The sequence below is a fragment of the Qipengyuania aquimaris genome (assembly GCF_020171965.1).
GTDB classification, from domain to species: Bacteria; Pseudomonadota; Alphaproteobacteria; order Sphingomonadales; family Sphingomonadaceae; genus Qipengyuania; species Qipengyuania aquimaris_A.
The window spans coordinates 969154-1192997 of the sequence record NZ_JAIUZK010000001.1 but is presented as its reverse complement, the minus strand read 5'-3'; the positions used below and the strand labels follow the sequence as shown (position 1 = coordinate 1192997).

The window sequence follows — 223844 nt, the reverse complement described above, 5'->3', positions numbered from 1 at the left end:
CGTGGTTTCGGTGCCTTTTCCACCCGTGAGCGCCAGGCGCGCCAGGGTCGCAATCCCCGCACCGGCGAAATGGTCGATGTCCCCGCCAAGCGGGTGCCCTATTTCAAGCCGGGCAAGGACATGCGGGAAAATCTCAATAAGAACTAACCGGGGCTCGCCCCGCCTTCGCGATTGCGAGGGCCGATGCTTCGTTCTAGGCACCCTCGCCAGACGTGCGGGTGTGGCGGAATGGTAGACGCCGGGGACTTAAAATCCCCTGTCCTCTGGACGTGTGGGTTCGAGTCCCACCACCCGCACCAGCACTCGGACATCATCGTCCACGCATAGCGGCTGCCATTCACGCAACGCCTTTATCCAGGTGTTAATACCTACTGCTTTACTAGAGCCCTTCAAAGGGGCGCTAAGCCAAGACTCGTTCCGGCTAATAGGGGACTGCCGGATTCTTGGGAGAATTTGTGAGCATGGATTACACATCGGGCATCGGTACGCGTGCCGGGACTGGCTATGTCGATAGCGAGCAGCGGGGGGCTCCGCGATACACATCGCTCATCAGGTCTGCCAAGCTGGTGTGCGGCCAGGGAGAATTCCTTTGTGTCGTGCGGGACGTCTCATCCACGGGCATTTCGCTGCGTGCATTCCACAGCTTGCCGACCGACCCAACTCTCGCGCTCGAGCTGCAAAACGGCGAATCCTTCGAGATCAAGCAGGTCCGGTCCTCCGGCCTTGAAGGCAGTTACCGGTTCGACAAGCCGGTGGTGGTGGAACGCCTCGTACATGAGACCTGGAACTTCCCCAAGCGACAACTGCGCCTCAACATCACGATCCCGCTGACGATTTCCTCCCTCACCCAGAAGGCCGAGGCAGTCACTCTCAACATCTCGCAGCAGGGCGCGCGCATCGAATGCGACAGCGTCTTTGCGCTGGACCAGACTGTGCGCGTGGAAGGTGAAGGCTTTCCCGAAACGCAGGCTAAGATCCGGTGGCGCAGGGATTCGAACTATGGTCTCGTATTCGAGAATACATTCTCGCTGCGCGAATTCGCGCTGATGGCGGCGTCGGTCCAATGCCCGACCATGCTGGAGCCCTAATAGCTGGTCCTGCCGGGCAAATTCACGTTCCCCGAGTCTCTTTTTAACGAATAGCTAACCATTTTCATTCACTTCCGGCTATAGAGATGCCGGGGGTTTTAATGAATAGTGTCAACACGCCGCTCAAAGTCGACGTAGCGATCATCGGTGCGGGGCCAGCAGGCCTGACGGCAGCATACCTGCTGACAAAGCAAGGCAAGTCGGTCGCCATTATCGAAAAGGATCCGACCTACGTCGGCGGCATCAGCCGGACCGTGAAGCACGAAGGCTATCGCTTCGACATCGGCGGGCACCGCTTCTTTTCGAAGAGCTCGCAAGTCGTCGACATGTGGAACGAGATCCTCGGCGAGGACGATTTCATCCAGCGCCCCCGGATGAGCCGCATCTATTACGAGGGCAAGTTCTACAGCTATCCCCTCAGGGCCTTCGAGGCTTTGTCGAACCTCGGCATCCTGCGCTCGACCGCCTGCATGCTCTCTTACCTTCGCTACAAGCTCTTCCCGATCAAGGAGGTGAAAAGTTTCGAGGACTGGACCACCAACCAGTTCGGAAAGCGCCTCTATTCGATCTTTTTCAAGACCTACACCGAGAAGGTGTGGGGCATGCCGTGCGACGAGATGAGCGCGGACTGGGCGGCCCAGCGCATCAAGGGCCTGTCGCTCTGGAGCGCCGTGATCGATGGCCTCAAGCGCAGCCTTGGTCTCAACAAGAAGCCCAATGACGGCATGGCGACCAAGACGCTGCTGGAAACCTTCCGTTACCCGCGCCTTGGCCCCGGCATGATGTGGGAAGCTGCGCGCGACAAGGTTCTGGCAAGCGGACATGGCCATCTCTTCATGGGCCACGAACTGTCGCAGCTCTCGGCTGATGGCAAAGGGGGGTGGCGCATGAGCGCGCGAGGCGATGGCGGCGAGGTCGTCATCGAAGCGGACCATGCAATCAGCTCAGCTCCGATGCGGCAGCTGGCAAAGCGTCTTCACCCTCTGCCCGAGAGCACGATCCAGGCCAACGATCTCAAGTATCGCGACTTCCTCACTGTCGCGCTCATGGTCGAGGGCGAGGACCTCTTCCCCGACAACTGGATCTACATCCACGACAGCAAGGTACAGGTCGGCCGCGTCCAGAACTTCCGTAGCTGGTCGCCGGAAATGATTCCCGATCCGGATATGGCTTGCGTCGGTCTCGAGTATTTCTGCTTCGAAGGCGACGGGCTGTGGTCAATGGACGATGCGGACCTGATTGCTCTTGCAACCGATGAAATGGAAACGCTCGGGCTGTTGGATAGAGACAAGGTCAAGAGCGGCGCGGTGGTCCGCCAGGAAAAGGCGTATCCCGTCTATGACGAAGTTTACGCCAGCAATGTCGAGGCGATGCGGGCCGAACTGGAAGCGAAGCACCCCACTCTCCATCTCGTCGGGCGCAATGGAATGCACCGCTACAACAACCAGGATCACGCCATGATGACGGCCATGCTCACCGTCGAGAACATCCTGGCGGGCGAACGGATCTACGACACCTGGTGCGTCAACGAAGACGCTGAATACCACGAAGCGGGCGATGAAGGCGCGGAGACTTCTTTACCGAACCGGACGATAAGCGCCGATCAGGCCGCAGCACTGGCCTCGGTCCGCGATGTGCCGGAGCGGGTCAAGAAATCCGCCTGACCATGAATTGAGCGGGCTTTTCCATCGCATTTTCCAATGGCGGCTGGCCCGCTACATGGTGGCGAGCTTTGCCGGCACCATCGTCGATCTCGGCGGCTTCCTCTTGCTGTATGCAAACGGAATGGCACCGGTTGGCGCTGCGACCGCAAGCTACATTCTGGGTGTAGCGATCCACTGGATCGTATCGAGCCGCTTCGTGTTTGCCGATCGGCTCGCACGTCCGGGGATGGCACGGGGCACCCAGCAAGTGCTCTTCGTGCTATCGGCCCTCGCCGGCCTAGCAATCACGGCAGGCATTGTCTGGTTCGCCGGCGAGGTCGATGTCGATCCCCGGATTGGAAAACTGGTGGCGATGGGCGCAAGCTTCCTTGCCGTCTGGACCATCAGGCTGCTGTTCGTGTTTCGCCCCGATTGATTTTGGTATCACGTCAAATGTCTGGCGCCCGGCGCGAATTTGCGTTTTATTTACCATGATTTGCGAAACAGGCTTGCTGCACGAACGTGCGGCGCCGATCGCGATGGGGGGCAGATTGATCGAATTGCTGGCACGGCTGCGGGATATCCGCCTGATTCGCTACGGATTGGCGAGCGTCGGGGCGCTTGCCGTGGACATGGGCTTTTTCCTGCTCTTGCTGGCAGGGGGAATGTCATCGCCATTGGCTGCAGCTGCGGGCTATTCTCTCGGGATTATCGTTCACTGGCTCATGTCCAGCAGGGCCGTATTCCAGGATAGCGTTGCACAGCGCGGTGCGGGACGCGGACGCCAGAAGGTCCTGTTCGTCGCCTCCGCTCTCATCGGCCTTGCCCTGACGACCGGCATCGTCTGGGCCGGAGAGCGATCGGGTGTGGATCCCCGACTGGCCAAGATGGCTGCGATCCTAGTGAGTTTTCTCGTTACATACCTGTTGCGCAAGACGATCGTTTTCGGCCGGGCGATACCCTGATGAACGAAGACCGCCGCCTGCGAGCAGACAAGCACCCTGTGGTCTGGGTGATTGCCATCTGGCTTCTGGGCGTCGCGTTCCTGAGCGTGCTTGCATATCCCTATATCATCGAGCGTCGTTTTCCCGGGCCCGACGATGTCTTGCGCCTGGTTCAGGTGCGTGACCTCCTGGCCGGTCAGAACTGGTTCGACCTGCAGCAATACCGCATCAATCCGCCGGACGGCGTGGCGATGCATTGGTCGCGCATAGTGGATATTCCCCTCGCGCTTTCGATCCTTGCGCTGCAACCGCTTGTCGGCACCGCGATGGCCGAATGGGTCGTTGCACTCTTGCTGCCGTTACTGATCTTGTTGGCCATATTCATGGTCGTCTCCCGCCTTGCCTGGCGCCTGCTCGGCAGAAGCGCGGCCATCATGTCGGTGCTCGTCCTTACCCTGTGGTCGAGCTTCATGATGCAGATGCAGCCGCTGCGGATAGACCACCACTCATGGCAAATACTGAGCGTCGCCATCGCTCTCTGGGCCATTTCGTGGCGCAAGGCTTCTAGCGGAGGGGTAGTCGCCGGTATTGCCATGGGCGTGGGCGTCATGGTCTCGCTGGAAGTCTTGCCGATGGTCGCCGCTTTCGGTGGCGTGCTCGCACTTCGATGGGCGAGGGATTATCGCAATCGGGCGTGGCTCACCGCCTATATGCAGGCGCTGGCGCTGACGATGGTCATAGCTTTCGCACTGACGAGAGGGCTGCCCGGCTCTTCGGTATATTGCGACACCATTGCATTGCCGCACGTGGGATTCTTCGTGATCGCAGCCCTGGGAACGGGGGTGATCGCCGCTTTGCCGAAATTGCCCCTCGCCGTTCTGGTTTTCCTTTTTGGAATAGTCGGTGCGTTGGGGTTGGGCTTTATCGCGCTAGCCGGCCCACAATGCTTTACCGCCCCCTTCGGTGTGCTCGACCCCCTCGTGAACGAGTTCTGGTACTCGAACGTGCGCGAAGGGATGCCGATCTGGGAACAGAAAACCGACAGCGGTCTGAGGGGCGCGGTCCAGATGCTGCTGGGACTGGTGACCTGCATGCTGCTGATACTCAGGAAGCGGGACTGGCAACGGACCTGGTGGATCGAGCATCTGCTGCTGCTTTTGGTGGCCTGCCTTGCCGCGATCGCGACATTCCGTTCACTGTATTTTGTCGCCGTGATCGCTGCGGTGCCGATCGGATGGGCGGCGAGCGCCGCAGTTCGAATGGTGCTGGAGGGCGGAACCCTGCCGAAGCGGGCAGGCGCTGCGCTACTGACGTATTATGTCTTGCTTCCGGGCGGCATCGTTACACTCGGCGCGACCTTCCTGGGTAAACAGGACACGCTCGTGTCGCAGGAAAGCCGGTCGGGCATAGTGGAGCTGAGGGAATCCACCTGTGATCTCGGGCGCAGCACGACGGGGCTTGCCGCACTGCCAAAGGCGACGATTTTTGCGCCGCTGGACGTGGGGCCATTCATCCTGCTCAACACCCCGCATTCGGTCGTTGCCAGCGGTCACCATCGCGCGAATTTCGCGATGCGCGACGTTCTCGCTGGGATGATGTCGCCACCCGATGAAGCGCGCAGGCTGGTAGCGCGGCACAAGGCCGATTTCGTTGTTGTCTGCACGGATATTGGCGAGCCCCACACGCTGGCGAATGCCGGTGGTGAGCAAAGTCTTGCCGCGATGCTCTTGGCAGGGGATCCGCCCGACTGGCTCGAGCCGGTAGACCTCGATGGCCCCGAGGCCTTGAAGGTTTGGCGCGTGCTCCCCTACTGACGAAAGTCAGGCCGGACGAAAATCCATCGCGACGCCATTGATGCAATGACGCTTCCCGGTCGGGCGCGGGCCGTCGCTAAAGATATGGCCCAAGTGTCCGCCGCAGTCGGCGCAATGCACTTCGGTGCGCGGATAACCGAGCTTGAAATCCCGGCTCGTGCCGACGGCACCCTTGTCGATCGGCGCCCAGAAACTGGGCCAACCGGTTCCGGAATCATACTTGGTCTTGGAACTGTAGAGCGCATTGCCACAGCCTGCGCACATGAAGACCCCGGCACGCTTTTCCTCGTTGAGAGGGGACGAGTAGGGCCGTTCGGTACCTTCCTGCCGCAGGACATAGAATTCGCTCTTGGTCAGCTTGCTGCGCCACTGGGCCTCGCTCAGGGAAACCGGGAAGCTCTTGGCCTCGGCCCGGCCGGACCCGCAGGCTGCAAGGGCTGCGAAGCTCGCTGATGCACCGATCCAGCCGAGAAAGCCCCGGCGCGAAGGTATGTTGGTCATGGCGTCGTTCCGTTTCATGCGCGCACGATAGGCCTGCGCACCTGAACTTACGCTTGAAACGGCAGAAAGGTTACGAAGCGCTGCGGCGCATCACCGTCAGAATTCGGTGATTTCGACCTCGAGCTTGCGGAACCCATGGACGAAGTTCGCCCGCACACGCTCGATGTCGCCAGCCACGTGGACCCGCATGCGGCGCTTGTGCAGCTCTTCGAGCAGGACACGCAGCTGCAGTTCGGCCAGGCGGGCACCGACGCAGCGGTGGATGCCGTAGCCGAATGCGATGTGGCGACGGGCGTTCTCGCGCTCCAAGTCTAGCTTGTCGGGGTTCTCGAACACCTGCTCGTCGCGATTGGCGCTCAGATACCACAGCACCACCTTGTCACCCTTCTTGATCTGCTTTCCGAAGACCTCGGTGTCTTCGGTGCAGGTGCGGCGCATATGCGCGAGCGGGGTCTGCATGCGCAGGATTTCCTGCACGGCGTTGGGGATGAGGTCGGGGTTCTGTTCGAACTTCTTGCGCTGGTCGGGGTTCTTGTCGAGCTGGTAGATGATCCCGCTCATCGAATTGCGGGTCGTGTCGTTGCCGCCGACGATCAGCAGCACCAGATTGCCCATGAATTCCTCGGGCCGCATCTGGTTCATCGCTTCGGAGTGGATCATCATGGAGATCAGGTCATCGCCCGGCTCCTTGTCCATCGTGCGTTCGACCCACAGCGACTGGAAATAAGCCCCCATTTCGTGGAGGAAGCCCCAGCGCATCTCGTCGAGTTCGCGCACGCTGGCGAGTTCGGTATCGCCCGACCAGTCGGACCAGAAGGTGAGCAGGCGACGGTCTTCCCAGGGGAAGCCGAACAGGATCGCAAGCATGCCGGTGGTCAGTTCGATCGATACCTTGTCGACCCAATCGAAGACTTCCCCGCGGGGTAGGGAATCGAGCAACTCACCGGTGCGCTGGCGGATTTCGCCTTCCATTTCGGCCATGCCGCTCGGCGTGAACTTGGGGGCGACGGTGCGCCGTTGGCCCGTGTGCTGCGGCCGGTCCATGGCGATGAACATCGGCAATTCGCGCCGGTCGACACCGCTTTCGGCCAGCTCTTCTTCGGTAAGCCGGTTGAGGATCGTGATGCCGCCATATTCCCAGCTGGACGAGAAGATCTCGGGCAAGGCTTCGATATGCTGGATCGCCTTGTGCTGCACGACCGCCCAGTAGGGGCCGAACGGACTGTCCTCGATATAGTGCAGAGGCCCGGCTTCGCGCATCTCCTTGAAGATGGGATGCCAGGTGTTTTCGTAATAGATATCGCTCCGGCTGACGTCCCACTTGTGCGTGTGCTGGAGCCGCTGTTCGGGATGCTCTTCGAAGTGCTTGGTCAGCGCTTCGTAGGCGGTCGGGCTCGAACGGACTTCGGGTCGCTGCGGGGCGATGGTGGCCATATCTCTCTCCGTTTTGGCGGACTCTTTGCCGAGTCTCTGCCGTTATCCTCTGCGGTGCATCCTGAACTAACTGACATGCGTGTCAATAGTGCGTTGCAAAACGGAACCTAAATCGCCCCCCTTTCGCAAGATTGCATCAATGCGACGCAATTACGGGCGCGTAGCCCTGCGCAAGGAAAAGCGTGGCTTCGCCGTGCCGCCTCCGGTGCCCGACTTCATGACCAGCTTGCGGAACAGGCCGGAACCCGTCTTCACGAAGATCGCGACCCAGAGCAGCTGCCAGGCAAGCGCTGCGGCGTGGGTCCAGAGGACCGGCGACTGTGCCGCGCGGGCAACCATCGCATAGGGCGAGGAGACCGGGAAAAGCACCGCGAAAATCTCCGCCGCCGACCCGGGATCGCTGAGCGAGTAGGTGGCGAGGAAGAACACGGCGAGTTGCAGGATCGTTGCCGGCATCGACAGCGTCTGCACATCGCGCACGGTCGGAGCCATCGATCCGATCGTGAGGAAGATCGAGCCGATCAAAAGATAGGCCGTGGCGAAATAGGTCACGAACAGGATCACGAAGAGTGGCCAGCCCACGGCAGGCTCCGGTATCGGGCCGAGCGCGGCGCTACCAAGGGTCAGGACCAGCAGCGCAATGCCGCCCCAGACCGCGATGCCGACGAAACTGACCGCCAGCATGGCGAAAAGCTTGCCATAGAAAACCGCTTCCATCGGAATGGCAGCAGCCAGGATTTCGATGATCTTGTTGGCCTTCTCCTCGACGAGGTTGGACAAGACCATCCCGGCGAGCAGCATGGTCAGGAGGAACAGGAGCGTGATCGCCCCGGTGGCGGTTGCCGTCTGGGCGCTACGGATTGTCGCGACGCTGGTTTGCGTCGGCGAGAGGCTCACTTCCGGCAATTCCGCGCTCGAACCGCCAAGCGCCTGCGCAGAGAGCAGGGCGACCTCACCCTGCCATCGCGCGATCCGTTCCTCGGTGCCTGTCAATTTCGGGGTCTCTAGCGACCCTGTCAGGACCGCGCCGAAATTGTCCGATTTGTCGGCCAGCAATTCGGCCGCATCTCTCTGGTCGCTCTCCGGCACTGTCACGATCGCTGGCAGACCCACTGCTTCGGCCAGATGCTCATGCGCCCTTGCGAAGGCAGCATTCTCGGCATCGGACAAGGCTACCGCCAGCTTTGGCGGATCGGAACTCTCTGCAGCCTTGGCGCCCAGTGCACCGGCGGTCGCACTGATCGCTCCGAAGAAGATCGGGCCGAGCAGGAAGAAGAGGAAGGCCTTGGAGAACAGGATTGCCCTGAAATCCCGCCGCGCCATGACCAGCGCCGCGCGCCAGAGCGGAAGCCTGCTTGCATTGTCGCTCATGCCAGATCTCCTGCCGCGTCTTCGTCGAGCGCTCGCGCCGCCGCTTCACCGGCTATCTCCACGAAGGCATCGTGAAGTCCGGCCCGTTCTATCGATAGCGAGAGAATGCCAGCGCCTCCTTTTATTAGCCGTTTGAGCAGCGCCTCGATCCCGCTCTCGGGCACGGGGAAATACCAGAAGTGGCCACCATGCGCCTTCGCGTCGTGGCGGGCATCGTCGGGCAGGGCGGAGCGCCATTCCCCGCCGCCATTGGCTGTCTCCAGTCGCACTTGCGCAGGAATCCGGTCGCGCGCAGCGTCCACCGATCCGGCATAGGGCACCTTGCCGCCTGCGATGATCGCCACGTCGTCGCACAGCCTTTCAGCGTGATGGATGACATGGGTCGAAAAAATGACGGTTGTCCCATCGTCGGCCAGCTCGCGGATCATGCCTTCGAGCTTGCCCTGGTTGATGGCATCGAGACCGCTGAAGGGTTCGTCGAGCACTACCAGCTTCGGCTTGTGAACAAGGCTTCCGAGCAATTGCACCGTCTGCGCCATGCCTTTGGACAGCTGACGGATCTGCCGGTCGATGGCGTGGCCGAGGCCGTGCGCTTCCATCATCTCGCGCCCGCGCCGCTTGCCTTCCTCGACAGGGAGGCCACGCAAGGCGCCGAGGAAACCGATGGCTTCATCGCATTTCATCGCGGGATACAGGCCACGCTCCTCGGGCAAGTAACCGATCAGGCGTGCTATCTCGTGTGGGCGCTCATGGCCGAAAATGCGGCGTACCCCCTCGTCGGGATCGATAATGCCGAGCAGCATGCGCAGGGTGGTGGTCTTGCCCGCTCCATTGGGCCCCAGAATGCCGTAGATCGCGCCTTCAGGAACGCTGATATCCACCCCGTCCACGGCAAGCGTGTCGTCGAACCGCTTGACCAGGCCCTTTGCTTCTATGGCAAGTGGGGGCGACGTGTCGGTCAGGGGTCGCGGCTTGGCGTTCGGCTCGGTAAGCATGCACCAGCGTTAACCGCGCCGAGTGAACGGGAGCAACAGCAAGTTTGGTTAAGAACCCCTCTTTGAAGGCCCTGCAGGAAGATCTGCGCAAGGAAGCGCGCACGCTCGGCTTCGCTGCATGCGGCTTCACTTCTGCGGGCGAGGATCGCTCGCGTACAGAGAGGCTCGAAGAGTGGCTGGGCGAGGGCAGGCACGGCTCGATGGAGTGGATGGAGGCGCGAAAGGAGCAGCGCGCTTTTCCGCAGGGCCTGTGGCCGGAAGCGCGCAGCGTGATTGCGCTGGGCATGAGCTATGCGCCCGATGTCGATCCGCTGGCGCTAGAGGGCGATCCCGATAAGGCGCGGATCTCGGTCTATGCCCAGGGACGTGACTATCATGACGTCGTGAAGAAGGCGCTCAAGGCTCTGGCGCGCTGGCTCATCGAGCGGGAGCCGGACAGCGAGCTCAAGGTCTTCGTCGATACAGCGCCGGTCATGGAAAAGCCCTTGGGCGAAGCCGCCGGTATCGGCTGGCAGGGCAAGCACACCAATCTGGTCAGCCGCGAGCATGGCAGCTGGCTGTTCCTCGGTGCTATCTATTCGACCCTGCCGTTCGAACCCGATGCGCCGGGCAGGGATATGTGCGGGTCGTGCCGCGCCTGCCAGGATGCCTGTCCGACCGCCGCCTTCCCGTCACCCTACAGGCTCGATGCGCGCCGGTGCATTTCCTACCTGACGATCGAGCACAAGGGACCGATCGCGGAAGAGTTTCGCGAAGCGCTGGGCAATCGCATCTACGGCTGCGACGATTGCCTTGCGGTGTGCCCGTGGAACAAGTTTGCGGACAGCGCGCACCGGCATCTGAAGCTTGCCCCGCGCGAGGAATTGCAGGCCCCCGATCTCGCGCGCTTCCTCGCATTCGACGATGCAGGGTTTCGCCAGTTCTTCTCGGGCTCGCCGATCAAGCGGATCGGGCGCGACCGCTTTGTGCGCAATTGCCTTTACGCCGCAGGAAACAGCGGGAGCGCGTCGCTGGCTCCACTGGTCGAGGCGCTTCGCGGGGACCCCGATCCGGCAGTGAGCGATGCGGCCGACTGGGCAGCCGCGCGGTTCAGAGCATCTCCTTGAGCGGGACCCCGGTGTCGGCGAGAAGGTCGGGATCGACCTCCGCCCGCGCTTCCACCAGCTTGCGTCCCTGCGCGTAATCGCGGGTATTGTTGACGCAATCGAGCGCGATGACGCAGGCTTCCTTGAGGTAGATCATGGCGAACTTCCGGTCGGCAGGATCGCCCCGCAGTACGCAGGCATCGTGGCCGGTGGAAATGCCGACGGTCTGCAAACGCAAATCGTACTGGTTCGACCAGAACCAGGGGACGGCGTCGTAATCCTGCTTGTCGCCCATGATCGCCTTTGCGGCGACGGTTGCCATGTCATTGGCGTTCTGGACCGATTCCAGCCTGATGACCGCGTTGTCCGCATAGGGATTGGCATGCGCGGCGCAGTCACCGATGGCGTAGATATCGTCGAGCGAAGTGCGGCAGTAGGTGTCGACGTCCACTCCGTTGCTGCCTGCGGCGCCTGCCGCAATCAGCGGCCCGACCGAAGGCACGATGCCGATCCCTGCAATCACGATGTCGCAGGGAATGGTCTCTCCGGTGGTGAGGGTCACGCCGGTTACGCGTCCGTCGTCGCCTTCGATGCGTTCCACGCCTGTTTCTAGCCGCAGGTCGACCCCGTGGGCGCGATGTTCGGCAGCGTAAAAGCCCGACAGTTCCGCTCCGGCAACCCGCGCGAGGACGCGGTCCTGCATCTCGATTACGGCAACGTCGCAGCCTAGCTTACGCAATACGGCAGCGGCTTCGAGCCCGATGTAGCCTGCGCCCACGATTACCGCTCGCCTGGTGCCGCCTTCCAGTTCGGCCTTTAGGGCATCGGTGTCACGGCGTCCGCGGATAGTATGGACGCCAGCCAGATCCGCACCCGGGCATGACAGGCGCCGGGCATCGCCGCCACCGGCCCAGATAAGCTTGCGGTACGTCACCTTGGTATCGTCTGACAATGCGATGGTGTGCGAACGCGGATCGATCTCGTTCGCATTCGCGCCGAGGCGCAAGGTCACGTTGCGATCGGCCCAGAACTGTTCCGGTCGGATCAGGATTTTCTCGAAGGGCTTGTCGCCCGCCAGATAATCCTTCGACAATGGCGGGCGCTCATAAGGCGGGTTGCGGTCGCGGCTGACCATGAGGATCGTATCCTCATGCCCCGCCTGGCGTAGCGCGATAGCAGCCTGCGCTCCGCCATGACCCGAACCCACGATGACGACGTCGTAATGCTCCATGACGCGCAGGGCTGGCGCTAAACTCTCACGCGGTCAAGCATTCCTGCGCCGGATCAACGCGCCAGCAGGTTGCGCGCCATGCTGGCAATTTGCGCCAGCATGGCCGGTGCAACCGGGGTTTGCGACTGGGCTCGCTCGATCATGGAGCGGAACTGCCGCATCGCCGACTGGTGGTCCGCAGCCCAGGCCTGGACGACGCCGCGCATGTCTTCCTTCGCATCCTTGCGGCGCGAGAGGCGGCGCAGCAGGTCAAGCCGCATCTGCTGGAAATCGCGCGCGATCCCGGAGACGAGCAGGCGTTCCCACACATCCGACGGGTTCATCAGGGCAGCAGTACCCTGCGCCCAGTCGATCCCGAGGCTCGCACCAATGTCGGTGAAGCCTAGCGTCAACGGTTCCGGATCGAGGCCCGTATCGGCAGCCAACTTGGCCAGGCCGACCGACCCGTCGAGATTGAAGATGTGCGTTATCCTTGAAGCGATCGCATCGTTCGCCCCTGCGTCAGTGAAGGTCTCGTGCAGGTCCTGTGACTGGTCCTTGAGCTGCGAGCCGAGCAGCTGGTCGGTCGACTTTACGAGCAGGGCGACGTTCTTGCCAAGCTCCTCGACCATCTCCGCGGGACGCACGCGCCCGGCAGCGGTGCGCAGGACGTCGGACATCAGATTGCCGACGGCTGCGGCAAGGCGATCGAACAGCAGGAGACGCGCGGTCTCGTCGATCTTGGCATTGTCCAGCTCGTTCCAGATCGTCCTGAGATCGAACAAATGCGCGGCCGCGACGAAGGCACCGGCGACTTCGGAAAGTTCGACCCCTTCTTCTTCGGCCAGCTCGAACGGGTGGATGATCCCGATCCGGTTGACCATCGCGTTGGCGAGCTTGGTCGCGATGATTTCGCGGCGCAGGCGATGGTTTTCGATCTGCTTGCGGAACTTGCCGCGCATCGGTTCGGGGAAGCTGCGCATGAGCAGGTCGTGCAGGATCGGATCGTCCGGCAGGTCGCTGGTCTGGATCGCGTCCTGAAGCACCAGCTTGGCCGACGACAGCAGCACTGCCAGTTCGGGGCGCGTCAGACCGATGCCGTCGGCAGCCCTGCGCTGAAGCGTCTGGTTGTCGGCCAGGCCTTCGGTCTTGCGATCGAGGTTGCCGCCGTCTTCCAGCGTTTCGATCAGGTGCAGCTGGGACGCCATGGCCCTCGCGCCGCCCTTTTCGGCAATGGAGAGGGCCAGCGCCTGCAAGCGATTGTCTTCCAGGACAAGATCCGAAACCTCGTCGGTCATCTCTTCCAGCAGCTCAACGCGCTTGGGTTCGGACAGGCGGCCCGCGCGCTTGGCAGCAGCGAGGGCAATCTTGATGTTGACCTCGTTGTCCGAGCAATCGACCCCGGCGGAATTGTCGATGAAATCGGTATTGCAACGCCCGCCGCCGAGCGAATATTCGATGCGCCCGGCCTGCGTCGTGCCGAGGTTAGCGCCTTCGCCGATAACCTTGGCGCGCAGGTCCTTGCCGTCGACGCGCAGAGCGTCGTTGGCCGGGTCGCCGACCTGGACGTTATTCTCGCTGCTGGCCTTGATGTAGGTGCCGATACCGCCGAACCAGATCAGGTCGACCGGTGCCTTGAGGATCGCCGAGATCAGCGCTTCGGGCTCGATCTCGTCCTGTTCGATGCCGAGCACGCCCTGCATCGTTTTCGATAGCTTGATGGTCTTGGCATCGCGCGGATAGACACCGCCGCCACGAGAGATCAGGTCTTCGTCATAATCCGCCCAGCTCGAGCGGGTCATTTCGAAAAGGCGCTTCCTTTCCTTCCAGCTCTTGGCCGGATCGGGATTGGGATCGAGGAAGATGTGGCGGTGATCGAAGGCCGCGACGAGCTTGATGGCCTTGGACAACAGCATGCCGTTTCCGAACACGTCACCGGACATATCCCCGCATCCCACGACCTCGATGGAATCGGTCTGCACGTCGATGCCCATTTCGAGGAAGTGGCGCTGCACGCTGACCCAGCCGCCTTTGGCCGTGATGCCCATGGCCTTGTGGTCGTAGCCCTTCGAGCCGCCGCTGGCGAACGCATCGTCGAGCCAGAAGTCGCGGCTTTCGGCGATCGCATTGGCGACGTCGGAGAAACTGGCCGTGCCCTTGTCGGCGGCCACGACGAAATAGGGATCCTCGCCGTCGGTGATCACGACATTGTCAGGGTGCACGACCTTGTCGTCGACAATGTTGTCGGTGACCGACAGCAGGCTGCGGATGAAGACTTCGTAGCTGGCCTTGCCCTCTGCAGCCCAGGCATCGCGATCGATGGACGGATCGGGCAATTGCTTGGGGTAGAAACCGCCCTTCGCGCCCGCAGGTACGATCACGGCGTTCTTCACGCGCTGCGCCTTCATCAGGCCAAGGATTTCGGTGCGGAAGTCGTCCCGGCGATCGGACCAGCGCAGGCCGCCGCGAGCGACCGGGCCGGAGCGCAGGTGGATGCCCTCGACGCGGCGCGAATAGACGAAGATTTCGCGCCATGGCACGGGCTTGGGAAGTCCGGGCACCATCGAGCTGTCGATCTTGAATGCCAGCGCCTCGTTGGCTGCCGGCGCGAAGACATTGGTGCGCAGGATGGCATCGATCAACGCCTTGTAGAGGCGGAGCAGGCGGTCGTCGTTGATCGCCTTGACCTTGGTCAGCGCGCGCCGGATCGCGTCGCTCGCTTCCTTGGCCGCTTCCTCGCGGTTGCCGTCGAAGTCCGGATCGTGCCGTGCGGTGAACAGGTCGATGAGGGCGCGGGTGATGTCCGCCGATTTCGCCAGCGCATCAACAACCGTGTAGATCGTGAACCCCATCCCGATCTGGCGCAGGTAGCGATAGAAAGCGCGCAGCCATTCGGTCTGGTGAGCGTCCAGCGCGGCTTCGACGACAAGGCGGTTGAAGACGTCGTTCTCCGCCTGCTCGTTGAGCACGGCGCCGATCGCATCCTCGATGCCTTCAGCCCGCTCGATCAGGTCGTCAGCATCGAGCCCGGGGGCAAGCTGCAGTGCGAAATCGTGGATCGTACCCAAGCGTCCTTCTTCGAGCACCGTCGGCATTTCCGAACGCACGTGGAAGCCGAAGTTTTCCAATGCGGGGACGGCATCGGATAGCGGCAGGCTGCCCTCGGCCTGGTACAATTTCAGGCGCAGGCAGCGCTCGTCGTCACGCTCGCACAGGTAAAGGCGGGCACCGCGGTGGGGCGCCTCGTCCTCGTCATCGGCGTGATGGCCGAGCGCGCGCAGGCGGGCGATATCTTCGGCCGCCTCGCGAGGGCCGAAGCGCGCGCGATAGGCGGTCGGGAAAGCTTCTGCGAAACGCAGTGCCAGGGCCGCTGCGCGCCCCTTTTCCTCGAAGGCGAGCAATTCGTTTTCGACTGCTTCGCTCCATCCGCGAAGCAGGGTCTGGAGCTGTTTTTCGAGAGCCGCTTCGTCGGGCTTCTGGGCGCCTTCGCGAATGTCGAGGACGAACCGCAACATGGCGAGATTGCCGCCTTCGACCTCGAGACTCCAGTCCAGCAGTCGCGCTTTCGCGCCTTCTTCGAGCAGGCCGAGAATCTGCAAGCGCACCTGCGTGGCGAGCATGTCGCGTGGCATCCATACGAAGGCGAAGAGGTGGCGGGCCAAGGGCGCTTCGACCAGGGCCAGGCGCGGGCGAGGCCGGTCGACCAGGCTCATCATGGTGGTGGCGATGCGCGCGGTGTCTTCTTCGGAAAAGCCGATCACGAGATCGTGCGGCAGGGCCGTCAGGGCGTGGACCAGCGCCTTGCCGGCATGGCCGGTGTCGTCGAAATTCAATTCGTCGCGGATGGCGTCCAGCCGTTCGCGCAGGATGGGGACGCTGCGCGGAGGCGAGGCGATTGCCGCGCTTGTCCAGACACCGGCGTGGACCGAAAGAGCCGTAACCTTCTTGCCGTCGCGGATCGGGACGATGAACAGGTCGAGCGGCACGCGGCGGTGGACGCGAGCCATGTGGTTCGCCTTGATGATCAGCGGCGTGCGTGCTTCGCCCTTGCCCTCGAACCAGGCGAAGGCCCGCTCGTAGCTGGCATCGACCAGCAGCTGGCGGGAGGAAGTGCGGCAGATGCCAAGCTCGTTTTCCTGCGATCCGTCGCGTTTGCGAACGACATGGCCCAACTGGGTAAGCATGCCCGAATTCAGCCATTCGAGCAGCGCGGCGCCTTCTTCATTATCGACCCGGGCGACATCGGCGCCCATCGCTTCCTGGAGCTTTGGCCAATCGCACACGGCGGCCCGGACGTCGGCGAGCGTTTCCAGCAGGGTCTCCTCGATTGACTGCCTGCGCTTGGCGTCGACGCGCGGCGCCTCGAGGTAGATCATCGATTCCCAGAAAGCCTCTTCCGGCTCGCCTTTTATGACCTTGCTGAGTGCGCCATCGCTGGTCCGTTCGACCGGGACGACCGGGTGGATCAGGCGATCGATGGCAAGGCCCATTGCAGCGATTGCCGCCGCAGTGGAATCGACCAGGAACGGCATGTCGTCATTGATGATCGCAATGCGCGTATAGCGGCGGTCGTCGCTGATCGACTGGATCGCGATGGCGGGTTCGCCCGCAGCGCGCTTCTCGGCAGTTTCGGCAAGGAAAGCGGCTGCTTCGAACAGGTGTTCGTCATCAATCGGAGTGTCGCCGGGAAGCAGGGATTCACGCATGTGCTGCGCGATGGCCTTGGCTTGGGGGGACATGCTCTGGCTTGCCTTGGCGGCTGTGGAACCCATGAAAGGCCTCTCGCTTGCGGCGTACGATACTTTCGCACCCGTGAAATTTCCGAGTCGTCTTCGGCGACGCGCTGGCTCGCGATTAGGCCCGTTGTCGCGCCCTCGCAAGGCTAACCAAAAGGAAAAGGCGCAATCGTATGCGTTCCTCGGTTCCGTAGCGTCGAAGCGGACTTGTCAGCCGAGTGCCGAAAGCGCGCGGGAGAGCGAGGTGACGCGTTCCTGCGGGTCGAAGGTCGGTCCGGCGAAGATGATCTCGTCCGCTCCGGTGCGTGCGATGAACGAGCGTATCGTGTCCGCGCATTGAGCGGGCGTACCGACCGCGCTGGCTTGCCCGATATGAGCGAGCATGGCTTGCGCAGGGGCAGGAAGGCTCTCGCGATAACCGGCCACCGGCGGCTTGAGCTTTGCGGGTGAACCGGTCCGCAGGGCGACGAAAGCCTGCAGTTGCGAGGTCGAGAGCGTCTCCGCCTCTTCTTCCGTCTCCGCGCAGAAGAGGTTCATTGCCGCCATCACATAGGGCGCGTCGAGCTGGTCCGAAGGTTCGAAATCACGGCGGTAGATTTCGAGCGCCGCGTCGAGGTGATCGGGGGCGAAATGGCTTGCGAAAGCATAGGGCAGCCCCAGCCTGGCAGCCAGCTGCGCGCCGAACAGGCTGGACCCGAGCATCCAGAATTCGGGCTTGGCGCCAAGGCCCGGTGTCGGATGGATGGTGGTGTCCCCGCGCATCAGCGCCTGCAACTCCACCACGTCCTGCGGAAACATTTCCGCGGCCCGGTTCAGGTCCTTGCGCAAGGCGCGCTGAAGCTCCGGACCCGCTCCCGGTGCTCGGCCCAACCCCAGGTCGATCCGCCCGGGAAACAGCGCGTCGAGCGTGCCGAACTGCTCGGCAATCTGGAACGGGGTATGATTTGGCAGCATAATGCCGCCCGAGCCGATCCGGATCGTGTCCGTCGCGTTACCGATATGCGCGAGGACCACGGAAGTGGCCCCGCCAGCGATGCCTTCCATCGCATGATGCTCGGCCACCCAATAGCGCGCGCAACCGAGGCTTTCGGCGGCCTGCGCCAACCGGGTCGCGGCTTCGAAGGCTTCCGCAAGGGTTCCGCCTTCACGGACGGGAACGAGATCGAGGACGGAAAAGGCGGTCATTCTGCCGGTGCGATCTGCGCGAGATATTCGCGCGCCTGATCGGCCTGCGGACTGTCCGGCGCGACGTCGAGCACGGACTGGAAGCTCTTTCGCGCAGCCTCCTCGCGGCCGGACAGCGCGGCTATGACGCCTGCTTCCAGCCCGACCTGCGGGTTGCGGGGGGCAAGGAGTACGGCCCTTTCAATCTGCTGCTGCGCTTCGCCGAGGCGCGACAGCCGACGTGACAGGGTCGCCGAGAGCAGCCATGCCTGCGCATCGTCACCATCGGCCTCGCGCGCTTCGGACAAAGCTTCTGCCGCGTCTTCCTGACGGCCCATGCGCACGAGCACGCGGGCGAGATCGACGCGAAGGTCGGCGGCAAGGGCCCCGTCGGGTGCCGCAAGTGCCTGTCCGCCTGCCCGGTCGAGGAGGACGAGAGCATTTTCCATGTCGCCTTCAGCGAGGGCCGCATTGCCTGCCATCGCATTCAGCCGGGCGGCATAGGCAAGGTTGTCTGCAGGCGCTTCTGCGCTGGCGAGTTCGAAGATCTCGCGCGCTTCCCCCATGCGATCGAGCTGGACGAGCGCAAGGCCGAGGCAATGCGCCGATTGCGCCATTTCGAGGTCGGTTTCTGCCGTCTCGCGCCAGCCCTGCGCATAGTCGAGTGCCGCATCGGGTGTATTCGCCGCCTGGCGCAGGCAGGTCGCAAGACGCGGCTGTACCTGCGGCTCGGAAACTTCGGCTCGCGGCGGCCGGTTCGCCAACTCATCCGGGATGCCCGGCATGGCGCCTGCGGAAGGGTTCGGACCGACCTGCATGAAAAGAAGGGCGAGAGGGGCAAGGCTAAGGGTCATTCGGCTTCCAGATCGTCGAGTAGTCCGCCAATCGTGCGTAGCAGCAAGGCAATATCCTGCGGCCGCGACAAGCGGTGGTCGCCGTCCTTGATGTAAGTGACTTGAACGTCGTCCGAACGCAGGGCCTCGGCGAGCCGCGCACTGATTTCCCACGGCACGTCGGCATCGCGCTGGCCGTGAAGCAGGCGCACCGGCGCATCGATCGCGATCCTTCCTGTCAGTTGCCGCTGGGCCTGCCCGTCGGCCCAGAAGGCGCCGTGCATCGGTGTCGGCTCGGGGCCATAGGGGTTTTTGTCGAAGACGGTTTCGCCCGCCTGCAGCCTCGCCTTCTCGGCCGCGTCCCTGCCCCAGTCGGTGAAATCGGGTGCGGAGGCGATGCCGACGATACCTCCAAGGCGTTCCTCGAGCGCGAGACTGACGAGGAGCATGAGCCAGCCGCCCATGGACGATCCGATCAGGATGAACCGGTCCTGCACCCGGGCTTCGATCAGGGCGACCACTTCGTCGCGCCATCCGGACAGCGTGCCATCTGCAAAATCGCCGTCGCTGCGGCCGCAACCCGAGTAATCGAGCAGCAGGCAGCCATGGCCGCGCATCTTCGCCCATTCATAGAGTGCGGTCGCCTTGCTGCCGTCCATGTCCGACATGTAGCCCGGCAGGAATACCAGCGTGGGTCCGTTACCCGGCGTGTGGCGGAATGCGATCCGGCGTCCGTCCGGCATGGCATGAAACTGGATATCGTTCATGCGTCACGATGTCGGCCTGCGCGCGCGGCATTGCAAGCCTAGAAGAATTCGAACTCCTCGACGTCGGGGTCCTGTTCGCACATCGACTTGATGGCTTCGAATTCCGCCGCTGTGAGCACGGGGGTGAAGGTCTTGCCCTTGGCCGCTTCGCGATAGGCGCGCGCCCTTTCTCCCGGAGCGGGGTGGCTGGCGATCCATCCGGAAATCCCCAGGCTCTCGCCTTCTTCATGATCGCCGCCGAGCCGTTCGAAGAACTTTGCCGCGCCGAGCGGGGAGACATTGCTTTCGGCCATGCGGGCTCTCGAATAGGCGTCAGCCTCGCGCTCCGCGTCGCGCGAATAGCCCATCTGGGCGACGCCGAAGAGCGTATCGCCGAAGCCGCTGTCTGCACCGGCAAGCAGGATGGACAGGCCGAACTGCCTGAGCAGCGCGGTCATGACGTGGCGTTCGCGGACATGACCGACTTCGTGCCCGAGCACGCCTGCAAGCTCCTCGGGCGTTTCGGCGTCCTGCACCAGACCATCGAACAGAAGGACCCGTCCGCCGGGCAATGCGACGGCGTTGACCATGTCGATATTCGCCACATTGGCACGCACCTGCTCGCGTTCCGGATCGACCGCATCGAGCAGTTTCGCCATGGCTGCATCGCCTTCCGGCGTGCTGCACAGTCGTCCGCCGAAGTCGCCGATCATTGCATCGCCCATCTGCCGCTCCCAGCTTTCGGGAACGCGCGGGCCCAGCCATTCGGGAGCGGTCATGAACAAGGTTACGGCAGCGGCGCTGACGAGGGCGAAAAGGGCGGCCGCCTTGGGCAGGCCGAGATTGTCGACCCACGCACCATAGGTCGCCTTCGCAGGCAGCCGCGAGGCGAGGCCGGGAGGCAAATCCTCCGGTACCATGAGGCGGAAGTCGGGTTCGCTCTGGCGACGGTAGACATTCTCCCCGCCGCGATTTTCGCCCCATTCGAGGTCGGCGAAGGGGACCTCCATCGTGCCGGTTGCGCCTGCGAGGAGGAGCGTGTCCTCCTCGCTCCAGATCGCTTCGCCCTCGTGGCGGATGGCATTGTGGCCATCATACCATTGGGCCGGAGTGCGGAAGGACGCGTCGGTCATGTCAGATCGCGCCTATGTCGAACGCGTCGAGCAGACCCTCGCCGTGCTTGGCGGTGGTCGTGGTCGACTGGGTGAGTTCGTCGAGCAGGATTTCGCCATTGGCTTCAAGGTGCACCATGAAGAATTTCCAGTGGCGATAGCTCAGGAAGATGAAGCCGATGCCGGCGGTGAAGACCACCAGCAGCGCATCCACGATCAGCAGTTTGACCCAGTCCATGGTGGATGCCTCGAAGCTGAAATTGAGGTTGCCCCAGGTCGTGCTGCCGACGACTTCGCGATAGAATTTCGCGAAGAACGCCACGGCGATCAGGCCGAGACCGAGGTAGAAGAACAGGACCAGGAATACCACCGCGCCGACCATGCCGATGCCGGCTCCCTGGTCGCCGCCAAGGCTTTGTCCGGCGATCATGCCCATGGCGCCCGCCGCAATCCCGCCGATGAAAAAGATGATCGGGGCGAGATAGAAGAGGAGGTAGCGCGCGAAGACGTTGGAGCTGTCGGCATGGGCATCGAACTCGTGCGGACCGAAGCTCATCTTGCGCATGCGCTCGTTCCACAGGCTGGTCATCGACCAGGGTACGAGCAGGCCGAGCGGGATGTAGCCGACAATCGTCTTCCACATATAGGACAAGCCGTAACGGAAGCCCTGGTGGTTGCTGCCCCCACGGATGCCACGCCAGCGCGTGCGCGAAAGGCGATACCGCAGCGCGCGGAATCTCGCGACGCCGGTGAGGTAGAAGAAACCAAAGAAGATCACGAAGGTCAGAACCATCGCCACCACTTCGTACCCGCGGGCAATCAGGCCCTGCTGGACGAAGCTGAAGAGCGATAGCGGGAGAATGAAGAGGATGAAAACCAGCACGAAGCCGACGAACAATTCCTTGCCGGTGCCGGTCCATTCGAGACGCTCGTCGACAAAGCGGCTATGCGCCCAAAGGTATTGCCGCTCTCGCGTGGTCGCCCAGAAGCGGTAAATTCCCAGCGTAACGATAGTCAGCAGCAGGTTCGGGAACGCGATTTTCGCGAAGTCCTGCCAATTGCCGTCGAAACCGAAGGCGCTTTCCGCCTCGATCGGTGCCTGTTCCATATTGTGAGCGACCCCCCGCTTGTAAAAATTGTAATCGATAACCCGTCCGCGTCCGGTTTTTCAAAGCAGGGGCCCGCAAGTCAAGGCAAAGGGTCAGTCGCGCTGGAATATATCTTCGATTTGTGTCCCGAATACATCGGCTATCTTGAGCGCAGGGCGAGTAGAATGAATCCCACACCTCTTCGATCGCTCAGCTAAGGCGTAGCGCGATGATGACTCCGGCGCTGACGAAGAACAGGCCGACCCACAGGCCGGGGCGTCCTTTCCATCGCCTCTTTCTACTTGTCATCTGCCTGCCATCCGGCGCAGTCATGGAAGGAGGAGAGAGGACCTATTCGATGATCAAGACCGAACCGCCCGTAACTGCGCCGATCCTGCCGCTCGATCGCAGGCAATTGCTCAAGGGCGGGCTGCTGGGTGCAGGCCTCGCTGCGGCGCCCCTATGTGCCGCCGGCGGAGCGCGCGGCTTCACGCATGGTGTGGCCAGCGGTGAGCCGGGGGCCTCGCGCGTCCTTTTGTGGACGCGTTACGCAGCCGATCAGGACGTCCCGCTGACCTGGGAAATGAGCGAGACGGCCTCCTTTGCTTCCCCCGTCGCTTCGGGCTCCGTCACGGCGAGCCCCGCCAATGACGGGTGCGCCAAGCCGTGGGCCGACGGGCTCGCGCCGGGACGCTGGTATTATTTCCGTTTCACTGCGCCTGACGGCAGCCACTCCGACATCGGTCGCACGCGCACCCTTCCCGAAGGGCCGACCGCGCGCTGGAAGATGGCGGTCTTCTCCTGCTCCAACATAGGCTTCGGCTGGTTCAACGCCTACGCGCACGCAGCCGCGACGAACGAATTCGACTGCACGCTGCACCTCGGCGACTATTTCTACGAATACGGACAAGGCACCTATCCTTCGGAGAGCGAGTGGCTCGGCACCCGCGCTCCGCTCGATCCGCAATCCGAAACGGTGGCCCTTGCGCAATACCGCGCGCGCTATGCCCAGTATCGCAGCGATCCGGACCTGCGCCGCATCCACCAGATCTATCCGATGATCGCTGGCTGGGACGACCACGAGAGCGCAAACGACAGCTGGGAAGGCGGCGCGCAAAACCACCAGAGCGAGACCGAAGGCGAGTGGAGCGTACGCAAGGCCGCCGCCATGAAAGCCTATCGCGAATGGATGCCCGTCTCCGATGAAAACTGGGCCGAATACGAGATTGGCGATCTCGCGACCCTGTTCCGCCTCGAAACCCGCCTGTCGGCGCGCGCACAGCAGTTCGATTACGGCACGCTGCTGCGCGGAATGGCTTCTCCCGAACAGGGCGTCGCCGCGCTCACCGCATTCCGTGAGGAGAGCTATCGCGACCCCACGCGCGAAGTGCTCGGCGCCGCACAGCAGGCCTGGCTCGGCAATGGTCTCATGCGCTCGGCCAAGGGCGGGAAGACGTGGCAGGTGCTCGTCCAGCAGGTCCTGATGGGCAAGACCGCCTCCGCCACCTCGCTAACCGACGCCCTGCCGCAAGGACTGCCCGACTACATCATGCGCCGCGTGGTCGCAGGCGCCATTGCCTCGCGCGCCGGCCTTCCGCTCAATATGGACGCGTGGGACGGTTATCCGGCAGCCCGCGCCCGTCTTTACGAAGCGGCTCTTGCGGCGGACGCTAATCTCGTCAGCCTCGCGGGCGATACCCACAACGCATGGGCTTTCGACCTTGCCCACGAAGGCGAGAAGGTCGGCGTCGAATTCGGCGGCCAGTCGGTCACCTCCCCCGGCTTCGAAGGGTATTTGCCGCAATTGGCGCCCGGCGATGTCAGTGCGGCCATGGTCGCCCGCAATCCGGAGCTCAAATGGATGGACGCCTCGCGCCGCGGTTACATGGCTGTCGAACTCACGCCGACGCGTGCGACGAGCGAATACCGCTTCCTGTCCTCGGTACGTGAGAAGGGGCCCGAAGTCGTCGCGACGAAGCGCCTCTCCACCCTTGCGGGAGCGCGTACGCTCGATCTCGGTTGAGATTTTAACCTGTCGTCGCTATTTCCGGATCCATGACGCACCAGCGCATCACGACAACCACTACCACCACCCCGGGCGACCGGGGGCGGGTGCGCGCGTCCTGACGTAGCGCTCCGCCGCCCGGTTTCGGGCGGTCGGCGTTTCCTCCCGAAATCGAATTTCTCGTAAACGCCGCTTCAAGCGCGCGCCTAGCTGTGCCATGGGCCTCGACATACCGAGGCGGGTCACGGAAGGCCGCGCCAGGATAACGGACGGATAGAATGACGGAACTGCTCAAGATCAGCCTGCCCGATGGTTCGGTGCGCGAGATGGAACCCGGCAGCACGCCTGCCGATGTCGCCGCCGCGATCGGTCCGGGCCTTGCCAAGGCCGCTATTGCCGCGCGCGTCGATGGGGAGCTGCGCGACATTAACCGCCCCTTCGAAGGCGATGCGGAACTGGCGCTGGTGACGAGCCGCGACGAGGAAGACGCGCTGGAACTGGCGCGCCACGATTTCGCGCACGTCCTTGCAGAAGCGGTTCAGTCGCTCTTCCCCGGTACACAGATCACCTTCGGTCCGGCGACGGACGATGGCTTTTATTACGATGTGAAAGCGCCCGATACGCGCGAGCCGTTCTCGATGGACGACCTCCCCGCGATCGAGGAAGAAATGCGCCGCATCATCAAGGCCGACAAGCCGCTCAAGCGCGAAGTGTGGAGCCGCCAGCAGCTGATCGACAAGTGGGAAGCGGAAGGCGAGGTTTTCAAGGCCGAATGGGCCAAGGAACTTCCCGAAAACGAGGAACTGACGGTTTACTGGTCGGGTGAAGACTGGCTCGACATGTGCCGCGGACCGCACCTCGCCTCGACGGGCAAGCTCGATCCGCAGGCGTTCAAGCTGACGCGCGTTGCCGGTGCCTATTGGCGCGGCGACCAGAACAATCCGCAGCTCACGCGCATCTACGGCACGGGCTGGCTCAACAAGAAGCAGCTGAACGCCCACCTCACGCGGCTGGAAGAAGCGGCCAAGCGCGACCACCGCAAGCTGGGCCGCGAGATGGACCTGTTCCACCTGCAGGAAGAAGCGCACGGCAGCGTCTTCTGGCACCCCAACGGCTACATGATCTGGCGCGAGCTGGAAGCGTACATGCGCCGCAAGATGGATGGTGCGGGCTACCAGGAAATCAAGACGCCGCAGTTGATGGACGTGCGCCAGTGGGAGCAGTCCGGACACTGGGGCAAATATGCCGAGAACATGTTCGCCGTACCCGACATGGTGCCCGAAGTGGATGAGCTGGGGGATGGCCCGGCCAACCCCTCGGTCGCGCCCGATGCCGACTGGATGGCGATCAAGCCGATGAACTGCCCGGCCCATGTGCTGGTCTTCAAGCAGGGCATCACGTCCTATCGCGAACTGCCCATCCGCCTTGGCGAAATGGGCTGCTGCCACCGCAACGAGCCGCATGGCGCGCTGCATGGCCTCATGCGCGTACGCCAGTTCACGCAGGATGATGCGCATATCTTCTGCACCGAAGACCAGGTGGTCGAGGAAGTGCGCGCCTTTTGCAAGCTGGCCGACAGCGTCTATCGCGACTTCGGCTTCACCTATCACGTCAAGCTCGCCCTGCGCCCGGAAAAGCGCTTCGGCAGCGAAGCGGACTGGGACAAGGCGGAACAGGAACTGCGCGATGCCGTGGCCGAAGCGGGCATGGCGAACGAGGAATACGGCTGGGAAGAACTGCCGGGCGAAGGCGCTTTCTATGCACCCAAGCTCGAATGGCACCTTACCGATGCCATCGGCCGCACCTGGCAGGTCGGCACGATCCAGGGCGACCGCGTGCTGCCCGAGCGCCTCGATGCAAGCTTCATCGGCGAAGACGGCGAAAAGCATCGCCCGGTCATGCTGCACCGTGCGATCTTCGGTTCCTACGAGCGGTTCATCGGCATCTTGATCGAACACTTCGCCGGGCGCCTGCCGGTCTGGCTCGCCCCGACGCAGGCCGTCGTCGCGACGATCGTCTCGGATGCCGATGGCTATGCCAAGGAAGCCGTTGCCAAGCTCAAGGCGGCGGGCATCCGCGTCGACAGCGACCTTCGCAACGAGAAGATCAACTACAAGGTCCGCGAACACTCGGTCGCCAAGGTCCCGCACCTGCTGGTGGTGGGCATGCGCGAAGCCGAGGAGGGCACGGTCGCCGTCCGCACGCTCGGGCAGCAGCACCAGAAGGTGATGCCGCTCGAGGAAGCGATTGCGATGCTTAAGGCCGAAGCCACGCCGCCGGACCTGCGGGACTGACGCGATGGACCTGTTCACGGCCTACGAGCCGTGGCAACTTATCGCCGCACTGGCAGCGGCCTTCGGTTCCGCATACGTGCGCGGGCTTACGGGATTCGGCATGGCGATCCTGCTCGTGCCTGTACTCGCCTTGGCGCTGACGCCGATTGACGCGGTGCTGCTGGCGAACTTTCTCTCGATCTTCATCGGTATGTCAGAGATCGTAAGACTGGTTCGCGGAGCCGAACGTTCGGCTTGGATCATCGCGGGTATCGTTCTCTTGACGGCCCCCCTCGGTTTCATCGCGCTGTCACTGACCACGCCGAGCGTAGCGCGACTGATCGTGGCGCTGATCGCTTTCTCGGCATTTCTCGCCGTACTGCTCCCGCGGCGTCCGGCGGCACAACCGGGCATGGTGGCAACCGGCGGGGTCGGCGTGGTGAGCGGGCTGATGACGGGCTATGCCGGAATGCCGGGCCCGCCGGTCGTGCCCTATTATGTCGGACGCGACATCCCGCGCGAAACCGCCAAGGCCAGCATGATGCTGATCTTCACCATTGCCCCTTTTGCCGGACTTGCGACTGGCGCGGTGTTGGAGGTGCTGGACTGGCAATTGGCACTGCTCGCCCTCGGCCTGTTCCCGGCCGTTCTGATCGGCAACAAGCTGGGCGACAGAGCTTCGGGAAGGATGCCCGACCCGGTCTGGCGAACTTTCGTCGGCGTAGTTCTCGCCGGAGCCGCTCTGGCTGCGTTCCTGAGGCTGCTCTAGATGCTCGGCCTGCCCCTCGAAGCGATCGGTATTGCCTTGCTGACTGCGCTTGCGGCGGGATTCGTGCGCGGGCTTGCCGGGTTCGGGCTGTCGGTCGTGATCGTGCCCGTGCTCGCGCTGACCATAGCTCCGCGTGAAGCGGTGCTGGTGGGCAATATCTCGCTGTTCCTGATCGGCCTGACCGACATCGGGCGCATCCGGCGCGAGGCCGACCGTTCGGCCATTCCGATCACACTGCTGGCGCTGGCCTTCATGCCGCTTGGCCTGTGGGCGCTCGTCACGCTGAGCGCGGACTGGGCGCGGCTCCTGATTGCGCTCGTCTCGCTTGGCGCATTTGTGCTGGTCGTCGTGCCGCTCGGCAAGATCGCCATGCCGCGCAAGCCTGCCATGGGGCTGTCGGGTTTCTTCACCGGCTTCTTCGGAGGCTTCGCCGGAATGCCGGGGCCGGGCATGGCGCCCTTCTACCTGCGCGGCCGCCTCCCCCCGCGCGAGGCGCGAGCTTCGATGATGGCGATTTTCCTGGTGCTGACGCCGCTATCATCTGCGTTATTCATCGCGCTCGGTGTCGGCGGGATGCGCGAGGTCTTGCTTGCCCTGCTGCTCTTCCCGGCAGTGCTGGTCGGCGATCTCATGGGCCACGCAGCCTTCGGGCGCGTCACATCGCGCCAATGGCAGGTGAGCGTCGCCCTCGTGCTGGGAGGCGCGGCAGCCGGTGCGGTCTGGAAACTGTTAGAAGGGTAGCGCCGGTCCGGCGAGGACCAGGGCAAAGCCGCATCCGCTTACGATAAGCGCGCGCGCAGCCTCTGCCAGCGGGAATGCCGGAACGTGGGTGCGTGCGAGAGCGATAGCCTTTGCCATGGCCCCATTCTCGCGGCCAAACCCTAACGAAGCGTTAAGGCTTCCATCCGGCAGAGGGCATTTGCTGGCTGGCGCAGTGGAACCCGCCGCCGCCGGCAAGCACGGCATCGCCCGGCAGGCCGATAGTCGCGCGATCCGGGAACAGCGCGCCGATCGCCGCCACGCCTTCCTCGTCGTACGGACTGCCGAAGGTGGGCACCACTACGAGGTGGCTGGTAATGGCGAAATTCACGTAGCTCGCCGGCTCGACATGGTCGCCGCTGGTCACGAGGCCGGGCGAGGGGATTTCGACCACCGAAACGCCTGCCGCTTCCGCCCTGCGGCGCGCATCGGCATAGATCTCCGCATTGGGATCGGCACTGCCGGTGGCGCGGGGGATGACGAGCGTATTGGCCGCAACGAAGCGGGCGAGATTGTCGACATGGCCGTCCGTGTGATCGTTGATCAGCCCGTCGCCGAGCCACAGTACGCGGGTGAAGCCGAGATCGCGTTCGAGACGCTGCTCGATCTCTTCGCGCGAGAGCTGCGGATTGCGATTGGGGTTGAGCAGGCATTGCTCGGTCGTCGCGACGAGGCCGGTCCCGTCGCCGTCCACCGCGCCGCCTTCGAGGATCCAGTCCGCCGTTTGCAGCGGCAGGCCCTCGTCTTCGGCCAGCTGCGCACCGACGGTCTGGTCGCCGTCCATCAGGTACTTCCCGCCCCAGCCGTTGAAGCCGAAGCGGCGGGCCGCACGCTCGCCGTCGCGGTTCGAGACGACCAGCGGCCCGGTGTCGCGCAGCCAGACATCGCCATAGTGACGTCGCTCCAGCGTGACGTTCCCGCCGACCAGCTGGCGTGCGCGCGCCTCGTTCGCATCGTCGCGCACCAGCAGGCGGACTTCCTGACCGCTGTCGGCCACGGCATTGGCGAAGGCCGCGATCTGCTCCTGCGCCCTTGGCAGGACTTCGGGCCATTCCTGCGGATCGTGCGGGAAGCCGATCCACAGCCAGTCCTGCGGGGCCCATTCGGGCGGCATCATCCATTCGGGCGTTGTGCTCATGCGCGGCGGTTAGGACGAGGTGATCGCCCCGCGCAATAAAAAAGGGGACGCCGAAGCGCCCCCTTTCCCGTCAGATCGCAGAGTGGATCAGGCGTCGGCCTTGGGGCTTTCGCCGCTGTCCTTGCTCTTGCCTGCGTCCTTGCCGTTGGCGGGAAGCGCCTTGGGAGCGTCTTCCTTCTTCGGCTCGGGCGCGTCTTCCACTTCGAAGCCGCCGGTCTGCTCGGCCGGGCCCTTGACCAGGCTGTTGAGGCTGGAGCCGTCGAGGCCCAGTTCCTTCATCAGCCCGTCGAGCACCGGAGCCTGGGCGCGGTAGGCAAGCGCGGCGCTGACCGCATCGGTCGCGAGATTGCCCGATCCGCCGCCGACACCGGCCGTACCGCCCGACGACTTGCCGCCGCCATTGGTGAGCCCGTCGACCTGGACGATCTTGATGCTCTCGATCGCTTCCATCGGCTTGGCGCTTTCCTTGACCAGTTCGGGCAGGACCTTGAGCAGGGCCATCTTGGTCTGCAGGCTGATCTGGTCCGAGGACAGGATGTTGGCCGCCTCGTTGATCGCCTTCTGACCGGCTGCCTCGACTTCGAAGCGCACGCGTGCCGCTTCGGCCCGCAGCTTCTCGGCCTCGGCCTCACCCTGCGCTTCGAGACGCAGCGCTTCGGCGCGGTTGGTGGCGGCGTCCTTTTCGGCCTCGGCTTCCACCTTGACCTGGATCGCTTCGCGTTCGGCCTGCTTAGATGCCTCGATCAGCTGGATGCGCTTGTCACGCTCTGCGATCTCGGTTTCGCGGCTGGTTGCGACCTGCTCTTCGGCAGCGACTGCCTTGGCGCGGGCTTCGTCAGCCTCTGCCTTGGCCTGGCTTTCCTCGCGGCTCTTGTTCTGGACCGCGATCTGCTGCTCCTGCCGGGCGATTTCGAGCGCACGCTGCTGGTCGATCCGCGCCTCTTCGACGAGACGGTCGGCTTCGATCTGCTGCGCATCGACCTGTTTCTTCGCCTCGATCCGGGCCGAGTCAGCCTCGCGGCTGCGCTCTGCCTGTTCGCGGGCGATTTCCGCGGTCTGCGCGGCGCGGCGGACTTCCACCTCGCGCTCCTGCTGGAGGCGGGCATATTCCTTGTCGCGCCCGATTTCGAAGCTCTTGGCATCCGCCTCGAGGTTCTTCGTCTCCATCTGCACGCGCGTGTCCTGCTCGATGTCGTTGCGCAGCTTCTTGCGCGCCTCGATCTGCTCGGTCAGCTTGGTCAGACCTTCGGCGTCGAAGGCGTTGTTGGCGTTGAAGTGCTCGATGCTCGTCTGGTCGAGACCGGTCAGCGAGACCGATTCCAGCTCCAGGCCGTTCATGGCGAGGTCGTTCGACGACACCTGCTGCACCTTCTGGACGAAGTCGGCACGCTGTTCGTGCAGCTCGTTCATCGTCATGCCGGCAGCCACACTGCGCAGCGCGTCGACGAACTTACCCTCGACTAGGTCCTTGAGCATTTCCGGCTGCATGGTGCGCTGGCCGAGCGTCTGCGCGGCCATGGCGATGGCATCGCTGTCGGGCTTCACGCGGACGTAGAATTCCGCCTTCACATCGATCCGCAGGCGGTCGAGCGTGATGAGTGCTTCGCCATCCCTGCGGATGACCGAAAGCACCAGCGTGTTCATGTTGACCGGCATGGTTTCGTGGAAGACGGGCAGCACGAGTGCGCCCCCGTTCATCACGACCTTTTCGCCGCCCACGCCGGTCCGCACGAAGGCAATTTCCTTCGAGGCGCGGCGATACATTTTCAGCAGGAAGGTGATGATGATGATGCCGAGTAGAGTGGCACCCCCGATCATTACCAGTGATGTTCCAAATAGACTGTCCATTGCTCCTCCTTCTTAGTTGACTTGTGTTGGCGACAGGCGGCGCTCGGCGAGCGCGGTCGCATAGAATTGATTGCCCTCGCGGCGCACGAGGAGGACCTCGTCGCCTGCGTGGAGTTCGGATGATGCCTCGTGCGGCTCGACCATCACGTAGTGCGACTGGCCGTGCACGTCCTTGACCCGGGCACGCGCAGGCGATGCCTGGCGGGCGATGCCATCCGTGATCCGTGCGCGGCGACCGACAAGGCTGTCCGTGCTCACCGCGGTGGTGTGATCCTTGGGCATGATCCGGCCCAGGGGCCGTGCGAAGATGCCCGTGACCGGCAGCGCAGCCACACCGGCGATCAGCGCGGCGAGCCAGCTGTAGAGCGGACCGCCGGTAAGGCTGGCGGCAAGCTCCTGGATCGAAAGGCCTATCCCTGCGAACAGGAAGAGGAACAGTGCCAGCCAGATCGTCAGCGGTACGCGCCCGATCCCGAGCAGCGTGAGCAGCCCGTCGAGCATTCCCGCATCCGGCAATCCGTCGGCATCTGCGTCCAGGTCAAGATCGGCATCGCCGAAATCGGCAACGCCTATCAACTGGACGATCGCGAGGATGAGCATGATGACGAGCGCGGCCGCAAACGGCATGTTGTGCGGCTCCAGCAATGTCATGGTTTCCCCCCTTTCTTATGCGCAGAAAGTCCCGCCTCCGGCCTCAGCCGAAAGTGGATCCCCCTGCTGTTGTATCCATGTCATTCACCTAGCAGAAATGTGCGATGAACCGTAGAAATATGCGACGAACCGAGTTCGATTTTCCCCACAATTGCGCGGGTTAGACTTGGTTCTGCGGGTTTTCGACTTCGGCCGGTGAAATGTTGTGGTGACCAGGTCTTGGGGCAGGCGAAGAAAGACCGATCCCGGCCGACAGGCGCTGCTCCTGCATCCGACCAGGGGCATCGCAAGCGGCAATTTCCTACATGGCGATCGGCAGCTATGCGGACACCATTCCCGCTGCTCACTGGAGGACAATTTGCAGCGAAAGTGTCACCCGGCGCGATGGGCCGTACAGTCTTGTAATTAGTGAATAAATACCTTTTGGACGAGGGTGACACACTGTCGCCTTCGTCACCCGTCGGCGGCAGTAAGTCTCAGGCAGCGGCGATCCGAAGCGGCAAGGTCTTGAGCCCGCCGACGAAGGTCGATTTCGCGCGCTTCGGTTCTCCGGCCAGTTCCACGCTCTCGACCCGGTCGAGCAGGGTTTCGAACAGGATGCGCATTTCCAGCCGGGCGAGGTGCAGGCCGAGGCATTGGTGCGCCCCGGCCCCGAAAGCGAGGTGCCGGTTGGGGCTGCGGCTGGCATCGAACTTGCGAGGGTTTTCGAACTGCGCGGGATCGTGATTGGCGGCGACGTAATTGATCATCAGCCAGTCGCCCTTGGCGATGTGCTGGCCGCCAAGCTCGGTGTCCTCGGCCGCCGTGCGCATGAAATGCTGCACCGGGCTGGTCCAGCGGATCGCCTCCTCGACGATACCGGGCAGCAGCGAGCGGTCGGCTTTCACCTTCGCCCATTGTTCGGGGTCCTGCGCCAGGGCGAGCATGGCGCCTGCGGTGCTGGCGCTGGTCGTGTCGTGCCCGGCGGCGGCGACGATGATGTAATAGCCCATCATGTCGCGGTCGTTGAGCGGCTCTCCGTCGACCGTGGCATTGGCGATGGTGCTGGCGACATCGTCGGTCGGATTGGCGCGCTTTTCGGCCGTGAGGCCTGCGAAATAGGCCTCGAAATCCTTCACCGCACCTGCGACCAGCTGGGTGATGGCTTCGGGCGGCAGGTCCTTCATGCCGGACTGGTTGAGGTCTTCGTCCTGTCCGCCGAACATCTGCTGCGTGAGCATAAGCATGCGCGGCTCGTCCTCTTCGGGCACGCCGAGGATCTGCATGACCACGTGCAGCGGATAGGGCTGCGACACGAGCTTGCAGAAGTCCGCTTCCGGCCCGGCGTCGATCAGACGGTCGACAGTCTTGTGCGCCAGCTCGCGGATCTCGTCCTCCAAGGTGCGCAGGTTCTTCGGCATGAACCATTCCTGCGTGAGCTTGCGGTATTTCATGTGGATCGGCGCGTCGAAGGTGACGAGGCTGGCGACCATATGCGGGCTGCCGCCGGTCAGGTTCTTGGCGAACTCGATCCCTTCGGTGAGGCTGAAAACAACCGTCTGCGGATTGTTGAGGAAGGTCGCATTGTCCTTCGAGACGCGCATCACATCGTCATATCGGCTGACTAGCCAGAACGGCGGGTGGCGGCCTTCGGGGTCCTCGACCCAGGCCACCGGGCTGTCCTTGCGCAGCCGGTCGAAGGTGTCGAGTAGCGGGTCCCAGCCGGCGTAGCTTTCCGGAGAGATGACCTCGTAGGCGGTTTGCGGGTCGAGCCGGGGTTTCGCTGTGCTCGCCATCACGCCTGCTCCGTTTCTATCTCCGCCTTCTTCGCGTACTCGTCGCGTAATTCGCGCTTGTAGAGTTTGCCATTGGCCTCGCGCGGCAATTGCTCGCGGAAATCGAACAGCTTGGGCATCTTGATCTTGGCTAGCTGCGGGGCAAGGAAATCGCGCAATTCGGCTTCCAGCGTCTCGCCAGCCTCGCCCATGTCGATGGGCTGGACGACGGCAACGACCTTCTCGCCGAAATCGGGGCAGGGCGCGCCGATCACGGCGGCATCCATGACCTTGTCATGCGTGACGAGCAGGTTCTCGATCTCTTGCGGATAAATGTTGACGCCGCCCGAAATGATCATGTGGCTCTTGCGGTCGGTCAGGAAGAGGAACCCGTCCTCATCCACGTGGCCGATATCGCCCAGCGTCATCCACCCCTTCGGATGCATGGCGTCGGCGGTCTTTTCCGGGTCGTTGTGATAGGTCGGAATGTTCTCGTTTTCGAAATAGAGCAGGCCGTCGGTCCCTGCGGGCACTTCTTCTCCATCGGGACCGCATACATGCAGCTGCCCGTGGATCGGCTTGCCAACCGTGCCGGGGTGCGTGAGCCAGTCCTCGCTCTTCACCAGCGTCATGCCGATGCCTTCCGATCCGGCGTAATATTCGATGACGATGGGCCCCCACCATTCGATCATCTCGCGCTTCACCGGAACGGGGCACGGGGCAGCCGCGTGGATCGCGCGGGCATGGGAGGAGAGGTCGTAGCGCGTGCGCACTTCGGGATCGAGCTTGAGCATGCGCACGAAATGGGTCGGCACCCACTGGCTGTCGGTAACGCGGTATTTTTCGATCGCTTCGAGAGCGGTCTCGGGGTCGAACTTTTCCATCACCACGATCGTCGCGCCGAGGCGATGCGCCGTGGTGCACCAGCCAAGAGGTGCCGCGTGATAGAGCGGGGCGGGCGAAAGGTAGATCATGCTGCCATCCGCCGGCCAGCCGACACCCATCACGGCGAGACCCACGAGCGGGTTCACCGCGAGAATATCGTCATCGGCGGGCGGCGCGGGGCGGATACCCTTGGGCCTGCCGGTCGTGCCGCTGGAATAAAGCATGTACTGCCCCGGAGCCTGATCCGCGATCGCTTCGGCGGGATACTTCGCCAGCGCAGCCGCAAGATTTTCCTCGCCCTCCCCGTCCTTGGCGAGGATTTCCATGTCCGGACACTCGGCGCGGATGTCGTCCATCACGTCGCCGAAGTAGCGCGAGGTGATCAGCAGCTTCGCCCCTGCGTCCTTGAGGATGTAGCAGATTTCCGGTGCGGTGAGGCGCGTCGAGATCGGCACCATCATCGTCCCAGCGCGCTGCGAACCCCAGACCAGCTGCAGGTAATCAATGGTGTTTTCCATCAGTATCGCAACGTGGTCGCCGCGCTTCAGGCCGTGCGCGCGCAGCAACTGGGCGAAGCGGTTGGCGTAGGCGTCCATCTCCCCGTAGGTGACCGTCTCGCCGGTGCCCGCCATGATGATCGCGGGATGGTCTGGGCGCGCCTGCGCATGGGTGATGGGGTGCATAGGGTCCTCTCTCTCACTGCCGTCGGTCCTGTTGGCGGACTCGTCCGGTTGCTCAAAGAAACCTACCTACCTGCCGCGCGCGGGCAAGAAAAAAGGCGCCGGATCGCTCCGACGCCTCATTCTGCTGACCCGAAGGGCTCGTAGCCTTTCGAATAAAATCTCAGTCTTCGTCGCCGCCGCCCTGGCCGCCTTCGCCGATCGCGAGCGCGAAAGCGCGCTGTGCGGACGATTCGACCATATAGGGAACCGGGTTGACCGCTTCGCCGTCGATGCGGACTTCATAGTGGAGGTGCGGGCCGGTGGAACGGCCGGTCGAGCCGACATAGCCGATCAGGTCGCCCTTCTTGACGCGGGCGCCGTCGGACACTGCGATCCGCGACATGTGCGCATACCGCGTCTGGATGCGAGCGCCGTGTTCGATGCTGACGAACTTACCGTAGCTGGAGAAGCGTTCCGCCTTGGAGACGACGCCGTCGGCCGTCGCATAGATCGGCGTGCCGGTCGGTGCAGCCAGATCGACGCCCTTGTGGCCCATGCGGCGACGCAGAACCGGGTGGGTGCGCATGCCGTAATCGCTCGTCAGCTTGGCGTCTTCGAGCGGCATACGCGAAGGAATGGCAACCTGCGGACCCGCAGTAATGAGCGAAGCCTGGTTGGGTGCTTCCCAGCGTGCGAAGAGTTCGGTGAACTGCTCGTCCGCTTCGCCGGCGCTGTCGGAGGTAACCTTCGACACGTCGATGGCACCGACCGCAGCTGCCGCTGCGTTGGTTTCCGCGTGCGCCGGAGCGGCTGCGATGCTCATGCCTGCGGCAAGCATCGTCACGGCAATCGTGCTGCGCTTGGAAATCATTGCTAACCCGTCCTGTCGATACCTTTTCGGTATCGTGTCCTTGCGATCCTCAGGCGTCCCATGCCTTTCGGACCGTGTTTTTTCAAAACCGCCGGAACCCCCCGGCATCTCGTGAGTATGGGTTATGGCTGCAAAGGTTAATCAAGCAATAGCTGCGTAGAAGTCGCGCGATAAACCGGCTGCCGCACGCGCCGAGTCGTTGAATGGCGGCTTCAGCCCCCCTGAAAAATGCATTTCGACCAATTTCTGCCATGATTCCGGCGGCTTTTCGTCGCGCGTAATGCACAGCTCACGAAAGTGCTTGGCCCCGAAAGCGACGTGGCGAATCTCGTCGTCAAGGATTCGTTCGAGGATTCGCGCCCCGCTTTCGTCTCCCTGGGACCGTACGCGCTCCAGCATGGCTGGCGTGACGTCGAGGCCGCGCGCCTCGAGCACCATGGGAACGATCGCCAGTCGTGCAGTGACGTCATGCGCGGTATCCTGCGCGGCGCCCCACAGTCCGTCATGCGCCGGCAGCGCGCCATAGTGCGAACCCATGGTCGCAAGCTTGCGCTCGATCAGCGCGAAATGCATCGCTTCGTCTGCGGCCACGGACAGGAAGTCGCCGACGAACTGCTCGCCCATCGATTCACCGAACCGCCCGGCCATGTCGAGCGCCAGGTCGATCGCGACGAATTCGATGTGGGCCAGCGAGTGCCAGAGCGCGACCCGACCCGCCAGAGATCCCCCGCGCGAGCGCCGCGGCATCTTGCCCGGTGCCAGCAATTCCAGTTCTTCCGGCCAGGCCGGTCGGTCGGGCATCGGGCAGTCGAAATCGAACGCCAGTCGTCCCAGCCGCCAATCGCGGGCGACTTGCCGGGCGGCGAAGACCTTGGCGGTCTTGTCGCCCGTGAGGAGGGCATGCCTGATGGCGCCCGATACGCTGCGGCGTCGTGACGTCACGCGGAGCGCGCGGCTTCGAGTACCTCGTCGGCGTGCCCCTTGACCCTGACCTTTGGCCAGACCCGCAGGATCTTGCCGTCTTCGCCGATGAGGAAGGTCGAGCGGATCATGCCCATATAGGTGCGCCCGTAATTCTTCTTTTCGCCCCATACCCCGAGCCTATCCGAAAGGCCGTCTTCTTCCGCGTCGGTAGCGAGTTCGACCGTCAGGTCGTGCTTGGCGATGAAATTCTGGTGCTTCTTCGCGCTATCCTTGCTGACGCCAAGCAGGCGCACCCCGGCCTTCTCGAACTCCGGCTTCAGGGCGCTGAAATCCTTCGCTTCGGTCGTGCATCCCGGCGTGTTGTCCTTGGGGTAAAAGAAGATCACGGCCTTCTTGCCGGCGAGGTCGCCTTTGGTGATCGTGCCACCATCGGGGGTCTCCATTTCGAAGTCGGGAAAGGCATCGCCCTGTTCAAAGCTCGTCATCGTTCGATCTCCAATTGCTCTTCCAGCAAGCGGTTCCATTGCTCTGCCACCTGTTCGCGCGCCTCGTCGAGCGCGTTTCTCAGGCGGCGGAATTTCTCGACCCGGCACAGGCGCGACAGGATCGCCTTTTGCGGCTTTTCCGGGATCGCCAGGTCGGGTGCGAGCAGCCGCGTACCCACCAGCAGCCGCGTCATCAAGTCGTGGGCCTGACCCAGCGAAGAGGAAATGAGTTCGCGCGCGGCAAGCTGGGCGATCGCATCGTCCAGTCGGGGAGTCAGTGCCTCGCCCTCGCGCAATTGCAGGTAATGTACGAGGAATTCGAGATCGACGAGCCCGCCGCGCAGCAGCTTGATGTCGAGCGGGCCGCGCGCAGGTTTGTGCGTTGCCATGTCGGCGCGCATCGTCCTGACGTCCTCGAGCAGCGTCTCTGTGGAGCGCTTGCGGCACAGGACTTCGCGCAAGGCCTCGTCGACCTGGCGTCGTGCCTCACCGCTTCCCGTCAGCGCGCGCGCGCGGGTGAGGGCCATGTGTTCCCACGTCCAGGCGTCTTCCTTCTGGTACCTGAGAAAGCTTTCCAGACTTACGGCAAGCGGTCCCTGTGCGCCTTGGGGGCGGAGCCGGGTGTCGACCTCGTAGAGCGCGCCTTCGGCAGTCGGCACGGACAGCGCCGCGCTCACCCGCTGCGCAAGCCGGTTATAATAGAGTGTGGCGCCAAGCGGGCGCTCGCCATCGGATTCGCCCTCGTGGCTGCCGGTGAAAAGATAGACGACGTCGAGGTCCGAGGCGTGCGTCAGCATTCCGCCGCCAAGCCGGCCAAGACCCAGGACCACCAGCTCGCTGTGGGCGATCCTGCCGTGGCGTTCTGCGAACTCCGCTTCTGCGGCTTCCTGCGCAACCTCGATCGCGGCTTCGGCCACGCGCGATAGCGCGGCTGCAATATCGAGCGGGTCGTGCGCCGTTTCGATAACCTGCACGCCGAGAGCGAAGCGTGCTTCTCCGGTGACGATACGAATGCGGTCGAGCTTGTCTTCGTAGGTGTCGCCGCGTTCACCGCGCCGCATTTCAGCGGCAAGGTCGGCCCGCTCGCCCGGCAAATCGAGTGCGGTCCGGTCGATCAGAGCGTCGACGAGTTCGGGGCGAAGGGCGATCGCGTCCGCCAGTGGCGGGGCCAGTGTCAGGCAATCGGCTAGCAACTGGAACAGGCCGGGCCTCGCCTCAAGCAGGCGGAAAAGGTTGATCGCGCTCGACAGCTTGGAAAGCAGCCTCTCCCAGCGCGCGGCGGCGCGTTCCGGTTCCTTTGCCGACGCGAGGGAATCGAGCAGCGGTGCACGTATCGCTTCGAAGGCCGACAGGGCCGCGGTGCTGCGCAGGGGTGGATAGCGGCCGTCGGTCCAGCTTGCGACCCGTTCAACGAGTGTAGCGTCGAGTTCCTTCCGGGCAGGTGCGGCCTCCACATGCGGGCTGTCGACTGGCACGGAGACCTCGTCTTCGGCGAGCAATGCATCATAACGCTGCGCGACAGGAGCGGTCAGCGACTCGATATGCTCGATCCAGGCGGCGCCATCGGAAAAACCGTCGAGCCGGGCGACATTGTCGAGTGCGTCGCCTTCGGGGAGAGTGTGCGTCTGGCGGTCTCCCACCATCTGCAGGCGGTGTTCGATCTGCCGCAATCCGTCGTAAGCAGCGCCAAGCGAAGCGGCGTCCTCTTTGTCGATATGTCCGGCATCGGCCAATGCATCGAGCGCGGCGCGCGTGCGCTTGTCACGCAGCTCCGGATTGCGCCCGCCATGGATGAGCTGGTGCGTCTGGGCGAAGAATTCGATCTCGCGAATGCCGCCCCGACCGAGCTTTACGTTGTAGCTCGGCGCAGGAGCGGTGGGTCCGGTCTGCTGCTCCCTGATCCTGCGGGTCAGCTGCCGTACCGCGTCGATCGCTCCGAAATCGAGGCTGCGGCGCCAGACGAAAGGACGGATCTGGTCGAGGAATTTCTCGCCTGCCGCAATATCGCCCGCACAGGAGCGTGCGCGAATGAAAGCGGCGCGCTCCCACGCCAGGGCAGAGCTTTCGTAATGCGTGATTGCGGCATCGAGGGGGATCGCGAGCGGGCTCACCTCGGATGCCGGGCGCAGGCGCAGATCGACCCGGAAAACATAGCCTTCGCTGGTCACGTCAGACAGCATGCGGACCATCTCGCGGGCATAGCGCTGTGCCGCTTCTCCCGGCTCGTCCCGCTCGCGCCGTGCCAGGCTTTCGGGATCGTAGAGCAGGATCGGATCGATATCGGAGCTGTAGTTCAGTTCCCCCGAACCGTGCTTGCCCAATGCCAGCGCGATCATGCCATCGCTGGGCGCGCCGTCGACCCGGCGCGCGATCGCCGCTTCGATAGCCCGGTGCATGGCGCGGTCGGCAAACAACGAAAGCTCGCGCATGACCTTGTCGAGATCGAAAGATCCGGCGAGGTCCCCTATCGCGAGTGCGGTGGCCAGTGCACGCTTTTCGCGCCGCAGGGCGAGGCCGACGTCATCAACGCCTGCCGCGATCCTCTTTGCTTCTTCGAGAGCCGCCTCGCCTTCGCCCTGCGCCAGCAGGTCGGCGATCGCAGGATACAGTTCCAGCCCGCGCGCCAGGTAGGGGGCGTGAGCCCGCGCTCTTTGCAGCGCGTCGGTCCAGTCGGCGGTCATTGCGCGCGGTCTGCCTCCCTTGGGCGCCCGGTGCAAGCTTGCCCTCTTTGCCCGGTGCTGCAACAAGCGCGCCACGCAAACCAACGAGAGGGTGCATTACCATGATCCGCACAAGCCTGACCGCAGCAGGTGCGCTGCTCCTGGCGGCCTGTACCGCCGGCAGCGATGAAGGGGCGAAAGCAGGGCTCGATATCCCGGATATCGCAGCGACCGACATTTCCGAGCAGACGATGAAAGACATTACCGAGCAATTGTCCTCCGACGAATTCGAAGGCCGCATGCCCGGCACGATCGGAGAGGAAAAGACCGTCGCCCTGCTGACCGAACGGTTCGCAGCGGCCGGGCTGGAGCCGGGCAACAACGGTTCGTGGGTGCAGAAAGTGCCGCTGGTCGAGATTACCGGCAAGGACTTCGCGCCGCTGACGATTTCCGGCGAAGGCACCGATATCGCGCTCGAATATGGCAGTGACTGGGTCGGCGTGACCTATCGCGAAGATGCGCAGACCACGCTCGAAGACAGCGAGCTGGTCTTCGTGGGTTATGGCGTCAATGCGCCCGAGCGCGGCTGGAACGACTACGAAGGCGTCGACATGACCGGCAAGACCGCCGTAATCCTCGTCAACGATCCCGATTTCGGCACCGAAAGCCTGGAAGGGCCCTTCAACGGGAAGGCCATGACCTATTACGGCCGCTGGACCTACAAATATGAAGAAGCTGCCCGCCAGGGCGCTGCCGGCGCGATCATCATCCACGACACGGAGCCTGCCTCGTACGGCTGGAACGTGGTCGAAAGCAGCTGGTCGGGGCCGCAGGCCTATGCCCAGCGCGGCGAGAATGCGCCCGCGCTCACTGTCATGAACGGCTGGGTCCAGAACGAAGCGGGTCGCCAGATCCTCGAAGCTGCGGGACAGGATGCCGACAAGCTGTTTGCCGCTGCCAAGAAGGAGGGCTTCAAGGCGGTGCCGCTGGGCCTCGAAGCATCGACCAGCTTTTCGAACGACATCCGCACTTTCGAATCGCAGAACGTGATCGGTATCCTTCCCGGTACGGAAGCGCCGGACGAATACGTCATCCACACCGCGCACTGGGACCACCTGGGCCGGTGTACCGCAGCGCCCGACGGTGACGACATCTGCAATGGCGCGGTCGACAACGCCACGGGCACTGCTGCCCTGGTCGCTCTGGCCGAAGCGCACGCGAAAGTCGGACCTGCACGCCGCACGCTGGTGTTCCTCGCCGTTACGGCAGAGGAATCGGGCCTTCTCGGCGCCGATTACTACGCGGCGAACCCGGTCTTCCCGCTCGACCAGACGGTCGGCGGCATCAACATGGATGCTTTCCTGATCGCCGGACCGAGCAAGGACGTAACGGTGGTCGGGCCGGGCAAGTCGCAACTCGACCAGTTTCTCGAAGCGGCGCTTGAAGCCGATGGCCGCGTGTCCACGCCCAACCCCAATCCGGAAGCGGGCTATTATTACCGGTCGGATCACTTCGCCTTCGCCAAGCGCGGCGTGCCGATGCTCTATGTCGATGGCGGCGAGGACCTTGTCGACGGCGGCACGGAAGCGGGCGCGGCAGTGGCGCTCGACTATCGCGAGAACCGTTACCACGGGCCCAAGGACGAATATGATCCGAACTGGGACTGGTCCGGCGTGATGGCCGATCTCCAGCTCTTCTACCGCCTTGGCCGTATGCTCGGCATGAGCACGAGCTGGCCAAACTGGAACGAGGGCGACGAGTTCAAGGCTACGCGTGATGAAGCCTGCACGGCGGCTGAAACCGGCTGCTGATCGAGGTCGCTTCAAACAGGAAGGGCCGGTCTGCCACAGCGGCGGACCGGCCCTTTCCTTTTGAAATGGGCGCTTGCTATTTCGCGAGCAGGCGCTCGGCGATGGCGCGAACTTCGCGTCCCATGTCGTTGCGATCAAGCGCGAGCGCGAGGGTCGCCTCGACGAAACCGGTCTTGCTTCCGCAATCGTAGCGGTTGCCGGCGAAGGTCACTGCGTGGAACGGCTGGTTGCCGATCATGCGCGCCATGGCATCGGTCAGCTGGATTTCGCCGCCCGCGCCTTTGCCCTGGTTTTCGAGCGTCCGCATCACCTCGGGCTGAAGGATATAGCGTCCGGAGATAATCTTGTTCGACGGCGCTTCTGCAACCGGCGGCTTTTCGACCAGTCCCGTCACCTCGGTCAGCGCATCGGAGACTTGAGCGCCTGGAGCGATGACGCCATAGCTCGACACCTCGTCCTGCGGGACTTCGAGTACCGAGATCAGGTTGCCGCCGACCTCGTTATAGGCTTCGACCATCTGCTTCATGCAGCCCGGCTCGCCGACCATGAGTTCGTCCGGAAGCAGGATCGCGAAGGGATCATCACCGACGATTGCACGCGCGCACCAGATCGCGTGACCCAGTCCCAGCGGCACCTGCTGGCGCACGGTAATGATGTCGCCCGGTGTCGCGCGCGTCGGATCAAGCACGCTCATGTCCTTGCCGCGTTCTTCCATCGTGCTTTCGAGTTCGTATGCGACGTCGAAATGCTCGACGATCGCGGTCTTGCCGCGGCCGGTTACGAAGATGATCTGCTCGATCCCGGCCTCGCGGGCCTCGTCAACGGCGTACTGGATCAGCGGCCGGTCGACGATGGGAAGCAGTTCCTTCGGTATCGCTTTGGTGGCGGGCAGGAATCGAGTGCCGAGCCCCGCAACGGGGAAGACGGCCTTCTTGATCGGTTTGTGCTGGGTCATGCGGCGGGGGTTAGGTCGGCGACCGGAACAGGTCAATCGCTGGACGGTTGAGCGAACAGGATCAAGGGGTGGCACCGAGCGCATGGCGCTTGCCACAGCCTCGGAGAGGATTAAGGCAGGGGGCCATGGACAAACTTATCATTCGCGGCGGTAATCGCCTTTCGGGGACCATTCCCATTTCCGGCGCCAAGAACGCGGCGCTTACGCTGATACCGTGCGCGCTGCTCACTGAAGAGGCGGTGACGCTGCGTAACCTCCCGCGCCTCGCCGATATCGACGGGTTCCAGCACCTTATGACCCAGTTCGGCGTCAGCCACACCATCCCCGGCAAGCGTCCCGAGGAATTCGGCCGCAATGTCACGCTCGAAGCCATGCGGATCACCAGTTCGGTCGCGCCCTACGATCTCGTTCGCAAGATGCGCGCGTCGATCCTCGTTCTCGGTCCGCTGCTTGCCCGGACCGGCGAGGCCACGGTGTCGCTACCCGGCGGCTGTGCGATCGGTAACCGCCCGATCGATCTCCACCTCAAGGCTCTCGAGGCTTTCGGCGCGCAGATTGAATTGGCGCAAGGATATGTGAAGGCGGTCGCTCCGGATGGCGGGCTGCCCGGTGGCGAGTTCGATTTCCCCGTCGTGTCCGTGGGCGCCACGGAAAATGCCTTGATGACCGCGGTGCTCTGCAATGGCACCAGCAAGCTGATCAATGCCGCGCGCGAGCCGGAAATCGTCGACCTGTGCAATCTGCTCACCGCCATGGGCGCCGAAATCGAAGGTATCGGCAGTTCCGAACTGACCATCCATGGCGTGAAGAAGCTGCACGGCGCGACCTATCGCGTGATGCCCGACCGGATCGAGGCGGGGTCTTACGCCTGTGCTGCAGCGATCACCGGTGGTGAGGTATTTCTCGAAGGCGCCGATGCCGATGACATGGCGTCGACGATCCATGCCTTGCGCAACATCGGTGTCGAGATCGAGACCGACAAGAAGGGCGTGCGGGTCGCAGCGAACCAGCCGCTCAAGGCGCATAATCTGACGACCGCGCCATTCCCCGGCCTCGCGACCGACATGCAGGCGCAGTTGATGAGCCTGCTGTGCAAGGCAGAGGGCACCAGCGTGCTCAAGGAAACGATCTTCGAGAACCGCTTCATGCACGTTCCCGAGCTCATCCGCATGGGCGCCGATATCGAGACCACGGGGCGTACTGCGATCGTTCGCGGTCCGGTAGAATTGACCGGTGCCGAAGTGATGGCCACGGACCTTCGCGCTTCGATGAGCCTGGTGATCGCGGGCCTGGCCGCGAAAGGCGAGACAACGGTGCGGCGCCTCTACCACCTCGACCGCGGTTACGAACGCCTGGAGGAAAAGCTTCAGCTGGTCGGCGCGGATATCGAACGGGTCGGCGACGATTGAGGATGGGGTTGCGGACCTTTCGGCGTTTTCATCCGTTTATCGGGTGAAATCATTTTCGAAAGGGAAGCATTATGATCCTCAAGCTCGCAGCACTCGGTGCACTCGGCTATGCCGGGTACAAATACTACGAGAAGAACCAACGCGACAGCAACGGCGTCGCATTTGCGGACGGTCAGCCGGAAGGCGCATTCCGCAATGCCGGCTCGGAAGCGACTGCTACGAAGGGCGATACGATGAGTTCGACCGACGAAGCGCTCGACGAAACCTATCCGGCCAGCGACGCGACCGCGAAATACTGATCAGTCCTGCTGATCGTTACCAGGGGCGGCGGACCACGGTCCGTCGCCCTTTTGCGTGCGCTCGGTCATTTCGTGAGTTGCGAGCCACACGCGGATAGCTCCGGCGAGGCCCGGCGGCGTGTCGCTCCTGATGCGTTCGGCATCGATACCTGCCACCAGCGTATTGACGGCCAGGCCGCGTCTCGCGGCTGCCCGGCGCAGGAGGTCCCAGAATATAGGCTCCAGGCTCACCGAAGTGCGATGCCCCTCGATGCGGACCGAGTATTTCTTCGGCGGATGGTAAGGGGTCGTCATGCACCCGACCTAAACTGCTTCGCGCCGGCGCGCATCATCAATTGATATGTCGGACCGGCTCGAGAATAAGCGTCGCTTACCTGAACAAGGTAAGCCGCCGCGTCATTTCAGGCACGCGTAATTGGGAAAACCTCGTCAGAGGTTGCGATTCCTCATCAATACATGTGCTGACCGCCGTTGATGCTCATGGTCGAGCCGGTGACGAACTCGGCATGTTCGGAGCACAGGAAGCTCACCCCGCGGGCGATTTCGCTGGCCTTTCCGAGACGGCCGACCGGAATCTTGGCAACGATCTTTTCGAGCACAGGCTCGGGCACGGCTGCGACCATGTCGGTATCGATATAGCCGGGCGCAATCGCATTGACCGTGATGCCGAAGCGCGCACCTTCCTGGGCGAGTGCCTTGGTGAAGCCGTGGATCCCGCTCTTGGCGGCGGCGTAGTTTACCTGGCCATATTGTCCGGCTTGTCCATTGATGGAACCGATGTTGACGATCCGGCCCCAGCCGCGCTCTTTCATGCCGGGAAAGGCGGCCTTGGCCATGTTGAAGCAGCCGCCCAGATTGGTGCGCATCACGGCGTCCCAATCGTCATAGCTCATCTTCAGGAGCGTGCCGTCGCGCGTGATCCCGGCATTGTTGACGACGATGTCGATGGGGCCATGCTCTTCCGCTACTTTTTCGCAGGCTTCCTGCACTGCGTCGAAATCGCCGACGTCGAATTTTACCGTGGGAATGCCGGTTTCTTCGGTGAACTTGCGGGCCGCCTCGTCATTGCCGGCGTAATTGGCAATGACAGTACAATCACGTTCGTCGCGCAGTCTCTCGCAAATAGCCCGACCGATTCCGCGCGTACCGCCGGTTACGATTGCAACTCGTCCCATAGTGATTCTCCCAAGCATTCCGTAGCGTTTTGCCTATTCCTAGGCATGGATACATCACGGCGCAAAGGCAATCAGACCTTCAGGGAAGGCCGACAATCGTATTCGTTGGAAAATGGAAGTGTTCGTCCGCCTAGAAGCGGATCTGCGTGCCGACGTAGACGGCCTGGTCGTCTTCCACGCCATTGGTAAGCGGGGCGAGACGATCGCGTTCCTGCTTGAGGCGAACGCCGGCAGTCACGTCGAGGTTGCGGCTCAGGCTATAGGAGCCGCCGAGGTCGACCTGCTGCGAACCGGCACCCTCGATGGTGAGCGGCGAGGAACCGGCACGGCCCTTCTGACCGATCTCGATCCGCGACTGGAAGCGGCTGGGCTCGTTGCGTTCGCCGTCACGGTAGGACGACAGGTCGGGCATCGCGATATCGCGAATACCCGTCGGTACGGCTGCTGCCGAACGGGTCGGCTGCGCAAAGCTCTGGTAACCGCGTGCGACACCGAGATTGTAGCGGGTCGGCGTAACCGGCAGCACGCTTTCGATCGGGTTGGCGCTGGCGATCTTGTCACCCGGCGCCCGGCCGGAAATGGATGCCGCGATATCCTTGTCCACCCGGACCGCGAAATTCACGGTGCGCTGGCTCGACAGGCGGGGCTTGGTGGCCGGGGTGAACCGCAGCGCGTCTTCACCGATCACTGCAGCAACGCGAGCCGCCAGTTCCGGATCGACACCTGCAGGCGTGAACGGCAGGAATTCCATAGTTTCGGGCGCGGCTTCGGGTGCGCTCGATACGACTGCGAGGCCGGCACCGGGAATGGCGAGTGCGCAAACGGCAGCCGCCAGCACGACCGGCGCGAGCCGATCCTTGCCTTTGCTGTTCCGTTGCGTGCCCATCAGGCCGAATGTCCTCTCCATTGCGGGTGTGCCAGTCATTAAAGACGAGGCCCGCTTAACTGTTCCCGAACGCGATATCGACGTAATGCGACTCGGGTCGGATGAAAGAGACTACGCCTCGCATATGGCCAAGGCCAGCTTTTCCACAAGGGCGTCCCGACATGATGCCGGAGTGTTGCATAGCCTCCACAAATACCATTCAATTCAGACGGTATTCACGCGCCTGCGACGTCTATGCGGCCAAGCTGGCGCTTGCCCGAGCGCGAGCAGGCACTATAGAGCCGGACTAACACTTTTGACCCAAGGATCGTTCATGACTTTCACCCGCTCCATCCGTCGTACTGCTGCCATTGCCGGCCTTGCGGTCGCCACACTGGCGCTGGGCGCTTGCAGCAAGGGTGAACGTCCCCGCGCCGACCTCGCCGCTGCGCAAGTCTCGACCATCGGCGTGAACTCCTATCTCTGGCGCGCTTCGCTCGAAGCGGTCAGCTTTGCACCGCTGCTCCAGGCCGACAGCAGCGGCGGCGTGATCGTTACCGACTGGTATGCGAATCCCAACAATCCGGGCGAGCGGGTCAAGATGACCGTGACCATCCTCGACCGCGACCTGCGTGCCGATGCCCTGCGCGTCGCGGCCAGCCGCCAGGTCGCCCAGTCGGGTGGCTGGGTCGATGCCCCGGTCCAGGCGGCCACGGTCCAGAAGCTGGAAGACATCATTCTCACCAAGGCGCGCGAATTGCGCCGCCAGGCAATCGCCAACTGATTCTGACGGGTTCCATTTGCGCCCGAATTGCCTAAGGGCTTCGGGCATGAGCGATACCCGTTTCAATCCTTCGTCCGCCGACCCGCGCTGGCAAGCAGCGTGGGAAGACGCGCAGACCTTCCGCGCGGATAGCAATTCCGACAAGCCCAAGAGCTACGTGCTCGAGATGTTCCCCTATCCTTCGGGGCGCATCCATATCGGCCACGTGCGCAATTACACGATGGGCGACGTGCTGGCGCGCTACAAGAAGGCAACCGGGCACGAAGTCCTCCACCCGATGGGCTGGGACGCCTTCGGCATGCCGGCGGAAAACGCCGCGATGGAAAAGGGCGTGCATCCGGGCGGCTGGACCCGCGACAATATCGAACACATGAAGGCGCAGCTGAAGCGCCTCGGCTTCGCGCTCGACTGGAGCCGCGAACTGGCAACCTGCGAGCCCGATTACTACGGCCACGAGCAGGCGCTCTTCATCGACCTGTACGAAGCGGGCCTCGTCTATCGCAAGGAAAGCGAGGTCAACTGGGACCCGGTCGACATGACCGTGCTCGCCAACGAGCAGGTGATCGACGGCAAGGGCTGGCGCAGCGGCGCGGAGGTCGAGAAGCGCAAGCTCAACCAGTGGTTCCTCAAGATCACCGACTTCGCCGAGGAGCTGCTCGAAGGGCTCGGCAGCCTCGAGAACTGGCCCGACAAGGTCCGGCTGATGCAGGAAAACTGGATCGGCAAGTCCAAGGGGCTCGAATTCAGCTTCGACCTGTCGAACGGCGAGAAACTGCCGGTCTACACGACACGTCCCGACACGATCTTCGGGGCGAGCTTCGTTGCGGTCGCAGCGGACCATCCGGTCGCGCAAGCTATCGATAGTGACGAGGCGCGTGCCTTCATCGCCGAGTGCAAAAAGGGCGGCACCACCGCTGCCGAACTCGAAACCGCCGAGAAGCTGGGTTTCGACACGGGCATCACCGCCAAGCATCCGTTCACCGGCGCGGACCTGCCGGTCTACATCGCGAATTTCGTGCTGATGGATTACGGCACCGGCGCCATCATGGCTGTGCCGGGCCACGACCAGCGCGACTTCGAATTCGCCACCAAGTACGGCCTGCCGATCCCGCGCGTCGTCGCTGCGAGCGTCGAAGAGGCGGGCAAGGGTTTCGACGGCGAGGCCGAGGCGGGCGACGGCGTGATCGTAAATTCGGACTTCCTCGACGGAATGGATGTGGAGACAGCCAAGCGCGAAATCATCCGTCGCATTGAAGAGCAGGGCCGCGGATCCGGTAAGACCGTGTGGCGCCTGCGCGACTGGGGCGTTTCGCGCCAGCGCTACTGGGGCACCCCCATTCCCTTCATCCACTGCGAGAGCTGCGGCGTGGTGCCTGCGCCCAAGGACAGCCTGCCGATCACGCTGCCGGAGGACGTCGATTTCCAGACGCCCGGCAATCCGCTGCTGCGCCACGCGACATGGAAGCATGTCGACTGCCCCAAGTGCGGCGGCAAGGCGGAGCGGGAGACCGACACGCTCGACACTTTCGTCGACAGCTCCTGGTATTTCCTGCGCTTCGCGAGCCAGCCCGACGACAGGCCGTTTGACCCCGAGGAAGTCGCGAAGTGGCTGCCGGTCGAACAGTATATCGGCGGCATCGAGCACGCGATCCTGCACCTGCTCTACGCCCGCTTCTGGACCCGCGCGCTGGCGCATATGGGTCAGATCGAGGTGAAGGAGCCGTTCGCCTCGCTCTTCACGCAAGGCATGGTCACGCACGAAACCTACAGCCGCAAGACCGGCGGCAAGACGGTCTATTACGCGCCCGACGAGATCAGCCGCGAAGCCGAGCGTGCGCTATTGCTCAAGGATGGTGGCGAAGTCGAGATCGGCCGCGTCATCAAGATGTCGAAGTCGAAGAAGAACGTCGTCGACCCCGACACGATCATCGACACTTACGGTGCCGATGCGGTGCGCTGGTTCATGTTGTCCGACAGTCCCCCCGAACGCGACCTGCCGTGGTCCGAAGCGGGGATCGAAGGTTGCAGCCGCTTCGTCCATCGCTTGTGGCGCCTGTTCGCTGCCTATGACGCAGGTGCCGAAGGCGAGGACAAGGCGCTTGCCCGCAAGACGCACCAGACCATTGCCGCCATTGCCGAAGACATCGAGGCGCTCGGTTTCAACAAGGCCGTGGCCCGCATTTACGAGCTGACCGGAGCGGTCGAGAAAGCCGCTCCCTCGGCAAGCCGCAGCCACGCGATCCGCACCCTCGTGCAGCTGGTCGCGCCGATGATGCCGCACCTGGCGGAAGAGGCATGGGCCGGTCTCGGCGAGAGCGGAATGGTGGCAGACGCTGCGTGGCCCGAAGTCGATCCGGCATTGCTGGTCGAAGACGAGGTGACCATCGCCGTCCAGCACAAGGGCAAGCTGCGCGATACGCTCACCGCGCCGAAGGGGGCCTCGAAGGAAGACCTCGAAGCGATGGCGCTGGCATCCGAAAAGGTCCAGCGCTCGCTCGACGGTGCAGAAGTGCGCAAGGTCATTGTCGTGCCCGACAGATTGGTGAATATCGTTACGTGATGCGTTTCGTCTTCAGCCTTCTCGCCTGCTTCGCGCTCGCTGCCTGCAATCTGTCGCCCATGTATGCAGGCGGTGGCAGCGGGGCGGTCGCGCAGGGACTGGCGGCCGTGGACGTTCCGCCGATCGCGGGACGGGCCGGTTGGCTGGTTCGCGGCGAGCTGAATGACAGGCTCGGTGCGGCGGGCAATGCAGCACCGCAATACCGTCTCGACGTTCGTCTCGACGACAATCTCGAAGCGCTCGGAATCCTCGCCGACGATACCGTCAGTCGGGAGCGTCGGACCCTGCGTGCCCGCTATCAGCTGGTGGATGCGTCGACCGGCGAAATCCTGCTCGATGCCACGGAAGGCGCCGATGCCGGGATCGATGTCGTGTCCAGCGAATACGCCACCATCGCGGCAGAGCAGACGGCGCTGGAAAACCTCGCCCGTGAAATCGCGGACAGGATCGTGACCCGCGTGGCGCTGACGCTGCGCGAGCAGTGAGGGCGAGCAGGGCGTGAAGGTCAGGGGCAACGAATTCGCTGCGAAGCTGCAGGGCCTCGCGAAGGATTGCTCCATCTTCTTCTTCTGCGGCCAGGATGAAGCGGGTGCCAGCGCTGCTGCGCGTGAGCTTGTTGCAGCCCTGCCCGATGCCGGAGAGCGGGTAGAGATACCCGGCGCGGAGCTTCGCGCCGATCCCGCCAGACTGGGCGACGAGGCGCGCTCTTCCTCCCTCTTCGGAGACACGCGGCATATCTGGTCCCGGGTCGCCGGGGACGAAGCGCATGCCGCGCTCGAAACGCTGATCAAGACGGGCGAGATGGGCGCGGGCGAAGCTTGCCCGGTGATCGTCGTCGCAACTTCAGCGACCGATAAATCGCGCACGGCGAAGCTGCTCGAGAAGCGCAAGGATGCGGTCGTCGCGATGTTCTATCCGCCCGATTTGCGATCGGTGACGCAGTCCGTGCGGGCGATGGGCGATGCTGCAGGCGTGCGCCTCGACCAGGCGGTGGCCGAACGGATTGCCCGCGGTGCCAATCTCGACGTCAGGCTTGCGCAGAGCGAGGTCACCAAGCTGGCGACCTATCTCGATGCCACCGCGCAATCGCCGCGGCCGGGCACGATGGAGCATCTCGATGCCATCGGCGCGGCCAGCGAGGAGGACGGCTTCGCCAGCCTCGTCAATGCGGTACTCGGCGGCCAGACCGGCAAGGTGGGCGGCGAGATCGCGCGGATGAAGCAGGTCGGCCTCAATCCGGTCGGCACCTTGCTCGCCATCGAGCGCCGCGCCGCACAACTCGCCCGCATTTCGGCTGCGCTCGGCAATCGCCGCTACCAGGATCTCGACAAGGGCCAGAAGGCCCGGCTCGGCATCTTCTGGAAGGAAGAGCGCGACATTGCCGACCAGGTCAATCGCTGGCGCGGGCCCAAGCTCGACCGCCTGACCAACGGCCTGACCAAGCTGCACCGCGACCTGTTGTCGAATAGCCAGGCGGCGGAACTGCTTTTGGCCCAGGGCCTCACGAACCTCGCCCGGCTCGCCGCGCGGCGCTAGTCTGAGGACAGCCAGCGGGCCAGTTCGGCCGTCGCGAGCCCGTCGTTCCTGCTCTGCCTGTTCACCAGCGTGCCTGCCAGTGATGCGCCGCGAGTTGCGAGGCGCCCGAGCCGCCGGAATCCTGTCGAGCCTTCCGCCTGGTCGAGCGGTGCCGCTTTCAGCCGCGTACCTCGTTCTCCGCTTGCCAGCCCCGCAATCGCGTTGATGTCCTTCCGCGCAGCGGGGTCCTGAACGAGAAGGTCCTCGACCCGGTCGAGCAGCGCGGCGCCGGCGCGGATCGGACAGCTGGCGTTCTCTTGAAAGCCGGGGCGCACCCACCGGTCTATCAGGGCAAAGACCAAGGCTGCCGGGCGAGCGAATCTCTCACGTTGCGCGCGCCGCCAGAACGCAGGCCAGTCGATCTTCCGTTCGGCAAAGAAATAGTCGATATCTAACAGTCCGAGCGGCCCGACATTGAACAGGTGGGACATTGCGCAGTGGACCACCAGGTGGACGAGCATGTCCTCGTCTGCAGGCACGAGCATGCCGAGCACCTGGTCCCGCAGCGCTCGCGCCAGGATACCGCTGTCATCGCACGGCGGCATCGCCACACTCGCCAGCGGCGCGCTGGCCCAGGCGTGGGCGTGCACTTCGCACATCACCCCGTCCGGCGAGAACAGCGGGGGCAAGTGCGTTTCCTCTCGGGCCATGCGGTCCAGCAATTCGCCGCTCGCCTGCGGTGCCTGCCATCCCGCGTCGCGAAGCGCCCGATAGGCCTGCGTCGCCCGAGCTTGCGGGACCAGCACATCGATATCGCGCATGACCCGCTCTGCAGGTGAGGGCCACACGCTCCACGCGAGCGCAGCCCCCTTGAGCGCGACGGCCGCGATGCCGTGTTCGCCCAACGTCTCTGCGACTTGCGCCAGCGCCCGCCTTTGCACGAGCTGGTCGAGCGCGTTGAAGCGGTGCGCTTCCTGCCAGCCTTGCGCGATGAAGGCGGGCACCTCCGCCTCTATTTCCCTGCGAACCAGCTTGCCGTGCAAATGCGGCTGCAAGCGATGGCCTGCCGCAAGCCGGTCGAGCGAGCGCCACTGCCTTTCGGTCAGCGTTCCGATTTCGCCGGAGCGATGCCCTGTCAGCGCCAGCAGGGCGCGGCGCATCAGTCTTGCGGGACGGAGAAGGTGCCCGTGACGCGGCCGCCCGATTGCTGGGTGTCGGCCGTCACCGAGGAAGACCCGCTGGCCCGGCCATCGACGCTCGACACCCCGCTCGCCAGGTCGATCACCAGACGTCCGCCGTTCAGGCGGTCGGTCCCGCGATTGAGGCTGACATTGCCGGCCATGGTGATGATCCGGCGGTTGAAATCATAGACCGCCGTATCCCCGCTCGCGCGTTCATTGCCGCGCGACACGGTCACGCCGCCGGTGGCCAGGATGCGCTGGATCTCCAGCGTTCCGGCGTCGCTGTAATCGACGACGGTGCGCGCTGCGTTAAGCGTCAGGCCGGCTTGCGTGATGCGCACTGCGCCCGAAAGGACCACGCGGTTCTGCCGGTCCTGCAATTCGATCCGCCCGGCATCGAAGGACACCGGCGCATTAGAATTGTGGCTGGCGATGGCCTGCGCGTTTAGCTGCATCCCGCCCAGCGCCGCGCAAGTAAGCGCGAATCCGGCGAGGAGCGATTTAGTCATGGCGGGCAGGTGCTGCTTTATCATGGCATTCTCAGCTTTCCGGGTTCCATGCGCAAGCGCGCTTCGCCCGATAGGGTTACAGTCCTTGCCGCAAGATCGGCATCGAGGCGATTGGCGCTGAATGTGCCGGCAGGCACTGCGCCTTCGACGCCGCCCGCGCCGGTCACCGTCTTGGTGTCGAGTTCGACCGAGACGCCGCTGGCGCGCATGCGGTAGCCGTCGGCGGCCTCCATGCGCATGGTGCCGGTCACATCGATCCGCTCGGCATCGATATCGTACTGGCCGCCTTCCGCGCTGATCCGCGCAGGGCCTTCCGTCATCAGCAGGCGGGCGACGATATCGCGCATCCGCACGATCCCTTCCGCGCTCGAGCGCTGGACAGCTTCATCTGCCGTCAGCGAGAACGGGCGCCCCTGGGCATCGGTGCCGCGATACAGCGCATTGTCGACGCGAAGGCGTTCCTGGATCACGGCAACTTCGTTGCGGTCGAGCAGGAAGCTGATCTCGCCGCGCGGGCTGAGCGGGGTGATGACCATCAGCGCTGCGAGGACGCCGACGCCCATCGGCAGGGCGCGGGCGAGGAAGTGGACCAGTTTGTCGTGACTACCGCCGGGCGCAGCGAAATGCTGGCGGCGCGAGCGGAGTTGCTGCGCTTCCTGCGTTTCGATCCTGCGCTTGCGGCGACGTATCATGGGGTCCTGCTGCCTGCCTTGCCCTTACGCGTGGCTGAAGATGTCGTGATCGGCCCATCCGAGAATGTCGAGATGGGCGCGTGCAGGAAGGAAATCGAAACAGGCCTGTGCCAGTTCCATCCGGCCTTCGCGTTCGAGGCGCTTGTTCAGTTCGTCGCGCATCCGGTGGAGGAAGCGCACGTCGCTGGCGGCGTATTCGCGCTGCGCATCGTTGAGGACGGGCCCGCCCCAGTCGCTGCTCTGCTGCGCCTTGGAAATGTTTTCGCCGAGCAGTTCCTCGACCAGGTTTTTAAGGCCGTGGCGATCGGTGTAGGTGCGCACCAGCTTGCTGGCGATCTTGGTGCAGTAACACGGCGCTGCGGTGACCCCGAGATAGTATTCGATCGCGGCGAGGTCGAAGCGCGCGAAGTGGAACAGCTTGAGGCGTTCCGGGTCCGCCAGCACCGCCTTCAGGTTCGGCGCATCATACGTGCTGTCCGGGCCGAAGCGGACGAGGTGCTCGTCGCCCTTGCCGTCGCTGATCTGGACGACACACAACCGGTCGCGGATGGTGATGAGCCCCATGGTCTCCGTATCGACGGCCACCGGGCCATCTGCGAGCACGCCTTCGGGGAGGTCTTCTTCGTGAAAGTGAACTGCCATGCCCCGCGCCTTAGGCCGATTGGGGATTGTAGGGAAGGGGCCACTGGTCTGCCAACAGAAGCGGGGCCAGAGTGCCGGCCATGAGCGAGAACGTGCCCGACAGCTGGAAGCCGGTCCTCGGCCCTGTGCTGGGGAGCGAGGAGGCGCGCCGTCTCGGCGGCTGGCTGCGGGCGGAAGAGGATGCCGGCAAGACCGTCTACCCGCCGCGCGGCAGCCGGTTGAAGGCGCTCGAACTCACCCCGCTGGATGCCGTGAAAGTCGTGATCCTCGGGCAGGATCCCTATCACGGACCGGGACAGGCGATGGGCCTCAGCTTCTCCGTACCCGAAGGCGTGAAGGTCCCGCCCAGCCTTGCCAATATCTACAAGGAACTGGAGGCCGATTGCGGCATCGCACCGCCGGGCCATGGCGACCTGACGCCGTGGGCGCGGCAGGGCGTGCTGCTGCTCAATAATACGCTGACGGTCGAGGCAGGGCAGGCGGGAAGCCATGCCGGACGCGGCTGGGACGCGGTGACCGATGCCTGCGTGGCGGCAGTCGCCGCGCGCGACGAGCCGTCGGTCTTCATCCTGTGGGGCAGCCATGCGCAGGCCAAGGCCAAGCGCGTCGGCGCGCTGAAGGCGGGGCCGCATCACGTCATCACCAGCCCGCACCCAAGTCCGCTGTCCGCTTATCGCGGGTTCTTCGGCTCGAATCCCTTCAGCCGCGCGAATGCCTTCCTCGAGGAGCATGGGCGCGGGGCGGTAGACTGGCGGCTTGGCGGGTGACGAAGTTGACACTGTGTCGCCCGGCGATCCAGTGCCTTAGCTCCTGAAATTCAACGAGAAAATGTCCGAAAGCCCGGTTGACAGTCAGGCGGCAGGCTTCCGCCCGGATCGACGATTTGAAAGACCTGGTCCCAGCGCTTACGCTGCAAGGAGGGAGTAGGAAATGACCGAGGCCGAGGCCCGCAAGAAGCTGATCGCACGCCGCGAGGCGCTGGACGCGCAGGACGCGGCCAATGCGGATTCGCGCGAAACGGTCGAACTGCAACAGGACAGCGTGGGCCGGCTGAGCCGGATGGATGCGATGCAGCAGCAGGCGATGGCGCAGGCGACTGCGCGCCGACGGGTTGCCGAACGCGCCCGGATCGCAGCCGCCCTCAAACGAATGGACCAAGGCGAATGGGGCTGGTGCACCGCCTGCGGCAATGAAATCGCGGAAAAGCGGCTGGCGCACGACCCTAGCGTGGCGCTGTGTTTAGCATGCGCAGGCTAAGGCGAGTGAGCGAAGGCGCCCTTACCTAGGCAGTTCGCTGACCCCCATCAGCTCCTCGTCCACGGCGCGGGCGCACTGGCGGCCTTCGCGGATGGCCCAGACGACCAGGCTCTGGCCGCGGCGCATGTCGCCGCAGGCGAAGACGTGCGGCTCGCTGGTGGCGTAGCGGTTGGTGTCCGCCTTCACATTACCGCGCGCGTCCAGTTCGACGCCCGCCCGGTCCAGCAGCCCACGGCGCTTGGGGCCGGTGAAGCCCATGGCGAGGAGGATGAGGTCGGCCTTGAGCGTGAACTCGCTGCCTTCGACTTCGACCATGCGACCGTCTTTCCATTCCACGCGCACGCATTCGAGGCCAGCAACATCGCCGCCTTCCTCGATCACGCGCTTGGTCAGCACGGCCCAGTCGCGCTCGGCACCTTCTTCATGGCTGGAAGAGGTGCGCAGCTTCAGCGGCCAGTCCGGCCAGGTCATGGCCTTGTCTTCCTTTTCCGGCGGCTTGGGCATGATTTCCAGCTGTGTGACGCTGGCCGCGCCCTGGCGATTTGACGTGCCTACGCAGTCCGAACCGGTATCGCCGCCGCCGATCACGATCACGTGCTTGCCGGTCGCCGTCAGACTGCCGCGCGGGGCGGCGCGCACTTCGTCGTCGCCCGCATTGCGCTTGTTCTGCTGGGTGAGGAATTCCATCGCGAGGCGCACGCCGGGAAGCTCTGCACCCGGGATGTCCAGCTGGCGCGCTTCTTCGGCGCCGCCTGCCAGCACCACCGCGTCGAAATTCTCCTTCAGCGCCTCGAAGCTGACTTCCACGCCGACTTCGGATGAGGTGCGGAATTGCACGCCTTCGGCTTCCATCTGCACCGCGCGGCGATTGATGAGGTGCTTCTCCATCTTGAAGTCGGGAATGCCGTAGCGAAGCAGACCGCCGATCCGGTCGGACTTCTCGAACACGGTCACGGCATGGCCCGCCCGCGCCAATTGCTGGGCAGCGGCAAGGCCCGCGGGACCGGAGCCGATCACGGCGACCGACTTGCCGGTCTGCTTTTCGGGCACCTGCGGCTTGATCCAGCCTTCCTGCCAACCCTTGTCGACGATCGCGCATTCGATCGACTTGATGGTCACCGGACTGTCCACGATGTTGAGCGTGCAGGCCGCCTCGCACGGGGCCGGGCAGATGCGGCCGGTGAACTCCGGGAAGTTGTTGGTCGAGTGCAACACTTCGAGCGCGTTCTTCCAGTCGTCTTCGTAGACGAGGTGGTTCCAGTCCGGGATGATGTTGTTCACCGGACAGCCGTTGTGACAATAGGGAATGCCGCAATTCATGCAGCGCGCCGCCTGGCGCTTCAGCGCATCGGGGCTCTGCGGAAGGGTGAATTCCTTGTAGGTCTTCAGCCGCTCTTCGGGTGCGACATATTCACGCTCTTCGCGATCGTACTCGAGGAAACCTGTTTCCTTGCCCATTATTCTGCAGCCTCCATTGCCGCCTGCTCGCGCTCTTCCTCGAGCGACTTGAGCGCGCGCGCATAATCGCGCGGCATTACCTTGCGGAAGTTTTTCAACTCGTTCGACCAGTCGTCGAGCAGCGCCTTGGCACGTGCCGAACCGGTGTGAAGATGATGCCTCTCGACCAGGATCTTCAGGCGCTCTGCATCGTGGTAGAGCGGATCGCCCATGCCTGCATCGTCGACCGTCTGGGCGCGTTGCTGCGGGTGGCCCCAACTCTTTTCCGCCCCTTCGCCGTCGCCCGGCGTCACGTCGAGGACATCGACCTGCGCATGGTTTACCAGCGCGTCGAACGCACCTTGCGGATCGTAGATATAGGCGATGCCGCCGCTCATCCCGGCTGCAACATTACGCCCGGTCTTGCCGAGCACGCAGACCACGCCGCCGGTCATATATTCGAGCGCGTGGTCGCCGGTCCCTTCGACCACGGCAACCGCACCCGAATTGCGCACAGCGAAGCGTTCGCCTGCAACGCCTGCGAAATAGGCTTCGCCCGCGATCGCGCCGTAAAGGACGGTGTTGCCGACGATGATATTGTCGGTCGGATCGCGCGAGACGCCTTCGGGCGGCCTGACGACGATGCGTCCGCCGGACAGGCCCTTACCGACATAATCGTTGGCATCGCCCGTCAGGCTCATGGTGACGCCGTGGGCGAGCCATGCGCCGAAGCTTTGTCCGGCAACGCCGGTGAGGTCGATGCGAATCGTGTCCTGCGGCAGGCCGGCATGGCCGTATGCTTCCGCGATGCGGCCGGACAGCATGGTACCCACAGTGCGGTTCACATTGCGGATGTCGCGCGAAACCTGGACGGCCTGCCCGCTTTCGATCGCAGGCTTGCACGCCTTGATCAGTTCGACGTCCATCGCCGCGCCGAGGCCGTGATCCTGCGTTTCGGTGTGGTGCAGCGACCTGCCTTCTTCGAGCGGAACCTCGTGGAGGATGCGCTTGAGGTCGACACCATGCGCCTTCCAGTGGCGGCGCACGCGGCGCATGTCGACGCGGTCCACGCGGCCGACCATTTCCTCTACCGTGCGGAAGCCCATTTCCGCCATGATCTGGCGCAGTTCCTCGGCGACGAAGAAGAAGTAGTTGATGACGTGTTCGGGCGTTCCGGTGAAGCGCTTGCGCAGCACCGGGTCCTGCGTGGCGACGCCGACGGGACAGGTGTTGAGGTGGCACTTCCTCATCATGATGCAGCCCGCGGCGATCAGCGGGGCGGTGGCGAAGCCGAACTCGTCCGCGCCCAGCAGCGCGCCGATGGCAACGTCGCGGCCCGTGCGCAGGCCGCCGTCGACCTGCACCGCGATACGGCTGCGCAAATCGTTGAGCAGCAGCGTTTGCTGCGTTTCGGCGAGGCCGATTTCCCACGGGGATCCGGCATGGGTCAGGCTGGTCAGCGGCGATGCGCCGGTGCCGCCTTCATAGCCCGAGATGGTGAGGTGATCGGCCTTCGACTTGGAGACGCCCGCGGCAACCGTGCCGACGCCGACTTCGGACACCAGCTTCACGGAAATGCGCGCTTCGGGCTGCACGTTCTTGAGGTCGTGGATCAGCTGCGCGAGATCCTCGATCGAATAGATGTCGTGGTGCGGCGGCGGCGAAATGAGGCCCACGCCCGGCGTCGAATGACGCACTTTGCCGATGCGCTTGTCGACCTTGTGGCCGGGCAGCTGGCCGCCTTCGCCGGGCTTTGCGCCCTGCGCCATCTTGATCTGGATATCGTCCGAATTGACGAGGTATTCCGTCGTCACTCCGAAGCGGCCCGATGCGACCTGCTTGATGCGGCTGCGCATGGAATCGCCATTGGGCAGCGGCTGGAAGCGCTCCGGCTCCTCGCCGCCTTCGCCCGTGTTCGAACGTCCGCCGAGGCGGTTCATCGCGATGGCAAGGGTCGAATGCGCTTCGTGGCTGATCGAGCCGAAGCTCATCGCGCCGGTGCTGAAGCGCTTGACGATGTCGGAAGCCGGTTCGACTTCGGACAGGTCGAGCGGACGCTCGGCCTTCTTCAGTTCCATCAGTCCGCGAATGGTCAGCAGGCGTTCGGACTGCTCGTTCACACTCCTGGCGAACTCTTCGTAATTCTTCGGATCGCTCCCGCGAACGGCGTGCTGCAAATTGGCGATGTTCTGGGGGGTCCAGGCGTGGTCTTCGCCGCGGATGCGGTACTGGTAGATACCGCCCACATCGAGCATGCCCTTGTAGAGCGGGCTGTCGCCGAACGCCTGCGCGTGACGGCGCACGGTTTCTTCCGCCACCTCGGCAAGGCCGATGCCCTCGATCGTGGTCGCGGTGCCGGTGAAATAGGTATCGATGAAATCGCTCGACAGGCCGACGGCGTCGAAGATCTGCGCGCCGCAATAGGACTGGTAGGTCGAGATGCCCATCTTGGACATGACCTTCAGGATGCCCTTGCCGACCGCCTTGACGAAGTTCTTCTGCACCTCGCCCGCATCGAGTTCGGGCATTTTGCGCGCACGCAGATCTTCCAGCGTTTCGAACGCGAGGTAGGGATTGATCCCTTCCGCGCCATAACCTGCCAGCGCACAGAAATGATGGACTTCGCGCGCTTCGCCGGTCTCGATGACGAGGCCGGTCTGCATGCGCAGGCCCTGACGGACAAGCTGGTGATGGACGGCTGCGGTCGCCAGCAGCGCAGGCATGGCGATGCGGTCGGGCCCCTGGCCCCGGTCCGACAGGATCAGGATATTGGCATCGCCGAGCACGGCTTCGGTCGCGGCCCAGCACATTTCCTTAAGCGCCATGGCGAGGCCGTCCGCGCCGGTGCTGGCATCCCAGGTGATGTCGATCGTCGCAGTGCGGAAGGCCCCGTCGAGCGCCACTTCGACCGAGCGGATTTTCGCAAGGTCGTCGTTCGTGAGGATCGGCTGCTTCACCTCCAGGCGCTTGTGCGTACCGCCATCGCGGCCGAGCAGGTTCGGGCGCGGGCCGATCATCGACAGCAGGCTCATGACCAGTTCTTCGCGGATCGGGTCGATCGGCGGGTTAGTGACCTGCGCGAAGTTCTGCTTGAAGTAGTCGTAGAGCAGGCGGCTCTTCTGGCTCAGGACTGCGATGGGGGTGTCGGTGCCCATCGATCCGATCGGGTCCTCGCCCTTCGCGGCCATCGGTTCGAGGAAGCGCTGGATGTCTTCCTGCGTGTAACCGAACGCCTGCTGGCGGTGGAGCAAGGCGATATCGCTTTGCGGGATTTCAGACAGGTCCGGCTCGATATGGTCGAGGTCCTCGAGCTTGTACTGCGCCTTTTCGAGCCACGCCTCATAGGGTTCGGCAGCGGCGAGGCCGGCCTTCAGTTCCTCGTCCTCGACGATGCGGCCCTGTTCGAGATCGATCAGCAGCATCTTGCCGGGCTGCAAGCGCCACTTGCGGGTGATGTCCTCTTCGGCGAACGGCAGCACGCCGCTTTCCGAGGCGAGCACGACCAAATCGTCCTTGGTGGTGCAATAGCGCGCAGGGCGCAGGCCGTTGCGGTCGAGGCATGCGCCGATCTGGCGGCCGTCGGTGAAGCAGACCGCTGCCGGGCCGTCCCACGGCTCCATCAGGGCGGCGTGATATTCGTAAAAGGCGCGGCGCGCCGGATCCATCAGCTCATTCTTCGCCCAGGCTTCCGGCATGAGCATCATCATCGCGTGGGCTAGATCGTATCCGCCGGTCAGCAACAGCTCGAGCGCATTGTCGAGGCAGGCCGTGTCGGACTGGCCATGCGGGATCAGCGGCCACATCTTGTCGAGGTCGGCGCCCAGCAGTTCGCTTTCCATCGTGCGGCGGCGCGCTTCCATCCAGTTCACATTGCCGCGAACCGTGTTGATTTCCCCGTTATGCGCCATGAAGCGATAGGGGTGGGCGAGGCGCCAGCTCGGGAAAGTGTTCGTGCTGAAACGCTGGTGCACGAGGCCGAGCGCGCTGACGCAGTCGGGATCGCGCAGGTCGTCGTAGAATGTGCCGACCTGGTTTGCCAGCAGCAGGCCCTTGTAGACCACGGTGCGGCTGGAAAAGCTCGGGATATAGGCTTTGCTGAGGCCCGGGATGCCGTGCTTGTCTTCCAGCGCGGCGAGCGGGTTCAGCGTCTGCTTGCGGATCACCACCAGCTTGCGTTCGAAGGCATTGCGATCGACGCAGTTCTGGCCGCGCGCGATCACGCACTGGCGGATGACCGGCATGGAATCGATGACCGCCTTGCCCAGCCCGTCGAGCGTGACGGGCACATCGCGCCAGCCGACCACGCGCTGGCCTTCCTTTTCGGCAAAGCGCTCAAGCTGCTTTTCGACGAATTCGCGTGCTTCGTCCTGTTGCGGCAGGAAGCACATGGCGACGGCGTAATCGCCTTCTTCGGGCAGGTCGTACCCCTTTGCATTGGCCCATTTGCGGATCAGGGGATCGGGGGTCTGGATGAGGATGCCCGCACCATCGCCCAACAGCGGGTCCGCGCCCACCGCGCCGCGATGGTCGAGATTGGCAAGGATCGTCAGCGCCTGCGTAATGATGTCGTGGCTCTTCTCGCCCTTGATGTGCGCCACCATGCCGACGCCGCAAGCGTCGTGCTCATTGGCGGAATCGTACAAGCCCTGGGGGGCGGGAAAAGAAGAATGCGGAACCTGCATGCGCCGAGGCGTCCTCCAACCGGACCCGTCTCCATTACCGACCGAAGGGAAGGACAGAGGCGAGTCAAAATGTCGCAGCGCCGCATCTGGCGCTGCCAAAATTTCGCGAACCATCCCTTTGCAGGCACGAAACCGCTTTTGCAATGGCCCGGACGGGTAGCAAAATTTCACGCGGCCCAAGTTTTAGGGCGTTTTACCGCATTGCAGCATGGAGGAATTCGTATCCGCGCCCGGCGGACGTAGCGGCAGGAGTGGGTGGGGACGTCAGTCGACCCTGCCGACGCGGCCCAACTTGTCGAGCGCGCTGCGCAACGCGGCCTGCGGATCCTGTGCCGATTCGCCGCCCTCGCGCTCGGCCTCGCGGCGCAGGAAGGAGATCACCTGCTCGGTATCCTCGTCCCGCGAGGGCGCGGCTTCAGCGGCCTTGTGCGCTTCCAGCGCGGTGGCAAGACGCGCGGTCAGCTGGTCGAGTGAAAGGTCTTCAGCGGCGCGCACGGGGGCAGACGCGGGCGTGCCCTCTTCGTGGGGGGCGTCGATATGCGCGCCTTCGTCGAAAACCTCGTTTTCGACCTCGGTCTCGACCGGCTCATCGATCTCGACGAACTCCGCGGTCTCGGTAATGGCGATGCCGTCCTCGTCGATATCGTCGCGGGCCGAGAGAACGCGGGTTCGCGCCGGTTCCTCTTCGACGATCTCCTCGCGGGCGTCTTCGTCGGTCCATTCCTCCTCGAGGTCCGCATCGTCCCTTTTGGCGAGCCGCGCCGCGATGATCATCCCGAGCACCAGGCCGACAAGCGCGGCCACGGCTGCGACGGCGGCAAATCCCGCCATGCCGACAGGCGCTTCGAAATAGGGGTGCAGGCCGGCCAGGCCGGTGCGCGCGAAGTAGTAATCGCGCGCTGTGGGAGCCATCACGTACAGCACGCCCAGCGTCCCCGCGCCGAGCAGGAAGGCGAACCACAATCCCACCAGGGGGCGGAACCATGCGCGCTGCGTCATGCTGCTGTCTTCGGTATAGCTCATGCCTGCTTCAATCCCGTTCGCTTTGGCGCTGCCGCTTCTACCAGCGCCTGGTAAATCTCGCGATAACGCGCGACATTGCGTCCCCAGTCGTGCTGCGCGGCAACATGGCGGCGGCCTGCCTCGCGCATGGTATCCCACTTTTCACGGCGGTCGATCAGGTCTGACAGAGCCGTTGCGATCGCCCCCGGATCGTCGGGCGCGAACAGAGCGCCGGTCACCCCGTCCTCGATCAGTTCGCGGTGCCCGCCCACATCGCTTGCCGCGACGATCCTGCGCTGGGCCATCGCTTCGAGCGGCTTGAGCGGCGTCACCAGATCGGTCAGTCGCGATTTCTTGCGCGGATAGGCGAGCACGTCGATCAGCGAATAATAGCGGTCCACCTCGTCATGCGGCACGCGCCCGGTGAAGACGATCGCATCGGCCGCCGAGGAGGCGTTTGCCTGCGCCCGCAAGGCCCCTTCGCGCGGCCCGCCACCAACCAGCAGGAGGCACGCTTCGGGATGATGGTCACGCAAGGCAGGCATGGCGGCGATCAGGTCGTCCAGCCCTTCGTAATCGTAGAAGCTGCCGATGAAGCCGATTACCGGACCATTCCCAAGGCCGAGCTCAGCCTCAAGGGCATCGTCGCGCTGGCGCGGCTCTCCGAACAGCGACAGGTCGACGCCATTGGGCGAAAGCCGGATCTTGGCCGTGTCGTGCCCCCGTTCGGCGAGGTCGCGGCGCAGGCCCTCGCAGATCGTGAAGACGGCATCGGCGCGTTTGACGACGCGGTTTTCGAGCGCGCGGGTGAGGCGATACTTGGCCGAGCCTTCGCGACCCGTGCCATTGCCGACGGCGGCATCTTCCCAGAAAGCGCGGATTTCGTAGACCAGCGGGACGCTCAGGTTGTGGGCGGCTTTTAGCGCGGCCATGCCGCATAGCGCAGGCGAATGGGCATGGATGACGTCAGGACGCCATTGCGAGGCGACGCTTTCGATCGTTTCCTTCAGCGCCGCCACTTCGCGCATTTCGCGCACCACGGGCGGTCCCGACGGGGTGCCGGGGGTGCGATGGAAGACCAGCCCGTCCACTTCTTCGACCTGCGGCCCGTCTGCCGAATGGCGCTGCCCGGTCACGGCCCGCACTTCGCACCCTGCCGCCTGGAGGCTCTTCAGGATGGCGCGCGTGCGGAAGGTATAGCCCGAATGGAGGGGCAGCGAGTGGTCGAGGATGTGAAGGACCCGTGTCATTATCGCTATCCTGTGACACAACAGGCTTAACGACGCGTCAACCCTGTGCTGTTACCGGGTTGCGAGCCGTTTAGCGGGCAACGGGCGGGCCATAACCTAGCGTGATCGATTATTTCGCCATTTTTCTGACCCACGGGCTGATCGTGCTCGTGTGCTGGCGATTGCTTGCGCGCGAGGATCTGGACGATCCGCTGGCAGCACCGCCGCCTGCGCCGGGCAAGCAGGGCATGCGCAAGCGTCGCGGCCGTGACAAGGGACGCGGCGGCGATGTTTGACTTCATCATCCTCGCCTTTCTCGTGGTGCTCGTCGTGCTGGGCCTGCGACGACCCTTCATCTGGGTGCTGGCCTATCTGTACGTCGACATCGTCGTGCCGCAGCAGGTGGGGTACGTCTTCCTGCCCGATCTCAAGGTGTCTCTCATCACCTTCATCCTGGCGTTTGTCGGGTGGGCCATGTTCGACAACAAGAAAGGCAGCAAATTCACAGCGCGCCAGGGCCTGCTTCTGGCGCTGCTGATCTGGTGTGCATTCACGACTTCGATTGCAGACTTTCCCGAAAGTGCAGCATCGAAGTGGGCCTGGGTGTGGAAGTCGATGCTTTTCGCCCTGTTCCTCCCCTTGGTCCTGCGTACCAAACTCAGGCTCGAAGCAGCTGTCTATGTCTGTGTCCTGTCGCTCGCGACCATATTGATATCGGGCGGCATCAAGACCTTGCTCGGCGGCGGCGGTTACGGCGTGCTGGTTACGCTCTCCAAGAGCAATTCGGGAATTTACGAAGGCAGTACGCTTTCGACCATCAGTATCGCCTCGATACCATTGGTCTGGTGGCTTGCCCGTCATGGCAAGATTCTTCCCGGCGGGACCAGGGCGGCGCTGCTGTTTGCAGTTGCCCTGACAGCCGCATCTCTACTGGTGCCCATTGGAACGCAGACACGAACCGGGTTGCTTTGCATCGCCTTTCTCGCCGTACTGATGATGCGCACCGTCAAATACCGGTTCGTATATGCGGCGGCTGCAGCAGCCTTGGCGCTGCTTTCCCTGCCTTTTCTTCCGCAATCCTATCAGGAACGGATGTCGACCATTGTCGACCACCAGTCGGACCAGTCTGCCTCCACTCGTGTCGAGGTATGGAAATGGACGATCGACTATGTCGCCCAAAACCCGCTCGGAGGCGGGTTCGATTCCTTCCTGGGCAACTCTTTCACCTATGAAACGGTCGAGAAGGTGCGCGAAGGCAATGTTACGAGCACCGAACGACGCGAAGTCAGCGAAAGCGGCCGCGCATTCCATTCCGCCTATTTCGAAGTTCTCGGCGAGCAGGGGATCCCCGGCTTCGTTTTATGGGTCCTGCTTCACGCCACGGGGCTGATCGCGATGGAACGATTGCGCAGGCGCGGCTTGGCATCTGACGATCTTGATATGCAGCGATGGGGCGCGCTGGCCAATTCGCTACAGCAAGTGCAACTGGTCTACCTGCTTGGCGCTCTGTTTGTCGGCATAGCCTACCAGCCTTTTATCCTCATGGTTCTAGCTTTGCAGATCGGGCTGGCGACGGTCATCAAGAATGATGATCGCGTGGAAGCCGAGCGCGCCAGAAAACAGCGTCTGGCAGAGCGGCGCGAAAGCAAGCGGGAAGTCGCGACGTGATCGCCCCGCCCCTTCGACCGACGGTCCCGCAACTGCACCAATTGACCGGTTTGCGTGGACTCGCCGCATGGTTCGTCGTGCTTTATCACATACGCCTTTCCATGTCCGGGATCGTTTCTGCGGAAGCGATCTGGGTCCTGGGCAAGGGCTACCTTGCGGTCGATCTCTTTTTCATGCTGTCAGGTTTCGTGATGTGGCTCAATTACGGGCATCGGCTCAGGGGACACGGCTGGCGAGCAACGGCCGACTTCTGGTGGAAGAGGATCGCCCGGATCTGGCCGCTCCACTTGCTCGTGCTTGCCGGCATGGTGGCATTTGCCCTCGTCCTGGTGATGACGGAACGCAGCACCGACATGTATCCTTTCGCGGAATTGCCCATGCACCTGGTGCTGATTCAGAACTGGGGGTTCACAGACCAGCTGAGTTGGAACCATCCGGCGTGGTCGATCAGCACAGAATTGGCAGCATACTTGCTCTTTCCGGCATTCGTCGCAGCCCTTCACTGGAACAGGATCGGCACAGGTGGCCTCTTCGCGATCGCAGCGCTCCTGATTGCATTGCTGCACGGGGTCTTTGCCTATTTCGGCCATCGGGAATTGGGCCAGGATATCGCAAAGCTGGGATTGATACGTTGCCTCATCGAGTTTGCGGTCGGCGCTATGCTGTGCATGATTTGGCAACGCTGGTCCCGCGCAGGAGCACGCATAGCCTTCGCGGCAGGCGGCATATCTATGGCGAGTGTCGCGACTGGCCTATGGTTGCGTGTGCCGGAAACCGCTTTCGTGCCGCTGGCATTGGCAAGCGGTTTGCTCGCGCTCGCGCTTTCAGGCGGGGTTATCGCAAAGCTCTTCTCGAGCAGCCCCATGCGTTGGCTGGGGGATTTGAGTTATGCGACCTACCTCACGCACTTCTTCCTTTTCATCCTCTTCAAAATCGCTGTGGTTGGCGCCGATGGTCAGATGACCCTTGCGCAGTGCGCCGCCTTCCTCGCGATTGTGCTCATCGTTTCGGCTGGTCTCCATTATCGTTTCGAGCGGCCCGCGCAGAAGTGGCTTGTCTCTCGCATGCCCTACAAATCCGCACCAAGTGTGGGCGATGCCCGCGGCTAACTCGCCACGCGGCGCCGTAAGCACCCCAATGCCGTAACGGCAGCTTTGCGGCAGTTGCACAGCCCCTCTCCATGCGCCATGAGTCCGCGCGCAAATGCGATGCGGAGTCGCGTAATTCAGCAAGTTTTCGAGGAGAGCGAGCAATGACCCCCCAGGACGTAGCAGCCAAGGTCGGCGAACAGGTCGGCACCAGCGAATGGGTCGAAATGAGCCAGGAGCGCATCAACCAGTTTGCCGATGCGACCGGTGACCACCAGTTCATCCACGTCAACGAGGAAGCTGCCAAGATGACGCCGTTCGGCGGCACGATTGCCCACGGCTTCCTGACGCTTTCGATGATCCCCTACCTCACCGCGAACAGCGATGTGCCGCGCGTCGACGGGATCAAGATGGCCGTCAATTACGGCGGCAACAAAACCCGCTTCATCAATCCCGTTCGCTCGGGCAAGAGGGTCCGCGGCCACTGGAAGCTTCTCGAAATGACCGAGAAGCGCCCCGGCCAGTGGCAGCAGACAATGGAAATTACCATCGAGATCGAAGGCGAGGACAAGCCCGCCCTGATCTGTGAATGGATGACCATGTACTTCGTCTGATTTCTTTCCCCTCCCCGGGAGAAACAGACGTTCAACGACCAGATAGATTTAAGGAATGACCATGCGTGACGCAGTCATCGTTTCCACCGCCCGTACCGGTATGGGCAAGGCCTATAAGGGCGCTTTCAACTCGACGCCCGGCGCAACGCTCGGCTCCTATGCGCTGAAGCCCGCGATCGAGCGCGCCGGCATCGATGCTGGCGAAGTCGACGACGTGCTGTGGGGCGCCGCGCTCCAGCAGGGCGCACAGGCCGGCAACCTCGCCCGCCAGGTCGCGCTGCGTGCCGGTTGCCCGATCGGCGTTTCGGGCATGACCATCGACCGCCAGTGCTCCTCGGGCCTGATGACCATCGCCACGGCTGCCAAGCAGGTCATCACCGACCGCATGCAGATCGTCGCGGCGGGCGGCCAGGAGTCGATCAGCCTCGTGCAGACCAAGGAAATGCGGGTCATGCCCGACCCCGAACTGGTGAACATGCACGGTGCGATTTACATGCCGATGCTGCAGACGGCTGAAACCGTCGCCCAGCGTTACGGCATCAGCCGCGAAGCGCAGGACGAATACTCGCTCCAGAGCCAGCAGCGCACCGCCGCGGCACAGGAAGCCGGTATCTTCGACGACGAAATCGTCTCGGTCAGCACCACGCACAAGGTGATGAACAAGGAAACCGGCGAGGTTTCGGACGAAGACGTGACGATCGCCAAGGACGAAGGCAACCGCCCGTCGACCACGCTCGAAGGCCTCGCCTCGCTGCAGCCGGTCATGGGTCCGGGCACCACGATCACGGCTGGTAACGCCAGTCAGCTGTCCGACGGTTCGGCGGCAGTCGTCGTCATGGAAGCCAAGGAAGCCGAGAAACGCGGCCTCAACCCGCTCGGCCGTTACATCGGCATGGCGGTTGCAGGCACCGAGCCCGACGAAATGGGCATCGGCCCGATCTTCGCGATCCCCAAGCTGCTCGAACGTTTCGACATGAAGGTCGAGGACATCGACCTGTGGGAACTGAACGAAGCCTTCGCCGTGCAGGTCCTGTACTGCCGCGACAAGCTGGGCATCGACAACGACAAGCTCAACGTCAACGGCGGCTCGATCTCGATCGGCCACCCCTATGGCATGACCGGCGCGCGCTGCGTTGGCCACATCCTGCGCGAAGGCCAGCGGCGGAACGCCAAATACGGCGTCGTCACCATGTGCGTCGGCGGCGGCATGGGCGCAGCGGGTCTCTTCGAAATCTTCTGATCCGTCCCATCACAGACAAAAGAAGGGCGGCGCCGCGCAAACGGTGCCGCCCTTTTTCTTTCCCGGTAACAGGCGGATCAGCGGGCGCGGATATCGCCGCTGCCGTTTACCTCTCTCCGGGTGATGACGCGCGCGCTGCGATAGCTGATGTCGCCCGATCCGTTGACGTCTGCCGCTAGCTCTCCGACATCGCCTGCACGGATATCGCCCGATCCGTTGACCGACGCGACCAGCCGGTCGACCGACCCGATTGCTACATCGCCAGACCCGTTGATTGCCGCATCGACCCGCGCCGCGCGGACGGGGGCCAGGTCGATATCGCCCGAACCACCGATGCGTGCGCGAATATCGTCGACCGATCCGTCGATCTCGATATCTCCCGATCCACGGATCGACAGCGAGAGTGCGGGGGCATCCCAGCCTTCGAGGCGCACGTCGCCGCTGGCGTTGATCGTCACTTCCTGCAGGTCGGGGACCGAAAGGTAGGCAAGGATCGGCTTCTTCGTGCGGAAGCTGCCCTCTGTCGTCAGCGACAGCGTGTCGCCGTCCTTCCTCGCGTCGATCAGGCCGATGATATTGTCTTCGGCGACCAGCCGCAGCGAGGGCGAACCCTGCCGGATCACGACATCCACAGGGCCGTCGATGGCGAGGGCTCCGAATGCCGGAATGCGCCTGTTCTCTTCGACCACGACGCCCGATCCCACGATCTGGGTTTCGCCGCTGCGATAGACCGAGACCGACGTGTTGTGCGAGGTGGTGGTATGCGTTTGCGAACCCGCATTGGCGCTGTTGCAAGCGGCGAGCAAAGTGGCCGCAAGGGTGGCGGCGATGGTGAATCTGCGTGTCATCCTGTCCTCCCGATAGGTTTCGTTGACATTTGTAAACGATAAGCTGACATCGCCGTTCGGGTCAATTCCCGCTCGTCGTTTGCACTTGGTCGTTGGACGAATGGAAAATCACGGGCATACTGGCTTTTATGGGAGTGATGGAAATCATCGGGATAGCCGGAAGCGTCAGCCTGCTGGCGGGCTGGCGGCTTTACCTCAGCATCTTTGCGACCGGCCTCGCCATGCGGCTGGACGCGATCCCGCTGCCCGAACATTTGCAAAGCCTCGACGTGCTGGCGAACCCGTGGATCATGGGGATCGCCGCGATTGCGGCCGTGGCCGAATTCTTCGCCGACAAGGTCATGTGGCTCGATAGCGCATGGGATGCCGTCCATACCTTCGTCCGGCCCATCGGCGGTGCGCTGCTGGCGCTTGCCATCGTCGATCCCTCCGATCCCGCCACGCAGGTCGTCGCCTTCCTCCTGGGCGGCGGGGCTGCGCTGACGGCGCATGCCGGCAAGGCGGGTGCACGCGGCGTGGTCAATGCCAGCCCCGAACCGGTCAGTAATGTCGCGGTCTCCACAGTAGAGGACGTGGCAACGGTCGGCCTGCTCTACCTCGCTTACGAATATCCTTATGCGGCAGGCGCCATCGCGCTGGTGCTGCTGGGCCTCACTATCTGGCTGATCCTGACCGCCCGCAGGCTGATCCGCTCCTTCTTCGGCGCGGGCAAACCCGTCGACCCGCCTAGCGGCTGAGCAGGAAGACCGCGAATTCGGCGCGCAAATTCGCCGCGCCCGAAACCGGTTTCCCATTGGCGAAAAACCACTCGCGCTCGATCCGTGCGTTCTTTTCGCGCGCCAGTTCGCGAAAGTCCTTCACCGTCACGTGGTGAATGTTCTGCGTCTCGTACCAGCTGACCGGAATGGACCGGGTGACCGGCATGCGGCCGCCGAGCATCAGCGCGCCGCGCGTGCGCCAGTGGGCGAAATTCGGGAAGGAAACGAAAGCCTGCTTGCCCACGCGCAACAGCTGGTCGAGCATGAGGTCGGGCCGCCGCGCGGTCTGCAGCGTCTGGCTGAGCACCGTGTAGTCGAAGCCCTTGTCCGGATAATCCGCAAGCGCGCTGTCGGCATCGCCCTGCACGACCGAAAGCCCCTGCGCCACGCAGCGTTCGACGCAGCCTCCGTCGATTTCGATCCCGCGCGCGTCCACCCCCTTCGACGCGCGAAGTTCCGCCAACAGGGCGCCGTCGCCGCAGCCGATATCGAGCACGCGGGTGCCCGGTTCGATCGCGGAGGCGATGGCGGCAAGGTCGGGGCGAAGGGCGCTCATTCGATGAAGCCTTTCACCACACGATCGAGTGCGGGGACATCGAGCAGGAAGCTGTCGTGCCCGTGCGGGGCGGACAATTCGACGAAGCTCACCGCCGCGCCTGCTGCATTCAAGGCATGCACCACGTGGCGGCTCTCGGCGGTCGGATAGAGCCAGTCGCTGTCGAAGCTGACGAGGCAGAAACGCGCCTCGGTCTTGGCAAAGGCATTGGCGAGCTTGCCGCCATGCTCTTCCGCCAGGTCGAAGTAATCCATCGCGCGCGTGATATAGAGATAGGAATTGGCGTCGAACCGCCGCGTGAAGCCGCTGCCCTGGTAGCGCAGATAGCTTTCGACCTGGAAATCGGCATCGAAGCCGAAGCTCTTAGTGTCGCGATCTTGCAGGTTGCGCCCGAACTTGCCGGTCAGCGCTTCCTCGGAAAGATAGGTGATGTGCGCGGCCATCCGGGCGACGGCCAATCCGCTGTCGGGCTGGCTCTCCTGCGCATAATAATCGCCCTGGTGCCAATTGGGATCGGCCATGACGGCTTGCCGGCCGAGTTCGTGGAAAGCGATATTCTGGGCAGAGTGACGGCTGGTCGATGCGATCACGAGCACGCGTTCGGCCCGGTCCGGCCAGTTGGCGGCAAGGCTCAGCGCCTGCATCCCGCCCATCGATCCGCCGACCACGGCGTGCAGCCTTTCGATGCCGAGCCCGTCGAGCAGTGCGACGAGGCCGCGCACCATGTCGCGGATGGTGATGACGGGAAACCGCATGGCGTAAGGCTTGCCGTCGGGCGCTTCGCTCGCCGGGCCGGTAGAGCCCATGCAGCTGCCCACCACGTTGGCGCAGACCACGAAATAGCGATCCGTGTCGATGGGCTTTCCGGGTCCGACCATGCGCTCCCACCAGCCGGGCTTGCCGGTTACCGGATGAGGCGAGGCGACATACTGGTCGCCCGTCAGCGCGTGACAAAGCAGGATCGCGTTCGAACCATCCCCTGCCAGCGTGCCATAGGTCTCGTAAGCAATCTCGGCGCCATGCAACTCTCCCCCGCCGTCGAGCGGCAGCGGATCGGTCAATTGCAAAACTTGTGACGCCCCGGCCATTCCTTGGCCTCTACAGCCAAGGCAGGTGCTTGTCGAAGGGCCGTTTTTCTTTCATGCGAACAAGCCGCGATGACAGACACAGCCGACAGCGCCGCCCGCCCGACAATGAAGCCCTGGATCGAGGCGATCCATGCCTATGTGCCGGGCAAGTCGAAGGGCAGCGACGGGCGCGAACTGGTCAAGCTTTCGGCCAATGAAAACCCGCACGGCTGCAGCCCGCTCGCGCTGGAAGCGCTGGCAGATATCGCCAATCCGGCGCTCTATCCCGATCCCGACAGCACGGCCCTGCGCGAGGCGCTTGGCGCGGCCCACGGGATCGATCCCTCGCGCATCGTGTGCGGGGCGGGATCCGGAGAGCTGCTGCATGGCGCGGTGCAGGCCTATGCGGGCCCTGGCGACGAGGTCCTATGCGCGCGCTATTCCTTCTCGCTCTACCCGCTGCTCGCGGCAAAGGTCGGCGCAAGTATCGTTTACGCGGACGATGACGATCACGCCCCCAGCGTCGATGCCTTGCTGGCGGCGGTAACCGACAAGACCCGCGTGGTCCTGCTCGACAATCCGAACAATCCGGTCGGCACATGGCTCGACCGGGACGAGGTCGCGCGCCTCCACGATGGCCTGCCGCGCGATGTGCTGCTGGTGATCGACCATGCCTATGTCGAATACCTGGCCCCCGGCCTGGACGATGGCGGGATGGAGCTGGCGGCGCAGCACGACAACGTCCTCGTCACGCGGACATTCTCCAAGGCGTTCGGCCTTGCGGGGGAGCGGATCGGCTGGGCGACCGGGGCTGCGGAGATCGTGGGCGCGCTCAACCGCCTGCGCGGCGCTTTCAACGTGACGGCAGCAGGGCAACGCGCAGCGCTTGCGGCAGTCGGGGACATGGCTTTCGTCCGCAAGTCCTGCGAAGAAAACCTTGCCGCGCGCGATGCTTTCGAGCGGCAGATCGCGGCACTCGGCAACCACGGCCTCAGGGCCAAGCCGAGCGAGGCCAATTTCGTGCTCGTCCTGTTCGAAGGCGCGCTGAGCGCGGATGCTGCATTGGAGGCTTTGGCCGAAGGTGGTTTTGCCGTGCGGCACTTGCCCTCACAGGGGCTTCCCCATGCGTTGAGGATCACTATCGGCACGCGTGAGCAGATGGGCGAGATCGCGGCAATCCTCGCCAAGGCGTGCGAGGCAGCAGCGTGACCATCGACCGCGTCGCCATCATCGGTCTCGGCCTTATCGGCGGGTCGATCGGCCTCGCGGCGGGCAAGATGGCTCCGCATATAGCGACCACGGGTTGGGATGCCGATCCCGATGTGCGTGCACGGGCCGCGGAGCGAGGTCTGGTCGCCACAGTATGCGAAACCGCCAGCGATGCGGTCGCGAATGCCGATCTGGTGGTGCTGTGCGTACCTGTCGGAGCGATGGAAGAAGCGGCGCGCGCAATCTCTGGCTCGCTCAAACCGGGCGCGATCGTCAGCGACGTGGGCTCGTCCAAGGCGAGCGTTGCGGCGGCACTCGCAAAGGCGCTTCCGGATGCGACGGTCATCCCTGCGCATCCCGTCGCCGGTACGGAGAAAAGCGGTCCGGAAGCAGGCTTTGCCGAACTCTTCCGCCATCGCTGGTGCATCGTCACGCCGCCCGAAAATGCTCCCGAAGAGGCTGTCGCCGACCTTGCCGCATTCTGGGAGATCCTCGGCGCCAAGGTCGAGATCATGGATGCCGCGCACCATGACCTGGTGCTCGCCGTGACGAGCCACATTCCCCACCTCATCGCCTACACCATCGTCGGCACCGCGTCCGACCTTGAGGATGTGACCCGGGGCGAGGTCATCAAATACTCCGCAGGCGGCTTCCGCGATTTCACCCGCATTGCCGCGTCCAATCCCGTCATGTGGCGTGATGTGTTCCTGTCGAACCGCGATGCAGTGCTCGAAGTGCTGGGGCGTTTCACCGAGGATCTCACCGCGCTCCAGCGCGCGATCCGCAATGGCGATGGCGATACGCTGCACGATTTGTTCGACCGCACGCGCACGATCCGCCGGTCGATCATCGAAGAGGGGCAGGACGATGCGCGGCCGGACTTCGGCCGGTCCGACCACTGATCAGTCGTTGAGCGCGTTGATCGCGTCGAGGACCCGCGCTTCGACCTCTTCACGCGGAAGGCCTGCGGGGATCGTCTCGCCGAAGCGATAGGTGATCGTGCCCTTCTTCTTGAGGCCGCGATGGTACAGCGGACCGCTGTTCACCGCGACTGGCACGACGGGCAGGCCGATCATCTTGTAGATTCCGGCAAAGCCAGATTGCAGCCGCCGCCGCTCGCCATGCGGGACGCGCGTTCCTTCCGGGAAGATGACCAGCGGGCGGCCTTCGGCAGAGCGCGCCTTGGCCGAGCGGATCATCGTCATCAGTGCTTTCGCCCCCTGTTCGCGGGCGACGAAGATCAGACCGTAGGCGGCCGCCGCGCGGCCCCAGCCGGGAATGCCGTGGAGCTCCTTCTTCGCGAAGACGGCCGGGCTGTCGAACAGCGTCGGTGCATCGATCGCCTCGAAGAAGCTTTCGTGCTTCACCGCGTAGAGTGCAGGCCCTTCGACCGGGCCGCCTTCGATCACGAGCTCGATGCCGAGGAAAGTGCGCATGCACCAGCGCTGCCAACCGCTCCAGTCCTCTACCCGTCTGCGGAAGGCGGGTTTCGAGAAGGGCACGCAGGCCAGCGCTGCGGCAGTGATGAAAATCGAGCCGAAATAGAACGTCAGGTAGAACGCGATATTGCGCAGGACTATCATCGGATCAGACCGGCAGCCCCTGCGAGATTTCGGACGCCAGCAGCTTGTTGTATTCGAGGAACAGCGTCTGCAGGTCAGGATGCGAAGGCACCGCGTCCCTTACCAGCGTGGTTTCCGCAGGCAGCACACTCGCCACTTCCGAATAGGCACGCGCCATATGCCAGTCGGTCGTCACGAGGCGGGCGGAGGTGAATTCCTTTTCGGCCATCCACTGCGCGACTTCGCCTGCGTTGCTGCGTGTGTCGACGGCAAGATACCCGAGAGTGACGCAGCAATTCATCGTCCTGCGAGAGACATCGAACTGGGCGGCGAATTCGCCTTCCTTGACCTCCGGGTCGACGCCCGAAACGAACATTTCCTGCGCCTGGCCTTCGGCGACGACTTCCAGCCCGCGGGCAATCCGGCCCGGCCCGCCCGTCAGCACGATGACGGCATCGGTCTCTACTTCCTTGGCAGGCGAGGGCAGGGTCACCGAAAAGGCGACGAAGCCGAAGGTGTAGAGCAGCACGAGGGCGGCGACGAAGCGAAGGATCACAGCATTTTCCGCAAGGATGCGAGGACGGTCATGCGTGCCGTGTAGACTGCAATGACGACGGCGAAAAGCGGGACCATGGCCAATATGACCCAATCGATCGCGGACAGTGACCCGCCTGCAACCATACCCGAATCAAGCGCGGCAAACCTGTTGGCGAGCAGGGCTATCGCCCCTGCGCCCAGCACCAGTCCAAGCAGCCCGCCTGCGATCGCATCAAGCAGGATCGAGCGCTGGAACACGCTGGCGATCTGTGCATCGCTGCCGCCGAGCAAGTGGACGATCTCGATCGTATCGCGATTGCCGCCGAGGGCATTGCGCGCGGCCAGCCAGACTGCCGCCACGCCGGCAAAGGCAAGCAACCCGATCAGGGACAAGGCCATGAACTGCAAGGTGCGCAATGCGTCCAGCACCGGGGCGAGCCACGTTTCCTGGCTGTCGATCCGGGCGGACGGCGCATAGGCTGCGATCCGGGTTTCCAGCTCCGCCAGGGCATCGTCATCCACTTCCGCAGCCAGTTCCAGATCGATCAGGGCGGGCAGCGGGACGGCATCGACCGCTTCACCGGACCCCAGCCAGGGCTCCAGCAGCGCGGCAACTTCGCTCTCGGGCACCATGCGCAGGCCCGTTACCGCCGGATCCTCACGCAGCAGGCCGGCTATGCGGCGCGCCTGTTCGGCCCGTAAATCATTGTCCGCCTCGATGATCTGGACCGTAGCGCTACCGGCGAGGTCCCCCCTGGCGCTGGCGGCGAGATTGGAAAGGGCCAGCGCGCCACCTGCGGCAAGGACGCAGAGCGCGACCATGATCGCGATGACCCATGGCACCGGTCCTCCGAGGCGCGTGCGCGGAAGGAGGCTTGCCGCCCTGCGCCCGCGGAATGGAGCGAGGCCCCGATCGACCGCTCGGCCCAGGGTCGGAGGTTTGCCGGTCATGCCTCTACCCCGCTCGGCGCGCGCTTGGGCGGATAGCGCAGCGCTCCGGTCGGATCGGAAAGCGTACCCTTGTCCAGCCGCATGATAAGGCTTTCGGGCACTTTCCTGATCAGCTGGTAGTCATGGGTCGCGACGACGACTGTCGTGCCCAGCCGGTTGAGCGCCTCGAACAGGCGGATGAGCTTGAGCGCCATTTCGGGATCGACGTTGCCGGTCGGTTCGTCGGCGACGAGGATTTCCGGGCGGGCGATGACGGCGCGCGCAATGGCAACGCGCTGCTGCTCGCCGCCGGAAAGGGTCGCGGGCCGTGCATCGGCACGGTGACCCAGCCCGACCCAGTCGAGCATGTCGTTGACGGGCCCGGCCAGGTCGCGCTCCCTCACTCCCGATACGCGCAGCGGCAAGGCGACATTGTCGAATGCGGACAGGTGGTCGACCAGCCGGAAATCCTGGAAGACCACGCCCATGCGGCGGCGGAAGCCGGGCAATTCGTCGCGCGGCATGGTAATCACGTCGGTGCCGAACATGCGCATCCCGCCGCGGGAGGGGCGCTGGGCGAGATAAAGCAGTTTCAGGAGAGAAGTCTTCCCCGCCCCGCTGGCGCCGGTGAGGAAATAAAACCGGCCCGGAAACAGGGTGAAGGAAATATTCGACAGCACCTCGCGCTCGGTGCCGTAGCGCAATCCGACGTTGTCGAACTGCACGATCGCGCTTTCCTTTGCGCTCATCGGCCTGGTTTCGCCGAGAAAAAGAGGTGAATTAGGGCCGACATCGTCCAATTGGAGCCTATAACCGCGCTTCGATGTGGAAAAAAGCCGCTTGGGGCTTTCACGCACAGATGCGCCGCTTGTCGCGATTCGCACCAATGCGTAAGGCTTTCATCCACCATGATTATCGCCTGTCCCGCCTGTAGCACGCGTTATGTCGTTCCCGACAACGCAATCGGTGTGGACGGCCGGACCGTTCGCTGCGCAAAATGCAAGCACTCCTGGTTCCAGGATGGCGCAGATGTCGAAGGGGTTCAGGCGAGCGAGGCCGCTGCACCGCCGCCGCCTCCGCCGCCACCCCCTCCTCCTCCTCCGCCGCCGCCGGTCACGGAAGAGGATGTGCAGGCCCGCCCAGGCTTCACATTCGATGAAGGCGACGCCGGTCTGGATGACGAGGACGTTTCTGCCAATGATGGCGAAGTGGCGCCCGATTTCGACGAGACGCATCCGCCTTCCTACGACGACGTAGAGCCGACCCCGCCGGTCTATACCGATGATGACGAGGGCGACTTCGTGTCGCGCTTCGATCATTCACCGCCCTTCCGTCCGCGCCGCAACATGATGAAGCTGTGGACCTGGGCCGCCGCGATATTCGCGGTCCTGGCGCTTGGCGCGGTAGTCGCCATCACGCAATTCGGCACGCCGTCCTGGTGGCCGGTCGACAAGCCGACTTTCGGGCAGGCTCAGCCCGATCTCGAATTGCGGTTCCCTCCGGAAGCGCAAAGCTGGCGCGAACTCGAAAACAAGACCTACCTGTTTTCCGCCCGGATCGAGGTTGAAAACACCTCTCGCGAAAGCCGTGACCTTCCGCCGATCCAGATCGTCATGCTCAACGAGCGCGAGGACCAGGTCTTCACCTGGATCGTCCAGCCGCCGCAGCCGACCCTGGCGCCGGGCGAAACGGTGACGATCGACGAGGCGAGCACGCAAGTGCCGCGCAATGCGGTCTATGCCGACGTGGGTTGGGCGCCGCTTTAGAATTTGCATGAACAAGGTGCTTGCGGGGGCGCAGTCTCGCTGCTAGTGGCGCGCTCCTACCGGCGGTAGCACGCCTCCTGCGCATGCGGGATTCGCTACCGGATTTGACTGTGTGCGGTCGTGGCGGAACTGGTAGACGCGCAACGTTGAGGTCGTTGTGGCCGCAAGGCCGTGGAAGTTCGAGTCTTCTCGACCGCACCAACAGTCCCCTATCTCCCGATCATGAAGCTGCGGGCAGGCATCGGCAACATTGCTTGTCGCTGCCGCATAGCGGGCTTAGACCTTTCTTGCTGCACCGGAAGGATTCGGGCGGCCGGAGAGCGTGATCGATGCAATGGCTGGATAAGGACGGCGAGCTACCGCAAGCTCTGGGAACCGTGCTCGACAAGAGCAAGGTCTCGCTGTCGCTGGCCGATCTTCGCATGGAGGATGCCCCGCTCGTCGGCGTGAACAAGGCTTTCACCGCCATGACGGGCTACTCGGCAAGTGAAGCGCTCGGCAGGAATTGCCGCTTCCTCCAGCCTGCGGGCGGAGCCGGTCCCGTGCGCCAGCGGATGCACGATTTTATCGCCAACCCCAATTTGAGCGAGGGCAAATTCCTCGTGCCTAACGTCAAGGCCGACGGGACGCCTTTTCTCAACCTGATTTATCTGTCAAAGCTAAATTTACGCAATGAAATCGTGTACATACTGGGCTCCCAATTCGAGGTGGCGCAGCGCGGGGACGATGCGTTGCAAATGTACGAGACCGCGTTGAAGCAGGACATTCGAAGCCTGCGCGAGGTGGTCGGGGAATTGGGCATGGTGATGCTGGGCACCTATGAACAACTGGCATCCAGCCATTCGATAATCGCGGAAATGCGATTGTCCGACTTTAGGGGGTATCTGTGAGCGAGGGTCTGGAAAAGGGTGTGCCCGTCGTAGCTATCGGGGCGTCGGCCGGAGGACTGGAGGCGCTCCGCGAGGTTTTTGGCGCGCGCAGCGAGACAACAGGCCTCGCGTTCGTGATCATCCAGCATCTCGACCCCACGCACGAATCGCTCATGGCACAACTGATCGAGCGCTACACCTCCATGACCGTTACCCAGGCCGAGGGCGGAGAAGTTCTCGAGGCCGACCACATCTATGTCATCCCGCCGGGCCACGGGCTTGCAGTGACGGATGGAGTGCTGAAACTCACCGAGTTTTCCGATCCGCGTGGCCAGCGCCGGCCGATCGACGATTTCTTCGATAGTCTCGCCAACGACCGTAATCATCTGGCCGCTTGCGTTATCCTTTCTGGTACCGGTGCAGACGGCAGCCGGGGCCTGCGCGCGATCAAGGAAAATGGTGGCCTGGCAGTAGCCCAGGATCCGGACACGGCCCGGTATGACGGGATGCCTGTCTCTGCGATTGCGACCGGACTGGTCGATGTTACTGCAAAGCCTGCCGATATTATCGATGTCGTCAGCGACTTTTTTGATCGGGCACCGACCGAAGAGATCGAAGGCGAGGCCCGCGAGGTCGCCGACCGGATCGACGAGCTATGCGAGGTCTTGCGCGAAACGGTGGGGCATGACTTTTCGCGCTACAAACGCTCCACCCTTGTGCGTCGGGTCGCCCGAAGGATGCAGGTCCTCTCGATCGAGGATGCAGGAGAATACATAGACCGCATGCGGTCCGATGGGGACGAATGCCAGGCCCTGTTCCAGGACCTCTTGATCAATGTTACGCAATTTTTCCGCGATGGCGAAGATTTCAGGACGCTTCACGCGCAAGTCATCGAAACCATCGTGCGCAATGCCCGCGACCGGCAGGAAGTGCGGGTCTGGGTTCCCGGCTGTTCGAGCGGCGAGGAAGCCTATACGATCGCGATGTTGTTTGCGGAATCGATGCGCCGCGAAGACAAGCGACCCTACATCCAGATTTTCGCGACCGATATCGACGACAAGATGCTCGATATCGCGCGCAGCGCGACCTATCCGGCCTCTGCGCTGCCGGATATCCCTGCCGAATACCAACATCATTATGTGATCGGCGGAACGGATACTTTCTCCATGACCCCGCAGATCCGGGACATGGTACGCTTCAGCCTGCACAATGTCGTGCGCGACCCGCCGTTCTCGAAGATCGATATCGTTTCCTGCCGGAACCTGCTGATCTATTTCAACGAGGAACTGCAGAAAACCGTGCTGCCCCTGTTCCATTTTTCCTTACGAGACAGTGGCTACCTTTTCCTCGGTACTTCGGAAGGGATCGGACGGTTCGATGACCTGTTCGAGACGGTGGACCAGAGCGCCCGCATCTTCAAGCGCCGGAACGTGAAGAGCAGCTACAACCTGCAACTCGCCAAGACTAATGCACCGACGTACGTCCGCAGGCGGGAGCGCAGCGACGCCCAGTCGGAACCGCGCCCTACAGGCAATACAGAAATCGCGGCATTGCGCCGGATTGCCGACAAATATTCTCCCGTCAGCCTGATCGTGGACCAGGAAGGAACCTTGCTGCAGAAATGGGGCGCGGCAGGCCGATACCTGGAATTCCCCGACCGACTCGAACGCACTGTTCACGTTCCCACGCTCGCGCGTCCGGGCCTGCGCGAGGTTATCGGACCACTCTTGCGCAAGGTCGTCGAAGGACAGACGCGCCTCGTTGCGCGTGATCAGGAAATCACGACCGAATTCGGCCGGATCAAGACCTCGGTCCTGTGCGAACCTATCGGTCCTGGTGGCTATCTGATCGTCATCCGCGAAACGGGTGCCTTGCAACCCTTCGATGAAGCGGAATTCGAAGAATTCGAAATCGGGGATGGCCAACTCCAATTCCTCGAAGAGGAACTGCAGAATACCCGCCACCGCCTGCGTTCGACGGTGGAGGAACTTGAGACCACAAACGAGGAGCTCAAGAGCAGCAACGAAGAAATGATGTCGATGAACGAGGAGCTCCAGTCGACTAACGAGGAGCTCACGACGGTCAACGACGAGTTGAAAACCAAGGTCGACCAGGTGACGGTCGCCAATGCCGATCTGAAAAATTTCTTCGCTACTACCGAGCTGATGGTGTTGGTTGTCGACGGCGATCTCAACCTGCGCAGCTTCACCGAGGCGGCTACGCAAATCTTCCCGATCGACGAACGCGATGTCGGTCGCCATCTCGATGTTCTGCCTTCGCTACTGAAGGATCAGAGCTATCTGCGCATGGCCAAGGCCGCTGCCGCGCAGGGGCGTTCGGAGGATTACCACACCTCGCTGGAAGACGGGTCGCGCGAGTATATCGGACGCATCATCCCTTACCGCCAGATGGACGGCGAAATCGACGGCGCAACGATCGTCTTCACCGATGTGACCGACGCGTTGACGATGGAACGCGACCTGCGCGAGGAACGCGAACGGCTGCGCCTGGCGCTAGAAGTCGCGAAGATCGGTATCTGGGAGTACGAGCCCGCTACCGATCGCACAGTGCTCGACAGGACGGAGCGGCTCCTGCTCGACTTGGGCGACGATGAAGGTGACACCATGGAACCGATCCTCGCCAAGCTACCGGGACCGGACCGGGATCGCATCAATACCGCGCTACGCCGCGCCATGGATGGCGAGAAAGACTTCGACGAAGTATTCTCCCTGCCGCTTAAAGACGGCAGCACGCGCTGGCTGCATGGTCTGGGACGGCGCATCATGAGTAGCGAAGGCGCGAAGTTCATCGGCGTGACCTACGACATCACGGCGGAACGCGAGATCCTTGCCGAGCGCGAGATCATGCTGCGCGAGATGAACCACCGGGTGAAGAACCTGTTTGCGGTGATCGCGGCCATGGTCGCGATCTCGCGGCGCGAGGCGGACAATCTCGACGATTTTGCAGAAGACCTGCGCAATCGCATCCACGCGCTCGGGCGCTCGCATGCCCTGACTACGCGTCATGCGGATGGCGGCTCGGTCGGACTTCGCGAATTGCTCGAGACGGTACTTGCACCGTCGCATGAGAACCAGAAGCTCAAATTCGACGGGCCCGACGTCGACATTCCCAACGCCAAGCTGACTTCGGTGGCACTTATCCTCCATGAATGGGCGACCAATGCCTCCAAATACGGGGCGTTGGGCGATGAAAGCGGATCCGTGACAGTCAATTGGCAGGTCGAAGACAACGACTTGCGCCTCGACTGGATTGAAAACGGGAGCACGGGGAAAGACGGCACCGGCAAGGGTTTCGGCACCCGCCTGCTCGAAGTAACCGCGCGGCAGCTATCGGGACGGGTAGAAGGCGAGAAGGCGGAAAACGGCTACCGGCGTAGCCTGGTCTTCCCGCTCAGTGACAGTGGGCCGCCCGCTCCGCCAAGCCCTGCTTGAGAGCTTTCAGCAGGTCGCTTTCGCAAACCGGCTTGTCGAGGCGGGGTTCACTCTTGAATTCGGTCGCCAATTCTTCGTGACGCAGGTTCGCGCTGACGAAGACGATATGCGTGCCGCTTTCGCGAAGCTTGCGCGCCAGGGGCCATACGGGACGGGCGTTGAGATCGATGTCCAGCACCGCAGCGCGCGGGGTTTCTTCGCTCACCATGTCGAGCGCCTCGTCGAGCGAGGTGGCCGGTCCCAGGACGTCGTAACCGGCGTCGACGAGAGTCATCTCGAAATCGAAGGCGATCAAGGCCTCGTCGTCGACGATCAGGATCCGATTGGATAGCGACACGAAAATTCTTCCCCTTTGCGGGTCAGAATACCTTCGTCGGCAAAAGGTTTCGCAGTTTATGACATTTGTTCCGGCGAGGGACGGTTCAGCGGTTGTCGATCGGGCTCATGGACCACCAGGCGCCTCCATTGCGCTGGACCTTGTGGCGGCCCAGATCGCGCAGGCAGGCCATGAAGCCGGGCTTGAACATCTCGGTGCCTTTCGAACAGTCCGCCTCCACGCACTGGCAGTCGAACGTATCCCACTGGTCGGCAGTGGTGAGATAGATGTCGCCATAGGGGTTCAAAAGGCGCAAGCCGGCGATGGCGCCCACTTCGCTTTCATTGACCAGTAGGTCATACCCGCGCTTCCCGTTGAGGATCGGGCCATCCTTCGTATCGAGGCCGGGATCCGCCACGCGCGTCGTCGGCCCGTTGCGCACGACGAAGAAGGCGGGGGTGACCGCCCGCCTTTCGGCGCCGTTGGGATGTTCATCCTCCGGCAGGCCGGCGTGGCGGCACACGCTCTGGTGCATCCGCTCCATCGATCTTTCAAAGAAGACAGAGCGCCTGACGCCGCCATCGTATAGCGCGCGGGATCCCTTGCTGGACCCGGTCACGCGCAGCTGCTGGTGGAACACCGGCATAGCGGAAGATGCCATCGCCGCAGCGCTCAAGGCGTCGACCGCCTTTTCGTTGTCGGGTTCGTCGCGAACCAGGCCGCGCACATCGACATAATGGAACAGGCCGCAATTCGCCTCGACGAAGCCGATGTAGCCGGCGATCTTCGATTGGCGCAGTGCGTCGAGAAGAGTGGCATCTCCGTTCTCGAATATGGCGTTGCGAATGCGCTTTCGTAGCGGCGCAGTACCCGCCTGCGCACCGCGCAAGGGCAGCATTTCAAGGCCGGTGTTGCGCACCACGTCGCGCTCGGTACGCGGAGAATAGCCCCACTCCAGCCGGTCCATCGCATAGCGCCGGGTCTGCACCGGTTGGGACTCGTCCAGCGCCACCATAAGCAGCAGGGTCTGCAGCGATCCGGTGGAAATGCCGGTGATGATCTTCACGTCGCGCATCGCGAGGTCCCGGCCGCTGGCATCGTGCATGGTGCGGAAAAGCCCCGCGCCATAAGCGCCCCACTGCCCCCCGCCCGAAAGCATCAGCACCTTCGCGCCCGGCGCATTGTGCGGCTCGTCCGGGTCATGCGCGAGCTTGCGGCCATGTTCGTCGTGGCCATGCAATGCGCATTCTTCGACCAGCTTTTCGAGATCGTCGCCGAGCGGGTCGCTGTCATGACCGGCATGATGGCCGTGCCCGGCTTTGGCGATGACCGACTGGTTGTGCGGAGTGGGCGCATCGCGCTGTATGTCGCGGATGAAGCGGTTGGGCGCTGCCTCGTGCACATGGTCGTGGAAGTGGCTGCAGGGAACCTCGTGCGGTCCCCAGTTGAACAGCTTGCGCCCGATGAAGAAGAACAGGAACGGCAGGCAGAAGCCCACCACGAGGTAAAACAGGTTTTCCAGCATCGTCGCTTGCCCCCTCGACAGCCACCAGTCGGATTTTGCCTATAGGGTTTACGCTGTAATGCCTATTGGAGAGGGACGACATCGGGGGAACAATTGATGCGCATCGAACGCAAGCGTGGCGGGCCGTGGGTGAACGAGCACCGCTCGATCTTCAAATTCATGCGCCGGACGGTCGATATTCACGAAGATTCGGGCGATGACGTGGCGAGCGTTCTTGCGCAGCGACGGGACGCGATGGGCGAGCTCATCGACTACGAGGCCAAGCGCGACCGCGAGCTGTGCGTGACCGGGTCCGGCTGGTCGCAGAGCAAGCTGTTCCACGGTCTTTCCAGCCATGTGACGACCGATGGCGACGAAGGCATCTGGCCGGTCCCCGACGAGGCATTCCTCGACAGCGTGAAGAACCGCGGTCGCTATGTGCTGGTCACCGGAGGGACGAAGATACACCGGCTGATGGACTGGCTCGGCAAGCCGGAGCGCGACCTTTCGCTGCGCACGGCCGGTTCGCATAAAGGCCAGAGCGTTGCGGGCATGGTGGCCACCGGATCGCACGGCTCGACGCTCGATGAAACGGGCTGCGAAACGCATGTGAGGGGCATGGTTCTCTCGACCGGCAAGGGCGAGGCGGTATGGCTGGGCGATCCTGACAAGCCCGTCCTCAAGGAAGCCTGGATCCAGCGGTTTGCCACTCCCCGCGATCCGACCCATTTCGCGGCTGCGCGGGTCCATCTCGGCGGCATGGGTTTCGTTTCGGCCTACCTCATCGAAGCGGTGGAGGAGTTTTACTGCGGCTTGGTCAAGCGTGCTCGCGTGCTCCCTGCCGACTGGGCCGACCTCATCGCGCAAGGGCGCTTTGCCGAGGCGATGGGCGACATAACCCAGGGCCGCACGCCGCATTATTACGAGCTGACCTTCGACCCGTTCGCAGCGGAGGACGAAGAAGTGCTCGAGACGATCTGGCTCGACATCGAGACGACGGCCAAGCCTGTCCTAGATGCCGCCCCCGTCAGCCGGACATCGTTCGAAGCGCTGGGCGAGCAGGCGGCGAAGGGGGTGAAGCAGATCACCGAGAACCCGCTCGCTCCTGAAATGATCGAGGCCCGCCTGCGCGATCTGATCGATGTGCCCGGCATGATTTTCGACGACTTCAAGGAGCATGCCTGCGACGAGCGCGACGTGCCGCGCACGCTTCCGCAGCTGACGGCTCAGTGGGAGCCGCACCGGCTTTTCGGGCTGAGGGTTGATGTCTACAATGCGGCCTTCGCAGTGCCGCTGGAGCGCCTGCCAGAAGCCTTGCGGATTGCGCGCGAGATGGCTGCGGGGACCGAGGACAACATCCGGACCTTCAGCAAGGATTTCGTCTATACCGTGCGGTTTGCGAAGAAGAGCCCCGCCGAGATGGGCTTCCTCAAATTCGACAACAACGCCATCATCAATATCGACGGGCTGCCGAAGAATTTCCTGCTCGGCACCGACGCGCATGTGGCTGCGCGGCGCCTGCAATATCTCCTCAAGAAGGCGGGCATCCCCTTCACCATGCACTGGGGCAAGGATGCGCAGATGGATGCGGCAGACATCCGCGACCAGTACGGCACTGCGGTCGACGCCTATCGCGCGGCACGCAAGGCCCTGCTGGGGGAGCGGGACGAGGTCTTCATCTCACCCGCCCTCGAACGCTGGGGCCTTGCCTGACCCTTATCCGTGAGCGCCGAACAGGTTCGCGATCGCTGTCGAGATGCGCAGCGATAGATTGTGCGCGTCCTCGATCGGGTCGATGTAATTGGCCCTGATCGCGTCATACCCTTCGCCGGTTCCGCGCGGGTATTCGCCGCCTTCGTCCATCGCGAAATCGGTCTTGCGCGGGAAGCTGGTGGGATAGGCACGGCGCAGCTGCGCGAGCGCTTCGTCGACCCGCAGCGTGAAGACCATTTCCAGCACGTCGGTCCGGCTGATGTCGTTGGCGCGGCTGAAGACCGGGACGGACACGATCTTGAGGAACATGTGCTGCATCAGGGCGAGCCGCACTGCCTGGAGCACGCCGATCATGCGGCGCGTGTGCTCGCGTTCAGGATGCGGTTCTTCGTCCGGCACGAGATCGAACAGGCGATGAAGCTTGAGCGCGTCGACCCGCAGGCGCGAGGCAAGCCGCCGGAATACGCCGTTGCGATCGTCTTGGATGAGATATTCGGCCAGCGCCTCGCAAGCGCGCGAAAGATGGTCTTCCGTCCCGCGATAGGGGCGGCTCGCCCAGTAGGCGGAATTGAACAGCTCGCCATAGGCCGCCACGGTCTTGATGCTGGCCAGCGCATTGGAGGCGCGCACGAGGCGCATGATCTGGCGGCCGCGCGGGCTTTCGCGCAGTAGCTCTGCAATATCCTCGTAATTGCTTTCGGCCGCGCTCCCGACACCAGCAATAATGTTCACCGGATAGCCCAATTGCTGGAGAATGGCGTTGTGCGGGATAGCGCGGATTTGACGCAGGCTCATCTCGCGGTCGGCGTTGAGATCGCTCTGGCGGCGCGACACGCGGCTGCCGGTTGAATTGAGCAGGCCCAGGCCGAAGGCGGTAATCGCCCGGCTGTAGGTGCGGCTTTCCAAATGCTCCTGCTGGTGATCCTTGATCGCCCGGTAAAAGTCGAGGCTGAGGTCGGTCCGGCGATAGAAAGGATCGGTCGGCGCTTCCAGGTCCGCCGTCGCCGGCGCGCGCTCGGCAATTTCGGAAAGTGTCGCCAGCGCCAGCTCGGGCGTCGAGAAGAACAAATAGCCGTCACCGCCCTGAAAGCTCGCCTCGGGTTCCAGCCGGATGTTCGCGCGCGCAAACCGGCGGCGCGCCCAGGGGCTCATCGGCCATTCGAGGCGATCCTTGAAGCTGGCAGGATGCGCGCCGCGGCCCATGCCCTCGCCGTGCGTGTTGAAGACGAGCGCGGCGACATCGGTCAGGCCATTGGCGGCCATCGCTTCGGCTAGGCGGCCCTGCAGGCGTTCGATCGCGAGGCTGGCAGGGATCTGCCCGACGAAACGGCCCGCATCGGAAAAACCGGTCTGGATCGCGACCCTGCCGCGCAGGCGCGCATAGTCGCGATAGGCTTCCTCCGCGAGCAGGGCGTCGAGGAAGCGGCCGCCATGTTCCAGTGCGCTTTCGGTCTCGAACAGGGGCGATACATCGACCTTGTCCTCGATGCCGAACAGGCGTGCGAAATAGAGCGCCGAAAGGACGGTCGCGGGCTGTTCGCATTCCGCCACCAGCATGCGGATCGGCGCATCGGCGTCCACGTGCTTGAGGATCTGCGCCATGGCGAGAAACTGGCGCACGGCGGTCGAACTTTCGATCGCGAGCGAGGCGAAATTGGCCGAGAGCGGCTTGGCCTTGGCGAGCAGGTCGCGCAGGGCACCCAGCGCACCCTGGCTGCCGAGGTCCAGTTCCTCGCCATTCTCGATCCGCGTGCGAATGGCATTGTGAAGCTGCTTGGCATTCACGCGGAAGTGAATGTGGCCCATGCCCAGCCCATCGGCGCGCATGGCGGCGGCCAGCGTCTTGAACGCGATCGCTTCTTCGGTCGCTTCGTCCGCAGCTTCATTTTCCAGCTGTTCGATGATCGGGGCCAGCGACAAGAGCTTGTCGTCATGGTCGGCGGTCAGGCGATTGGCAGCCTCGGACAGGTCTTTCGGGTCGGTCAGGTCGCCCGCAAAGTCTTCCGCACTGCGCAGCGTGTGGGCCTGTGCGGCACGCAGCTTGGCAACGAGCGGATGGTCGGAATCGATCGCGGCGAGCTGGTCGGCATAGCGGCCCAGCCTCTCCGCTTTTTCGGACAGGCGGAAGCGGATCGAAGTGTACCACTTGATATCCGTACGCCCGTCCATGTCATAGCCGACCCAGCTGGCGAAGTGGAACGGCAGCGGCTGCAATTCGCGCCAGCGCTTGGGCCACTTCCTGGCGGCGCAATCGTAGAGCGAGGTGACGATCCGGTCGCGGGCTTCTTGGGCGTGCGCCAGCGCGGCCATCGCCTCGCCATGCTCGTAGTCGAGGGTGATCTGCGCACGCACGCCATCGGGGTGGCCCACCTTCACGCCTTCGCCGGCGGCCTTGGCGACGGCGGCGGTCTGTCCCGGCGGGAGCAGGAAGGTCGGGTGCGCGGTGAAGACGACATGCAGCTGCGGATGGGCCCAATGCGCGGCGAAGGCATCGAAATCCTCGGCATCCTTGCAGAAAGTGTCGAGCCGCTGCGGCGCAGCGTCGGGCGATACCAGGTCGCGCAAATGGTCGGCTCTCACTTCGAGGGCCTGTCCTTCCAGTTGCTCGATCAGTCCCGCCAGATCTTCGAGCGACAGCTCCCCCGCTTCCAGCTGGCGCGAGAGATCATGGGCAAGCTGGAACACCGGATTGAAGAGCGGGGTTTCCTGCGTCCTCGCATGCAGTTCGCGCAGCCGTTCGGCCAGCGTGTCGAAGGAGAGGGGGGAAAGATCGGTCAAATGCGCGCTCCAGCTGAGGTTCGGTGCATAAATGCCGGGAAAAGGGGGCTGCGAGTCAAGGGCGGGGTCCGCAAGGAGGCATGAATAGGTTTGCGCATCGACAACGGCGCACTGTCCGCGGGTGTTCCTCCCTTCTCCCTTTACACCTGCGCTTTCCTTCGTCACCCAATCGCCAGGCGTTAACAGCTCGCGCACACTCACGCGCTAGGTCCGCAAGGGCCGGCTTTGCGGTGAAGGGCACGAAACAGGATATGGATACATGAGCGATTGGACCATCGGCATCATCGGCGGGTCGGGCCTCTATGCGATCGACGAGCTGGAAGACGCGCAATGGATCGAGATCAACTCGCCCTGGGGTGAGCCGTCCGACCAGATCCTGTGCGGTACCATCGGCCATGTCCGCGTCCGCTTCCTGCCGCGCCACGGACGCGGCCACCCGATCATTCCCGGACGGATCGATGCGCGCGCCAATATCGATGCGCTGAAGCGGGCGGGCTGCACCGACATTCTCGCCATCAGCGCGGTCGGTTCGCTGTCGGAAGAGCTGCCTCCGGGCCGCTTCGTGACGGTCGACCAGTTCATCGACAACACCAAGGGCCGCGCCTCGACCTTCTTCGACAACGGTTTCGTCGCGCATGTGCCGTTCGGCGATCCGGTCTGCAGCCGCCTGTCGAAACATATCGGCAAGGCGGTCGAGAAATCGGGCGGCGACGTCACCACCGGCGCGACATATCTGGCGATGGAAGGCCCGCAATTCTCCACCCGCGCGGAAAGCAAGCTCTACCGCCACTGGGGGGCAGAGGTGATCGGCATGACCGGCATGCCCGAAGCCAAGCTCGCCCGCGAAGCCGAACTGCCCTATGCGCTGCTCGCGATGGTGACAGACTGGGATAGCTGGCGCGATGACGAGGCGACTGTCGACGTCGCCGAAATCGTGGCCCAGATGCAAAAGAATTCGGAACTGGCGAAGAAAGCGCTGGTGGCGTTCTGCAAGGGGCTGCCGAAAAAGCGCAGTCCCTCGCCGATTGACCGCGCGCTCGACGATGCGGTGATCACTGCGCCCGACCAGCACGACAGGGAATTGATGGCCAAGCTCGACGCGGTGGCAGGACGGCTTTTCCGCGCACGATGAGCGACCGCTTCGACCTCCTTGTAATCGGCGGCGGCATCAACGGGGCCGGTATCGCCCGCGACGCGGCAGGGCGCGGCCTGTCGGTCGCACTGGTCGAAAAGGACGACCTGGCCTCGCACACGTCATCGGCCAGCACCAAGCTGGTCCACGGCGGCCTGCGCTATCTCGAACACTACGAATTCAGGCTTGTGGCGGAAAGCCTGCGCGAGCGCGAAGTGCTGCTCGCGAATGCACCGCATATCATCTGGCCGCTGCGTTTCGTCCTGCCGCACGAGCCGGGGATGCGGCCGAAGTGGATGCTGCGGGCGGGGCTATTCCTTTACGACCGTCTCGGCGGGCGAAAGACGCTGCCGGGCTCGCACAAGGTTGACCTGCGCGATCCGCCACATCGCGCGATCCTGCAGGATCACCTGACCAGCGGTTTCGAATATTCCGATTGCTGGGTGGAAGATTCTCGCCTTGTCGTCCTTACCGCAATGGACGCGGAAGAGCGCGGCGCGAAGGTGTGGACGCGAACCGAATGCACCGCGCTGGAGCGCAAAGCCGACCATTGGGTCGCCACTTTGGGCGGGTCCGACGGCGAGCGTGTGGTGGAGGCCAAGGCGGTAGTGAACGCCGCCGGTCCTTTCGTGGACAAGGTTGCCAAGTCCGCGCTCGGCGAAGGGACGCCGGCGCATCTGCGGCTGGTGAAGGGCAGCCACATTATCGTGCCCCGCGCCTACTCCGGCGACCATGCCTATATATTCCAGCAGGCCGATGACCGGATCGTCTTCGCCATTCCCTATGAACGCGATTTCACCCTGATCGGGACGACGGATCTTCTATACGAAGGCGACCTCAATCATGTCGAGATCGCCGCGGAAGAGCGCGAATACCTGCGAGAGGCGGCGACCCGCTATCTCAGGAGCGGGATCACCGAAGAGGATATCGTGCACACCTACTCGGGCGTGCGGCCCCTCTATGAAGACAATGCCAAGTCCAATTCCACGGTGACGCGCGATTACGTCTTCGAGATCGAGGCCGAAGGCGGCGCGCCGATCCTGTCGGTCTATGGCGGCAAGATCACGACTTATCGCAAGCTGGCAGAACACGCGCTCGAAAAGCTCGCCGACCACGCCGAAATCCCGTCGCAGGGTTGGACCGCACACGCGCCCCTGCCTGGCGGCGACATAGAAAAAGGTGACTTTGCCAGGTTCCTCTGGAAAGCGAGCGACCGTTTCAGCTGGGTTCCGCCGGAAATGCTCTTGAGGTTGTGCCGCGCCTACGGAACCCGGATCGATCGCGTACTTAGCGATGCACAAGGCCTCGACGAGCTTGGCATGCATTTGGGCGGCGATCTCTACGAGGCGGAACTGCGCTATCTCGTCGATTGCGAATATGCCCGCTCTGCCGAGGATGTGTTGTGGCGCCGGAGCAAGCTTGGCCTGCATTTGTCCGACGAAACGCAAGAATCCGTAAGGGAATGGTTCGCGAAGCGCGCCTAGCATGCGCAGCGGATCACAAAGCTTGAAAGCGCGGGTGCTCGGGTCCAAGTGGCGGGGGTTAAATCCCTTTGTCACTTTCGGAGTCGCATGGCCCTGCACGATCCAGTCCGCCCCCAGTCCATTTCCCGCCAATCGCTGCGTGAAGCCTACCGCGCAGAAGAGAACGCCTGTGTCGCAGAACGCCTGACCCAGGCCGCTCCCGCCAGCGCGAAGCATGACGAGGCTGCGGAATTAGCTGCACGGCTGATCGAGGGCGCCCGGCGTCAGAAGGCGAGCGGGATCGACGCGTTCCTGCACCAGTACGGGCTGGCGACCGAAGAGGGTGTGGCGCTGATGTGCCTTGCCGAAGCGCTCCTGCGCATACCCGATGCGCCAACGGCGGATGCGCTGATCCGCGACAAGATCGGCGATATCGACTGGTCGGAACATCTCGGCGAAAGCTCGTCGACATTCGTCAATGCAGCGACCTTTTCGTTGATGCTGACCGGCGAAGTGCTGGAACGACCCGAAGAAGCACAGAAAGGCATGCGCCGCACGCTCAAGGGAGCGGTTACGCGGCTGGGTGAACCGGTCATCCGCAAGGCGACGCTGCAGGCGATGAAGATCCTCGGCGGCCAGTTCGTTTACGGTCGCACGATCGAGGAATCGCTCAAGCGCGCGGCACCCGAACGCGCCAAGGGCCTGACCCACAGCTTCGACATGCTCGGCGAAGCGGCGATGACCTATGCCGATGCGGAACGCTATCGCGCCAGTTACGAGCGCGCGATCGACCGGCTGGCCCGCGAGGCGACAGGCGATCTTGCCACTTCGCCCGGAATTTCGGTCAAGCTCTCCGCGCTACATCCGAAATACACCTTCCTGCATGCGGATCTCGCCATCAGCGGCCTGCTGCCGATGCTGCGCTCGCTGATCGTCAAGGCGCGCGATGCCAATATCCATTTCACCATCGATGCCGAAGAGGCGGACCGTCTGGAGCTGTCGATGGATATCATCGAGGCGCTGGTGCGCGACGATGACCTGTTCACGCGTCCCGACGGCTCGCGCTATGAAGGCTTCGGCCTTGCCATCCAGGCCTACCAGAAGCGCGGCGTGCCGATGTGCGAATGGGTCGCGCGCCTCGCCCGCAAATACGACCGCCGTTTCTTCGTCCGCCTGGTGAAGGGCGCGTATTGGGACACGGAAATCAAGCTCAGCCACGTCGGCGGCTTTACCGACTTTCCGGTTTTCACCCGCAAGCTGGCGACCGACGTCAGCTACCTCGCTTGCGCCGACAAGTTGCTGGCCGCAGACGACGTCATCTATCCGGCCTTTGCGACGCACAACGCCTACACCATCGGTGCCGTGAAGGCGCTGGCCGGTGCGAAGCGGTTCGAATTCCAGCGGCTGCACGGGATGGGCGAAGACGTCTACGGCGCGCTGGCGCAGGTGGAGGGCAACCGGAAGACGAATGTCCGCATCTATGCACCGACGGGTACGCATAAGGACCTGCTCGCCTATTTGGTGCGCCGCCTGCTCGAAAACGGTGCGAACTCGTCCTTCGTGAACCGCATGGCCGATGCCGAGGTGCCCGTGTCCGAACTGGTCACCGATCCCTGCGCGGACCTGCTCGAGCTTGAGCCGTATCGCAATCCGGCAATCCCGCTTCCGGCAGACATCTTTCCCAACCGCCGGAAATCGGCAGGGATCGACCTGTCCGACCCGCTGGAGCGCGAACCGCTGCTCGACCGGCTGCACGAACTGGAATCGCGCCACTGGCATGCGGAGCCGACCTTTGCTTCGGGCGCGGATGCGGAAATCGCCCCGATCAACAAGCCGCATGATCTCACGGCAGAAGTCGGCACACGGCGCGATACGCTCGATTTCGAAGTGGAAGAGGCGATTACGCGCGCCGAACGTATCCAGCATGGCTGGAATGCGCTGGGCGGTGAACGCAGGGCCCTGCTGCTGGAAGAAGCAGCGGACCTCTTCGAAGAGCACACGGACGAATTCCTGTCACTGTGCCAGCGCGAAGCCGGCAAGACCCTGCAGGACGCCATTCTCGAATTGCGCGAAGCGGTGGATTTCCTGCGCTATTACGCAGGCGAGGCGCGGCGTCTTTTCGAAGGCTCGATGCCGCTGCCCGGACCAACGGGCGAGGAAAACCGCCTCACGCTGGCCGGTCGCGGCGTCTTTGCGACGATCAGCCCTTGGAACTTCCCGCTGGCTATCTTCATCGGCCCCGCCGCCGCTGCTCTTGCCGCCGGCAATACGGTGGTCGCCAAGCCGGCGGAACAGACCCCGCTTATCGCAGCGCTCGCCGTCAGGCTGTGCCACGAAGCGGGCATTCCCGAAGAGGCCTTCCAGCTGCTGCCGGGTGCAGGCGACGTTGGTGAGTTCATCACTTCCGATCCGCGTATCGCAGGCGTTGCCTTTACCGGCTCGACGCAGACGGCACAGGCCATCAACCGCAGCCTCGCCGCGCGCGACGGACCGATCGCCACCTTCATTGCCGAGACCGGCGGCCAGAACGCGATGATCGTCGATTCCACCGCGCTGCCCGAACAGGTCACCCGCGATGTCGTCGCCTCCGCCTTCCAGAGCGCGGGCCAGCGCTGTTCGGCCCTGCGCGTCCTGCACATCCAGGACGAGGTCTATGACGAGATGCTGGGCATGATCCGCGGCGCCTTCGAAGCGCTGACGATCGGCAATCCCGAAAACCTGTCGACCGATGTCGGTCCGGTCATCGATCCCGATGCCAAGGCCGCGCTTGAGCGCCACGTCGCACGCCGCAAGAAAGGCGGAATGCCGGTCTGGCGCCGCCGCTTGCATCGCGGGGCCAATGCCGGATGCTTCGTCGCCCCGACAATCATCGAAATCGATTCGATCCTCGACCTCAAGCGCGAGAACTTCGGCCCGGTCCTCCATGTCGTTCGCTACAAGTCGAGCGATCTCGGGCGCGTGGTCGAAGAGATCAATGCGACCGGCTACGGCCTCACGATGGGACTGCACAGCCGGAACGACGACACCCGCGCGTTTGTCGAGGCGCGCGCGAAGGTCGGCAATTTTTACGTCAATCGCAACCAGATCGGCGCCGTGGTCGAAAGCCAGCCGTTCGGGGGCGAGGGCCTGTCGGGCACCGGTCCCAAGGCGGGCGGCCCGCATTATGTCGCACGCTTTGCGACAGAACGGGTCGTGTGCATCGACACTACTGCAGCCGGAGGCAACGCCACCCTGCTGGCGAGCTGACACAGGGGTGCTTGCGAACCCATGGCGTGCCGCGTTAGAAGCGCGCCATGGTTCGCACCCTCCGCAATTTCATCGTCCTCTTCGCGCTCGCCTGGTCTTCGATGGCCGCGGCGGCGGTCGAGATCACGTTCCACTCCTTCAACGGCTCCGTCTTCGCCGGACGCTACCCGCATACATTCGTGTCCATGACGGGTACGCTGGAAGATGGCACCACCGTGAAGGAGAATTTCGGGTTCTCGGCCAAGCGCGCGACTCCTGCCGTGCTGCGCGGCCCGGTCGAACACATCGTGATGACGGAAAAAGAGAAATGGCTGACCAAGACGAACCGCCATTTCACTCTCCAGATGACCGACGCGCAGTACCGCAAGGTGAAGAAACTGGTCTCCGAGTGGCGCAATGCACCGGGCAAGTTCTATGATCTGGACACGCGCAACTGCATCCATTTCGTCGGGGAGATCGGCCGTATCCTTGGGCTGACGATCGAATATCCCGACGATATGCTACGCCGCCCGAAGAAATGGCTGAACCACATCAGCGCGCTTAATCCTAAGCTTGGCGCCGCCGCGATCGACTAGGGCGTCGCGGTCGCCGCAGCAGCCGCGCGTTGCTCGCTCAGGATGCCCCATCCGGCAAGAAACAGGCCGACGATTAGCGGCCCGATGACAATCCCGGACAGTCCCGCGAGGGCGATGCCGCCAAGCGTCGAAACAAGGATCAGCCAGTCGGGAATACCCGTGTCGCGCCCGACGAGAATGGGGCGCAGGATATTGTCGATCATACCGATGAGCGCGACGCCCGATATGGCCACGACCACGCCTTCCCAGATCGCTCCGGTCGCCAGCAGGTAGATCGCAGCCGGCACCCAGACGATGGCCGGGCCGACCGCCGGGAGCAGCGAGGCAATAGCCATGATGACCCCGAACAGCAGGACCGACGGCATGCCGACGACCCAGAAGGTGATCGCACCCAGCGCACCCTGCACCAGCCCCACGACGATTGAGCCCTTGATCGTGGCCCGTACGATACCAAGAAACCTCCCGGCCAACCGCTCTGAAATGGACTGATCGAAAGGCAGGGCTCGCAGGATAGTCCTGCTGATTTCCTTGCCATCGCGCAGCAGGAAGAAACTGACGTAAAGGCCTACAGCGAAGGCAAGCACGTAACCGAACACGCTCCCGCCAAAGGCGATCGCCTGCTGCGCGATCAGGCCGAGACTGTCCTGCGCGAATTCCTGCGCCCTTTGCTGCAACGCCGACAGGTCGCCAAAGCCGGATGCGCTGAGCGAAGCCTGGATATTCGCGGGCAGCGCGCCGAAGACCTGTTCGAACCAGTCGGCCACGTCGATGCGGCCTTGCTGGAAAGCGACCACCAGGCCCGCCGCTTCGTCGACCACTTCGCTGCCGATCCAGAACGCGGGCAGGATGACGGCGACGAAGATGACCAGCAGTGTCAGGGATGCCGCCAGGCTATCGCGACCCGGCAGGCGCGCAAGGAACCAGCGCAGCAGGGGCTGGAACATGATTGCCGCCAGAGCAGCCCAGAGCATGGGCTGGAGGAACGGCAGGACGACCACCAGCAAGGCCAGTGTGATCAGTCCGAGGAACAGCAGGAACCCGCCCTGTTCGATTGCCTTCCCGCGTTGCGCCTCCATCCCGTCCTGCCCCTTGTCGTCAGACGTCGAGGTTGGCGACGTTGAGCGCGTTCGCCTGGATGAATTCGCGGCGCGGCTCGACTACATCGCCCATCAGGCGCGTGAAGATTTCGTCGGTCACGTCCGCATCCTCGACCTTGACCTGCAGCAGCGCGCGGTTGTCCGGATCGAGCGTGGTCTCCCACAGCTGTTCGGCGTTCATTTCGCCAAGGCCCTTGTAGCGCTGGATCTTCTGGCCCTTGCGTCCCGCGGCCATGACGGCGTCGAGCAATTGCGTGGGCAGGGTGATCGCGCTGTCGTCGATGAAGGCGGGCGCATCGGCGTCGGTCTCGTCGGCACTTTCCGGATCGACCGGCTCGGCCTCGCCGCTGTCGCCTTTCACGAGGCGAACTGGCGCGCCGTAGACTTCCGCATGCTCTCCGGCGACGCGGTGAAGCTTGCGGGCCTCTGCGCTTTCCATGAAGGCAGGTTCGATCTCGTGCACATCGGTGACGCCGCGCCACAGGCGGAAGAAGCGGACCATGCCGTCTTCCCGGGTTTCGGCCGTCCACTTCGCTTCGGGATCGCCCATCTGGAGGTGCGCCGCGGCACGGTCGAGACCGGCTTGCCGATCGCCGTCGGGGTCGAGCGCGCCGGTCAGCGCCATCGCCTCGATCAGGTCGAGCTTGTACTTGCGCGGCACGAATGCGAGCAGATTGCGCATACGCAGCCCGTGCTCGACCAGCTGGCCCATTCCGGCGGCGGGGATCGAGCCTTCCTTGGTATCAAGATGGTGCCCGGACAGGCCCTGATCGATCAGGTAGCGGTCGTAGGCGGCCTGGTCCTTCAGATAGACCTCGCTCTTGCCGCGCGTGACCTTGTAGAGCGGTGGCTGGGCGATGAAGAGGTGCCCCGCCTTCACGATCTCCGGCATCTGGCGATGGAAGAAAGTGAGCAGCAGCGTGCGAATATGCGCACCGTCGACGTCGGCGTCGGTCATGATCACGATCTTGTGATAGCGCAGCTTTTCCAGGTTGAATTCATCGCGCAGGCCCGTGCCCATCGCCTGGATCAGCGTGCCCACTTCCTTGGACGAAATGATCCGGTCGAAACGGGCGCGTTCCACGTTGAGGATCTTGCCCTTGAGCGGAAGGATGGCCTGCGTCTTGCGATCGCGGCCTTGCTTGGCCGATCCGCCTGCGGAATCACCCTCGACCAGGAAGAGTTCGCAGTTTTCGGGATTGCGATCCTGGCAGTCGGCCAGCTTGCCGGGCAGCGAGGCCACGCTCATCGCGCCCTTGCGGCTCATTTCGCGGGCGCGGCGCGCGGCTTCGCGTGCGGCGGCCGCATCGATCACTTTCTGGACGATGGCCTTCGCGTCATTGGGATTTTCCTCCAGCCACTCGGTCATCTTCTCGCCCATCAGGCTTTCGAGCGGCTGGCGCACTTCGGAGGAAACCAGCTTGTCCTTGGTCTGCGATCCGAACTTGGGATCGGGCAGCTTGACCGAAACGATCGCGGTCAGGCCTTCGCGCATGTCCTCGCCGGACAGGCTGACCTTTTCCTTCTTCATCAGGCCCGATGCCTGCGCGTAATTGTTGAGCGTACGCGTCAGCGCGGCGCGGAAGGCGGCGAGGTGGGTGCCGCCGTCACGCTGCGGGATGTTGTTGGTGAAGCACAGGACGTTCTCGTAATAGCTGTCGTTCCACTCCAGCGCGACGTCGATGCCGATGCCGTCCTTTTCCGCGCTCACGGAAATCGGTTCGGCAACCAGCGCCTGCTTGTTGCGGTCGAGCCATTTGACGAAGGCCGCGATGCCGCCTTCGTAGAACAGGTCGTGTTCCTGGACTTCCTCGCTCCGCTTGTCGCGCAGCAGGATGCGCACGCCGGAGTTGAGGAAGGCGAGCTCGCGGTAGCGATGTTCCAGCTTGTCGAAATCGAATTCGGTGACGTTCTTGAAGGTCTCTTCCGACGCCTTGAAGGTGACGCGGGTGCCCTTCTTGAGGCCATCGTCGTCGCCATTGCTGGCAACCGGCGGGGCATCGCCCACGACGCGCAGCGATTCCACGGCTTCGCCATGTTCGAAGCGCATCCAGTGTTCCTTGCCGTCGCGCCAGATGGCCAGTTCCAGCCATTCCGACAGGGCGTTCACCACCGACACGCCCACGCCATGCAGGCCGCCCGACACTTTGTAAGCGTTGTCGTCCGAGGTGTTCTCGAACTTACCGCCGGCGTGCAGCTGGGTCATGATGACTTCTGCCGCTGAAACGCCCTCTTCCTTATGCATGCCGACCGGAATGCCGCGACCGTTGTCTTCCACGCTGACGGATCCGTCGGCGTTGAGTTCGATCAGCACCAGGTCGCAATGCCCGGCCAGAGCTTCGTCGATGGCGTTGTCCGACACCTCGAAAACCATGTGGTGCAGGCCCGATCCGTCATCGGTATCGCCGATGTACATGCCGGGGCGTTTGCGCACCGCGTCTAGGCCCTTGAGGACCTTGATCGAATCTGCGCCATATTCGTTGGAATTGCGGGCTTTTTCGCCCTTTGCGCCGGAGGCGTCCTGAGTGTTCTCGTCCATGCCCATTATATAGGCTCTGGACGGGCAAAAACCAAAGGATTCGGGGCCAATTTACCCACAGGCACGGCCAGCGAAGGTTTCAAGTGAAACCGGTTGATTCTGCACCGGTTTAGGCGCATCCATGCGCCATGCTTTCGGTACTCGACATCTTCCGGATCGGGATCGGTCCTTCGTCCTCCCACACGGTGGGGCCGATGCGGATCGCTGCGCTGTTCGCACGTGCGCTCGCCAAGTCGGGCAAGCTTGACGAGGTGGTGACTATCAAAGTCGAATTGCAAGGGTCGCTGGCGCTGACAGGGGTCGGCCACGGCACGGTCGATGCGAGCATTCTGGGCCTTGCCGGCTTCCGGCCCGATCGCACCTGTCCGGACGAGGCGCAGGCAGCGCTCAAAACCGTGCGAGAGGAGAGGCGCCTCTGCTTTGCCGGGAAGCGCGAGATCGTATTCGACCCCGACAGGGATATCGACCTTGCCGGTCACATCATTCCCGACCTGCATCCCAACGGGATGAAGCTGGCGGCGCGCAGCGCCGACGGCTCGGTCCTGCTGGAGCGGACCTATTATTCGACCGGTGGCGGCTTCGTTGCCAGCGAAGCGCAATTGAAGCGCAAGCCGAAGAACGACCGGATCAGCACCGGCACGCTGACGCCGTTCGACTTCGGATCGGCCAAGGAGCTACTCGCAAGTTGCGAGGCGACCGGCATGAGCGTTGCCGAACTGGTGCTGGCGAACGAGGACGCCTTCCGCCCGCGGGAAAAGACGCTCGCCGGGATCGACCGGATCGCGCAGGCGATGGACCAGTGCATCGACCGCGGCCTTTCGCAGCGCGGAATCTTGCCGGGCGGCCTTAAGGTGGAACGGCGTGCGCCCGACCTGTGGGACAAGCTTTCCGTCAATCCGCAATCTAACGAGCGCGAGCAATTGTTCGACTGGCTCAATTGCTATGCCATGGCGGTGAACGAGGAAAATGCCGCGGGTGGCCGCGTCGTCACCGCGCCGACCAACGGTGCGGCCGGGATTATCCCCGCAGTGATCCGCTTCTACTGCCAGACCGCAGACGAAATGCCCTGTACCGAGAGCCGCCGCACATTCCTGCTCACGGCAGGCGCAATCGGCCTACTCTACAAGCAGCGGGCCAGCATTTCCGGTGCTGAAATGGGCTGCCAAGGAGAAGTAGGCGTTGCCTGTTCGATGGCAGCGGGCGGCCTGGCCGCACTATGGGGCGCGACCCCGCCTCAAGTTGCGAGCGCTGCCGAAATCGGGATGGAGCACAATCTCGGCCTCACCTGCGATCCCGTTGGCGGATTGGTGCAGGTGCCGTGTATCGAACGCAATGCGATCGGCGCGGTAAAGGCCGTCAATGCTGCGCGCCTCGCCCTTCACCGGACCGGTGCGGAGGGGTGTGTCAGCCTCGACCAGGTCATCGAGACGATGCGCCAGACGGGCCTCGACATGTCGAGCAAATACAAGGAGACCAGCCAGGGCGGGCTGGCGGTCAACGTTATCGAATGCTGACCTTGCTGGCCGTCGTTTTCGTCGTTTCGGGCGCCCTGATCGCCGGGGCCGCCTGGGGGATTTACGGCCATCTGCCCAAGAAGCTCGAAGGTTTCCTCGTCGCCCTTGCAGGCGGGGCCCTGCTGCTGAGCGTGACCACCGAGCTTATCGAACCTTCGATAGAAAAGAGCAGCCTGCTGCACGCAATGCTTGGCGTCGCGGCAGGGGCGCTGGTGTTTACCGTCACCGACTATCTCATCGACGAGCGCTGGAATTCGGAATCGGGTGGCGGCCTGCTGGCTGCCATCACGCTCGACGGGATCCCCGAGAACCTTGCGCTCGGCGTCGCCTTGATCGGCGCGGGCAGCATGGAGGTGGCGGCGCTTGCCGGTTCGATCCTGCTGTCGAACCTTCCCGAAGCCGCGGGCGGCGCTAAGAGCATGGCCGAGGCGGGACGCTCCAGGGGCAGGGTCATGCTGCTCTGGATCGCGACCGCGATGCTTCTGTCGGCTGCCGCGATTCTCGGGAACATGCTGCTGGACGAGGCGAGCGAGGGAACGCTCGCCATCATCCGCTGTTTTGCCGCCGGTGCGGTGGTTGCCAGCCTTGCGACCGAGGTCTTCCCGAAGGCCTATCGCGAGGACGCGCATCTGGCCGGAATCGCGACCGCGATCGGGGTTATCCTCGCCTTCGCCCTGGGCAGCCTGGGTGGCGGTTAGGCCGCAATGCTCTCGCGGGCGTGAGACGCGATCTCGCCCGCGAGTTCATCGACCAGTTCCAGCGGCAGGTCATGGCCCCAGCCGGGGATCGTTTTCAGCTTGGCGTTGGGTATGCACTCGGCCGTGTGCTTGCCGCCTTCGCACGGGACCAGCGGATCGTCTTCTCCGTGGAGCACGAGGGTCGGCACTCTGATATCGCCCAGCATGGAACTGCGGTCGCCGTCGGCAACAATCGCGGACAGGTGCCGCGTCGGCCCTTCGGGATAGAAGCTGCGGCGTACGCTGGTGAGAGTCCGCTCGCGCAGCCGCTCTTCGGGCGAGGGATAGCCGGGCGAACCGATGGTCCTCGCCAGCATGATGCCGTGCGAGACCAGCTCTTCTTCCGCATCGCTTTTCGGGCGGGTCACCAACGCCTGCAGCGCTTCCTTCTTCGCCGGCGGCAGCTTGGGATTGCCGGTCGTCGAAAAGACCTGCGTGAAGGACAGGCAGCGGTCGGGATACTTTGCCGCGACATGCTGCGCGATCATGCCGCCCATGCTCGCGCCGACGATATGCGCACGCTCGATGCCGAGGGCATCGAGCAGGCCGATCCCGTCGGCTGCCATGTCGGCAAGCGTATAGGGCACGCGCGGGTTCAGGCCGATCTTGCTCATCAGCGTCATCTTGACGAGACCGGGGGCCTTCACCCCGTCGAACTTCTGGCTGAGGCCGATGTCGCGGTTGTCGTAGCGGATAACGCGGAAGCCATGGCCCACCAGTTCATCGACCAGCTCGTCGGGCCAGAGCGTCAACTGCGCGCCAAAACCCATAATCAGCAGCATCGCGGGGTCTTCCGGCTTCCCGTGCTCTTCGTAATGGATTTCGATCCCGTTCGCAGTGGTCTTGGGCATCAGGCGCTCTCCCGGCGGTTGTGCAATCGGGCAACCATCTGCCTTACTTTGGTTGCAGTTGTCCAATGCAACCTATCCTGGCGCTCGCGCCGCCCTCGTGGCGAACCGGGGCGGATGGAGACGCAGTCGTATTCATACAAGCCTTTTCGCTACGGTTTGCTAGGTTCGCGCTTGTGAAATGGGGGTCAATCTAATGGAACGCCGCGCTGCGGAACGCTACGATGCGTCTTCCACGATCCCTCTCCGTGCGCCTGGTTTCGAAGGGGAAGGCCGCATTTCCGACCTCTCCCTGGCCGGATGTCGGCTCAGGGATATCGAGCCCGGCGGACTTGAAAGCGGGCAAAGCATTACACTCTCCCTGATCGAAAACATGGACGCTTCCGGCATCGTTTGCTGGGCGAAGGGGCGCAGCGCAGGCGTCAGGTTCGACGCGCCTATCGCAATGGCGACGCTCGCCTACTTCCGCTTTGCAGAGGGCATAGATGTCCCGGAAGACACCAATGTCGACGGGTTCGGCAGGGTGCTGCCGCCGCTGGATCCGCGCACGGTCGCACCGCCCGAATAGGGGCTTCTCTCAGGGAACGAGAACGGTGTCCCGCGCAATCGGGTCGGTTTCCGGATAATCCAGCGTGAAATGCAGGCCGCGGCTTTCCTGCCGCTTGAGCGCGCTCGTCACGATCAGGTTTGCGCATTCGAGCAAATTGCGCAGCTCGATAAGGTCGGTGGTCACGCGGAAGTGGCCGTAATAATCCTCGACCTCGTCGCGCAGCAGGCGGATGCGGTGCGCGGCGCGTTCGAGCCGTTTCGTAGTGCGCACGATCCCGACGTAGTTCCACATGAACCGGCGGATCTCGGTCCAGTTCTGCTTGATCACGACTTCCTCGTCGGAGTCCGTCACACGGCTTTCATCCCACGGCAGGATTTCGGGCGGATCGTCCAGCTCGTCCCAGCATGACAGTATGTCCTTGGCCGCAGCTTCCCCGAAGACGAAGCATTCGAGCAGGCTGTTCGAAGCGAGGCGATTGGCGCCGTGGAGCCCGCTTTCGGTGCATTCGCCCGCCGCCCAGAGGCCGGGCAGGTCGGTGCGCGCATCGAGATCGACCTTCACGCCGCCGCAGGTGTAATGTTGCGCGGGGACTACGGGGATCGGCCCCTTCGTCATGTCGATGCCGAGCCCCAGCAGCTTTTCATGGATCGTCGGGAAATGTTCTTTCACGAACTCCGGCGGCTGGTGGCTGATGTCGAGATGGACGTAGTCGAGGCCATAGCGCTTGATCTGGTCGTCGTTTGCGCGCGCCACGATATCGCGCGGGGCCAGTTCCATCCGCTCGGCGTCGTATTTTTCCATGTAGCGCTCACCCGTGACCGGGTTGAACAGGCGGCCGCCTTCGCCGCGAACGGCCTCTGTAATCAGGAAGTTCTTCACCTCCAGATTGTAAAGGCAGGTCGGGTGGAACTGCATCATCTCCATGTTGGAGACCCGCGCGCCTGCCCTCCAGGCCATCGCGATGCCGTCGCCCGTCGCACCGCGTGGCGCGGTCGAGAACAGGTAGACGCGGCCAGCGCCGCCTGCCGCCATAACGGTCGCCCGCGCCAGATGGGTGACGACCTTGCCGCTTTCCTCGTCCAGCGCATAGGCGCCCCAGACCCGGCCCGATCCCGAATAATCTTTCTGATTGCGGCCCGTCACGAGGTCGACGCAGCTCTGGTTCGGCAGAAGGGTGATGTTGGGGTTCTCTTCCGCCGCCTTGAGCAGGGCGGCCTGCACCGCCCAGCCGGTCGCGTCGTTCACATGGACGATGCGGCGATGCGAGTGCCCGCCTTCGCGCGTGAGGTGCAGATCGCCCTCTTCGCGGTTGAAGGGGACGCCCAGTTCGCACAGCCGGTCGATCGCCTTGGGCGCCCGCTCGATCACGAATTCCACCGTCTCGCGGTCGTTCAGGCCGCCGCCCGCGACCATGGTGTCGCGGATGTGGTTGTCGAAGGTATCGCCTGCATCCAGCACGGCCGCGATGCCGCCCTGGGCCCAGGCCGTCGATCCGCTGGTCAGCTTGCCCTTGGCAAGGACGAGCACCTTCTTGTGCTCTGCCAGTTCGAGTGCGGCGGTCAGTCCGGCGGCGCCGGACCCGATGACGAGAACGTCGTGTGTCATGCCCTGCGTCATGCCCATGCAATCGCCATGCGGCAAGCAGAGAACGACTCGGCGAAAACCGGGTTAACCATGGCTAACAGCGCGTTATGGCCCGAATCGACAGGGGCAGGACTTTGGAGGGTCGCAACAATGAAAATGGGATTGCTCGCCTGCGCATTCGGGCGACATACGGTCGATTACGCAAACATGCGCAAGGCCGGCGGAATGCATGTCGGCAGGTGCCGCTGCTGCAGCACGCCGATGGAAGAAGTGGAACCGCACGTTTGGGAAAAGCTGCGGGTGAAGGACGCCGGACTGGGGCCGCGCAACTTCGTCTGAAAGATCAGCCCGCGCCGGTCAGCTGGACGAAGACGTCCTCCAGGTCGGCCTCGCGCGTGGTGACGTCCTCGATCGTATAGCCGTGTGACTGGACGAGCGCGAGCACCTGGCCCGCGCTCGCCTTGTCGCGGTCGAAGGTGATGTCGAGGCGGCGCGGTTCGACCACTTCGGATTTGAGGAAAGCGGGCTCGACGATCGGGCCGCCCAGGTCCTTGTCGACGGTCACCGATACGATCTTTTCCCGCGCCATGCCGATCAGTTCCTTGGTCGGCTTGTTCGCGATGAGCTCGCCGTGGTTGATGATGGCGATCTGGTCGCAGAGCTCTTCCGCCTCCTCGAGATAGTGGGTGGTGAGGACAACGGTGACACCCTCCGCGTTCATCTCGCCCACAAGTTCCCACAATTGGCGCCTCAGCTCGACGTCCACCCCGGCGGTGGGTTCGTCCAGCACGAGGATCGGCGGCGAATGCACCATCGCCTTGGCGATCAGTAGGCGGCGTTTCATCCCGCCCGAAAGCGAGCGCGCATAGGCGTTGCGCTTGTCGGCAAGGTGGACGGCGGCCAGCAGTTCCTCGCTGCGCCGGTCGCTCTTGCCGATCCCGTAGAACCCGCCCTGGTTCTCCAGCACCTCGAACGGCGTGAAGAAAGGGTCGAACACGATTTCCTGCGGCACGATCCCGATCGAGCGTTTTGCATTGCGCGGGCTTTCGTCGATGTCGAAACCCCAGATTTCTGCGCTGCCTGATGTCTTTCGGACGAGGCCGGCAAGGATGTTGATGATGGTCGACTTGCCCGCGCCATTGGGGCCCAGCAGGCCGAACACACCGCCCTGCGGCACATCGAAACTCACGCCTTTCAGGGCCAGCTTGCCTTCTTCACCCGGTCCGCTCGGGGCGTAACGTTTGACAAGGTTATCGATGCGAATTGCAGGAGGAGTTGTCATGTCAGTGCCTCTAGGCGCTTGAGGCGCGCATAAAAACCCATTATCGGCACCCGCCATGAGCCTGCCTCCTCCCGAAGTGTCCAAGGTCACCACCCGCCGGGTGTGGTGCGACGGTGCAACCGACATCCGCAGCGGCGAGAATTACAAGCCGATCGCGCTGGGCCATCCCAAGGTCTATCTCGAGATCGACGAGCACGGCTATGTCGATTGCGGCTATTGCGACCGTCGCTTCGTGCTGGAAGGCGGACCTGCCGACGGTGTCGACCAGTCGACGCTGATGGATATTTCCGAAGGCGGCGATCCGGGCCACCGCTAGGCCCTCCCGCCAACACCCCTCGCCAAGCGTTCTAAGCGTGCCTACATTGGCGGCATGACCATTGCCTCCGACCCGCACGCCCTCATTTACGGCAACAAACTCACCCCCGAAGAAGCGCAGTCGCTGACGCGGCGCCTGCTGTCGTCCTGCGACGATGGCGAGCTGTATATGCAGTTTATCGCGTCCGAGGCCTTTGGCTTCGATGATGGCCGCCTGAAGACCGCTGATTACAGCCGCGATTCGGGCTTCGGCCTGCGGGGCGTCTCCGGCGAAACCACCGGCTTCGCCCATGCCAACGACATCAGCGCAGCCGCCATCGCGCGGGCTGGCGAGACGCTGCAATTGCTCGACCCGACGAAGAGCCCGGTGGCGGCGGCGCCGGAAAGGACCAACCGGCACCTCTACACCGATCTGTGCCCGCTGGACCTCGTCCCCTTCGAGGAAAAGGTCGCGCTGCTGGAAAAGATCGACGCGGTCGCACGGGCCAAGGACCCGCGCGTGGCGCAGGTCTCCGCCAGCCTTCTCGCCAATTGGAGCGTGGTCGAGATCGTGCGGCCCGATGGCTACACTGCCCGCGATATCCGCCCGCTGGTGAGGCTGAACATCCAGGTGGTGGCCGAACAGAACGGTCGGCGCGAAACCGGCTTCTTCGGGCTCGGCGGCCGCTATCTCTACGATCGCTTGTTCGACGAAGGTGCGTGGATGCGCGCGATCGACGAATCGGTACGACAAGCGCTGGTCAATCTCGAGAGCGTGGCGGCCCCGGCGGGCGAACAGACCGTCCTGCTCGGCTCCGGCTGGCCGGGCGTCCTGTTGCACGAGGCGGTGGGACATGGCCTCGAAGGCGATTTCAACCGCAAGGGCACCAGCGCCTTTTCCGGCCGCATCGGCGAGCGCGTCGCCGCGCCGGGCGTCACGGTAATCGACGACGGCAGCATGGCCGAGCGCCGCGGATCGCTCAGCATCGATGACGAGGGCACACCGACGCGCGAAACCGTGCTGATCGAGGACGGCATCCTCAAGGGCTATATGCAGGATCGCCTCAATGCGCGACTGATGGGAGTGGAAGCGACGGGCAACGGCCGCCGCGAAAGCTACCAGCATGCACCCATGCCGCGCATGACCAACACTTTCATGCAAAGCGGGACCGACGATCCGGATGAATTGCTCAGCCGCCTCGACGACGGCATTTACGCCACCAGCTTCGGCGGCGGGCAGGTCGATATCACGAGCGGCAAGTTCGTCTTCGCCTGCACCGAGGCCTACAAGGTCGAGAAGGGCAAGATCGTTGCCCCGATCAAGGGCGCAACCCTGATCGGCGATGGTCCCAGCGTCCTTACGCGGGTCAAGGGCATCGGCAACGACATGGCCCTGGACGAGGGTATCGGCATCTGCGGCAAGGGCGGGCAGAGCGTGCCTGCCGGCGTGGGCCAGCCGACACTTTTGATCGACGGGATCACGGTCGGCGGAACCGGCTGACCGCAACTCATGCGCGGTTCAGGCGTAGTGTGTTACATAGTCCCAAGCATCAGGAGACTCGTCATGATCAAACGCCTTGCACTTGCCACCGCCGCCCTCGGCCTGCTGGCCGCACCCGCCGTCCAGGCGGACGACCACAAGGAAATGACGAAGGGCGAGGCGAAGCTCGCAAAGATGCTCGAAGGCCGCGTAGCCGGCGAGCCTGAAAGTTGCATCACGACTATCGGTTCGCGCTCCATGCAGCGCATCGACGACACGGCGCTGGTCTATAAGTCCGGCAAGACGATCTGGGTGAACTACACCAAGACACCCGAATCCATCGATGACGGCGACTACCTCGTGATCCGCAAGTTCAGCGGCTCGCAGCTCTGCCGCACCGACCAGGTCACCACGCGCGACCGCGCCTCCAACATGTTCAGCGGCGTCATCTTCCTCGACGACTTCATTCCCTATCGCCTGCCCGAAGAAGGGTGAGCGACAATAACGAAGACTGGGTGCGCGCACTTCTGCGCACCTGGTTCGAGGAGCTCGACAGCTCCGACTGGTATGCATCCTCTCCCGAGGTCGATGCGATGCTGCGCGACCGCTTCGGCGATGATCTGGAGCGCGAAGGCGTCAAGCCCGCTGCCAGCTTCCTCGGCGAACTCGATACGGCGCGCGCGGCAATCCTCCTGTTCGACCAGATACCGCGCAACATCCATCGCGACACGGCAAAGGCCTTTGTGTGGGACCCTTTGGCGCGGGAATTGACGCATGGTGTGCTGGAGCGCGGCTGGCTTGCCGGCTTGGAAACGGCGGAGAAGCAATTCGTCCTGATGCCGCTGATGCACAGCGAGGACATCTCGGATCAGGACCTTTGCGTAGAACTGTTTGCCCAGCACGTGCCCGGCGCACTCGATTTCGCCAGATCGCACCGCGAAATGATCGCGCGTTTCGGACGATTCCCGCACCGTAACGAGGTGTTGGGGAGGGAAACTACGCGGGAAGAAAAGGCGGCGATCGAAGCCGGCTTCAGCTGGTAGAGCCGAAAAATTCGCACAAGTGCGAGACGGGGCATCGCGGACATTTGGGCGCGCGCGCCGTACAGATCCGCTTACCGAACTGGATCAGCCAGAAGTGCCCGTCTGCCATGGCCCATCCGGGACTGCGCTCTTCCAATTGGGCCGCGGTCTTGTCCGCCGTCTTGGCCGCGGTCAGTCCGATGCGATTGCAGACCCGGTGGACGTGGGTGTCGACGGCAATCACGTCCTTACCGAACGTAAAGCTCAGCACGATGTCCGCGCATTTGCGCCCTATGCCGGGGAGCGACAACAGGCCTTCCCGCGTATCGGGCACGATCCCGTCGTGATCCTCAAGAAGGCTGTGGCAGAAGGCGCGGATATTGCGCGTCTTCATATTGTAAAGACCGCAAGGCTTTATCGCGGCGGCGATTTCTTCGTCGTCTAGCGCCAGCATCTCTTGCGGCGTTTTTGCGAGCGCGAAGAGCCGACGCGCAGCCAGGGCCGTATTGCGGTCGAGCGATTGCGCGGAAAGCATGCAGGAGATGCAGGACCGGAAGGCGTCGGGCTGGCCCTTGGGGCCTTTCGCGCCCGGCGTGCGACCCGGCATCTCACCCGCAAGGATACGGTAGACTTCCTCGACTTGGCGCTCGTCCAGCATGGACGATCAGCGATTGCCGACGCGCTCGGTTCCGGTCTTGCACAGCGATAGCGCAAGGCAAGTGGCGCAGTCGGGCGACCCGGGGCGGCACCATGTCTGGCCGAGCTTCTTCATCAGCAAGTGATGTTCATCGAAAGTCGCGCCGTCCCACTCTTCCGGCATCACGGGCATGATCGCTTCGAAGGCGCGATCGGTGGTGGCTTTGGGCGGGACCAGTCCCATGCGCTGGAGGATACGGGTGTGATGGCCGTCGAGGACGATGGCACGCCGGTCCAGCGTACTTGCATTCATCACGCCTGCCGCGATCTTGCGTCCGATGCCGGGTAGCTGCTCCAGCCAGCGCATGGCGGGCAGCGTTTCCATATCCGCGAGGTGGGCCAGATCGACTGCGCCGCGCCGCTCGACCAGCGAATTGAGGCTACCCTTCAGGCGCTCGGCGGCGATATTGGGATAGGTCTGCGTCGCCAGTTCCGCCTGCAATTCTTCCAGTGGCGCCTCGGCCACTTGCTCCCACGATCCATAGCGTTTGAGCAGGCGATCGGTCGCGGCATTGGAAATCTCGGACTTGGTCCGCGCACCGATAACACCCTGGACCAGCACCCACTCCGGCTCGCGCCATTCAGCCGCGGCCCTCTCGATGCGCCCGAAGCGCTGGATCAGCAGAGACTGAAGGCGACGCAGCGTTTCGGTGCGCGGGTCGGGGCCGAGTGGGAGCTGCATCCCTGCGACCTGTAAGCGTCGCTCGGCCGCATCGCAACGCGCTAGAAAGTCAGAGCGGTCGGCATGTCTTCCTTGCGCACAAGGATCATCTTGCGAGGGACGCTATGCCCCTTGGGGTGATCTTCGAAGGACTCTACAGGGGCCTGACTGTCGATCCCAAACGGAGCCTTGGTGAGATCGATGCGCCGGAAATCACCGGTCACGATATCCGAATTTTCAAACCCCGGTTCGACTATGTGCGTCGTCGTGAGCACGTAGCGGTAATCCGTCTTGGCCAGGTTGCGCAGGTATGCGTCGATATCCGCAAAGGACAAATGGAAGAGGAAATCCCGCGCCACGACCAGATCGCACGAAGGGATCGGATCTGTACTGAGATCAGCCACTTCGAAACGTATGCGATCGGATTGGAATGCTTGCCGGTTGCGTTCGATTACCGAGGGGACGATGTCGAGACCGATGTAGTCGACATCCATCTCCGGCAGGATGAGCTTCATCCAGTTCAGATCGCCACATGGGGCATCGACGATTCGTTCGATCTGATACTTTTCGACAAACTTGGGCAGTCTCGCGCGGACCTGCTCGGTATGTGTCAGCTCCGATCCTCCCCCGCTTCCGGATTCGTCGCTCTTCCAGAGGTTTTCCTCGTAGATCTGGGTGAAGCGTTCCTGTGCGGTGCCGCGTTGCAGCATTCGCGCATACTTCCGGCGCAAGGGCGCTTCGGAGATGGTGCGATACGCAATCCAGAACGGATATTTGACGAGAGCACGGATGGTGGGCAGCAGCCCGTCCTTGCGGTACTTCCATTTCAGCTTTTCGACGATCATCGGCGACCCCTTACGACACTTTGGATGCAACCTAGGCGATTGCCGTTGGCTTCAGAACCTCTTCGCCAATCTTATTCCCACTCGATCGTGCCGGGCGGCTTGCTCGTATAATCATAGACAACGCGATTGATGCCCTGGACTTCGTTGACGATGCGGGTGGCGCAGCCGGTAAGGAAGGCCGCGTCGAAGGGATAGACATCGGCGGTCATGCCGTCGGTGCTGGTCACGGCGCGTAAGGCACAGACGCTGTCGTAGGTGCGATAATCGCCCATCACACCCACGGTCTTGACCGGCAGCAGCACGGCAAAGGCCTGCCAGATCGCGTCATAGAGGCCCGCCTTGCGGATCTCGTCGAGATAGATCGCGTCCGCCTTGCGCAGGATGTCGCAGCGTTCCTTGGTGACCTCGCCCGGGATGCGGATCGCAAGACCCGGTCCGGGGAAGGGATGGCGGCCGACGAACATGTCGGGCAGGCCCAGCTCGCGGCCCAGTTCGCGCACCTCGTCCTTGAACAGTTCGCGCAGCGGCTCGACCAGCTTCATGTTCATACGTTCGGGCAGACCGCCGACATTGTGGTGGCTCTTGATCGTCACGGATGGCCCGCCGGTGAAGCTGACGCTTTCGATGACGTCGGGATAGAGCGTGCCCTGCGCTAGGAAATCCGCACCGCCCACGTTCTTCGCTTCGGCTTCGAACACGTCAATGAAGGTCTTGCCGATGAACTTGCGCTTGGCTTCCGGGTCGGTGACGCCCGCAAGGCCTTCCATGAACATTTCTTCGGCGTCCACGACGACGAGCGGGATGTTGTAATGGTCGCGGAACATGGTCTCGACCTGCTCGCGCTCGTTGAGGCGAAGGAGGCCATGATCGACGAAGACGCAGGTCAGCTGGTCGCCGATCGCCTCGTGGATGAGGATTGCCGCGACCGAACTGTCGACGCCGCCCGACAGGCCGCAGATCACCTTGCCGTCACCCACCTGTTCGCGGATTTCGCGGACCTTGGTTTCGCGATAGGCGGCCATGGTCCAGTCGCCTGCAAGGCCGCAGACATGGCGCACGAAATTGGCGATCAGCTTGCCGCCATCGGGCGTGTGGACCACCTCGGGGTGGAACTGGGTGCCGTAGAACTTGCGCTTTTCATCCGCGATCACTGCAAAAGGCGCACCGTCGGAAATGGCGACGATTTCGAAGCCGGGGGCGAACTTGGTCACCTTGTCGCCGTGGCTCATCCAGACCTGGTGGCGCTCGCCTTCTTTCCAGAGACCGTCGAACAAGGCGCATTCCTTGGTGACGGTCAGGAAGGCGCGGCCGAATTCGCCGCCTTCGCCGGTTTCGTGGCCCGGACGGACTTCGCCGCCGAGCTGGTGGCTCATGACCTGCTGGCCGTAGCAAATGCCGAGAATCGGGATGCCCGCTTTGAACAGCATCTCGGGCGCGCGCGGACTGCCTTCCTCCGGCACGCCTGCGGGCGAACCGGACAGGATGATGCCCTTGGGCTTCAGGCGATGGAACGCCTCTTCGGCCTGCGTGAACGGCGCGATTTCGGAATAGACACCCGCTTCGCGCACGCGGCGCGCGATGAGCTGGGTAACCTGGCTGCCGAAATCGACGATGAGGATGGAATCGGGAAGGTGTGCGTCGTCCATGCGTGGCGGTTACGGCGCGCTCGACAGCCTGTCCAGAGAAGGACGCAATCTATCCCGTGGCGGCAATTGCCGGCGCGCCGGCGGGGGATCAGATCCTTGGCGATCCCCCGGTCGGCATGCGCGCTTATCCCGGCTTGTTGATGATCTTCGGATCGCAGATCAGCCGGCTGCCCCCGTCCTTGTCGACATAGGCAATCAGGCAGTAGGCGTATTTTCCGCCGTCGTTGTTCTTGTCCATCAGCATGAAGTTCGCCGGAGTTTGAGACTGATTCACGAGAAATTCCTCATCGCCGGTAAAGGGCGGATTTGACCCGCTTTTTTCAGGGTCGCTGTCCTTCCCTTTCGAGATCAGGATATTCTGATCGGTATCGGTGCCGTAGAAGAAGCTGGCGTTATACGTTTCCCCGTCGATCGTGACGTGGGGCGATGCCCAATCGAAAGTGATGTCGGTTTCGCCGCTCACGTCGGACAGGTCGATTTTGCCGTTGTCCTTTAAAACGTTCGGGCTCCCTGATGTTTGCTCGAATGTGAAATCGCCTTTGTAGGTGGTGCCGCTCTTCTGCTTCACATTGTCCACTGTGACCTTGATTGTGACGTCGTTCGTCATGTCATGTATCCCTTCTGTGCAGTGTATCATCGTTGACTGGCGTGCCGGTGGCTCTCATCGAGAGATCCCCACCCAGCGTTCGACAGCCGTCGTTGCACCCGTTTTTCTTAGTATGTCCCGTAGTTCCCGCGCTCTCTCGCTCTCGCCGATCTTGCTCGCGGCGGCGCGGCGCAGCGCGATAGCCGGGATATCAACCATCTCTCCGGCAGGCGGTTTGATCTCGAGCGCCGAGGTAAAAGCTTTCCTCGCGTTGGCAGGCTGCCCGTCGCGCTCCCAGCCGACCCCTTCAAGGTAGTGGGCAGCAACCATCATGCGCTCGAACTCTACGTCGGTGGACGCGAGACTTTTCCTGACATCTGCTGCCAGCGAGCGATGAACTGCGGGCCTTTCGTCGGATCGATCCGTTAGCGCCCGGGTCACGTCCAGCGCGAGATCCTCAACGATGTTCCAGTCGCGATTCTCCGGATCGAGCGCCGCCAGCTTCGAGAGCAGTGCGTCATACCGGTCATAGTCCTGGCTTGCGAGCCTGGCGCGTCCGGTCGACCAATACAGCTTTCCGCGCGTCAGCAAGCTGACCATGTAAAGGGAGAGCGCAAATGTATCGTCTGGCTCAATGGATACCTGCCTGTCCCCCTCGGCGACGGCTTCGTTCAGGGTCGCGAGTGCAAGGTCGGTGCGCCCCGTCCACGCCTGCAACCGTCCCATTGCGGATTTGGCGCCCACCATCCGCCGTCGTACGATATTGTTTGCAGGGTCCTGGATGGCCAGCGCTTCCAGCAAGTCCACCTCGCGCCGTCGTTCCTCCATCGAGGCGGCAAGCTTGCCCGATTGCTCGAGCGTCGAAGCGATCCACGAATAGGCATCGGCCAACTCCAGTTCCTGTTCGATCGGACGGCCCTCCGCACGGGAGATGGCGTCGATCGCGTCCGCGCTTTTCCGGAAATAAGTGAGCGCCTTGCCGATTTTGCCTTCCTCGAAACTCAATGTCCCGAGATTGCTCAGCGAATATGCCTCTTCCTTCTGCCACTGAAGATTGGTGCGGTCCTTTGCGGCCAATCGGCTCGAGATGGCGGCGTACCCTTCCATGGCCCTGCGCGCTTCGGATTTCTTGCCATGCTGCCAGGCGATGTAGCCGACCCAGAAAAGGCTCTGCCCGTGGTTGAACATGCGGTCGGGATCGTCGGGTTTGCGCTCAAGGAGAGCCTGTGTCGTGCGCGCGGCCTGTTCGAAAGCCGGCAATGCCTCCTCGTTATTGCCGCGCACGTTTTGGACCTCTGCCACCAGCATGGTCGCGCGGGCCCGGCGACCAAGTTCCGTATCCGACAGGTCTTTCAGTTTCTGCCGAGCATAATAATCCATCGCGCGCTTGCCGACGCCGTCGAGCACTTCCAGCCGCCCGACCGGCTCCAGTTGCTTGCGCAGGTCGGTGAGCATGTATTCGATAAGGCCGTCTGCCTCGGCGCGCTGATCGCGGGCCTCGTTGCGCTGGTCGATCGCGTAGAGGGCGAGGCCCGATGTCCCGACCATGCCCACCAGCGAAGCGGCGGCGACCATGGCGAGCCTCTTCTGCCGTCGCGCTGCATCGCGCTGGACCAGGCTGTCGAGATCGATGTGGGCCAGGCCGGCAATCAGCTTGAGCTTGGCCAGCTTCCTGCCATCGCCATCCGGCCGGATATCGGCTGCGATGGGTTCGGATGCAGCGTCGGTAGGTTCTCCGTCATCGTAGTGGACCAGCAAGGGGGCAGGGAAATTGTCCGGCGGCTCGCCCTCGACGATGACGGGGAAGATCCCGCGGTCTCCGTTCAGCCGTTTGTAAAGATCGATCTCGCGCGCGATCCACGGGGACTGCGCGGCGCTCGGCGAACACAGGACGATCAGGGCATCGCTGGCGCGGATCGCCTGTTCGATCGCTTCGCCAAGGTTGTCCGCAGCCGGAAGTTCGTCGCGATCCTTGAAGATCGGCTGGAGACCCTCGCGACCCTTCGATCCCGAGCCCTGATCGGGTAGCCGATAGGTTTCAAGCGCATGATGCAGCCAATTCGCAGACCGCTTGTCGCGGTGCGAATAGCTGATGAATGCCTTGTAACGACGTTCGGCCAAGCTTCCTCTCCGGATGCGACCCCGGATACGACTCGGCAACCCCCAATTTTTTCAAAAAGTTGGAGCAAAATTGCGTGGTTTGCAATCTGATCGAGCCCAATTGGCCCGATTATGTTGCGTAAAACGCAACATGTCCTGACCTTTTCTCACTTTCGTTCGCGGTGCCGCAATATTATTACAGGCCTCACAGCCGGGAACGGAACAGTCTCCCAAGTCCTTCCGACCGGCACAGAGATGGCGTCAGGCTCTCCCCTAAGGGTCCTGTCGTCGCCTTCCTCGCGCGGAACCGCTGGCCCTTGTGGCCCATGCGTTCTCCTGACGCTCAGCCTTTCCGGCGCGAGGCGATATGGCAGCGAGTAGAGACGCGGCCGCCCACACCTCCTCTCCCCCTCCCCCCAAGTGTCGGCGCCGCGTCTCGAACGCGGCGACCGCACATCCTTGTCGTAATTGGTCGGCGCCGCGTCGCGAACGTGGCGACCGGCTTCTATTGTCTTACTCGGGAGCGCCGTGCTGCGCGGCAAGGTCACGCAAATCGGTCTTCAATAGCTTGCCGATATGGCTGCGCGGCATCTCGTCGATCGCGTGTAGCTGCGCCAGGCGCTGGGTCTTGCCCAGGCGGCCATTGACCGCGTCCCTGATTGCATCCGTCCCGCGCGCATCCTTTGCCAATTGCACGAAACCGACCGGGGTCTCGCCCCATTTACGCGACGGCATTCCGATGACCGCCGCCTCGATGACATCGGCTTCCTTCATCAGCTCGTTCTCGAGGTCGACCGGATAGATGTTGAACCCGCCCGAGATAATCATGTCCTTGGCGCGGCCGACAAGTTCGACAAAGCCTTCCGCATCGACACGGCCGATGTCGCCCATCCGCTGCCAGGTCTCCCCGGTATCGGGATCGGTCCAGTAGCCCTCCTGCGTCTGGTCGGGGCGGTTCTTGTACCCGCTCATCATGGTGTGGCTGCGCCCGACGAGGTTCCCGGGCGTTCCGGCCGGAACTTCGCGATCCTCATCGTCGAGTACCCTGAGCTCGCTGCCCGGGGCAGGTCGACCAACCGTGTGCAGCTTGTCCGGAAACTTGTGCGCTTCGAGCAGGCAAACCACGCCGCCTTCGGTCATCGAGTAAATCTCGATCAGGGCACCCGGCATCCGGGCCAGCACCTCGCGCTTCAGGTCCGCGGGGAAGGGTGCCGAGGTGCAATATTTCAAGAGCAGCGAGGAAAGGTCGAACTCGTCGAAGCGCGGCTCGTCCATGAGCCGCTGGTACTGGACCGGCACCAGCATCGTGATCGCCGTCTTGTCTTCTGCGGCATGGGTAAGCCAGCCGATCGTATCGAACTTGCCCATGATCCTGACGGTGCCACCCGCAAGCAGGGCCGGGAGGAAGGCCACCATCGTGGTGTTCGAATAGAGCGGCGTGGAGGCGAGCGTGCGCACGGGTATGCCGGCTTCGAGCCAACTGGATGCAGTCGCCGCGAACTGTCGCCAGCGCATCTGGTGCGAATGGACGATGCCTTTCGGAGTGCCCGTTGTGCCCGACGAGTAGATGATATTGAACGGATCTGCGGGCGCCGGATCCGATACGGGGGCCTTGCTCCCTGCGGGCGCCATCCAGTCGTCGAGCGCTTCGTCGAGAACTACAATCTCGAGCCCCGCAAAACGCGCTTCGCCGACCTCGTCCAGCTTGGCCCTGGTCACGAAAAGGTGCCGCGCGCCGCTGTCCCTGGCCATGGCCTCCAGCTGATCTGCACTGGCGCTCGTGGTGAGCGGAGCCGCGACCCCGCCTGCCCTTATGGCGGCTAGGAAGACCAGCGCGTAGGGTATCGAGGATATGCCGAGGATGGCGACCGACTGGCCTTGCTCCAAACCGTCATTCACCAGCCGTGCCGCAATGCGCTCGATGCGGTCCGCCATTGAGGCCCACGTCAACGAACCCGTATCATCGCGAAGCGCAGTGGCCTCGGGTTGATGCGTTGCCCAATACGCCAGGACCTGCGTGAAATTGCCGAAAGGCTCGGATAGTGTGGCTGCTGCCGCGTTTGCTCCCATGCGGTTTTGATAGCGCGCGCAAGAGATCTGTCCAGCACGCGGATCCGGCAGCCGAGTCGCAATCGTGGGCTAATGCGATCGTTGCTCTTGAGCGAAGTTTTTGCACACCGCCTCGACACGGCAATGCGGGCCGGAGACCCGATCGATCAATTTGCAGGGTGCGGCGTCAAAAACGTGTCGTGAAATTTGGAAACGGCCCGGGACAGGAGTATCGTGCCGCCGATCCGGGGAGTTCCGCAGACCTTCTCGGATCGGATCGACCATAGACCGTCATCGCAACAACACACAGTCGCACATCGTGTGATACTCTCTGCGGCCGATCATCCCGTCTTATGAAAGGATGATCACCATGACTAAATTTACAGTAGCACTATTCGCCACCGCGGCAGCGGCAACAATGCTTGCCGTCCCACTGTCCTCGCAGGAAATCGTCGTTTCCGCGCGCAGCGACCAGGCATTCGTGGAAGAGGTTTCCAGAGACCTGAATGCTAAGCTGAGCCGGATGCGGATCGATCACCGCTGGACTCCCAGTGGCATCGTGAAGGTGCGTTTCCAGGCCGGCCCCGACGGGCGCCCGGTGGAAATGGAGACTTATGAATCCTCCGGTAGCAAGCGGCTAGACAGGAGAGTCCAGAATGCCGTCGGTCGCATCGACTCGCTCCTGCCGCTGCCCGCAAGCGCTGGACCCGATCCGATAATCCAGGCGAACGTAATCGTCGCCTCCGGTCGCCGTACGCGCGAATCCCTCGAGCGCGAGCTCGCCGAATCGGAGGCACGCCGCCTTGCATCGAACGATCCCGAGGAACGCGCGGTGCTGGCTCTCAACATGGCGCCGTCACCCAGTTCCTGACCCTCCCCCAGGGCAGGAGCCGGCTCGGCGTCGAGGCGGTATCTGTCTGCGGGGTGCCGCCTCGCGTCGGGTCTGCCACATGGAAAGGGCCTCGCATGGAGCGGGGCCCTTTTTCGTATCTCGATTCTAAAATTGCGCGTCCGGATTCGGACCGTGCGCAATCCCGCGATGGGAAATTTGCCCGCAAAAATTTTTTCGCAATTTCATTTTGGGGCTTGCGCAGCGCTAAAGTCCAGCTTGGTCCACGCGTCGCTGCGTTGCATCATGGTGATACACCTTGCCGCAGCCGTGCGATTGCGAATTAATTCCGCCTTTACCCTCTTGCACGCGAGTCCGCTCTGATTCACTATCTAGTGGTCGGTCACCGGGGGGTACCCACAAGACCTAGAGATTTCGGCATTCGTCCCCATATGGGTTGAGTGCCGTTTTCCGGTCGGCCCTGTGGGGAAAAAGGGGATAAGTTTTCAACCCGAAGACCGGCGAAATTGCTAGGCAGGACACACCGCTTGGCGACTCGAACAAGAGCCGGAAGGCAAGCGGGCAACGTCCCGCTGCGCAACAAACGAGAGTGGGGCACGACATGGATTTCAAGAGCGGGGACGAAGCGGCGATGGGACTGGATCTGGACACTCAGGACAGCGACGAAGATACCGCACCCGCCAAGAAGCCGGCCCCGAAGAAGGACGCGGCGGAAAAGGCAGTGAAAATGGACAAGCAGGACAAGGGCAGCGAAGAACTGGTCGCCGAAGCCGCCGGTGAAGCGATGGCCGGTGCCATGGCCGAAGTCGCCAAGGCTGCCGCGGTGAAAGAGGATTCGAAGAAGGTCCTCGACCGCCGGTTCAACGTGAAGACCGACAGCTCGCGCGACGATCTGCTGACCGTGTTCGGCAAGGAAACGCTCGAAGACCGTTACCTACTCCCCGGCGAAAGCTACCAGGACCTGTTCGCGCGCGTCGCCGATGCCTTTGCCGACGATGCCGACCACGCGCAGCGCCTGTACGACTATATCTCGCGCCTGTGGTTCATGCCCGCAACGCCCGTCCTGTCGAACGGCGGCACGCAGCGCGGCCTGCCAATCTCGTGCTACCTCAACTCGGTTTCCGACAGCCTCGACGGCATCGTCAACACCTGGAACGAGAACGTGTGGCTCGCCTCCAAGGGCGGCGGCATCGGCACCTATTGGGGCAATGTCCGCGGTATCGGCGAGCCGGTGGGCCTCAACGGCAAGACCAGCGGCATCATTCCCTTCGTGCGCGTGATGGACAGCCTGACGCTGGCGATCTCGCAAGGTTCACTGCGTCGCGGTTCGGCCGCTTGCTACATCGACATCACGCACCCGGAGATCGAGGAATTCCTCGAAATCCGTAAGCCTTCGGGCGACTTCAACCGCAAGGCGCTGAACCTGCACCACGGCGTGCTCGTCACCGACGCCTTCATGGAAGCGGTCCGCAATGGCGAGGAATTCGACCTCCTCAGCCCGAAGGACGGTTCGGTCCGCAAGACCGTGGATGCGCGCGGCCTCTTCCAGAAGCTCGTTGAAACCCGCCTTGCCACGGGCGAGCCCTACATCGTCTTCTCGGACACGGTGAACCGCATGATGCCCAAGCATCACCGCGAGCTCGGCCTCAAGGTTTCGACTTCGAACCTGTGCGCCGAAATCACCCTGCCGACCGGCATCGACCATCTCGGCAACGATCGCACGGCCGTCTGCTGCCTGTCCTCGCTCAACATCGAGAAGTGGGACGAGTGGAACGAGGACAAGCAGTTCATCGAGGACGTCATGCGCTTCCTCGACAATGTCCTGCAGAACTACATCGACCGTGCGCCCGAAGAGATGGCTCGCGCCAAATATTCGGCGATGCGCGAACGCTCGGTCGGCCTCGGCGTGATGGGCTTCCACTCCTTCCTCCAGCAGAAGGGCATCGGCTTCGAAAGCCCGATGGCCAAGGTCTGGAACCTGAAGATGTTCAAGCACATCCAGGGCAAGGCGTCCGAAGCATCCATGCTGCTCGCCCAGGAACGCGGCGCATGCCCCGATGCGGAAGAAATGGGCGCGATGGAGCGGTTCAGCTGCAAGATGGCGATCGCACCGACCGCTTCGATCAGCATCATCTGCGGCGGTACCAGCGCCTGCATCGAGCCGATCCCGGCGAACATCTACACGCACAAGACGCTGTCCGGGTCCTTCGTGGTCAAGAACCCCTATCTGGAAAAGCTGCTCAAGAAGAAGAGCAAGGACAGCACTGCGGTCTGGAACTCGATCCTCGAGCATGGCGGCAGCGTCCAGCACCTCGACTTCCTGACGCCGGAAGAAAAGGCCGCGTACAAGACGAGCTTCGAGATCGACCAGCGCTGGCTGCTCGAATTCGCCGCCGACCGCGCGCCCTATATCGACCAGGCCCAGTCGCTGAACCTGTTCATCCCGGCAGACGTCGACAAGTGGGACCTCATGATGCTGCACTTCCAGGCATGGGAGAAAGGCATCAAGTCGCTCTACTACCTCCGCTCCAAGAGCGTGCAGCGCGCCGGTTTCGCAGGCGGCGTCGAAGCGGACAACACCGCCGATGCAGCGAAGTACGAACTGGCCGCCGGCGCAGAGCAGACCGACTACGAGGAATGCCTCGCCTGCCAGTAAGAGAACCCTTGGACGGGTGACAAGACGCGCGCCGGGGCATCCGATGATGGCCCGGCGCGCTCTTTTTGAGGGCCTTGCCCTTTTTGCCCATGCGGGGCACCTATGGCGCGATGGGTCCGCAGCGTATCCTCTTCATTACGCCTAATTTTCCGCCCTTTGCCCAAGCGGGCGCGGCGCGGACGGGGGCGCTTGCGCTGCACTGGGCGCGGCAGGGGCACAAGGTCACCGTCATCGGAGCACGCATCGGCACGGCGAGCGGGATCCATACAGAGCTCGAGCACCCCAATCTTGCATCGGTCATGCTGCCGATCGACAAGTCGGAGCCGCAAGGTTCGCAAAGTCACGTCGACGGCAAATCCACCACCGGCCGCAAGCCCGGCAAGCTGAAGCGCTGGCTCTGGCTTGCCCGGCAAATGCCCGACCGGTTTCGCGCGCACTGGGTGCCGCGGGCGGTGCAAGAGGCGATCGAACTGGGCGGCGGTGACGCCTTCGACCTCATCTATTCTTCCGGACCGCCGCACTCGGCCCATATCGCGGCCAGGCAGATCGCTGCGGCGACGGGCCTGCCCTGGATTTGCGAGCAGCGCGATCTGTGGGTCGATAATCCTTATATCGAACGGCACCCATTCCTCACCCGCTACTACGAATGGCAGGGACGCAGGGTGCAGCGTGATGCGGACGCTTTCGTCGCCGTCACGACCGGTGCGCGCGACACGCTGGCAGGGCAGACCGGCAAGGAGGTCGTGCTGGCGCGAAACGGCTGGGTCGAAAGCGATTTCGCCGGGTTGGAAGCGGCGCCCGCTCCCCTAGATGCCGACCGCCTCACGATCGTCCATGCGGGATTGATCTATGCCGAGCGGCGCGATCCAAAGGCGCTGTTCGAAGCGATCGCCATGCTGGGGGAAGACCGGCATAAGGTGCGCGCGATCTTCTATCACGACGAGTACGGCTTCCTCGACCAGCGCATTCGCGAATACGGCGTTGAGGACAGCGTCGAGGTGCATGATTTCCTGCCGCGCAGCGAAATCCTTGCGGTCGAGCGTGCGGCGGACGTCTTGCTCATGTGTCGCTGGCCGGACCCGGCGGAGGACGATGTCATACCGGGCAAGCTGTTCGAATATATCGGCGCGCGCCGCCCGATCCTGGCCACAGGTCTCGAAAGCGGCGAGGCGGCGAAGATCGTGGGGGAAGGCGACTTCGGGTTGGCCACGCAGGATGCGGGCAAGATCGCCGACCAGTTGGGCACCTGGATTGCCAGCAAGAAGGCGGGTGGCGGCCGGATACCGGATCTGCCGAAAGATGCGGCCATGAAATTCACGCGCAACGAAGCATTCGCTGCGATCGACGACTTGGTCGAAAGCTCCGCCGGCGCGTGATCAAGCATGCGAAAGGCCCCGACTGAGCAAAGCAGCCGAGGCCTTTCGAATGTCATTGGTCTGCCGGACGAAGCGCCCGGGCTAGGCCGGTTTAGGCGTCCTGCATGACTGCCTTGTTGCCCAGACCTTCGGGAATGCGTGCGCTTTCCTTCAGGTAGATACGGTTGTCGTCGATCTTCTCGACGTCATCCAGCGAGAGGAAGTGGTGCATGTCGTCTGCACTGTCCGACTTCGTCAGCTTGATGGCATCGTCCTGGACCGCGTCGACCGTACCGACGTGCTGGCCTTCGTAGTTTGCGACTTCCATGTGTTCCTTGATGCGGATCTTCTCGAACATAGTGTACTTTCTGCCCGGATAACCGAGCGTTTTGAGTTGGTTATACCCTATTAACGGCCGGCAACGAGATACGCTCCACGCTTCGTCGAGGCTCGTGCACGGCTCAGAGGATAGTCACGCGACGGCACCGAGCTGGGACACGCCGAGCCCTCAAGCAGCGTAGCGATAGGGCACCAATCCAGCCCTCAAGCAGGGCAGCGATAGGGCACCAATCCAGCCCTCAAGCAGCGCAGCGATAGGGCACGAAAAAGTTGACGCCCCAACCTCTTGCGAGGCGGGGCGTCGGGGATGCGGAGCCGAAGCCCGCAAAAGGGGAAAAACCGGACTAAGGTCCGCTAGTCCCCGAACTGGAAAGGCTCAGCTCTCGCCGAGCGGGCGGTTGGCGTCGGCCTTGGCGCGCTCGTCCGGCTGGCCGGAAATCTCGCCTGGCTGAGCATCGGCGCTGCCTTGCGCGAGCGGCTGGTTGCCGAGATCGGCGGTGGCGACATCCTGCTCCATCGTGCCGTCTTCATTGCGCGCATTGCCATAGCCGCGCTGCGCCTGTGCATCGTCGGATTGTTCCTGCTGGCGGGTTTCGCCTTCGCGGGGTCCGGTGCGTTCGAGGCCGAAGGGTTCGTGCCCCTTGTTGAGCGTCACGTCGCGGCTGTCGTTGGGTTCGTACTGGCCCATGGGGTCTCTCCAAAAATCTGTCTTTGTCTGTCTTCAACCAACCAACCCGCCACGGCCCGGCGTGTTCCTGCCGCTTGTCGCAAACCTTGCACAGATTTTGCCGTCTTATCCCCGCGTAATTCTTTACCCTTGCTATCGAATCACAGGCATGATTCCTTATATAGGACGCTCAGCTGCCAACCGGAGAAACACAAGATGTCGTTGCTCGAAGCCCGCAAGACCTACAAACCCTTCGAATATCCGTGGGCCTACGACTTCTGGAAACGCCAGCAGCAGATCCACTGGATGCCGGAAGAAGTTCCGCTGGGCGAAGACTGCCGCGACTGGGCACAGAAGCTGTCCGAGCACGAGCGCAACCTGCTCACGCAGATCTTCCGTTTCTTCACGCAGGCCGACGTCGAGGTGCAGGATTGCTACCACGACAAATACGGCCGCGTGTTCAAGCCGACCGAGATCAAGATGATGCTGACCGCCTTCTCCAACATGGAGACGGTGCACATCGCGGCATACAGCCATTTGCTCGACACGATCGGCATGCCGGAAAGCGAATATTCCGCCTTCCTCGAATATGAGGAAATGGCCGACAAGCACAATTACATGCAGCAGTTCGGCGTCGACAACGATGAAGACATCGCCCGCACGCTGGCCATGTTCGGCGCCTTCACCGAAGGCATGCAGCTGTTCGCCAGCTTCGCGATGCTGATGAACTTCCCGCGCTTCAACAAGATGAAGGGCATGGGCCAGATCGTCAGCTGGTCGATCCGCGACGAAAGCCTGCACTGCGAAGGCATCATCCGCATGTTCCACGAGTTCGTGCGCGAGCGGGACTGCCTGACCAAGGCGGTCAAGGAAGACATCGTGGACATCTGCCAGAAGACCGTGCGCCTGGAAGACAACTTCATCGACCTCGCCTTCGAAATGGGTCCGGTGTCGGGCATGACGCCCAAGGACATCAAGAAGTACATCCGCTACATCGCCGACTGGCGCCTGGGCCAACTGGGCATGCAGCCGATCTACATGGTCGACGATCACCCGCTGCCCTGGCTCGCCCCGCTGATCAACGGTGTGGAGCACGCCAACTTCTTCGAACAGCGCGCAACCGAATACTCCAAGGGCGCAACGCGCGGCGACTGGAACACCGTCTGGTCGAGCTTCGACAAGCGCCAGAGCGCCAAGGCCGCCAACGAGGAAGAAACCGCCGACGACGGCCCGGGCCTGTTCGGCGACGAGGCTGGTGAGGGGGCTGTTGCGGCGGAGTGAACGAGATCGCTTCAGGTCCCGATAACGACAACCTCGAAGGCGAAAGTTTGGTAGAATTCACACCAGCTGCTGAGGGTCCGTTCTCGAGCGAAAAGATTATCGAGAGATTGGCAAAGTCGCGGGACGAAGCAGCCAGACTGTCGAACCGTTTTTTCATTCTCGCGCTTCTGTTCCTTGGCCTTGCTACTATCAAGCTTGCAGAGTTAGATTTGTCTCTGACACTCATCGGCATCCAAACTGATGATCTGCAATATGGGCTTTTCTTCTTCATTGTTGCGGCGCAGATATGTTCGGTTCTGAGTACCTCCAGAACTATGGATTCTCGCGCATATGACTATCAAATAGAGGAGGTGGCCAGATTTCATTTCCCTGAGAAATACAAAGAGGCGGCGAGAACTGTTTCGAACTCTCACGAATGGCTTTCCCCGTCATCGGAAGTTCTCAAATCCATCGATGGTTTCAGGACGGCGAAGATCTTTTACAACTCAGCTATGTTGGTAACCGCAATTTTTGCTGTCGGCGTCGTTTTCGGTCCTAATGTTCTTGGTATTTACTACTTGTGTAATCATGATGCATTGATCACTGAAGGTGATAAGGACTTGCAATACTGGAGTGTGTTGTCAGTCACGGTATTGTCAATGCTTTGGTCGGTCGCATACGTGTCAATACATGTGATGACCGAAGGTGGGAAAGAAGCTGATGGAGATTAGGTACGTCGGTGGTGAGGCAGATGATGGGCTTGTCGATCTTTCGGGAGGCGCCGAGTCTCTTGCTGGTTTAGGTCGCGTGGCTAATTTGGTGGCGCACTATGTAGCGACGGGCGAGGTGAGATTTCGAGGGCCCTACTCGAACAAGGTACGCTTCTACATCGATGAAACCGAAGATGGGTCGCTCAAGGTCCTTACGAAGGAGATAGCGCGGCTTTCTTCAGCCGCTGCGAACGCCGCTGCGACGCAAAACGCTAAAAAGCTATTGAAGCATGTGGTTGCGCGTGCGCTGGGACAAGTCGAGGAGGGGCAACTTGAGCTGGATGGCTTGGACGTACCGGCCGGGACTGTCGATGTGCTCGCTGAGGCTGCCACCCCCGGTTTGGAACGCTCTCACAAATGGATTGATACATCGGCAAAGCGAATTGTCATCAACGACAACGCGATCCGAGAAGTTCAATTAGACGAGCGAACGAAGGAATATTTGAAATCAGAAGATATCGATGAACGTTCGCGGACTCAAGATGTCTCTGTCGGTGCGCTCAACGTGAATTCCCGCAACGGTCGAGTTTACTTTCATGATCTCGGGCGGACCGTGCCGTTCTTCGTGCCGCGAGACGCAGAAGAGCGTACGATTCCGACACTTTCTCGTTATCTAACGCAGTACGCCGAGAAAACTGGTGCGACAGTAAACATACAGTTTCGACGTATTCGCTACCCGGACGGAAGGCTGAAAAAGATCATAATCTACGATTGCTATGCTCTCGGGGAAGCGGCCTGATGTCTTTGAGCTTCTGCTATCAAAAGCAGGTCTTCCCATGGGCGACCAGCCGACCGCAAGGGCGACTGCCCGCCCGCAGCGGGTGCGGCTTGCCGCACGCCTAGCGAGGACGCCCCGACGAAGGTCGGTGCGAAAGATAAAAAACCCTCAACACCACCCACTCCTCAAACCCCAGCCATCCCCCTCAGCCAGCCCGGCGTCGATCATGTGGTCCGCCAGCCGCTCGTCGCCCCGGTAAGCAGCGCGCAGTTCGCGGCCGTAGCGGTCGCGGGGTGGGTCCTGGCCGCCGGTCCAGCTGAAGCGGCCTTGCGATAGCCATTGGTGGAGCGCCGTGCGGGCCTCGCGCGCCTTGACCCGCTCGGCCTCGCACGCCCCGTCCATCTCCGGCGCGTCGAAACCGGTGAGGCGGATGCGCCGCTCGCCGATCCGCACCGTGTCGCCGTCGACCACGCAGGCCCCCCAGCCTTCACCGCATAGCCCGAAGCTCGAGGCCACCTCGGTCACCTCGGGACGCGGCCCGATGCGGTCCCCGAACAAGACCCAGGCGCCCACCAGCGCCAGCGTAAGGGCGACGGTCACGGCCCCGCGCCAACCGCCCCCGCGCGACCTTCGCCTCACCGGCTTGCGGTGAAAGCGGGGCACGCGCCTGTCCGGCCTGCGCCTGAAGGGAAGGATCTTGCCCACGCCCTCACGATAGCGCCGCGCACTGCGGCTTCAATCCAGGCGGCGCGGATTATTCCCGCTTCCGCGTCTCCAATTTGATCTGCCGCAAAGAAGGGGCGGGCGCGGAGGCCTAAGGCTGGATCAACGGACACCACGAAGGACGCCATCATGTCGCAGCACACGCCCAATGAACTGACCAAGATCTTCGCCCGCGACCGGGACCTCATCACGCGGTTGAAGCAGGAGGATGCGCATTACGCGCGGCTGGCGGATGAATATCACGAGGTGAACCGCGAAGTGCACCGCATCGAGGCGGAAACCGAGGCCGCCAGCGACGAGCGCACCGAGCAGCTTAAGAAGAAGCGCCTCGGCCTCCTCGACGAAATCACCGCGATCGTCACCAAGGCCAGGGCCGCCTAGCGCCACGTCTTCCGGCAACTCGCATCAAACGGGCCAACGGCCCGCAAGCGCGACCGCGCGCCCGCAGCGACGCGACCTTCAGGTCGCATGAGCGAGGAAAGCCAAGGCTGCGGACGCAGCCGCCGGCGCTTGAGGCCAAACAAATATGTCGTAAATCGACAATACCGCACCTGCGAAGGCGGGGTATTTCCTTTCGCACAAGCACATAAGACGGCGTCGCTGGTCCCGAGTTTGCAAGCCCGAGAGCGGAGCGTGTCATGCCTGTCGAATTCACCCTGCTGGAATGGTTCGTCTACTACCTTATCGCGATCAATATGGTCGCGTTCTTTGCCTTCATGACGGACAAGGTGCTGGCCGAAAACGGCGGCTGGCGGCTGAGCGAGGCGAGCCTTCTGGGCTGGGCCTTCGCGGGCGGTACGCTTGGCGCCTATGCCGCGCGCTCGCTGCTGCGCCACAAGACCCGCAAGGAACCGTTTTCCAACCGGCTGCACGCAATCGCCTGCATCCAGGTGATCGCGTTCGCCACGCTGATGCTGTGGTTCACGACGCGGTGATTACTGCCACTTTCCTACTGCGAGGCTTGCTGCTCTCCTAGAGCCATGCCCCGCCGCCCTTTCACGGCCCGTGTCCCTGCCGGATGCGGGCCGTTTAGCATGGGCGCAGGTTTTATCGCCAGGACCGTGTTCCACCCGTTCCACTCTGTTGGAACTGCGCGAGGGCCGCTCCAACTTTGCGGCCCGGGCTTACCAGCCCCAGGCGGGCGGGGGCGGGGCGACGGGATCGCTGGCGTCGAACTCCACCCGGAACAGGCGGGTCGGATCGTTGCGACGGGTCAGCTGGTAGGCAAAGCGGGCGCCGCTTGTCTCGGCGTGGTCGACTTCCACGCGCCAGACATTGGTGAGCGATGCGTCCAGCCCCTCGCGCTCGAACAGGGCGATGGAGAAGGCATCGACCGGGAAATCCTGGATGCGCGGCGTCCCGTCCGACAGCGTGTCGCCGCCGTATTGGGTCACCGCATCCTCGCTGCCGTCTTCGTGGCGGTGGTCGTGCTTCAGGCGCAGGCCGTCCGCGGTGCGGCTGACGAGCCAGGTGCGCGAGCGGTTCCAGCCGCCCGGAGCCCCGGCATCCTCGACGTGGAAGGCGATGGCGACACGCGTGTCGGAGCAATCGGCCCAGTGCGCCACCATGCGCTTGCCCGCCCAGTCGGCGTCGCGCGCGTCGCTGCTGGCAAGCCCGCCTGCATAGGCGTTGCCGCAATGGCTGGAGAGCGCGTCCCAGAACCGCTCCTGTGACGGGGCGAGGCGTGGCACGTCCGGCGTGCTGGCACAGGCAGCAAGGGCGATAAGCGGGGCGAGGGCGAGGGGCTTGGTGTGGGTCATGCGCAGGCTGTGCCACCGTGCGCGCCCGCGCTCAAGCGGCGCGGTTTCGGAACGGGTGGCAGGGGCAAGGCATTGGACAGGAAAGCAAGAAGGAGTTCCCGATGACCGACCCCGTTCCCGATAGCAAACCCGGTACCCGCTGGCTGTGGGTGGCGCTGATCGTCCTGATGACGCTGGTGTTCCTGTTCTACATCTTCAACACCGATGGCGGCGAAGAGCCGGTCCCGGTCGGTGAAACCACCGGTGAAGTGCCCGATCCGCTGCCGACGACAACCTCGGTCCCGGTCTCGCCCGAAGGCGAATTCGGTGAAGCGCCGGTGAATGGCGAAGACCTCGATCCCGATGTCGAAATCGAGCAGATGCCGGCGCAGGAATAACGCGCCCCCTTTCGCCCGCACGCCGGGCACGCTAACGCCTGCGCTCCCCAGTCACGGGGATGCGCGGGCTTTGCGTATGGATGGAGCACGAGTTTGAGCGACGACACCGGCCGGGCGATGCACGAGGCAAGCACCAAGGCGCAGACGCTGATCGAGGCACTGCCCTATTTCCAGCGCTATGCCGGTCGCAGCTTCGTCGTGAAATACGGCGGCAATGCCATGGGCGACGAAGAGGCGGCGCGCGAATTCGCCGAAGATATCGTTCTGCTCAAGGCCGTCGGCATCAATCCCGTGGTCGTGCATGGCGGGGGCCCGCAGATCGGCGCAATGCTCAAGAAGCTGGGTGTCGAGAGCACCTTCGTCGACGGCCTTCGCGTCACCGACAAGGCGACGGCAGAAGTCGCCGAGATGGTCCTGTCGGGCGCGATCAACAAGGCGCTGGTATCCTCGATCGCGCGGGCTGGCGGCAAGGCAGTTGGCCTTTCCGGTAAGGACGGCGGGCTTGTTACTGCGCGCAAGGTCGAACGCACGACGAAGGACCCCGAAAGCAACATCGAACGCGCGCTCGACCTCGGTTTCGTGGGCGAGCCGAGCGCGGTCGACACGACGATCATCGAAACCGCCACGGCGGCAGGCATGATCCCGATCATTGCCCCCATCGGTACGGGCGAGGACGGACACACATACAACATCAATGCCGACACCATGGCGGGCGCACTTGCTTCGGCTCTTGGCGCTGCGCGGTTGCTTCTGCTGACGGACGTTCCTGGCGTACTCGACAAGAGCGGATCGCTGCTCACGGACCTGACCCCTGCGGACATCGCCGCGCTGCGCGAAGACGGGACGATCAGCGGCGGCATGATCCCCAAGCTGGAAACCTGCGTGAGCGCGGTTGAGGCGGGATGCGAAGCGGCGGTCGTCCTCGACGGGCGCGTACCGCACGCCATGCTGCTAGAATTCTTCACCGCAAGGGGCGCAGGCACCTTGATAAGCGCCCGATAGGGCTTGGCGCGGGGCGTCTTGCGCGTGTAAGACGCGTTGCTATCGGGATTGCACACACACCAGCGGGATAGACCCTAGTGCTCATCACACTCTACCAGATACTCGAAATGCTCACGAGCGTGTTCGTGATGCTGATCATCATCCAGTTCATCATCGGACTGCTGTTCGCCTTCAACGTGGTGGGCCGCAACGAATTTCTGATGAGCTTTTACGAAGGCATCAACCGCCTGCTTGATCCGGTGCTCCGCCCGATCCGCAACTTGCTGCCGCAAACCGGGATGATCGATTTCTCACCGCTGGTGCTGATCATCCTGATGAACATCATCCTTATCGTACTCGGGAACATCATCTACTCGTTATGACCGCTGAACGTATCGACGGAAAAGCCTTCGCCGCCCTCCTGAGGGAGCGTGTCGGCGCGCTTGCCGGGCAGTTCGAACAGAAGGCGGGCCGCAAAGCCGGTCTCGCAGTCGTCCTGGTGGGCGAGGATCCTGCCAGCCAGGTCTATGTGCGCTCGAAGCACAAGGCGACCGTCGCTGCGGGCATGGAAAGTTTCGAGCACCGCCTGCCGGTCGACACCAGCGAGGCGGACTTGCTGGCGCTGGTCGAACAGCTGAATGCGGACGACGCGGTCGACGGCATCCTGGTCCAGCTGCCGTTGCCCGACCATCTCGACGAGCAATCGGTGATCGCATCGATCAGCCCGGACAAGGACGTGGACGGTTTCCACGTGACCAACGCCGGACGGCTTGCCGTGGGGCAGAACGGCTTCGTGCCCTGCACACCGCTCGGCTGCATGATGCTGCTGACCGACCGGCTGGGCGACCTGTCCGGCCTCGAAGCGGTCGTGATCGGCCGTTCGAACATCGTCGGCAAGCCGATGGCGCAGCTGCTCCTCGACGCAAATGCCACGGTCACGATCGCCCACAGCCGGACGAAGGATTTGCCGTCGGTGGTCAAACGCGCCGACATCGTGGTGGCCGCAGTAGGCCGCGCGGAGATGGTCAAGGCGGAATGGCTGAAAGAAGGCGCGACGGTGATCGACGTCGGTATCAACCGCCTGCCCCCTGCCGAAGGCGAGGAGAAGGGCCGACTGGTCGGCGATGTCGACTATGCAGGCGCCGAAGGGATCGCCGCAGCGATTACGCCCGTTCCGGGCGGCGTCGGCCCGATGACGATCGCTGTCCTCCTGCGCAACACCCTTGTTGCCGCCCACCGCAATGCCGGGCTGGAAGTGCCGCAGAGCCTGTGAGCATGCGCCTCGCCCTGGCTGCCTGTGCGCTGGCAAGCGTCGCTGCCTGCGCTCCGCTGCCGAACCAGCGCGATCGCTATACGCGGTTGCTGACCCCGACAGCAGAGGTGAGCAAGGTAATCGCTACCGAACTCGCTTTCGCCCGCGCCGCGCGTGAGGACGGTCAGTGGACTGCCTTCGACGAATACGCAGCGGACGGCGCGCTGATCTTCGGCCGCAACGGCGCGATAGAAGCCAAGCCCTGGCTCAGGTCGCAGGACAACCCGCCCGAAGCGGTCAGCTGGGAGCCGCATCGCGTCTGGTCGAGCTGCGATGGCTCGCTCGCCGTGACGCAGGGTGGCTTCACCGATCCGGATGGCTCGGTCGGGACGTTCAACACGGTATGGCAGAGGCAGCGCAATGGCGACTATCGCTATGTGTTCGATTTCGGCTTTCCGCAGGACGAAGCGCCCGTTGCGCCCGACATGATATCGAGCGCGGTCGCCGCGTGCGACGCCAAGATCGATACCGGCGAGCCGGACAGCGCCATTCCGCTGCGTGTTTCGCGCGACGGGACCCTGGCCTGGGGCTTCCAGACCGTCGGCCAGGGCGAGCGTCACTATGTCGTCTGGCTGGCCGGTGAAGACGGATGGGAGCAGGTCGTGGCTATCGCACTCGCACCGGACGCCGCGCAATGACCCAGCTGTTCATCTCGGCCTTCATCACGCTGTTCGTCGTCATCGACCCGCCGGGTTGTGCGCCGATCTATGCGGGCCTCACCAAGGGGGCGACCCCGGCCCAGCGCCGGAACATGGCTATCCGAGCCTGTTTCATCGCGGCCATCATCCTCCTGATCTTCGCCCTGTTCGGCGAGGATTTGCTGAGCGCCTTGCATATCGAACTCGACAGTTTCCGCATTGCAGGCGGCTTCATGCTGTTCTGGATCGCATTCGAGATGGTGTTCGAGAAACGGACACAGCGCCGCGAGGAGCGGGCTGAAAAGGTCGCTGCGACGCCAGAAGTAGAAGACGTTTCGGTATTCCCCATGGCCATGCCGATGCTGGCCGGACCCGGCGCGATTGCGGCTATCATGCTGCTGATGAATGAAGCGTCGGGGCTGGAGCAGACCTTCGTTGTGCTCGGCGCCCTTGGCGCTGTCCTGTTCATCACCATGCTGGCGCTGGTGGCGGCAGGCCCACTGATGAAATTCTTCGGCGACCGGGTGGAAGCAGTAATCACGCGCCTGCTCGGCGTGCTACTTGCGGCGCTTGCCGCGCAATATGTGATCGACGGCCTGAAAGGCAGTTTTGGTATTTAGTCTTTCAAACCCGCCTCCGCGGGTTCGTCCTCGCTAGATGTGCAGCAAGCTGCACCCACTGCGAGCGGGCGATTGCCCTTGCGGTCGGCTGGTCGCCGACCGAAACTTTGCCATATGAAAGGTTGGTTCCTGGTCACGGCAGTCAAAGGCCGACCGGCCGTCCGCAGGGACCCGTAGCGAAGCGAAGGTAAGGCCCCGAGGACGAAGTCGCGGAGGCGACTTCGCAACTACTGCAGGGTGACGATTTCGTCGTCGTCATCGCGCAGGGCGAAAAACTGCATGAGCTGGATCATGAGCTCGCACCGGTCGGCAAGGGTCGGTGCTTCCAGCAAAGCTTGCTTTGCGGCGGAATCGAACGGGATGATCTGCGCCACTCCGTTGATCAGCGTCTCGTCATCGAGCCGTTCGACCGAATCCCAGTCCACCGTATAGCCCTGCATCAAGGCAAACCGCTTGGCCTCGAACTCGAATGCAGCACGTTCGACGCTGGAGAGCACTTCGTTCTGCGGGTCTTCGATGAATTCCGCCTCGACCTGCCTGAATGCGGTCGTCACGTCGAGTTCGCGCAGGACCCTGAAGCGCGCCTCGCCTTCGAGCACGATATTGTAGCGACCATCCTCCAGCGCTTCGACATCGCCGATGCGGCCGACGCAGCCAACTTCGTATAGCGGGGAGTTTTCACCCGACTTTTGCGGCTGGATCATCGCGATGAGGCGATCCTTCGCAAGCGCACTGCCGACCAGCTCGCGATAGCGCGGCTCGAAAATGTGGAGTGGCAACTGCAGCCCGGGAAACAGGATAGCGCCGGGCAGGGGGAATATGGAGAGTTTGCGGGCCAATAAATTATCCGAACAAGAGACGTGAAAGCTTGCGACGGGTTTCGACGACCCAGGGATCTTCCAGCCCGACCGCGCCGAAGATCTCCACCAGCTTGGCGCGTGCGGCGCCCTCGTTCCATTCGCGGTCGGCTTCGACCATTGCGAGCAGTTCCTCCGCCGCAGCGTCGCGCTGTCCGGCCGCGAAGGCGGCTTCGGCGTAGGCGAGGCGCGCGTCCATGTCGGCAGGGTCGGATTTGGCCTTGTCCCTCAGGCCGGCGAGTTCGCTGTCGTCGACCTTGTTTCCGGCAAGCTCCAGAGCGCTTGCCGCCACTTCGATCGCGGGATGTTCAGCGAGGGCAGGATTGCCTTTCGCTGCATCGAGGACCTTCTTCGCTTCCTCGATCTGATCCGCCTGCGTGAGCGCGCGGATCAGGCCCGCATGCGCTTCCGGATTGTCGGGAGCCATTTCGGTCACCTGTGCAAAAATGCCCGCAGCGCGCGGCGCATCGCCTTCGGCCAGGACTTGTTCGCCCATTGCCACAAACTGGTCTACCTGCTGGGCGGCCTGCGCTTGCGGGTCGGCGCCCGCGCCTGCCTGGACCGGAACCTGGGCGAGGATCTGGTCGAGTGTCTGCTTCAGCTGCGATTCGCTGCGCGCATTGGTCAGATCGGCGACGGGCTGACCCTGGAACATGGCATAGACGGTCGGGATCGACTGCACCTGGAACTGCGAGGCGATGAACTGTTCCTTGTCGACGTCGATCTTCTTCAGGACCACGCCCTTGTCGGCATATTCCGCTGCGACCTTTTCCAGCATGGGTGCCAGGGCTTTGCAGGGGCCGCACCAGTCGGCGTAGAAATCCAGGATGACCAGGCTGGTCATCGAGGGCTCGACTACGTCTTTCTTGAAACGCTCGACCGCCTTCTGCTCGTCGATGTTCAACCCCATGCTCGCCACGTGTACCGCCTTTCGATGCTATAAACTGTCAGGCCACCCATGTGGGCCTTCGCTTGCAAATGTGAAGTACCGGGAGGCGCTGCACAAGGGCGGGACAAAAGGTGCATTTTTTCTCTTGCGGGACTCATGCGGCGTTGCTAACTGCGCGCCTCCCCACCGGGCCATGCGGCTCGGTAGAGCGTCAGTGAGCGGGCGTAGCTCAGGGGTAGAGCACAACCTTGCCAAGGTTGGGGTCGGGCGTTCGAATCGCCTCGCCCGCTCCATTTCTCCAAAAACCCGGACTTCGATCGGCGACCTTGCTGTCGTTTGTCGTGTCGCATGCACATTCGGCGGATAACGCTTGAATGACGCGTTTCCGGTGCTATCTGCGCGATATGTTGTATCAAACCAAAGTCGCCAAGCGCGCTCTCTTCGCCTCCCTTTCCACCCTGGCGCTGGTGGCTACAGTCCCGGCCGCTGCGCAGGACACCGATACGCAGCCTGTGGAATCGGAAGATGTGATCGACGATGTCCATGACCGCCGCATGGATTCGCGCAGCGTCATCATCGTCACCGCCGCAGGCCTTCGCCAGTTCGACCTGCTTGCCGGAACCAGCGTCATCGAGGGGGCAACTCTCGATGCCAATCTCGACGGGCAGCTGGGCGAGGTTCTCGCCGATGTGCCGGGCGTCACTGCCACCGGCTTTGCCCCGGGTGCATCACGGCCGATCCTGCGCGGGTTTTCCGGCGAGCGCGTGAAGGTGCTGGTCGACGGGATCGGTGCCATCGACGTTTCCAATACCTCTGCCGACCATGCGGTTTCGATTGATCCGCTGACCGCCGAAAGCATCGAAGTGCTGCGCGGACCGGCCGTCCTCCTTTACGGGAGCCAGGCGATCGGCGGCGCAGTCAATGTGATCGACAAGCGCATCCCGCGCCGTGTCCCGAACGAGGCAGTGCACGTCGACGCCATCGTGCGTGCCGACACGGCCAGCGACCTTCGTGAAGCCGGTGCGTCGATCGACGTACCGCTGGGCGGCGGCTTCGTAACCCATTTCGACGGGTCCTACCGAACTACGGACGATCTCAGCGTCCCGGGCTTCGTCCTTTCCGATACTCTGCGCTCCGAACTTCTCGAAGAAGCCGACGAGGAAGAAGAAGAGGGCGAATTCGAAGAAGCCGAAGAGCTGCGTGAAGCGGCCTTGGCGAGCGGAACGCTCTTCAACAGCGCCACCGAAACATGGACGGCCAACGGCGGTTTCGCCTTTTTCCGCGACAACTCGCATCTCGGCGTGTCGGTCGGCGTTTACGACACCTTCTATGGCGTGCCGATCCGCCCCGGAGCCGGGCATCATCACGGCGAAGAGGAAGAGGGCGGCGAAGCAGAACTAGCGGAGGAGGGCCCCGAAACCGTCAATATCGGTCTTCGCCAGTACCGCGCCGACCTGCGCGGAGACATCGCGCTGGGCGAGGGGATGTTTGAGCGTCTTCGCGTGCGTGCGGGCTATTCAGACTATACCCACACCGAATTCGAAGGCGACGAGGTCGGCACCGTATTCGACGTGCAGGGCATGGAAGCCCGTGCCGAACTGATCCAGAACCCCAATGGCCGGTGGCGCGGTTCGCTCGGCCTGCAATATTACTTCCGCGATTTCTTCGCCGAGGGTGAAGAGGCCTATGTCGCGCCGAACCGCACCGAGCAGATCTCGCTCTTCGCCCTGCAGGAATATGGCGACGGCCCGATCCAGCTGGAAGGCGCGCTTCGCTATGAGGCGACAAATGTCGATTCCGTACCGCTCGGCGTCGAGCGCGATTTCGATGCCTTCTCCGGCGCGATCGGCCTGGCCTACGATGGGCCGCAGGCCTTCCGTGCAGGCGTGAACCTGTCGCGTGTGGCACGCGCGCCGAGTGCCGAGGAGCTGTTCTCCAACGGCCCGCACATTGCGACACAGCAATTCGAGATCGGCGATGTGGACCTCGGGATCGAGCGGGCCTGGGGCGCGGAAATCTTCGCGCGTGGCCGGCTCGGCGATGTCGAGTTCAGCGTTGCAGCCTTCAAGAACTGGTTCGACGACTACATCTATCTGTCCGAGACCGGCGAGGAGGAAGACGAACTGCCGGTGTTCGAATACCTGCAGCAGGACGCGACTTACCAGGGCATCGAAGGCGAGCTGATCTGGCGCTTCCTCGATACTGGCAATTTCGCTCTCACCGCAGACCTGCGCGGTGAGCTGGTGGACGCGGAACTGTCAGATGGGTCGAACGTGCCGCGCATCCCGCCGCTCAGCCTGATGGGCGCGCTCGAAGCGTCGACCGGATCGCTCGATCTTCGCGGCGAAATCGAATGGGTCGATAGCCAGGACGAAGTCGCCGCTTTCGAAACCCCGACCGACGGGTTCACCTTCGTGAATGCTATCGCAACGTGGCGCCCGATCGCTGCCAATCCGTCAGTAAGCGTCATCGTGAAGGCCGAGAACATCTTCGACGTGACCGGTCGCCGCCACGCCAGCTTCACAAAGGACTTCGTGCCGATGGCGGGCCGCAACTTCAGTGCCAGCTTGCGGCTGAGCTACTGAGCGAAGGATTACTCCTCCAGGGAGAAGGTGAGAGCGGCATGTTCGCGCAGCCGCTCCACCAGATCCTCGCCCAGGAATGATCCCGGCGTGCCGACACCGCCTTCGGCCTTGCTCTCGAGCAGGGCCATACCGGTTTCGCCGAGCATGCGGCTGGTCGAACCATATCCCGGATCGTACTTGCCTTTCACACCGTACTTGATGCGCTTGCCGTCCGGGTATTCGCCCACGAACAGGACGTCGTAGAAGCCGTTTTCGCGCTCTTCGGCAGTCGGGCCTTCGCCCGGCTTCGGCGGCTTGGCGCCGAACGGGTTCTTGGCCAGTTCGACCATGGCGTTGGCCGCCGCCTTGCCGGCATCGCCCGGGCTGGTGAGAACCATTTCGTCGTAGCGGAAGTCCTCGCCATAAGGATGGCCGCGCAGGAAATTGGTGCGGTGGACGTTCTTCGTATTGATCGGCGCCATCACGAACGGAGCGGCCCATTTGCCGATCTCGTCTTCATAGCGCGGCACCATGCCGGAAGGTTGGTCAGGCCCATCGAAGCCGGGCGTCAGCGCGAAGGGATCGCGCAGCACATTGATGACCTTGGGGCTCTTCATCGCCGCCTTCATCGTAGCGCCGAGGCTGGCTGCGGTGCCACCGGAGAAGGTGCCCTGCATCGCGCGGACACGCCCTTTGACGCGCGGTGCAGGCGCTCCGTGCGCTGCCTTGGCTTCCTTCTGTAGCATGAGCACACCCAGATCGAACGGGATCGAATCGAAGCCGGACGAGAAACAGATGCGCGCGCCGCTGGCCTTCGCTGCATCATGGTGCTTGGCGATCTGCTCCGCCATCCAGGCGGGCTCGCCGCACAGGTCGGCGTAATCGGTGCCGGTCTTGACGCATGCTTCGACAAGGGCATCGCCATAGAGCTGGTACGGGCCCACTGTGGTGAGCACGACCTTCGTGCGCTTGCACATGGCTTCGAGGCTGGCGGGATCGGATGCATCGGCCACGATCATCGGCGTGGTTGCGGGCGCGCCGATCTCGTCGCGCACCGCGGTCAGCTTGTCTTCGCTGCGTCCGGCCATCGCCCACTTCGGGGCATCATCGCGATCGCCATATTCGCGGATGAAATGCTCCGCGACGAGCCGCCCGGTATATCCCGTGGCGCCATATACGATGATGTCGAATTCGCGTTCGGCCATGTCAGTCTCCTCTTTGCGGAGGAGATGTGGGCCGGACTCAGGCCAGAGTCAAAAACGCAGCGTCACAGCCGCGAGATTACAGGCGCGGAAGGGTCACGCCGCGCTGGCCCATGTATTTGCCTGCCCGGTCCCGGTAGCTTGTTTCGCAGCGCTCGTTCCCTTGTAGGAAGAGGAACTGGCACGCACCCTCGTTCGCGTAAATCTTCGCAGGCAGCGGGGTCGTGTTGGAGAACTCCAGCGTGACGTGGCCTTCCCAGCCGGGCTCCAGCGGAGTGACGTTCACGATGATCCCGCAGCGCGCATAGGTGCTCTTGCCAAGGCAGATCACCAGCACGTCTTCCGGTACGCGGAAGTATTCAACCGTGCGCGCAAGGGCGAAGCTGTTGGGCGGGATGATGCAGCAATCGGTCTTCTTGTCGACGAAGCTGTTGGCTGCGAAGTCCTTCGGATCGACGATCGCGCTGTCGATGTTCGTGAAGATCTTGAACTCGTCCGCCACACGCGCGTCGTAACCATATGAAGACAGGCCGTAGCTGATAGTGCCGTCGCGCCGCTGGCTCTCGACGAAAGGCTCGATCATGCCTTCCGAATTTGCCTTTTCGCGGATCCATTTGTCGGAGAGAATCGCCATGCGTCTGTGATTCCCCAAGCGGCTCTTGCGAGCAAGCACGGGAGGGAAATAATCCCCTCCCGTCTGATTTCGCCCTAGCTTAGGCGGCGGAGAAAAACCCGCTCTCTTCCCAGCGCTGGAGCTCGCGGTTGTAGACGAACTCGATCCAGTCGTAGGCGTCTGTCAGGTTGCGCGTCGCGCGGACGGCGAAGCTTGCTGAGGCACCCTTCTCGAAGCGCAATGTGCCTGTCGCGCCATCTTTGGTGATGCGGATACCCTGCCCGTCGGCATAGCCGTGCTGGGCACCGCCAAGTGGGGTGCGGGAGAGGGTCATGTCGGCGATGATCGCACTTTCCAACCCGATCGACATGAGCGGGGCGGTTACGCGGATCTCTCCCGAACCGCTGAAGGTCGCCGGACGATACCAGCCCCTTGTCCAATAGCTCGAACTCGCAGTCTCCTTTGCCATCGTGACGAGTGGCATGGAAAGCGGGGTGTCGCCGCCGTTGGGTACGCGCCCCGAAGCGAATTCGCCTTCGACATGGATGGCGCAGGAGTGGTCGATGTATCCGTTCCACAGGACACCGAGCCACTGACGTCCTGCTAGTTGCGCCTCGCGAGTTCGGCGCTGCTTCAAGTTTATGGCCACGTTCGCCGGTGGCAATTGGTAAGTTCCGGTCGGTGCGCCGCTGACTTGCTCGGTCAGGGACGCCACACCGTCGATGGTCAGCGCGTGGATGGACTGCTTGCGGTCGAGAACAGCCTCTATGTCGAGGTCGACATCACGCAGGGCCTGGCCTGCCCAGCCCGGCAGTCCGATCGGCGAGTCCACTGCGCGGATACTGCCTCCAACCCAGCTGAAGAAGCGCAGCCAGCCGATATTCCTGAATTCACATTGATCGAGGCGGGTGAGCGGGGGAGGCGATTGGTCGTCGCGGGTGGGCCAGAGGAAATTATGCTCGAGGGTATCGGTCGCACCACTCCCAAGGCCCATGTGATCGCAATCGTGCCAGATACAGTTGCGATAGATCGCGCGTGACTTCCCGACGTCTTCCTGTGCCTGGAAGCAGTCCCCGAAACTGCAATCGGATGCGATGATCTCGACATTGCATCCGGGATTGAAGGCGCTGCCATTGGTGGTGGCGAAGCGGCACCTGTCGAGAACCACCCTGTCGGCCATATCGAGCGCGCCGCCGAGATAAAATATCTCGCCCTTCCAGCCGATCATATCGGTGTCCGTGCAGATGATCTCGCCCACAAAGCAGTCTTGTACCCACAGCGCCTTGTCGGTGATGTCCCAGCCGTCTCCGGTCAGGATATCGGCTGGCCACGCATAGGCTCCCGTATGGTAGCGGCCACCCTCGAGGACCAGGCGGTCCAGTTCGAGGCGACCGATCGTTTTTTCCCCGGAGACCGGGTCCTCGGTATCTCCCTGAAGGAAAAGGCCACCGCCGCGCCAGACGGCAAGCGCGGGATCGTCAGACGCCGTCGGTACCAGCTGCCAGCCGGTCTCCGGATCCTCGCCGTCGAGACCGCGAAATTCGAGCACCGAGCGATCGGCCGCTTTGCCTTTCAAGGCGACGGAGCGGCGAACTACGAGAGGGTGCCCGTCCTCTGCCCTCGTTTCGGTCGCGGGCGATACGCGTAGCGGACAGTCGATCCTGTAGCGGGACGAATAGAACGCTACTGTGGCTGCCTCTACAACTGCGGCATAGTCTAGCGCCGCCTGGATTGCTTGCTGGTCGTTTGTAGTCCCGTCTCCCAGGGCGCCGGCCTGCTCCACGGCGATTTCGGCTGAGGCAGGGAGAAGACGAAAGATCCGCCCATTGAAGGTGCGCGCAGTGCATGCGGGATGTGTGGAATGAAATGCCGGGGTGCAGAGGTCGTCGGAAATATAGGTAGCAGCGCCCTTTCCGGCCTCTGCGTAGCCACTCGTTTCAACCCGATCGACATCAAGCGGGATAGACCGCTTGTCGAGATCTGTGAAAAGGCCGGGAAGACATTGCGACGCGCGATTTGCAAGGCCCAGGGAGGCAATCGAGAGCGCGCTCATTGCGACACCCGGTATTCCAGCGATCCTGAATTGATCGTGCAATCCAGCCAGAGTGAGGCACCCTCTTCACTTTCCTGCCAAACCGGTTCGCATGCCGGGCCGAAGAAGTTTCCCCACGTGGAGCCTGCGACCGTCAGCGGATGGAGGGTTTCGCCGCCATCTGTCGAGCGCGCAACCTGCACCGAGCCTTCGAAGTCGCCCGAGAGCGTACAGTAAACTACTGCATTCAGCGCAGGCTCGAACGGGCCGACAATTGTCGATATCGAGGTCGTTCCGGCAAAGGCAGCAGGGACATCGGCGGGAGCAAGGCGTGTCGGCAGCGGGCGAATGCCTGAAACGACCGAGCAATTTCCGTCTTCGTCTTCGATACCGAAGGCGACGACAGGGGCGAAACCGCCCGGTGCCTGGATAGGGGGAGGCTGGCTCATGATTATGGTTTCTCCAAGTGAATGTAGAAACCATATTGGTTATTATTGAGGCGGGATGTAGGAAAACGGTTTTTCCGGAAGGGCTTTGGCTTCAAGCACACACCCATGACCGTAGCCGTGTTTCATCCAGGCACGCAGCACAGCAGGCAGACCGCGCTCGCGCTGCAGCAACTCGGCAGGCTGGCTTTCCTCGCCACTGGCGTCTTTGACCATGAAGCAAGCGTGTGGAGACGAGCGGGAGCGTATGCTCCTGCCGCTTTGCGGCGGCGCATCGATGCGGAGTTCGGGCGCTTTTCGACACCGGGTCTCGATGCTTCGCTTGTACGAGCATTCCCCCGATACGAGCTGCCTGAGCGGATCCTGTCACGGATAGGCCTGACTGCTATGGCCCAGCAGTTCGACCGGATGGCCAATGATCGTTTCGGGAAAGTTGTCGCCCGCCTCGCCCAAGACGAGGGAGCGCGCGTGCTGTGGGGCTATGACAATTCTTCGCTAGCGGCTTTCCAAGATGCTCGAAGCGCGTCAGCGACGAAGATCCTCGACCGCACGATTGCCGATTGGCGGGAATGGAACGAGCAGGTCGCCACAATCGAAGACACGCATGGCGATTGGCTGCACCCTTCGCTCCGACGGGCACCCGATTGGCTCATCCAGCGCGGCGAAGCGGAGTTCGAGGCCGCGGATTATATCCTGTGCGCGAATGATTTCGTGAGCGGGACGATAAAGCGTCACTCATCTGCCGAGCGGATCGAAGACAAGATCCGCCACCTTCCATACTGCTTCGATTCTAAAATGTACGGTTCGCTTCCAAGCCCCATGCCGCCTGAAGCCGACAAGCCCGTCCGCTTCCTGTTCGCTGGCCAGCTTTCCGCGCGAAAAGGCATACAGCACGTCCTCGAAGCGGTGAGCGCGCTGCCTCCCGAATTGGCAAGTCTCACCTGCGTTGGCCCCAACCTGGTGCCCATTGGGCTGTTGAGCGGCTTTTCTGATCGGGTGCGTTTTCTTGGGGCCGTGCCCCGCGCAGAGATGCCCGCCATCATGATCCAGCACGATGTCCTCGTCCTGCCGAGCTATTTTGAGGGGTCGGCCATCGTCCTGCTGGAAGCGATGGCCGCGGGCCTCGCCGTCATTGCGACCCCGCAATCCGGCCTAGGCCCGACTGCCAGGAGCGGCATCTGCATTGATCGACCGGACAGTGAGCTGCTGGCCGCGGCAATGATCGACATTGCACAGGACAACGAGAGGCTGCTGGAAATGCGGCGGAGTGCACAGCTGGAGGCCCAAAGCTACGATAGTGCGGCTTACCGCTCGAATATCGAGGCGCTGCTCAACGGCATGGTCGGTTAGGCCAACATCTCTTCCATAATTGCTTCGAAGGCGTCGACAACACCCTCCTGGGACCATCTCAACCGCGCAATTTCAACCGCGCGTTCGCCCATCGCTGCGCACGCATCGGGATCGTCCGCAAGCCGTTCGATAGCCCAGCCCAAAGCCTGCGCATCGCCGGGCGGAACGATAGCTCCGGCCCCGTCGAGTTCGAGCGCGAGGCCGGAATCTCGGGTCGTCGTGGCAACGGTCGGCCTGCCTGAGGCGAGAATATTGCCAAGCTTGGAAGGGAGCATGAGATCCTTCGCTCCGCTGACCTGCGGAAGGATATGCAAGTCGGCAACCCGCAAGAGATCGCCGACATCTTCGCTTGGCTGGAGGGAATGGAAGGTGACGTTCGGCAGACCCTCGGCGAGGCCTTCCAGTCTTTGGCGATTGGGGCCGTCTCCGCAGATCACGAACTGGATGTCGGGCCTTTCGGACAAGATCCGCGCAGCCTTAATGACGACGTCGAGGCCCTGCTTGTTCGCGATGTTTCCGGAATAGAGCGCGACGAACTTTCCTTGCAGGTTCCACTCTTCCCGAAAGTCTCTCCGACCGTTCGCTTTGCCATGATTGGCCCAGTTCCTTAGCTCGCGCACCCGATCCGGCTGCACTCCCTTGTCGACCAGTAGCTGCTGCATGGGCCCGCTGATGGTGGACACGACATCGGCCGAGGCCAGAGTCCGCTTCTCGAACTTCAGGGCAGCGTCACTGACAGCCCCCTTGCCAAGCAGTCCGGTGGCCATCGCAGCGCCAACTTCGAAGTCCTGGATATGAAGCCACAAAGGCGCTTTCGAGCGTTTCGCAATTCGTGCTGCAACCGGAACCGCAACAAGCGACGGTGCGACCGTGAAGATCAGATCAGGCTGCAACTCCCTGCGCGCCAGGCGGGCGGCCGGGTAGCAGCTGCTCGCAAAGCTGAGGTGATGCGCGAGCCTTCGCTTACCCGTGGGATTTGCGGGAATATAATGTGGGCAGCGAGTGATCTTGACGCCGGATTCGACAGAATTCTTCCAGCGGCCACGGAAGAGGGAGTGCAGTTTCCATTCGGGGTAATAGGGTTGGCCGACCACCGCGTGAATGTGGTGCCCCCGGGCGGCAAGTGCGCTCATCAGGCCGGTGCTGTATGGCCCGATCCCGATGGGTTCGGGCGCGTAATTCAGACCGATGAAGAGGATGCGTCTTGGGGCCATGCCGGGGGATCACGCCGGACGGAGTGCTCTCAAGCCGGACGCTCCGCCATCCCTTGCCGACAGACCTGCGAACAGGGTGTCCACGATTGCCGCGAGCTTGTCTTCAGCCAGCCGGTCGTTGATGGTGATCAGAAGGTCGGGCATCGTGTAACACATCAGCATCTGGTTGATCAGCGTCAGCGCGCGGTCGATTTCGAGCCCTTCAAAGAAGCCGTCCGCTTGTGCTTCGGCGATAAGCTCGCACAGGTAGTGATCCGCCAGATCGACGTAGGATCGCACTTGCTCGAAACGACGGGCGCCGAGATCGCACAGGACAGCGAAGGCGGCCGGATCACGCAGATATTCCTCGCGGTTACGCCGGAACCGCCGTGCATAGAATTCGAGAAACTTGCGATTGATGGGAAGATTGCTTCCCAGAACCTCTTCCATGATCTCGACGTGAGGTTCGAACCAGAGTTCCGTAACCGCGTCGAACAGGTCGGCGTCCGTCGGAAATACGGCCTCCACCCTTGCAACAGAAATGCCTGCCTCTGCAGCCAGCTGAGCGACGGAGATTTCGGTGCCGCGTCGGACCGTGAGGTCCAAAGCCATCAAGGCGAACTTCCTTCGCTCGGACGGATGCGTGGAAGAAGACACGCTCAGGACCAATCAACGCTACTCATGGAAGGAGATTAGGGATGCTCCACAAGCTATTCCAGAGCAGAAATCGTATTTTCAAGCTTCGTCACCCGCTCGATTTGGGGGGGAGCGGAATGAATGAAGAGGTCCGGCGCTTGTATTCCTCATAGCCGGGCCGGGAATGCTTCATCCCCTTTTCCAGTAGCGCTGCGCCCGACCATTTGACGAGCGTGAAGGTGAGGAACAGCGGCCCCGCAATCGTCCAGAGTGCGATTTCCCAGCTCGCGCTCGCGGTCACAAGCCAGATCCCCCACCATGCACAGGCGTCGCCGAAATAGTTGGGATGGCGGGTATAGCGCCACAGGCCCTTGTCCATGACCTCGCCCTTGTTGGCAGGATCGGCCTTGAATTTGGCAAGCTGCCAGTCGCCGACCCACTCGAAGAATATCCCCACAAGGTAGAGCGCTAGTCCGATCCATGCGAGGCCGGCAATCGGAGCAGGTTCGCTACTGGTGAGGATGCCGAGCTGTGCCGGCGAGCAGACGAGGAACAGCAATACCGCCTGCCCAAGCCAAATCTTGGTGAGCGCGGCGAGTGCGAAGCGACCTTTCTCCCGGTCCTTGCGCAGCATCCGCTCATACCGCTTGTCCTGCCCTTCCGCGCGCCAGCGCCGGAAAAGGTAAATGCCGAGCCTCAGGCCCCATGCGCCGACCATCACCAGAAGAAGGGTCGCCAGATCGCCTGGATCCGCGAGTTGGAGCCAGCTGGTCAGAGCCATCAGCGCCATGCCCGCACCCCAGAACGCATCGATGAAGGACACATCGTCGATCTGGACCGAAATGACCCACAGGATCAGGACCACGCCGATCAATATCGCCGCATTCGCCAGCAGTGCATCAAGCATTGGTTTTCTCCTCCTCGATCAGGCGCAGGGCCTGGGCCTCCAGTACCTTGTAACGCTCGTAGTCCGGGCGCTTGGAACGCATGAAGCGCGCGATTTCCAGCAGGGTTTCGCCATAGCTTTCCGTCGGGACGATAGCCGGGCCGAAACCCAGGACCATGTCTTCGTTGCAAACCCATGCAGGCACGATGGGGACATTGGCGGCGCGAGCGATGTTGTAGAAGCCCGATTTCCATTCGCCGTTCGAGCTGCGCGTGCCTTCTGCGGCAATGACAAGGGCAAGATGATCGCGCTGCTCGAATACGGCGGCGACCTGTTCGACTACATTGCTGCGTTTGGTCCGGTCGATAGGGATGCCACCCATGTCGAACATGAAATTGCGCATCATGCCCTGGAACAGCGTGTGCTTGCCCATGAAGTTGGGCTCCACACCCTCTTCGGCGGTGGCGCCGACGAAGAAAACGAAATCCCAGTTCGAGGTGTGCGGAGCGCCCGCGATGACGAACTTCTCGATATTCGGCAGGTGCCCATCGAGCTTCCAGCCCTTGAAGCGGTATAGCGCCATGATGATCCGGCGCACGATGCGCGACAGGATCGAGCGCTTGCGGCTCGTTCTTTCCGACATGTTCTCTCCTGCAGGCCTGCCTAACAGATGTTAGCCAGATTGCGATAGCGATTGGGCTTGCGGCTCACTGCCATTCCAGTCCCGGGAATTTTCGCGCTCCGTAGAGGTAGGCACAGAACAGCTGTTTTACCTCCTCAATCTGGAACGTCGCCTCTGAAGTGGTACCAACCCTTCGAGAACTGCGCGGCCAATCGTCGCCGACATTGCGCCATTCTATAGAATAGCCGAATGCGGACGCAGCCGCTTGCACGAACTCTGTCTCGCTTCTGCTCAGGATCACGTGGCTTTCGTGCCCATCGTGCATCGCATCGAGGGCAGCGGTCAGCTCTTCGATAGTCACGTTCTCGATAGTGCGCGTTCCGGACACGTCCATGGCCATTCGTCCGGGCTCGCCAGTGGGCCGCGCAAACGTCAGGGGCTCGGGTCTCTCCTGCGGTTCGAATTCCTCCCGCAGCAGCCCGACGATTGCATTATGCTCGTTGTTGTTGCGTCTAAGGAGCCAGGCGGCCAGCGCGAGGGCCAGGATCGAGACCATAAGGATCGGGACCGCGCCCATCGCATAGAGTTCGCCCGTCACCATTCCGACAGCCGCCCAAATGGCGGCGACAGCCGGGACAAGGAGAAGCGCCAGCGCAGCCTGCATGAGAGTGGTGATGCCGCTGATGCGCGCCCCCCATCCGTCACGCCGGAACAGGGCTACCAGCTCAAATGTATGATAAAGAGACAAGCCGGACCAGATACAGACCAGCCGGCCGAGAACGAAGCCTCTTGGGCCCGGCTTTGGGTCGAACCATGGTTGCAACAGCGCCCGTACGCGTTGGCGCGTCTCGGCCACGTTCGTCGCCGACCGTATCACAAAGCGAACTGCCACCGTGCGCTTTGCCGGTCTTACATCCTGAATACGCCGAACTGCGGCTTTTCGGGAATGGGCGCCTCGAGTGTTGCGGCGAAGGCGAGGCCGAGCACGTCCCGCGTCTGGGCAGGATCGATCACGCCGTCGTCCCACAGGCGCGCGGTGGCGTAATAGGGGTTGCCCTCGTCCTCGTATTTCTGGCGGATCGGGGCCTTGAATTCCTCGGCCTGTTCCTCGGTCCAGCTGTCGGCGTCGCGGTGGACGGTGGCGAGGACGCTGGCGGCCTGCTCGCCGCCCATCACCGAAATCCGCGCATTGGGCCAGGTGAAGAGGAAGCGCGGGGAATAGGCGCGGCCGCACATGCCGTAATTGCCTGCGCCGAAGCTGCCGCCGATCACCACGGTGATCTTTGGCACCGTGGCGGTGGCGACTGCGGTCACCAGCTTCGCGCCATGCTTGGCGATGCCTTCCGCTTCGTATTTGCCGCCAACCATGAAGCCGGAGATGTTCTGGAGGAACAGCAGCGGGATGCGGCGTTGCTGCGCCAGCTCGATAAAATGCGCGCCCTTCTGAGCGCTTTCCGAAAACAGCACGCCATTGTTGGCGAGGATCGCCACCGGCATGCCCCAGATGTGGGCGAAACCGCAGACGAGCGTGCTGCCGTAATGCTGCTTGAACTCGTGGAATTCGCTGCCGTCGACAAGGCGGGCGATGACTTCGTGCACATCGTATGGCGCGCGCACGTCGTCGGGGACGATGGCATAGAGATCCTCCGCATCGAACTTGGGCGCACGCGGCTCCTTCAGTTCGATTGCCTTCGCCGCAGCATGGTTGTCGCCGAGATGGGACACGATATCGCGCACGATGGTGAGCGCGTGTTCGTCATTCTCGGCGAGGTGATCGACCACGCCCGATTTTTTCGCGTGGAGATCGCCGCCGCCAAGGTCCTCGGCGCTGATTTCCTCGCCCGTCGCGGCCTTCACCAGCGGAGGTCCGGCAAGGAAGATCGTGCCCTGATTGCGCACGATCACCGTCTCGTCGGACATCGCCGGGACATAGGCGCCGCCCGCCGTGCAGCTGCCCATCACGCAGGCGATCTGCGGGATGCCCAGCGCGCTCATGTTCGCCTGGTTGAAGAAGATGCGCCCGAAATGGTCGCGGTCGGGGAAGACCTCGGCCTGATGCGGTAAATTCGCCCCGCCGCTGTCGACGAGGTAGATGCACGGCAGCCGGTTCTCCTGCGCGATTTCCTGCGCGCGCAGGTGCTTCTTTACCGTCATCGGGTAATAGGTGCCGCCCTTCACCGTGGCATCGTTGCACACGATCATCACCTGCCGGCCCGACACGCGTCCGATACCGGCGATCATGCCAGCGCCGTTGATTGCGTCCTTGCCGTACATGCCGTTGGCGGCGAGCTGGCCAATTTCGAGGAAAGGACTGCCCGGATCGAGCAGGCGTTCGACGCGCTCTCGCGGGAGCAGCTTGCCGCGCCCGACATGCCGTTCGCGGCTGCCTTCCGAGCCACCCAGCGCGGCGGCTGCTACGGTCGAGCGCAGGTCGGCGGCGAGCGATGTGTTATGTTCAAACCGCGCCTTGGCGTCAGGCGCCTCGCGGTCGAGCGTGGAAGTGAGAACGGGTGCGGTCATAGATTACCAATCGCTAGGCTTGTTGAACTTCCCAACTTTGTCGGTCAGCTCACTGTCAAATTGAGCGTCTTCGAGGGCTTTAGGCCCAAATTGGCGAATGAAGTCTGCATGTGGCTTAAGAGCACCGCTCAGCCTCGTCTTCCTCGAACCGAGAAGAACTATTCTCTTTCCAAACTTGTCTTTGACCAATCTGATAGGCTCTTTCAAATCGCTATCATTGCTGATGATCACTGCGACATCAAACAGGTCATCTGCTGCATCCATGAGCAAATATGTTGCGAGATTGACGTCAGAACCTTTTTCTTCGGTCTTTACGACGCGAACAGGCTTGTATTGGCCAGATTTCCATGCAGCCGCTTCGGGCATTGAAACCTCGTGTGTGAGGAAATGACCAAAATGAACTTCGATTTCGGGTATCGTCGCTAGAGCGCGAAAATAGGTCTCTTGCCGTTGCGGTTGTTTTGGATCGTGAGGCCGAGCACTGACGCGGGCAGTGAAGTATCTGGTTTTATCAATGCTATTCTTCGGGAGTTGGCTGCACGCAAGCTGATGTATATTCAGCCACTTATGAGGCGAGCGCTTTAGGCAGGCGTAATAGAGATTATAGCCGTCGACATAAACTCTTGTACGCATTTGTGCCCCTCAAAAAGCAACGGCGACCACAAGGGTCGCCGCGCGCCTCGGCACCGAAGCGCCGAGGGAGATATGAGGGCCATATAGAAAATCCGGCGAGAAAGTCAACTTTAAGTTGAGTTGTTTCACCCCGCCGCCCCGATCAGTTCGCGGCCAATCAGCATGCGGCGGATTTCGTTCGTGCCCGCGCCGATGTCGAGCAGCTTGGCGTCGCGCATATAGCGTTCGACCGGCCAGTCGAGCGTGTAGCCAGCGCCGCCCAGCGCCTGGACGCTTTCTGCGGCCACGCGGAAGGCGTTTTCCGAGGCCAGCAGGATCGCGCCTGCCGCGTCGAAGCGGGTGGTCTTTTCCGCATCGCAGCTCTTGGCGACGGCATAGGTGTATGCACGCGCAGATTGCAGGGCGACATACATGTCGGCGACCTTGGCCTGCATCAGCTGGAAGCTGCCGATAGGCTTGCCGAACTGGGTACGCTCGCGAAGGTAGGGGATGACCGTGTCGAGGCAGGCCTGCATCACGCCAAGCTGCAATCCGGCGAGGACCACACGCTCGTAATCGAGGCCGCTCATCAGCACGCCCACGCCGCCGTTTTCGGGGCCCATCACGTTCTCTTCGGGCACGAAACAGTCGTCGAAGACCAGCTCTGCCGTGGGCGAACCGCGCATGCCGACCTTCTCGATCTTCTGGCCGATCGAGAAGCCCTCGAAATCCTTTTCGATCAGGAAGGTCGTGATGCCGCGGCTGGCGGCTTCGGGCGCGGTCTTGGCGTAGACCACCAGCGTGTCCGCATAGGGTGCGTTGGTGATCCAGAACTTGGTGCCGTTGAGGACATAGCCGCCATCGACCTTCTCGGCCTTGGCTTTCATGGAGACGACGTCCGAACCGGCGCTGGCCTCGCTCATGGCCAGGCTGCCGACATGCTCGCCGCTGATCAGCTTGGGCAGATACTTGGCCTTTTGCGCCTCATTGCCCCAGCGGGCGATCTGGTTGACGCAAAGGTTCGAGTGCGCACCATAGCTGAGGCCGATGCTGGCGCTCGCGCGGCTGACTTCCTCGACCGCGACGACGTGTTCCAGATAGCCGAGGCCCAGGCCGCCATCCGCTTCCGGCACGGTGATGCCGTGGAGGCCAAGCTCGCCCATGGCGGGCCACAGTTCCGCCTTGGGAAACCAGTCCTCCCGGTCCACTTTCTCGGCGAGCGGGGCGATCTGTTCGTCGGCGAAGCGACCCACGCTTTCGCGGATCATCTCTGCGCTCTCGCCAAGCTGGAAATCGAAGTCGGGGGTGGCGCGCATGGTATCTCCTGGTTGCCTCTAAAGGCAGTCTCTCTCTGCTCGGCGCGATAGCGAAGCTTTGTTGTCCGGGCAAACCCAAGTGGGTAAACTCGATGGCGACCACGCCAAATTCTTGAAAATCAGACGGATAGCTTTAAACCAGCGGCGCATGAAAAGGGACGATGCAATAGATTGGCCTCAGGGGAGGGGCCCAAATCCTGCGTTTTGCAGCGAGGATGAGCGTCTGACCGTAATGGCTTCGTTCGGCCTGGACGAGCTGATGGACGATCAGGAGCTGTCCCAAATCGTTCAATTCGCTGCGAAATTGTGCGGCGCACCGATATCTCTGGTCAGCCTGGTGGAAGAGCAGCGGCAACGTTTCCTCGCGCGCGCCGGACTGCTGACGACCGAGACTCCGCGACCGACCAGCTTCTGCGCTCATGCGATGATGGAGCGCGAGCCGATGGTCGTGCCCGACGCCCTGCTCGATCCGCGCTTCGAACGAAATCCGCTTGTCACGGGTGAGCCCAAGATCCGCTTCTATGCCGGGGCGCCGCTGCTTTCGGCTGAAGGCGCGCCGCTCGGCTCGCTGTGTGTCATCGACACCGAACCGCGCCCGGGCGGCCTGACCGATTTGCAGCGCGAGGGCCTGGAAGTGCTTGCCGCATCGGTGATGCGCCGCCTCAACGCGCGGCGTGAGTATCTCGCGGTGCAGGAACAGCTCGTCCGCGAGAGTATGCGCCTGCGCAAGATGGCGGAGCATATTCCCGTGCTGGCGTGGGCCGCACGGCCTGACGGCTCTCTCGAATTCGGCAACTCCGCGCTCTACGAATATTTCGGCACGGAAGACCTTTCCAAAATCGATCTCAGCGACATGATCCATCCCTCCGACAGCGAAGAGGTGGAGCGGCTGCGCCAGAGGTCACGCGAAGTAGGCGGCCGATGGGATGCAGAGGCGCGCGTCCGCCGGTCTGACGGGGAATACCGCTGGATGGTCCTGAGGGCATGGCCCATGCGCGATGCCAAGGGCGAGATCGAAACCTGGTTCGGCGCCGGTATCGACATCGATGAAACGCACAAGCTGTCCGAAAGCCGGGATCTGCTTGCGCGCGAGTTGTCGCACAGGATCAAGAATATATTCGCGGTGGTCTCCGGGCTGATCGCGATGCATTCGCGCGGGCAGCCGGAAGTGAAACCCTTCGTGGACAAGCTCGGCGCGGCCATACGCTCGCTGGCCACAGCGCATGATTACGTAAGGCCGGACGATGGTCGCTCCAGCGATAACCTTGGCGGCCTGCTCGAAGGGCTGCTGGAGCCTTATGCTTCACAGGAGAGCGAGCGCATACAGGTCAACGGCGACCATGTCGGGCTTGGCTCGCGCGCGGCCACGCCGCTGGCGCTAATCTTCCACGAGCTGGCGACCAATTCCGCGAAATATGGCGCCTTGGCGAATGGCAGCGGAAGGGTGAAGATCGACGTCATCGACAATTGTGATGAATCCGAGAGTGTCTGCATCAACTGGCAGGAAGATATGGAAGGCTTCACCCCGCCCGCGCAGGACGAAGGCGAAGGCTTCGGATCGCGCCTCCTGCGAATGGCAGTCGAGGGCCAGCTCTCCGGCCAGTTTTCCCGTGAGTATTCGGATGATGGCCTGCGGGTCGAACTGGTGATTCCCAGAAGTTCGATTACCCAATGATGCGTGGCGAGGGTCGCCAGATCGCGTGGACCGCGATATGCCGGTGCCCATGACCCGCCCGATCGCATCACTCGCCGCCCTCGCTCTCTGCCTGCCGGTCCTCGCCTGCGCGCCGCAGGACGATCCGCAGGAAGATCCTGCCACAGTCGCCGATGAGGAGGATACGCAGGCGCCTGCGGAAGACGCCGATGCCTCGCCGCCGTCGCATAGTGAATTCTCCGATACCGCATGGCGCGTGATGGCCGAGGACGGGGCGCGTTACGTCACCTATATCGACGCCGACGGAACCTACCGCGACTTCCGCAACGGAGAGCCGTGGCAGGAGGGCAGCTGGAAATTCGACCCTGCCGAGGAAAGCGGGGATGGCGTCGATTTGCTGTGCTTCATGCCTGACGCGGAAGACGGCAGCGAGAGGTGCTGGGAGCCGGGGCGGCTCCTGGATGACGAGCTGATCGTTACCTCTGGCGGCGGGCGCCGTGTGGCGCTGGAAAAGGTCACTTACACCGCGCCCGAAGGGGCCGAAGCCGAAGAGTGACGGAACCCGCCGGCTCTTACCTATCTTTCGACAATGTAAGCCGCAGATTCGGCGCGGTAACGGCTGTCGATAGCGTCACGCTCGACATTCCCAAGGGCGGGTTCGTGGCGCTCGTCGGGGCCTCCGGATCTGGCAAGTCGACGCTGCTGAAAACGGTCAATCGCCTGATAGACCCCAGCGGCGGGAATATAGTCCTCGGCGGCCATAATGTAGAGGACATCGCGCTTCCCGCACTGCGCAGGCGGATCGGATACGTCTTCCAGTCCATCGGCCTCTTCCCGCACATGGATGTCGGGCAGAATATCGCTATCGGGCCGCGACTGTCCGGCACGTGCCTGTCGCCCGACCGGATCGGCGAGCTGCTTTCGCTGGTCGAATTGGAACCGGAAATGACAAGCCGGATGCCCGACGAATTGAGCGGCGGGCAGAGGCAGCGGGTGGGCGTTGCGCGGGCCTTGGCGAACGATCCCGAACTGCTGCTGATGGACGAACCCTTCGGCGCGCTCGATCCGGTGACGCGTGATGCGCTCGGCGAACGGGTGCTGGCTCTCCATCGCGAGTTCGGCCTGACCACGATCATGGTCACGCACGACATGGCCGAGGCATTGCTGCTCGCCGACCGCGTGCTGGTAATGGACGCTGGCAGGATCGTGGCGGACGAGACGCCCGCGGCCCTGGTGGCGGGAGAAGGCGGAGAGGTTGCGCAGGCGCTGGTCGCGGTGCCGCGACACCAGGCAGACCGGCTGGCGGAGCTGTCAGGATGAGCGGGCTGTGGGACGCCATCGCCGGACTTGGCGACCAGCTGGCCGCGCATGTGCTCCTGTCGGCATCGGCAATCGCGCTCGGCATAATCGTGGCACTGCCGCTGGCGGTCTGGGCCAGTCGCTCCCCGGCCGTTTCGCGCGCGAGCCTTGCTTTCGCGAGCCTCGTGCAGACCATTCCGGCGCTCGCCCTGCTGGCGCTATTCTTTCCCATTCTCCTGAGCCTGCGCGCGGTATTCGGCGAGGGCCTGCCGACGCTCGGCTTCCTGCCCGCCCTGCTCGCGCTGGCGCTTTATGCGCTGCTGCCGATCCTGCGCAATGCGGTGACGGCGCAGGCCAATCTCGATCCCGGCGTGATCGAGGCGGCGCATGGCGTGGGCATGACATTCCGCCAGCGGCTGCTGCTGGTCGAAGCGCCGCTGTCCGCCCCCTTCATCATGGCCGGTATCCGCACGGCCGCCGTGTGGACCATCGGCGCTGCCACGCTTGCCACCACCATCGGGCAGAAGAGCCTCGGCGATCCGATCTTCGCCGGATTGCAGACCCAGAACTGGGTGCTGGTGCTGGCGGGCTGTATCGCCAGCGCGGGCCTTGCGATCCTTGCCGACAGCCTGCTTGGCACGATCGAGCGCGGCTTTCGCGAACGCAGGCGCGGCCTGTGGCTGGGCGGTCTCGCAGCAGTGCTGCTTGGCGTGGGCGCGGCGTTCTTCGCGCAGTTCGGCGGGGAGGATGATGACAGCGTCGTCATCGGCGCCAAGGGTTTCTCCGAGCAATACATCCTCGCCCGCCTGATCGGGCAGCGGCTGGAGGGGGAAGGTTTCGCTGTCGAATATCGCGACGGGCTGGGTTCTGCCGTAGCGCACAGCGCCGCGGCCAGCGGCGAGATCGACGTCTATGTCGATTACACCGGCACCATCTGGACCAACCAGATGAAGCGTACCGACAACCCCCCGCGCGAGCAGATGTATCGCGAGATCGCTCAATGGGAGGAGGCGAATACCGGCATGGAAGTCCTGGGGCGGCTCGGCTTCGAGAACGCCTATGGCCTCGCAATGAGCCGCGAGGCCGCAACCTTCGGCGAATTCAATTCGATTGCGGACGTGGCGCAGCGCGGGCAGGCGATGGTGATCGGCGGCGATCCCGAGTTCTTCGAGCGGCCCGAATGGATCGCGGTGCGCGATGCCTATGGCCTGCGCTTTGCCGGCCAGCGCAATTTCTCGCCCACTTTCATGTATAATGCGCTGCAATCGGGCGAAGCGGACATCATCGGAGCCTATACATCCGATGGCCGGATCGTCGCCGACCGGCTCGTCATCCTCGACGATCCGCGCGGGGCATTCCCCAATTACGACGCGGTCCTGTTGCTCAGCCCGCAAGCCGCCGAGGACGAGGCGCTCAAGGCCGCGCTGCTACCACTGATCGATGCGATCGATGTGGAGGCGATGCGCGAGGCGAATTATTCCGTCGATCGGGAAGAGGAAAAGCTCAGCTTCGACGAGGCCGCGCGCCTGCTGGCAGAGCGCGCCGGACTGTAACTCAGCGGGCGCGGGTCCAGACCTGCGTCTGGCAGAACGGTCCGATACACCCCTTCACTTCCAGCCGGTTCGCATCCTTGCGGCGTACGACCGAGCGGTACGTCTTGCCGCTTTTCGGATCGTAGATCTCGCCGCGCCACAAATCGCTTTCCTCGCTGAACCCGGTCAGCACGGGCATGCCCAGCAGCTTGCGATTGCGCAGGCGCGGTTCCTTGTTGTTCACGTCCCGCTGGTCGAGTCCCTGCGGCGGTGCGACGAGGAAGCGGGCGATCTTTCCGCACAGGGACTTGCCGCACTTGCCGATCTGGATGACAGCGTCCTTTTCCGCCGTGACCCAGCGCCCTTCGATAGGTTGGGCGGCAAGCAGCGGCGCAGCGCTCGCAAGCACGGCGATGGCGGCAAGGGGTTTGAGAGGCAGGCGTTTCATGGGCAGTCCTTCCAGATTGCTCGACGCGGAAACCCTGCACAGGTTCCGATGAACCTCAGCCGAAGCCTGCACCCTCGGGCCACTCGGGCGGGGTCATGGCGAAGACCTTGAACAGCTCGCCCATCTCCTCTGCGCCCGTCAGACGCTCGAAAGCCTGAGCGATCCGGGCTGCGCTTTCAGGGGATTTATTGACCAGGGCCTGTGCGCGGGCACCCATGCCGAGCGCCATCAGCCACTGGCCCTGCGTAGTCGAGGCATGTGTCATGCCCTGCGTCGAAGCGATCTCGGCCAGCACGGCGAAGTCGACATGGGCGGTGAGGTCCATATCACCCGGCGCGTCGAACACGCCGACCTTGCGATGCGCCTTGATCGCCTGCAGCGTTTCGCCGGTCCTCGCGGCGAGATGCCCATAGTCGATCAGCAGGGCGGCACCGCCTTGCTGGATCAGGCGCTCGGCCAGCGCATCCGTGAGAGCGGCGGCAGCGGGGCATGCCTCGATCACCGTGCCGACCGGCTGGTTCTTCATCGCATCGGGCACCGCATCGTCCATCGGGCTTGGCCCTGCGGCAAAGACGAATGCGTCCTCGTCCAGCGCGACCATGCGTTCGCGCCAGCCTTTCTCTGTCATGACTAACTGCCGGATCGGCAGCGCGTCGAGGAATTCGTTGCCGACGACCAGCAGGGGCAAATCGTCAGGCAAGGTATCGATCGTATCGTGGAATACCGCGTCGCCAAGCGCGCCCGCCTGCACGTCGCGCAGCGCCTTGGATCCTTCGACGAGGTGGATCGACGGTTTCAAACCCTGGCTCGCCATGGCGCGCAAAGCGTCTGCGGCCAGCGTGCCCCGGCCCGGACCGAGCTCCACATAGGCGCATTCGGGCCTGCCCGCGCGCGCCCACAGGTCGGTCAGCCACAGCCCGATCATCTCGCCGAACATCTGGCTGATCTCGGGCGCGGTCGTGAAGTCTCCTGCCGCGCCAAGCGGATCGCGGCTGGTGTAATAGCGCGCGTTGCTTTCGCCCATGTAGCGCGACACGGGCATCGGCCCGTGCCGCTCTATCAAGCGCCTGAAACGCGCGGCGAGGTCGGTGTCCTCGCGCGCGTTCGTCATGCCGTTCGCGCTGCGGGCGCCTTGGTCGTGCCGATGGGCTTCCTCGTGAAGGCATAGACCATAACGGCAAGGCCCACGGCGATCATCGGCAGGCTCAGCCACTGGCCGCGCGACAGGCCGGTTTCGGCCACGACATAGGCAAGGTGCGCATCGGGTTCGCGGAAGAACTCGTTGACGAACCGGCCAACGCCCATGCCTACCGTGAACAGACCGACCAGTAAGCCGGGACGATAGCGCGCACGGGTCAGCCAGAAGAGCGCGATCAGCACGACGCCGAGCATGAGCCCTTCGAGACCGGCCTGGTAAAGCTGGCTCGGGTGGCGGGCGACATCGCCGCCGCCCGGGAAGACCATCGCCCAGGCGACGTCGCTTTCGACCGGGCGACCGTAAAGCTCGCCATTGATGAAGTTGGCGATCCTGCCGAGCATGTAGGCGAGCGGCACGTTGACCGCGATGTAGTCGCACACGCGCAGCCAGTTGAGATTGCCGCGCCGCGCGACCCAGGTGATTGCCACCAGCACGCCGATCACGCCGCCGTGGAAGCTCATCCCGCCGCCCCATAGCTTGAACAGCTCGATGCTGGTCAACAGGTCGGGCTTGTAGAACGCTGCGTAACCGAGCCTGCCGCCCAGGATCACGCCCAGCGTGCAGTAGAAGAACAGGTCGTCGGCATGGCGCTGCGCCATCGGGCTGCCGTGCGACCTGATCATCTTGGACAGGTGCCAATAGCCCAGCAGGATGCCGAACAAATAGGCGAGCGAATAATAGCGCAGCTGGAATCCGCCGATCTCGAACAGGTAGGGGCGAAGGCCCAATTCCGCCCACTGGATGGGTTCGGAAACTGCCGCAGTGGCGGCCAATAGTGACAGCAAGGTTTTATCCCCTTAGAGACGTGTCGAAAGCCGCATGCGCGACCCGTTGCGGGGCGGCTTTTGGCATAGCAGGGGTTTTGGGGAAAGCCTGCGTCGCATCTCTATCCATCCCGAAGGGGGGATAGTGGCGATTCGCCATCGTGCGCGTGCATTTTGAGAGAGGACAAAAACACACCATGCCGACCGAACTCGACAAGGATATCCATCGTTTCACCGCCGCCGTGACCGCCCCGGGTCAGATGTTCGAAACCCACGATATCGAACGGCGCGGCGTGATGATGCCGGCCTTCAAGAACGCGCCGCCCAGCCTCGCGCATTATTTCGCGCACTTCTGCAACGAGAAGAAGGACGAGCTTTTCCTCGTCGATGGCGATCTGAGGCTGACATTCGGTGAAGTCTACGCTGCTGCGACTCACGTCGCACATGGCCTCGCGACCAAGCATGGCGTGAAGAAAGGCGACCGCGTCGGCATCGCCGCGCGCAATTCCGCCAACTGGATGATCGCCTATATGGGCATTCTGATGTCGGGCGGCTGCGCCACCCTGCTCAACGGCTGGTGGACGGGCGAGGAAATGGCTTACGGCATCGACCTGTGCGATTGCTCGTTGGTCCTTGCCGATGCGCAGCGTGCCGCGCGCTTCGAAGGCCAGCACATCAAGTCGAAGGTCGTGGTGTTCGACCATGGCGTGCCTGCCGAAGGCCTTGCACCGGTATGGGAAGCTGGCGATACGGCGATGAAGATGCTGGGCGAAATCGGCCCGGACGATCTTGCAACGATCCTCTATACTTCGGGTTCGACCGGTCATCCCAAGGGCGCCTATTCCGACCACCTCGGCGTGGTGTCTGGCGTGATGAACTACGTCGCGCAGACCGCGATGATCCTGCAAATCCTGACCGAACGCGGCGATGCGCCGACCGTCCAGCCCTCCGCGCTGGTCGCCGTGCCGCTGTTCCACGTCACCGGTGAGGTGCCGCTATTCCTCCAGAGCTTCGCCCTCGGCCGCAAGCTGGTGCTGATGCCGAAATGGGATGCGCGCGAGGCGCTGCGCCTGCTCGACGAGGAAAAGGTCACCTATTTCGTCGGCGTGCCGCTGATGAGCTATGAAATGGCCACCCATCCGGAACGCGACCAGTTCGACCTGTCGAGCTGCAAGAGCTTCGCCGCCGGCGGCTCCGCGCGCCCGCCCGAGCACGTAAAGAAGATCAAGGACGCCTTCCCCGAAGGCTTCCCGCTGCTGGGCTATGGCCTCACCGAAACCAATGCGGTGGGCTGCGGCAACCTCAACGAAAACTACATGGAAAAGCCCGGCTCCACCGGCATGCCGTCGAAACCGCTGGTCGACATGGCCATCCTCGACGATGACGGCAACAAGCTGGAACAGGGCGCCGTGGGCGAAGTCTGCATCCGTTCGGTCGCGAATTTCCTCGGCTACTGGAAGAACGAGGACGCGACCGCGTCTGCCTATACCGACGATGCCTATTTCCGCACCGGCGACCTCGGTTATCTCGACGCGGACGATTATCTCTTCATCGTCGATCGCAAGAAGGACATCATCATCCGCGGCGGCGAAAACATCTCCTGCATCGAGGTGGAAGAAGCGATCTACGCGCATGACGCGGTGGCCGAATGCAGCGTCTTCGGCGTGCCCGACGAACGCTTCGGTGAAATCCCGGCCGCGGTCTATTTCACGCACCCCGGCAAGGATCTGAGCCCGGAAGAACTGCAGGGCTTCCTCGCCGAGCATATCGCCAAGTTCAAGGTGCCGCAGTACGTCTTCCGTTCGGACGACCACCTGCCGCGCCTCGGCACGCAGAAGGTCGACAAGCGCACCGTCAAGGCGACCTTCGCCAAGGACCTCGTCTCCAGTTGAGCGAACCGCAGATCCCCGACCGGCGCGCGATCATTGATCGCAAGGCGCTTGCCTCTCGCATAGAGGCGCTGGCCGGGGAGCAAGGTGCCAAGGCGCGTCCGCAAGTCGTCGCGGCGCTGAAGGAAGCGCTGGAGGCAGGCCGGACGGAAATGGAGCGGCGGCTGGAAGCGCGCCTGTCCGCAGGCCATGCCATTGCGGGCGGCTATTCCTTCCTCGTCGACCAGCTCGTGCGGATCATCCACGAGTACGTTACGCAATACGTCTATCCCGCAGCCAACAGGTCCTCCGGCGAGCGGCTCGCGGTCATGGCGGTGGGCGGATACGGGCGCGCGGAAATGGCCCCGCATTCCGATGTCGACATCGCCTTCCTGGTCGGCGAGCGGCGCAATGCCTGGTGCGAACAGGTGGTGGAGGCAATGCTCTACCTCCTGTGGGACCTAGGTCTCAAGGTCGGCCATTCCACCCGCACGCTGGACGAGGCGATCAGGCTGGCGAAGGACGATCTGACGATCCGCACCGCCCTTCTCGAAGGGCGCTATGTATGGGGCGACCGCGACCTTTATTCCGAAGGCGAGCGGCGCTTCACGCTCGAGGTGGTCAAGGGTAATGAACGCGCCTTCCTCACGCAGAAGCTGCAGGAGCGCAACGCGCGTCACAAGCGCATGGGCGACAGCCGCTATGTCGTCGAACCCAATGTGAAGGACGGCAAGGGCGGCTTGCGCGATCTCCAGACACTCTATTGGATCGGCAAGTTCATCCACCGCGTGCGCAGCGCGTCGGAACTGGTCGACAGCGGTCTGCTGACCCGGAACGAATACCGCACCTTCCGCCGCGCCGAACGCTTCCTCCTGGCCGTGCGCTGCCACATGCATGCGATTACGGGGAGGGCGGAGGACCGGCTGACATTCGATCTTCAGCGGCAAGTGTCAGAGCGGATGAACTTCGCCGATCGCCCGGGCAAGTCTGCGGTCGAGCGCTTCATGCAGTTCTATTTCCTGCAGGTGAAGCATGTCGGTAGCCTGACCGGTGTCTTCCTCGCCCATATCGAGGACGATCTCGCCACCCGCGCCGCGCGGAGCGGTTTCTTCGCCACCTTCCGGCAGAAGCCGCGCGAATTGAAGGGCTACCGCGTATTCGGCGGGCGCATTGCCGCACCTTCTGACGATTATTTCCGCAAGGACCCCGTGCGCCTGATCGAGGTGTTCCAGCTGGCCGAGGCCGAAGAGCTGGAAATCCACCCGGAAACCATGCGCCAGGCCGCGCGCGACGCGAAGCTGATCGACCATGGTGTCCGCGAGGACAAGCGCGCCAACGCGTTGTTCTTAGACCTGCTGTCCGGGCGCAACGATCCCGAAACGGTCCTGCGCTGGATGAACGAGGCCGGCGTCTTCGGCCGCTTCGTGCCCGATTTCGGCAAGGTCAACGCGCAGATGCAGTTTGACATGTATCATCACTATACCGTCGACGAGCACACGATCCGCGCAATCGGCCTGCTGAGCCAGATCGAAAAGGGCGAGCTCAAGGCCGACCACCCGCGCGCCACCCGCCTGATCCACAAGGTCGCCTCGCGCAGGGTCGCCTATGTCGCAGCGCTTCTGCACGATATCGCCAAGGGTCGCGGAGGCGACCATTCGGTCCTCGGTGCGGACGTGGCGCGTGAATTGTGCCCGCGCTTCGGCCTCAGCGAAAGCGAGACCGAGCTGGTCGCCTGGCTGGTGCTGCACCATTTGCTGATGAGCCACACCGCGCAAAAGCGCGACCTCACCGATCCCAAGACGATCGAGGATTACGTGGGGCAGGTGCAGAGCATCGAACGCCTTCGCCACCTCGCGATCCTGACCGCGGTCGATATCCGCGCGGTCGGTCCGGGGACCTGGAACAGCTGGAAAGGCCAGCTGCTGGGCGAATTGTACGATGCCGCATCGGAACGCCTGAGGCTCGGCCACATGCGGCACGGGCGCAAGGAAAAGGTCGCCGCGAAGAAGGCGCAAGTGGCCGAAATGCTGGGCGAGAAGGGTCACCTCGTCGCAGAGCTTGGCGACACTTTCGACGATTCCTACTGGATCGCCGAACCGCTCGATATCGTGGCGCTCAACCTCGTCCATTATGCGGCGGCACGCGATCTCGACCACGCCCTGTCGGTGCATTGCGAATTCTATGAAGCGCGCGGGGCCACGCTGGTTACGGTCATCGCCGCCGACCATCCCGGCCTGTTCTACCGCATTGCGGGAGGCATCCATCTCGCTGGCGGGAACATCATCGACGCGCGCATCCATACGACGCGTACCGGGTGGGCGCTGGACAACTTCCTGGTGCAGGATCCGCACGGCGCCCCGTTCCGCGAGGAAGGACAGCTCGAACGCCTCAAGACCTCCATCGCCGATGCGCTGGCGAACCGGGTCGACCTTGCACCGAAACTGGCGCAGCGTCCGCTGCCGTACAGCCGATCGAAGGCGTTCGACGTCAGTCCGCGCGTCCTGTTCGACAACAAGGCATCGAACCGCTTCACCGTGATCGAGGTCAATGCGCGCGATCGCCCTGCACTGCTCAACCGATTGGCCCGCGTGCTGTTCGAAAGCAGGCTCGTCGTGCACTCCGCACACATCACGCACTATGGCGAACGGGCCGTCGATACATTCTACGTGACCGACCTCACCGGAGGGAAACTGGGCGAAGGGGAGCGGCAGAATCGCGTCGAAGCGCGGCTGGTCGAAGCTGCGGGCGACGCGATGCAGGCCCGGCTCGAAGACGCCTGAACAAATCGGGGAAAACTTGCGGTTGCAACGCGAATCCCAATTCGCCATCGGGGTCGCGAATTTACCCTGAGAGAGAGTAACCCCCTAAAAATGAAATACAGTTCTGTTTCGCTGCGCGCGCTTTGCGTGCTCGGCGCCGGTCTCGTTCTGACTCCGCAAGGCGCAGTCGCCCAGGCAAGTGACGAAGCGCCGGAAGCGGTCGCCTCTCCTTCAGCAGACGACAGCGCGGCCGATGCCTTCAACATGATCGTCGTGACCGGCACCAAGACCCAGAATGCGGAAAATGTGCAGGACATTGCGCTGGCAGTCACCGCGTTCAATGCCGAAAGCCTCGATGCGCTCAACGTGCGCGACCTCCAGTCGCTCAGCCACTCGGCGCCCAACGTCAATCTCGACCAGGTGGGGACCAGCCGCGGCCAGGCAAATTTCTCGATCCGCGGGCTTGGCATCAATAGCTCGATTCCCTCCATCGACCCGACCGTCGGCGTGTTCGTCGACGGCGTTTACCTCGGCATCAATGCGGGCGTGGTCTTCGACCTGTTCGACCTTGAATCGGTCGAAATCCTGCGCGGCCCGCAGGGCATCCTGTTCGGCCGCAATGTGACCGGCGGCGCGCTGCTGGTGAACACCGGCAATCCGACAGACTATTTTACCGGCAAGATGCGTGCCTCGGTCGATGGCCCGGCGCTCGACGGTGGTCGCGGCGGCGCAAATTACACCCTATCGGGCGTGATCTCCGGACCGCTGGTCGAAGACGCGCTGCTTTTCAAGCTGGGCGGCTATTACAACAAGGACGAAGGCTATTTCCGCAACCTCGCCGATGGTTCGAACCATGGCGCTGCGGAAACGAAGATCCTTCGCGGTGCGCTTGAAGGACGGCTCGGCGCGCTGACCCTGACCGGCAAGCTCGACTATTTCGCCAGCGAAGGCGATGGCCCGTCGGCGCAGAACCGCGGCCAGTTCGACCGGGAAAGCTTCGACTTCGCGATCGACAATCCGGGCGCTTACGACAACGAGATCTGGACCGCTTCGCTGACCGCCGATGCCGACATCGGTTCCGGCACGCTGACCAACATCTTCGGCTGGCGCAAGTACGATGCATACACCTTCGGCGACATCGATTCGCTGCCGGTCTTCATCTTCCACTCGCCCACCGACACCGCGCAGGAACAGTTCTCCAACGAATTGCGCTATGCGGTTTCAACCGACGCGTTCGACCTGACGCTGGGCGGCTTCTGGTTCGACCAGTCGATCGCCTATACCGAAGAGCGCAACATCGTCTCGGTTGCACCGCTCGCCTTCTATGGCGGCGGGACGCAGGACCACGAAGTGCTCGGTGCGTTTGCGGCTGGCGAACTGCACCTCACCGATGCACTGTCGATCATTGCCGGTATCCGCTGGAGCCGCGAGGAAAAGGACGTCGCGATCACCTATGTCCGTCCGCGCGAAGCCTGCTCGGTCATCGAGGGCACGTGCCCGGTTGGCGGCGTCAATCCGTGGAGCGTCGATCCGGCCTTTGCCGCAGTCTATCCGGGCGGCGAGGAAAACAACGGCTTCACCGACGCCAATAGCTGGTCGAACTGGTCGCCCAAGCTCGGCCTCCAGTACGAAATGGGTCGCGGGCAGATCTACGCCCACTGGACGCGCGGCTATCGCAGCGGCGGCTACAATTTCCGGATTACGGCGGCCAACGCCTTCGAAGCCATCGCCGCGGACAATGGAGCGTTCAATTTCGATGAAGAGCAGGTCGACAGCTACGAAATCGGCGGCAAGTTCCAGACCGACAACGGCGATTTCACGCTGAACCTGGCAGCCTATTACACCGACATCGCCAATATGCAGCGCGAAGTGAACCAGTCGTCGCAAAGTGCAGGGGTTGCCCAGTCGATCTTCAACACGGCCGACGCCTCGATCACCGGTTTCGAGGCCGAAGCACGCATGCGCGTGTCGCGAGACCTGCTGTTCACGGCGAACATCGGCGTGATGGATGATGAATATGATGCGATCCTGTTCGACATCTCGGGCGATGGTGAAATCGACGAAGCGGATCTTGCGCTGCGCCTGCCGCGTGTGCCCGAGGTGACCTGGGGCGTCGGCGCGATCCACGAACTCGACCTCGGCACGAGCGAGATCGTGAGCCGCGTCAACTTCCAGTACCGCGACGAGTTCGCCTATACGGACAATAATTTCGGCTACATCCAGGATGCCGGAATGCTCGATGCGAACGTCACCTGGAATACGCCCGTCGATGGCTTGAGCCTGTCGGTCTATGGCAAGAACCTGCTAGATGAAGTGCAGGCGGGCGGCGACACACAGCTGCCGTTCGGTGCGGGGGCATTTTCCAACGGCGTCAATCGACCGTTTGACCCGCGTCCGGCGGTCGGCACATTCTCGCCGCTGATGAAGGGCCGCCAGCTCGGCGCCGAACTCAGCTTCGAATTCTGAGCATCCGGGGCGGGGAGGGGAAACTCTCCCCGCTCTTTCCTATCCGCGTGCGCCGAACAGCGCCGTACCGACACGGATATGCGTTGCGCCCAGCATGATGGCGGTTTCGTAATCGCCGCTCATGCCCATGGAGCGTCCCTCCAGCACGTTGTCGCGCGCCAGCTTGTCGAGCAGCGCAAAGAACGGCGCAGGTTCGATATCGGCAGGCGGGATGCACATGAGGCCCGCGAGCGGGATGCCCGCCTCGCGCGCCTGCTCGATCAGGCCGGGCAGGTCCGCGATCGCGCAGCCGCCCTTCTGCTCTTCCTCGCCGACATCGACCTGGATGAAGCACTCCGGGCAGCGGCCGGTCTTCTCTTTCGCCTTGGCGAGCGCCTTGACCAGGCTCGGGCGGTCGAGCGAATGGATGACGTCGAACAATTCCGCCGCATCTTCGGCCTTGTTGGACTGCAATTGTCCGACAAGGTGCAGCACGGTGTGGGGATAGGCTTCTTTCAGTGCGGGCCATTTGTCTTGCGCTTCCTGCACCCGGTTTTCGCCGAAATGGCGCTGGCCCTGTTCGAGCAGCGGCTCGATCCGGTCGGCGGGATGGGTCTTGCTGATCGCGATCAGGGTAACCTCGCCGGGTTCGCGCCGCGCGCGCTTGCAGGTCGCGGCGATTTGCGATCGGACGATCTGAAGAGGAGTGTCTGCCTTTTCCATGAGGGCGCGCTATAACGTCCCTATGTCTGTGCGCCAGTCCCTGCCCCTGCTTTGGCTGCTTTCCGATGCCCGCAACGATGCCGGGCTGGAGCAGGCCTTGCAGGCTCTGCCCAGGGGCTCGGGCTTTGTGTTCAGGCATTATCACTTGCCGCCCGAAGAGCGGCGCGCGCGCTTCGACGCCTTGGCAGCGCTGGCCCGGTCGCGTGATCACCTCGTGATCCTGTCCGGCAATGAGGACTGGGGTGCAGACGGCCATTACGGAGCGGCTGGAACGCTTGGCAGCGGTCTGCGCCTCGCCACGGCGCATGATGGCGATGAATTGCAGAAGGCGATCGCCGCGGGCGTCGACGGCATTTTCCTGTCGCCGGTTTTCCCGACCAACTCCCATCCCGGCGCGAAAACGCTCGGCGTATTCGGCTTTCGCGTATTGGCGCAGCAATCGCCGGTGCCGGTTATCGCGCTGGGCGGCATGAATGCGGCGCGGGCACGCGAGCTCGACTGGCCGCGTTGGGGCGCGATCGACGGACTCGCCTCCTGACCGACCGCAGGGAGGCAAGGGCGACCGCCGGCGATTGAGACAAAACAAAAGCACTGCTTGACCTCGGACTCGCCGAGGATTCATAGTGTTTCCCACACGACGGACGGAAGGAATGACAATGGCCACGCGCGCTGGCGCAAAACCCGATTGGCGGGCGGCGTTTCGCCGTTCCCTGCGCCGCGCGACGCATATGGCGGGCGCGGGCCTCCTGCTGGTTTTGCTGGTCTTCCTGACGCTGGCACTGGCCAGCTACACCCAGACCGATCCCAGCGCCTCGACGGCCGCATCGGGCACGACCATTTCCAACTGGATGGGCGCAAGCGGCGCCTGGGCGGCAGAACGCGCCTATTTCTTCTTCGGCTTGCCGGCGCTGCTGCTGCTGCCATTGATCTGGATTTCCGCGCGCCGGTTGTGGACCGGGGTCGAGGATGCGGACGAGGAAGAAACGCCGGGGAGGTGGTGGGGGCCCTTCGGCCTGCTGCTGGTCGCGATGCTGCTTCTCGGCACGGTCGTCAGCCTGCTGTTCGAAAGCAGCCCCGGGCCGTTCCCGGCGGGCGGCGGCGGTCTTGCCGGGCTCCTCGGTGCGGGCGGCATCGACGCGGTTGCCACACGCTTCGGCGGGGATTTTTCGGGCTGGATTACCGGCGCGCTCGGCCTTGTGGCGCTGGGCGGCGGCCTCGCCCTGGTGACGAAGGTCTTCGCCCTCGACTGGGCGCAGTTCTTTACGCTGCCGAAACTCTTCGAACGCAAGGAGGTCGAAACCGATATCGATCTGCCGCTTGCGCCGAAGAAAACGAAGCGAGCGCGCCGCAAGGCCGAGGATATCGATGACGAAGAGGACGAGGAGGCACCGCGTGCCCCGCGCCGCTCGCCCGAAATCGCCGACCCCAAGCCTGCGCCCGTCCGCTCGCAGCCGGCCAAGGCCAAGCAGCGCGACATGTTCGCGAATTACCAACTGCCGAGCCACGATCTGCTCGACGATCCGCCCGAACACGCCGTGCAGAAGCTCGACAAGATCGCGCTGGAACGCAACGCCCGCCTGCTCGAGAACGTGCTCGACGATTTCAACGTGAAGGGCGAGATTACCGCGGTGCGCGCGGGTCCCGTCGTCACCATGTACGAGCTTGAGCCTGCACCGGGCATCAAGGCCAGCCGCGTTGTCGGCCTTGCCGAAGACATCGCCCGCAACATGAGCGCGATCAGCGCGCGCGTGTCGCCCATTCCGGGCAAGACCGTCATCGGTATCGAACTGCCCAATGCGGACCGCCAGATGGTCAGCTACAAGGAGCTGTCGACGTCCGCTGCTTTCGTCGATTCCAAGGGCAGCCTGCCAATGATCCTGGGCAAGGACATCGGCGGCGAACCGATCATAGCCGACCTTGCCGCCATGCCGCACTTGCTGGTCGCGGGTACGACGGGCTCGGGTAAATCGGTCGGCCTCAACGCCATCCTGCTGTCGCTGCTCTATCGCTTCACGCCGGACGAGTGCCGCCTGATCCTGATCGATCCCAAGGTCCTCGAGCTGAAGACCTATGACGATATCCCGCATCTCCTCAGCCCGGTCGTGACCGAGCCGGCCAAGTCCGTCCGTGCATTGAAATGGGCGGTCGAGGAGATGGAGAAGCGCTATCGCATGATGTCCAGCGTAAACTCGCGCAACATCGCGGGATTCAACGAGAAGGTGAAAGCCGCAGCCGCCAAGGGCAAGCCGCTGGGCCGCCGCGTGCAGACCGGCTTCGATCCGGAGACGGGCGAAGAACTGTATGAAGAAGAGCAGCTCGACTACGAACCGCTGCCGCTGATCGTGCTGATCGTCGACGAGCTGGCCGACCTCATGGTCACCGTCGGCAAGGAAATCGAAGTGCTGATCCAGCGCCTCAGCCAGAAATCGCGTGCTGCGGGCATCCACCTCATCATGGCGACGCAGCGCCCGTCGGTCGACGTCATCACCGGCGTCATCAAGGCCAACCTGCCGACCCGTATCAGCTTCAAGGTGACGAGCCGCATCGACAGCCGCACCATCCTTGGCGAGCAGGGCGCAGAGCAGCTGCTGGGCAAGGGCGACATGCTCTACAAGCCCAATACCGGCGCGATGATCCGCGTACATGGCCCTTTCGTGTCCGACGAGGAGGTCGAGAAGGTCGCCGATCACTGGCGCGCGCAGGGCAAGCCCGACTACGTCGATGCCGTTACCGAAGAGCCGGAAGATGGTGGTTTCAACTTCGAGGACGAGTTTACCGCTTCCGACAATCCGGACGAGCGCAAGTATCGCCAGGCCTGCCAGATCGTGATCGAGAACCAGAAGGCGAGCGGAAGCTGGCTCCAGCGCCAGATGGGCGTGGGCTACAACACGGCCGCCAAGTGGATCGAGCGGATGGAGGCCGAAGGGCTGGTCGGACCTGCCAATCATGTCGGCCGCCGCGAAATTTACCGCGACCAAGACGGAAATCCGCTCTAAGGCCGGTTTTCAATGGCACGAGTAGTCACCCCCAATTACGCTTCCAAGCGCAGGCCTCCGACACCCGGTTGGGTTCATAGCCCTATCGGGCGTGCCCTGGTGCCGATCCGGCGCTGGTGGCTCGATCATGTGGTGGCCGATGTCGACCACACCGCCGTGATCGCCAAGATCGCGGGGGAAAGCGATGCCAGCCCGCGTTATATTTTCATGGTCATGATGTCGGCAGGCATCGCGATCCTCGGCATGCTGCTGTCCTCGCCGGCAGTCGTGATCGGGGCCATGCTGTTGTCCCCGTTGATGAGCCCGATCATCGGGGCGGGTTTCGCGCTCGCCTCGGGCAAGCTGAAGTGGCTGCGCATCAGTATCCGGGCATTGGCGATCGGGACGATTGCCGCGATCCTTTTCACCGCGCTGATCGTACTGGTCTCGCCGTTACAGACCGTCACCTCGGAGATCGCTGCGCGCACGCAGCCGAACCTTTTCGACCTGCTGGTCGCGCTGTTTTCCTCGCTGGCAGGCTCCTATGCGCTGATCCGCGGGCGTGAGGGCACGATCGTCGGCGTGGCCATCGCAACCGCCCTTATGCCGCCGCTGGCCGCCGTGGGATACGGGCTCGCGACGCTGAACTGGACGGTCTTCGGCGGGGCGCTGGCGCTCTACATCACCAACTTTCTGACCATCGCCCTCTCGGCAACGATCATGGCGCGCCTCTACGGTTTCCGAACCGATCTGTCGGCGCGGCAGGGCTGGTTCCAGAACTTCGGTATCTTTGTGGTTTTCGTGGGACTTGCCATCCCGCTCGGCTTCTCGCTGCGGGACATTGCCTTCGAGGCCAATGCGCAGCGAGTGGTGCAGGACGTCATCGCCGAAAGTTTCCCGGACAAGGCGCGGGTCAATGTCACCGGTATCGACTGGGACGCGGATCCCGTCGTCGTCAGCGGGACGGTCGATACGCCGCAATTCAACAGCAAGGCCAATGCCGAAATCAAGCGCCGCTTGGAAACCCGCTTTGAGCGCGAGGTCGTGATTGCGGTCGAACAATACCGCGTGGGTACGGATCCGGGCGCTGCCGAAGCGGCTGAACTCGCCCGCGCCAAGGACGAGCAGCGCGCGCAGGCGACCGAGCGCCAGATTTCGGAAATGGTCGGCGAACTCGCGCTGGTCGCCGGGGTCCAAAAGTCCGAAGTGACCGTCGATCGCGACAATCGCCGTGCCATCGTGCAGGCGAGCCACCTCCCCGGACTGACGGTGGAGGGCTGGCGCGTGCTGGAAGGCCGTGTCGATGCGGGCATGCCCGGCTGGTCGATCGAACTGCGGCCGCCGCTTCTCGCCCTGCCTTCGATCACCCTGGCCGAGGGCGAGCCGGATGCTGCGGGACAGCAGGCACTGGACGTCGTCGCATGGGCCGCCCGGCGGCAGGGACTCGGCATCAACCTTGCCGGACGCGAAGGTGAAGCCTTCGATGCGGTCGCCGCCCAATTGCGCGAACGCGGCGTGACATTAACGCAAACGAATGGCGGTTCTCCCGATCGTATCGAAGCGCGCTGGCAGGCTTTGCCGGAATAAAAATACGCTACGGCAAGCGCGCTTGCAGCGAAGGGTTTTCACGAGTAGCGGCGCTTCCCAGAGAAGGAGTCCGCACCCATGCGCATCGGCTGTCCGAAAGAAATCAAGAACCACGAATACCGCGTCGGCCTGACGCCCGAGAGTGCGAACGAACTCGTCGCTCAGGGCCACGAAGTGTGGATCGAGACGCAGGCCGGTTGCGGCATCGATGCGACGGACGAACAATATGTCGCAGCTGGCGCGAAGATCGTCGACGGACCCGATCCGATTTTCGCCGAATGCGAAATGGTCGTGAAGGTGAAGGAACCGCAGGCGGTCGAACGCAAGAAGCTGCGCGCGGACCAGATCCTTTACACCTATCTCCACCTTGCGCCCGATCCGGACCAGACGAAGGACCTTGTCGATAGCGGCGTGACCGCAATCGCCTACGAAACGGTCACCGGCCCGCGCGGTCAGCTGCCGCTCTTGAAGCCGATGAGCCAGGTGGCCGGCCGCATGAGCGTGCAGGCAGGCGCGACCGCGCTCGAGAAGGCGCATGGCGGGCGCGGTGTGCTGCTTGGCGGCGTACCGGGCGTTATGCCGGGCAAGGTCGTGGTCATCGGCGGCGGTGTCGTCGGTTTCAACGCGGCGCAGATGGCGGCGGGCCTTGGTGCGGACGTGACCATCCTCGATCGCGACCCTGAAGTGCTCGAGAAAGTCGGTACCCATTTCGAAAGCCGCGCCAGCACGCGTTTCTCGAACAAGGCCAACCTCTATGACGCGGTGTGCGGCGCGGACCTCGTCATCGGCGCGGTGCTGATCCCCGGCGCGGCAGCCCCGAAGCTGGTCACGCGCGAGATGCTGGGCGACATGCAGAAGGGCGCTGTCCTCGTCGACGTCGCCATCGACCAGGGCGGCTGTTTCGAGACTTCGAAGCCCACGACCCATGCCGACCCGACCTATGTCGTCGATGACATCGTGCATTACTGCGTCGCCAACATGCCGGGCGCCGTCGCGCGCACCAGCACCTATGCGCTGAACAATGTGACGCTTCCGCATGCCCTGCGCATTGCGCGGATGGGCTGGAAAGATGCCATGCGCAATGACCCGCATCTTGCCGAAGGGCTCAACGTGCACGCAGGCGAAGTCACCTACGAAGCGGTGGCAAGCGAGCTGGGCTACAACTACCGGCCGGTAGCCGACCTGCTCGGCTAACCCTGCTCTTTGGTGAGGGCTTCGAGCATTTCGGGCCGGACCCTCGCCAGCCTGTTCGATGCGCGTTCCAGCATGGCCCAGGTCGTGGCTGCGGAGACGATGACTTTCTCGTTCGCGTCGCGGAACTCGACCCGGCGAACCGAAGTCGCCCCGCGCGCACGGCCTTCGATCCAGGTCGTGCCGGTCACGCTTTCACCTTCGGCGACATTGCCGCGATAATCGATTTCGTGCCGGGTCACGACCCAGAAATAGGTCGCCTTGTCTTCGGGCCGCGCGGCGGCTTCCCAATGGCTGGTCGACATGTCTTGGATCCACTGGACCCAGATCGCATTGTTGACGTGGCCGAGCTCGTCGATGTGCTCGGCCCCGGCAACATATGTCTTCGTGAACTTCGCCGTCACTCGGTCATCCCGAGCTGCCACAGGATGAAGGCGTATTCTTCCGCCACTTCGTACACCGAATTCCAGCGGCCCGACTTGCCGCCGTGCCCTGCGCCCATATTGGTCTTAAGCAGCAGTTCGTTGTCGTCGGTCTTCACCTCGCGCAGCTTGGCAACCCACTTGGCAGGCTCCCAGTAGGTTACGCGCGGATCGTTGAGACCGGCGGTGACCAGCATGGGCGGGTAATCCTGCGCCTTGACCTGGTCGTAGGGCGAATAGCTCAGGATGTAGGCGAAAGCGGCCTTGTCGGTGATGGGGTTGCCCCATTCCTGCCATTCGCCCGGCGTCAGCGGGAGGCTTTCGTCAAGCATGGTGTTGAGCACATCGACGAAGGGCACGTGGGCCACGACGGCGCCGTACTGTTCCGGGTCCTGGTTGACGATCGCGCCCATCAGCTCGCCGCCTGCGGACCCGCCGCTGGCGGTAATCTTGCCTTCTGCGGTGTAGCCCTTCTCGATCAGGCCGCGTCCGACATCGACGAAGTCGTTGAAGGTGTTGGCGCGCTCGAACATCTTGCCCTGCAAATACCAGCGCCGGCCGAGGTCGTCGCCGCCGCGGATATGCGCGATGGCATAAGCGAAGCCGCGATCGATCAGGCTGAGGCGCGTGGTCGAAAAGCCGGGCGGCATGGCATAACCATAGGCGCCGTAGGCATAGAGGTGGAGCGGCATGGCCCCGTCCTTGCGATCCTTGCGATAGACCACGCTGACCGGGATCATCGTGCCGTCGCGCGACTGCACGCTCAGGCGTTCGGTGGTGTAGAGCGACGCGTCGTAGCCGCTCGGGATTTCCTGCTGCTTGAGCAGTTCGAGCCCGCCTGTGGCGACGTCGTAATCATAGACCGAATCGGGCGTGACCATGCTTTCATAATCGAGGCGCAGCTTGGTGACGGCATATTCGGGATTGTTCGACAGGCCCGCATTGTAGCTCGCTTCCGGGAAGCTGATGGCGCGTGCCTGGAGCGGCGCGTCGTAGGTGCGCAGCTGGATCTGGTCGAGCCCGTCGAGGCGGCCTTCGGTCACGAAGAAATCCTGGAACAGGTCGAAGCCGGTCAGGTAAAATTCGTCCGATCCGGCGATCACGGTTTCCCACTCGCCGGGCGTCTCGATCGAGGCCTTGGCGAGGCGGAAGTTGATGTGATCGTCATTGGTCCACACGAACAGGTTCGTGCCTGTCTCGTCGGTGCGGACATCGACCGAATACTCGACACCCTTCTGGCGCGGCCTGACGAGGATCTGTTCGCCGGTCGGATCGTCTGCGCGCACAAGGCGCACTTCGCTGGTCTCGTTGTCGCCCGTGGCGATGATCAGCCAGTCGTCCTGAGCGGACAGGCCGGTGCCCACGCCGAAGCTCTGGTCTTCCTCTTCATAGAGCGTGACGTCGCTTTCGACCGGCGTGCCGAGCACGTGCAGCTTCGCTTCGAGCGAGCGCCATTCCTCGGTCGAGGGGCCGTAGACCAGCGCGGTATCGTTCGCGACCCAGGTGAGACCGCCGCGCAGGTTCGTCAGCTCGTCCGGCAGCAATTCGCCGGTCTGCAGGTCCTTGATCCGCGCGGTGTAGCGTTCGGACCCGTTGCTGTCGGTCGAATAGGCGAGATAGCGCCCGTTCTTGCTCACCGACGCTGCACCCAGCCGGAAGTATTCCAGGCCTTGTGCCAGTTCGTTCTCGTCGAGGATCAGCACCGCATCGCCGCCCGACACCGGCTTGCGGTAATGCTTGCGGTATTGCGCGCCCTCTTCGAATTCCGACCAGTAGAGCCAGTCGCCATCCTTTTGCGGAACGGTGGAATCGTCTTCCTTGATCCGCGCCTTCATCTCTTCGAACAGGGTGTCGACGAGTTCCTTCTGCGGCGCCATGCGCGCTTCGTACCAGGCGTTTTCCGCCTTCACGTAGTCGAGGATGTCCTCGTCATCGATCGTCGGATAGCTCTGGTCCTTGAGCCAGTGATACGGATCGGAGATCGTGATCCCGTGATGGGTATAGGAATGGTCGCGCTTCTCGGCTTGGGGCGGCGAGGTAGGTGCAGTCACTGAAGTCCCTTCGGTTTCTTGGGCCGCGCCGGGCGCAGCCAGAACGAGCGATACGGCAGATAGGCATGCAGCCAGTCGCATGTAAGCCATGAATGATCTCCCCGATGGCGGCACAAAGCTGGAAAGCGGGGCCGCAAGTGTCTAAGTTGCAGGCGTGACTATGCGGCAAGATGCAATGCCGCAAGCGCCGTCTCCACCGATGCGGGACGGCAGCCGACGAAAGGATTTACTCGCATGTTGATGCAGACCCACGAAGCGCGCCTCGATGCGCTCAGGACCGAACTCGAAAAGCGCGGCCTCCATGGCTTCGTCGTCCCCATTTCGGACGAGCATATGAGCGAATATGTCGGCTCCTATGCCCAGCGGCTCCACTGGCTGACCGGCTTCGGCGGCAGCGCGGGCAGCGCGGTAGTGCTGAAGGACAAGGCGGCCATGTTCACCGATGGCCGCTATACCGTGCAGGTACGCGAGCAGGTGGACGGCAAGCTTTACGACTACGAGGACGTGCCAGCCACCTCGCCTGCGAAATGGATCGCTGCCAATGCGCCGGAAGGCGCGCGGATCGGCTACGATGCCTGGCTTCACGGCATCGGCTGGGCGGAAGAAGCGGAAAAGCTGTTCGCCAAGAAGGGGATCGAACTCGTTCCGGTGGACGGCAATCCGATCGACGCGGTCTGGGCCGACCGGCCCGAGCCCAGCAAGGCTGCCGCCGTGCCGCATGAAGACCGCCTCGCCGGTCGGTCGAGCGCGGACAAGCGTGCCGAGATCGCCGACTGGCTGAAGCAGGAAGGCTATGACGCTACCGTCGTCACCGCGCTCGATTCCGTGGCGTGGGTGCTCAACATGCGCGGAAAGGACGTCGACAACACGCCCGTCGCCCTGTCCTATGTCGTCGCCCATGCGGACGGCACCGCCGATCTTTTCATCGCGCCCGAGAAGGTCACGCCCGAACTCACGCAGCACCTCGGCAATGCGGTGCGCATCAAGGACCGCGCCGATTTCGAGCCTGCGCTGGCAAAGCTGCAGGGGAAGACCGTGGCTGTCGATCCGCGTCACGCCGTGGCAGGCATCTTCCACGCGCTTGAAGCGGGCGGGGCGAAGGTCGTTCGCGACGACGACCCGGCCGTGCTGCCCAAGGCGATCAAGAACGAGGCCGAACGGCAAGGCCACCGCGATGCCCAGGCGCGCGACGGGGCTGCCGTAGTGAAATACCTGCGCTGGATCGAGGAGAACGCCCCCTCGGGCGAGATCGACGAACTGGCGGCAGCGGCCAAGCTGCGCGAATTCCGCGGGCTGAGCCCGGATCTCAAGGATACCAGCTTCGACACGATCAGCGCGGCTGCGGGCCATGCCGCCTTACCGCATTACAAGGTCGACGAGGACAGCAATATCCCGATCCCGCCGTCCAGCATCTACCTGTGCGATTCGGGCGGCCAGTATCCCGACGGCACGACCGACATCACCCGCACTGTATGGGTCGGCCCCGGCGAACCGACGGCGGAAATGATCGACCGCAACACGCGCGTGCTGAAGGGCCATATCGAGCTGGACCTCGCGAAATTCCCCGATGCAACCAGCGGCGGCGCTCTCGACGCGCTGGCACGTATGCACCTGTGGCAGGCCGGCGTGGATTATGGTCATGGCACCGGTCACGGCGTCGGCAGCTATCTGTCGGTCCATGAGGGCCCGCAGCGCATTTCGAAGCCCGGCGGCGCCTTCCCCGGGACCGAAACCCCGCTCCGCGAAGGCATGATCCTTTCCAATGAACCGGGCTATTACAAGCCGGGCGAATACGGCATCCGGATCGAGAACCTCGTCCTGGTGGTGGACGCCGGCATCGATGGGTCGGAGGGCAAGTACCTGGGCTTCGAGACGCTGACCCACGTCCCTCTCGACCGCAAGCTGGTCGACAAGGAACTGCTCAGCGAACGCGAGATCGCCTGGTGGAACGAGTATCACGCCAGGACCCTCGCCATCCTCGCTCCGCAGCTGGAGGGCGAGGACCTCGCCTGGCTCGAACGCGATTGCGCACCCTTGTAGGAGTAGCTCTGTTCACGTAATGTTCTGCCGGTCGCGAGTCGTTTCCAACTAGGAGAGTTTGCATGATCGGTTACGTTACGCTGGGCACCAACGACCTTACGAGGGCGGCCAAATTCTACGATGCCATCGCGGCCGAAATGGGCGTGGGGCGGATGATGGAATTCGAAACCTTCATCGCCTGGGGCAAATGGGATGGCGGCGCGGGCATCGCGGCAACCATGCCGTTCGATGGCGAAAAGGCGACGGTCGGCAATGGCACGATGGTCGCGCTCGAGGCCAAGGACCGCGAGCAGGTGAAGCGGCTGTACGACATCGCGCTCGCCAATGGCGGAAGCGACGAGGGTGAGCCGGGACCGAGGGGCGAGCCGGACGAGAACGGCATGCTCTTCTACGCCGCCTATTTCCGCGATCCCGACGGCAACAAGCTCAACGCCTATCTCATGGACAAGGTCGAGTGATGGAGGGCAAGCGCCGCCTTGCGGACAGTTTCCTGCACCTCGGGCTGGGGGCGACGGCCGTTCCCCAGCCCCCGTTCGAAGGCGGGATGGACTGGTACGAAGGCTATGGGCAGCGTCACGGCAGTGACGGGCGCGAAGGCAGGCTGGTCAGCCAGCACAGCTTTGCCGAGGACTGGGACAGCTGGGAAATGCACCCGCTGGGCGAGGAAGTCGTCATCTGCACGGCAGGAAGCATGGTGCTCACCCAGGAATTTCCCGACGGGCGCCGCGAAACTCTCACCCTGGAAGCGGGCGAGTATGCGATCAATCCGGCGGGCGTCTGGCATATCGCCGATGTCGAAGCCTATGCGACCGCGATCTTCATCACCGCTGGCGAGGGGACGCAGCACCGCCCGCGCTGAGATGCTGACACCCGAATGAACGGCCTGCCCGGCGCGTTACATTCCGTTACAATTCTCCTGCGATCCGGCACAATGCTGCGACAAGACGGCCCTATAACGGTGACACGAACTGCGGCGCTGCTCCCTCTTCCCCTCCCCCCAACCCAGGCGCGCCGCAGTTCTCCAAATTCAGGAGACCATATGATGAAGAAGATCACCTTGACCTTGTCCGCCGCAGCGCTCGCGCTGACCGGGACTGCCGCAATTGCGCACCAGCACATGGGCAAGACGAACCCCGATGCGGACGGCAACGGCGTTGTTACCAGCGCCGAACACACTGCCCATGCCGACGCGATGTTTGCGCGGATGGACGCCAATGGCGACGGCGTGATCAACGCCGAAGACCGTGCCGAGAGGCGCGAGGCCATGTTCGCCAAGGCCGATGCCAATGGCGACGGCGAGCTTTCGCAGGCCGAAATGAAGGCGATGCACGAAGCACGCAAGCAACAGCGCGAAGCACGCCGGACCGATCGCTCCGAGCGCCGTGCAGCGCGTATGGAGCAGCGTTTCGCCCAGCTCGATACCGACAATTCGGGCGGCCTCTCGCAGGCCGAACTCCAGGCGATGAAGGAAATGCGCGGCGAACGCGGCGGTGAAGGCCGCAAGGCGCGTCGCGGCGGCAAGCGCGGTGGCCACATGGCCATGCTGCAGCGCGCAGACACCGACGGCGACAAATCGATCTCCCGCGCTGAATTCCAGGCTGCAGTCGATGCCCGCTTCGCCCGCGCCGACACCGACGGCAATGGCGAGATCTCGGCTGCGGAACGCGAAGCGATGAAGCAGGAACGGCAGGAACGCCGCGCCCAGCGTCGCAGCCAGTAACCGGCTTTCTGTTTCGTTCGCCGCAAAGCGAGTGCATAGGTCCCGCATGAACGATGCTGCGCCCATCACCCTGCTGCTGGTCGACGACGAAGCCAGCCTACGCGAACCCCTGGCGGAATATCTCTCCGGCCAGGGGTTCGTCGTGCTGGAGGCCGAAAGTGCGGCGCGGGCGCGTTCGCGGCTGGAAACCGATCGGCCCGACCTCGTCCTGCTCGACATCATGATGCCGGGCGAGGACGGGCTGTCGCTCTGCCGGCACCTCGTCGAAAGCCGGCAGCTTCCCGTCATCCTGCTGACGGCAAAGGGCGAGGCGATGGACCGGATCATCGGCCTCGAAATCGGGGCTGACGATTATGTCACCAAGCCCTTCGAACCGCGCGAACTGGTGGCACGCATACGCTCCGTCCTGCGCCGGGCAGACCGCAGCGGCGCGGAGCCTGCGGACGATCTCGCTTATGTTTTCGAGGGCTGGACACTCGACCCGCTGAAGCGCCGGCTGACCGATCCCGAAGGGACGCTGGTGCCGATCTCGACCGCAGAATTCCGCATGCTCCGCGCATTCTGCGACCACCCGCGCCAGGTGCTCGACCGCGACCGCCTGCTCGACATGGTGCAGGGTCGCGAGGCGCAATTGTTCGACCGCGCAGTCGACAACCAGGTCAGCCGCCTGCGCCGCAAGATCGAGGCCGACAGCCGCAACCCGCGTTTCATCCAGACAGTGAGGGGCGGGGGCTATCGCTTCGGCGCCGATGTGACGCGTAAGGCCCAGGACACGCCATGACGCGGTTGCTGCCCAAGAGCCTGCTTGGCCAGACATTGCTGGCGGTCGCCGGCGCGCTGTTGCTGGCGCAGCTGGTCACCACCGCGCTTCTTTACCGCATTGCCGAAGAGAGGCGCGAAGAGGCGCTGATCAGCGCGGCCCAGCTATCCCTGTGGGGTGCACCGGTCTTCCGGCAGGCCCGCGGCGAGGCTGTGCTCGACGGGGATCGCCGGCGCTTCCGGATGAACCGGCGTGAATTGGGTGGCCGCCCGATGCGCGGCGAGGTTACGCAAAAGTACCCTCTCATCTCCGGAGAGACTTCTGATCCGGCGATGGCAGCGGCTATTGCGGAACGCCTGACCGGCTTCGTTCGCGAACCGCATGCCGTCGTCGCGACTATCCGCTCATCCGAAGACGATCCGGTCGTGATGCAGCGTTTTCGGGATCGCAATGCCGGACCGCGCAGAGGGGGCCGTACCTATCGCAAGGTCTTCGTCGCTGCTGTCCAGTGGGAAGAGGGCGGCGACTGGCACGTTGCGAGAATTCCCTATCCGGGCGACGACCGCAGGGTCTTCCTGATAACGGCTGCGCAGACACTGGTAATCTTCGTCCTGCTGATGACGGTGCTGTTTGTCTTGCTGCGCCGGATCACCCGGCCTTTGGCGAGATTGACCCGCCAGACCGAACAGTTTTCGTCCAATCCGGGGAGCATCGTTCCAATCGAGCCCAGCGGCCCTGATGACGTTCGCAGCCTGATCGCGGCACATAACGCGATGGAGGCGCGCATCGCTGCCATGCTCGATGAGAAAGACGTCATGCTGGGCGCCATCGGCCACGATTTGAAGACGCCGTTGGCCGCGCTGCGAGTGAGGATCGAGGCGATCCGCGACGAAGGTCTTCGGGCGAAGATGGCAGATTCGATCGAAGAGATCACGCGTACGCTCGACGAGATTCTGTTGCTCGCGCGCATCGGCCGCGCCGAACGCCCTGCGGAGCGTACCGACCTCTACGCCTTGCTGGTGTCGGTGGTCGAGGAATTCGAGGACATGAACCAGCCGGTCGCGCTGCTCGAAGGCCAGCGGGTGCCCGCGCCGGTGCACCTCACATGGCTGAAACGCGGGGTACGCAATCTCATTTCCAATGCCTTGCGCTATGGCGGGACGGCAGAGGTCGCCTTGCTGCGCGAAGGCAATGAAGCGGTGATCCGCGTCGAGGATGACGGTCCCGGCATTCCGCACGATCGCATCGCCGAAATGCTCGAACCCTTCACCCGCGGCGAGGCAAGCCGGAACCGGGCCACCGGCGGCGCAGGCCTCGGCCTCACCATCACGCGCGCCGTGGCGGAGCAGCATGGTGGTTCGCTAGTGCTCGAAAACCGGCAGCAGGGCGGCCTGCGCGCCGAATTGCGCCTTCCGCTCTAGCGCATCAAACCGCCGACGATATTCCGCACGAAGGCATTGAGGCCCGTGCGGACCGGATCGGCGCGCGACTTTTTGCCGAGGACTGCCGCGACGGCGACCGAGGTGAGCGAGCCTGCCGCAGCGGTCGCCGCAGCCTTGCCCGCCTTGGTCCACATCGACGGCGTCTTGCGCTCGCGCTTGCGTACCTCCGCTTCTCCCTTTTCCTCGACCTCCTTCGCGGTTTCGGCCGCGTCGAGCGTCTTTGCCGCGAGCACTTCTTCCGCGCTTTCGCGGTCGACGGCCTCGTCGTATTTCCCGTCCAGATCGCTGATGGAATTCACGATCTTGCGTTCTTTCTCGGTCACCGGGCCGAGCCGCGACTGGGGCGGCTTGATCAGCGTGCGCTGCACGACCGATGGCGCGCCGTCCTCGTCGAGCGTGGAGACCAGCGCCTCGCCGACTTTCAGTTCGGTGATCGCCTCTTCCACGTCGAGATCAGGATTGATGCGGAACGTCTCGGCGGCGGCCTTGATCGCGCGCTGGTCGCGCGGGGTGAAGGCGCGCAGAGCGTGCTGGACGCGATTGCCCAGCTGGCCAGCGATTTTTTCCGGAATGTCGATCGGGTTCTGGGTCACGAAATAGACGCCCACGCCCTTGGATCGGATGAGGCGCACGACCTGTTCGACTTTCTCCTCCAGCGCTTCGGGCGCATCGTCGAAGAGCAGGTGTGCCTCGTCGAAGAAGAACACCAGCTTCGGCTTGTCCGGATCGCCGACTTCGGGAAGCGTTTCGAACAGTTCGGCCAGCAGCCAGAGGAGGAAGGTCGCATAGAGCTTCGGGCTGCGCATCAGCTTGTCGGCAGCCAGCACGTTGATCACGCCGCGACCTTTTTCGTCGGTGGCGAGGAAGTCGTCGATCTCCAGCGCAGGTTCGCCGAAGAACTGGTCGGCGCCCTGGCTCTCGAAGCTGAGGAGCTGGCGCTGGATCGCCCCCACGCTGGCCTTGGAGACATTGCCGTATTTGCCGGACAGGTCCTTGGCGTTTTCATAGGCGAAGGTGAGCATTGCCTGCAGGTCGCCGAGGTCGAGCAGCAGCAAATTGTTCTCGTCGGCATAGCGAAAGACGATATTGAGCACGCCTTCCTGGGTATCGTTGAGGTCCAGCAGGCGCGCCAGCAGCAGTGGGCCCATTTCCGAGATCGTCGTGCGGATGGGAAAGCCCTTTTCGCCGTAAAGGTCCCAGAATACCGCCGCATTGTCGGCGTAGGCATAGTCGTCCATGCCCAGTTCCTTCGCGCGGCCTTCCAGCTTGTCGGCATGTTTGAACTGGGGGGAGCCGGCCATGGAGATACCGGAAAGGTCGCCCTTCACATCGGCCACGAACACGGGGACGCCGCGTGCGGAGAAGCTTTCGGCCAGGCCCTGAAGCGTGACCGTCTTGCCCGTGCCGGTGGCACCGGCGATCAATCCGTGGCGATTGGCCTGCGCCAGCCTGAGATACTGGTGCTCTCCATTGCCGCCCAATCCAAGGAAAATATCGCTCATTTGGCCTTGTGCCCCTCTTGTCATTTGTTGCCATCGGTTTGGCGCAGTCGGGGCGGCAGGGTCAAGCTATCCCTCGACATAGCCCGCCGCTGCGGTAAAGGCAGGGCATATGGCGCGGCGCGACCCTTTCGTTCTTCTCGACGATGCACGCAGCGATGGTGCGGCAGATGCACTGTTGTTCGAAAACCCGCGCGCGGTCTTCGTCGCCTCGCGGCCCGAAGATGTGGCAGCGACGCTGGAGGCTGCGGAGCAGGCGCGGCGCGACGGCGGGGAACTGGCCGGCTTCATCGCTTATGAGGCAGGGCTCGCGCTTGAAGAACGGCTGCAACACCGCGCGTCTGCGAAGACGGGGGCATCCGGTCCGCTGGTGTGGCTGGGCCTGTTCGATGCGCCGACCCGCATCGCGGCCGAGGCTGTGCCGGACTGGCTGCGCGAACGCTCTGCCGGTGGCGGAAGCGTCGGTCCGCTGGAGCCGCAATTGTCGCCGGGCGGTTATGCCGAGGCATTCGAGCGCCTGCAGGAAGCGATCCGCGCAGGCGACATCTACCAGGCCAACCTCACTTTCCAGCTTGCCGGGAATTTCACCGGCGATCCGCTGGGTCTTTACGCTGCGCTGAGGCCTGCCGCACAGGCAGGTTACGGCGGGGTGATCTTCGACGGGTCGCACTGGCTGCTCAGCCTCAGTCCGGAGCTGTTCGTCTCGCTCAAGGACCGCGAAGCCAAGGCCAAGCCGATGAAGGGCACGCGCCCGCGTGCAGCGGACCCGGAGCAGGATGCGGCGCTCGCAGGTGAACTGGCGCAATCGATCAAGGACAAGGCCGAAAACCTGATGATCGTGGATCTGATGCGCAACGATCTCAGCCGCGTGGCCGAGGCGGGGAGCGTGCGGGTCGACGAACCTTTCGCGATCGAAAGCTATCCCACGGTGCACCAGATGGTGAGCGTCGTTCGCGCGCGGCTCAAGCCGGATGCGGGCGCAATCGACCTCGTGAAGGCGCTTTTCCCGTGCGGGTCGATCACCGGCGCCCCGAAAATCCGCGCGATGGAGCTGATCGACGAGGTCGAACGCGAGCCGCGCGGCCCCTATTGCGGAGCGATCGGACGGATCGGTGCCGATGGCGACGCGGCATTCAACGTGGCCATCCGCACCCTGCGCCTGACCGAGATAGAGAACGGGCGCGGCAAGGCCGTGCTGGGAGTCGGCGGGGCAATCGTTGCCGACAGCGAAGCCCGGACAGAGTGGCGCGAGGCGATCCTCAAGGGCGCTTTCGCCCGCGCATCGTCGCCCGATCATCGCGCAGCGCAGTTCGACCTGATCGAGACGATGCGCTTTTCGCCCGACGAGGGGATTGCCCATCTCGAAGAGCATCTCCTGCGCATGAAGGAAAGTGCGGGCGAGCTGGGCTTCTCCTTCGACCGGCACGAGGCGCGCAACCAGTTGCACGCGCTGTGTTTCGTGGTCGAGAAACCCAGCCGGATCCGCCTGCTGGCATCGCGCTCGGGAGCTCTCGCTCTCGAAGTGCAGGATATGCCCGCGCCGTGGCCAGAACCGGCGAAGTGCATCGTCATGCCCTTGCCGGTCGATCCGGGCGACTGGCGGCTTCGTCACAAGACCACCGACCGCGGTTTCTACGAGGATGCACAGGCAGTCGCCCGGCATCATGGCGCGCAGGAATGCCTGCTGGTGCGCGAGGACGGCCTTGTCACCGAAGGCTGCGTCACCAATATCTTCGTCGAGCGTGACGGTGTCCTCCTGACGCCGCCTGCCAACCTTGGCCTCCTTCCCGGCGTGCTGCGCCAGAGCCTGCTCGCAGAGGGCAGGGCGAAGGAAGCGGAGCTTACGATTTCCGATCTCGAGGACGGTTTCTTCCTCGGCAATGCGCTGCGCCAGATGGTGCGAGCGGAACTGAAGGACTGAATGACCGATATTCCGATCCTGTTCGAAGACGGCGAGGCGCTCGTCATCAACAAGCCCGCAGGCCTCCCGGTCGACCGGCCGAAAAAGGGCGGGCGGTGCCTGGAGGATCACTTCGAGCAGCTGCGCCTGGGCTTCCAGCGCGATCCCTCGCCCGTCCATCGGCTCGATACCGATACCAGCGGCTGCTTGCTTTTGGCCCGCAACCCCAAGTCGCTCAAGCGCTTCTCCAAGGCCTTCGAAGACCGCGTGGTCGAGAAGCGCTATCTCGGCATCCTGACGGGCATTCCGACGGAAACGGAGGGCACGATCGAGCTGTCGCTGTCGAAGATCAGCAGTGCCGAAAAAGGCTGGCGGATGATTGCGGCGAAGAAGGGCAAGCCCTCCGTCACGCACTGGAAGGTCATTGGCGAAAGCAGCGGCCATGCGCTGGTCGAGTTCCGGCCTGAAACCGGGCGTACGCATCAGATCCGTATCCATTGCGAGGCTGGGATCGGCATGCCGCTGCTCGGCGATCCGGTTTACGGGTCGGGCAAGGGCGCGCCGCGCACGATGCTGCACGCGGCAGGGCTGGTCGTGCCGCGCGAAAAGAAACCGACCATCGAAGCGAGCGCGCCGATACCGCGAGATTTCGCAGCCCTCGGTTTTGCCGACGACGCGGAATAATGGGCCGCATCGTCGACAAGGCGAATGCGATTGCGGAGGAGAAGTTCATCGCCTCCTCCGGGCCCGGCGGGCAGAACGTCAACAAGGTGGCGACCGCCGTGCAGCTGCGGGTCGATGTGTTCCAGCTCGGCATGCCGCCCGATGCATTCAACCGTCTGAAGGATATCGCGGGTAGCAAGCTGACACAGGACGGCGAAATCGTCCTCACCGCGAACGAGCACCGCACGCAGGAGCGTAATCGTGAAGCGGCTCGCGCCCGGTTAGCGGCTATCCTGACCGAAGCGCTGACCCCGCCCAAGAAGCGCAAGAAGAGCCGCGTGAACCGGGTCGGCAAGGTGAAGCGTCTCAAGGCCAAGAAGGCGCGCGGCGAGGTGAAGGCCAATCGGGGCAAGGTCCAGCTTTGACGCGGCGCGCGCCAATGCTTGACTTTTCACCGGGAATCACACAAAGGGCGCGCCGGACGGCGGTGCGACCTGCGCCGCCCTTATTTTTTCGGCCGGTTTCCCCCACGGGACGGCCCTTGCAACGAGATCTTTAGGAACACGCCATGGCGAAGCCCGCAACCGTCAAGATCAAGCTCGTCTCGACTGCCGACACGGGCTTCTACTACGTGACCAAGAAGAACCCCCGGAATCACACCGAGAAGTTCGTCTTCAAGAAGTACGATCCGGTCGTGCGCAAGCACGTCGAGTTCAAGGAAGCCAAGATCAAGTAATTTGATCCGGCAAGCTGAACGGCGGGAACGCACGCAGTTCAGTGACAGTTCAATGCTCCGACGCTAAATCGTGGAGCATGAACACCTTGACCCTTTTCAAGAATCGACCCTTCGCCTCGGCCATCGCACTCGCGGTGGCCACTGCGATTCCGGCAAGCTTTCTGGCAGCCCCAGCCCCGGTGGAGGCTGCGGCAGGCGATCTCGACCGCGCGGTCGACGCCCTGCGCGGCATCGCCACCATGAAGGCCGACTTCGTCCAGACCGACCGCAATGGCCAGTCCGTCTCCGGCGTCATGACGCTGAAGCGCCCCGGCAAGATTCGTTTCGAATACGAAAAGGGTGTGCCTCTGCTCGTCGTTTCGAACGGCAAATCGATGTATATGGTCGATTACGAGGTGAACCAGGTCCAGCGTTGGCCGATCAAGAATTCGCCTCTCGGCGCGCTGCTCGACCCGAGCCGCGACGTGAAGCGTTACGGCAAGCTGGTCCCGACCGGACACAGCGATGTCGTCAGCATTGAAGTGCGTGATCCCAAGCGGCCCGAATTCGGCGCCATCACCCTCATCTTCGCGCGTGATGGCAGCGCCCCCGGGGGGCTGCGCCTCACTCACTGGGTTGCGCTCGATGCACAGAATCACCGCACCACCGTGCGCCTGCGCAATCACCGCTATGGCGTGTCGGTTGCCGACAGCGCGTTCACTTTCAAGGATCCGCGTAGAACGTCCCGTCGTCCGGGATAAACGGACCGGCGACGAACCGTTCGTCTTATACGACTTCCGGCGGTTCGATGTTCATTGAGTAGCAAGACGATAGGTCCTATTTATGAGTCTACGAAGCGGCGGACGGCAATTTCCCCCCTGTTGATTGCCACCCCTCAAACCGCTTCGTTCCAAGCGTGACGAACGCTCACAAGGAACCCTCGAGCCATTTGCCCCCGGCTCGAGGGTTTTTTGTTGTGTGCGGCAGGGTGGACCGCCGCGCTTCGCCGCCCTATCTCGGCGGCCATGGTTTCTGTTGCATCCTGGAATATCAATTCCGTCCGCCTGCGTATGCCGATCGTCGCCCGCTTCCTGGAGGAGCAAGGGCCCGACATCCTGTGCCTGCAGGAGATCAAGTGCCAGGAACACCAGTTCCCTTTCGAGGCCTTCCGCGAACTCGGTTACGAACACTTCGCGATCCACGGCCAGAAGGGCTATCATGGCGTGGCAACAGTCGGGAAAGTCCCATTCCGCGATTTTTCGAAGCACGACTGGCAGGACAATGGCGAAGCGCGGCACGTCGGCGTGGAACTGACCGATCCGGCACACCAGGGCATGATCGTCGAGAATGTCTATGTCCCGGCGGGCGGTGACGAGCCCGACCGCGAGAAAAACCATAAGTTCGGCCAGAAGCTCGATTTTCTCGAGCGGATGACGCGCTGGGCTGACAAAATCGAGCGTCCGACGCTGATCGTGGGCGATTTCAATATCGCGCCGCTCGAAAGCGATGTGTGGAACCACAAGCAATTGCTCAAGGTCGTCAGCCATACGCCGGTGGAGGTCGACGCGCTGCAGCGGTTCATAGACGCTCATGGCTGGGCCGATATCGGGCGCGAACACATCCCCGCACCGGAACGCTATTACAGCTGGTGGAGCTACCGCGCGAAGGACTGGAAGGCCAACGATCGCGGTCGCCGGCTCGACCACATGTGGGCCAGCCCGGAACTTGCGAAACAGGCAACCGGCCATTCGGTCCACGAATATGCGCGCGACTGGGAAAAGCCTTCCGACCATGTGCCGCTGGTCACGGAGTTTTCTCTCTGAGCGAGCCTTCGCCTTCCCGCCGGGCGGCGCAGGCCGTCGATGCGCTGAGGCATGGCTGGCCGCTGGCGATCGCCGGTGCGCCGCTGTTGCAGCCGGTCGAGACGGCATTCGGTGAGGTGACCGCGGGGGAGATGCTGATTTCCGCCACCCGCGCAGCGACGCTGAAGCTGGCGAACCAGCGCGAGGCAGCGGCACCGCGCCAGCCCGTCCTGCTGCGCGGGGCGGAGACTTTCGACTTGCCCGCAGCCTTGGCAATTGCCGATCCGGCCCTCGATCTGACCAAGCCCATGAAAGGGCCGTTCAAGGCGCTCGCGCTGGAGTGGGAAGAGCAGGCCGCCGCCGCGCTGGAACTGGCGCGGATCGCCGGGATATTGCCCGCGTTTCTCGTCGCTCCGGACGGTGCGGGAGAGGCCGTGCATCTCGAAGCGTCGGACTTGGACGCTTTTTCGCAAGCCGACACCTTGCGCATCGCATCGCGCGCTTCCCTGCCGGTGGATGCTGCGCCCGATGCGCGGATCGTGGCTTTCCGCCATCCCGACGATACCCGCGAACATGTGGCACTGGTGATCGGCAAGGAGAGGTCGGACAAGCCGCCGCTGGTGCGTCTTCACTCCGAATGCCTGACGGGCGATGTGCTCGGCAGCCTCAAATGCGATTGTGGCCCTCAGCTCGACGCGGCCCTCCATGCAATGGCGCATGAGGCGAACGAAGGCGGCTGGGGTGTGCTTCTTTACATGAGGCAGGAGGGGCGCGGCATCGGCCTCATCAACAAGCTGCGCGCCTATCGCTTGCAGGACCAGGGCTTCGACACGGTCGATGCGAACACGCGGCTGGGCCTACCGGACGAGGCGCGTGACTTTCCCACCGCCGCAAGGATGCTGGACCTCCTCGGTGTGCGCAGTATCCGCCTGATGACGAACAATCCGGCCAAGGTGGACGCTCTGGCTGCGCATGGCGTCAAGATCGACGAGCGCGTGCCGCACGCCCTGCCGGACAATCCGCACAACGCCCGCTATCTTGCAACAAAGCGGGATCGCGCGGGGCACCTGCTGCCATGAATGCCGTGGCGATCAGGCCTGAAGAGCCATCGGACCACGCGGCTATCGCCGTCGTGACAGAGGCCGCTTTCAAGGGGGAAAAGCACAGCGACGGCTCCGAAGTGGCAATCGTCGACCGGCTTAGGAAGGATGGCGACCTGACGCTTTCGCTGGTGGCGGAGGATGCCGAACGCATAGTCGGACATGTCGCGGTGTCGCCGGTCACCATCGATGGCAAGGCGGGCAGCTGGTACGGGCTCGGCCCGATTTCCGTTCTGCCATCTTTGCAACGGGGCGGTATCGGCTTTCGGCTGATGCAGCGGGCTATCGCAGACATGCGGGAGAGAGGCGCTGCCGGAATAGTCCTGCTCGGCGACCCTGCCTATTATGCGCGCTTCGGTTTCGAACATGATCCGCGGCTGCGATACCCCGGTCCACCGCCGGAGTATTTCCAGCGCCTTGTCATTGCCGGTGACGCACCGACAGGTGTCGTGAGCTACGCCGCGGCGTTCGGCTGAAGGCGCCGCCCCAGCGCTTCGCCCATCCGGACACTGTCGCCAGGCTTGAACCGGTCGAGCCATTCGACCCGGCCGGGTTCGAACAGCAGCACGACGGTCGATCCCAGGATGAAGCGGCCCATTTCATCGCCTGCTTGAAAGGAATGAGCGCCGCCGGAGAAGTCGGTCCGCTTCAGCTTGGGCGAATGGGTTTCTTCCAGCCCCGACCACACCGTCTCGATCCCCGCCACGATCATCGCGCCGACCATGACGCTGGCGAAGCAGCCGTCGGGGCCGTCGAACAGGCAGGCGAGCCGTTCGTTGCGGGCAAACAGGCCGTCGACATTCTCTGCCGTGACCTGGTTTACCGAGAACAGGTCTCCGGGGACATAGGTGGCGCTGGTGAGCTGGCCTGCTGCGGGCATGTGGACACGGTGATAGTCGCGCGGGCTGAGGTAGACGGTGGCGAAAGTGCCGCCTTCGAAAAGGCGCGCTGCGCCCTCGTCGCCGCCGAGCAGCTGGCGCGCGGTGAAATGCCGTCCCTTGGCCTGGAAAATCTTGCCATCTGCGATGCGGCCGATCTGGCTGATCGCGCCGTCGGCGGGGCAAAGGATGTACTCGCCGGCATCGGCCAGCGGCCTGGCGCCCGGCTTCAGTTCGCGGGTGAAGAAGTCGTTGAAGCTGCGGTATTCATCGATACCGCGCGCCGCTTCGCTCATGTCGACGTCATATGCGTCGATGAAACGGCGAATCAGCAGGTTCTTGACCGCGCCCGCCTCGCTGGAGGCGAGAGAGCCCGCCATGCGGGAGACGGCGTGGTGCGGCAGCATGTGCTGGAGCCAGATGAAGGGTGATGCCATTCCGGGTCCGTGAACCGAATTGCGCCCTAGCGCAACTGGCTGTCCTTGCTGCCGCGGCGATTGATGCCGGACTGGCGGGTGGTGGCATCCCGGGCCGACTGGCAGGCGACGCAGGTGCGTACGCCGGGCAGGGCATCGCGGCGCTTCTGCGGGATCGGTTCTCCGCATTCATCGCAATATTCGGCGCTGTCGCCACGCGGCATGCGGGCGCGCGCCGCGCTGACCGCATCGCTGACCGTGTCGTCAATCTGGTCCTGAACGGCGCCGTCTCGCGCCCATCCGCCTGCCATGTTTCGCTCCTTTCCCGATCAACGATGCGGGGGGCGAGGGCGTTCCTCAGCGGCTTTCGAAAGGTTTGAGGTTCGTGCCCAGCGAGTTCTCGCCGATGGCAAGGGCGTCACCCGTCCAGTCGGCAACGAATGCGGGTTTGCGCGTGATGCCGGGCGCAAGGCGCGCATCGTTGTCGCGGATGACCAGGCCGTCGGACGAATATTTCCCGCCTTCCGCGCCGATCGCGATCAGGGCGGACCAGTTTTCCTTGTCCTTGCCCTGGACGAACCAGTTCCCGCTGATCATGCCCGAGCCGCCTTCCGGCAGGTCGATCATGTAATTCGTGCCGCGCCCACCGGTGTCGTCGAAACTGTTGTTGGCGATGCGATTGCGACCGGCGCGCGATTTCACATAGTGCCCGCCGCGCCCCTGTTCGAAGCGGCTGCGGGTCACTTCGAGTTCGCCATAGTCACCGACATAGATCGAATGGGCGCACCCGCCGCTTCCTTCGCAGGTGCCGAGACGGGTGAAAGTGGATTTGTCGATGGTGATCCGGTTCGACTTGCCGTTGACCGTCAGCAATCCCTGGTCGCTATCGCGGAACCAGCTCTGGACGATGGAAAGCTCGCCGTTTTCGAGGCGGATGCCGGCACCGTTCTTTTCACGCACATGCATGTTGGCGAAGGTCAGACCCCGGATGGCCGCGCTATCACCGCGCAGGACAAGCGCCGCCTTGCCTTCACAGATTCCGCCATCGAAAATCGCCTTGCCGGCCTCGGCCGCGCGAAATTCGATCCGGCCTGCTTTCTGGACCGCGCACTGGTCGTAAACGCCGGGCGCCACGAGGATCGTGCCCCTGGCATCGCCAATAGCGTCGACCGCGTCCTGGAGGCGCGCGAAACCCTGTCCCGTTTCTGCGATAGTGAAGTTTCCGCGTGCAGGCTGGGCCATGACTGCAGCAAGCGGGATCGCGCCGACTGCAAGAGCCGCGACGCCGGCCACGATCCAACGCGGGAGGCGATCGGCAGCAGAGGCGAAGGGCGAAACCATCGCAATTGCATAGGATTTAATGGTTAACATCGCGCAAACAGGATGATCGCGCGGATACGGATGTCAATCCTTCTCGCCATGACGCCAGCGCCAGCCGCCACGCGTCTTGTGCTTCGCGATGAATACCACGGCGAGAGTGGCGAGAAGCCAGACCACGATCGCAAAGCCGAGCCCGATGGCCGGATCCCACTCCAGAACGGGCGCCGGGGCGAGCATGACCAGCGTATATACGGCCAGCAGCGCCCAGCCTTGCCAGGCGATCGGCAGCCCCGCGCCGTAACCGAAGCGCTTGGGGGCGAACCAGGGTTTGTCGTCCTTCATCTCAGTCCTCCTTCTTCGGGCGCCCGCGCTTGGGCTGTTTGGAGATCGCGACGTCGATACCGCGCTTTTTCAGCGCTTCGCGCAACAACATTTCGATCTGCGCATTGGCGCTGCGCAATTCGTCCGCCGCCAGGCGCTCGACCGCAGCATGGACAGCCGGGTCGAGACGCAGGGCGAAGGCTTTCTTGGCTGGTGGTTTGGCCATGAGGCCTCTCCGCTAGTCCTTCAGATCAATACAGCGAGCCGGCGTTGACCACCGGGTGCGCGTCCTTCTCGCCGCACAGCACGACCATGAGGTTGGACACCATGGCCGCACGCCGCTCGTCGTCGAGTTCGACGATATTGTCTTCGCTCAGCTTGGTGAGCGCATCCTCGACCATACCGACCGCGCCGAGCACGATCTTGGTGCGCGCCGCGATGATCGCGTCGGCCTGCTGGCGCTTGAGCATGGCGCTGGCGATTTCGCTCGCATAGGCGAGGTGCGTGAGGCCTGCCTCGTCGACGACGATGCCGGCGACCTTGAGGCGGTCGTTGAGCTCTTCCAGGAGCTCGCGGTTGACCACGTCGCCGCCTCCGCGAAGCGTGACTTCCTCGCCTTCGAAATCATCATAGGGATGACGCGAGCCGACGGTGCGCAGGCCCGCTTCAATCTGGATGTTCACGAACTCCTTGTAGTCGTCGACATCGAAGCTCGCCTGGGCAGTGTCGCGCACGCGCCAGACCACGTTGCAGGCGATCTCGATCGGGTTACCCCGCAGGTCGTTGATCTTGACCCGTTCGGAATGGATATTGTGCGCACGGGCCGAAATCTTGTTCTTGCCCATCCACGGCCACACCCAGCGCAGGCCCTCGGTACGCTCGCTACCCTTGTATTCGCCGAACAGCGTGATGACCGCCGCCTGGTTGGGCTGGATCATGAAGAAACCGAGGCCCACGATCACCACTCCGATGACCGAAGTGGACAGCGCCACCAGGAAGAGGATTTTCGCCCCCGACGCCGCGCCGTCCTCGGGCGCCAGGCCGGGCAGGACAAGAGCCAGGACGGCGATCAGGCCGACCAGCACCAGCAACATGATGTAGCCATTGTAACTCGTCGCCGCGCTCTCGCGGCTGGTTTTCATTCCTGGCAATTCCACCGACATAACCTGCCTCCTGTTATATAATTATGATATCATAAATATATCAGGCGCGATGTTTGGTCAAGAACATCCGGTCAGTGTCGGGCAATTTCCGCCAGGAAGCGCTCGCCATAGGCGTCGAGCTTGCGCGCTCCGACACCCCCGAGGCGACCCAGTTCAGATAGGGTCGAGGGCCGGCTTGAAGCCATTTCGCGCAGGGTCGAATCATGGAATACGACATAGGGCGGGACGCCCGCCTCCTTGGCGAGATCGCGGCGCAGATCGCGCAATGCCTCGAACAAGGGATCGCCGACCGGATTGGCTGCCGCTTCGCCACGCCGCCTGCGGCTGCGCTTGGGCGGGACGATGATCTCGACCTTGCGTTCGCCCTTGATGATCTCGCGTGCCGCGCCCCCCAACGACAGTCCGCCGTGTTCGGTGGGCACGAGATCGCCGCGCGCCTGGAGCGCCCGGCCGAGCGGCTGCAAGAGGCGGGCGTCCTCGCCCTCGACGATGCCGAAGACGCTCAACCGGTCGTGTCCGCGCTGGCGCACGCGCTCGTCCTCGGCACCGACAAGCACCTTCTGCAGATGTCCCATGCCGAAGCTCTGGCCCGTGCGGTAGACCGCCGAGAGCAGCTTGCGCGCGAGTTCGGTGGTGTCCGTGACCTTGGGCGGATCGAGGCAATTGTCGCAATTGCCGCAAGTTTCGTCGGGGTCCTCCCCGAAATGGCGCAGGAGAGCCGCGCGGCGGCAATGCGGCGTTTCGACCAGTCCGGCCAGCGCATCGAGTCGCGCCCGCTCCGCGCTGCGGCGCCCTTCCGGTAACTCCATCAGGCGTTGGCGAGCGGTGGCGAAATCGGCTGCGCCCCAGAACATCGTCGCAAGGCTCGGATCGCCGTCGCGCCCGGCACGGCCTGTTTCCTGATAGTAGCCTTCGATCGACTTGGGCACACCGACATGGGCAACGAAGCGCACGTCCGGCTTGTCGATCCCCATGCCGAAAGCGATCGTGGCGACAATCACCATGTCCTCGCTTTCGACGAAGGCCGCCTGGTTGGCGGCGCGCGTCTCTGCCGGAAGCCCTGCATGATAAGGACGCACGGCGCGGCCGGTTGCAGCGGCGAGCTTTTCGGCCAGCTCCTCCACCTTGCGGCGGGTCTGCGCGTACACGATACCGGGGCCGGGCTGGCGGGCCATGAGATCGGTAATCTGCCGCACGGGATTGTCGCGCGGTGTGATCGCATAGCGGATATTGGGCCGGTCGAATCCGGCGAGCACCAACCCGTCCTCCGGAACGCCCAGCTGCGTCATCACGTCGGCGCGCGTCTGCCGGTCTGCGGTGGCCGTCAGCGCCAGGCGAGGCACATCGGGGAAGGCGTCCATCAACGGGCGCAGCTGGCGGTAATCGGGGCGGAAGTCGTGCCCCCATTCCGACACGCAATGCGCCTCGTCGACCGCGAACAGGGCGAGCGGTGCAGCGCCCAGCATTTCGCGGAAACCCGGCTGGCTGGCGCGTTCGGGCGCGACGTAAAGCAGGTCCAGCTCTCCCGCGCGGAAAGCATCCTGCGTTTCACGCCAGTCGGCATCGGCACTGGTCAGCGTGGCGGCACGGATCCCGTTCGCCCTTGCGCTGCGCAACTGGTCGTGCATCAGCGCGATGAGCGGGCTGATGACGATGCAGGTGCCCGGCATCATGACCGCCGGTAGCTGGTAGGTCAGCGACTTTCCGGCCCCGGTCGGCATCACCGCAAGCGTGGACTTGCCACCCAGGACACGCTCGACGACATCTTCCTGCCTACCGCGGAATCCGTCGAACCCGAAGGTCGAACGCAGGGCTTGGCGGGCGCGGTCCAGATTGTCTCCATCGAGCGGGGGCATGCCACCCTCTCGCCGCCTCGTGCTCGGCGCGCAAGCGGCGTTGCTGCATTTTCCCCTTGGACCTTGGGGCCAGTGCATATTAACCACTCCTCCCGACAGCGCCGACCGGCGCTCAGATCAGGAGAGACCCATGAAGTTCCGTATTCTTGCCGCTGCAACCGCTTCGCTGGCGCTGGCCGCCTGTGGCAGTGCCGACGACGCGTCGACCGAAGCAGAGGCCGACACGGTCGAAGTTGCTGCGGACGAAGCGCTCGAGCCGGTGACCGAAGAGCCGGTCGAAGACGCCGCTGCCAGTGAACCGGTCGAAGTCGACAATTCGGCGGCAGAGGCTGCTGAAACCGCGTCGATCGAAGAGGCCGGCGATAATGCCGCCGCCACTGCGGAAGCCGCGCTCGACGCGATGGCCGAAGAAAACCAGTAAGCGTAGATTACGCGGGCAGGGGACGGGCGCGAAGGGCGCGTCTGTCCCTTTGCTTGCCGTAGCGGATTTTGCCCCGCCGTTGCGCGGGATTAGTCTGTCTTCGATGAGACGACTCGAAACTCTTGCGGCCCTTGCCGCTATCGCACTCGCCGGATGCAGCGAGGGGCCTCCCGCCGCGCCTCCCGAAGTGACTGCGGACGAGGCGCAGGCGCTCGAAGACGCTGCCAGCATGCTGGACGAAGCGCGTCTCGAAACCGGACCCGATACGGTCCCCCAAGCAGATACCGAGGCAGGAGAGGAATAGGCCATGTCGACACCCAACCCCGGAATGGATGCCGAGACTTTCGACCAGTTCCTGGACCAGCTCGAACGCTATGTCCGTGAACGGCTGATCCCGGCTGAAAAGGACGTTATCGAACAGGACAAGGTCCCCGACGATATCCTGGCCGAGATGAAGGACATGGGCCTTTTCGGCCTGACCGTGCCCGAAGAATTCGGCGGCGCCGGCCTCAACATCACGCAATATGCCAAGGTCGTGCAGACCATGGCCTATGCCGCGCCGGCCTATCGTTCGATCTTCTCGATCAATGTCGGCATGTTCAATTCCGCAATCAAGAACGGCGGCACGCCCGAACAGCAGGCCGAATGGTGGCCGCGTATCGCCGCCGGCGAGATTGCCTGCTTTGGCCTGACCGAGCCGGGCAGCGGCAGCGACAGCGCTGCGATGCAGACGATGGCGAAGCCCGATCCCGACGGCAACGGCTGGATCCTCAACGGGACCAAGCGCTACATCACCAATGCGCCGCATGCCGATGTCGCCCTGATCATGGCGCGTACGGAGAAGGACGCGCTGCCCAAGAACGCCCATGTCTCCGCCTTCATCGTGCCGATGGACACGCCGGGCATGTCCACCTCCAGCCCTGACAAGAAGATGGGTCAGGCAGGCAGCCACATCTCCGACGTCATGCTCGACGATGTGCACGTGCCGGGCGATGCCCTGCTTGGCGGGGAAACCGGACAGGGTTTCCGTTTCGCCATGATGAGCCTCGACAATGGGCGGATTTCCGTCGGTGCGGCGAGCGCTGGCTATGCCCGCCGTGCGCTCGACAGCGCGATCAAATATGCCAACGAGCGTCAGGCGTTCGGCGAACCCATCGCCAACTTCCAGCTGATCCAGCAGATGCTGGCCGAAAGCTGGACCGAGATCTACGCCGCCGAAGCGATGATGGCGGACGTCACCGCGCGCGTGGACCGCGGCGAGGACACCGTGAAACACGCCGCCGCCTTCAAGGTCTTCGCATCCGAAATGTGCGGCCGCGTGGTCGACCGCGTGGTGCAGATTTATGGCGGCGCGGGCTATCTCGCCGAATACGACGCCGAACGCTTCTTCCGCGATGCACGCATCTACCGCATCTACGAAGGCACCACGCAGATCCTGCAGTTGCAGATCGCCAAGCGGATGCTGCGCGAATATGCGCAGAGTGTTTGAGGCGTGTACGGCCTCATCAACGACCTGAGCATCATAGAGGCATCGAGCTTCGTCGCCTCGCCCACGGCAGGGCTTTATTGCGCGCAGATGGGGGCGGAGGTGATCCGCGTCGACCACAAGGAAGGCGGGCTCGATTACGACCGCTACATGCTCACGAAAGAGGGCCGCTCCCTAAGTTGGGAGAACCTAAACCGCGCGAAGAAATCGGTCGCGCTCGACCTGCGGAGTGGCGAGGGGCGCGAATTGCTGGTCGAACTGTCGGCGAAGACCGGCAACCTCATCACCAACCTGCCGGAAAAGAGCTTTCTCTCGCACGATGCCGTCGCGGCTACCTGCTCCGACCTTGTCAGCGTGCGCATCATGGGCTGGCATGACGGGCGCCAGGCAATGGACTTCACCGTCAACGCCGCCAGCGGCTATCCGCTGATGTGCGGGCCGGAGGACTGGGACGAGGCGACCGCGCCGCCGGTCAACCAGGTCCTGCCCGCGTGGGATTTCATCACCGGGGCCTATTGCGCCTTCGCGCTCATCGCCGCGATCCGCCACCGCGACCACACGGGCGAAGGCAGCCAGTTGCGCGTGCCCTTGGGCGATGTCGCCATCGGCACGGTCGCCAATAGCGGTGCGATGGCCGAGATGCTCTATCGCGGGGCCGACCGCGAACGGCTCGGCAATGCGATCTGGGGCGCGTTCGGGCGCGATTTCCGCAGTCTCGACAACACGCGTTTCATGGTCGCCGCGCTTACCGCCAAGCAGTGGGCGGGACTGGTGAAGGCATTCGGCGTGGAAGACGAAATCGCCGCGCTGGAGAAGGAATGCGGCGTCCGTTTCGCCGATGGCGATGACCCGCGCTTCAAGCACCGCCATGCCCTCTTCGACCTCTTCCAGTCGCGGGCCGGAACAATGGACTGGCCGGAACTCAAGCGCCGGATGGCGGCAGAGGGCTGCACTTTCGAGCGCTATCGCACCATGCACGAAGCGGCGAACGATCCGGTGCTGGTCGACGACAATCCGCTCTTCAAGCGGACCTCCGCCAACCCCTCCGGCTTCGAATACCCCGCCACGCGCAGCTTCGCCAATATCCCGGGACGCGATGCTGGCGAACCTGCACCTGCGCCCTACCTCGGCGAGCATACCGAAGAGGTGCTCTCGACACGTCTCGGCCTTTCCTCGGGCGCCATCGGCGCGCTGGTGGACCGCGATATCGCCCGTCTTTCCGATAAGGACTAATCTCCATGACCCAGCTTCGCCGCGTTGCCATCTGCAAGCCTTTGCGTACTCCTGTCGGGAAATTCCTCGGCAGCCTCGCCCCGCTCGAGGCGGGCGCGCTGGGGGCGGTCATCATCAAGGCACTGGTCGAACGTTCGGGCGTCGATCCCATGCGCGTCGACGATGTGGTCTTCAGTCAGGGTTACGGCAGCGGGGAAGCACCTGCCATCGGGCGCTGGAGCTGGCTTGCTGCGGGCTATCCCATTGAAGTGCCAGGTATGCAGCTCGACCGGCGCTGCGGTTCCGGCCTCCAGGCGGTCGCGACGGCGGCGATGATGGTCCAGACCGGCATGGCCGATTGCGTGCTGGCAGGCGGCGTCGAGAGCATGTCCAATGTCGAACACTACACGACCAAGGCCCGCCACGGCGCACGCCTGGGCGATATGGTCATGTGGGACCGCCTCACCCGCGGCCGCCTGATGAGCCAGCCGATCGAGCGTTTCGGCGTCATTACCGGCATGATCGAAACGGCCGAAAACCTCGCCAAGGATTACGACATCAGCCGCGAGGCCTCCGACGCTTTCGCGGTCCGCAGCCACCAGAACGCGGCTAAGGCATGGGAAGAGGGCAAGTTCGACGATCAGCTGGTGCCGGTCGAAATCCCGCAACGCCGAGGTGATCCCGTCGTCTTCGCCAAGGACGAGGGCTTCCGCGCCGATGCCGACATGGAGAGCCTTGGCAAGCTGCGCGCTATCGACCTCAAGCGTGATCCGCAAGCCATCGTGACGGCAGGCAATGCCAGCCAGCAGAACGATGCCGCAGCGGCCTGCCTCGTGGTCGCCGAAGACAAGGTCGAGGAACTGGGCCTCGAGCCGATCCTGTGGTTCCATTCGTGGAGCGCGGCGGGCTGCGATCCCAGCCGCATGGGCATCGGCCCGGTCCCTGCGGTCGAGCGCTTGTTCGCTCGCAATGGCCTCGGCTGGGACGACATCGGCCTTATCGAACTTAATGAAGCCTTCGCCCCGCAGGCGCTCGCCGTGCTGAAGGGCTGGGGCTTCGCCGAGGACGACAGCCGCCGCGACATCGTCAACGTCAATGGCTCGGGCATCTCGCTCGGCCATCCCATCGGCGCGACCGGCATCCGCATCCTGGCCGACATGGCGCATGAGATGCAGCGCCGCGAGGTGCAATATGGCCTAGAGACCATGTGCATCGGCGGCGGGCAGGGCATGGCCGCCGTGTTCGAGCGCGCGGCCTGATGAGCGACTGGCAGGCATGGGTCGGGCGCGAGCAGCGAAGCGCGGACCGGCTCGATCCGGGGCTTGCCGCGCGCTGGTGCGCGACTTTCGATCGCGATGCGCCGACGAATGCGCAGATGTCGCAAGGCATTCACCTGTGCCTCTGCACGCCCGAGGCGCGGACTTCGCAACTCGGCGAAGACGGCCATCCGACGCGCGATCAGAGTGAGGCCAGCTTCCTGCCGCCCATTCCGCTTCCCCGCCGCATGTGGGCATCGAGCGCGATGCAGTTCCACGCCCCCATCTCAGTCGGCGCCACGATCGAGCGCTCCAGCCGGATTGCTTCGGTCACGCCCAAGTCGGGCAGCAGGGGCGAGATGGTTTTCGTCGAGATCGATCACGAGACCAGCGCCGATGGCCAGCTGGCGGTCAGCGAGCGCCAGAGCGTCGTCTACCTCGAAGCACTCGCCACTGACGCGCCCCTTTCCCCGCCGCCTGCTGGCGAGGGCAGTTTCGACGCCTCGCAATGGGACATACGCCGCGAACTCGTACCCGATGAACGCCTGTTGTTCCGGTTTTCGGCGCTGACCTTCAACACCCACCGCATCCATTACGACGCCCCCTATGCGCGCGAGATCGAGCGCTATCGCGGGTTGGTCGTCCACGGTCCTCTCAGCGCCAGCCTGCTGCTGCAACTCGCCGCCGAAAAATACGGCGAGAACCGGCTTGCCAGCTTCACCTTCCGCGGGACAAGCCCGGCAATAGCGGGCGAGCCGCTGCACCTCGCATTGCGCGAAGGCGATGACGGGATCGAAATGGGGGCCTTCGCCGGAGACGGGCGACAGGCGGTGAAGGCGCGCGCTACCCTCGTCTAGTCGACCGGATAATCCGCAATGGGTTTGAGCGATCCGTAGGTCTCTTCCACCGGATCGTGCCCAAGATCGGGAAAGTCGATGGATGGGGGCTCCACCCGCGTGTCGGGCAGGCGATCCAGCAGATTGCGGACCAGCGTCAATCGTCCCAGCTTCTGGTCGTTGAAATCGACCAGCGTCCACGGCGCCCATTCGGTGTGGGTTGCTGCCAGCATGTCTTCGCGGGCGCGCGTGTAGTCATCATATTTCCCTCGCGCGGCGAGATCGATCGGCGAGAGTTTCCAGCGCTTCAGCGGGTCTTCCAGCCGTTCGCGCAGGCGCTCTTCCTGTTTTGCCTGATCGGTGCCGAGCCAGTATTTGAAGAGCAGTATTCCGTCATCGACCAGCAGCTTCTCGAATGCCGGGGCCTGGCGCAGGAAATCCTGCACTTGGCCTTCATCGGCAAAGCCCATGACCCGCTCCACCCCCGCGCGGTTGTACCAGCTGCGATCGAACAGGACGATTTCGCCCGCGGAAGGGAGATGCTTGGCATAGCGCTGAAAATACCATTGGCTGCGCTCTTCCTCGCTGGGCTTGGACAGGGCGACGATGCGGCACTGGCGCGGATTGAGGCGTTCGCGCACGGCCTTGATCGCACCGCCCTTGCCGGCGGTATCGCGTCCTTCGAACAACACCACGATCCGCTGCCCGGTCGCCATCGCCCAGCGCGCCATGCCGACCAGTTCTTCCTGCATGGGTTCGATCGCGTCTTCGTAATCGCTCTTCTTCACGCTCTGCTCCGATCGGTTTGTGTCCGGCTGCGTATGGTAGTATCAATGGCAACGATATGGCTACACTTGCAAAAACCGAACAGGATTTTTCGCGTCTCCCGGACTTGCCGGACGACGTCTTCACGGCCCCGCTGAAAAAGCCGGAGCACGTTGGCGACGACTGGCTGGAGCCGAAGCAGACCGAATACGACAGCGAAGACGACGCGATTTGGAACGACCTTTTCGCGCGCCAGATGGACGTGCTTCCGGGCCGTGCGGCGACGGCTTTCATGGAAGGCACGGAAAAGCTGGACCTCGGACGCGGCGGCGTGCCCGAGTTCGGCAAGCTTTCGGAAGAGCTGGACAAGCTGACGGGGTGGAGCGTGGTGCCGGTGCCCATGCTGATCCCCGATCACGTGTTCTTCTGGCACCTCGCCAATCGCCGCTTCCCGGCAGGCAATTTCATTCGCACGCGCGAGACCTTCGACTACATCCAGGAGCCCGACGTCTTCCACGATGTGTTCGGCCATGTGCCGATGCTGACCGATCCGGTCTATGCCGATTACATGCAGGAATATGGCCGCGCCGGCTGGAAGGCGATGCGCTACAACCGGCTGAAAGCGCTCGGTTCGCTTTACTGGTATACGGTCGAATTCGGCCTGATAGAGGAACAGCCCGGCGACATCCGTGCCTATGGGGCGGGTATCCTGTCCGGCCCGACGGAAGTCGTCTATTCGGTGGAGGCGGAAAGCCCCAATCGCATCATGCTCAATGTCGACCGCGTCATGCGCACCGATTACGTGATCAGCGACCTGCAGCCGACCTATTTCGTTATTCCCAGCTTCGAGGACCTTTACCGCCAGACGGTGGAGCGGGACTTCGACAAGCTCTACAAGAGCCTCGGCCCCGGTTTCACCTACGCCAATACGGCGGTGATCGATGTCGATTACGTGGTGAACCGCGGTACGCTGGAATATACCTTGCGCGGCGGGCGCGGATCGGGCGCAAAACCGGTCTGATCGCAAACGAAAACGGCCCCGGATTGCTCCGGGGCCGCTTCGATTTGGTAAGTTTGGAAAGCTTCGAGATTACATCTCGTTGCCGTCCATTTCTTCGCCAACGGTGTCGGCACGCTCTTCCATCGTGTCTTCGACGGCGTCAGCCTGGTCTTCCATGTTTTCGACGGCAGCTTCCGATGCACCGGCGTCTTCCATGGCTTCAGCCTGGGCGTCCAGTTCCGATTCCATCTGCTCGCCTTGGTCTTCCATGGCTTCTTCAGTCGGACCGTCGCATGCTGCGAGGCCGAGGCTCAGAGCTGCTGCGGATGCGACGAGCGCTGCTTTGTTGAACTTCATTGTAGTCTTCCCCTTGGTAATCGGCTGGCATCAGGATTGAGCCATCCGGTAATCGTCAAACGATATTCAGGAATGCGCTGCTCAGCGCAGGACCCGCTCTCGAACGACAGTGTAGAGTCCGACCATCACAATCGCGCCGATGGTGGCCCACAGCAGCGTGCCCGCCCGGATCGCTCCGAGGAAAACGCCGCCGGACGTTGCTATCCCCACGACGAGCGAACCGGCAATGCCGGCCAGCACGTTGCGAAGAATGGTCCGGCCATCTTCGATCTTGAGTGCGATCGATCCAAGCCACCCCATCAGGGCGCCCGTCACGATCAGGATAATCAGACCCATCGTCAGTCCTTGCGGTTTACTCGTGCCCAATAAAAAGCCGCTTGCGGCGATTGGTTCCACAAATGTGACGGAACGGTGGCAGGTCTGGAGCTGTTCTCAGAGGAAGGCGAGCAGCGCTGCGCCAAGGGCAACCCGGTAGATCACGAAGACCAGCATTGAGGCTTTCTTGAGGAAATTCATCAGGAAAACCATCGTCGCCAGCGCGGTGAAAAAGGTCAGGATGCCGGCGACGATCGCGTCCTGCTGCATCTGGGCTGTTGCGTCGGCCAGATCGAAGGCGGCAAGTAGGCCCGCTCCTGCAACGGCAGGAATGGCGAGCAGGAAGGAAAAGCGGGCCGATTCCACGCGCTGGTAGCCAAGGGCCCGGGCGGCAGTCATGGTGGCGCCCGAACGGCTGGTGCCGGGAATCAGCGCCATCGCCTGGGCAAGACCGACGAGGATGGCATCGCGCAGGGTCATGTCCTCATAGGCCTTGGTTTCCTTGCCGAAACGGTCGGCAAGGCCGAGCAAGATACCAAAGACGATCAGGTTCGTCGCGACCAGCTGGGTCGAGCGGAAACCTTCCAGGTACCCGCCGAGCTTGAGGAACAGCCCGAGCGCAACAGCAGGGATGGTCCCGATGACGACGAACCAGAACAGGCGGCGCTGGGCATCGTCCTTGGCCAGGCCCACGCTGGCAAAACCGCCCCGCGCCAGGCCCATCACGTCCTTGCGGAAATAGAGGATGATCGCGAGCAGCGAGCCCACGTGCACGGCGACGTCGATCAGCGGCCCCTGGTCGGGAAAATCCGTCAGCTTGGGGATCAGGATCAGGTGGCCCGAGGAGGAAATCGGAAGGAATTCGGTGATTCCCTGGACCAGTGCGATCAGCAATTCTTGGAGGAAGGTCATGTCGCGGTGGAATTGGCACAAGGTTTGGACAAGTCAAACAAAAACCCCGCCGGCACCGGGCCGACGGGGTTCGAACTGTACGGATAGCGATCCGCTTACCAGATCTTGATGCGCTCTTCCGGCGGCAGGTAGAGATCGTCTTCCGGCGACACGTCGAACGCATCGTACCATGCATCGAGATGGCGCACGGCATTGTTGAGGCGGAATTCGCCCGGCGGGTGGTTGGCGGTCATCACGCGGTTGCGCAGGCTTTCCTCGCGCTCCATGCCGCGCCAGATCTGCGCGAACCCGAGGAAGAAGCGCTGGTCGCCGGTCAGCCCGTCGATCACCGGCGCTTCCTCGCCATTGAGCGAGAGGCGATAGGCGCGATAGGCCATCTGCAGGCCGACCACGTCGCCAAGCGTTTCGCCCATGGACTGGTTGCCGCGCAGGCAGACGGGGCCTTCCGGACTATCGACCGGGCAGTAAGCCTCGATGAAGCCGGCCATGCGCTTGGTGTATTCCTCGAAGCCCTTGCGGTCGGAATCCTGCCACCAGTTGCGCAGCGTGCCGGTGGCATCGAACTGGCTGCCCTGGTCGTCATATCCGTGGCCGATCTCGTGACCGATCACGGCACCGATCCCGCCATAGTTCACGGCTTCGTCGGCCTCGGCATTGAAGAACGGCGGTTGCAGGATCGCAGCCGGGAAAACGATCCGGTTGGTGAGCGGCGAATAATAGGCATTCACCGTCTGCGGGAACATGCCCCACTCGGTCGGATCGACCTTCGTGCCGAGGCGCGCGCGGCCGTCTTCTTCCTGCCACACCCGCGCATTCATAAGGTTTGCGAGCGGGTCGGTGGCGTCGATTTCGAGGCCGTCATACGTCTCGAACTCGGCCGGATAGCCGATCATCGGGACGAAACCTTCGAGCTTGGTACGCGCTTCGGCGATCGTTTCCGGCGTCATCCACTCGTTCGCATCGAGCGCCATGCTCATGGAGCGGGACAGGTTCGCAACCAGCTCGTCCATGCGCGCCTTGCTTTCAGGCGGGAAATAGCGGGCGACGTAGAGAGCGCCAAGCTGTTCGCCCAGAGCGCCCTCGGCGGCATTGATCGCGCGCTTCCAGCGCTCCTGCTGTTCTTCTTGGCCATTGATGGTCTTGCCGTAGAACGCGAAGTTCGCATCATCGAGCTCGCTCGAAAGGACCGCAGCGTTATTCTGGAGGAAGCGGGTAGCCATATAGGCCTTGAGCGTTGCCAGCGGCGTCTCGGTCAGCAGCTGCATCATCGCCGGCAGGCCGCCGCCGATCATGTCGAGCTGTTCCTGCGTCAGTTCCAGCTCCTCGATTTCTTCCGCCGTCGGCGGGAGCTGGCGTGCGAGATAGCGTTCCTGTCCGCCAAGCTGAGATGCTTCGAGCAGGGCGGCGATGGGGAAATCGCCGGCCATTTCCGCCAGGTCTTCCGGCGTCAGTTCGTTATAGGTGAGCTTCGGCATGCGCAGGACCTGGCGGGCCCATTCCAGCTCGGCGACCTTGTGTTCGAATGCGTATACCGCCTGCGCAGACGCTGCGGGATCGGCATAGCCTGCCGCGCCCAGCATGGTCGCAAGATATTCCATATAGGCCTCGCGGACCTTCAGATTGCTTTCGGAATCGACGAGGTAATAGTCGCGGTCGGGAAGGCCCATGCCGTCGAACCCGATGCCGACTGCATGGTCGGTGGGGTTGCGGGCGTCGATCGTGACGCCGGCAGTGACGAGACCGGGATAGCGCGGATCGCCGAACAAGGAGACCAGCGAGGCTAGGTCCTCTGCCGCGAAGATTGTGTCGAGATAGGGACGCGCAGGCGCCAGCCCGCTCGCATCGATCGCCTCGACGTCGAGATAGGCGCTGTAGGCATCGACGATACGGCGGGCCGCAGTGCCGGGCTCCGGGTTGGACGCGACAAGGTCGTTCACCAGCGTCTGCACGTCATGGATCGAGCCTTCGCGCAGCATGTCGAACGCGCCGAAGCGCTGGCGGTCGGCAGGGATTTCGTTTTCGGCAATCCACTTGCCGTTGACGTAGGCGTTGAAATCGTCGCCCGGATCGACGCTGTCGTCGATCAGGTCGGTGCCGACACCCCAGGTGCCGAAGTCCATCGTCGGGCTGGCCGCTTCTTCGGCCGCTGCAGGCGCGCCGAGGACCAGGGCGATGGCAGACGCCCCTGCGGCAAGGAAATTCTTGGTCATGTGCGAAGTCTCCGAAGGAAATCTTGTATGCGCGCCCCCCGCGCGCGGATTCGAGTGCATGCTAGCTAGCGAAAGCGGGCGAGGATCGGTCGCCGCTCGTCGGTCCAGTCATCGCTTTGGTCGAAGAATCGCGTGAATCAGGCGCTTTCGAGGCCGAATTGGAGCGAGGCGAGCCGCGCATAGAGCCCGCCGCTTTCGGACAGCTGCGCGTGGGTGCCCTGTTCGGCAATGCGCCCTTCGTCCATCACGACGATCCGGTCTGCCGCGCGCACAGTGGCGAGACGGTGCGCGATCACCAGCGTCGTGCGGTTTTCCATCAGGCGCTCGAGGGCATCCTGCACCAGGCGCTCGCTTTCGGCATCGAGGGCGCTGGTAGCCTCGTCCAGCAACAGGATCGGCGCATCGCGCAGCAGGGCGCGGGCGATCGCGATACGCTGCCGCTGGCCGCCTGAAAGCTGCGTGCCGTTCTCGCCCAGATAAGTGTCGAGACCTTCGGGCAGTTTCTCGAGGAATTCGGTAGCATTTGCTGCACGCGCAGCGGCCCAGATTTCCTCTTCGCTCGCCTCCCAATTGCCATAGCGCAAATTGTCGCGAGCACTGGCGGAGAAGAGGACACCTTCCTGCGGGACGAAAGCGATCCGGCGACGAATCGCGGCGGGATCGGCGCTGGTCAGGGGGATCCCGTCGAGCCTGACCGTGCCCGCCTGCGGGTCGTAGAAGCGCTCGGCCAGCTGGAAGATCGTCGATTTCCCGGCGCCGGAAGGTCCGACGATGGCGACCGTCTCGCCCGGCTCGACCTCGAGGCTGAAGTCGGTGATGGCGGGCGCTTCGAGCCGGGTCGGATAGCGGAAGGTGACGTTGCGGAACGACAGGCTGCCACGCGCAGGTTCGGGCAGCGCTTCCGGGCGCGCCGGTGCTGCGATGCCCGGCTTTTCGGCCAGCAGTTCGCTGAGGCGCTGGGCGGCACCGGCCGCGCGCAGCAAGTCCCCGACCACTTCGGCCAGCGCGCCGACGCTTCCGCCCACGATCATGCCTGCAAAGACGAACGCCATGATGGTGCCGCCGGTCAGTTCCCCCGCCTCGACCAGCACTGCCCCGCGCCAGAGCAGCAATACGATGGAGCCGAAGATCAGCGTGATGGCGGTGGCGGTCATCAGGGCGCGCAGGAGCACGCGCTTGCGGGCGGTCTCGAAAGTGCGCTCGACCGCATCGGCGAAACGGCCGCCTTCGCGATCCTGCTGGCCGAACGCCTGCACAACCTTCATCGCGGAGAGCACCTCGGTGACCATTGCGCCGACATCGGCAATGCGGTCCTGGCTCGACCGGCTGATATTGCGCAGCCTCGCCCCGAAAATCGCGATCGGCAGGATGACCACCGGAATGCCGATGAAGATGTAAACCGCCAGCTGCGGCGCCAGCCAGAACAGATATCCCGCCGCGGCCACCGCCATGATGGCATTGCGCAGCGCCATGGAAATGGTGGTGCCCACGACCTGTTCGATGATCGCGGTGTCGGACGTCATCCGGCTGGAGATTTCCTTGGGGCTGTTCTCCTCGAAGAAGGAGGGGGACAGGCGCAGGAGGTTCTCATGTACCTTGCGCCGGATGTCGGCGACCACGCGTTCGCCCAGCCAGCTGACGAAATAGAACCGCAGCGCGGTAAAGATGCCAAGCGTCGCCACCAAAGCGAGCAGGTAACGGAACCAGCGGCCGATATCGCCCGTGCCGTCGCTGCCGAAACCGCGATCGATGATCAGTTTGAGCGCGCTCGGCAGTGCAAGCGAGGTGATGAGGGCCGTCGCGAGCAGCGCGATCGAGGCCAGCGTCAGCTGGAGCGGATATGCCTTGGCGGTCTCCCAGACCATGGCCAGCGCGCCCAGCGAGCGGGTTTCCCCGTCCTTGCGCCGGCGGCGGAACATGCCGCGTTTCGGCATGGCTTCGGCTTCTGCAATGTCGCCCGTCTCGTCCATTGGCTCCACCTAGGCAGCGCGGGCCGCAAAATCCACAGGGGAGGCACGTTTCGGGCACTTTTACACCATTTGTGCATTGCACAACGACAAATCACTCGTCAGACTGCCGGTTTGGATCAAGGGCCCGCAGCAAGACCATAACAGCGCGGGCAGCAGGGGACGCGAATGCTTTATCAAGCCTATGAACTCCAGCGCAGCTGGCTATCGAGCGCGAGCGCCTGGGCCTCTATCGGGGCGGAAATGCTGTCCAACCCGGCCCTGCCGCAAAATTACATGGGCGGATATCTGGGGCTGGGCCCGATGGCTGCCAGCGCGCTCGAAGTCTTCGCCCATGCCACCGCCACTTATGGCAAGCCTGCCTGGGGCATCGAAAGCGTCGAGGCGGAAGGCAGGCACTGGCCCGTCGTAGAAGCGACAGTGGTCAACCGGCCGTTCGGCGATCTCAAGCGCTTCCGCCGCGAAGGCCTTGGCGAAGATGCGCCGCGCCTCCTGATCGTCGCCCCAATGAGCGGGCACTACGCAACGCTCCTGCGCGGCACAGTGGAGCGCATGCTGGAAAATTACACCGTGTTCGTCACCGATTGGGCGGATGCGCGCAATGTGCCCTTGCATGAAGGGCATTTCGACCTCGACGATTACATGGATTACGTGATCGAATTCCTCGAACACATCGGTCCCGGTGCCCACGCGATGGCCGTGTGCCAGCCTTCGGTCCCGGTCTTCGCCGCGACCGCGATCATGAACCGCGACGGCCATGACTGTGCGCCCAAGACGCTGACCATGATGGGCGGCCCGATCGACACGCGCTGTTCGCCGACCAGCGTCAACGACCTCGCGATGGAACGCCCGATCGAGTGGTTCCAGCACAATGTCATCGCCACCGTGCCGATGCAGTATCGCGGCGGCGGCCGCCGCGTCTATCCCGGCTTCATGCAGCTTGCCGGCTTCATGAGCATGAACCTCGGCAATCACATGATGAGCCATTACGAGATGTTCAAACACCTCACCGTGGGCGACGAGGCGAGCGCGCAGGCGACCAAGGATTTCTACGACGAATACCGCAGCGTGTGCGACATGACCGCCGAATTCTACCTGCAGACGGTGGAAGAGGTCTTCCAGACGCACGCCATCCCGAACGGCACCTTCATGCACCGCGGCAAGCGTATCGACCTCGGCGATATCACCGGGACCGCCCTCCTCGCCATCGAGGGCGAGCGCGACGATATTTCGGGCCTCGGCCAGACCCGCGCCGCGCTGGAGCTGACGCCCAATCTCGATGCCTCGAAAAAGCGCTATTACATGGCCGAAGGGGCCGGGCACTACGGCATCTTCAACGGCAGCAAATGGCGCGGAAAGATCGCTCCGGTGGTCGAGGAATTCATCGCCGCGCACGGGTAAGGTCCGGGCCGGACGCGGGTGTGCTATAGTGCCTCTGCGGCAGCTTCATGCCGCGCCAGCACGAGGAGGTAGCCTATGCTCACCATCACCAAGCCCTCGGCCGATCGGGTAGATATCACGCTCGACGGCAAGATCGATGCCGACATCATGCGCACCGCGCTCGACGATCTGATTGCGAAATCGGACGGGGTGAAGGGCGGCAAGATGCTGTACCGCATCACCAATTTCGAACTGCCGACGCTCAGCGCGATTGCGGTCGAATTCACCCGCCTGCCGAAACTTTTCGGCCTGCTCGGCGCGTTCGACAAGTGCGCTGTGCTGAGCGATTCCGACTGGCTCAAGAAAGCGGCCGAAATCGAAGGCGCACTATTCCCGGGCATCGAGATCAAAAGCTTCGGTCTCGACCAGCAGGACGTAGCCGAGGAATGGCTGGCGCTGGATGAGTGAGAGAGGGTCGGGCTAGCCTTCCAGCCCTCTCAGCATGCCCTCGATCCGGGGTTGGTACTTGATCGCCAGCGACCGGAAGGCTGCGGCTATCGCGTGAAGCTCGCTCTTGCCTGCGCAGCTGTGCTGGGCAAAGGCGCGGCGCTGCCCGCCGACAGCACTGGAGAGTTCGACCCGCGAACCGTCCGTGCAGATGACGTCGGGCGCGCCGTAATATGAAAGCTGCGCCAGCTGTTCGCTCGCCGTATCGAAACGCTGGGCAAGATCCAGCGCCTCCTCGGCTGAAATCGCATGCTCGCCGTTGCGGATTCTCAGCGTCTTGCCCGGGCCCCAGGCAAAACCTGCGAACCGCATGAACCATTCCCCGTCGCGCTCGAAGATCGTGACCTGCTGCGTTCCGGGCGAGGGCGTGAGGCTGGCGCTGTAGGTGGCCGAATAAGCCCGTGCGCCCATGATCGCCGGATCGCACACATCGAGCAGGTTCTCGAAAGGATTGTCATCCCCCGTCGTGCACGCGGTTTCCGAACTTACGCCGGCAGCGGCCAGCAGGGTGGCAAGGAGCATGTCGATCATAAGCGATCCCCTTCGTAATCTATTCGCGAAGGCTGCCCGCAATCCCTTGAAATGACAAGCGTTTTGCTATCCCAGCCTCGCTGCATGCCAAGCCACGTGCTCGGCCATGAAAGTCGAGATGAAGTAATAGGAGTGGTCGTAGCCCTCCTGCATCCGGATATCCGGGCTCATGCCTGCCTTGGCGCAGGCCATGGTAAGCGCGCCGGTCTTGAGTTGTTCTTCGAGGAACTGGTCTGCAGTGCCCTGGTCGACAAGGATATGGTCGTGGCGTGCGCCGTCTTCGATCAGGGCCACGGCGTCATAGGCGCGCCAGCTATCGCGGTCTTCACCCAGATAGCGCGAGAGGGCTTTTTCTCCCCACGGCACGCGCGAAGGCGCGACGATCGGCGAGAAGGCGCTGATCGAGCGGAATCGGGCCGGATCGCGCAGGCCGATGGTCAGCGCGCCGTGTCCGCCCATCGAGTGGCCCGTGATCGACTGTCGCGAAAGGTCGACCGGGAACTCTCCGGCCATGACCGAGGGCAGCTCTATCTCGATATAGCTGCGCATGCGGAACTGCTCGCTCCACGGGTCCTGCGTCGCATCGACATAGAAGCCGGCACCCTTGCCGAAGTCGTATTCGTCCGCCGCGTCGGGCACGTTCTCGCCGCGCGGGCTGGTGTCCGGAGCGACGAAGATCACGCCATGCTCTGCACAGGCGGCGCGATATTCGCCCTTTTCGGTCACATTGGCATGAGTGCAGGTGAGGCCCGACAGGTACCACAGCACCGGTAGCTTCGCGCCCGCTTCGTGCGGGGGGACATAGACCGAAAAGGTCATTTCGGTGCCGGTCGCTTCCGACTGGTGCGAACAGACGAACTGGTCGCCACCGAAGGCCTTGTTCTGCGAAAGGTAATCGAGCTTCATGCGGTCTCCTGAACCGGGATTTCTGCGACGACGGGCGCATGACCCCAATGTTCCAGCAGCTGCAAGATATGCGCGCCGGAAAGCCCGATTGTCGCGGTATTGCGAAGCGGGTGGACATTCACCCGTTCTGCGCGCGCCAGACCCGCTTCGAGGACGCAGGTCACGCTGCCCGGCGATGCATGGATCATGGCGAGCGGCGTTACCGAGCCGGGCGCGATGCCGATCAGTCGCTCCATGTCCTCCGGCTTGCCGAAGCTCACCCGCTTGCAGCCGATGGCATCGGGCAGGGCCTTCAGGTTCACGCGCGCTTCTGCCGGGACGGTGACCAGCCAGAAGGCGCCCTTGGCATCTTTCAGGAACAGGTTCTTCGTATGCTCGCCGGGAATGCTGGCCTTGATGTGGCGGCTTTCCTCGACGGTGAAGACGGCCTCGTGCTCGTGATGCGAAAAAGGGATCGCGAGCGCGTCTATATCGGCCCGCAATCCCTTTTCATCGATTGGCGTCAAGGCGTCAGCCCGGACGATACATCGCGCAGACCTTGTTGCCTGCCGGATCGCGCAGATAGGCGAGGTAGAGCTTCATGCCAGCACCTTCGCGAAGGCCCGGCGGGTCTTCGATCGGGGTGCCGCCATTCGCCGCGCCCGCTTCGTGCCAAGCATCGGCCATTGCTTCGCTGTCGGCCGCAAAGCCGATGGTCGAGCCGTTGCCGCAGCTCGCCGGCTGGCCGTCGATCGGCTTGGTGATGAGGAAAATGCCGCCATTGTGCATGTAGATGACGCGGCCCTTGGGATCGACGGTGCCTTCGCGGCCGCCCAGCGCCTTGAAGCAGGCGTCGTAGAATTTCTTCGATGCCTCGATATCGTCGGCACCCAGCATGACGTGGCTGAACATTGAACTCTCTCCTTAGGTTTCGATTCGCTACCTTAAGCGCGCCTGCAGCCTGCGCAAGCGATCAGATGTCGATGGCGAGCGTGGCGGTCTTCTGGTCGCCGGTGTTGGGCATGTCCTTGGGATCGATCAGCAGGAGGCGGACCTCGCCGTGGCGCGCGCAGGGGCGGTGTTCGACCCCGCGCGGGACGATGATCATCTCGCCGGCTTCCAGCACTTCGGTGCGATCCCGGAACTCCATGTCGAGCGTGCCGTCGAGGATCAGGAAGAGCTCGTCCGTGTCCTCGTGGCAATGCCAGATGAACTCGCCCTCGACCTTCACGAGGCGGATCTCGTTATCGTTGTACCGCCCGACGATGCGCGGCGCCCAGTGGTCGGAAAACTGCGCGAACTTCTCGTCCAGGTTGACCTTGGAGGCCATCAATAGACCACGACCGCGCGGATACTTTCGCCCGAATGCATGAGGTCGAAGCCCTTGTTGATCTCTTCCAGGCTGAGCCGGTGGGTGATCATCGGGTCGATCTCGATCTTGCCGTTCATGTACCAGTCGACGATCTTTGGCACGTCGGTGCGGCCCTTGGCCCCGCCGAATGCCGTGCCGCGCCAGTTGCGGCCCGTGACCAGCTGGAAGGGGCGCGTCTCGATGGTCTTGCCTGCTTCGGCAACGCCGATGATGATGCTGGTGCCCCAGCCCTTGTGGCAGCATTCCAGCGCATCGCGCATGACCGCGGTGTTGCCGGTGCAGTCGAAGCTGTAATCGGCCCCGCCGTCGAGCATGTTGACCAGCGTTTCGACGACATTGCCGACATCCTTGGGATTGACGAAATCGGTCATCCCGAACTTGCGGCCCCATTCTTCCTTGGACGGATTGATGTCGACGCCCACGATCCGGTCCGCACCGGCGAGCTTTGCGCCCTGGATCACGTTGAGGCCGATCCCGCCAAGGCCGAAGACCACGACATTGTCGCCCGGCTGGACCTTGGCGGTATTGGTCACCGCACCGACGCCCGTGGTCACGCCGCAGCCGACATAGCAGGTGGTGTCGAACGGCGCGTCCTCGCGGATTTTTGCGACCGCGATTTCCGGCAGCACGGTGAAGTTCGAGAAGGTCGAACAGCCCATGTAATGGTAGATCGGCTTGCCGTTGTAGGAGAAACGCGTGGTCCCGTCGGGCATCAGGCCCTTGCCCTGCGTTTCGCGGATGGCGCTGCACAGGTTGGTCTTGCCCGACAGGCACATCTTACACTGGCGGCATTCGGGCGTGTAAAGCGGGATCACGTGATCGCCCGGCTTAACGCTGGTCACCCCTGCGCCCACTTCGCGCACCACGCCGCAGCCTTCGTGGCCGAGGACGGAAGGGAAGAGCCCCTCGCTGTCCAGCCCGTCGAGCGTATAGGCATCGGTGTGGCAGATGCCGGTCGCCATGATCTCGACCAGCACCTCGCCCGCCTTCGGGCCCTCGAGGTCGAGTTCGACGATCTCGAGCGGTTTCTTGGCTTCGAAGGCAACGGCGGCGCGGGTTTTCATGATGCGAATCTCCTGTTTCATGCGACGGGTAGGGGGGCAGCGCCTGCCTCGCAAGCCAAGTTGCTTGCGGTTCAGGCGCGGCGCGATAGGAGGGCGGGCATGAAGATCATCCTCCCCGCCATCGCCGCTGCGATGCTCGCCGCACCCGCAATCGCGCAGGACAGCGCACCGGCGGACACGCCCGCTCCGGTCATCACCATGGAACTGGTCGACCTGCCGATCGAGCAGCAGACGGCGCTGCGTTGCGGGGTTGCCGTGGCCATCGCCACCGAGGCGCAGCGTGCAGGCAATGCGGACGGCAAGGACTGGCCCGACCTGCTGGAGAACGAGCGTGGTCGCGAATTCTTCGTGCGGACCATGGCCAAGCTGATGGACGACACCGGCATCGCGCGCGAAGGCATCGCGCTTCGTGGCCGGAAAGAGGCCGAGAAACTGGCGCAGGATGGCCAGCTCGATGCGGTCATGCCCGCCTGCCTGCTGATGATGCAGGCTTCCGGCTTCTGAAGCTTCGTTCAGCAAGCTTTCAGCGCCGATCCGGCATAAACGGACCGTTACGGAACAACCGAAGGAAGTCCCATGCGTCGTCACCTGCTTGCCGCAGCCACCCTTGCCGCGTTTGCAGCACCCGTGCCCGCACTGGCGCAGGATGCCGATGAAGCTGCCTTCGACGAACGCGACGGCGCCGGGCTGACCGAATTGGCGGACTCTTTGTCCAACCCCGAACGCCAGCGCGAACTTGCCATGATGCTGCGCGCGATGAGCGAGGTCCTGCTCGACCTGCCGATCGCTCCGCTGACCGACGCAGTGGCCGAGATTGCGGGCGAGGAAGCGCCGCGTGTGGATCGGGATGCGACGCTGCGCTCGATCGCGCCCGAGGCTAGCCGCGTGCCGGAAGAGATCGAGAAGAACCTGCCGCGCGCCATGGAAGCCGCAGGCACGCTTGCCGAAACGATGGAAGTCATGCTGCCGCAGCTGCGCGCTATGGCCGAACGCTTTTCGGACACGCTGCCGCAGCGCGACTGACTTCACAGGAAATTTTCGCCAAAATCGCGCGCGCCAGTGGACGCGTGGGCGCGCCTGCCGCATAGGCAGGGGCCATGTGGCAGCTCCACCAATTCCCCCTGTGCCCTTTCAGCCGCAAGCTGCGCCTGCTGATGGGCGAAAAGTCGGTTGCGTACGAACTCGTGCGCGAAAACCCGTGGGAAGGGCGCGATCAGCTTTGGCAGCTCAATCCGGCCGGGCGCACCCCGGTCCTGCATGACCCGGCGCGCAAGGTCACGCTGTGCGATAGCCAGGCGATCTGCGAGTTCTTCGAAGAGACGGTGGACCGCAATCCCATGATTTCGGGCAATGCCATGCAGCGCGCCGAAATCCGCCGCCTGACGCGCCTGTTCGACGAAAGCCTTTATGGCGATGTTACCGCGCCTGCCCTGCACGAAAAGATGAAGAAGCGCCTGATCCTGCGCCAGTCGCCCGACGGACGGGTGCTGCGCGAGATGGGACGGCTGCTCCACGGCCACCTCGATTATATCGACTGGCTGGTCGACACGCGCAGCTGGCTCGCCGGGCCGACGCTGAGCCTGGCCGACCTAGCCTGCGCGGCGCAGCTATCGGTGGTCGATTACCTTGGCGGGATCGAATGGAAAGGCCACGACCAGGCGCGCGACTGGTATATGGTCATGAAAAGCCGCCCGAGCTTCCGCCCGCTGCTCAGTGAGAAGATGGAAGGCCTGCCCCCACCGCGGGAATATGCTGCGCTGGACCTTTAGCCAGGGTCTCGATTGTCATTTAGCTTGGAGTTCGCGAAGTCGGGGTGGTCTTCAAGTTTACCCTTTTCGATCCAAGCCCAAAAATCCTGAACATTCGTCCATGCCTCTTTTGAAGCTGGTCCCAACCACGGAACAAAGTCCGAAGGTCGGCCAGACTTATAGCGGACGGCAGCCGTCAAATCTTCGAGAAGTCCGATCACCGCAGCTTCGGAGACGTAGTGCTCGCCTCGCTCGATCCAGTCCTCCACCACGCCAAAAATCGCGGGAAAACTGCTGGTCTCTCCTCGCTCAAGCATGGCGATCAGGTGATTGGCGAAATCGCTGAGCGCAAGATAGTGTGGGAGCTCTGCTTGCGTTGCGTCATCAAGCTCTCTTGGCTCGTCTTCCCACTATTCCACGAAGTCTTGCCACGCCGGTTTGAAGCTCGGGCAGGCTTCCAGCATCGCATCCATGAAATTGGATTTCGTGATGGGTGGCGGAGTGTTCATGCGTCAGCGCTATGGAGACCCTCGCCGGGTTGCAATAGAAAGCGGACTACAAAGGGATTTCGCTACCTCTGGCAAACCGGGCAGAACCATGTGCTCCGCCCGCCCTGCACGATACGGCGGATGGTGCCGCCGTCCCCGTGGTGACAGGGCTCCCCCTCGCGGCCGTAGACGTGGAAGCGGGTGGCGAAATAGCCGAGGTTCCCGTCGGGCTGGGCGAAATCGCGCAGCGTGCTGCCGCCGTCGCGGATGGATCGCTCCAGCACATCCTTGATCGCAGGGACGAGGCGGCGCAGCTGCGGCATGGTCACCTTGCCGCCTGCCTTTCGCGGGTGGATGCCTGCATGCCAAAGAGCCTCGCACACATAGATATTGCCGAGGCCCGCAACGATGCTCTGGTCGAGCAGCAATAGCTTGATCGCCTGTTTGCGTCCGCGTGTCGCCTCGCGCAGGTGCTCGGGCGTGAGATCATCGCCCAGCGGCTCCGGCCCCAGCGCGGCGAAGGGCTTCCACGTCACCAGTTCGCCGCTCGTCATCAAATCGACCGAACCGAAGCGGCGCGGGTCGTTGAGTGCGAAGCGGTGGCTCGCCGTCTCGATGACGAGGTGGTCGTGCTTGTCGTCTTCCTCCGGATCGATCCGCCAGCGTCCGCTCATGCCGAGGTGGAACACCATTGCATGATCGCGGCTGGTATGGACCAGCCCGTATTTCGCCCGGCGCGAGAGATGCGTCACGCTCGCCCCCGTCAATGCCTGCACGAGATCGGGCGGGAAGGGGCGGCGCATATCCGGGCGGTTGACCTGGACCAGCGTGATCGTCTCCCCCTCGAGGAACCGCGCAAGGCCGCGCACCGTTGTTTCGACTTCGGGAAGCTCAGGCATTTTCTTTCCGGCGATTGGAGACGTATCGATATTTGCAGATGGCAGATCGCCGGATGCGGTGCCAGCCCTCTCCCCCACCCGGCCACCCAAACAGTATCGTGCCGTGGGTGGCCGTGTGGGGGAGAGGGCCGGAGCCGGGCGCAGCGACCGCAGGGAGCGGATAGACGCCATCAAAAACAACCCCTAAGGCACCTCGCCATGAACGACACAGTTTCCTTCGGCTACGAAGACATCGACGCGAACGAGAAAACCGGCCGTGTTGGCGAGGTGTTTTCCAGCGTCGCCGCCAAGTACGACATCATGAACGACGCGATGAGCGGCGGGATGCACCGGCTGTGGAAGGACCGCTTCGTGCGCCGGGTCAAACCGCAGCCGGGCGAACAGATCCTCGACATGGCCGGCGGCACGGGCGACATCGCTTTCCGCATGGCCGCCAAGGGGGCCAGCGTCACCGTGTCGGACATCAACCAAGACATGCTCGACGTCGGCATCGAACGCGCGATGGAGCGCGGGATCGATGGCCTCGTCTGGAGCCGCCAGAACGCCGAGGAACTGGCCTTCTCACGCCGCACTTTCGATGCCTACACCATCGTGTTCGGCATCCGGAACGTCACCTTCATCGACAAGGCCCTTCGCGAAGCGCACCGCGTGCTGAAATACGGCGGACGTTTCTACTGCATGGAATTCAGCCAGACCGACTGGCCGGGCTTCAAGGAAGTCTACGACCTCTATTCGCACCAGCTCATGCCCAAGATCGGCAAGGCGATCGCCAATGACGAGGACAGCTACCGCTACCTCGCCGAATCGATCCGCCGTTTCCCCAAGCCGCCCGAATTCGAAGCGATGATCCGGGCTGCGGGCTTCGAGAACACGCGGGTCGAAAAGATCCTCGGCGGCGCGGTCAACATTCATTCGGGGTGGAAGGTTTAAGGGTGGCACGCCCCGCTACGCATATCTGGCGGCTCCTCAAATGGGGCCGCACGCTGGCGAAGCACGGCGCGCTGCGCGGGATCGAGCGCGATCCCAATACGCCGCCGCCCGTCAAGCGACTGGCGCGCATTGCCCGGCTCGGGACGGTGCAGCCGAAGGAACCGGATTATGCCGGCGCCTTCCGCGATATCGGCCCTGCGGCCATCAAGCTGGGTCAGACACTTGCCACCCGCCCCGACCTGGTCGGCGAGGATGCCGCGCGCAACTTGCTGAAATTGCAGGACGATTTGCCGGCCGTAGGCTTCGACAAGATCAAGGCGAGCATCGAGGCGAGTTTCGAGCAGCCGCTCGAAACACTCTATTCCGAATTCGACCCGGTGCCCGTGGGAGCGGCCTCGATCGCGCAGGTCCACCGCGCGGTCACCACCGAGGGCAGGCCGGTTGCCGTGAAGGTCCTGCGCCCCGGCGTGCGCGAACAATTCGCCAAGGACATCGATACCTACGAATGGGCCGCCGCCCATGTAGAAGCGATGGGCGGAGAGGCTGCGCGCCTCCGCCCGCGGCTCGTCATCGCCAACTTCAAACGCTGGACCAATCGCGAGCTCGACCTTCGGCGCGAGGCGGCCAGCGCATCGGAACTGGCCGAACATATGGTCGGGACCGAAGGCTATGAAGTGCCCGGTATCGACTGGGACCGGACCAACGGCCGCGTGATGACCGTCGACTGGATCGACGGGATCAAGATCAGCGATACCGAGGCTATCCGCGCGGCAGGCCACGATACGGCAGAGCTGGCCAACCGGCTCGTCCTCGCATTCCTGAAGCAGGCGATTGCCGCCGGATTCTTCCATGCCGACATGCACCAGGGGAACCTGTTCGTGAAACCGGACGGGACCATCGCGGCGATCGATTTCGGCATTATGGGAAGGATCGACCGGCAGGCGCGCATGTGGCTGGCGGAAATCCTCTACGGGCTGACGACGGGCAATTACAAACGCGTCGCCGAAATCCATTTCGAGGCGCAATATGTGCCGAGCTATCACAATGTCGACGAGTTCGCGACGGCGCTGAGGGCGGTGGGCGAGCCCATGCGCGGCAAGCCGGTGAGCGAATTGTCGGTCGGCCAGATGCTCGACGGGCTCTTCGCCATTACCCGCGATTTCGACATGCAGACGCAGCCGCACCTGCTGCTGCTGCAAAAGACCATGGTGATGGTCGAAGGCATCGCCACGCAGCTCAATCCGCAGATCAACATGTGGGACACGTCCGCGCCTTACGTGCGCAGCTGGATCCGCGACGAGCTGGGGCCGGAAGCGGCGATTGCCGACCGCATCCGGACCGATACCGAAACGCTTCTGCGCATCCCCGATCTCGTGCGCCGGATCGAAGACCGCTTCCCGCCCAAGGGAGGCGCGCCCGAACCGCCGCCGCTACCCGAAGTCGAACTTGTGTGGGAACGCCGTGCGCGAAGGCAGGAGAGGCGCAGCGTACTCGGCTATCTGCTCGTTGCAGCAGGCGCTGGCCTCGCCGGTTGGGCCGCCGCGACCCAGGGCTGGATCGGCTAGGTCAGGCGGTCCGCCCGCGCCAGCGCAGCATGGCGAAGGTCAGCACGAAGACGTGCACCGCCTCGACCAGCATCGGCATCCACCAGCCTTCGTAGGTCCCGACCGCGAAGAGGTTTACCAGGCGTCCGGTAAAGGCAGTTGCGAACAGCAGCAGCGCGGGCAGCAACACGTCGCCGCGGCGCTTCCACGCGCCCCATGCCATGAAGAAGGCCGCGACCAGGAAGAAGGCGGTGAAATCGCCGCGCATGGCGGAAAGCCCCATCGCTCCGCTGGCGGTCAGGCCGAAATCTGCCCCTGCCAGCGCAGGGTCGACGAAAAAGCTCACTCCAAGGACCAGATCGAGCAGGGCGCCCAGCGCAATCAGCGCGGCAAGAACGAAATTCATATGCGAAACCCCTCCGTTTCCTTTTTTTAAACCATAGGGTGGCAAGGGTATTTGGGCAATCGCGCGCGTTTTGCGTGCTGGCAATGACGGACAGGGGGCGCTAGCAAGCGCAACAATGACGCAATGGGAATGCACCAGCCGATCGGCGCGGACAGCGCCAGTGACGAATTCGAGCGGGACCGCGAAGTGAGCGGACCGAAGATCCTGCTCGTCATCGGCGGCGGTATCGCTGCCTACAAGTCGTGCGAACTCGTGCGCCTCATCCGCAAGGCCGGGGGCGAGGTGACCTGCGTCCTCACAGAAGGCGGACAGCAATTCGTCACGCCGATGGCGCTGGCGGCCCTGTCGGGCAAGAAAGTCTACACCTCGCTCTTCGACCTCAAGGACGAGGTCGAGATGGGGCATATCCAGCTCAGCCGCGATGCGGACCTCGTGGTCGTGTGCCCGGCGACGGCGGACCTCCTCGCCAAGATGGCGGCCGGCATTGCCGACGATCTCGCCACCACGCTGATCCTCGCCACCGACAAGCCGGTGCTGACGGTCCCGGCGATGAACGTGAAGATGTGGGAGCATTCCGCGACCCAGCGCAATGCCGACTGGCTGCGCCAGGCCGGCGTGAAGGTCATGGACCCGGACGAAGGCCCGATGGCCTGCGGCGAATTCGGCCCCGGACGCCTGCCCGAGCCGGTCGCGATCCTGTCGAAGATCGCCGAAGAGCTCGAAATCGATATCGACCTGCCGGAACTCGCCGCGCCTGCCCCGCAGCTTGCTGCGCCGGTAGAAGAGGCAGACGCCGAGGATGCGGAAGCCGAAGCGCCCGAAATCGAGGCGCTCGAACCGGAAGACGGGGAAGAGCTCGAAAAGAGCGGTGGCGGCCTTGGCGGCCTGCTGTCGATGATCATCCCGCGCTCCACGCCCAAGCGCAGCCACGCGGAAATCGAGGAAGAGTACGAAGAGCTCGAGGACCTGCCCGAGCCCGACATGCTCGACGCCGAAGCGCTGGTCGAGAATACCGAGATCGATCCGGACGCCGCAGGGCCGCTGCTGGCGAAAAAGGGTGGAGCTGCAGCCGCGCCGCCGATCGATCCCGAAGCGCTCAACCACACGGTCGCCCGCAAGGATGCGCGCGCCAAGCCGCAGCCGGTCGAAGAAGAAGTGCAGACGCAGGAAGTCGCCTTCGAGGATTCGCCGCTTGCCGGACAGCCCGAATTCGATCCCGATCCCGAACACCGCCCGCTCTACGGCAAGCACGTGCTGGTCACTGCCGGCCCGACGCGCGAGCCGATCGATCCGGTGCGCTATATCGCCAACCGGTCGAGCGGGAAGCAGGGCTTCGCGATTGCCGCAATGGCCGCTGCCGCCGGTGCGCGCGTGACGCTGATCTCCGGCCCCGTGCACCTGCCCACCCCACATGGCGTCGACCGGATCGATGTCGAGACCGCAGAAGACATGGCCGAGGAAGTGCGCAACGCACTGCCCGCCGATGCTGCCTTCATGGTGGCCGCGGTCTCCGACTGGAAGAGCAAGCACGTTGCCGGCGAAAAGATGAAAAAGCGCGGCAGTGCGCCGCCCGCGCTCATCCTGGCGGAAAACCCGGACATCCTCGCGGCCGTTGCTGCAGGGCGCAAGCGCCCGCACCTCCTGATCGGCTTCGCGGCCGAGACTGAAAACGTGGTCGAGAACGCCAAGACCAAGCGCAAGCGCAAGGGCGCAGACTGGATCATCGCCAACGATGTTGCCGGTGCGGTCGGCGAAAGCGTGATGGGCGGCGACATCAACCAGGTGCACATCGTCACCCCCAAGGGTGTCGAAAGCCTGCCCGAAATGCCCAAGGACGACGTTGCACGCGAACTCGTGCGCCGCGCTGCCGAAGCGCTGGTCGAACCCAAGGATGACGACGAACATGACTGATCCGGTCGGTGTAAGGCTGAAACGCCTGCCCCATGGCCACGGCCTCGATCTCCCGCGCTATGCCACCGATGGCGCTGCGGGTATGGACGTCCTTTCAGCCGAGGCGGTCAGCCTGAAGCCGGGCCAGCGCCATGCTGTCGCCACCGGCTTTGCCGTCGCTATTCCCGATGGCTATGAAATCCAGGTCCGTCCGCGTTCGGGCCTCGCCTTCAAGCACGGCATCACCGTGCCGAACACGCCGGGCACGATCGACAGCGATTATCGCGGCGAATTGAAGGTCCTCTTGATCAACCACGGCGACGAGAGTTTCGCTATCGAGCGTGGTGACCGGATCGCCCAGCTGGTGCTGGCGCCCGTCACGCAGGCTGCATGGCAAGAGGTCGACGAACTCGACGAAACGACCCGCGGCGAAGGCGGGTTCGGTTCGACGGGCGGCCACGCGAAACTCGCCTAGTCGAACAGCCCCACCGCCAGTTCGGCCCAGACCAGCAGGAAGAGCGAGATCGTCGCGGCAATGGAAAGTAGCCGTGCCCGCGCATCCAGCCTTGCCCGCAATGCCATTTCGATACCGATCCCGACCATGCCCAACAATCCGCCCATGAGTGCGAAATCGCCCGGACCCCAGGCGACATCGGCAGTGACGTTCATCGCGATGGCGGGAAGCAGCAGGACGAGTGCCGCCACGGTCCAGTAGAGCGCGCGAATACGGTTCGCTGCCGGTCCGGCAAGTGCCCTCATGATCTCAAATCCCTCATATCGCGGTTTTTCATATCACGTTCGTGTGTATCTCGAAAACGCATGAAAAAGGGCGGCCCGTCGCCGAGCCGCCCTTTCCAATTCATCTATGTATCGCTTGCATGCGATCCGGCACTTACCGGTCTTCCGGCTTGACCGAGATGCGTACGGTCTCACCCGAATTGCCGGGGAAGTCCGTGAACATGGCTTCGACCAGGTTCGGCACCAGGTACTGCAGGCGGTTCGAGGTCGACAGGGCCTGCGCCTTGCCTTCGAACAGGCGCTCACCCGTCGCTGCGCGGTCGATCTTCATGTCGATGCCGCTGGTATAGACGGTGTAGCTGCGTACTTCCGGCCCGCCGAACCACGGGTCGTTGAAGCCGTAGCCCCAGCTGCTGCCGTAATAGCTCGTGCGGAAGATACGCCCGTCGCGGGTGCGGTAATAGCGCGGACGGACATAGCCCAGGTGTCCGCGATAGCCGTACCACGGCGAATAGAACGGATCGTGGAAACCGGTGGTGCGAACACGCTCGCGCCCGTTGTCGACGCCGTAATCGAAGCGGACCAGCAAGGTCGCGTCTTCAGCCGATGCGGCCTGCGCATAGCCCAGACGCTCCATCTGCGCTTCGACCTGGTCGGCATACATCGAGAATTCCAGGCCGCCGGCAAGGGCCGGATCGTCTGCAACCACGAAGTAGCTTTCGCCGGTCGGGGCGGGCATCTTGGTTTCGAAACGGGTCACGTCGGCCTTGAAGGCAGGCGTGGCGCAGGCAGCGAGGCCTGCGAGGATCATCGGTACGGAGGCCAGCTTCAGCTTACGCCCCATTCCCTGTTTACGGGTAGTCATAGCTTGGTCCTTTCACGTGTTGGCGGATTATATACACCAAACGGGAAACATGGGGCAGCCCGCCTTTCCCCAAGACAATCTGCCAGTGAATAGAGCAACTTCTATACCAAACGCCATGAACCGGCTTTGAATGGCCGGATTCACTTATGTTGCACCCCGCTGGAGGGTTGTCGCAGCGCCCACAAGGCGGCTAAGGGTCGCCGCAATTCATTCCTTTTCGCGTAAGGCAGAGACGAGCCATGGCTGGCCATTCCAAATTCAAGAACATCATGCACCGTAAGGGCGCGCAGGACAAAAAGCGCTCCAACCTGTTTTCCAAGCTGAGCCGCGAGATCACCGTGGCCGCCAAGATGGGCATGCCCGATCCGGACATGAACCCGCGCCTGCGCCTGGCGGTGAACGCCGCCAAGAGCCAGTCGATGCCGAAGGACAATATCCAGCGCGCGATCGACAAGGCATCGGCGACAGACGGCGAGAACTACGAAGAAGTGCGCTACGAAGGCTATGGCCCGGGCGGCAGCGCGATCATCGTCGAGGCGCTGACCGACAACCGCAACCGCACCGCCACCGCCGTGCGCACCGCTTTCAGCAAGAACGGCGGCAACCTTGGCACCGAGGGCAGCGTCCAGCACGGCTTCGAACGGCTTGGCCTGATCGAATATCCCGCCAGCGCGGGTGACGAGGACAAGGTCCTCGAAGCCGCGATGGAAGCGGGTGCGGAAGACATCGAAAGCACAGCCGACGGCCACACCATCTGGACCGCAGCCGACGATCTCCACCAGGTCGCGGGCGATCTCGAAAAGTCGCTGGGCGAGGCGGAAAATGTCAAGCTGGCGTGGAAGCCGAACATCACGGTCGAAATGGATGAGAAGGGTGCATCGACCCTGCTCAAGCTGATCGACACGCTGGACGATGATGACGATGTCCAGACCGTCTGGGGCAATTACGAAATCTCCGACGAGGTCATGGCCAAGCTGGACGCCTGATCGGTCGTCCGGTGAAGCTGCGCGAATGGATCCTCGCGATCATTTTGGGCAGCGCATTCCTGCTGGCGATTGCCTGGCGGCTCGGCTGGATGATCGGGTTGTGACCCCGTGCTGATCCTCGGCCTAGACCCCTCGCTGTCCTGCACGGGCTGGGGCGTGATCCGCGCCGAAGGTAGCCGGATCACGCATATCGCGAACGGCCAGATCCCGACCGATGCCAAGGCGCCGATGGTGCGGCGGCTGTCACTGCTGCACACCTCGGTCGAAGCTGTCATCGCCGAATACGCGCCCGATCGCGCTGCTGCGGAAGAAGTTTTCGCGAACAAGAATGCGCAGTCGACCCTCAAGCTAGCGCAGGCACGCGGGGCCGTGCTGGCGGCCTGCGGCGGGGCGGGGCTGGAGGTGAACGAGCACGCCGCGCGGCTGGTCAAGAAGGCGGTCGTCGGGACGGGCGGCGCCGACAAGACGCAGGTGCAGGCCATGCTGAAAGTGCTGTTGCCGGGGGCGAAGCTAGCGGGCGCGGATGCCGCAGATGCGCTGGCAGTCGCCATTGCCGATGCGCACCTGTCCTACACGCCGCCCTCGCGCTAGGCCCTTGGCATGAGCGCACCCGAACCCCTCGAAACTGCCCGAAACGGGCGCTTTGCGGCCTCCGGCGGATTTTCCGCCTGGACCGTGTTCCATGTGTTCCACTCTGTAGGACAGCTATCGTGACCATCCAGCTCTACGGCATCCCCAATTGCGACACCGTGAAGAAAGCCCGCAAGTGGCTCGACGCGCAGTCGATCGATTACGACTTCCACGACTACAAGAAGGAAGGCGCCGATCCGGCCAGGCTCGCCTCATGGTCGGACGCGGTGGGTTGGGAAGTGCTGCTCAACAAGCGCGGCACCACCTTTCGCAAGCTGGACGATGAAGCCAAGGCCGATATCGACCGCGAAAAGGCGATCGCGCTGATGGCCGAGCACCCGAGCATGATCAAACGGCCCGTCGCCGAACACGCGGGCGGCATACTGGTCGGCTTCAAGGAAGAGGACTGGGCGGCAGCGCTTCAATAGCCGCTGGAATTGCTCCAGCCGCCATTGTCGTTCTGCGTCACAGAGCGCGCGTTGTCGTTCGCCGTGCCGGTGATCTGGCGCTTGACCGCGCCGAGGTTGCTGCCCGATCCGTAAATCAGGCCAAGCACGATCGCGCCGCCGAGGAGGAGTTTCTTGATCATGATCAGGCGAGGCTACCCGCCTATCCTAAAGATCGGGTTAACGGCGGGCCTCAGGCCTTGCGTGCGGTGACGATGTAATTGAGCGCAGTGTCGTCGCCGAGATGGAGGCCTTTCATCGGGGAAAAGCCGATGCCGCGCGGCTCGCCCATGGAAAGACCCGCCTCGGACAGCAGGTCCCGCAGCTCGTCGGGCGTGATGAAGTCATCCCAGTGGTGAGTGCCCTTGGGGATCATGCCCAGACCTTCCGCCGCGCCGATCATCAGCAGGCGCGATTGCGGCGTGCGGTTGGGGGTGGAGAGGACCATAAGCCCATCATCTGCAAGCCGCGCTGCCAGTTCGCGCACGAAGGCCGCCTTGTCCGCCACGTGCTCGATCACTTCCATCGCGGTGACGAGGTCGAACGTCCCGATGTCGAGCGATCCGATCTCGCCCGCCATGTACCGTATGTCGAGGCCTACGCCTTCGGCATGGACGCTCGCCGCAGCCACGTTCTCGGGAGCCGCGTCGACGCCCGTCACCTGCGCGCCCATACGCGCCAGCGGCTCGCACAGCAGGCCCGCGCCGCAGCCGACGTCGAGCGCGCTCTTGCCGGCGAGCGGACGCGCATTGCGGATATCGCCCGACCAGTGGACGTCGATCGCATCGCGCAGGAACTGGAGGCGCACCGGATTGAGCTTGTGCAGCATGGCGGAGGAGCCCTTCGGGTCCCACCAGTCCCGCGCCAGCCTGCCGAAATGTGCGGCCTCTTCGGGCCGGATCGTTTGGCCGCCTGAAGTATTGCTTGGCGTGTCGGTTGTTGCATCACTCATGAGGGGTGGCTAGCAGCCATAGCCCACGCATTCCAGCACGGAGAGACATCCGCTTGGCCCGTATCGTGATGAAATTCGGCGGCACCTCAATGGCGGGGACGGAGCGCATCCGGCGCGTCGCCAACCTCGTGCGCAAACAGGCGGCCGGTGGCAACCAGGTCGCTGTGGTGGTCAGCGCGATGGCAGGCGAGACCGATCGCCTGGTCAATTTCTGCCGCGAAGCGAACCCGCTCTACGACCCGGCCGAATACGACGTCGTCGTGGCGAGCGGTGAACAAGTGACGAGCGGACTTCTCGCACTCACCCTGCAATCGCTCGGCGCCGATGCGCGCAGCTGGCTTGGCTGGCAATTGCCGGTCCGCACCGTCGAAGCGCATGCGAAAGCGCGAGTAGAGGCAATCGATGCCGACGCTCTCACTTCTGCGATGGAGGCTGGTCAGATTGCAGTGATCCCGGGCTTCCAGGGCGTGTCGGAAGACGGCCGGATCACGACCATGGGGCGCGGCGGGTCGGATACCAGCGCTGTCGCAATCGCCGCTGCTGTGAAGGCGGACCGGTGCGACATCTACACCGATGTCGACGGGGTCTACACGACCGACCCGAGGATCGTGGCCAAGGCGCGCAAGCTCAAGGCCGTAACCTATGAAGAAATGCTCGAGCTCGCGAGCGTGGGGGCCAAGGTCCTCCAGACCCGCAGCGTCGGCCTGGCGATGAAGGAGGGCGTGCGCGTGCAGGTCCTCTCCAGCTTCGTAGGCGACGACGCCATTCCGGCAGACGAACTCCCCGGCACGATGATCGTGTCGGAAGAGGAAATGAATATCTTGGTGGAGAAGGGCGAAATGGAACGCCAGCACGTAACCGGCATCGCGCACGACAAGAACGAGGCCAAGATCATCCTCACCCGCGTTCCCGACAAACCGGGCGCCGTGGCGCATATCTTCGATCCGCTGGCCAAGGCGGCGATCAATGTCGACATGATCATTCAGAACGTGGGCCGCGACAAGGGCGAGACCGACGTGACATTCACCGTCCCGCAGGCCGACCTTGCAAGGGCGCAAGCGCTGCTGGAAGACAAGCGCGACGACATCGGGTTCAATCGCCTCATCACCGACAGCAAGATCGCCAAGATCAGCGTCGTGGGTGTCGGCATGAAAAGCCACGCAGGCGTTGCCAGCACGATGTTCAAGGCGCTCGCGGATCGCGGGATCAACATCCAGGCGATCACGACTTCGGAGATCAAGGTCAGCGTGCTTATCGACGAGGACGAGACCGAACTCGCCGTTCGCGTGCTGCATACCGCTTATGGCCTCGACGCCGACGACGAGGCTGTGTGAGCAGAATTCGCAAGGTGGCGGACGGATGGAGTGCCATCGTCCGAAGCACCTGGCGGGCCTATGCAGTCTTTTGCGGAGCGGGAGTGATTGCCGTCCTGCTCCGGTTTCGAGCCGGGGAGTATGCGGAGGCGAGCAATCGGGAGGTGATGGAAGAGATCGGCGTGGCCGCAATTCTCATGTTCGTCGCAGCCTTTGTCACCGCGCTCGTCTTCCATTACCAATTGCGCCGCAATTCGCGCTGGCCCGGTGGGGGAGGGCGCCGCAACAGGTGACCGTGAAATGAGCCATACTGCAAAGATTCTCCTTCTCGGATCCGGGGAACTGGGCCGCGAATTCGTCATCTCCGCCAAGCGCCTTGGGGCAT

General features: G+C 63.3%; 214 protein-coding genes, 3 tRNA genes and 1 pseudogene (2 of these 218 only partly in view). 111 read left to right on the top strand and 107 right to left on the bottom strand.

Features of this window, described 5'->3' with window-relative positions:
* The 7 genes from LCM24_RS05775 to LCM24_RS05745 all read left to right on the top strand — a co-directional run.
* Positions 1 to 147: the 3' portion of an integration host factor subunit beta gene (locus LCM24_RS05775; RefSeq protein WP_090476900.1), read on the top strand. Its footprint begins 135 nt before the window's first position; 147 of the gene's 282 nt are visible here — the last part of the coding sequence; its start codon lies beyond the left edge, outside the window; its stop codon occupies positions 145 to 147.
* A gap of 67 nt (positions 148 to 214) precedes the next feature.
* A tRNA-Leu gene (locus tag LCM24_RS05770) sits at positions 215 to 299 on the top strand.
* 162 nt (positions 300 to 461) lie between these two features.
* Positions 462 to 1088, top strand: a complete 627-nt coding sequence (locus LCM24_RS05765) for a PilZ domain-containing protein (protein WP_224803129.1) — start codon at positions 462 to 464, stop codon at positions 1086 to 1088.
* A 101-nt stretch (positions 1089 to 1189) separates the two neighbouring features.
* Entirely contained in the window at positions 1190 to 2752 is a 1563-nt protein-coding gene (locus tag LCM24_RS05760) for an NAD(P)/FAD-dependent oxidoreductase (protein ID WP_224803128.1), read from the top strand.
* Positions 2753 to 2759: 7 nt separating this feature from the next.
* A complete protein-coding gene (locus LCM24_RS05755) occupies positions 2760 to 3167 on the top strand; it encodes a GtrA family protein (RefSeq protein ID WP_224803127.1) in 408 nt (135 codons plus the stop codon).
* Positions 3168 to 3222: 55 nt separating this feature from the next.
* Complete coding sequence (locus tag LCM24_RS05750; RefSeq protein ID WP_224803126.1) at positions 3223 to 3696, top strand: GtrA family protein; 474 nt, start codon at positions 3223 to 3225, stop codon at positions 3694 to 3696.
* A complete protein-coding gene (locus LCM24_RS05745) occupies positions 3696 to 5489 on the top strand; it encodes a hypothetical protein (protein ID WP_224803125.1) in 1794 nt (597 codons plus the stop codon). The genes LCM24_RS05750 and LCM24_RS05745 overlap by 1 nt, the downstream gene beginning before the upstream one ends.
* 6 nt (positions 5490 to 5495) lie before the next feature.
* Here the strand turns inward: LCM24_RS05745 and msrB are convergent, their stop codons facing one another.
* From msrB to LCM24_RS05725, 4 genes are all read right to left on the bottom strand, one after another.
* Positions 5496 to 5990: a peptide-methionine (R)-S-oxide reductase MsrB gene (gene msrB / locus LCM24_RS05740; protein WP_224803124.1), complete on the bottom strand. Its 495-nt coding sequence runs from the start codon at positions 5988 to 5990 to the stop codon at positions 5496 to 5498.
* Positions 5991 to 6086: 96 nt separating this feature from the next.
* Positions 6087 to 7424, bottom strand: a complete 1338-nt coding sequence (locus LCM24_RS05735) for a cytochrome P450 (RefSeq protein WP_224803123.1) — start codon at positions 7422 to 7424, stop codon at positions 6087 to 6089.
* A gap of 150 nt (positions 7425 to 7574) precedes the next feature.
* Positions 7575 to 8795, bottom strand: coding sequence for an ABC transporter permease (locus LCM24_RS05730; RefSeq protein WP_224803122.1), 1221 nt, complete (start codon positions 8793 to 8795; stop codon positions 7575 to 7577).
* Entirely contained in the window at positions 8792 to 9790 is a 999-nt protein-coding gene (locus LCM24_RS05725; RefSeq protein ID WP_224803121.1) for an ABC transporter ATP-binding protein, read from the bottom strand. The genes LCM24_RS05730 and LCM24_RS05725 overlap by 4 nt, the downstream gene beginning before the upstream one ends.
* Before the next feature lie 44 nt (positions 9791 to 9834).
* On the opposite strand from LCM24_RS05725, the gene queG reads away from it, so the two are divergent.
* Positions 9835 to 10896: a tRNA epoxyqueuosine(34) reductase QueG gene (gene queG, locus LCM24_RS05720; RefSeq protein WP_224803120.1), complete on the top strand. Its 1062-nt coding sequence runs from the start codon at positions 9835 to 9837 to the stop codon at positions 10894 to 10896.
* On the opposite strand, the gene LCM24_RS05715 is transcribed toward queG, so the two are convergent.
* The 7 genes from LCM24_RS05715 to LCM24_RS05685 form a co-directional block, all read right to left on the bottom strand.
* The gene (locus LCM24_RS05715) at positions 10880 to 12106 is read right to left on the bottom strand and encodes an NAD(P)/FAD-dependent oxidoreductase (protein WP_224803119.1); all 1227 of its coding nucleotides are present in this window, start codon (positions 12104 to 12106) and stop codon (positions 10880 to 10882) included. The genes queG and LCM24_RS05715 overlap by 17 nt on opposite strands.
* Before the next feature lie 53 nt (positions 12107 to 12159).
* Positions 12160 to 16857, bottom strand: a complete 4698-nt coding sequence (locus tag LCM24_RS05710) for an NAD-glutamate dehydrogenase (RefSeq protein ID WP_224803118.1) — start codon at positions 16855 to 16857, stop codon at positions 12160 to 12162.
* Positions 16858 to 17031: 174 nt separating this feature from the next.
* Positions 17032 to 18006: an LLM class flavin-dependent oxidoreductase gene (locus tag LCM24_RS05705; protein ID WP_224803117.1), complete on the bottom strand. Its 975-nt coding sequence runs from the start codon at positions 18004 to 18006 to the stop codon at positions 17032 to 17034.
* Complete coding sequence (locus LCM24_RS05700; protein ID WP_224803116.1) at positions 18003 to 18839, bottom strand: tetratricopeptide repeat protein; 837 nt, start codon at positions 18837 to 18839, stop codon at positions 18003 to 18005. The genes LCM24_RS05705 and LCM24_RS05700 overlap by 4 nt, the downstream gene beginning before the upstream one ends.
* Positions 18836 to 19585 (bottom strand): alpha/beta fold hydrolase, encoded by a 750-nt coding sequence (locus tag LCM24_RS05695; protein ID WP_224803115.1) that lies wholly within the window; start codon positions 19583 to 19585, stop codon positions 18836 to 18838. The genes LCM24_RS05700 and LCM24_RS05695 overlap by 4 nt, the downstream gene beginning before the upstream one ends.
* Before the next feature lie 38 nt (positions 19586 to 19623).
* Positions 19624 to 20697, bottom strand: coding sequence for a M48 family metallopeptidase (locus tag LCM24_RS05690; RefSeq protein WP_224803114.1), 1074 nt, complete (start codon positions 20695 to 20697; stop codon positions 19624 to 19626).
* 1 nt (position 20698) lies between these two features.
* Positions 20699 to 21784, bottom strand: a complete 1086-nt coding sequence (locus LCM24_RS05685) for a YjgN family protein (RefSeq protein WP_090476871.1) — start codon at positions 21782 to 21784, stop codon at positions 20699 to 20701.
* 338 nt (positions 21785 to 22122) lie between these two features.
* On the opposite strand from LCM24_RS05685, the gene LCM24_RS05680 reads away from it, so the two are divergent.
* The 4 genes from LCM24_RS05680 to LCM24_RS05665 all read left to right on the top strand — a co-directional run bounded on the left by LCM24_RS05680 (position 22123) and on the right by LCM24_RS05665 (position 27552).
* On the top strand, positions 22123 to 23787 hold the full coding sequence (locus LCM24_RS05680; protein WP_224803113.1) for an alkaline phosphatase D family protein: 1665 nt from the start codon (positions 22123 to 22125) through the stop codon (positions 23785 to 23787).
* A gap of 260 nt (positions 23788 to 24047) precedes the next feature.
* Positions 24048 to 26063: a threonine--tRNA ligase gene (gene thrS / locus LCM24_RS05675; protein ID WP_224803112.1), complete on the top strand. Its 2016-nt coding sequence runs from the start codon at positions 24048 to 24050 to the stop codon at positions 26061 to 26063.
* A 4-nt stretch (positions 26064 to 26067) separates the two neighbouring features.
* On the top strand, positions 26068 to 26811 hold the full coding sequence (locus LCM24_RS05670) for a sulfite exporter TauE/SafE family protein (protein WP_224803111.1): 744 nt from the start codon (positions 26068 to 26070) through the stop codon (positions 26809 to 26811).
* Positions 26812 to 27552 (top strand): sulfite exporter TauE/SafE family protein, encoded by a 741-nt coding sequence (locus LCM24_RS05665; protein ID WP_224803110.1) that lies wholly within the window; start codon positions 26812 to 26814, stop codon positions 27550 to 27552.
* On the opposite strand, the gene LCM24_RS13020 is transcribed toward LCM24_RS05665, so the two are convergent.
* The 10 genes from LCM24_RS13020 to LCM24_RS05620 all read right to left on the bottom strand — a co-directional run bounded on the left by LCM24_RS13020 (position 27541) and on the right by LCM24_RS05620 (position 39469).
* Entirely contained in the window at positions 27541 to 27669 is a 129-nt protein-coding gene (locus tag LCM24_RS13020; RefSeq protein ID WP_263617854.1) for a hypothetical protein, read from the bottom strand. The two genes, LCM24_RS05665 and LCM24_RS13020, sit on opposite strands and share 12 nt — an antisense overlap.
* A 34-nt stretch (positions 27670 to 27703) precedes the next feature.
* Positions 27704 to 28708 carry an agmatine deiminase family protein gene (locus LCM24_RS05660; RefSeq protein WP_224803109.1) on the bottom strand — a complete coding sequence of 335 codons (1005 nt, stop codon included), beginning with the start codon at positions 28706 to 28708 and terminating at the stop codon, positions 27704 to 27706.
* Positions 28709 to 28795: 87 nt separating this feature from the next.
* Positions 28796 to 30526, bottom strand: coding sequence for a flotillin family protein (locus LCM24_RS05655; protein ID WP_412093795.1), 1731 nt, complete (start codon positions 30524 to 30526; stop codon positions 28796 to 28798).
* 42 nt (positions 30527 to 30568) lie between these two features.
* Positions 30569 to 31207, bottom strand: coding sequence for a YqiJ family protein (locus LCM24_RS05650; RefSeq protein WP_224803107.1), 639 nt, complete (start codon positions 31205 to 31207; stop codon positions 30569 to 30571).
* A 476-nt stretch (positions 31208 to 31683) separates the two neighbouring features.
* On the bottom strand, positions 31684 to 32982 hold the full coding sequence (locus LCM24_RS05645) for a cytochrome P450 (protein WP_224803106.1): 1299 nt from the start codon (positions 32980 to 32982) through the stop codon (positions 31684 to 31686).
* Entirely contained in the window at positions 32982 to 34529 is a 1548-nt protein-coding gene (locus LCM24_RS05640; RefSeq protein ID WP_224803105.1) for an acyl-CoA synthetase, read from the bottom strand. The genes LCM24_RS05645 and LCM24_RS05640 overlap by 1 nt, the downstream gene beginning before the upstream one ends.
* A gap of 160 nt (positions 34530 to 34689) precedes the next feature.
* On the bottom strand, positions 34690 to 35379 hold the full coding sequence (locus LCM24_RS05635) for a M23 family metallopeptidase (protein ID WP_224803104.1): 690 nt from the start codon (positions 35377 to 35379) through the stop codon (positions 34690 to 34692).
* 141 nt (positions 35380 to 35520) lie between these two features.
* The gene (locus tag LCM24_RS05630; RefSeq protein ID WP_224803103.1) at positions 35521 to 36321 is read right to left on the bottom strand and encodes a ferritin-like domain-containing protein; all 801 of its coding nucleotides are present in this window, start codon (positions 36319 to 36321) and stop codon (positions 35521 to 35523) included.
* Complete coding sequence (locus LCM24_RS05625) at positions 36318 to 36788, bottom strand: peroxiredoxin (protein ID WP_224803102.1); 471 nt, start codon at positions 36786 to 36788, stop codon at positions 36318 to 36320. The genes LCM24_RS05630 and LCM24_RS05625 overlap by 4 nt, the downstream gene beginning before the upstream one ends.
* Entirely contained in the window at positions 36785 to 39469 is a 2685-nt protein-coding gene (locus LCM24_RS05620) for a bifunctional [glutamine synthetase] adenylyltransferase/[glutamine synthetase]-adenylyl-L-tyrosine phosphorylase (protein ID WP_224803101.1), read from the bottom strand. The genes LCM24_RS05625 and LCM24_RS05620 overlap by 4 nt, the downstream gene beginning before the upstream one ends.
* A gap of 101 nt (positions 39470 to 39570) precedes the next feature.
* On the opposite strand from LCM24_RS05620, the gene LCM24_RS05615 reads away from it, so the two are divergent.
* Positions 39571 to 41259 (top strand): M28 family metallopeptidase, encoded by a 1689-nt coding sequence (locus LCM24_RS05615; RefSeq protein ID WP_224803100.1) that lies wholly within the window; start codon positions 39571 to 39573, stop codon positions 41257 to 41259.
* 76 nt (positions 41260 to 41335) lie between these two features.
* Here LCM24_RS05615 and galU read toward each other — a convergent pair whose 3' ends face one another.
* Entirely contained in the window at positions 41336 to 42214 is an 879-nt protein-coding gene (gene galU / locus LCM24_RS05610) for a UTP--glucose-1-phosphate uridylyltransferase GalU (protein WP_224803099.1), read from the bottom strand.
* A gap of 125 nt (positions 42215 to 42339) precedes the next feature.
* Here galU and murA point away from each other — a divergent pair, with 125 nt between their 5' ends.
* Both murA and LCM24_RS05600 read left to right on the top strand, forming a co-directional pair.
* Positions 42340 to 43623: a UDP-N-acetylglucosamine 1-carboxyvinyltransferase gene (gene murA / locus LCM24_RS05605; RefSeq protein WP_090476838.1), complete on the top strand. Its 1284-nt coding sequence runs from the start codon at positions 42340 to 42342 to the stop codon at positions 43621 to 43623.
* A 71-nt stretch (positions 43624 to 43694) separates the two neighbouring features.
* Complete coding sequence (locus LCM24_RS05600) at positions 43695 to 43922, top strand: hypothetical protein (protein WP_177201775.1); 228 nt, start codon at positions 43695 to 43697, stop codon at positions 43920 to 43922.
* Here the strand turns inward: LCM24_RS05600 and LCM24_RS05595 are convergent, their stop codons facing one another.
* The 3 genes from LCM24_RS05595 to LCM24_RS05585 form a co-directional block, all read right to left on the bottom strand.
* The gene (locus LCM24_RS05595; protein WP_224803098.1) at positions 43923 to 44216 is read right to left on the bottom strand and encodes a ribbon-helix-helix domain-containing protein; all 294 of its coding nucleotides are present in this window, start codon (positions 44214 to 44216) and stop codon (positions 43923 to 43925) included.
* A 155-nt stretch (positions 44217 to 44371) separates the two neighbouring features.
* Positions 44372 to 45097 carry an acetoacetyl-CoA reductase gene (phbB, locus tag LCM24_RS05590; protein WP_224803097.1) on the bottom strand — a complete coding sequence of 242 codons (726 nt, stop codon included), beginning with the start codon at positions 45095 to 45097 and terminating at the stop codon, positions 44372 to 44374.
* Positions 45098 to 45227: 130 nt separating this feature from the next.
* Positions 45228 to 46022 (bottom strand): hypothetical protein, encoded by a 795-nt coding sequence (locus LCM24_RS05585; protein WP_224803096.1) that lies wholly within the window; start codon positions 46020 to 46022, stop codon positions 45228 to 45230.
* A 274-nt stretch (positions 46023 to 46296) separates the two neighbouring features.
* Between LCM24_RS05585 and LCM24_RS05580 the strand changes: the two genes are divergently transcribed.
* The 4 genes from LCM24_RS05580 to holA are packed head-to-tail and all read left to right on the top strand — an operon-like array spanning position 46297 to position 50842.
* Positions 46297 to 46746, top strand: a complete 450-nt coding sequence (locus LCM24_RS05580; protein ID WP_090476828.1) for a DUF3576 domain-containing protein — start codon at positions 46297 to 46299, stop codon at positions 46744 to 46746.
* A gap of 46 nt (positions 46747 to 46792) precedes the next feature.
* On the top strand, positions 46793 to 49306 hold the full coding sequence (gene leuS, locus LCM24_RS05575) for a leucine--tRNA ligase (protein WP_224803095.1): 2514 nt from the start codon (positions 46793 to 46795) through the stop codon (positions 49304 to 49306).
* Complete coding sequence (gene lptE, locus LCM24_RS05570; protein ID WP_224803094.1) at positions 49306 to 49791, top strand: LPS assembly lipoprotein LptE; 486 nt, start codon at positions 49306 to 49308, stop codon at positions 49789 to 49791. Before leuS ends, lptE begins: the two co-directional genes overlap by 1 nt.
* A 13-nt stretch (positions 49792 to 49804) precedes the next feature.
* Entirely contained in the window at positions 49805 to 50842 is a 1038-nt protein-coding gene (holA, locus tag LCM24_RS05565; RefSeq protein ID WP_160595818.1) for a DNA polymerase III subunit delta, read from the top strand.
* Here holA and LCM24_RS05560 read toward each other — a convergent pair.
* The 4 genes from LCM24_RS05560 to LCM24_RS05545 are packed head-to-tail and all read right to left on the bottom strand — an operon-like array spanning position 50839 to position 53845.
* Positions 50839 to 51981, bottom strand: coding sequence for a nucleotidyltransferase family protein (locus LCM24_RS05560; protein ID WP_224803093.1), 1143 nt, complete (start codon positions 51979 to 51981; stop codon positions 50839 to 50841). The two genes, holA and LCM24_RS05560, sit on opposite strands and share 4 nt — an antisense overlap.
* Entirely contained in the window at positions 51981 to 52511 is a 531-nt protein-coding gene (locus tag LCM24_RS05555; protein ID WP_224803092.1) for an LptA/OstA family protein, read from the bottom strand. Before LCM24_RS05555 ends, LCM24_RS05560 begins: the two co-directional genes overlap by 1 nt.
* Positions 52512 to 52531: 20 nt before the next feature.
* Positions 52532 to 53203, bottom strand: a complete 672-nt coding sequence (gene lptC, locus LCM24_RS05550; protein WP_090476817.1) for an LPS export ABC transporter periplasmic protein LptC — start codon at positions 53201 to 53203, stop codon at positions 52532 to 52534.
* Positions 53204 to 53227: 24 nt separating this feature from the next.
* Complete coding sequence (locus LCM24_RS05545) at positions 53228 to 53845, bottom strand: ribonuclease D (RefSeq protein WP_224803091.1); 618 nt, start codon at positions 53843 to 53845, stop codon at positions 53228 to 53230.
* 80 nt (positions 53846 to 53925) lie between these two features.
* On the opposite strand from LCM24_RS05545, the gene LCM24_RS05540 reads away from it, so the two are divergent.
* Together LCM24_RS05540 and LCM24_RS05535 are read left to right on the top strand one after the other, a co-directional pair.
* Positions 53926 to 54612 carry a uracil-DNA glycosylase gene (locus LCM24_RS05540; RefSeq protein WP_224803090.1) on the top strand — a complete coding sequence of 229 codons (687 nt, stop codon included), beginning with the start codon at positions 53926 to 53928 and terminating at the stop codon, positions 54610 to 54612.
* A 163-nt stretch (positions 54613 to 54775) separates the two neighbouring features.
* Positions 54776 to 55102 (top strand): TraR/DksA C4-type zinc finger protein, encoded by a 327-nt coding sequence (locus LCM24_RS05535; protein WP_224803089.1) that lies wholly within the window; start codon positions 54776 to 54778, stop codon positions 55100 to 55102.
* 21 nt (positions 55103 to 55123) lie between these two features.
* On the opposite strand, the gene LCM24_RS05530 is transcribed toward LCM24_RS05535, so the two are convergent.
* From LCM24_RS05530 to LCM24_RS05515, 4 genes are all read right to left on the bottom strand, one after another.
* On the bottom strand, positions 55124 to 56560 hold the full coding sequence (locus tag LCM24_RS05530) for a glutamate synthase subunit beta (protein WP_224803088.1): 1437 nt from the start codon (positions 56558 to 56560) through the stop codon (positions 55124 to 55126).
* Positions 56560 to 61221 carry a glutamate synthase large subunit gene (gene gltB / locus LCM24_RS05525; RefSeq protein WP_224803087.1) on the bottom strand — a complete coding sequence of 1554 codons (4662 nt, stop codon included), beginning with the start codon at positions 61219 to 61221 and terminating at the stop codon, positions 56560 to 56562. The genes LCM24_RS05530 and gltB overlap by 1 nt, the downstream gene beginning before the upstream one ends.
* A gap of 264 nt (positions 61222 to 61485) precedes the next feature.
* Positions 61486 to 62244, bottom strand: a complete 759-nt coding sequence (locus LCM24_RS05520) for a hypothetical protein (protein WP_224803086.1) — start codon at positions 62242 to 62244, stop codon at positions 61486 to 61488.
* Positions 62241 to 63473 (bottom strand): TIGR04063 family PEP-CTERM/XrtA system glycosyltransferase, encoded by a 1233-nt coding sequence (locus LCM24_RS05515; RefSeq protein ID WP_224803085.1) that lies wholly within the window; start codon positions 63471 to 63473, stop codon positions 62241 to 62243. The genes LCM24_RS05520 and LCM24_RS05515 overlap by 4 nt, the downstream gene beginning before the upstream one ends.
* A 101-nt stretch (positions 63474 to 63574) precedes the next feature.
* Here LCM24_RS05515 and LCM24_RS05510 point away from each other — a divergent pair, with 101 nt between their 5' ends.
* From LCM24_RS05510 to LCM24_RS05490, 5 genes are all read left to right on the top strand, one after another.
* Positions 63575 to 63748 (top strand): hypothetical protein, encoded by a 174-nt coding sequence (locus LCM24_RS05510; protein WP_224803084.1) that lies wholly within the window; start codon positions 63575 to 63577, stop codon positions 63746 to 63748.
* A complete protein-coding gene (locus LCM24_RS05505; RefSeq protein WP_224803083.1) occupies positions 63741 to 65120 on the top strand; it encodes a putative O-glycosylation ligase, exosortase A system-associated in 1380 nt (459 codons plus the stop codon). Before LCM24_RS05510 ends, LCM24_RS05505 begins: the two co-directional genes overlap by 8 nt.
* Positions 65117 to 66229 (top strand): acyltransferase family protein, encoded by a 1113-nt coding sequence (locus tag LCM24_RS05500; protein WP_224803082.1) that lies wholly within the window; start codon positions 65117 to 65119, stop codon positions 66227 to 66229. Before LCM24_RS05505 ends, LCM24_RS05500 begins: the two co-directional genes overlap by 4 nt.
* A gap of 143 nt (positions 66230 to 66372) precedes the next feature.
* A complete protein-coding gene (locus LCM24_RS05495; protein WP_224803081.1) occupies positions 66373 to 66822 on the top strand; it encodes a MaoC family dehydratase in 450 nt (149 codons plus the stop codon).
* A 61-nt stretch (positions 66823 to 66883) separates the two neighbouring features.
* The gene (locus LCM24_RS05490) at positions 66884 to 68062 is read left to right on the top strand and encodes an acetyl-CoA C-acyltransferase (protein WP_224803080.1); all 1179 of its coding nucleotides are present in this window, start codon (positions 66884 to 66886) and stop codon (positions 68060 to 68062) included.
* Positions 68063 to 68139: 77 nt separating this feature from the next.
* Here LCM24_RS05490 and LCM24_RS05485 read toward each other — a convergent pair whose 3' ends face one another.
* The gene (locus LCM24_RS05485; RefSeq protein ID WP_224803079.1) at positions 68140 to 68910 is read right to left on the bottom strand and encodes a GIN domain-containing protein; all 771 of its coding nucleotides are present in this window, start codon (positions 68908 to 68910) and stop codon (positions 68140 to 68142) included.
* A gap of 128 nt (positions 68911 to 69038) precedes the next feature.
* On the opposite strand from LCM24_RS05485, the gene LCM24_RS05480 reads away from it, so the two are divergent.
* Positions 69039 to 69647, top strand: coding sequence for a DUF4126 domain-containing protein (locus tag LCM24_RS05480; RefSeq protein ID WP_224803078.1), 609 nt, complete (start codon positions 69039 to 69041; stop codon positions 69645 to 69647).
* On the opposite strand, the gene metW is transcribed toward LCM24_RS05480, so the two are convergent.
* A complete protein-coding gene (gene metW, locus LCM24_RS05475) occupies positions 69637 to 70224 on the bottom strand; it encodes a methionine biosynthesis protein MetW (protein WP_224803077.1) in 588 nt (195 codons plus the stop codon). The two genes, LCM24_RS05480 and metW, sit on opposite strands and share 11 nt — an antisense overlap.
* A complete protein-coding gene (metX, locus tag LCM24_RS05470) occupies positions 70221 to 71312 on the bottom strand; it encodes a homoserine O-acetyltransferase MetX (RefSeq protein WP_224803076.1) in 1092 nt (363 codons plus the stop codon). Before metX ends, metW begins: the two co-directional genes overlap by 4 nt.
* Positions 71313 to 71381: 69 nt before the next feature.
* On the opposite strand from metX, the gene LCM24_RS05465 reads away from it, so the two are divergent.
* Both LCM24_RS05465 and LCM24_RS05460 read left to right on the top strand, forming a co-directional pair.
* The gene (locus LCM24_RS05465; protein ID WP_224803075.1) at positions 71382 to 72500 is read left to right on the top strand and encodes a pyridoxal phosphate-dependent aminotransferase; all 1119 of its coding nucleotides are present in this window, start codon (positions 71382 to 71384) and stop codon (positions 72498 to 72500) included.
* Positions 72497 to 73402 carry a prephenate/arogenate dehydrogenase family protein gene (locus tag LCM24_RS05460; RefSeq protein ID WP_224803074.1) on the top strand — a complete coding sequence of 302 codons (906 nt, stop codon included), beginning with the start codon at positions 72497 to 72499 and terminating at the stop codon, positions 73400 to 73402. The genes LCM24_RS05465 and LCM24_RS05460 overlap by 4 nt, the downstream gene beginning before the upstream one ends.
* Here the strand turns inward: LCM24_RS05460 and LCM24_RS05455 are convergent, their stop codons facing one another.
* From LCM24_RS05455 to ftsE, 4 genes are read right to left on the bottom strand one after another with little or no spacing between them, the layout of a single operon-like run.
* Positions 73403 to 74083, bottom strand: coding sequence for a lysophospholipid acyltransferase family protein (locus LCM24_RS05455; protein ID WP_224803073.1), 681 nt, complete (start codon positions 74081 to 74083; stop codon positions 73403 to 73405).
* Between the two features lie 4 nt (positions 74084 to 74087).
* A complete protein-coding gene (locus LCM24_RS05450; RefSeq protein ID WP_224803072.1) occupies positions 74088 to 74618 on the bottom strand; it encodes a YdcF family protein in 531 nt (176 codons plus the stop codon).
* A complete protein-coding gene (locus tag LCM24_RS05445; protein ID WP_224803071.1) occupies positions 74615 to 75550 on the bottom strand; it encodes a cell division protein FtsX in 936 nt (311 codons plus the stop codon). The genes LCM24_RS05450 and LCM24_RS05445 overlap by 4 nt, the downstream gene beginning before the upstream one ends.
* Entirely contained in the window at positions 75547 to 76278 is a 732-nt protein-coding gene (gene ftsE, locus LCM24_RS05440) for a cell division ATP-binding protein FtsE (RefSeq protein ID WP_090478338.1), read from the bottom strand. The genes LCM24_RS05445 and ftsE overlap by 4 nt, the downstream gene beginning before the upstream one ends.
* A gap of 159 nt (positions 76279 to 76437) precedes the next feature.
* Between ftsE and LCM24_RS13075 the strand changes: the two are divergent.
* The 5 genes and pseudogenes from LCM24_RS13075 to LCM24_RS05415 all read left to right on the top strand — a co-directional run.
* Positions 76438 to 76533, top strand: a pseudogene (locus LCM24_RS13075) (MJ0042-type zinc finger domain-containing protein); the annotation flags it as partial.
* Positions 76534 to 76656: 123 nt separating this feature from the next.
* Positions 76657 to 77295 (top strand): thioredoxin, encoded by a 639-nt coding sequence (locus tag LCM24_RS05430; protein ID WP_224803487.1) that lies wholly within the window; start codon positions 76657 to 76659, stop codon positions 77293 to 77295.
* Between the two features lie 114 nt (positions 77296 to 77409).
* Positions 77410 to 77496, top strand: a tRNA-Leu gene (locus LCM24_RS05425).
* Between the two features lie 128 nt (positions 77497 to 77624).
* Positions 77625 to 78185, top strand: a complete 561-nt coding sequence (locus LCM24_RS05420) for a PAS domain-containing protein (protein WP_224803070.1) — start codon at positions 77625 to 77627, stop codon at positions 78183 to 78185.
* Positions 78182 to 81616, top strand: a complete 3435-nt coding sequence (locus tag LCM24_RS05415; RefSeq protein ID WP_224803069.1) for a CheR family methyltransferase — start codon at positions 78182 to 78184, stop codon at positions 81614 to 81616. Before LCM24_RS05420 ends, LCM24_RS05415 begins: the two co-directional genes overlap by 4 nt.
* Here the strand turns inward: LCM24_RS05415 and LCM24_RS05410 are convergent.
* Positions 81576 to 81953 (bottom strand): response regulator, encoded by a 378-nt coding sequence (locus tag LCM24_RS05410; protein WP_224803068.1) that lies wholly within the window; start codon positions 81951 to 81953, stop codon positions 81576 to 81578. The genes LCM24_RS05415 and LCM24_RS05410 overlap by 41 nt on opposite strands.
* Before the next feature lie 85 nt (positions 81954 to 82038).
* A complete protein-coding gene (locus tag LCM24_RS05405; protein ID WP_224803067.1) occupies positions 82039 to 83457 on the bottom strand; it encodes a patatin-like phospholipase family protein in 1419 nt (472 codons plus the stop codon).
* 96 nt (positions 83458 to 83553) lie between these two features.
* On the opposite strand from LCM24_RS05405, the gene LCM24_RS05400 reads away from it, so the two are divergent.
* On the top strand, positions 83554 to 85149 hold the full coding sequence (locus tag LCM24_RS05400) for a hypothetical protein (protein ID WP_224803066.1): 1596 nt from the start codon (positions 83554 to 83556) through the stop codon (positions 85147 to 85149).
* Positions 85150 to 85152: 3 nt separating this feature from the next.
* On the opposite strand, the gene LCM24_RS05395 is transcribed toward LCM24_RS05400, so the two are convergent.
* Complete coding sequence (locus LCM24_RS05395) at positions 85153 to 87927, bottom strand: phosphoenolpyruvate carboxylase (protein ID WP_224803065.1); 2775 nt, start codon at positions 87925 to 87927, stop codon at positions 85153 to 85155.
* Between the two features lie 259 nt (positions 87928 to 88186).
* Between LCM24_RS05395 and mtnP the strand changes: the two genes are divergently transcribed.
* From mtnP to LCM24_RS05375, 4 genes are all read left to right on the top strand, one after another.
* Positions 88187 to 89059 carry an S-methyl-5'-thioadenosine phosphorylase gene (gene mtnP / locus LCM24_RS05390; RefSeq protein ID WP_090476772.1) on the top strand — a complete coding sequence of 291 codons (873 nt, stop codon included), beginning with the start codon at positions 88187 to 88189 and terminating at the stop codon, positions 89057 to 89059.
* Positions 89056 to 90543: a glycerol-3-phosphate dehydrogenase gene (gene glpD, locus LCM24_RS05385; RefSeq protein WP_224803064.1), complete on the top strand. Its 1488-nt coding sequence runs from the start codon at positions 89056 to 89058 to the stop codon at positions 90541 to 90543. Before mtnP ends, glpD begins: the two co-directional genes overlap by 4 nt.
* An 87-nt stretch (positions 90544 to 90630) precedes the next feature.
* Entirely contained in the window at positions 90631 to 93768 is a 3138-nt protein-coding gene (gene putA, locus LCM24_RS05380; protein ID WP_224803063.1) for a bifunctional proline dehydrogenase/L-glutamate gamma-semialdehyde dehydrogenase PutA, read from the top strand.
* Between the two features lie 47 nt (positions 93769 to 93815).
* On the top strand, positions 93816 to 94343 hold the full coding sequence (locus tag LCM24_RS05375) for a hypothetical protein (protein WP_224803062.1): 528 nt from the start codon (positions 93816 to 93818) through the stop codon (positions 94341 to 94343).
* Here the strand turns inward: LCM24_RS05375 and LCM24_RS05370 are convergent.
* Together LCM24_RS05370 and gyrB are read right to left on the bottom strand one after the other, a co-directional pair.
* Entirely contained in the window at positions 94340 to 95419 is a 1080-nt protein-coding gene (locus LCM24_RS05370) for an AI-2E family transporter (RefSeq protein ID WP_224803061.1), read from the bottom strand. The genes LCM24_RS05375 and LCM24_RS05370 overlap by 4 nt on opposite strands.
* Before the next feature lie 19 nt (positions 95420 to 95438).
* On the bottom strand, positions 95439 to 97979 hold the full coding sequence (gyrB, locus tag LCM24_RS05365) for a DNA topoisomerase (ATP-hydrolyzing) subunit B (protein ID WP_224803060.1): 2541 nt from the start codon (positions 97977 to 97979) through the stop codon (positions 95439 to 95441).
* A 128-nt stretch (positions 97980 to 98107) separates the two neighbouring features.
* On the opposite strand from gyrB, the gene LCM24_RS05360 reads away from it, so the two are divergent.
* Both LCM24_RS05360 and LCM24_RS05355 read left to right on the top strand, forming a co-directional pair.
* On the top strand, positions 98108 to 99493 hold the full coding sequence (locus tag LCM24_RS05360) for an L-serine ammonia-lyase (RefSeq protein WP_224803059.1): 1386 nt from the start codon (positions 98108 to 98110) through the stop codon (positions 99491 to 99493).
* Positions 99487 to 100191 carry a ZIP family metal transporter gene (locus tag LCM24_RS05355; RefSeq protein ID WP_224803058.1) on the top strand — a complete coding sequence of 235 codons (705 nt, stop codon included), beginning with the start codon at positions 99487 to 99489 and terminating at the stop codon, positions 100189 to 100191. Before LCM24_RS05360 ends, LCM24_RS05355 begins: the two co-directional genes overlap by 7 nt.
* Here LCM24_RS05355 and LCM24_RS05350 read toward each other — a convergent pair.
* Positions 100188 to 101081, bottom strand: a complete 894-nt coding sequence (locus LCM24_RS05350; protein ID WP_224803057.1) for an alpha/beta fold hydrolase — start codon at positions 101079 to 101081, stop codon at positions 100188 to 100190. The two genes, LCM24_RS05355 and LCM24_RS05350, sit on opposite strands and share 4 nt — an antisense overlap.
* A gap of 178 nt (positions 101082 to 101259) precedes the next feature.
* On the opposite strand from LCM24_RS05350, the gene LCM24_RS05345 reads away from it, so the two are divergent.
* Positions 101260 to 101646, top strand: a complete 387-nt coding sequence (locus LCM24_RS05345; RefSeq protein ID WP_224803056.1) for a PilZ domain-containing protein — start codon at positions 101260 to 101262, stop codon at positions 101644 to 101646.
* 9 nt (positions 101647 to 101655) lie between these two features.
* Here LCM24_RS05345 and nadB read toward each other — a convergent pair whose 3' ends face one another.
* On the bottom strand, positions 101656 to 103233 hold the full coding sequence (nadB, locus tag LCM24_RS05340) for an L-aspartate oxidase (protein WP_412093790.1): 1578 nt from the start codon (positions 103231 to 103233) through the stop codon (positions 101656 to 101658).
* A gap of 129 nt (positions 103234 to 103362) precedes the next feature.
* Between nadB and LCM24_RS05335 the strand changes: the two genes are divergently transcribed.
* The gene (locus LCM24_RS05335) at positions 103363 to 103551 is read left to right on the top strand and encodes a hypothetical protein (RefSeq protein WP_090476753.1); all 189 of its coding nucleotides are present in this window, start codon (positions 103363 to 103365) and stop codon (positions 103549 to 103551) included.
* 4 nt (positions 103552 to 103555) lie between these two features.
* Here the strand turns inward: LCM24_RS05335 and LCM24_RS05330 are convergent, their stop codons facing one another.
* Positions 103556 to 104494 (bottom strand): ABC transporter ATP-binding protein, encoded by a 939-nt coding sequence (locus tag LCM24_RS05330; RefSeq protein WP_100259932.1) that lies wholly within the window; start codon positions 104492 to 104494, stop codon positions 103556 to 103558.
* Positions 104495 to 104549: 55 nt separating this feature from the next.
* Here LCM24_RS05330 and LCM24_RS05325 point away from each other — a divergent pair, with 55 nt between their 5' ends.
* From LCM24_RS05325 to LCM24_RS05310, 4 genes are all read left to right on the top strand, one after another.
* Entirely contained in the window at positions 104550 to 104810 is a 261-nt protein-coding gene (locus tag LCM24_RS05325; protein WP_090476750.1) for a zinc-finger domain-containing protein, read from the top strand.
* A gap of 54 nt (positions 104811 to 104864) precedes the next feature.
* Entirely contained in the window at positions 104865 to 106289 is a 1425-nt protein-coding gene (tldD, locus tag LCM24_RS05320) for a metalloprotease TldD (RefSeq protein ID WP_224803054.1), read from the top strand.
* A gap of 63 nt (positions 106290 to 106352) precedes the next feature.
* On the top strand, positions 106353 to 106763 hold the full coding sequence (locus LCM24_RS05315; protein ID WP_224803053.1) for a hypothetical protein: 411 nt from the start codon (positions 106353 to 106355) through the stop codon (positions 106761 to 106763).
* Positions 106760 to 107311 (top strand): DUF924 family protein, encoded by a 552-nt coding sequence (locus LCM24_RS05310; protein ID WP_224803052.1) that lies wholly within the window; start codon positions 106760 to 106762, stop codon positions 107309 to 107311. Before LCM24_RS05315 ends, LCM24_RS05310 begins: the two co-directional genes overlap by 4 nt.
* On the opposite strand, the gene LCM24_RS05305 is transcribed toward LCM24_RS05310, so the two are convergent.
* From LCM24_RS05305 to LCM24_RS05275, 7 genes are all read right to left on the bottom strand, one after another.
* A complete protein-coding gene (locus LCM24_RS05305) occupies positions 107301 to 107948 on the bottom strand; it encodes an endonuclease III domain-containing protein (RefSeq protein ID WP_224803051.1) in 648 nt (215 codons plus the stop codon). The genes LCM24_RS05310 and LCM24_RS05305 overlap by 11 nt on opposite strands.
* Before the next feature lie 6 nt (positions 107949 to 107954).
* The gene (locus LCM24_RS05300) at positions 107955 to 108668 is read right to left on the bottom strand and encodes an endonuclease III domain-containing protein (RefSeq protein WP_224803050.1); all 714 of its coding nucleotides are present in this window, start codon (positions 108666 to 108668) and stop codon (positions 107955 to 107957) included.
* A 41-nt stretch (positions 108669 to 108709) separates the two neighbouring features.
* Positions 108710 to 109492 carry a class I SAM-dependent methyltransferase gene (locus LCM24_RS05295; protein WP_224803049.1) on the bottom strand — a complete coding sequence of 261 codons (783 nt, stop codon included), beginning with the start codon at positions 109490 to 109492 and terminating at the stop codon, positions 108710 to 108712.
* A 71-nt stretch (positions 109493 to 109563) separates the two neighbouring features.
* Positions 109564 to 111138 (bottom strand): glutamine-hydrolyzing GMP synthase, encoded by a 1575-nt coding sequence (gene guaA, locus LCM24_RS05290; RefSeq protein ID WP_224803048.1) that lies wholly within the window; start codon positions 111136 to 111138, stop codon positions 109564 to 109566.
* Positions 111139 to 111262: 124 nt separating this feature from the next.
* Positions 111263 to 111745: a hypothetical protein gene (locus LCM24_RS05285; protein ID WP_224803047.1), complete on the bottom strand. Its 483-nt coding sequence runs from the start codon at positions 111743 to 111745 to the stop codon at positions 111263 to 111265.
* 54 nt (positions 111746 to 111799) lie between these two features.
* The gene (locus tag LCM24_RS05280) at positions 111800 to 113845 is read right to left on the bottom strand and encodes a toll/interleukin-1 receptor domain-containing protein (protein ID WP_224803046.1); all 2046 of its coding nucleotides are present in this window, start codon (positions 113843 to 113845) and stop codon (positions 111800 to 111802) included.
* A gap of 492 nt (positions 113846 to 114337) precedes the next feature.
* On the bottom strand, positions 114338 to 115894 hold the full coding sequence (locus tag LCM24_RS05275) for a class I adenylate-forming enzyme family protein (protein ID WP_224803045.1): 1557 nt from the start codon (positions 115892 to 115894) through the stop codon (positions 114338 to 114340).
* Between the two features lie 349 nt (positions 115895 to 116243).
* Here LCM24_RS05275 and LCM24_RS05270 point away from each other — a divergent pair, with 349 nt between their 5' ends.
* The 3 genes from LCM24_RS05270 (at position 116244) to LCM24_RS05260 (ending at position 120755) form a co-directional block, all read left to right on the top strand.
* Positions 116244 to 116744 carry a TonB C-terminal domain-containing protein gene (locus LCM24_RS05270; protein WP_224803044.1) on the top strand — a complete coding sequence of 167 codons (501 nt, stop codon included), beginning with the start codon at positions 116244 to 116246 and terminating at the stop codon, positions 116742 to 116744.
* A gap of 580 nt (positions 116745 to 117324) precedes the next feature.
* On the top strand, positions 117325 to 119379 hold the full coding sequence (locus tag LCM24_RS05265) for a ribonucleoside-diphosphate reductase subunit alpha (RefSeq protein WP_224803043.1): 2055 nt from the start codon (positions 117325 to 117327) through the stop codon (positions 119377 to 119379).
* An 89-nt stretch (positions 119380 to 119468) separates the two neighbouring features.
* On the top strand, positions 119469 to 120755 hold the full coding sequence (locus LCM24_RS05260; RefSeq protein ID WP_224803042.1) for a glycosyltransferase: 1287 nt from the start codon (positions 119469 to 119471) through the stop codon (positions 120753 to 120755).
* A 91-nt stretch (positions 120756 to 120846) separates the two neighbouring features.
* Here the strand turns inward: LCM24_RS05260 and LCM24_RS05255 are convergent, their stop codons facing one another.
* Positions 120847 to 121092 (bottom strand): DUF2171 domain-containing protein, encoded by a 246-nt coding sequence (locus LCM24_RS05255; RefSeq protein ID WP_160595769.1) that lies wholly within the window; start codon positions 121090 to 121092, stop codon positions 120847 to 120849.
* 357 nt (positions 121093 to 121449) lie between these two features.
* Positions 121450 to 121761 (bottom strand): hypothetical protein, encoded by a 312-nt coding sequence (locus LCM24_RS05250; RefSeq protein WP_224803041.1) that lies wholly within the window; start codon positions 121759 to 121761, stop codon positions 121450 to 121452.
* A gap of 195 nt (positions 121762 to 121956) precedes the next feature.
* On the opposite strand from LCM24_RS05250, the gene LCM24_RS05245 reads away from it, so the two are divergent.
* The 3 genes from LCM24_RS05245 to LCM24_RS05235 are packed head-to-tail and all read left to right on the top strand — an operon-like array spanning position 121957 to position 124509.
* Positions 121957 to 123021, top strand: a complete 1065-nt coding sequence (locus tag LCM24_RS05245) for a ribonucleotide-diphosphate reductase subunit beta (RefSeq protein ID WP_224803040.1) — start codon at positions 121957 to 121959, stop codon at positions 123019 to 123021.
* Positions 123018 to 123731 carry a hypothetical protein gene (locus LCM24_RS05240; RefSeq protein ID WP_224803039.1) on the top strand — a complete coding sequence of 238 codons (714 nt, stop codon included), beginning with the start codon at positions 123018 to 123020 and terminating at the stop codon, positions 123729 to 123731. Before LCM24_RS05245 ends, LCM24_RS05240 begins: the two co-directional genes overlap by 4 nt.
* Positions 123721 to 124509 (top strand): hypothetical protein, encoded by a 789-nt coding sequence (locus LCM24_RS05235; RefSeq protein ID WP_224803038.1) that lies wholly within the window; start codon positions 123721 to 123723, stop codon positions 124507 to 124509. Before LCM24_RS05240 ends, LCM24_RS05235 begins: the two co-directional genes overlap by 11 nt.
* A 147-nt stretch (positions 124510 to 124656) precedes the next feature.
* Here LCM24_RS05235 and LCM24_RS05230 read toward each other — a convergent pair whose 3' ends face one another.
* Positions 124657 to 125127, bottom strand: a complete 471-nt coding sequence (locus LCM24_RS05230; RefSeq protein WP_224803037.1) for a thermonuclease family protein — start codon at positions 125125 to 125127, stop codon at positions 124657 to 124659.
* 213 nt (positions 125128 to 125340) lie between these two features.
* On the opposite strand from LCM24_RS05230, the gene LCM24_RS05225 reads away from it, so the two are divergent.
* Both LCM24_RS05225 and LCM24_RS05220 read left to right on the top strand, forming a co-directional pair.
* Positions 125341 to 125592, top strand: coding sequence for a YdcH family protein (locus LCM24_RS05225; protein ID WP_224803036.1), 252 nt, complete (start codon positions 125341 to 125343; stop codon positions 125590 to 125592).
* Between the two features lie 257 nt (positions 125593 to 125849).
* The gene (locus tag LCM24_RS05220) at positions 125850 to 126146 is read left to right on the top strand and encodes a DUF1294 domain-containing protein (protein WP_224803035.1); all 297 of its coding nucleotides are present in this window, start codon (positions 125850 to 125852) and stop codon (positions 126144 to 126146) included.
* Between the two features lie 189 nt (positions 126147 to 126335).
* On the opposite strand, the gene LCM24_RS05215 is transcribed toward LCM24_RS05220, so the two are convergent.
* Positions 126336 to 126971 carry a hypothetical protein gene (locus LCM24_RS05215; RefSeq protein WP_224803034.1) on the bottom strand — a complete coding sequence of 212 codons (636 nt, stop codon included), beginning with the start codon at positions 126969 to 126971 and terminating at the stop codon, positions 126336 to 126338.
* A 101-nt stretch (positions 126972 to 127072) separates the two neighbouring features.
* Here LCM24_RS05215 and LCM24_RS05210 point away from each other — a divergent pair, with 101 nt between their 5' ends.
* The 6 genes from LCM24_RS05210 to LCM24_RS05185 all read left to right on the top strand — a co-directional run bounded on the left by LCM24_RS05210 (position 127073) and on the right by LCM24_RS05185 (position 130899).
* The gene (locus LCM24_RS05210; RefSeq protein WP_090476710.1) at positions 127073 to 127348 is read left to right on the top strand and encodes a hypothetical protein; all 276 of its coding nucleotides are present in this window, start codon (positions 127073 to 127075) and stop codon (positions 127346 to 127348) included.
* 117 nt (positions 127349 to 127465) lie between these two features.
* Entirely contained in the window at positions 127466 to 128350 is an 885-nt protein-coding gene (gene argB, locus LCM24_RS05205; protein ID WP_224803472.1) for an acetylglutamate kinase, read from the top strand.
* A 77-nt stretch (positions 128351 to 128427) separates the two neighbouring features.
* Entirely contained in the window at positions 128428 to 128712 is a 285-nt protein-coding gene (locus LCM24_RS05200; RefSeq protein WP_224803033.1) for a YggT family protein, read from the top strand.
* Positions 128709 to 129602: a bifunctional methylenetetrahydrofolate dehydrogenase/methenyltetrahydrofolate cyclohydrolase FolD gene (gene folD, locus LCM24_RS05195; protein WP_090476708.1), complete on the top strand. Its 894-nt coding sequence runs from the start codon at positions 128709 to 128711 to the stop codon at positions 129600 to 129602. Before LCM24_RS05200 ends, folD begins: the two co-directional genes overlap by 4 nt.
* Positions 129599 to 130279 carry a hypothetical protein gene (locus LCM24_RS05190; protein ID WP_224803032.1) on the top strand — a complete coding sequence of 227 codons (681 nt, stop codon included), beginning with the start codon at positions 129599 to 129601 and terminating at the stop codon, positions 130277 to 130279. The genes folD and LCM24_RS05190 overlap by 4 nt, the downstream gene beginning before the upstream one ends.
* The gene (locus LCM24_RS05185; protein WP_224803031.1) at positions 130276 to 130899 is read left to right on the top strand and encodes a MarC family protein; all 624 of its coding nucleotides are present in this window, start codon (positions 130276 to 130278) and stop codon (positions 130897 to 130899) included. The genes LCM24_RS05190 and LCM24_RS05185 overlap by 4 nt, the downstream gene beginning before the upstream one ends.
* A 227-nt stretch (positions 130900 to 131126) precedes the next feature.
* Here LCM24_RS05185 and LCM24_RS05180 read toward each other — a convergent pair whose 3' ends face one another.
* Positions 131127 to 131738 (bottom strand): LON peptidase substrate-binding domain-containing protein, encoded by a 612-nt coding sequence (locus tag LCM24_RS05180; protein ID WP_090476702.1) that lies wholly within the window; start codon positions 131736 to 131738, stop codon positions 131127 to 131129.
* 4 nt (positions 131739 to 131742) lie between these two features.
* Positions 131743 to 132666 carry a tetratricopeptide repeat protein gene (locus tag LCM24_RS05175; protein WP_224803471.1) on the bottom strand — a complete coding sequence of 308 codons (924 nt, stop codon included), beginning with the start codon at positions 132664 to 132666 and terminating at the stop codon, positions 131743 to 131745.
* Positions 132667 to 132863: 197 nt separating this feature from the next.
* Between LCM24_RS05175 and LCM24_RS05170 the strand changes: the two genes are divergently transcribed.
* Positions 132864 to 132938: transfer RNA gene (locus LCM24_RS05170), tRNA-Gly, on the top strand.
* 111 nt (positions 132939 to 133049) lie between these two features.
* Complete coding sequence (locus tag LCM24_RS05165; RefSeq protein ID WP_224803030.1) at positions 133050 to 135230, top strand: TonB-dependent receptor; 2181 nt, start codon at positions 133050 to 133052, stop codon at positions 135228 to 135230.
* An 8-nt stretch (positions 135231 to 135238) separates the two neighbouring features.
* Here the strand turns inward: LCM24_RS05165 and LCM24_RS05160 are convergent, their stop codons facing one another.
* The 5 genes from LCM24_RS05160 to LCM24_RS05140 all read right to left on the bottom strand — a co-directional run bounded on the left by LCM24_RS05160 (position 135239) and on the right by LCM24_RS05140 (position 139718).
* A complete protein-coding gene (locus LCM24_RS05160; RefSeq protein WP_224803029.1) occupies positions 135239 to 136414 on the bottom strand; it encodes a saccharopine dehydrogenase family protein in 1176 nt (391 codons plus the stop codon).
* 76 nt (positions 136415 to 136490) lie between these two features.
* Entirely contained in the window at positions 136491 to 137045 is a 555-nt protein-coding gene (gene dcd, locus LCM24_RS05155; RefSeq protein WP_090476695.1) for a dCTP deaminase, read from the bottom strand.
* Positions 137046 to 137124: 79 nt separating this feature from the next.
* Positions 137125 to 138807: a hypothetical protein gene (locus LCM24_RS05150; RefSeq protein WP_224803028.1), complete on the bottom strand. Its 1683-nt coding sequence runs from the start codon at positions 138805 to 138807 to the stop codon at positions 137125 to 137127.
* Between the two features lie 266 nt (positions 138808 to 139073).
* Complete coding sequence (locus tag LCM24_RS05145; protein ID WP_224803027.1) at positions 139074 to 139505, bottom strand: hypothetical protein; 432 nt, start codon at positions 139503 to 139505, stop codon at positions 139074 to 139076.
* 42 nt (positions 139506 to 139547) lie between these two features.
* The gene (locus tag LCM24_RS05140; protein WP_224803026.1) at positions 139548 to 139718 is read right to left on the bottom strand and encodes a hypothetical protein; all 171 of its coding nucleotides are present in this window, start codon (positions 139716 to 139718) and stop codon (positions 139548 to 139550) included.
* 171 nt (positions 139719 to 139889) lie between these two features.
* On the opposite strand from LCM24_RS05140, the gene LCM24_RS05135 reads away from it, so the two are divergent.
* Complete coding sequence (locus tag LCM24_RS05135) at positions 139890 to 140852, top strand: glycosyltransferase family 4 protein (RefSeq protein WP_224803025.1); 963 nt, start codon at positions 139890 to 139892, stop codon at positions 140850 to 140852.
* Here LCM24_RS05135 and LCM24_RS05130 read toward each other — a convergent pair.
* The 8 genes from LCM24_RS05130 to LCM24_RS05095 form a co-directional block, all read right to left on the bottom strand.
* Entirely contained in the window at positions 140849 to 142066 is a 1218-nt protein-coding gene (locus tag LCM24_RS05130) for a WcaI family glycosyltransferase (RefSeq protein WP_224803024.1), read from the bottom strand. The genes LCM24_RS05135 and LCM24_RS05130 overlap by 4 nt on opposite strands.
* Positions 142067 to 142075: 9 nt before the next feature.
* The gene (locus LCM24_RS05125; protein ID WP_224803023.1) at positions 142076 to 142657 is read right to left on the bottom strand and encodes a TetR/AcrR family transcriptional regulator; all 582 of its coding nucleotides are present in this window, start codon (positions 142655 to 142657) and stop codon (positions 142076 to 142078) included.
* Positions 142658 to 142790: 133 nt separating this feature from the next.
* Positions 142791 to 143588: a DUF1295 domain-containing protein gene (locus LCM24_RS05120; protein WP_224803022.1), complete on the bottom strand. Its 798-nt coding sequence runs from the start codon at positions 143586 to 143588 to the stop codon at positions 142791 to 142793.
* Positions 143581 to 144210, bottom strand: a complete 630-nt coding sequence (locus LCM24_RS05115; protein ID WP_224803021.1) for a 1-acyl-sn-glycerol-3-phosphate acyltransferase — start codon at positions 144208 to 144210, stop codon at positions 143581 to 143583. Before LCM24_RS05115 ends, LCM24_RS05120 begins: the two co-directional genes overlap by 8 nt.
* 64 nt (positions 144211 to 144274) lie before the next feature.
* Positions 144275 to 144937 carry a hypothetical protein gene (locus LCM24_RS05110; protein WP_224803020.1) on the bottom strand — a complete coding sequence of 221 codons (663 nt, stop codon included), beginning with the start codon at positions 144935 to 144937 and terminating at the stop codon, positions 144275 to 144277.
* 161 nt (positions 144938 to 145098) lie between these two features.
* A complete protein-coding gene (locus LCM24_RS05105) occupies positions 145099 to 146709 on the bottom strand; it encodes a carboxyl transferase domain-containing protein (protein ID WP_224803019.1) in 1611 nt (536 codons plus the stop codon).
* A gap of 3 nt (positions 146710 to 146712) precedes the next feature.
* Positions 146713 to 147342: an NYN domain-containing protein gene (locus LCM24_RS05100; protein WP_224803018.1), complete on the bottom strand. Its 630-nt coding sequence runs from the start codon at positions 147340 to 147342 to the stop codon at positions 146713 to 146715.
* Between the two features lie 125 nt (positions 147343 to 147467).
* The gene (locus LCM24_RS05095) at positions 147468 to 148637 is read right to left on the bottom strand and encodes an isovaleryl-CoA dehydrogenase (protein ID WP_090476675.1); all 1170 of its coding nucleotides are present in this window, start codon (positions 148635 to 148637) and stop codon (positions 147468 to 147470) included.
* A gap of 232 nt (positions 148638 to 148869) precedes the next feature.
* On the opposite strand from LCM24_RS05095, the gene LCM24_RS05090 reads away from it, so the two are divergent.
* From LCM24_RS05090 to LCM24_RS05075, 4 genes are read left to right on the top strand one after another with little or no spacing between them, the layout of a single operon-like run.
* Complete coding sequence (locus tag LCM24_RS05090) at positions 148870 to 150312, top strand: GAF domain-containing protein (protein ID WP_224803017.1); 1443 nt, start codon at positions 148870 to 148872, stop codon at positions 150310 to 150312.
* 49 nt (positions 150313 to 150361) lie between these two features.
* A complete protein-coding gene (locus LCM24_RS05085; protein WP_224803016.1) occupies positions 150362 to 150847 on the top strand; it encodes a hypothetical protein in 486 nt (161 codons plus the stop codon).
* On the top strand, positions 150844 to 151611 hold the full coding sequence (locus tag LCM24_RS05080) for an ATP-binding cassette domain-containing protein (RefSeq protein ID WP_224803015.1): 768 nt from the start codon (positions 150844 to 150846) through the stop codon (positions 151609 to 151611). Before LCM24_RS05085 ends, LCM24_RS05080 begins: the two co-directional genes overlap by 4 nt.
* A complete protein-coding gene (locus tag LCM24_RS05075; RefSeq protein WP_224803014.1) occupies positions 151608 to 153143 on the top strand; it encodes an ABC transporter permease/substrate-binding protein in 1536 nt (511 codons plus the stop codon). Before LCM24_RS05080 ends, LCM24_RS05075 begins: the two co-directional genes overlap by 4 nt.
* A 1-nt stretch (position 153144) precedes the next feature.
* Here LCM24_RS05075 and LCM24_RS05070 read toward each other — a convergent pair whose 3' ends face one another.
* The 3 genes from LCM24_RS05070 to lgt are packed head-to-tail and all read right to left on the bottom strand — an operon-like array spanning position 153145 to position 155553.
* On the bottom strand, positions 153145 to 153570 hold the full coding sequence (locus LCM24_RS05070; RefSeq protein WP_224803013.1) for a DUF2147 domain-containing protein: 426 nt from the start codon (positions 153568 to 153570) through the stop codon (positions 153145 to 153147).
* Positions 153571 to 153625: 55 nt separating this feature from the next.
* A complete protein-coding gene (locus LCM24_RS05065; RefSeq protein WP_224803012.1) occupies positions 153626 to 154681 on the bottom strand; it encodes a class I SAM-dependent methyltransferase in 1056 nt (351 codons plus the stop codon).
* Positions 154678 to 155553: a prolipoprotein diacylglyceryl transferase gene (gene lgt, locus LCM24_RS05060; protein WP_224803011.1), complete on the bottom strand. Its 876-nt coding sequence runs from the start codon at positions 155551 to 155553 to the stop codon at positions 154678 to 154680. Before lgt ends, LCM24_RS05065 begins: the two co-directional genes overlap by 4 nt.
* Positions 155554 to 155729: 176 nt before the next feature.
* Here lgt and LCM24_RS05055 point away from each other — a divergent pair, with 176 nt between their 5' ends.
* The 3 genes from LCM24_RS05055 to LCM24_RS05045 all read left to right on the top strand — a co-directional run bounded on the left by LCM24_RS05055 (position 155730) and on the right by LCM24_RS05045 (position 162625).
* Complete coding sequence (locus LCM24_RS05055; protein WP_224803010.1) at positions 155730 to 157424, top strand: class I adenylate-forming enzyme family protein; 1695 nt, start codon at positions 155730 to 155732, stop codon at positions 157422 to 157424.
* Positions 157421 to 160180 (top strand): [protein-PII] uridylyltransferase, encoded by a 2760-nt coding sequence (locus tag LCM24_RS05050; RefSeq protein WP_224803009.1) that lies wholly within the window; start codon positions 157421 to 157423, stop codon positions 160178 to 160180. The genes LCM24_RS05055 and LCM24_RS05050 overlap by 4 nt, the downstream gene beginning before the upstream one ends.
* A 90-nt stretch (positions 160181 to 160270) precedes the next feature.
* A complete protein-coding gene (locus LCM24_RS05045) occupies positions 160271 to 162625 on the top strand; it encodes a TonB-dependent receptor (protein ID WP_224803008.1) in 2355 nt (784 codons plus the stop codon).
* 39 nt (positions 162626 to 162664) lie between these two features.
* Here the strand turns inward: LCM24_RS05045 and LCM24_RS05040 are convergent, their stop codons facing one another.
* Entirely contained in the window at positions 162665 to 163327 is a 663-nt protein-coding gene (locus LCM24_RS05040) for a YggS family pyridoxal phosphate-dependent enzyme (protein WP_224803007.1), read from the bottom strand.
* Positions 163328 to 163349: 22 nt separating this feature from the next.
* Here LCM24_RS05040 and LCM24_RS05035 point away from each other — a divergent pair, with 22 nt between their 5' ends.
* The 4 genes from LCM24_RS05035 to ald all read left to right on the top strand — a co-directional run bounded on the left by LCM24_RS05035 (position 163350) and on the right by ald (position 169083).
* Positions 163350 to 163865: a thiamine phosphate synthase gene (locus LCM24_RS05035; protein ID WP_224803470.1), complete on the top strand. Its 516-nt coding sequence runs from the start codon at positions 163350 to 163352 to the stop codon at positions 163863 to 163865.
* Between the two features lie 118 nt (positions 163866 to 163983).
* Complete coding sequence (locus LCM24_RS05030; RefSeq protein WP_224803006.1) at positions 163984 to 166323, top strand: FtsK/SpoIIIE family DNA translocase; 2340 nt, start codon at positions 163984 to 163986, stop codon at positions 166321 to 166323.
* A 99-nt stretch (positions 166324 to 166422) separates the two neighbouring features.
* On the top strand, positions 166423 to 167889 hold the full coding sequence (locus tag LCM24_RS05025) for a DUF389 domain-containing protein (protein WP_224803005.1): 1467 nt from the start codon (positions 166423 to 166425) through the stop codon (positions 167887 to 167889).
* A gap of 78 nt (positions 167890 to 167967) precedes the next feature.
* Positions 167968 to 169083, top strand: coding sequence for an alanine dehydrogenase (ald, locus tag LCM24_RS05020; RefSeq protein WP_100259882.1), 1116 nt, complete (start codon positions 167968 to 167970; stop codon positions 169081 to 169083).
* Here ald and LCM24_RS05015 read toward each other — a convergent pair.
* Together LCM24_RS05015 and LCM24_RS05010 are read right to left on the bottom strand one after the other, a co-directional pair.
* Positions 169080 to 169484 (bottom strand): acyl-CoA thioesterase, encoded by a 405-nt coding sequence (locus tag LCM24_RS05015; RefSeq protein WP_224803004.1) that lies wholly within the window; start codon positions 169482 to 169484, stop codon positions 169080 to 169082. The two genes, ald and LCM24_RS05015, sit on opposite strands and share 4 nt — an antisense overlap.
* A complete protein-coding gene (locus LCM24_RS05010) occupies positions 169481 to 171634 on the bottom strand; it encodes a S9 family peptidase (RefSeq protein WP_224803469.1) in 2154 nt (717 codons plus the stop codon). The genes LCM24_RS05015 and LCM24_RS05010 overlap by 4 nt, the downstream gene beginning before the upstream one ends.
* Positions 171635 to 171787: 153 nt before the next feature.
* Between LCM24_RS05010 and LCM24_RS05005 the strand changes: the two genes are divergently transcribed.
* The 6 genes from LCM24_RS05005 (at position 171788) to LCM24_RS04980 (ending at position 177494) form a co-directional block, all read left to right on the top strand.
* Complete coding sequence (locus LCM24_RS05005; protein WP_224803003.1) at positions 171788 to 173593, top strand: aminopeptidase P family protein; 1806 nt, start codon at positions 171788 to 171790, stop codon at positions 173591 to 173593.
* A 62-nt stretch (positions 173594 to 173655) separates the two neighbouring features.
* On the top strand, positions 173656 to 174051 hold the full coding sequence (locus LCM24_RS05000; RefSeq protein ID WP_100259879.1) for a VOC family protein: 396 nt from the start codon (positions 173656 to 173658) through the stop codon (positions 174049 to 174051).
* A complete protein-coding gene (locus LCM24_RS04995) occupies positions 174051 to 174452 on the top strand; it encodes a cupin (protein WP_224803002.1) in 402 nt (133 codons plus the stop codon). Before LCM24_RS05000 ends, LCM24_RS04995 begins: the two co-directional genes overlap by 1 nt.
* Positions 174453 to 174632: 180 nt before the next feature.
* Positions 174633 to 175313 carry an EF-hand domain-containing protein gene (locus tag LCM24_RS04990; protein ID WP_224803001.1) on the top strand — a complete coding sequence of 227 codons (681 nt, stop codon included), beginning with the start codon at positions 174633 to 174635 and terminating at the stop codon, positions 175311 to 175313.
* Between the two features lie 46 nt (positions 175314 to 175359).
* Positions 175360 to 176094 (top strand): response regulator, encoded by a 735-nt coding sequence (locus LCM24_RS04985; protein ID WP_224803000.1) that lies wholly within the window; start codon positions 175360 to 175362, stop codon positions 176092 to 176094.
* Positions 176091 to 177494: a sensor histidine kinase gene (locus tag LCM24_RS04980; RefSeq protein WP_224802999.1), complete on the top strand. Its 1404-nt coding sequence runs from the start codon at positions 176091 to 176093 to the stop codon at positions 177492 to 177494. Before LCM24_RS04985 ends, LCM24_RS04980 begins: the two co-directional genes overlap by 4 nt.
* Here the strand turns inward: LCM24_RS04980 and LCM24_RS04975 are convergent.
* Positions 177491 to 179017 carry a helicase HerA-like domain-containing protein gene (locus tag LCM24_RS04975; protein WP_224802998.1) on the bottom strand — a complete coding sequence of 509 codons (1527 nt, stop codon included), beginning with the start codon at positions 179015 to 179017 and terminating at the stop codon, positions 177491 to 177493. The two genes, LCM24_RS04980 and LCM24_RS04975, sit on opposite strands and share 4 nt — an antisense overlap.
* Before the next feature lie 109 nt (positions 179018 to 179126).
* Here LCM24_RS04975 and pabB point away from each other — a divergent pair, with 109 nt between their 5' ends.
* The 8 genes from pabB to LCM24_RS04935 all read left to right on the top strand — a co-directional run bounded on the left by pabB (position 179127) and on the right by LCM24_RS04935 (position 185670).
* Positions 179127 to 180935: an aminodeoxychorismate synthase component I gene (gene pabB, locus LCM24_RS04970; protein WP_224802997.1), complete on the top strand. Its 1809-nt coding sequence runs from the start codon at positions 179127 to 179129 to the stop codon at positions 180933 to 180935.
* Positions 180936 to 181598, top strand: a complete 663-nt coding sequence (locus tag LCM24_RS04965) for an RluA family pseudouridine synthase (RefSeq protein ID WP_224802996.1) — start codon at positions 180936 to 180938, stop codon at positions 181596 to 181598.
* The gene (arfB, locus tag LCM24_RS04960) at positions 181598 to 182002 is read left to right on the top strand and encodes an alternative ribosome rescue aminoacyl-tRNA hydrolase ArfB (RefSeq protein WP_221563250.1); all 405 of its coding nucleotides are present in this window, start codon (positions 181598 to 181600) and stop codon (positions 182000 to 182002) included. Before LCM24_RS04965 ends, arfB begins: the two co-directional genes overlap by 1 nt.
* Before the next feature lie 143 nt (positions 182003 to 182145).
* Positions 182146 to 182313, top strand: coding sequence for a 50S ribosomal protein L33 (gene rpmG / locus LCM24_RS04955; RefSeq protein ID WP_090476625.1), 168 nt, complete (start codon positions 182146 to 182148; stop codon positions 182311 to 182313).
* Between the two features lie 77 nt (positions 182314 to 182390).
* Positions 182391 to 183053, top strand: a complete 663-nt coding sequence (locus LCM24_RS04950) for a LolA family protein (RefSeq protein ID WP_224802995.1) — start codon at positions 182391 to 182393, stop codon at positions 183051 to 183053.
* 264 nt (positions 183054 to 183317) lie between these two features.
* Positions 183318 to 184115: an exodeoxyribonuclease III gene (xth, locus tag LCM24_RS04945; protein ID WP_224802994.1), complete on the top strand. Its 798-nt coding sequence runs from the start codon at positions 183318 to 183320 to the stop codon at positions 184113 to 184115.
* Positions 184064 to 185173, top strand: coding sequence for a GTP cyclohydrolase II (gene ribA / locus LCM24_RS04940; RefSeq protein ID WP_224803468.1), 1110 nt, complete (start codon positions 184064 to 184066; stop codon positions 185171 to 185173). The genes xth and ribA overlap by 52 nt, the downstream gene beginning before the upstream one ends.
* The gene (locus LCM24_RS04935) at positions 185170 to 185670 is read left to right on the top strand and encodes a GNAT family N-acetyltransferase (protein ID WP_224802993.1); all 501 of its coding nucleotides are present in this window, start codon (positions 185170 to 185172) and stop codon (positions 185668 to 185670) included. Before ribA ends, LCM24_RS04935 begins: the two co-directional genes overlap by 4 nt.
* Here the strand turns inward: LCM24_RS04935 and asd are convergent.
* The 7 genes from asd to recQ all read right to left on the bottom strand — a co-directional run bounded on the left by asd (position 185649) and on the right by recQ (position 191148).
* Complete coding sequence (gene asd, locus LCM24_RS04930) at positions 185649 to 186509, bottom strand: archaetidylserine decarboxylase (protein ID WP_224802992.1); 861 nt, start codon at positions 186507 to 186509, stop codon at positions 185649 to 185651. The genes LCM24_RS04935 and asd overlap by 22 nt on opposite strands.
* A 26-nt stretch (positions 186510 to 186535) precedes the next feature.
* Entirely contained in the window at positions 186536 to 186799 is a 264-nt protein-coding gene (locus LCM24_RS04925; protein WP_090476616.1) for a DksA/TraR family C4-type zinc finger protein, read from the bottom strand.
* A 46-nt stretch (positions 186800 to 186845) separates the two neighbouring features.
* The gene (locus LCM24_RS04920; protein WP_318247358.1) at positions 186846 to 187859 is read right to left on the bottom strand and encodes a right-handed parallel beta-helix repeat-containing protein; all 1014 of its coding nucleotides are present in this window, start codon (positions 187857 to 187859) and stop codon (positions 186846 to 186848) included.
* A gap of 33 nt (positions 187860 to 187892) precedes the next feature.
* Positions 187893 to 188150, bottom strand: a complete 258-nt coding sequence (locus LCM24_RS04915; protein ID WP_224802991.1) for a hypothetical protein — start codon at positions 188148 to 188150, stop codon at positions 187893 to 187895.
* 1 nt (position 188151) lies between these two features.
* A complete protein-coding gene (locus LCM24_RS04910; protein WP_090476609.1) occupies positions 188152 to 188355 on the bottom strand; it encodes a toxin-antitoxin system HicB family antitoxin in 204 nt (67 codons plus the stop codon).
* Between the two features lie 25 nt (positions 188356 to 188380).
* Positions 188381 to 189271: an SPFH domain-containing protein gene (locus tag LCM24_RS04905; protein ID WP_090478293.1), complete on the bottom strand. Its 891-nt coding sequence runs from the start codon at positions 189269 to 189271 to the stop codon at positions 188381 to 188383.
* A 92-nt stretch (positions 189272 to 189363) separates the two neighbouring features.
* Positions 189364 to 191148: a DNA helicase RecQ gene (gene recQ, locus LCM24_RS04900; protein ID WP_224802990.1), complete on the bottom strand. Its 1785-nt coding sequence runs from the start codon at positions 191146 to 191148 to the stop codon at positions 189364 to 189366.
* Positions 191149 to 191278: 130 nt separating this feature from the next.
* On the opposite strand from recQ, the gene LCM24_RS04895 reads away from it, so the two are divergent.
* The 6 genes from LCM24_RS04895 to LCM24_RS04870 all read left to right on the top strand — a co-directional run bounded on the left by LCM24_RS04895 (position 191279) and on the right by LCM24_RS04870 (position 196380).
* Positions 191279 to 191569 carry a hypothetical protein gene (locus tag LCM24_RS04895; protein WP_090476605.1) on the top strand — a complete coding sequence of 97 codons (291 nt, stop codon included), beginning with the start codon at positions 191279 to 191281 and terminating at the stop codon, positions 191567 to 191569.
* A gap of 103 nt (positions 191570 to 191672) precedes the next feature.
* On the top strand, positions 191673 to 191873 hold the full coding sequence (locus LCM24_RS04890) for a lipoprotein (protein ID WP_090476603.1): 201 nt from the start codon (positions 191673 to 191675) through the stop codon (positions 191871 to 191873).
* 3 nt (positions 191874 to 191876) lie between these two features.
* On the top strand, positions 191877 to 193058 hold the full coding sequence (locus tag LCM24_RS04885; protein WP_224802989.1) for an acyl-CoA dehydrogenase family protein: 1182 nt from the start codon (positions 191877 to 191879) through the stop codon (positions 193056 to 193058).
* A gap of 3 nt (positions 193059 to 193061) precedes the next feature.
* Positions 193062 to 194288 carry a CoA transferase gene (locus tag LCM24_RS04880; RefSeq protein WP_224802988.1) on the top strand — a complete coding sequence of 409 codons (1227 nt, stop codon included), beginning with the start codon at positions 193062 to 193064 and terminating at the stop codon, positions 194286 to 194288.
* A 5-nt stretch (positions 194289 to 194293) separates the two neighbouring features.
* On the top strand, positions 194294 to 195526 hold the full coding sequence (locus LCM24_RS04875; protein WP_224802987.1) for an acetyl-CoA C-acetyltransferase: 1233 nt from the start codon (positions 194294 to 194296) through the stop codon (positions 195524 to 195526).
* On the top strand, positions 195526 to 196380 hold the full coding sequence (locus tag LCM24_RS04870) for a MaoC family dehydratase N-terminal domain-containing protein (protein WP_224802986.1): 855 nt from the start codon (positions 195526 to 195528) through the stop codon (positions 196378 to 196380). Before LCM24_RS04875 ends, LCM24_RS04870 begins: the two co-directional genes overlap by 1 nt.
* On the opposite strand, the gene ppk2 is transcribed toward LCM24_RS04870, so the two are convergent.
* Positions 196377 to 197147 carry a polyphosphate kinase 2 gene (gene ppk2 / locus LCM24_RS04865; protein WP_224802985.1) on the bottom strand — a complete coding sequence of 257 codons (771 nt, stop codon included), beginning with the start codon at positions 197145 to 197147 and terminating at the stop codon, positions 196377 to 196379. The genes LCM24_RS04870 and ppk2 overlap by 4 nt on opposite strands.
* Positions 197148 to 197203: 56 nt before the next feature.
* Between ppk2 and phhA the strand changes: the two genes are divergently transcribed.
* Positions 197204 to 198145: a phenylalanine 4-monooxygenase gene (gene phhA / locus LCM24_RS04860; protein ID WP_224802984.1), complete on the top strand. Its 942-nt coding sequence runs from the start codon at positions 197204 to 197206 to the stop codon at positions 198143 to 198145.
* A 69-nt stretch (positions 198146 to 198214) separates the two neighbouring features.
* On the opposite strand, the gene LCM24_RS04855 is transcribed toward phhA, so the two are convergent.
* From LCM24_RS04855 to LCM24_RS04835, 5 genes are all read right to left on the bottom strand, one after another.
* Positions 198215 to 198481 carry a hypothetical protein gene (locus LCM24_RS04855; RefSeq protein ID WP_224802983.1) on the bottom strand — a complete coding sequence of 89 codons (267 nt, stop codon included), beginning with the start codon at positions 198479 to 198481 and terminating at the stop codon, positions 198215 to 198217.
* An 81-nt stretch (positions 198482 to 198562) separates the two neighbouring features.
* Positions 198563 to 198817 carry a GlsB/YeaQ/YmgE family stress response membrane protein gene (locus tag LCM24_RS04850; protein ID WP_224802982.1) on the bottom strand — a complete coding sequence of 85 codons (255 nt, stop codon included), beginning with the start codon at positions 198815 to 198817 and terminating at the stop codon, positions 198563 to 198565.
* A gap of 96 nt (positions 198818 to 198913) precedes the next feature.
* Positions 198914 to 199708: an undecaprenyl-diphosphate phosphatase gene (locus tag LCM24_RS04845; protein WP_090476585.1), complete on the bottom strand. Its 795-nt coding sequence runs from the start codon at positions 199706 to 199708 to the stop codon at positions 198914 to 198916.
* A gap of 95 nt (positions 199709 to 199803) precedes the next feature.
* Entirely contained in the window at positions 199804 to 201918 is a 2115-nt protein-coding gene (locus LCM24_RS04840) for a M13 family metallopeptidase (protein WP_224802981.1), read from the bottom strand.
* Positions 201919 to 202055: 137 nt separating this feature from the next.
* Positions 202056 to 203852, bottom strand: a complete 1797-nt coding sequence (locus LCM24_RS04835) for an ABC transporter transmembrane domain-containing protein (RefSeq protein WP_224803466.1) — start codon at positions 203850 to 203852, stop codon at positions 202056 to 202058.
* A 201-nt stretch (positions 203853 to 204053) separates the two neighbouring features.
* Between LCM24_RS04835 and LCM24_RS04830 the strand changes: the two genes are divergently transcribed.
* The gene (locus tag LCM24_RS04830) at positions 204054 to 205286 is read left to right on the top strand and encodes a polyhydroxyalkanoate depolymerase (RefSeq protein WP_224802980.1); all 1233 of its coding nucleotides are present in this window, start codon (positions 204054 to 204056) and stop codon (positions 205284 to 205286) included.
* A 75-nt stretch (positions 205287 to 205361) separates the two neighbouring features.
* A complete protein-coding gene (locus tag LCM24_RS04825) occupies positions 205362 to 205733 on the top strand; it encodes an STAS/SEC14 domain-containing protein (protein WP_224802979.1) in 372 nt (123 codons plus the stop codon).
* 12 nt (positions 205734 to 205745) lie between these two features.
* On the opposite strand, the gene LCM24_RS04820 is transcribed toward LCM24_RS04825, so the two are convergent.
* From LCM24_RS04820 to LCM24_RS04795, 6 genes are all read right to left on the bottom strand, one after another.
* Positions 205746 to 206303, bottom strand: coding sequence for a hypothetical protein (locus LCM24_RS04820; RefSeq protein ID WP_224802978.1), 558 nt, complete (start codon positions 206301 to 206303; stop codon positions 205746 to 205748).
* Positions 206304 to 206369: 66 nt separating this feature from the next.
* Entirely contained in the window at positions 206370 to 207209 is an 840-nt protein-coding gene (fghA, locus tag LCM24_RS04815; RefSeq protein WP_224802977.1) for an S-formylglutathione hydrolase, read from the bottom strand.
* Positions 207206 to 207715 (bottom strand): prolyl-tRNA synthetase associated domain-containing protein, encoded by a 510-nt coding sequence (locus LCM24_RS04810; protein ID WP_224802976.1) that lies wholly within the window; start codon positions 207713 to 207715, stop codon positions 207206 to 207208. Before LCM24_RS04810 ends, fghA begins: the two co-directional genes overlap by 4 nt.
* 4 nt (positions 207716 to 207719) lie before the next feature.
* The gene (locus LCM24_RS04805; RefSeq protein WP_090476571.1) at positions 207720 to 208100 is read right to left on the bottom strand and encodes a VOC family protein; all 381 of its coding nucleotides are present in this window, start codon (positions 208098 to 208100) and stop codon (positions 207720 to 207722) included.
* 61 nt (positions 208101 to 208161) lie between these two features.
* Complete coding sequence (locus tag LCM24_RS04800) at positions 208162 to 208518, bottom strand: cupin domain-containing protein (protein WP_224802975.1); 357 nt, start codon at positions 208516 to 208518, stop codon at positions 208162 to 208164.
* Positions 208518 to 209624 carry an S-(hydroxymethyl)glutathione dehydrogenase/class III alcohol dehydrogenase gene (locus tag LCM24_RS04795; RefSeq protein ID WP_224803465.1) on the bottom strand — a complete coding sequence of 369 codons (1107 nt, stop codon included), beginning with the start codon at positions 209622 to 209624 and terminating at the stop codon, positions 208518 to 208520. The genes LCM24_RS04800 and LCM24_RS04795 overlap by 1 nt, the downstream gene beginning before the upstream one ends.
* A 99-nt stretch (positions 209625 to 209723) precedes the next feature.
* Here LCM24_RS04795 and LCM24_RS04790 point away from each other — a divergent pair, with 99 nt between their 5' ends.
* The 3 genes from LCM24_RS04790 to LCM24_RS04780 all read left to right on the top strand — a co-directional run bounded on the left by LCM24_RS04790 (position 209724) and on the right by LCM24_RS04780 (position 211393).
* Positions 209724 to 210128, top strand: coding sequence for a hypothetical protein (locus LCM24_RS04790; RefSeq protein ID WP_090476568.1), 405 nt, complete (start codon positions 209724 to 209726; stop codon positions 210126 to 210128).
* A gap of 72 nt (positions 210129 to 210200) precedes the next feature.
* Positions 210201 to 210647 carry a hypothetical protein gene (locus LCM24_RS04785; protein ID WP_224802974.1) on the top strand — a complete coding sequence of 149 codons (447 nt, stop codon included), beginning with the start codon at positions 210201 to 210203 and terminating at the stop codon, positions 210645 to 210647.
* Positions 210648 to 210721: 74 nt separating this feature from the next.
* The gene (locus LCM24_RS04780) at positions 210722 to 211393 is read left to right on the top strand and encodes a glutathione S-transferase family protein (RefSeq protein WP_224802973.1); all 672 of its coding nucleotides are present in this window, start codon (positions 210722 to 210724) and stop codon (positions 211391 to 211393) included.
* Here LCM24_RS04780 and LCM24_RS04775 read toward each other — a convergent pair.
* Together LCM24_RS04775 and mutM are read right to left on the bottom strand one after the other, a co-directional pair.
* The gene (locus LCM24_RS04775) at positions 211390 to 211689 is read right to left on the bottom strand and encodes a hypothetical protein (RefSeq protein WP_224802972.1); all 300 of its coding nucleotides are present in this window, start codon (positions 211687 to 211689) and stop codon (positions 211390 to 211392) included. The genes LCM24_RS04780 and LCM24_RS04775 overlap by 4 nt on opposite strands.
* A 254-nt stretch (positions 211690 to 211943) precedes the next feature.
* Positions 211944 to 212759 carry a bifunctional DNA-formamidopyrimidine glycosylase/DNA-(apurinic or apyrimidinic site) lyase gene (mutM, locus tag LCM24_RS04770; protein ID WP_224802971.1) on the bottom strand — a complete coding sequence of 272 codons (816 nt, stop codon included), beginning with the start codon at positions 212757 to 212759 and terminating at the stop codon, positions 211944 to 211946.
* A 198-nt stretch (positions 212760 to 212957) separates the two neighbouring features.
* On the opposite strand from mutM, the gene LCM24_RS04765 reads away from it, so the two are divergent.
* Both LCM24_RS04765 and ubiB read left to right on the top strand, forming a co-directional pair.
* On the top strand, positions 212958 to 213689 hold the full coding sequence (locus LCM24_RS04765; protein ID WP_224802970.1) for a class I SAM-dependent methyltransferase: 732 nt from the start codon (positions 212958 to 212960) through the stop codon (positions 213687 to 213689).
* 2 nt (positions 213690 to 213691) lie between these two features.
* Positions 213692 to 215254: a 2-polyprenylphenol 6-hydroxylase gene (ubiB, locus tag LCM24_RS04760; protein ID WP_224802969.1), complete on the top strand. Its 1563-nt coding sequence runs from the start codon at positions 213692 to 213694 to the stop codon at positions 215252 to 215254.
* Position 215255: 1 nt separating this feature from the next.
* Here ubiB and LCM24_RS04755 read toward each other — a convergent pair whose 3' ends face one another.
* Positions 215256 to 215639, bottom strand: a complete 384-nt coding sequence (locus tag LCM24_RS04755; RefSeq protein WP_224802968.1) for a hypothetical protein — start codon at positions 215637 to 215639, stop codon at positions 215256 to 215258.
* Between the two features lie 129 nt (positions 215640 to 215768).
* Here LCM24_RS04755 and LCM24_RS04750 point away from each other — a divergent pair, with 129 nt between their 5' ends.
* Positions 215769 to 217550 carry a bifunctional phosphopantothenoylcysteine decarboxylase/phosphopantothenate synthase gene (locus LCM24_RS04750; protein ID WP_224802967.1) on the top strand — a complete coding sequence of 594 codons (1782 nt, stop codon included), beginning with the start codon at positions 215769 to 215771 and terminating at the stop codon, positions 217548 to 217550.
* Positions 217543 to 218004 carry a dUTP diphosphatase gene (gene dut / locus LCM24_RS04745; RefSeq protein WP_224802966.1) on the top strand — a complete coding sequence of 154 codons (462 nt, stop codon included), beginning with the start codon at positions 217543 to 217545 and terminating at the stop codon, positions 218002 to 218004. Before LCM24_RS04750 ends, dut begins: the two co-directional genes overlap by 8 nt.
* Here the strand turns inward: dut and LCM24_RS04740 are convergent.
* Positions 218001 to 218288, bottom strand: coding sequence for a hypothetical protein (locus LCM24_RS04740; RefSeq protein WP_224802965.1), 288 nt, complete (start codon positions 218286 to 218288; stop codon positions 218001 to 218003). The genes dut and LCM24_RS04740 overlap by 4 nt on opposite strands.
* A 133-nt stretch (positions 218289 to 218421) precedes the next feature.
* Complete coding sequence (locus tag LCM24_RS04735; RefSeq protein WP_224802964.1) at positions 218422 to 219132, bottom strand: DUF4136 domain-containing protein; 711 nt, start codon at positions 219130 to 219132, stop codon at positions 218422 to 218424.
* A 239-nt stretch (positions 219133 to 219371) separates the two neighbouring features.
* On the opposite strand from LCM24_RS04735, the gene LCM24_RS04730 reads away from it, so the two are divergent.
* From LCM24_RS04730 to LCM24_RS04720, 3 genes are all read left to right on the top strand, one after another.
* The gene (locus LCM24_RS04730) at positions 219372 to 220118 is read left to right on the top strand and encodes a YebC/PmpR family DNA-binding transcriptional regulator (RefSeq protein WP_090476550.1); all 747 of its coding nucleotides are present in this window, start codon (positions 219372 to 219374) and stop codon (positions 220116 to 220118) included.
* A gap of 108 nt (positions 220119 to 220226) precedes the next feature.
* Positions 220227 to 220709 (top strand): crossover junction endodeoxyribonuclease RuvC, encoded by a 483-nt coding sequence (ruvC, locus tag LCM24_RS04725; protein WP_224802963.1) that lies wholly within the window; start codon positions 220227 to 220229, stop codon positions 220707 to 220709.
* A gap of 119 nt (positions 220710 to 220828) precedes the next feature.
* On the top strand, positions 220829 to 221176 hold the full coding sequence (locus LCM24_RS04720) for an ArsC family reductase (RefSeq protein WP_224802962.1): 348 nt from the start codon (positions 220829 to 220831) through the stop codon (positions 221174 to 221176).
* On the opposite strand, the gene LCM24_RS04715 is transcribed toward LCM24_RS04720, so the two are convergent.
* Positions 221170 to 221337, bottom strand: a complete 168-nt coding sequence (locus LCM24_RS04715) for a hypothetical protein (protein ID WP_160595685.1) — start codon at positions 221335 to 221337, stop codon at positions 221170 to 221172. The genes LCM24_RS04720 and LCM24_RS04715 overlap by 7 nt on opposite strands.
* 50 nt (positions 221338 to 221387) lie before the next feature.
* A complete protein-coding gene (ubiG, locus tag LCM24_RS04710; protein ID WP_224802961.1) occupies positions 221388 to 222146 on the bottom strand; it encodes a bifunctional 2-polyprenyl-6-hydroxyphenol methylase/3-demethylubiquinol 3-O-methyltransferase UbiG in 759 nt (252 codons plus the stop codon).
* 53 nt (positions 222147 to 222199) lie between these two features.
* On the opposite strand from ubiG, the gene LCM24_RS04705 reads away from it, so the two are divergent.
* From LCM24_RS04705 to purT, 3 genes are all read left to right on the top strand, one after another.
* The gene (locus LCM24_RS04705) at positions 222200 to 223480 is read left to right on the top strand and encodes an aspartate kinase (protein WP_412093789.1); all 1281 of its coding nucleotides are present in this window, start codon (positions 222200 to 222202) and stop codon (positions 223478 to 223480) included.
* Positions 223481 to 223563: 83 nt separating this feature from the next.
* A complete protein-coding gene (locus LCM24_RS04700) occupies positions 223564 to 223752 on the top strand; it encodes a hypothetical protein (protein ID WP_224802960.1) in 189 nt (62 codons plus the stop codon).
* A 7-nt stretch (positions 223753 to 223759) separates the two neighbouring features.
* Positions 223760 to 223844, top strand: the beginning of a protein-coding gene (purT, locus tag LCM24_RS04695) for a formate-dependent phosphoribosylglycinamide formyltransferase (protein ID WP_224802959.1). It continues 1088 nt past the right edge of the window; 85 of the gene's 1173 nt are visible here — the first part of the coding sequence; its start codon is at positions 223760 to 223762; its stop codon lies beyond the right edge, outside the window.

What these genes read in the sequence shown, in the direction of transcription:
- phhA (WP_224802984.1), top strand. Translation starts at nt 197,204, where the DNA reads ATGGCTACACTTGCAAAAACCGAACAGGATTTTTCGCGTCTCCCGGAC.
- LCM24_RS05345 (WP_224803056.1), top strand. Translation starts at nt 101,260, where the DNA reads ATGGGGGTCAATCTAATGGAACGCCGCGCTGCGGAACGCTACGATGCG.
- LCM24_RS05540 (WP_224803090.1), top strand. Translation starts at nt 53,926, where the DNA reads ATGAGCGAGAACGTGCCCGACAGCTGGAAGCCGGTCCTCGGCCCTGTG.
- LCM24_RS05465 (WP_224803075.1), top strand. Translation starts at nt 71,382, where the DNA reads ATGACAGACACAGCCGACAGCGCCGCCCGCCCGACAATGAAGCCCTGG.
- LCM24_RS05530 (WP_224803088.1), bottom strand. Translation starts at nt 56,560, where the DNA reads ATGGGCAAGGAAACAGGTTTCCTCGAGTACGATCGCGAAGAGCGTGAA.
- LCM24_RS04795 (WP_224803465.1), bottom strand. Translation starts at nt 209,624, where the DNA reads ATGAAAACCCGCGCCGCCGTTGCCTTCGAAGCCAAGAAACCGCTCGAG.
- LCM24_RS05255 (WP_160595769.1), bottom strand. Translation starts at nt 121,092, where the DNA reads ATGTTCGAGAAGATCCGCATCAAGGAACACATGGAAGTCGCAAACTAC.
- LCM24_RS05600 (WP_177201775.1), top strand. Translation starts at nt 43,695, where the DNA reads ATGATCCTCAAGCTCGCAGCACTCGGTGCACTCGGCTATGCCGGGTAC.
- putA (WP_224803063.1), top strand. Translation starts at nt 90,631, where the DNA reads ATGGCCCTGCACGATCCAGTCCGCCCCCAGTCCATTTCCCGCCAATCG.
- LCM24_RS05715 (WP_224803119.1), bottom strand. Translation starts at nt 12,106, where the DNA reads ATGGAGCATTACGACGTCGTCATCGTGGGTTCGGGTCATGGCGGAGCG.
- LCM24_RS05750 (WP_224803126.1), top strand. Translation starts at nt 3,223, where the DNA reads ATGATTTGCGAAACAGGCTTGCTGCACGAACGTGCGGCGCCGATCGCG.
- LCM24_RS05640 (WP_224803105.1), bottom strand. Translation starts at nt 34,529, where the DNA reads ATGCACCCCATCACCCATGCGCAGGCGCGCCCAGACCATCCCGCGATC.
- LCM24_RS05620 (WP_224803101.1), bottom strand. Translation starts at nt 39,469, where the DNA reads ATGACCGCCGACTGGACCGACGCGCTGCAAAGAGCGCGGGCTCACGCC.
- LCM24_RS05295 (WP_224803049.1), bottom strand. Translation starts at nt 109,492, where the DNA reads ATGATCGTCGAAAAGCTGAAATGGAAGTACCGCAAGGACGGGCTGCTG.
- LCM24_RS04990 (WP_224803001.1), top strand. Translation starts at nt 174,633, where the DNA reads ATGATGAAGAAGATCACCTTGACCTTGTCCGCCGCAGCGCTCGCGCTG.
- LCM24_RS04730 (WP_090476550.1), top strand. Translation starts at nt 219,372, where the DNA reads ATGGCTGGCCATTCCAAATTCAAGAACATCATGCACCGTAAGGGCGCG.
- LCM24_RS04950 (WP_224802995.1), top strand. Translation starts at nt 182,391, where the DNA reads ATGAACACCTTGACCCTTTTCAAGAATCGACCCTTCGCCTCGGCCATC.
- LCM24_RS05095 (WP_090476675.1), bottom strand. Translation starts at nt 148,637, where the DNA reads ATGCGCGCCACCCCCGACTTCGATTTCCAGCTTGGCGAGAGCGCAGAG.
- LCM24_RS05045 (WP_224803008.1), top strand. Translation starts at nt 160,271, where the DNA reads ATGAAATACAGTTCTGTTTCGCTGCGCGCGCTTTGCGTGCTCGGCGCC.
- fghA (WP_224802977.1), bottom strand. Translation starts at nt 207,209, where the DNA reads ATGAAGCTCGATTACCTTTCGCAGAACAAGGCCTTCGGTGGCGACCAG.
- LCM24_RS05165 (WP_224803030.1), top strand. Translation starts at nt 133,050, where the DNA reads ATGTTGTATCAAACCAAAGTCGCCAAGCGCGCTCTCTTCGCCTCCCTT.
- LCM24_RS05400 (WP_224803066.1), top strand. Translation starts at nt 83,554, where the DNA reads ATGCGCATCGAACGCAAGCGTGGCGGGCCGTGGGTGAACGAGCACCGC.
- LCM24_RS05520 (WP_224803086.1), bottom strand. Translation starts at nt 62,244, where the DNA reads ATGAGCTATACCGAAGACAGCAGCATGACGCAGCGCGCATGGTTCCGC.
- LCM24_RS05420 (WP_224803070.1), top strand. Translation starts at nt 77,625, where the DNA reads ATGCAATGGCTGGATAAGGACGGCGAGCTACCGCAAGCTCTGGGAACC.
- LCM24_RS04820 (WP_224802978.1), bottom strand. Translation starts at nt 206,303, where the DNA reads ATGATCGACATGCTCCTTGCCACCCTGCTGGCCGCTGCCGGCGTAAGT.
- LCM24_RS05100 (WP_224803018.1), bottom strand. Translation starts at nt 147,342, where the DNA reads ATGCGTACAAGAGTTTATGTCGACGGCTATAATCTCTATTACGCCTGC.
- LCM24_RS04765 (WP_224802970.1), top strand. Translation starts at nt 212,958, where the DNA reads ATGAACGACACAGTTTCCTTCGGCTACGAAGACATCGACGCGAACGAG.
- LCM24_RS04785 (WP_224802974.1), top strand. Translation starts at nt 210,201, where the DNA reads ATGCGTCGTCACCTGCTTGCCGCAGCCACCCTTGCCGCGTTTGCAGCA.
- LCM24_RS05690 (WP_224803114.1), bottom strand. Translation starts at nt 20,697, where the DNA reads ATGACCGACGCGTCCTTCCGCACTCCGGCCCAATGGTATGATGGCCAC.
- LCM24_RS05650 (WP_224803107.1), bottom strand. Translation starts at nt 31,207, where the DNA reads ATGACATTGCTGGAGCCGCACAACATGCCGTTTGCGGCCGCGCTCGTC.
- galU (WP_224803099.1), bottom strand. Translation starts at nt 42,214, where the DNA reads ATGACCCAGCACAAACCGATCAAGAAGGCCGTCTTCCCCGTTGCGGGG.
- LCM24_RS04910 (WP_090476609.1), bottom strand. Translation starts at nt 188,355, where the DNA reads ATGGCCAAACCACCAGCCAAGAAAGCCTTCGCCCTGCGTCTCGACCCG.
- LCM24_RS04915 (WP_224802991.1), bottom strand. Translation starts at nt 188,150, where the DNA reads ATGAAGGACGACAAACCCTGGTTCGCCCCCAAGCGCTTCGGTTACGGC.
- LCM24_RS04925 (WP_090476616.1), bottom strand. Translation starts at nt 186,799, where the DNA reads ATGGCAGGCGGATGGGCGCGAGACGGCGCCGTTCAGGACCAGATTGAC.
- phbB (WP_224803097.1), bottom strand. Translation starts at nt 45,097, where the DNA reads ATGGGACGAGTTGCAATCGTAACCGGCGGTACGCGCGGAATCGGTCGG.
- murA (WP_090476838.1), top strand. Translation starts at nt 42,340, where the DNA reads ATGGACAAACTTATCATTCGCGGCGGTAATCGCCTTTCGGGGACCATT.
- LCM24_RS05360 (WP_224803059.1), top strand. Translation starts at nt 98,108, where the DNA reads ATGCTTTCGGTACTCGACATCTTCCGGATCGGGATCGGTCCTTCGTCC.
- LCM24_RS05680 (WP_224803113.1), top strand. Translation starts at nt 22,123, where the DNA reads ATGATCAAGACCGAACCGCCCGTAACTGCGCCGATCCTGCCGCTCGAT.
- LCM24_RS05120 (WP_224803022.1), bottom strand. Translation starts at nt 143,588, where the DNA reads ATGCTTGATGCACTGCTGGCGAATGCGGCGATATTGATCGGCGTGGTC.
- LCM24_RS04715 (WP_160595685.1), bottom strand. Translation starts at nt 221,337, where the DNA reads ATGATCAAGAAACTCCTCCTCGGCGGCGCGATCGTGCTTGGCCTGATT.
- LCM24_RS04800 (WP_224802975.1), bottom strand. Translation starts at nt 208,518, where the DNA reads ATGGCCTCCAAGGTCAACCTGGACGAGAAGTTCGCGCAGTTTTCCGAC.
- LCM24_RS04775 (WP_224802972.1), bottom strand. Translation starts at nt 211,689, where the DNA reads ATGCTTGAGCGAGGAGAGACCAGCAGTTTTCCCGCGATTTTTGGCGTG.
- LCM24_RS05260 (WP_224803042.1), top strand. Translation starts at nt 119,469, where the DNA reads ATGCGGGGCACCTATGGCGCGATGGGTCCGCAGCGTATCCTCTTCATT.
- LCM24_RS05505 (WP_224803083.1), top strand. Translation starts at nt 63,741, where the DNA reads ATGTTTGACTTCATCATCCTCGCCTTTCTCGTGGTGCTCGTCGTGCTG.
- LCM24_RS05455 (WP_224803073.1), bottom strand. Translation starts at nt 74,083, where the DNA reads ATGATAGTCCTGCGCAATATCGCGTTCTACCTGACGTTCTATTTCGGC.
- rpmG (WP_090476625.1), top strand. Translation starts at nt 182,146, where the DNA reads ATGGCGAAGCCCGCAACCGTCAAGATCAAGCTCGTCTCGACTGCCGAC.
- LCM24_RS05485 (WP_224803079.1), bottom strand. Translation starts at nt 68,910, where the DNA reads ATGACACGCAGATTCACCATCGCCGCCACCCTTGCGGCCACTTTGCTC.
- LCM24_RS05660 (WP_224803109.1), bottom strand. Translation starts at nt 28,708, where the DNA reads ATGAGCACAACGCCCGAATGGATGATGCCGCCCGAATGGGCCCCGCAG.
- LCM24_RS04905 (WP_090478293.1), bottom strand. Translation starts at nt 189,271, where the DNA reads ATGAAAACCAGCCGCGAGAGCGCGGCGACGAGTTACAATGGCTACATC.
- LCM24_RS05335 (WP_090476753.1), top strand. Translation starts at nt 103,363, where the DNA reads ATGAAAATGGGATTGCTCGCCTGCGCATTCGGGCGACATACGGTCGAT.
- LCM24_RS05125 (WP_224803023.1), bottom strand. Translation starts at nt 142,657, where the DNA reads ATGGCTTTGGACCTCACGGTCCGACGCGGCACCGAAATCTCCGTCGCT.
- LCM24_RS05115 (WP_224803021.1), bottom strand. Translation starts at nt 144,210, where the DNA reads ATGTCGGAAAGAACGAGCCGCAAGCGCTCGATCCTGTCGCGCATCGTG.
- LCM24_RS05245 (WP_224803040.1), top strand. Translation starts at nt 121,957, where the DNA reads ATGTCGTTGCTCGAAGCCCGCAAGACCTACAAACCCTTCGAATATCCG.
- LCM24_RS05250 (WP_224803041.1), bottom strand. Translation starts at nt 121,761, where the DNA reads ATGGGCCAGTACGAACCCAACGACAGCCGCGACGTGACGCTCAACAAG.
- LCM24_RS13020 (WP_263617854.1), bottom strand. Translation starts at nt 27,669, where the DNA reads ATGGCAAAGGCTATCGCTCTCGCACGCACCCACGTTCCGGCATTCCCG.
- LCM24_RS05480 (WP_224803078.1), top strand. Translation starts at nt 69,039, where the DNA reads ATGGGAGTGATGGAAATCATCGGGATAGCCGGAAGCGTCAGCCTGCTG.
- LCM24_RS05705 (WP_224803117.1), bottom strand. Translation starts at nt 18,006, where the DNA reads ATGACCGCCTTTTCCGTCCTCGATCTCGTTCCCGTCCGTGAAGGCGGA.
- LCM24_RS04805 (WP_090476571.1), bottom strand. Translation starts at nt 208,100, where the DNA reads ATGTTCAGCCACGTCATGCTGGGTGCCGACGATATCGAGGCATCGAAG.
- LCM24_RS05685 (WP_090476871.1), bottom strand. Translation starts at nt 21,784, where the DNA reads ATGGAACAGGCACCGATCGAGGCGGAAAGCGCCTTCGGTTTCGACGGC.
- LCM24_RS05325 (WP_090476750.1), top strand. Translation starts at nt 104,550, where the DNA reads ATGAGCCTGCCTCCTCCCGAAGTGTCCAAGGTCACCACCCGCCGGGTG.
- LCM24_RS05355 (WP_224803058.1), top strand. Translation starts at nt 99,487, where the DNA reads ATGCTGACCTTGCTGGCCGTCGTTTTCGTCGTTTCGGGCGCCCTGATC.
- LCM24_RS05285 (WP_224803047.1), bottom strand. Translation starts at nt 111,745, where the DNA reads ATGACGAACGACGTCACAATCAAGGTCACAGTGGACAATGTGAAGCAG.
- arfB (WP_221563250.1), top strand. Translation starts at nt 181,598, where the DNA reads ATGGGCCGCATCGTCGACAAGGCGAATGCGATTGCGGAGGAGAAGTTC.
- LCM24_RS05160 (WP_224803029.1), bottom strand. Translation starts at nt 136,414, where the DNA reads ATGGCCGAACGCGAATTCGACATCATCGTATATGGCGCCACGGGATAT.
- LCM24_RS04790 (WP_090476568.1), top strand. Translation starts at nt 209,724, where the DNA reads ATGAAGATCATCCTCCCCGCCATCGCCGCTGCGATGCTCGCCGCACCC.
- LCM24_RS05035 (WP_224803470.1), top strand. Translation starts at nt 163,350, where the DNA reads ATGTCTGTGCGCCAGTCCCTGCCCCTGCTTTGGCTGCTTTCCGATGCC.
- LCM24_RS05710 (WP_224803118.1), bottom strand. Translation starts at nt 16,857, where the DNA reads ATGGGTTCCACAGCCGCCAAGGCAAGCCAGAGCATGTCCCCCCAAGCC.
- LCM24_RS05315 (WP_224803053.1), top strand. Translation starts at nt 106,353, where the DNA reads ATGATCAAACGCCTTGCACTTGCCACCGCCGCCCTCGGCCTGCTGGCC.
- dcd (WP_090476695.1), bottom strand. Translation starts at nt 137,045, where the DNA reads ATGGCGATTCTCTCCGACAAATGGATCCGCGAAAAGGCAAATTCGGAA.
- LCM24_RS05745 (WP_224803125.1), top strand. Translation starts at nt 3,696, where the DNA reads ATGAACGAAGACCGCCGCCTGCGAGCAGACAAGCACCCTGTGGTCTGG.
- LCM24_RS05595 (WP_224803098.1), bottom strand. Translation starts at nt 44,216, where the DNA reads ATGACGACCCCTTACCATCCGCCGAAGAAATACTCGGTCCGCATCGAG.
- LCM24_RS05270 (WP_224803044.1), top strand. Translation starts at nt 116,244, where the DNA reads ATGACTAAATTTACAGTAGCACTATTCGCCACCGCGGCAGCGGCAACA.
- LCM24_RS05670 (WP_224803111.1), top strand. Translation starts at nt 26,068, where the DNA reads ATGGACCTGTTCACGGCCTACGAGCCGTGGCAACTTATCGCCGCACTG.
- pabB (WP_224802997.1), top strand. Translation starts at nt 179,127, where the DNA reads ATGGCGCGGCGCGACCCTTTCGTTCTTCTCGACGATGCACGCAGCGAT.
- LCM24_RS05070 (WP_224803013.1), bottom strand. Translation starts at nt 153,570, where the DNA reads ATGAAACGCCTGCCTCTCAAACCCCTTGCCGCCATCGCCGTGCTTGCG.
- glpD (WP_224803064.1), top strand. Translation starts at nt 89,056, where the DNA reads ATGAGCGACCGCTTCGACCTCCTTGTAATCGGCGGCGGCATCAACGGG.
- tldD (WP_224803054.1), top strand. Translation starts at nt 104,865, where the DNA reads ATGACCATTGCCTCCGACCCGCACGCCCTCATTTACGGCAACAAACTC.
- LCM24_RS04870 (WP_224802986.1), top strand. Translation starts at nt 195,526, where the DNA reads ATGAGCGACTGGCAGGCATGGGTCGGGCGCGAGCAGCGAAGCGCGGAC.
- LCM24_RS05535 (WP_224803089.1), top strand. Translation starts at nt 54,776, where the DNA reads ATGACCGAGGCCGAGGCCCGCAAGAAGCTGATCGCACGCCGCGAGGCG.
- LCM24_RS05175 (WP_224803471.1), bottom strand. Translation starts at nt 132,666, where the DNA reads ATGGGGTTGAACATCGACGAGCAGAAGGCGGTCGAGCGTTTCAAGAAA.
- leuS (WP_224803095.1), top strand. Translation starts at nt 46,793, where the DNA reads ATGAGCGATACCCGTTTCAATCCTTCGTCCGCCGACCCGCGCTGGCAA.
- LCM24_RS04750 (WP_224802967.1), top strand. Translation starts at nt 215,769, where the DNA reads ATGCACCAGCCGATCGGCGCGGACAGCGCCAGTGACGAATTCGAGCGG.
- LCM24_RS05055 (WP_224803010.1), top strand. Translation starts at nt 155,730, where the DNA reads ATGCCGACCGAACTCGACAAGGATATCCATCGTTTCACCGCCGCCGTG.
- LCM24_RS05065 (WP_224803012.1), bottom strand. Translation starts at nt 154,681, where the DNA reads ATGACGAACGCGCGCGAGGACACCGACCTCGCCGCGCGTTTCAGGCGC.
- lptE (WP_224803094.1), top strand. Translation starts at nt 49,306, where the DNA reads ATGCGTTTCGTCTTCAGCCTTCTCGCCTGCTTCGCGCTCGCTGCCTGC.
- LCM24_RS04875 (WP_224802987.1), top strand. Translation starts at nt 194,294, where the DNA reads ATGACCCAGCTTCGCCGCGTTGCCATCTGCAAGCCTTTGCGTACTCCT.
- msrB (WP_224803124.1), bottom strand. Translation starts at nt 5,990, where the DNA reads ATGACCAACATACCTTCGCGCCGGGGCTTTCTCGGCTGGATCGGTGCA.
- metX (WP_224803076.1), bottom strand. Translation starts at nt 71,312, where the DNA reads ATGGCCGGGGCGTCACAAGTTTTGCAATTGACCGATCCGCTGCCGCTC.
- LCM24_RS05265 (WP_224803043.1), top strand. Translation starts at nt 117,325, where the DNA reads ATGGATTTCAAGAGCGGGGACGAAGCGGCGATGGGACTGGATCTGGAC.
- LCM24_RS05215 (WP_224803034.1), bottom strand. Translation starts at nt 126,971, where the DNA reads ATGACCCACACCAAGCCCCTCGCCCTCGCCCCGCTTATCGCCCTTGCT.
- LCM24_RS05495 (WP_224803081.1), top strand. Translation starts at nt 66,373, where the DNA reads ATGACCCCCCAGGACGTAGCAGCCAAGGTCGGCGAACAGGTCGGCACC.
- LCM24_RS05090 (WP_224803017.1), top strand. Translation starts at nt 148,870, where the DNA reads ATGGCTTCGTTCGGCCTGGACGAGCTGATGGACGATCAGGAGCTGTCC.
- LCM24_RS05225 (WP_224803036.1), top strand. Translation starts at nt 125,341, where the DNA reads ATGTCGCAGCACACGCCCAATGAACTGACCAAGATCTTCGCCCGCGAC.
- LCM24_RS05235 (WP_224803038.1), top strand. Translation starts at nt 123,721, where the DNA reads ATGGAGATTAGGTACGTCGGTGGTGAGGCAGATGATGGGCTTGTCGAT.
- lptC (WP_090476817.1), bottom strand. Translation starts at nt 53,203, where the DNA reads ATGATACGTCGCCGCAAGCGCAGGATCGAAACGCAGGAAGCGCAGCAA.
- LCM24_RS05665 (WP_224803110.1), top strand. Translation starts at nt 26,812, where the DNA reads ATGCTCGGCCTGCCCCTCGAAGCGATCGGTATTGCCTTGCTGACTGCG.
- LCM24_RS05275 (WP_224803045.1), bottom strand. Translation starts at nt 115,894, where the DNA reads ATGGGAGCAAACGCGGCAGCAGCCACACTATCCGAGCCTTTCGGCAAT.
- LCM24_RS04830 (WP_224802980.1), top strand. Translation starts at nt 204,054, where the DNA reads ATGCTTTATCAAGCCTATGAACTCCAGCGCAGCTGGCTATCGAGCGCG.
- ubiG (WP_224802961.1), bottom strand. Translation starts at nt 222,146, where the DNA reads ATGAGTGATGCAACAACCGACACGCCAAGCAATACTTCAGGCGGCCAA.
- mutM (WP_224802971.1), bottom strand. Translation starts at nt 212,759, where the DNA reads ATGCCTGAGCTTCCCGAAGTCGAAACAACGGTGCGCGGCCTTGCGCGG.
- xth (WP_224802994.1), top strand. Translation starts at nt 183,318, where the DNA reads ATGGTTTCTGTTGCATCCTGGAATATCAATTCCGTCCGCCTGCGTATG.
- LCM24_RS05700 (WP_224803116.1), bottom strand. Translation starts at nt 18,839, where the DNA reads ATGACCCTTAGCCTTGCCCCTCTCGCCCTTCTTTTCATGCAGGTCGGT.
- LCM24_RS05005 (WP_224803003.1), top strand. Translation starts at nt 171,788, where the DNA reads ATGTTGATGCAGACCCACGAAGCGCGCCTCGATGCGCTCAGGACCGAA.
- LCM24_RS05580 (WP_090476828.1), top strand. Translation starts at nt 46,297, where the DNA reads ATGACTTTCACCCGCTCCATCCGTCGTACTGCTGCCATTGCCGGCCTT.
- LCM24_RS05145 (WP_224803027.1), bottom strand. Translation starts at nt 139,505, where the DNA reads ATGAGCCAGCCTCCCCCTATCCAGGCACCGGGCGGTTTCGCCCCTGTC.
- LCM24_RS04895 (WP_090476605.1), top strand. Translation starts at nt 191,279, where the DNA reads ATGAAGTTCCGTATTCTTGCCGCTGCAACCGCTTCGCTGGCGCTGGCC.
- LCM24_RS05185 (WP_224803031.1), top strand. Translation starts at nt 130,276, where the DNA reads ATGACCCAGCTGTTCATCTCGGCCTTCATCACGCTGTTCGTCGTCATC.
- LCM24_RS05130 (WP_224803024.1), bottom strand. Translation starts at nt 142,066, where the DNA reads ATGGCCCCAAGACGCATCCTCTTCATCGGTCTGAATTACGCGCCCGAA.
- LCM24_RS04740 (WP_224802965.1), bottom strand. Translation starts at nt 218,288, where the DNA reads ATGAGGGCACTTGCCGGACCGGCAGCGAACCGTATTCGCGCGCTCTAC.
- LCM24_RS05370 (WP_224803061.1), bottom strand. Translation starts at nt 95,419, where the DNA reads ATGGAGGCGCAACGCGGGAAGGCAATCGAACAGGGCGGGTTCCTGCTG.
- metW (WP_224803077.1), bottom strand. Translation starts at nt 70,224, where the DNA reads ATGAGCGCCCTTCGCCCCGACCTTGCCGCCATCGCCTCCGCGATCGAA.
- LCM24_RS05220 (WP_224803035.1), top strand. Translation starts at nt 125,850, where the DNA reads ATGCCTGTCGAATTCACCCTGCTGGAATGGTTCGTCTACTACCTTATC.
- LCM24_RS05555 (WP_224803092.1), bottom strand. Translation starts at nt 52,511, where the DNA reads ATGACTAAATCGCTCCTCGCCGGATTCGCGCTTACTTGCGCGGCGCTG.
- LCM24_RS05000 (WP_100259879.1), top strand. Translation starts at nt 173,656, where the DNA reads ATGATCGGTTACGTTACGCTGGGCACCAACGACCTTACGAGGGCGGCC.
- LCM24_RS05350 (WP_224803057.1), bottom strand. Translation starts at nt 101,081, where the DNA reads ATGCCCAAGACCACTGCGAACGGGATCGAAATCCATTACGAAGAGCAC.
- folD (WP_090476708.1), top strand. Translation starts at nt 128,709, where the DNA reads ATGACCGCTGAACGTATCGACGGAAAAGCCTTCGCCGCCCTCCTGAGG.
- LCM24_RS05725 (WP_224803121.1), bottom strand. Translation starts at nt 9,790, where the DNA reads ATGCTTACCGAGCCGAACGCCAAGCCGCGACCCCTGACCGACACGTCG.
- LCM24_RS04995 (WP_224803002.1), top strand. Translation starts at nt 174,051, where the DNA reads ATGGAGGGCAAGCGCCGCCTTGCGGACAGTTTCCTGCACCTCGGGCTG.
- LCM24_RS05560 (WP_224803093.1), bottom strand. Translation starts at nt 51,981, where the DNA reads ATGCGCCGCGCCCTGCTGGCGCTGACAGGGCATCGCTCCGGCGAAATC.
- LCM24_RS05760 (WP_224803128.1), top strand. Translation starts at nt 1,190, where the DNA reads ATGAATAGTGTCAACACGCCGCTCAAAGTCGACGTAGCGATCATCGGT.
- LCM24_RS05085 (WP_224803016.1), top strand. Translation starts at nt 150,362, where the DNA reads ATGACCCGCCCGATCGCATCACTCGCCGCCCTCGCTCTCTGCCTGCCG.
- LCM24_RS04840 (WP_224802981.1), bottom strand. Translation starts at nt 201,918, where the DNA reads ATGACCAAGAATTTCCTTGCCGCAGGGGCGTCTGCCATCGCCCTGGTC.
- LCM24_RS05030 (WP_224803006.1), top strand. Translation starts at nt 163,984, where the DNA reads ATGGCCACGCGCGCTGGCGCAAAACCCGATTGGCGGGCGGCGTTTCGC.
- LCM24_RS04825 (WP_224802979.1), top strand. Translation starts at nt 205,362, where the DNA reads ATGCTCACCATCACCAAGCCCTCGGCCGATCGGGTAGATATCACGCTC.
- LCM24_RS04890 (WP_090476603.1), top strand. Translation starts at nt 191,673, where the DNA reads ATGAGACGACTCGAAACTCTTGCGGCCCTTGCCGCTATCGCACTCGCC.
- LCM24_RS05545 (WP_224803091.1), bottom strand. Translation starts at nt 53,845, where the DNA reads ATGGCAGTTCACTTTCACGAAGAAGACCTCCCCGAAGGCGTGCTCGCA.
- LCM24_RS05010 (WP_224803469.1), bottom strand. Translation starts at nt 171,634, where the DNA reads ATGCGACTGGCTGCATGCCTATCTGCCGTATCGCTCGTTCTGGCTGCG.
- asd (WP_224802992.1), bottom strand. Translation starts at nt 186,509, where the DNA reads ATGGCATCACCCTTCATCTGGCTCCAGCACATGCTGCCGCACCACGCC.
- LCM24_RS05655 (WP_412093795.1), bottom strand. Translation starts at nt 30,526, where the DNA reads ATGATCGGGGGTGCCACTCTACTCGGCATCATCATCATCACCTTCCTG.
- LCM24_RS04965 (WP_224802996.1), top strand. Translation starts at nt 180,936, where the DNA reads ATGACCGATATTCCGATCCTGTTCGAAGACGGCGAGGCGCTCGTCATC.
- dut (WP_224802966.1), top strand. Translation starts at nt 217,543, where the DNA reads ATGACTGATCCGGTCGGTGTAAGGCTGAAACGCCTGCCCCATGGCCAC.
- LCM24_RS04935 (WP_224802993.1), top strand. Translation starts at nt 185,170, where the DNA reads ATGAATGCCGTGGCGATCAGGCCTGAAGAGCCATCGGACCACGCGGCT.
- LCM24_RS05040 (WP_224803007.1), bottom strand. Translation starts at nt 163,327, where the DNA reads ATGGAAAAGGCAGACACTCCTCTTCAGATCGTCCGATCGCAAATCGCC.
- LCM24_RS05105 (WP_224803019.1), bottom strand. Translation starts at nt 146,709, where the DNA reads ATGACCGCACCCGTTCTCACTTCCACGCTCGACCGCGAGGCGCCTGAC.
- LCM24_RS05765 (WP_224803129.1), top strand. Translation starts at nt 462, where the DNA reads ATGGATTACACATCGGGCATCGGTACGCGTGCCGGGACTGGCTATGTC.
- LCM24_RS05305 (WP_224803051.1), bottom strand. Translation starts at nt 107,948, where the DNA reads ATGCTGGACGAGCGCCAAGTCGAGGAAGTCTACCGTATCCTTGCGGGT.
- ftsE (WP_090478338.1), bottom strand. Translation starts at nt 76,278, where the DNA reads ATGAGCGCAAAGGAAAGCGCGATCGTGCAGTTCGACAACGTCGGATTG.
- LCM24_RS05730 (WP_224803122.1), bottom strand. Translation starts at nt 8,795, where the DNA reads ATGAGCGACAATGCAAGCAGGCTTCCGCTCTGGCGCGCGGCGCTGGTC.
- LCM24_RS04755 (WP_224802968.1), bottom strand. Translation starts at nt 215,639, where the DNA reads ATGAATTTCGTTCTTGCCGCGCTGATTGCGCTGGGCGCCCTGCTCGAT.
- LCM24_RS05140 (WP_224803026.1), bottom strand. Translation starts at nt 139,718, where the DNA reads ATGGTCAAAGACGCCAGTGGCGAGGAAAGCCAGCCTGCCGAGTTGCTG.
- LCM24_RS04735 (WP_224802964.1), bottom strand. Translation starts at nt 219,132, where the DNA reads ATGACTACCCGTAAACAGGGAATGGGGCGTAAGCTGAAGCTGGCCTCC.
- nadB (WP_412093790.1), bottom strand. Translation starts at nt 103,233, where the DNA reads ATGACACACGACGTTCTCGTCATCGGGTCCGGCGCCGCCGGACTGACC.
- gyrB (WP_224803060.1), bottom strand. Translation starts at nt 97,979, where the DNA reads ATGGACGAGAACACTCAGGACGCCTCCGGCGCAAAGGGCGAAAAAGCC.
- LCM24_RS05135 (WP_224803025.1), top strand. Translation starts at nt 139,890, where the DNA reads ATGGCCCAGCAGTTCGACCGGATGGCCAATGATCGTTTCGGGAAAGTT.
- LCM24_RS05645 (WP_224803106.1), bottom strand. Translation starts at nt 32,982, where the DNA reads ATGGCGAGCACAGCGAAACCCCGGCTCGACCCGCAAACCGCCTACGAG.
- LCM24_RS05635 (WP_224803104.1), bottom strand. Translation starts at nt 35,379, where the DNA reads ATGATTTCCAAGCGCAGCACGATTGCCGTGACGATGCTTGCCGCAGGC.
- ald (WP_100259882.1), top strand. Translation starts at nt 167,968, where the DNA reads ATGCGCATCGGCTGTCCGAAAGAAATCAAGAACCACGAATACCGCGTC.
- LCM24_RS05735 (WP_224803123.1), bottom strand. Translation starts at nt 7,424, where the DNA reads ATGGCCACCATCGCCCCGCAGCGACCCGAAGTCCGTTCGAGCCCGACC.
- LCM24_RS05075 (WP_224803014.1), top strand. Translation starts at nt 151,608, where the DNA reads ATGAGCGGGCTGTGGGACGCCATCGCCGGACTTGGCGACCAGCTGGCC.
- gltB (WP_224803087.1), bottom strand. Translation starts at nt 61,221, where the DNA reads ATGCAGGTTCCGCATTCTTCTTTTCCCGCCCCCCAGGGCTTGTACGAT.
- LCM24_RS04985 (WP_224803000.1), top strand. Translation starts at nt 175,360, where the DNA reads ATGAACGATGCTGCGCCCATCACCCTGCTGCTGGTCGACGACGAAGCC.
- LCM24_RS05330 (WP_100259932.1), bottom strand. Translation starts at nt 104,494, where the DNA reads ATGACAACTCCTCCTGCAATTCGCATCGATAACCTTGTCAAACGTTAC.
- recQ (WP_224802990.1), bottom strand. Translation starts at nt 191,148, where the DNA reads ATGCCCCCGCTCGATGGAGACAATCTGGACCGCGCCCGCCAAGCCCTG.
- LCM24_RS04885 (WP_224802989.1), top strand. Translation starts at nt 191,877, where the DNA reads ATGTCGACACCCAACCCCGGAATGGATGCCGAGACTTTCGACCAGTTC.
- LCM24_RS04920 (WP_318247358.1), bottom strand. Translation starts at nt 187,859, where the DNA reads ATGTTAACCATTAAATCCTATGCAATTGCGATGGTTTCGCCCTTCGCC.
- LCM24_RS04835 (WP_224803466.1), bottom strand. Translation starts at nt 203,852, where the DNA reads ATGCCGAAACGCGGCATGTTCCGCCGCCGGCGCAAGGACGGGGAAACC.
- argB (WP_224803472.1), top strand. Translation starts at nt 127,466, where the DNA reads ATGCACGAGGCAAGCACCAAGGCGCAGACGCTGATCGAGGCACTGCCC.
- LCM24_RS05300 (WP_224803050.1), bottom strand. Translation starts at nt 108,668, where the DNA reads ATGCAGCTCCCACTCGGCCCCGACCCGCGCACCGAAACGCTGCGTCGC.
- LCM24_RS04855 (WP_224802983.1), bottom strand. Translation starts at nt 198,481, where the DNA reads ATGAAGTTCAACAAAGCAGCGCTCGTCGCATCCGCAGCAGCTCTGAGC.
- LCM24_RS05405 (WP_224803067.1), bottom strand. Translation starts at nt 83,457, where the DNA reads ATGCTGGAAAACCTGTTTTACCTCGTGGTGGGCTTCTGCCTGCCGTTC.
- LCM24_RS05615 (WP_224803100.1), top strand. Translation starts at nt 39,571, where the DNA reads ATGATCCGCACAAGCCTGACCGCAGCAGGTGCGCTGCTCCTGGCGGCC.
- LCM24_RS04980 (WP_224802999.1), top strand. Translation starts at nt 176,091, where the DNA reads ATGACGCGGTTGCTGCCCAAGAGCCTGCTTGGCCAGACATTGCTGGCG.
- LCM24_RS05585 (WP_224803096.1), bottom strand. Translation starts at nt 46,022, where the DNA reads ATGACTGGCACACCCGCAATGGAGAGGACATTCGGCCTGATGGGCACG.
- LCM24_RS04780 (WP_224802973.1), top strand. Translation starts at nt 210,722, where the DNA reads ATGTGGCAGCTCCACCAATTCCCCCTGTGCCCTTTCAGCCGCAAGCTG.
- LCM24_RS05210 (WP_090476710.1), top strand. Translation starts at nt 127,073, where the DNA reads ATGACCGACCCCGTTCCCGATAGCAAACCCGGTACCCGCTGGCTGTGG.
- LCM24_RS05445 (WP_224803071.1), bottom strand. Translation starts at nt 75,550, where the DNA reads ATGACCGGCAAACCTCCGACCCTGGGCCGAGCGGTCGATCGGGGCCTC.
- LCM24_RS04850 (WP_224802982.1), bottom strand. Translation starts at nt 198,817, where the DNA reads ATGGGTCTGATTATCCTGATCGTGACGGGCGCCCTGATGGGGTGGCTT.
- LCM24_RS04845 (WP_090476585.1), bottom strand. Translation starts at nt 199,708, where the DNA reads ATGACCTTCCTCCAAGAATTGCTGATCGCACTGGTCCAGGGAATCACC.
- guaA (WP_224803048.1), bottom strand. Translation starts at nt 111,138, where the DNA reads ATGGACGACGCACACCTTCCCGATTCCATCCTCATCGTCGATTTCGGC.
- LCM24_RS05695 (WP_224803115.1), bottom strand. Translation starts at nt 19,585, where the DNA reads ATGAACGATATCCAGTTTCATGCCATGCCGGACGGACGCCGGATCGCA.
- LCM24_RS05515 (WP_224803085.1), bottom strand. Translation starts at nt 63,473, where the DNA reads ATGACACGGGTCCTTCACATCCTCGACCACTCGCTGCCCCTCCATTCG.
- thrS (WP_224803112.1), top strand. Translation starts at nt 24,048, where the DNA reads ATGACGGAACTGCTCAAGATCAGCCTGCCCGATGGTTCGGTGCGCGAG.
- LCM24_RS05375 (WP_224803062.1), top strand. Translation starts at nt 93,816, where the DNA reads ATGGTTCGCACCCTCCGCAATTTCATCGTCCTCTTCGCGCTCGCCTGG.
- LCM24_RS04975 (WP_224802998.1), bottom strand. Translation starts at nt 179,017, where the DNA reads ATGAGCGATATTTTCCTTGGATTGGGCGGCAATGGAGAGCACCAGTAT.
- LCM24_RS05625 (WP_224803102.1), bottom strand. Translation starts at nt 36,788, where the DNA reads ATGACGAGCTTTGAACAGGGCGATGCCTTTCCCGACTTCGAAATGGAG.
- LCM24_RS05490 (WP_224803080.1), top strand. Translation starts at nt 66,884, where the DNA reads ATGCGTGACGCAGTCATCGTTTCCACCGCCCGTACCGGTATGGGCAAG.
- mtnP (WP_090476772.1), top strand. Translation starts at nt 88,187, where the DNA reads ATGAGCGATTGGACCATCGGCATCATCGGCGGGTCGGGCCTCTATGCG.